A 230,686-nucleotide genomic window follows, 5' to 3' on the forward strand; every position below is an offset into this window, starting at 1 on the left:
ACCAGACAATGTGATATTGACAAGCATATAAGATATTGTTATTTGATTTAAACTGATTTGGCATTGCTAATATACACTTGCTTTCCATATAATAGTGACATCAGTTAATTAGTAAGTCAATGCCTCGCCAAAATCGCACCAAAACTCCATCATTTATTGTTGAGATGCCCCTGGTGGTATCCAACAAAGATGCTGGGGTTTTGTTGTCTAGATTTGAAGCAGGTAGGCAACTTTACAATGCCTGCTTAGGTGAGGCAATGCGCCGACAAAAGTTGGTTAAGCAATCCAAGAAATACCAAGAAGCAAGAGCGCTCAAAAAAGGTAAGGCAAGAACAGCAGCTTTTAAAGAAGTAAATCAAGCTTACGGTTATAGCGAATACGACCTGCATTCTTATTGCACAACTATTCGTAATTCTTGGATTGAAAAACATATTGACTCGAACACCGCTCAAAAATTAGCGACTCGCGCTTTTAATGCTTCGGAGAAGGTAGCTTTTGTCCAAGCCAAGAAAGTTCGATTCAAGGGTAAAAACCAACTGGATTCCTTGGAAGGTAAGACAAATAAAACTGGGATTAGATGGGTTAACGAGACTTTAGTTTGGGGTAATCTTCAGCTAAAGCCATATCTAACAACTTATGACCCAGTGATAACTCATGGGTTAAGGAGTCGAGTTAAATATGTCAGGTTAGTACGTCGGCGGATTAATGGTAAAACCTTCTATTACGCTCAATTGGTTTGTGAAGGTAAATCTTTTCAAAAACCCAAAAACCAAATTGGTCAAGGGACTGTTGGGTTGGATATTGGGCCGTCCACCATTGCTATTGTTGGCGAGAAATCTGCAAAACTAACATTATTTGCATCAGAGTTAAAGTTGGGTTCAAATAAGATTCGTCAACTACAAAGAAAAATGGAGCGGTCTAGAAGAGCGAATAATCCAAATAACTACAACCCTGACTTTGTTAACAAAAGGGGGCAGAAGAAGAAAGGGACAATTAAAAAAAGTTGTAAGACTTGGAATAATTCCCGTAGTTATCAGAAAATTAGGATAGCTAAAGCTAATCTGGAACGGAAATTAGCTGCCCACAGAAAGTCTCTACACGGGAAGTTGGTTAACGAGATCTTGAGTCTTGGTAATAATATTAAGTTAGAAAAGCTTTCCTACAAATCATTCCAAAAGAATTATGGAAAATCTGTAGGAAAGCGTGCGCCAGGGGAATTTGTTTCGCATTTAAAGCGTAAGGCTGGAAGTGCTGACGTTAATGTGATAGAATTCTCCACTAAAACCACTAAATTGTCGCAAACTTGTCATCAATGCGGAAGCGTAAAAAAGAAAAATCTCTCTGACAGAATCCATCAATGTGATTGCGGAATCTATTGTCAACGAGATTTATATTCGGCTTTTCTTGCCAAATTTGTTGATGAAAAAGAAATGCTTCAAGCGAATCAAGCACAAAATGCTTGGTTGGGTTCGGAACCGATCCTGTATGCGGCTTGGAGACAGGCGACCACAGAAAATAACTTGCGATTAGAAGGACGAGTTCCTTCTTCCTTTGGGAGATTTCCAGAGTCAGAACCAGTCGCAGCAAAAGTTCGGAATGTCGATGCTAAGAACTTGGATGTTGTACCAATTTGGGAGAGCCAAGTAGAGGCATCATTGCATTTTGAACCCCCGACCCTTTAGGGCTGGGGTGGCTTCAGAACAGGAAACATTTCATTACCTGAAGTCTCAATCCATATAGTTGATAATTGGTTAGGGATGACTTGGAAAAATCTGAATCTGAGAATTTCTACGTAACCCCTGAGCAGAACTTTTTAAAGTATTTGCAAACTTAGCCAGTAATTCTTTAAAGTATTTGCAAAATTGTAGTAACGGCTTGCCAATTACCATTAAAATCAAAGCAGCAGTTTATCAGCATCTTTCGGGGTGATGTTCTAACGGGAGTTGCTCTAAGTTTTTCGAGGTCACGGAACACGAAAAGCGGTGCTGGCATGATTATCGGGGCGAAAAGTGGACTGTACTTTAGCTTGATTATCTCAAAGTCAGGTCATCCATTTTTCTATACCTATAAGAAAATCCTTAAGATAATTCAGTTAGATTGCTAATTGACCATTCAATTATCCTTACTGTATTCATTTTCACTAGCTGATCGAGGTAGCCAAACGAATGCGAATCCTAACAGTTCATAATTACTATCAACAACCAGGGGGCGAGGAGCAAATCTGGTCTACGGAGAGTGCATTATTGGAATCTTACGGCCATGAAGTGCTGCGCTATACATTAGATAATGATGACATCGAAGGGATGAATCCATTGCTGTTAGCAAAAAATACAGTGTGGAACAGCAAGGCTTACCAAGATCTGCGATCGCTCATCCGTGACCAAAAACCCCAAATTGCTCACTTTCACAACACCTTCCCGCTAATTTCTCCCGCTGCCTACCATGCTGTCAAGGATGAAGGCATCCCAGTAGTGAAAACTTTACACAACTACCGATTACTTTGTCCTAATGCCCTATTTTTCCGTGAAGGAAAGGTATGTGAAGATTGCTTAGGGAAACCGTTCCCCCTACCCGGAGTGATTAACGGATGTTATCGGGGTAGTAATTATAATAGCGCAATGGTGGCAACCACAATGACCATTCACTCCCTTTTGGGTACGTGGACTCAGGTCGTGGATGTATTTATTGCTTACAGTAAGTTTGCCATGAATAAGTTCGTCGAGGGAGGAATACCCGCAGAAAAACTGGCATTCAAGACTAATTTTCTCCATCCAGCACCTCAACCAGGGGAAGGGAAAGGCGGCTACGGAGTGTTTGTCGGAAGGTTATCAGTGGAAAAAGGGCTAGGGGTAATGCTTGATGCCTGGAGACAACTAGGAGGTAAAGTTCCACTCAAAATCGTGGGTGATGGCCCAATGAGAGGATTAGTCACGGAAGCAATGAAAGAAATGCCAGAGATTGAGTGGTTGGGACGGATTCCCCTGGAAGAAGTTTATGAAGTCATGGGGAACGCAGCGTTTTTTGTGTTTCCTTCCGAGTGGTATGAAACATTTGGACGGGTGGCGATCGAATCCTTTGCCAAAGGTACACCCGTCGTCGCCTCAAAAATCGGGGCAATTACGGAACTCATCGATCACCAACGCACTGGATTACTTTTCAATCCTAGCGATCCTACCGACTTAGCAGCACAAATCAATTGGCTATTGGCTAACCCGAAAACCAATAGCCAAATGCGCCAAGAAGTTCGTGCTGAATTTGAAGCCAAATATACAGCAGCCGACAATTACAAGCGACTAATGGAAATTTATGAATCTGCGATCGGCAAAAAATCTCTGGTTGCTGTTTGATAAAAATTACTAATCGATAGTTTTTGAGCCAAGAGCATTTCTAGGGGAGCGACAAGATCGCCGCACATTCTAGTGAGCAAAAGGAACAAGGAACAGTGAAAAGTTTTGATTTTTAAGTTTTGAATTGGAAAAGTAATTTAACTCAAAACTAATCCTGTTACCTTGTCTATATCTTGATAATAACTTAAAATAAATCTGCCTTTTTTTTGGCATCATTTGACTGTTTCATTGTTGTCAATCCTATATATTAAATAATTATTATTTTCAGGCAATTGCCTGGATAATTTAATATTTGCAATTTTTAAAATGCTTATATGTAAAAAGCTTTATAGAAATTAATATATTATTTGCATTCTATTTATTAATAGAATAAATTAACTCTATCGCCAATATTTCTTGTAAAGATGTGTTTTAATAATGGATGGGATAGATTGTTAAAGAAAACCATTTACTTGTTTTCTTTGATATCTATTGGGATCTTTACTATTTTTTTTACTACAATGACTCTGGGTAATGGCTTGCTTGGCGAGTACTTTGATAATGAGAATCTGACTAATCTCAAACTTACTCGCACAGATAGTATTGTGGATTTTAATTGGGGTACAGGTTCACCCAATCCAGCGATCGGTTCCGATACCTTTTCAGTCCGCTGGACGGGACAGGTAGAAGCTACAACTACTGGTAGCTATACATTTTTCGTTTCAGCAGATGATGGAGTCAGGCTGTGGGTAAATGGACAACAACTAATCAACGACTGGGAAGACTGGGCAGCAGTCAGGGAGAGAAGTGGCACAGTTAACCTTACTGGTGGTCAGAAGTACAACATCCGACTGGAATACTTTGAGGAATATGGTTCGGCAGTTGCCCGACTGCTGTGGTCGGGGCCTTCTATACTTAAGCAAGTGATTCCCCAGAGTCAGTTATATTCCACTCCCTTGGGTGGTTCTACTCCCGTAGCAGATACCACCTCACCAACCGCCAGTCTGACAGCCCCAGATATCTTGACTGAGGGTGGTACAACATACCAATTTAGTGTCACATATTCGGACAATACAGCAATGAATGTAGCCACATTCGACGGAGGAGATATTTTAGTAACGGGTCCCAATGGCTTTAATCAGCCGGCTGCTTTGGTGAGCGTGAACAACAATACCAATGGCACACCGCGCACGGCGACCTATAGAATCAATGCTCCTGGGGGTACTTGGACGATCGACGACAACGGCACTTACACTTTTGCCTTACAACCCAACCAAGTCAGTGATACCAGTAACAATTTTGTGCCTGCATCCACGTTGGGCAGTCTCCTGGTGAATGTGCCAGCACCACCAACCACAAATCCACCACCAAGCACCGGGAATAGTGAAAATATAGTCTTTCCTGCCGATGCTGGAGTAATAAATGTCAAAACTCAGTTTGGTGCCAAGGGAGATGGAGTTACAGATGATACAGCAGCGATTCAAGCGGCGCTGAATGCCTATCCCAATGGTGGGAGAATTATTTATTTGCCAAACGGAACTTATCTGGTTTCCAATACCTTAAGTTGGGCGGCAGGCACTCCGGGTAGGGGAGATGATTACAAGAATATTATTCTCCAAGGGCAAAGCCAGCAGGGGACGATCGTCAAATTAAGGGATAATGCCCCTGGATATACAAACGCTGGCGCACCAAAATCAGTAATTTTCACCGGACCTAGCCCTGCTCAAAGATTTCGTAACTCGATTCGCAATTTGACACTGGATACGGGAGTGGGAAATGCTGGTGCGATCGGCATTCAGTTCAACGCCAGCAATCAAGGAACCCTGCGCGAAGTCACGATTCGATCGGGAGATCGACAGGGGATTAATGGCTTGGATATGAATTTTACCGATGAAATCGGTCCGTTGTTGGTTAAGAACGTAACTGTTGATGGATTCCAATACGGCGTTCGCACTGGCTTCAACGTCAACAGCATGACCTTTGAAAATATCACCCTGCGGAACCAAAGTGTGTACGGCTTTCTCAACGGGGGTCAAGTGGTGAATATCCGGGGATTAAACAGTACAAATTCCGTGACTGGGGTTTATAATGCCGGAGGAAGAATGACTTTGATTGATTCCTCCTTAACTGGTACTACTGGCGCAGCTAACAGACCAGCTATTGAAAGCGTTTTCCAAAATGATTTACTAGCTCGCAACATAACCACTTCCGGTTATCAAGCTGCTCTCCGCAACGCCAATGTGACACAGGCTGGAGCCAATATCACGGAATTTGTCGGCGGTGGCGTTACAAGTCTGTTTACTTCACCACAGCGAACTCTGAATCTGCCAATCAAGGAAACTCCTGATGTGCCTTGGGACGATCCGATCGCAACTCCTTGGGCAAATGTGGTTTCTTTCGGAGCCATACCTAACGATGGACAGGATGATACAGCGGCGATTCAAAGAGCGATCGATTCGGGAAGAACAACAGTTTACTTCCCCAATGGAACTTATGACCTGCGGGGAACAGTTCTCGTCCGCAACAATGTACGCCGAGTCATTGGTACTGAGGCAGGTATAATTGTTGGCAGTCAATCCAACCAAACCTATCCCGGCTTCAGATTAGTAGAAGGCAATAGCCCAGTAGTTGTATTTGAGCGGTTTTGGGGCGGTTACTTCGCAAATCCAACCTTTGAGAATGCTTCTTCTCGGACGATCGTCATTCGTCACTCTTCAAATGTGTCGGGTAACATGACAGGTACCGGGGATGTATTTCTCGAAGATGTTGTCTCCAATCCTGTTTCCAACTGGACATTCAACAGGCAAAATATCTGGGCACGCCAGTTCAACGTAGAGAATCAAGGAACTCACATCATAAATAATGGCGGAAATCTTTGGATTTTCGGGCTAAAAACCGAGCGGGGCGGTACACTAATTGATACGAGAGCAGGTGGAAAAACTGAGTTACTCGGTGGGTTCGCCTACACCACAACTACTGCTCCCAATGGCTTACAAGAAGACCCGATGTTCATTAATAATGAGTCTTCGATTTCCATCAGTATGGCAGAAATTCAATTTGTAGACGATGAGGATTTTGAATACACCACCTACGTTCGGGAAACAAGGAACGGAGTGACTCGGAATCTACTTCGTAACAGCCTGCCAAACTATATTGGTGGAAAACAAATTCCCCTTTACGTTGGCTACCTTGGTAACTAGAGTAGTCTATCGACTAGTATTGATAGTATTGACGAGCAATTTATTTTCCCTGTCGTGTTTATCTTCCGTGATAAATCAGTTCGGTTTCGACACTCACAGAGGTTTTTAGATGACAAGAACATTAGAATCCACTAGAGTAAAAAAAAAACAAAAAGGGTATGTCACTAACTCAAATCTAACACTCTTTGGCATTGCTACCGCCCTATTTCCCAGGGTTCTAACAGCACTAAAAATTCCCTCTGCGATTAACTTCTTGCACTTTGCGGCAATACCATTTGCCTGCTGGTCAGTGGTAACGACATCCCGTAGCAAAGATCGGAAACAAATAGAGATTTCCCAGCAACTTTTGATTGGGATATTTCTGTTTTTGACCGTTACGATCGCCAGTGCTTTGCTAAATAATGCGGGAGTAATCAACGCTGTCCTAGATTTTTTGCTGTTAGCCGAACCTTTCATTCTGATATTGACCATTGTTTGTATGCCCATGTCGGCGGAGGGATTTCAACGCTTCCGAAATTATATTCTCGCATTTGCAATGATTAATATGCTCTTTGCCTACGTCCAGAAATATGTTTTTCACATGGAAAAGCTGATTGGTTTGGAAGACAATATCAAAGGAATTTTTATAGGTCAGGGAGCAGGTCATGTCATCGGTGGTTCCGTTGCCATGACCTTTGCCGTGTATTATTTTGTGAGTGCGAAGACTAAGCCACTTTGGTTTCGGATCGCGATCGTTCTTGCTTGTTTCAACCACATCGTGATCTCAGATACAAAACAAGTCTTACTTTCCTTCATTATTGGATATGTTCTTCTTTACTTGATCAATGTAAAAGACCTTGGCAAGACTTTGACCTATCTAATTCTTGGTGCTATCTTTCTAGCTGTCTTCTACTGGGCTATTTACAATATTGAAGCTCTTAAGGCTTTTACAACTTGGATCAGACCTGAACTCTACGGGCCTGATGGCGAAGCAACAAGGTTGAAATTTGCCACATTTCGCATCGTTCCTACCTACTTTGAATCTCCACTCAATTGGTTACTGGGTCTTGGCCCTGGGCATACTGTAGGACGTTTAGGCGGCTGGATGTTGGAGAGTTACTGGAATTTACTACAACCTTTGGGCGCAACTATGCACCCTGCTAGCAAAGCTGTTTGGAGAGCTGTATCCGCTAGTTGGTTAGGCGACCAATCCAGCCTATTTTCCCCTTTGTTTGGTTGGGCTGGCATCTGGGGAGATTTGGGAATTTTAGGACTGGGAACTTACTTCTACATGGCATTTCTGGTATGGCACCATGTCTGCGTTATCGATCTTTCTAAGTACCTGATGCTAACCGTATTTGTGTTTGGCTTAGTGTTTTCCCAATTGGAAGAACCGGGCTATACTCTTTTCGTTGCCAGTATGATTGGGTTAGGATGGCAAGAACATAAATTCGAGACCCAGCAAAAATTTGAGCAAAGAAATTAAACAACTTTCCACTTATCCTCCAGCTTAATAAAAACATCCTTGTATAAGCGATCGTTGTTTGACTGTTTAAATCTCTAGGCGTTGAGAGGCTAACTCACGGTAAATCAAAGTAGGCCAGCACCTTTAGAACAACAGCCGTTACAACAATTTGTACAATTACTTGAACAGGTGTTTGTGCATTTCCGCCACCTTCACCGCCACCTTCCCCTGCTAGAGCGGGAGACGTATAGAATGTGTTCAGTAACAAAGTAGTACAAAGAGCGATTTTTAATAATTTAGAATTCATCATAATTTTATGAAGTCTGACAAAACGAATGATGTTACTGCAAAGCGAAATCTTTTGATTTTGTATCATGCTACTATTTTCTCTGTAAATATACTATAATGATTTCATTTCTTAACCGTAAGTTTATAAAATAAGGTGTTTCCTTGATAATTTCTTGATAAATCGTGAGTTCCATCTAGAGAAAACAACTAAAAACTATGTGGCGACAGGGCTTCCGAGCAGTAAGTAGTTATTCTAAGGTTAAACACGGAATCTTTGCCAATGCTAAACTAGCTTCAGAATCTTTAGTTGGTAAACTGGTTGAAGAGCAAATCAATTTGCATTAAGGTTAAAATTTTGTTCGTCCGTACAACCTTTACTAAAGAGCTTACCCAGATTCTCGTCTCCATAAAAAGACAAGAATTTTTCTGTAACTACAAAAGAGCAACCGCACAGAGAGTAAATCAAAATGGAGAACGAACAGCAGCTTCACAAGATAGCAATTCCAGTGCCCGATCGTCGCTTTCAGAAGTTGCCCCAAGCCAGTTATTATTCCCAGTCCGGTGGTAAGGACGGGGATGACGAAGGGGGATTAAATATCGGGCAGGTTGTGGATGCTCTGCGTCGGAGGATTTTAATCATTGCTGGGATGGCTGTAGTTGTTGCCGTCGCCGCTTCGGTTAAGGCGCGTGATACCAAACCGACCTATCAAGCAAGTTTTGAGATTCTGACTAAGCCAGTGACTGTGGAAACGCAGGTGATTTCGTCTGTACCACAAACTCTTAGCAATAAAGAAGGACAGCAAGGGCCTGCCAAGGGAGTCGATCCCACCAAACTGAAAGTGTTGAAGAGTCCATCGGTTTTGTCCCCGATCGCCAAAAAACTGGAATCTCAGTACCCCGACATCGGTTACGATGAAATTGCCAGTAACCTGGTTGTGACTCCCGATCCAGCAAGTGAAATTTTGGCGGTGAGTTACCAAGACAAAGATCCGAAAAAAGTTAAAGCAATATTAGACCTAGTTGCAGAAGCCTATTTAAAATACAGCCTGGAAGAACGTCTAGCCGACGTACAACAGGGAATTCACTTTGTCGATGCTCAACTGCCGCAACTGCAAAAGCGAGTTGCAACGATTCAAGATCAGCTACAGAAATTTCGACAACAGTACAACCTGATCGATCCAGACTCTCAGGGAAAACAACTGACGGATCAGATAGCAAAGGTTGGGCAACAGCGATTTGATATCCAAGTTAAACTCAATGAAATGCGAACAACTCACCAAAACTTAAGCCAGGAGTTAGCACAGCAAAAAGATAGTACGGCAGCCTCCTCAGCATTAAGTGGAAGTGCAAATTACCAGAAATTATTAAGTCAGATATCAGATATAGAAGCGCAAGCAGCGAAAGATACTTCTGTGTTTCAAGAGATCAACCCGAAGATTCAAGTGCTGCGAGATCAAGAAAAAAATCTACTGCCGTTGTTAAAAAGAGAAGCGCAACGAGTAGAAACAGAGCTAGCTGGGAAAATTCGCGAATTAGAAGCGCAGGATCAATTTTTAGCTCAGACAGAAAAAGATTTGATTCAGAAAGTCAAGCAACTATCAGCAGTTTCCCGTGAGTATACTGATATTCAAAGAGAGTTAAAAATCTCTACAGACAACCTGGATCAGTTTTTAACCAAACGGGAAGCCCTTCGCATTGATGCTGGACAACGGAAAACTCCCTGGCAAATCCTTACCCCTCCAACAAACCCAATTCCTTCTGCTGCTGATGTCAAGCGTAGTGGTATATTAGGCGCTGTTCTGGGGCTACTGCTTGGTGTGGGAATTGCGTTGCTGCTCGAAAAACTGACTGATGTGATCCGCTCCGTCGAGCAAATCAAGTCGTTGAGCAAGCTGCCAGTTTTGGGAGTTATACCTTACAACAATGACCTGACGGAAGCTAAGAAAGAGATAGATTATACTAAATCTGCTTTTGTGGAAGCATTTCGCTCGTTTTATACTAATATCCAACTCCTAAGCCCGGATGATAATATTCGGTCGGTTATTATTAGTTCTTCTATGCCTGGGGAAGGTAAATCTACCGTATCAGTTTATTTGGCACAGGCAGCAGCTGTATTAGGACAACGGGTGTTGTTAGTTGATGCGGATTTACGCTTACCTAAGCTTCATGAAAGACTAGAGTTAGACAACTCTTTTGGTCTGAGTACATTAATTATTTCAGATAATTTGGATTTTGATTTGGTTGTGCAAAGCTCTTTCCTTGATAGTAACCTCTCTGTTATAACTTCTGGACAGATACCTCCCGATTCCACTAAACTCCTGTCTTCCAAAAAGATGCAAAATTTAATGTCCCGGTTTGAAGAAAACTACGACTTAATTATTTACGATATGCCGCCATTTGAGCTAGCAGATGTCAAATTACTTGCCCCTAAAGTAGATGGGATTATCATGGTAGCTGGACTGAATAAAACAAAAGCTTCTCTATTTACAAAGACTATTGAAGAAATAAAGCTATCTGGTCTTAGGGTTTTGGGGATTATTGCTAATGGCTCAAAGGATATCAAGAAGCAAATGAGCTATTACAATAAATATTATCAATCGTCTGTTCCATTAGACCAGTTAAAAGAAAAACTCTTTAATTTGAAGAGATGATTTTAGTAATTTGGTTGTCAGATAAAAGTTGGCTCTCCCATATTTATGGTAGTCACTAAATCTTATCTAACTGTAGAGTGTGTTAGACACAGGAGTTCAATAGGGCATTTACCCCCTAATTAAATTCCTGTACCATCGCGCATCATTATCCAAGGAAAGTAACATTAATAAACATTTTTTCCTTTAACCTGAAACCAGCATGATTTAGCAAATATTTCTACCATTTATCTTTTCTTTTGCTGAGCTTTCTCGCCCAACGAGTACTCTGCCAAATCCGAATCAATAAAAATGCTGAAATGATAGCTCCAATGATTGATTTTAATGCAGTTTTTATTAGTTCAAGACGTTTATTTTGCTTTACAATTTCAATTTGCGTCCCCAAATTTTCTTTAGTTCTATTACTTTCAGCTAAAAGGCGAGTTTTCAAATCTTCAGTATTTGAAATAACATCTGCTCCACTCTTTTGAGTATTAACACGGGAAAGAAGAGTTTCTAAATCGCTAGTTGTTGCTTTACTCAATTGCTCATCGAACTGTTGAATTTGAGACAATTGCTGACTTGCTTGAGTAGTAATTTGAGTATTATTCAGGTTATTAATACGTAATGTATCGCTGAGGCATAATGGAATTAGCAACAGCAGCAAAACAGCAATAATTAAGGAAAGCCAGGATAAGTACTTGAGGATGAATACTTCCTTTGTAGAGCGGAGATTTTCCTCTCCCAAGAATACTAGCACTAATCCTATTAAAGGAAGTGCCATGCGATCGACTATTCCTCCTATTGTCTGAAATTCCCAAATGGGGTCCATCAAGCGTGGTGGAAACAGAAGGTATATCAAATCAGACAGTATAAATAGCAATAGGCAATAACCTAACATTCTTAACAGAAAAATCGACTGCCATTCCTGGCCTTCCGATCGAGGAGTCATAATTCATAATCCTTTTGTGAAATAACTTATATTGATGATACTTTAGGCTTTAGGAAAGCGAGAATTCCACCATTTATACCAGGAAAACCAGACATTTTCCAAGCTTTGGTAAGCCACTTCTGGGGAAGATTGCTTTAAAGGAACAGATAAATAAGCCCAGAGACAACGCTCATCTTTAAGGTTTTCCTGACTCAGTAGCCAAGGAAGTAAACGGTTAAATTGCAGAGCGTCGAAGTTATGGTTTTGCTGAAACTGTCTCGCTGTAACTGTACTAGAGCCATAGGGATTAATACAAGCGCTCAAGTAGGCTCTATCTTTATAGGTAAAGAGCGCATAAAAACCAATTCCTTCTTTTTGCCGGATCAGAGATGATACAGAAATAGACTCATAGCTTTTTATAAAGTCTTTAACCTCTCCGTTAGTATTAACGAAATAACGCATTTTAATATCCAATGATAGATCATTATTGACATATTGATAATGCCTTGCTGAAATAGTAGGAGGAATGCGATCGCCAATTGAATCAACTAAGGGAGAACTTTGCAGGAGTTGCCACCCTTGTAAGGGCAGGGTTACAGGAAAGCCAAGGGGAGTCGTAATTTTACTTGGGGCTGGAAATAAAACCGACTTTACCAACACACCGAGTACAGTACTAAATATTGTGAACAAAAATATAAGCCGGAGGTGTTTCCAGAAGATCATAATTCTTCAACTTGATTAGGGTCATCATCAGGTTGATTCTGCCGCAGTAGGAAAAGACAGAATAAACCAAAAATTAGTACAGCAATAGTAGAAAACACCAAAGATCCATCCCCTTTATGCCAGTATTCAAAAGCTTCTCTACTGATAGGTGCTGAAAGAACAGCCAATAACGCCACTCGAATTCCATTGACCACAAATGCTATACATACAGCAACCACAGGTACTATAATTTTAGCAATTTTGGTAGTTGGGAACATTAGTAAAAAAACTAAGGATAGTCCCAACAACTGAAGTATAGCTTCTATTCCAGAACAGCCTGAATAAACTTCCACTACTCCAGTTGGTAAAGCTACATAAACTCCCTGTCGAGATACATCAAATCCAGCGTACCAGAGGACAGCAGTTGCAAATTGAGCCGTCAGAACAGATATATCTATAAACAGAGACAGCAGTCCCGGAGAGGGTACAATAAAACAGAGAATAAGCAATTCTCGCCAGTATTGCTTGAATCCTTGAAACCCAGAAGCAAGTAAAGCAATTCCTAATCCTGAAATTACAGGGAAGATGCGAAGAAATGGGTCATAACCAGATATGGATATACTTTTAAGTAGTACTAAAGCAATGAGGATTGTACCCAAAGTACTAGAAAAAGCGCTACTGTCTAGATTAAAAGTATCACGCTTTGACCATAACATTGAGCCTACCGCAAACCAAAAAAGCATACTCATTCCCCAGAAGCTAGAATCTTCCGCTCTCCAGGTTAAAGTAAGATGAATAGCTATTAAGCCCGATGTAATACCTAAAAGGTAGAATTTAAAGGTTTTCAAATATTGGATAGGGAAAAAATTTTTAACTTTCACAGTACCCCGCAAAATACTAAAAGCATATAAAAATTTCAACTTGCTAAATGCTGTCTTCTTTATTACATTATAAGCAATACGTACATTGATGATAAAAATCTGGAGCATTAATCTTTAAGCTCCAGATAAGTTTTGTGTAATCGCAAAATCAGATAAATCCTAAGACTTAGCAACTGCTCTTTTATGCCGTTGCCCCATTTGTCTTTTAAACAAAGCTCCAAACCCCAGAGCTAATCCTGAACCAAAAACAGTTATAGGTTCAGGAACGCCAGCTGACTCAAAGCTACCAACAGAAGTTTGAAACTTAACCGGGAAGTCACTCAGAGTTACAACATTTGTACGCTGCGTTGAATTATAGAAGCTGTCGCTAAAAATTGTGATATCAAAGGTGGTTGACTGTCCTGCTTGTAGACCTTGGTTGACATTTCCTCCAGAGCAATTGTTGGCTGCATAAACACAGACATCTATTTGTTTGAAGCCACCTGGAAACATCTGCTGACCAGTCTGGACGACAGCCTCGGTAAAAACTGACGATCCATTCACGGAGACACCCGTAGCATTTGGACTAACACCAAAACCAAAACTGACTATACTAGCGTTTGATAATGAGTTGGATAACTGTGTTGTGTTGTTAAAGGAGATGCCTAACGTTAGTGCACTAGAGGTGAAACTTTTGACTTGGATGGTTGCTAGAGTACTTAGAGCTACGGGAAGTGTACCGTTGCTACCTTGAGTCCCAGCTGGAACTAACCATTTAACTGGATCTAGAGTTCTTCCAACATCATTAGTAGAGTCGATAGTAATATTGCCATTAATCACACCATAAGCATTAGCGGGAGCAGTGAAGGCAGAAGAAACAAGGGCAATGCTAGCAGCACCCAAAACAGCGGGGAGAAATGAGTTGAAACAAGAACGATTCATGTTTAGTGATCCTAAATATCCTTGATAGTCGATCGTTACTAGTGATGCAAACGAAAATTACGGGCAAACTGTTAATCAACGGCTTGCTCTAAAATCGGGTTTTTGAGGTGGAAAGTGTAACAAAAATAACTGGAATATTGAAGCCTTTCTCTAACTACATTGCCAATATGAACAGATAAAGACGTTTTATTAAAAGGCTATACGTAGATGCTTTACTATGAATACTTTACTCTATTCTCTGTAAAGATACGATGGTAAGTTTATTTGTTTACAATAAATTTACAAATTTTTCCGTTCACCTTGATAATTCCTTGATAAAAGACGAGTTCTATATTAAAAAACAACTAAAAGTTATATATTGACTATTTAGTACTATGGTTTATAAATTAGGAGAAGTCCTATTTTTTGGGAAATTTGGTTGAATTCTGCTAGAAGTCCCCTATAAAGTTTTGCCTTTGGGCAAAAATAATTGTTTTTGTTCCTGCCAAGTGTATCTACGATGGAAGAATTAATTGTTATCGTATTGATCGGCATTATTTGGATGATCAGTCCTGGGCGTTGGCGGAAAAGATTTCTGCTTCCCTTCTCTATGACGCTAGTGCTTTGTCTGGCAGTTACCTCGCCTTGGGGAGTAGATTTGGCAACTCAGGGATTGGTGGCAAACTTGCCAAAGGACACCGGAGAGCCTGTCCAAGCGATCGTAGTATTGGGGCGCGGGGATGAGTTGCGCCAACGACGGATCGAAAAGGTGGAAAAGCTCTGGCAACAGCAACGCTCATCTAGAGTCTTTGCCAGCGGGATGCTAGATGCTGAGTTCATGCTGGAACAGTTTGAGAAGAACGGGATTCCCAAAACAGCCTTGAGTGGAGAACGCTGCTCTCAATCCACCGAAGAAAATGCTCTGTTTACATCAGCAGTGCTGTACCCTCAGCAAGTGCAGAAAATTATCCTGATTACCGATAGTCCTCATATAATGCGATCGATGTTAGTGTTTCGGGCATCTGGATTTGATGTCATTCCTTATCCAATACCGCTCCCCAATCAGTGGTCTGCCCTTCGCAAATCACAGGTGCTACTGCGAGAATACTTAGGTCTACTTAAGTATTCCCTGACCGATCGCTTTCGGCAACGAACTGTGGAAGAACTGCGAACTCCTCCACCTGATGTAACTCAGAAGTTAGTTGAGTGGAATTGTAAATTGCCAATGGAGAATCGAACTTGAATCCGGGCTAAGGACGAAAGAGAAATATTTGTTCCCTGTTTCCTCTTCCTTCCCTCATCAATTTGTCCTGCTAGAGACAGATAGCCTAGTTTTTTCCTTTTCTCTGAGTATTAGATTCGAGATAGGCAAAGAGAGTGGCGCAAATATTGAATAAGTAAGTACTTAAGGCAATTTGCTTAAGCATTACTTTACAAAAAATCTCTTTGGTTTGAAGATTTAATAAAGATAGGCGCTTTAGCCAGCCAGATTTTTGATGAAGTAGATGAATAAACGTAAAATTGATGCAGAATCATTGCTGGAAAATCTAGTAAATAGTTAGAACGTTGATACAGTTTATAAATACAGAAGACCTATGATAATTGATGCTCGATCGCTACCACCCGATGAAGTTCTGGAAACGCAGGTTTGTATTGTTGGTGCTGGCCCAGCAGGAATAGCTATAGCCTTGGAGTTTGCTAACCAAAATTTCCAGGTTTGTTTGGTGGAAAGTGGTGGATTTGACTACGATCAAGAAACTCAATCTCTATTGGATGGAGTGGTCGTTGGCGATCCCTATCCCCGCTTGCATGAAGGTCGCCGTCGTCAGTTTGGCGGAGCCTCTCATTGGTGGGGAGCACCCAATAGTCACAAGGATGCGGGCTTTCGTTGTATCCCCCTCGATTCGATCGATTTTGAACAACGAGATTGGCTACCCTACAGTGGTTGGGCAATAAATAAAACTGATTTAGACCCCTATTATGAGCGGGCGCACCGACTTTGTAAGATTGGCCCTTACACCTACGAGCCAGAAGATTGGGAAGATAAACGAGCAGTGCGGTTGCCTTTTAAGAGCGATCGCATGACCACCCGAATCAGCCAGTTTGGTTCTAAGACTCCCTTCACCCAAGAGTATCGCGAAACAATTAAGCAATCAAAAAATATCACCACCCTGCTTTATGCCAATGTGGTGGAACTAGAAACTGACGAAAGTACGCAAACAGTAACTCGCCTCCGCATTGCTTGTTTATCTAATAAGCAAGTTTGGTTGAAGGCAAAAGTAGTAATTTTAGCCACCGGGGGATTGGAAAACGCCCGATTATTGTTAGCATCGAATCGGCAACAACCAGCAGGACTAGGCAACCAAAACGATCTGGTGGGTCGCTATTTTATGGATCGACCCATTCTCAGTGCTAAAATCATCCCCTCTAATCGCCAGCTGTTCGATCTTACTGCCCTGTACGACATCTACACCGTTAGAGGTGTGCCGATTATGGGGTGGGTGAAACTGACTGAGGAAGCGATCCGCCGGGAACGCTTACTGAACAACGGCGCACAACTATTTCCCAGACCACTAGCACATCAAAAAGAAGCTACCCAGGCTCTGCGATCGCTAATCTCATCCATTCGCGATGGCAAATCACTCCAGGATGTATCCAAACATCTGAGTGTAGCCCTAAAAGGAGCCGATTACATTGCTGCGGCAGGATTTTGGGCTGCGGTGAGAAAGTTGCCATCCTTGCAACGTGGTGATTGGTCTTATTTGCCTTACGAAAAACGGCGGTTCTCGGAATTTGAGATATTTTACCAAATGGAGCAAGCCCCCGACCCTAACAACCGGGTTATGCTTAGTTCAGAACGCGATCGCTTAGGTCAACCAAAAACCGAAGTTCATTGGCGCTTAAATCGCATTGATATTGACAATGCTAGACGAGTCCAAGAAATTTGGGCTCAAGAATTTGCCAAAGCTGGATACGGAGAGTTAGTGTTTTCCAAAGAAGGGGAACCGCTGAAATTTGAAAAAGAAGCAATGCACCATCACATGGGTACAACCCGGATGCACGTTAATCCTAAGCAAGGTGTGGTAGATGCGAACTGTCAGGTTCATGGTGTCCCGAATCTGTTCGTTGCCAGTTGCTCAGTCTTCCCGACAGCGGGCTATTCCAACCCAACTCTAACTATCCTAGCACTGTCCATCAGAGTGGCAGATCGTGTTAAGACATTGATGAACTGAGTTTAAAGGCATCCCGGAAAAAGATTTGGGGGCGATCGATCGAACTCTTTCACCGCGACTTGATGAAAGTACGGGCGATCGATCCATACTTAAGTAAATAAAAGTAACCCTCAAAAAATTTTTCCATTTCTCACAAGCCCGGTTTCTCCTTCTTACTCATCAGCCCAAATAGCAAGCGGGGTAAAGCTCAGCACATACTTAATAGCCCAAACCATTGCTTCTCTTAGCTTTTACCTTCTGACTTCTCCGAGTAATTGCCTGTTAGTTTACGCAACTGTAAAGATAATGTCAAGATTGTACAAAGATAATCCGTAGAATCGACATTACTTATGCCAATGTGATATTGTTTAATAGAGAGTAATAAATATTAACACCTAGTGCAATATTTGTAGTTAATTCAAACGAAAAAGCTCCGAAACAAGTTAGTTAAAAAGCAAACTACTGGATGGTAAAAATGGGACAGTTTAGCCATTACATTCTTACAAAGTTCAATGTTAGAAATTTCCCAGATCTTAGACCGGGCTGCGATCCAGCTTGGTTAGAAAGGAGATTTAAATTATTCGACCAATATTGTTTCCCATCTGTCTCCAATCAATCCAACCAAAACTTTCAATGGTTGGTTTTTTTTGATGTAGATACTCCTGAGCCATTCAAACAAAAGATTTCTGAATACGCTAACAAGTGGAAGAACTTCGTTCCGGTATACCTAGATTGCCCATTCCCTTATGGTCAATTTACTGATGAAGTAAGAGCAGTTGTTCGCAACTACATTCCTGCTGAGTGCGAATACCTAATCACAACCTGGCTAGATAATGATGATGCTATCCACAAAGATTATGTCCAGATGATTCAGGACAACTTCAATCAGCAAGAATGTGAGACTGTTAACTTCTTCTTTGGCTACCAACTGGCGGAAGGTAAGCTTTACTTTGATTTTGAACTGGCAAGTCACTTCATTAGCTTGATTGAAAAATACAATCCTGATTCATTCAATACAGTTCATAGTAGACCACACAAAGAATTATATGAAGTGTGTAAATCTGCGAAGAAAGTATTCTGTAAACCAGCCTGGATCGAAGTGGTTCATGGTACCAATTACATGAATCTTTATCGGAAAGGTTTTCGAGTGCCAACGGGAAAGATATTGGAGAATTTTTCCATCAAAGCTGAGCAGCCGAAAGATGGAGAAAAAACCATCCCGTTTTTGCTCGAACAAGCAAAAATTTCGATTTTCTTTCCTTATTACTTCCTGAGAAAAGTGTTTCTCCGAATCAAACATAAGCAACTCACTGAGTTAGCAATGAGTCGCTTCGCAGTGAAAAGTTATTAATGGGACTGGGGTAGGGGCGATTCATGAATCGCCCCTAGTATTGGGGAAGATTTTCCCCAATGAGAAAGGACAAACAACTAATGACAAATGGGAAAATTATGAAAATTCTGATTACTGGTGGGGCAGGTTTTATTGGCAAGTGGCTGATTGAAAAGATGCCATCGGATGTGGAAGTGGTGATCGTTGACTCTCTGGATGAACAAGTTCATCGGAGATCTAAGGATTTTGCACCTGAGTTGTTAGCTCGTGCTAAATGTATCAAAGCAGATGTTCAGGATATTGCGGAACACAAAGAGGCGATCGAAGGAACAGATGTAGTGATTCACTTGGCGGCGCAAACTGGCACAGGTCAATCAATGTATGAAATCAGTCGGTATGTACAACAGAATGCCAATGGGACTGCAAAGCTGTTAGAACTGATTTCCAGCCTAGAACACAAACCGCGCCGGATTGTAGTGTCCTCCAGTCGAGCAGTTTACGGGGATGGCGCTTACACTGATGGTGAATCGATTCTTTATTCTCAAGGGCGACGAGTAGAAGATTTGCAAAACGGGATTTGGGAAGTTTGCGGAGCTGATGGTCAGCCGTTAAAATCCCTGCCAATGCACGAAAGTCACCTGACTAAACCGACTTCTGTATATGGTTTGACAAAATTGTGGCAGGAGCAATTATTGCAAGTTTACTGTGAGAGTCAGGGGATTGATTTAGTAACTTTGAGATTTCAAAATGTGTATGGGCCGAAGCAAGAATTGGGCAATCCTTACACGGGAATTATTGGTATTTTTACCAATGCGATCGTCCAGGGAAACCGTCTAGAACTTTTTGAAGATGGTAAGGTAACGCGAGATTTCGTGTTTGTTGGCGATATCGCTGATGCAGTGCTCGAATGTGCTACCTACGAGAAACCCCTGAACGCGACCCTAAATGTTGGTAGCGGTGTAGCGGTAACTTTGATAGAGGTTGTAGAAACGATCGCCGAAGTAATTGGCAAAAAAGCAGAGTATACTATCTCTGGTCGGTTCAGAGTCGGAGATGTACGCCATGCGATCGCAGACATGGAACAGTACAAAACCACCTTGGGACACTGGACACCCACATCCCTGAAAGAGGGAATTTCTCAATACTTAAAGTGGTACTTGAATCAGGAACCATTGGAACAAGCTACTCTAGAAGCATCCCTGCGCGAAATGGAGCAAAAGGGTTTGTTGTTAGCCAAGAAATAACCTATCAGCCGTTGGTCATTAGTTATGGGTCATTTGCCAATGACCAATGACCAATGACCAATGACCAATGACCAACGACCAACAAATATGGACATTTTACATCTAAGTACATCTGATATTGATAACGGAGGGGCAAGGGCTGCCTATCGGCTGCACGATGGATTGCGATCGATCGGTTGCAACTCTAAAATGTTGGTACGCGCCAGATTCAGTTCCGATCCCACAGTCATACCTGAAGGATCGCCACTTACCAAGCTAAGTCCTCCTATATCGGGACTTCCGTTGCGGTTTTACCCAAAGTGCAACTCTTCAATGTTCTCCACACAGTGGTTTCCCGATGTTCTCGCCAAGAGAGTTAGTCAGTTCAATCCAGACATTGTTCATTTGCACTGGGTTTGTAACGGCTATCTCCGAATCGAAACAGTGGCTAAATTTAGTCAACCTCTGGTTTGGACTCTGCATGATATGTGGCCGTTCACTGGAGGATGTGACTATAACCGGGACTGTGAAAAATACAAAAAGTCTTGCGGTGAATGTCCGCAGTTAGAGAGTTCTCGATCGTCGGATCTCTCCCGTTGGGTGTGGAATCGTAAAGCTAAAGTCTGGCAAAATGCTAATTTGACCATTGTAGCAACAACTTCATGGATGGCTGATTGTGCCCGTTCTAGCTCATTATTCCAAAACAGAAGGATCGAAGTGATTCCTTTAGGATTGGATACTGAGAAATACAAACCAATTAATCGGCAAGTTGCGCGTGAATTACTGAATCTTCCCCAAGATAAACAACTAGTTCTCTTTGGAGCTATTAATTCTACATCAGATGCTAGAAAAGGATTTCAGTTTCTACTTCCGGCTTTGCAAAGACTTAGCGTCTCTGGTTGGAAAGATCAGATAGAACTTGTGGTTTTTGGTGCCTCGAAACCGGAAAAACCGATCGACTTAGGGTTTAACACTCATTACCTGGGGCGTGTTCATGATGATATTTCCCTGGCGTTGATCTATTCAGCCGCAGATGTAATGGTTGTGCCATCAGTACAAGAAGCCTTCGGTCAAACTGCTTCTGAGGCGTTTTCCTGTGGGACTCCAGTAGTTGCTTTTGATGGTACTGGATTGAAGGATATTGTTGACCATCAACAAAATGGCTATTTAGCAACTCCTTTTGAAGTGGAAGATTTAGCCAAAGGCATTGCTTGGGTACTCGAAGATGGGGAACGTCAACAAAAGTTACGCTTTGAGGCCAGACAAAAAAGTTTGCGAGAATTCGCTAAGGAAGTCCAAGCCCGCCGTTATCTCTCTCTATACGAAGAAATTAAGGGAGCATCAGCGTCAAAAGGCTTTGTTAAAAGTTCGTAATGTGAGAAAATATAGAACAATTAGGGGCATACGAGTTTAATTAAACTGGTTCACGTCACAAGCAGGAAAGAATCAATGAGGTATTTGTCACAGTTTCTATATGTTATCTCAGCTAAAAAATTTGAACTTATACTGCTACTAATTGCTTTCCTCACAGTTTCACTTATGGATGCTCTGGGGATTGGATTAGTTGGCCCATTTATGGGGTTGGCAACAAATCCGACGCTCATTTATAAAAATGTCTTTCTAGCCAACACCTACAGAGCTTTAGGATTAAAAAGTACCAGCCAGTTTATCGGGTTAATGGGACTAACAATCGTCGTCATTTTTTACTTAAAATCTTTCTTTTATTACCAAATTCAGCGCTATGTATTTCGATTTTGCTTTACACAACAGGTGAAGCTGCGTCTCCGACTTCTGCACACTTATCTATTCCTGCCCTATACGTTTCATCTAAAAACCAACTCCGCTAATTTGATTCAAAATATTATAAATGAATCCCAAAATTTTAGCTATTCAGTAGCAATTCCGCTGCTAGGTTCGATCTCGAATCTTTTTGTTTTGGTGGTTCTGGTTTTGTTACTGATGAAAACAGACTTTGCAGCTACCGTAACAGTAATCGGAATTCTATTAGGTACTTACCTACCATTCCACTTATTCCGGCACAAAATTGTTCGCTGGGGCAAGGAAGGCGTGGAAGCAAACACAGAAATGCTACGCATCGTGAATCACGCGATCGGAGGACTGAAGGAAACGCGAGTGATTGGCTGCGAGGAGTATTTTGAGAATCAGTTAAACAATCAGGTAAATCGGTTTGCCAAAGTCGCTACTCTGTTTCACGTATTTCAAATGTTGCCCAGAATCACCATCGAAGCTCTGTTAATCACCTTTGTGGTTGGTTTGGTTTCAGTTTCCCTGTTGTTTGAGCAACGTTCACAAGACTTGGTTTCGGTTTTAGGGATTTTTGCGATCGCTTCCATTCGCATCTTGCCTTCCGCAAGTCAATTAATGTCTAATATGGGCGTACTGCGAAACTTCAAGCCGACCTTGGATCGACTTTACATGGACTTGAAAGAAATTGAAAAGCCAGAAGCAATTAACTATTTGAAGATATCGCAGGGTTTTGTTCCCACTAAAGGGGTGAAGTTTGAGAGCCAAAAGTCTATCAAACCCATGCCAATGTCCTTTACGGAAAAAATCGTTATCGATCAAATTAATTACTCTTATCCCGAAGCTGCCTCAAAGTCACTCACAGATGTTTCTTTGACTCTGAAAAAAGGCGAATCGATCGCCTTAATTGGTAAGTCAGGCGCAGGAAAAACAACCCTGGTGGATGTTTTCTTAGGCTTGTTAATTCCGCAGTCAGGCGATATTCAAGTAGATGGCTTATCAGTATATAATTCTTTGCGTTCCTGGCAAAATTTGATCGGTTACATTCCCCAAACGATCTTTCTTACAGATGACACGATCGAACGAAACATTGCCTTTGGTGTTCCAGACGCTCAAATCGATCAGCAACGGTTGAATAACGCAATTCGATCGGCACAACTAGCAGATTTAATTGCCCAATTACCTGAAGGTACACAAACAATGGTTGGCGAACATGGCGTTCGTCTTTCGGGAGGACAGCGCCAGAGAATTGGCATTGCTCGTGCTTTGTATCATGAACGCGAAATTCTGGTTTTAGATGAAGCGACTTCTGCTCTAGACAACGAGACAGAAAACTTGATTAGCAAAGCTATTCAAGATTTGAGTGGCACTAAGACAATGATTATTATCGCTCACCGATTGACTACGGTTGAACATTGCGATCGCATTTACCAGATGGAGAAAGGCCAGGTTGTTAAGTGTGGCAGTTATCAAGAAGTTGTTTTGGCGCAGAACACCTAATTCCCGATCGGGGAACAAAAACTTTTAAGGTATGGCTTTTTGCCTTGGACTTATTACCGTTACTGGGAGATAAAGATCGGATTGTATCTTGGTTAGCTGTACCATTACTGATATATTTTAAGGAGAATTAAGAATGTCTGACAAAACTTCTCGTGTTGCTCTTTTCCTTGGGTTCTTCGGAGGAGGAGGAATTGAGCGTATTACAGCTAATCTCGCTCATGGTTTTGTTAAGTCAGGTATAAAAATTGATTTGTTGCATTATGACAGAGAAAGCCCTCATTTATGGCGTTTACCTTCTGAAACAAGAATCATACCTCTAAAGGCTTCAACTGTTTATCAAACTCTTCCTGGAATTGTTTCTTACTTAAGGCGGGAACCCCCTTCTGCTTTACTTTCAGCATCTCATTACATGAATGAAATATCTGTCCTAGCCAAAATTATCTCTGGTTCCCAGACAAGATTAATAGTAGCAGAGCATAACCAACTTTCTAAAACAGTTCGCAATGCAACTAAGCTCAAAGATCGCTTGAGTCCTCTTGCTTCACGTCTTCTCTACCCCTGGGCTGATGGTATTGTGGCTGTTTCAGATGGTGTTGCTAAAGACCTGGCTCAAATTTCTCATTTGCCTCTAGATAAAATTCAAACCATTTATAACCCAGTCATTACAAAAGAGATGTTAGCAAATGCAGCCGAGCCTGTAGATCATCCTTGGTTTACTGCAAAAAAATGTCCTGTTATCTTAGGCGTAGGCAAATTAGAAGCACAAAAAGATTTTCCCAACTTAATTCGTGCCTTTGCCAAGATTCGGGCTGTGCAGGAAGCGCGGCTGATTATTCTAGGTTGGGGACCAGACCGTCCAGAATTAGAAGCTCTAGTTAAAGAATTAAATTTAGAAGATGACGTAGATTTGCCCGGTTATGTACAAAACCCTTATGCTTATATGGCTAAAGCTTCAGTATTTGTCTTGTCATCGGCGTGGGAAGGTTTACCAACAGTCCTCATAGAAGCTATGGCATTGGGAACACCAGTTGTTTCTACTGACTGCGAGAGTGGCCCCTCAGAAATTTTGGCAGGTGGTAAGTATGGTCACTTAGTTCCTGTTAGTGATAGTAAAGCTCTTGCAGATGCCATTTTACAAGTTTTATCTGGTAATTCAAAGTCGGTTGATTCAAGTTGGCTGGCTCAGTATACCCTAGAAACAGCAACTCAAAAATATATGAGTATTTTAGGTGTGGCCAATAACTAATTTCACTTACTAAATTAGAGTGCAAGCTATATGATTACGAGAAATGATTTTCAAGCAAAATAGTTGGAGTCCACTTCCGTCTTAAAAGGAGATTACTAATGAACTTAGCTATATTGTTTTGGTTCTATAAAGAGCCGGAAATTTGCCAAAACCGTCTAGAACTAATTCGGAAATACAATCCTACAATTCCTATTTATGGATTGTATGGAGGAGATTTATCAACTGTAGAGCAGTACAAAGTATCATTGGGCGAATATCTTGATGATTTTTATGTTTTCACTGGAAACCAAGACTCACAATGGAAGTGGCTACAGGGAGATCTACTATTAACTGACTGGTATCTGAAGCGGGGTAAGAATTTAACTTGGGATACGGTAGTAGTAGTGCAATGGGATATGTTGGTATTTGGAGAAATTGAGAAACTGTTCTCAATGCTCAAAAAAGATGAAATTTTGCTCTCTGGGCTTAGACCTATTAAAGAAGTAGAAAAAGATTGGATGTGGGTAACTCCAAAAATCCCAGAGCATAGACAACAATATCTTACATTTTTAGAATATGTCCAGAAGACCTATAATTATAAGTTAGACCCATTAGGTTGTATATTTATTGTTATATGTTTACCAAAAATTTTTCTTGATAAATATTCAATAGTACAACAACCGGAGTTAGGATTTATTGAATATCGAATTCCTATGTACGCTCAAATATTTGGAATTCCTTTTTGCGAAAACCATCCTTTTAATGCTTGGTGGTTGGATTGTGATTCATTATACAATCACAACAAGCAGCCAATAAAAAGATTCCTTAATACGCTTCGGTCGAAATTCAATTCCCCTTCACTGTCTGCATCACGAACTAATGTTTCCCTAATATCTATATTTAGGCAGTTAAATTCTAAGAGGGGCGCTAGGATTTTTCATCCTTATCAACATTTAATTCCTTTGAGGAATGGACAATGGTTGGAAGCTTTTTTTAAAGAATTGAGAAGAGACTTAAATTGGTTAAATAAAAAATTTTCGAGATAATCAGATAAAATTTAAAGTTGGCCTTTTGGCCTGAGCTAATCGAGGTTATGAACCACACAGATCTTTGATTGTGTGATTCTATTAGATTGTGCTTTTAATCGCCAACGAAATTTATTTACTTTGGTGTAGTGTCAATACTGCTCGGGTTTTGGATTTTTTCCCTTTGGGCGGACGCGAGTGCGTGCCGTAGGCATCAGCAACCGGAGCAGAAAATCTAGGGTTTGAGTCATAAATTGTAGCCCGAATGCCTAGCCCCTACCCAAGACCCAAGGAGTATTGGGTGTAGTGTGATTTTTATTTAATTTTATTACATTAGGATCGACGCAAGTAAAGAGAACGAATTATAATTAAAAAATCGGAATGTCAAAGTTTTTTATATGAAATTAAATCCTATTGAAAAATTTTTCACGGCTAAAGATAAGCCTGCGTTTACAGTATTGGTTTATGCGATCGCTGTTCTCCTTGCCATAGTTCTACCAATTATACTTTGGCCGTTAAACCTATCATTTATATCCCGAACCTATGATGGCAGCGTTTCGGGTATGGTAGATACCGAGCCTTTTGAACTATTTGGTCTATTTATTTCAATTGTATTAATTGCTTTTACCTGGTCTAGACTGGGAATATCGAAGAGATTAAACTTAAATAGTTTTATTCTAGCCGTTTTGCCACTTCTTGTCAGCTTAAATCTTCTTTGGATATTAATCGATATATCATATCACAAAGCTAGCGATTACTTGTGTTACGAGAATGCGGCTCGCTCAATTTTAAATGAACTAAATCCTTATCTAGCAGAGCCAAGGTGTTATCTGTATCCACCTTTGCCAGCACAAGTACTTGCCTTTTTATACAAATTAGTTAACTCAACTAATTTGCTGCCAAAAGGAGATACATTAAAAGTTTGGAATACTGTTTTCTACTTATATCAATGTGGTCAGTTTTTTCAGATTATCCTGGCATATTATTTAACCTACCACCTGGCTCGAAGAATGGGCTTGAAAAATATTTTAGCCTCATTGATTGTATCGGGATTATTTCTGTTTAACGAGCCGCTCTTTAGAACGATAAAATTTGATCAGATTAATGTCTGGGTCTTAAACACTTTCCTCCTGGCGCTCCTGTTCCTCCGGTCTCGTCCCTTTGTTAGCGGTTTAGCAGTCGCCTTGGGCGCACATATCAAGCTGTATACTCTCGCTCTATTACTCCCTTGGAGTTTTATCAAGAGGCGGCGTGCTATTTTGGCGGTAGTTGTAGGATTTTTTGCTATTTCACTGATTCAGACTAATTGGGGGCAAGACTGGACTTTGTGGCAGCAATTTCTCATCTATTTCCAGAACCCCGAAAAACCCAATAACTACCGAAATAGTAGTATACGGAGCTTTGTTTACAATTTATTTAAGATACCTGCAACATTTATAGATAAGTCTTATTTTAATTTTGTTCCTACGATCGTAGCGGTCATAAACCTTTTGATTCTTGTTTGGTTTATTGTTAGGCTGATCGAGCGTGAGAGAGGCTATAGGCAGCTTAAGAAAGATAGTCTTTCTGGAAACGGACAACTACCGAATGATTTGTTTATACTTTATGGGCATTCGATCGATGCGATCGCCCTGGGGTTGCTCATTTCACCTTCAGTCTGGGAACATCACTACGTCATAGCGATTCCCCTTGCTCTATGGGCTCTTACAACAGGTCGCTGGGAGCGACGCAGGTTAGTTGGAGTTGGTACATTCTTGATTTTTTGCTTACCAACTTTTGATGTTTTTCCTTTAGGCCATTGTAGAATGGTTGGACTGTTGATTCTTATCTATGCAACTTCTCCCAACTTTGTTGGGCAATACTTTCTGCTGGAAAACAAGAGAAAGATTGATGGGTTAGGGTTAGTTGACTAAAGTTTCAAAGCAAAGGTTCACTGCTTCGCCAGTGCTTCATACAATAGATTTAGTCTGGACTACGCGCAACACTTATACAGCAGCGCTGTCCAAAGATCGGCTGGCTCGGAGTAGTACTCGATCGCTTCTACGCGATAGCGAATCCCCTGTTTTGTTATGATATAGTCTTTAACATTGATTCCTTTACCATAGCCAGTCATCTGTGCTCTTCTACCATCTATCTCTTCAAACTCATAATTCACACTCATCTTCTGTTTAGTGAAGTTATGAGTTCTGGGCTTAGGCGAAGATGGCAGGACTTGAGCAAAAAGTCTGTCGAAAAAATTTAAGTCGGTGACTTTATGTTCGGTTTTGCTTAGCATAATCATTGTTGGAATCCTTAAGGTAAATATTATTTGATATCTGAAAAATAACTTAGTAAACTTAGTAAGCCTTAACAGTTTGGGATAAAATACATTTTTTCAAAGCTTTACTGGAAGTTAACTATGTAACAAACTTAGCCAAACTTGATTAGGAAATTATCTACCCATTGACGGAGGTTTTGGAGCGAGCCGTTGTCTTTGGTGAACCGCAGATAGAGACTTGCTGGGTTGGATAAGAAACGGCTCTGTTGTAATTGCAATGGGAAACCCTAATGCAAGGGGCTGGGGGCTAGGCTTCCGTCTGGGACTTCGGCGAAGGCTCAGTCGAGCCGTCAGCCCAACGGGACTAGGGACTGGGATTTGTGATCGAGCAAACACTTCTTTGTCTAATTCATGCTTACCGATCGCCATAAGTAGGGGAGAACCATAAGTCTCCCTCTTGAGGGAACATTTCCTGTCTATGGTTGCCCAGTTGCACTGGAGAACACCACCAATCCTTTTACCACCAATCCTTTTACTGCCTACATTAAAACCATATCATTAATATTTCTGGAAAGCTTCCGGGTTTCTACGTTGTAAGTTTACTGAGAGAAATTATTACTGTAATTACCATTACTCTTCAAAATAATTTAATATAAAAGCGAAATTTATGAATTTTGCATAAAGATGTTAAACTGACTCTAGTATTTTTACAGAGAAATCCCATAACATTCTATTTAACGGCTCTTAGGAGTTTTACAGAATCACGTAAGTAAAACGGTTAGGATTTTAACTTCTCTATAGGGAAAATACGAATAAAATATATGACACAAGTAATGACACCAGTAATGACTCAAGTAAATCCTCCATCTCAGCCAGTTATCGGCTTTCCAGTTACCGCCCTACCCTTCGACTCTCAAATGGCTGTGATCATGGAATGGGCTAAGCAGGGTTTAAGCAAAGCAGTTTGCATTGCTAACGTGCATATGCTAGTAGAAGCTTATAAAAACTCCAATTTTGCCACTGTACTGCAAAAAGCGGATATGGTAACTCCAGACGGAATGCCTCTAGTTTGGATGCTTAGGTTGTTGGGAGCCCGCAAACAAGACCGGGTTGCGGGTTTAGATGTATTACAGGCGCTATGCGATCGCTCAACAAAGGCGGGAGTAAAGGTATTTTTCCTGGGCTCCCAGTCAGTGGTTCTTGAGAAAATGCGCGAACGCTTAAATCAAGAGTTTCCTGACCTCCAGATTGCGGGAATGGAACCCTTGCCATTTCGTCCCATGACTCCAGCGGAAGACGAAGCTCTCGTAGAAATGCTTAACCAAAGTGGAGCGGGAATCGTATTTGTGTGCTTGGGTTGTCCGAAGCAAGAAATTTGGATGGCTAACCATAAAGACCGTGTAAATGCGGTAATGATTGGATTAGGTGGTGCTTTCCCAGTTTATGCTGGACTCCACAAACGGGCTCCTGGTTTTGTGCGATCGGCTGGCTTTGAATGGCTCTATCGTTTATTACAAGAACCACGTCGGCTTTGGGGACGTTACAGCAGCACCATCCCAATCTTCATGTGGTTAGCTTGCAAGCAGTTGTTGACCGCGCAACGCCAGCAACTCCTAGAAGAATATAACGATGCAACAGTTTAAGAAGTTTAGAGCCTGTCCTGAATATTGAGAAGCACTCAGGGTGCAATCATATTTGGCTCTGACTTCCACAAGATGGGAAAAAAGGAAACGGATATGTAGTAATACAACCAAATACCAATATCAGTGATAATTCTTGCGTGCTCTACCGGATAGTAGTTTCTTGCGTACTCTACCGGATATTTGTAGTAAAAAGTAACGTCTAATACAAATCTCTAGATAATGAAGGCTGACAATCTTCATGCAGGTATATCATAACCTTCGCATTATCAGCCCATTAACAGGAGAGCCAAAAATATAGAGTGAAGTTTGATATAAAACTTACTTCATTACATTTATTCTCTCGTTTTTGGTTCATGGCTACTACTCAATCTGGATAAGAGGTAATAAATATGGCTACTCCTCCTGCCAATTTGCAAAAGTTGCAAAAGGCTAGTGAATCTCTCACTGATAAGGAAGCAAAGAAATCAAACAAAAATATAGAAGGTTTCGATTTCTTGCGTGCTATCTTTTCGATTGCAATAGTGGCGCTGAAGAGTAATTTATTTGTAGTCGTAGAAATATTATTTTCGGGTGCTTTTGCCTATGCTCTGATGGCTAAAGTAGCTTATCTAGCAGTTCCAATCTTTTTTCAGATATCCTTATTCTTGCTGTATTTCAAGAGTGAGAAAACAAGTAATTTATATTTGCTGAAAAAGCGCCTACCCAAACTAATCTTACTTTATGGTTTTTGGGTAGGCGCAAAAGTTTTGTATGACGTTTTTATCAAGGGTAATTTTTCACTAATTAATGATGTAACCTCATCACCAAGAAGACTGGTTGAGTTTATCGTAACTGGAGGTCAATCACCTTTCTTCTTTTTGTTTGGTCTAATTTTCTTGAGTAGTCTAGCTGGAATTATAATTGCTTCGTTTAGAAAGATAAGAAGCAATTCGGTAAAGCTCTTTATTAGCTATGGTTTACTATTTGTTTCGTGCTTGCTAATTTTCTCTCTTTCAGTGACTCAGATTGTTGTTGGTAATCTTGGTGGTAATGCGGAAGCAGGAATTGTGCGGTCAATATCAAATTTTGCTTTCTGGGATTATAATCCTCTTTGCTTTTTACCTTATCTGTTTACAGCGCTGATAGTCACCCAAGAGTTTAATGAAGGAAAACTGAAGAATTGGTCTTCCTCTCTTAAGCTAAAGCTATGTGTGTTACTAGCTTCCTTCATCTTCTTCCTGATTTTAGAACTGCATCTATTTGAAAAACTGCTTCACTATTCCAGACTTTCTCTTGTATTTGGTTCTTGGCTCTTACTATATCTTGCCTTGCTATCTCCACTTAAGGCTCCTCCGGCAATCAAGTTTCTTTCTTCATGCTCTTTAGGAATTTATGGATTTCACGTTTTCTTTACTGATATTGTCTTGTCTACTATAGAGAACAACAAGTTTATCAAGAATATTTTCCAGACAGTTTCAGGTTTAGAAATAGCGATCGGGTTTGTAGTTGTTTTAGCTTGTTCCATTGCTCTAACCTTGCTTTTTAAGAGAATTAAAGGTTTGAGAGATTTTGTCTAAATGATTAGGTAATCTAACAGGTATTTTAACCGAGAAGTTTAAACTCCATACTCTTTGCAGCGTAACAATCCAAGCAGGGAAAATGCCAAAAAATACCTGTTCCTTTCTCTGAGCAAATTGTGCCTTTTAGGGAATGGGGAATGGGGAATGTGGAATAGAAAACAAAAAATAAAATTTGCTGGATCTCGGAAGTTTGAGAAGCGCTATAATTATTTCGATCGTTCTAACCTTAATTTGCAAAATTTAAGGATTCTATGAAGTTCGGGCAAGTAATTTATATTTTGTATGAAGCCAAAAACAATTCTGAAAACACTCCTCTGGCAATATCAAAAGAGCCGATTGGGTAAACTAGGCAAGGATTCAGATATTAGTTTACAGGCGGACATCAGAGGTAATAAAAAGAGTATTTTTATTGGCGAAAGTACTACGATATGCAAGTATTCGTCGCTGGAAGTAGATCCGACCGACAATAGCGAGTCTAAGATAGCGATCGGCGATCGCACGCTAATCAGTTCTTTTGTGATTCTCCGAACCTACGGAGGCTCAATAATAATTGGAAATGGTTGTTTTGTCAATTCTTTTTCGGCTCTTTATGGTCACGGAAATTTGATAATTGGCAACAATACTTTAATAGGGCCACAGGTAACAGTTATTCCGGTAAACTATGGTTTTAAAGACCGAAATCTCCCTTTTAGAGAGCAAACGCCAACGAAGAAGGGAATTACGATCGGAGATGATGTGTGGATTGGTGCAGGAGTGACAATTGTCGATGGTTGTGTTATCGGCAATGGGTGTGTGATTGGCGCAGGAGCAGTTGTAACTAAAAGTATTGAACCCTACTCCATTGTTGCCGGAGTTCCGGCAAAGACGATCGCTATACGAGAGTAAAAAAACCAATTTCTGAATTACTAGAATTTGGTTCTCTCGATCGGGAATTATAAGTAGTATCATTAGGCAGTCGATCGATGGATGCAAGCATAAAATTTAACTTTCAGTCAATCAGATACACCATACCCAAGTGGCTGAAACAGCACCAAATAGATAGTTCAATTGCTGTGATTCTTGCCATTGGGTTTGCTATTTCCAGCTACTTGAGCGCTCAACGGATTCCCGATGCAATTCTCACGGATTTCTATGCTCAAGATGTTTGGTTTGGTAGCGACATTCCTACGGTTTTTGGGAATATTACCAGTCTTCAAAGTGACTTCGGACGCAACAATAAACATCCCTTATTTCCACTGTTAGTATTTCCACTTGTCTTCGGATTGGGAAAAATACTTCACATGGAACCTGTTGCTGCTGCCAGACTGGTAACTGCTTTGTTTGCTGGTGCTTGGATTGCAGCGCTTTATGCTTTATTCCGGTTAATGCGCTGTCCGCGATTAGATGCTAGCATCTTCAGCTTGTTAGGTGGAGTTAGTTCGGCTGCGGTTTTTTGGTTTGTGGTGCCGGAATCCTTTCCTTCGGGTTCACTTTCGCTATTGTTGCCTTTACTTCTGCTGCCTTTAGCTGAAATTCAGAAAGTATCTCCGGTTTGGTATGTACTACTTAGCGGGTTTTCCGTAAGCATTACAATTACCAACTGGATGTCGGGACTTCTGGCAACATTTGTGAGCTTTCGCCCGAAAAAAGCAATACAAATTACCCTGGTAACTTTTGTCATTGTAAATGTGCTTTGGATTCTGCAACGGATAGTCTTTACTAATACTGGTTATTCCTTTGCACCTAAGACATTTATAGGTGAAAAGAAGTTTATAACGGCACCAGAGTCCGATAGTGTGTTATCGGCTATTAGCTCATTTTTCTATCAAACGATCGTCATGCCTGCGATCGAATTTAAAGACTCGCCAATCAGACCAGATTGGGTGAAACTAGCTACTAATACCTTAACTCCGGGATCGGGCGGAATCTGGGGAACAGTAGCAGCAATCTGTTGGACGGGACTTCTATTAATTGGGATCTGGGGTTTCTTCACCACAAAACAACAACCCAAATTAAGGATTGTTCTAGGACTGATTATTGTCGGACAATTGCTGATCCATAGCGTTTACGGAGCCAGAGAAACCTTTATTTATTCGCTACACTTCGCCCCATTATTGCTGATTTTGGCGGCGTTTAGTTCCTTAACTCGACTGCGTTTGGTGGCTTTGGTGCTGGCAGGTGTGCTGGTAGTTAGTGCGGGAATCAATAATCGATCGCAATACAACCAAGCCACCGCAACATTACAATACTACGGCACTCCCCAACAACAAGTACAGCAACAAATGCGTCTCCGTCCCGGAGATCCCTGGCTTCGCAATGTGGGTCATATTGTACTAGGAACTCCCGGTAGCCGTCCTGAAGACAAAGCCTACTATGAACCGGGGGGCAGCTTTAGCCCCGTAGCTGGCAGTTTCGGGGTTTCGATCTGGGTGCTAGATAAAAATGGCAACCTGAAAGCCACCAGCGACAATATCCCCCTCGATAAAATCAAGCAACAATTTGCTAATCTGCCCGACAAGCAGATTCCGGGAATTTTTACCACAACAGAATTCTATCAAACCTACTGGTCTGCCCCAAAACCAGGAACTTGGGATCTAAACTTGAAAACCCCGGCTAATGCACAAACTCGACCTGTATTGGTGATTCGCAGTGTGGGGCCAGCAGGCGGCTCCATCAAATCATTAAACTGGGATGGTCAGAGGTTGCTGATCAATAATCGTTGGTCTGTGAAACTGAATCGCACTCCAGCTAAAGTACATCTGGGTAGCGAAACTTCACCGAATTGGATTTCACAATCTTCAGTTGTCAAGCAATGGGAAGATAAATGGGGTTGGGGTTATGCGCGGATCGAACTTGCTCCAGGCGACAATAGCATTGAGCTAGCAAACTTTACTCCTGCGCCGACTACCCTAAACGCGGCTAAAGCCTCGTCGGATCTGGTTTTGGATTTACCCGATCGCCGATTTGCAGAAACCGTTAACGCCCAAGTTGCTCATCTGATGATGGGGTTGGTGGGAAATCGTACCACTCCTAGCGACCCCATAACTTACCCGCTGCCACGTTTCCAAGATGGCGCTTATCAAATGGTTGCTCTGGCGCGTGCGGGAAAATTAGATGTAGCAAAGCAGCTATCCGGTTACTTTGCAGAAACCGACTTTGTGGATGGGATTCAATGGAAAGCGAATGTTCCGGCTTTGGGAATCTGGGCATTGGCAGAGGTTGCCGAGCAAGTGAATCAGCCAGAGTACGATCGCTACCTGTGGCCCCACATTCAGCGTAAAGCCCAGTTGATTATGAATATGCTCACCACAAACCGACCGGGCTACCCAGTGGTGGAAAAATCAAAGGCTCCTTTTGCCGAACAACCAGACTTTCTGGAAACCGATTTGATTGCAGGCAAAATGGACAATCTACCGGATCTGATTACCCTCGATCCCTCAGCAAGTATGATCAGCTATCGTGCTCTGTTGGATGCGGCGACGATCGCCGATCGAGTTGGGCAAAGTCCGATCGGGAAAACCTGGCGTTCCGAAGCTCTGAAGTTACAAGCAGCTTGGGAAGAATCATTTAAATTCGTCTTCGCTACTACTCCTGAAACCTACACTACCAGTTTGTGGCCTAGTGGGATTGGATCTTCTAATCGGGAAGTGTTGACTCAAGAACTGGAACGACGCTGGAATGAATCCCACGATGCTAACGGATCTTTACGTCAACCTGTGACACCATTTCTCAATTTGGCAGAAACTCACCAATGGCTAGTTTTGGGTAAGAGCGATCGAGTCTGGGATAATCTGCAATGGTTTTGGCAAAATCAAGCTTCCCCTGGTTTATATACTTGGTGGGGAGATAATAATTCGATCGGTGAGCTACCCAAGAGTTTTTCCCAATGGCATCGTTATCGCGGTTGGATTAACCCTCCTAACGCTACACCCCATTACGGTAGTGCTGCTCAAATGCTGCTTTTGCAATTGGATATGTTGACTTATGTCGATCTTTCCAAGAGTCAACCAACCTTAGTCATTGGTGCCGGAATTCCTAAAGCATGGCTTAAGCAACCAATCAACGTTAAGGGATTACAAATTGGCGGAAGTTTGGTTAATTGGACTTGGGATGGTAAACAAATAAACGTTGAGATGAAAGGGAAGAAAATGAATGTTCAGCTGGGTTCGGCTTTCCCTGCCAACACACCAGTTAATCTAAACCCAGCGCAAAAAACATCATAACTTTAAGTAATTAAATAGGCACTCCTGATATAGTAAATGTAACAGCAAATTAAAATTAAATTTTTAATTTGCTAAAAGGCCCAACTGCTTAGTACAAGCTGCATTTATTACCAAAGATATCAGGAGACCTATTTTTAGGTATCTACCAGGCTTTAATTGAAGCGTCCAAGGGAAAATCCTGATGTCTGATAAACCTAAACATAAAGAGTGACTTTTGTCCAGAAGATTACTTGGGGTAAAAATCCAAAAGTTATCCAAAGTTTAACAACTCCTAAGTAAATTTCTTGTTGTTTACAAACAGAAAATCAGCGTATGAAATCTCCTTATTTAGCAGCGCTTAGACCCCGCCAGTGGACAAAAAATCTCGTGGTTTTCGCTGCGCCTTTATTTGCTTTTAGTATCAATTTAGAAACAATTTTGGGGAGTTTGCTAGCATTTGCACTCTTCTGTGCTGCTTCTAGTAGTTTTTACTTACTAAATGACATTGTAGATGTAGAAGCTGACCGAAAGCATCCAGTTAAGTGCAAACGTCCGATCGCTTCGGGAGAAGTCAGTATTCCTGTCGCGATCGTCATGGCAATAATTTTATTGGGTGGAGCAGTAATTATTGGTTGGACGCGATCGCGCTGGCTAGGAGCAACTATTATTAGCTATGCTCTACTGCAAGTCGCCTATAACTTAAAGCTGAAGCGGACTGTAATTTTAGATGTAGTTGCGATCGCAATGGGATTCGTCTTCCGCGCTTATGCAGGTGGCGCAGCTACGGGAATTCCTCTGTCTCCCTGGTTCCTGCTTTGTACCGCTATGTTAGCGCTGTTTTTGGGTGTAGAAAAACGTAAAGCAGAGTTAAGGTTGATCAAAATTCGTGGTGGTAAAACTAGAGCAGTTCTGAGACGCTACTCTTTTGGACTACTCGATCGCATGGAGAGTGTCGTCACTAACGGAGCTATCCTAACTTATGCAATTTGGAGTTCCGGCCCCCAAGTTAATGGCGCTTCAACTCCTTGGATGATGTTAACATTGCCCTTTGTAATGTATGGCATTTTCCGCTATCAACTCCTGAGCGATCCTGAAGAAATTGCCCGCAGAACTGAAGGAGTAGAAGAAGGCGATGTCGGTGGTCAAAGCGAAAGACCCGAAGAAGTTTTATTAAAAGATCGACCAATTCTATTAACTGTTCTCGGTTGGGTGCTCATAAGTTTTGCCATTCTCTGGTTTAAAAGTCATGGCATCATCATCAGATAAGTTGTTGTTCTATTCACCAAAAAGTTGAGGATCGAGGTGGGAAAGTACTATTTTCCAAAAACCGAATATCGGTTGGCAACAATCAAACTTGAATTATTAGAAGCCTCTGGAATCAGAGGTGTAATCTTAGATTTGGATAATACCATTGTTTCTGAGGACGATCGGTATTTATCTCCTGGTGCGGAAGCTTGGATTGGGCAAGCAAAACAAGCAGGATTCAAGTTTTATATCCTCTCTAATGGTAAGCGTCTCTACCGAGTAAAATACTGGACTTATCGATTGGATATACCAGCTATTAATCCAGCTAAGAAACCATTTCCCTTTGCATTTTGGAAAGCGATGAAAGCCATGAAACTTAAACCAAAACAAGTAGTTGTGATTGGTGATAGTCGTCATACAGATGTTTTAGGAGCATGGCTAGTCGGTTGTCCCAGCATTCAAGTAGCTACACTTCCCCATCCTTTTCGCTGGTGGGAAAAGCTCTTCGGAAAAAGAGTACAAACACCTTATCCTTTGGAGCACGAACTGGAAGATTTTGATGCAAATTCTTATCCAACTTGAAATGGCAAAAAATCTTTACAAGCTAGATTTCAGCATGGTTTCTAAAACTAATCAGCAAGGACATTAATTATGCCAAGTAATTTTGTATTTTTTATTTTAATCCTGCTCTCAGTTGCTCTAAACAGCGGGGCGCAAACTCTATTAAAACTAGGAGCAGGACAAAATCCTCTGAATATATATTTATTTGGCGGTCTAGCGGCTTACGGAATCAGCACAATATTTTATATTTTGGTTTTAGGCAAGTTTAATTTGTCTGTGGCTTATCCAGTTGTGATTGGATTAACTGTTTTGGCAACTACAATGTCAGGGGCAATGATTTTAGGAGAGAAAGTTTCTTCAGTGGGATGGATAGGAGTGGGATTAATGATTAGTGGGATTGTTGCGATCGCATTTGGCAAAGTTAGCTGAGATACAGGGCTGACAACTGCTTCTCTCCTGCTTGTGGTGGAAAACCTGCTTTCGGGGACATTAAACCTTTCTTCTGTCACTTTGGTCAAAGGAAGTTTCAGCTTCACAAATAGATAATTCTACAAAGTTATCTCGCCAACCTGACAGAAGAGATTTACTTGGTAAAAAGTTGAATAAATACGGTAGCACAGCAATCAAAATTATTAGGTAAAAATTAAGAGAGTTTTTTTTCGTACGTTGCACCAAAGAATAAATTTCCATCAGCCTCCGGTAGTTTTTTTCAGCTGTGTACTTAGCCTCGAACTCAGCCCGCGCCTCCTGACGCATTTGAAGCAATTCTTGTTGATGTTGTAAGACCCATTCCACTTGAGTAGCTAAATCTGTCGCATTACCCGGTTGAAAGCGAAGTCCAGTGCGACCATGCTCAATCAGTTCTGCGATCGCACCAATATTGGCCGCAATCACTGGTGTTCCCTTAGCAAACGCCTCCACTGCCACACGCCCGAAAGTTTCATACCATTTCGAGGGGAAAATCAACACCATTGCTTCTCCCATCAGCGCATGAACTTCTGCCATTGGTTTGCGTCCTAACCATTCAATTTTCGGAGATTTCTGGGCGGCTTTTGCCACCTCACCTGCTAAAGGGCCTTCTCCAACAATTTTCAGCGGCATGGGATTTTTCAGTTGCTCCCAAGCCGCAAGTAAAGTATCTAGTCCCTTTTCCTGCGAAAGTCTGCCTACGAACAGAGCATAGCCGCCCAGCCCTGTTCCCACACCAGGGTCAGGATCGACAAAGTTTGGCTTGACGACAATCTTTTCGGCTGGGAAACCACCCTCAATAAATTTTTCTCGCGCAAACTGGGAAAGAGTGATGTAGAGATCCACCTTCTCTTGCCAAGTTTGCATGGCACGGTGTACCGTTAGCATCGTCGCGGTGACACTACTGGCTGCCAAATTATCGCGATAGCAACTATGCTGCACTCCAGGATAGGGGATGGCTTTCCCAAGACAGTCTTCACATACTTTTCCCTCACGGTAAAATAACCCATTGGGACACAACAAACGGTAATTTCTCAAGGTTTGCACTACAGGCACACCCTCTGCCTGCGCCGCATAGTATACCGAGGGTGAAATTAGGGGAAAAAAGTTCTGCACATGGACTACATCGAAGGCTTTGTCGCTGAGTTTTTGTTTGACAGTGTTGTAAGCTTCCCTAGACCAAACGGTTCTCAGTGCCAAGTTTACTCCATTGATAGCTGGAACGCGATCGTTATTCTCCTGATACACCTCAACTTCGTGACCCATGTGGAGCAATAAACGTTCTTCTAACTCACGGGACTCGTCTTCGCCACCACGAATCTGATAGTTGTTGTGTATGCTCAGTATTCTCACTTCACCCTTCTCCTATAAGTAGAGGTTTGACATCCACTATTGAAGCCATTATTCATTCGTTCAGGTTAATATTCTTTAAGTAACAAATATTAATTACATGAGACTAATAGCTTAATTTAATAAAATTAAATATTTTTATATCTTAGGGTAGAGATTTTCTAAAATTTGAGTCTGTTTACTTGTGTGAAACGCCTGCTTTCGTAAACCCATGAGATATTGGTCTATGGTTTTACCAACTATAAGTGGAATTAAGATGGGTAGAGTTGTTGCGATCGCCCTCAACAAAGTTAGCTCAGAGAGTTTGATGTAAAATCGGACGCACCAAAGCATAAATTTCCATTAATCTCTGGTAATTTTGTTGAGCGGTGTACTTAGCCAGATACTGGGCCCTTGCCTCTTGACGCATTAATTCCCATTGTTGTTGGTGTTGTAAGACCCATTCGACTTGGGCGGCTAAATCTGTCGCATTACCCGGTTGAAAGCGAAGTCCAGTGCGACCATGCTCAACCAATTCTGCGATCGCACCAATATTGGCCGCAATCACTGGTGTTCCCTTAGCAAATGCCTCCACTGCCACACGCCCGAAAGTTTCATACCATTTCGAGGGGAAAATCAACACCATTGCTTCTCCCATCAGCGCATGAACTTCTGCCATTGGTTTGCGTCCTAACCACTCAATTTTCGGAGATTTCTGAGCGGCTTTTGCCACCTCACCTGCTAAAGGGCCTTCTCCAACAATTTTCAGCGGCATGGGATTTTTTAATTGCTCCCAAGCCGCAAGTAAAGTATCTAGTCCCTTTTCCTGCGAAAGTCTGCCCACGAACAGAGCATAGCCGCCCAGCCCTGTTCCCACACCAGGGTCAGGATCGACAAAGTTTGGCTTGACGACAATCTTTTCGGCTGGGAAACCACCCTCAATAAATTTTTCTCGCGCAAACTGGGAAAGAGTGATGTAGAGATCCACCTTCTCTTGCCAAGTTTGCATGGCACGGTGTACCGTTAGCATCGTCGCGGTGACGCTACTGGCTGCCACACTTCCTCGATAACAACTATGCTGCACTCCAGGATAGGGAATGGGTTTGCCCATACAGTCTTCACATACTTTTCCCTCACGGTAAAATAACCCATTGGGACACAACAAACGGTAATTTCTCAAGGTTTGCACTACAGGCACTCCCTCTGCCTGCGCCGCATAGTATACCGAGGGTGAAATTAGGGGAAAAAAGTTCTGCACATGGACTACATCGAAGGCTTTGTCGCTGAGTTTTTGTTTGACAGTGTTGTAAGCTTCCCTAGACCAAACGGTTCTCAGTGCCAAGTTTACTCCATTGATAGCTGGAACGCGATCGTTATTCTCCTGATACACCTCAACTTCGTGACCCATCTGGAGCAATAAACGTTCTTCTAACTCACGAGACTCGTCTTCACCACCACGAATCTGATAGTTGTTGTGTATGCTCAGTATTCTCACTTTATCCTCCAATAATTCTCTAAGTTTACGAGCGAGCTTTCTGTAAAGGAAGAATATTATACTTACCCGCTAGTACTTACTTACAGAAAACTACGGTATATATCCTCCAAAATCCGAGTCTGTTTACTTAAGTTAAAATGATCTCGAACTCGCTGTTGTCCGTTAACACTGCAACTCTGCCAAAGAGTCCGATCGTTTAGAAAGAGCAGAATGTATTCGGCAAGTGTTTTCCAGTCGCGTTCCGGTGCTAGAAAACCAGTTTCTCCATGAGCTACAGCTTGAGGAATACCAGCATGAATCGAGCCGACAACTGGTAATCCCATAGACTGAGCTTCAACTACAACAGTGGGTAATCCTTCTGAATCTCCTGTGGAAGCTGTGACACTTGGTACGGCAAGCAAGAGCGATCGATTCATCCAACTCTTCACCACATCAGAAGGTTGTAGTCCTAGAAACTTGTAGCGGCGCAGTGACTTTGCTGCCAATGCTTCCAGGTTCTCTCTGAGTGGCCCATCACCTATAATTACAAGCTCTACATCGTTCATCTGTTCCTGTACCTGAGCCATAGCCTGAATCAGATACTCACACCCTTTCTTTTCCGCTAATCGCCCTACAAAAAGTACAACTCGCTCACGCGGTATAGATGGATCGGGTGTAAACTTTTCCGTATCCACACCATAGTAATGGGCGATAATTTTGTCAGCCGGAAAACCTTGTTCTATCAGCTTTTCTTTAATAAACTCGGATACAGCAATAAATAGATTCGCTTCACGCTTGAGCGCTTCTCGACGGCGTAGATAAACTCTAGTGGTAATAGACTCCTTTCGCGCATAGTCATCTTTCATTGTGGCATCTAGACCATAAAAAGTGACTATCATCGGCAGTTTCAAGCTTCGCATTAAAGGCAAAGCCAAAGCCCCACACACTCCAAAATGAGCGTGAATCAGAGCGGGATGCAACTGCTGTACTTGCTGATACAGCTTGGGCGCAAATCCCGACACCTTAAACACAACTTCTTCCAAATTACCTACAACTCCACCCTGGTTAATGGTCAAGGTACGCTCTGAAGGCAGAGGTAATCCTTTGACGAAGCGAGAACCAACATAGTAAGGAGTAAATTGCTGCAATCCTTCCCCTTGAGCTTTAATAAAAGTTTCTGAAGGGGGAAGAAGCTTACCACAAAAGAAAACTACTTTTGGATTAAACATTGTTGATTCTCGGAACATTAAGTTTAGCTAAGCTGAATAATGGCATTTCCTATAGTCCTTAACTCTGTTAAGATAGCCTTTCTGCTTACGACTAAGTGAGCGTTGTAAATGGGCTAATTCCTCTTAGTTTTTCGGTAAGCTTGGACGTTAGGAAAAACACTGCCATCCGAAAAAGTAGCCAGAGTGTTAATACCAATGTTAACACCTATCCTCTGCCTAGTTTTAACAGATGGTTGTGGTTTTAACTCGCAACAGCATTAACTCTCAACAGAACTTGCATAATTTTATCAGCCACAATATTACGGTTCAATTGAGTTCTGACCTTCTCTCTAGCTCGCTGAGACATTGAAGATAATGTTGGAAGATCGCCAAGTAGATTAATTACTTTTTCAGCGATTAGCTCAGAGTTAAGTTGATTAACAACAATACCATTAATACCATGATCGACTATTTCAGGCATACCATCATTCGCGGAAACGATGCTGGGGACACCATAATTCATCGCTTCAATTACAAAAGATGGAAATGGATCGCATCTTGCCGGAGCAAGTACCAAGTCTGTTTCCAGAAAAAGTTGACGCATCTGTTCTAAAGATTCTATTTTTCCTGGATTACTTACTCCGGGTTCAAGGGTAGTTAATTGTTTACCAATGACTACCAACTTAGCTTCTGGTATAGCTTTTTTAATATGCTTAAATGCTTCTAGTACCAAGTCACCACCCTTTCGTTCAAAGTCCGAACCATTAAATAAAATCTGCTTGCTACCAAATTTCTTTTCTCCTTCATATAAAGCGTGACGATTCGCAAAGGAACCAACAGCGGTAATTTTATTGGGTGAAATGCCGTAGTCATTCACTAAAGAGGATTTAACCAGTTCACTCATTGGGAAAAGGTGATAGGCTCGTTCGTAAGATAATCGCTCACAATCTCTCCACTCGGAAAATTCTTGGGAGGTAGGCAAATTTCGTTGAGCTAATGCTGCGGTATAGTCTAGATATATGCCATAAGGGATATTTGGTTGCTCCCAAAATGGAGAATACATTCCGAAGACATGAAGCACAAAATCTGGTTGATCTTTGAGTTGCTTAATCCTGCGTTCAGTCTGTCTCGATCTGGTAATAAATCTCTTAGCCGTACTCACTGACCTATTGGCTTGGTCGGGAGAAAGTAGATAGATTAACTTGTTTGGTATTTTTGTCAACTTATTTAAGAAATCGGATTCAAATGGTTTGTCTCCGTATAAGTAACTCAACCGATCGACCCGCGAACGCATTGCTTCAAATAAAGCCTGGTAACGACGAATAAAAACCTGATCGCCTGAAACAAGCATTTTTTGAATTTTCATAGTTTACTTCCTCTTTTGAGACAGGATTTTTATAGTAAAAATTTAGAATTTTGGCTTTCACAAAAGCACCTTCTATCACCGTGACTAGCTAATCATGATTTCTTCAAATTAGCTACCCTATCAACTTAAAAAAATTAACAATTGGCAATTTCTTCGTAGAGTTTCGCAAGGCATTCTCCTTTAGCTTCCCAGGAAAATCCTTCCCTGACCAACCTCTGTCCCGCCTGTCCCATTCCTACTCTAAGTTCGGAATCTTTAGCCAGACAAGTCATTACTTCAGCCAAGTCATGTACTACTTGATCTGGATTATTTGCCGGAACTTTAAACCCAGTTTCTATTGTTACCTGAACAGATGGCCCTCCTAAATCTAAACAAACCACTGGACGACCCGCCGCCATTGCTTCTAAACAAACCCATCCCCCAGAGTCGTGCAAACTGGGATGTAGCAGAACATGACACTCACCAAGCTTTTGTAAGGTTTCATCTCGTGAGAGTCTACCCCAAAATTTAACTTGATTAGTAACGCCCAGTTGCTCAGCAAGGCTTTCTAGGGATTTTCGCTCAGGACCCTCCCCTAAAATCCAATATTGGGCATTTGGCAGATTGGCTTTAGCAAAAGCACGTAATCCCAGGTGAAGTCCTTTCCAATGCAGAAGTCTTGCCATACTGATAAACCTGACAGTAGAAATATCAGGCATGGGGCATTGGGATAAGCGGGAAATTTCTTCTTGGGATAAACCTGATTCAGAAAATACTTGGATGTTTTTCGCACCCATTTGGCGCAGCCGTTCGGCTGTGTCTTCAGTAGTTGCCCGGACTAACACACTTTTCTCTGCTGTCAGGCGTGCAAATGGATCGCTCTCCCCAATCCTATGCGCCAGACTTCGTACTATTTCGTAAACTCTACCACGAAAACTAAAATCTTGCCAAAACGGTTTTGGAGCAGATTCTCCCCCACCAACAGGCCCCCAAATAAACGGGATTGATAAAAATGAGAGAAAGCTGGGCGAAGAGTACCTAACGTAGGTTATGTGATGTACAACGTCAAAGCCTACTTCACTATGCAGTTGGCGGGCCCTGAAGTAGGCGGAAATTTGCCATAGATAGTAATGTAGATGTACACCTTGTAATCCTTGCTTCCACAATCCAGATAAAGGTAGGTCACAATAAACAAATTGGAGTCCTGGAATGGGATTGTTTGCTAGTTCGGCTTCGATGAAGGGACGATTGTCTTCTCTAGTCAGTACCCAGATTTTATGATGTTTGACTAGCGATCGCACCGTGTTCCAGCCAACTCCCGGCTCAGAACCCATACCTGGTCTACAAGCATAAGCGGAAATTAGGATCTTGAGGCTGTTCATTGGCTAACCTTCAACAATACTCTATGCGACTAAAGACAATGGCTAAAATTGCCATCTATAACTTTGCTAATTCTCTAAGACTGTTGTTGTAACTTTGGCAAGGAATTCTGCTGCGGCTTTTGGCGTATATTGAGTCATTAGTTGTTGTGATTTCTTACCCATTGAACTAACCAACTCTGGATCGCTAATCAAACGACTCATTAATTGGGCTAGTTTTTCTGGATCGTAAGGGTCAAAAATGTAGCCATTTTCTCCATCAGCAACTATCTCAAATGCTCCCGCGCACTTGGAACATAGAATTGCTTTTCCGATAACCATAGCTTCGGATATCACCACACCCCAAGTATCTTCTAGGGTGGGAAGAACAAAGACATCGGCAGCACTAAAAAAAGTACCCAGTTGCCCATAGTCAACTCTTCCTAACCACTTGACTCGCTCTGTCAAGTTAGCATTGCCACAGAAGTCTTCCAATTCTTTCCGTTGCTCTCCGTCACCTACTACCAGCAAGGTGTAGTTTTGAATATTTTGCTTTTCCAAGATGGCACAGGCTTCTAATAAAAAATTAAGCCCTTTCCTGGATTCAATACTGCCAACAAAAAGGAAAATTGGTTTCTGCAACTGAGAGACTCTGGGATCGCTGCTTCCAGAGTACTCTAATAAAGCTTTTGGATCTGGTACTTCATAAGGTTTGGCAAAAACGCGATCGACTTTAGCTTTTAGTACTTCTATCAAGTATGCTTTCCCAGCTTGGCTATTCGTAATACAAGCATCTGCTGCTTTCACCATCGCTCGTCTCACAGCTAACCGAGGCGCTGAATTACGATAATCTACACCAGGAGAACTCCCTTCATAAGCAATTACCACCTTCCATCTTCCCACTGGCTTAAACAATAGCGCCAAGACCGTCCAAACACCAAATGAATTGGAAAAGATTACATTAGGCTTAAACTTGAACAGTCGGTTAACAATGTTCAAAGGTAAATAAGTGAAGTTAGATCCGTAACTCGTTGATGAACGAAGAATTGGTATTACCTTATGATCGCCCATTACTTCAACTTTGAAAGAATCTTCCAGCCCTGGAGCATAACCTTTCCACCAACCCGCAAATACAGTTGTTTCTGGAAATATGCGTGTAAACTCACTGAGAGTAGGATGCCAATAAAAGAAAGCTGAGTTTAGTAGCCAAGCAATGCGAGACTTGTTCATAGTGATAAATTAATGCAGCCATAGTAGAGCTACGAAGAGAGTTCCAGGATAAAGACACCTGAAGATTTTTCACAAATAATCCTAGTAAGGCGAATCTTTAACCTGGCAAAAGAGCAAAGTTTTCCCAGGCTTTAAGCATCACTTCCTGTACTTGCACTGTAGCTATCCCTTCTCATATCATAATCAGGGCCTTTGCCTCTTATATAATTTGCAATAGCTCTGACGTAGTGCATCACATTAGATTGGTAAGCTTGTAATTCGCTGCCAAACATGACAACATTTGGGTTAACTGTTTTTCGGACTGTTTGGACTTCGGTTTTTGAATATAGCGGTTTCATATCACTTGGATAATAGTGTGCGGTTAATGATTTCCGGCTGAAACGTGGGTCGCGATTATTGTAAGCTCCATGAATGGTGTATGGGTGCCAGAAAAGCACATCACCTTTGTTAAGCGGAAAACTTTTATATTCGTATCCACCCTCATTAATCAAGTCTCTTATCTGTTTCACAAAGCTGTCGTGGTCAGAAAAATTTGAGCCACTATTCCGTTCAATCACTTTGGCTTTGTGACTACCAGGAAGGACAAAAAAGCACCCCGCATCTTTATGGATATCTTCTAAGGCATACCATGTGGCAACCATATTGCCTGCTGGATCGGAGTCTAAATAGTAGTGGTCTTGATGCTCAATTGTTCCGGTTGATTTGTCGAAAAACATATTTTGCATCATTACATGGCTAGACCTGCCTGATAGTATACTCAGTACATTTGTCACATTTTCATCTACCAGACATTCCTCTGTACTTCGGGAAAAATTATGCCAAAGTTTTAAATTGGCAGGATTTAACATCGAATTTTCGATAAAGCCTTCTGGCGTTAGTTTTGGTTGGATGGGAAGATGTGTATCTTGACTAAAAAATACAAACAATTTGGAATGTTTAATCTTCTCGTATACCTCAATAAATTTTTCAATTTTTGATTGAGTTAGCAAATTTTCAACTACTACATAACCGTATTCATTGAAATATTCCTTAATCGCAGCTTTTTCACCTGCCGAAAACTTTTTAAGTTCCATCACTAAACTCCACTAGTTATTTACTTGGAAAATATTTAGTATTGTGGTAAATGTCATACCCCACAATATCATAACAGGAAATTACAGAGATTCTGTAGTTATTAATAGATAATTTACCTGATCTTCACAAAACCAGATGTGATTATCAATTTCTTTAAAATGTATCAATGTACAGGGTGTAAGGTTACTGACTTTTTGTTTTTTTTATTGTAAACATAACATTATAGAGTAGAACCCTGTTGCAACTGCTATGTTTCTAGCTCTGGTGACAGAAGTTGTTATTGGTGCCTAACACAAGAGTTTTGTATTGTAAACCTAAATTTTCAAACTTTGTCTTAATGAACACACCCAAAGTTTCCATACTGACCCATGATATCAGCGGTGGGACGTTTACAAACCTCTGCACAGATTTGGTACGAGGCTTTTTAGAACTTGGGGTAGACTCCGAATTGGTGATTTTGTATGCCAGTGATGCGGAGTTAGCTCGTTATCCTGAGATTCCCATTGTCCCGCTAAATGTCAAGCGAACAGCGTCCTCTCTGCCAGCAACGGTGCGTTACCTGCGGGAGCATCAACCAGATGTCTTGCTACCGATGCCCTGGTATTTTAATGTGGTGGCGGTTTTGGCGAGATTCTTATCTGGCGCGAAGACAAAAGTGATATTGGGAGAACATAACATTATTAGTTTGGAAGCTGGGATTGAACATCGAGATAAGCCACATTTGCGGTTTTTGCCAGTGGTGATGCGCTATGCTTACCCGCACGGAGATGGGTTAATCGGTGTTTCCAAGGATACAATTACCGACTTAGTGGAAACACTGAAAATAGGGGCGAATATTCCGATGCGGGTGGTTCTCAACCCGATTAATTTCGATCGCGTACAGCAGCGTTCTCAAGCTGCGATCGAGCATCCTTGGTTCCAAAATAATGATATCCCTGTAATTGTCACAGCCGCCCGTCTTGCCAAGCAAAAACAAATAGATGGTTTACTGCGGGCATTTGCTCAGGTAGTAAAAGTGATGCCAGCGAGACTGCTAGTTTTGGGGGAAGGGCCTTTGCGCGGGGAATTAGAATCTTTATGTCAAGAACTGGGAATTACAGATTCAGTTTGGCTCCCTGGTTACGATACCAATCCTTACCGCTACATGGCTGCTTGTGATGTGTTTGTTTTAGCATCAGCTTGGGAGGGTTGCCCCGTCGCTCTTCAGGAAGCAATGGCTTGTGGGGCGGCAGTAGTGGTGACAGATGCCCCAGGCGGCATGAAGGATATTGTAGAGTATGGCAAATCTGGTGTGTTAGTGAAAGCGGGCGATCCAGAGGCTTTGGCTCAGGGAATTTTACAACTGCTGACTCAACCAGAGTTAAAGCAACATTACCGGGAAATGGCAAAAGCGCGATCGCAAGATTTCCATTACCTAAACGCCAGTCAGCAATATCTCGACTTTTGCCAATCTGTTTTAGCATCCTCTTCCAAAAATCAGGAGATAGGTTAACGATGAAAGTTTTGTTATCAGCTTACGCTTGCGAACCTGGGCGAGGGACAGAACTGGGAGTTGGTTGGAACACTGCCTGGGAAATCGCCAAATCCCATGAAGTTTGGGTGTTGACTCGTCCTGATGATGGTCGAGAAGCGATCGAAGCAACCCTAGCACGTACTCCAAATCCTAATTTGCACTTCGTATATTTTACCCTGCCAATTCTAGGTGGAATGTGGCGATTCGGATCGATCGCTTTCTTAATCCACTATTATCTCTGGCAAGTTCAAGCATACTTTGTGGCTCGCGATCTACATCAAAAAATTGGCTTTGATGTTGCCCACCATGTCACCTTTGTCCGGCACTCCACCCCTAGTTTTTTGGTATTCTTACCGATCCCTTTCATTTGGGGACCTGTGGGCGGAGGAGAATCAGCCCCCGCTCCCTTCTGGCGTGACTTCAGCTTCAAAAACAAGGTTTATGAGGTGTTGCGAAGCTTTGCTCGTTGGGTGGGTGAGCGAGATCCTTTTGCTAGACTAACAGCCCAACGGAGTCGGGTTGTCCGAGTCACGACAGAAGACACAGCTGTTCGAGTTCGCGCAATGGGCGCAACTAACGTAGAAGTTTTTCCCGAAGCTAGTTTGACTCAGGAGGAAATCGATCGACTGATTAAATGTGGCACGACGAACCCCTCAGCAACCCGCTTCATTAGTATGGGAAGACTCTTGCACTGGAAGGGTTTTCACTTAGGGTTAAGGGCATTTGCCGCCGCTAAACTTCCTGATGCTGAGTATTGGGTATTGGGAGATGGCCCAGAACGTCAACGATTGGAAAACCTGGTTAAGGAGTTGGGCATCGAGCAACAGGTGAAATTTTGGAATCGGCTACCAAGAGATCAAGCTTTGGAGAAGCTAGGAAGTTCTACAGCGTTAGTGCATCCCAGTTTACACGATTCTGGTGGGTGGGTGTGTTTAGAAGCAATGGCGGCGGGACGACCTGTGATTTGTCTAGATTTGGGTGGGCCTTCCCTGCAAGTTACCTCAGAGACAGGGTTCAAAGTTGCAGCCCCCGATCCAGAGGAAGCGGTTCAAGGATTGGCAGCGGCGATGATTACTTTGGCAAAAGATCCCGATTTACAAGTTCGGATGGGGTTGGCAGGGCAGCACCGAATTAAGGATGTCTATAATTGGGAGACAAGGGGAGTCCTGATAAGTCGCCTCTACAAGGATTTGGTGGAAAACAAAACACCAGCAACTTAAAGTTAATACCCAAAAAAATAGGGTGGTTTTCCGCCACCCTTGCTATCAAAAACTAGCAATAAGGCCCGATTAATTCTTGTTCTGCTTCTAGCATTTTGACTAGGTGGCGATCGCCACTTCTTCTTGCTACTTGTAATCTATGTTCCAAACGACGGCAAATATTGCGGTTGTGAGTCTCTTCGAGTTGATCTGCTGGCGGTTGAGTAGAATTCGATCTAACTTTAGGCAGAACTCTATCTGCTGCTGGTGCTGCATAGCAAGCTTCTGCTGTAGCGCGAGGATTTGCACAGTAGCTAACGCCTCTATATTTTAAGTGCGGTGTGGCTTGCGGCACCGGAATATGTCTGGGATAGCGATAATTCCAAGCTTGACCCCGGTACATACCACCAATTTCACCTTCAGTCATTTCGAGGCTTGGTAAGTCTTTTTCATATTTAACACCGCGATAACTGAATTCCATAAATTGGGCCTCCATTTAAATAGTTATGTCAATCGGGGTTTTATAAAATCGCGATCCTTCGGGATCGCTTGCTTATATACCATAACGCTTTCTTCAGCGTTTTTGTTGTGATCTTCACCACAAAAAAGAAGTTTTTTTGTAAATTTCTGTATCATAAGTTACTATTTTTTGGTTTTTCAGCCCAAAGTTAGATTTCCCTGACATAGTTTATCTATATTTAGATAAGTCTTGTTGAATGGGGATTTGGATGACGAACTTTGTCTACCATCTGTTCAAACATTGCTGCTAGAGTACTAATTTCATCCCGAATTTTTCGCCCTTGCAAGTGAGAAAGTGTTTGATGATATTTTCCGGCACCGATTTGTTCAGTTGCCATTGCCAGTTTTGTAATCGGATTGGTAACAATACCTGAGATGAGATAGACCAAGATAAATAGAGAAATGTATGTAATTGAAAAGGCGATCGCCAAACTTTGTTGAATTCCCTGTTGTACCTCTATGACATGATCTGCCCGAAAATCAATTCCAATACCCCCAATCACTTTGCCTTGTTCAGTTTTAACAGGCCCATAAGCAGAAACCCAATATCCCCATTTGTCCTGGTAAGGAGTAAGGGTAATCGCTAAGTGGGATAAACCTTGATAGAGACGAGTTTTAGCAGGATCGGCAATGTAAGATTCCCGGAAACTCGTTGGTGATTCAGGATGAGAAATTCGTAAATAATCCCCAATAAACAGTATTTCGTAAGGCTTACTTCCAACAATGAAAGTATAGGGGTTGGCACGCGGTTCAATCTGATGAACTAGATTAAGCCACTGTTGATGTTTCTGATAAAGAAGATTAGCGAGTGGCAGAATTTGTCTTTCAGGGACTTTCACCTGTGCCAGAGTTTCAAATTCTTCTGCATCAATACCTTTAACTGCTCCCTTGAGCGTATCAACTAAGTCTTGCTCAATTCGCTGCATTGCTTTATCAGTTGAGTAGCGATAAAACCAACCGTAGGTGGCAACAGAAATAATACTGTACACAATAGTAAAACCCAGTAATAGCTTGAACCGCAAGCTAATAAAATGAATTCGCTTTACCTTGATATTTCCTGTAAGTTGCTGCATTTGTGTTAGAAATTTTACTTCTAACACCATTTTCCACCGACTCTGCTACACATTAGTGGGGGAGATGGGGGGATGGGGGGAACATAATTTAACTAACTAAGTAGGTGCAAATAAATAAAGTGAAAATAGTTATCTATCAATGGGGCAGGCAGGATGCCTACCCCACAAGATTTTCAGCTTTCTTGTGGGGTGGGCAGGAGAGCCCGACGAGAGTTTTACTTTATTTAGATCTACCTACTTACTTATTCAACTGGGCTCACCTCCTCTCCCCACCTCTTAACTAAGCTGGATGGAAATAAAAAGCTGCGCCCAAAACTGTGTAAGTTGCCAAAAGTAACGCACCTTCCAACCAATTAGAACGTCCATCTAAACTGATTAAATTGGCAACTGTCACTGCCACTGCAACCGCTACAACTTCAAAAGGATTAAAGTTGAGATCCATTGGTTGATGAATTACCAAACCTACTAAAACTAAAATTGGCGCTACTAACAATGCGACTAATAAACTAGAACCCATTGCCACTGAAACTGAGAGATCCATATTATTTTTGATCGCCACACCAACTGCGGTAACATATTCGGCAGCACCACCAACTAAAGGCAGGAGAATTACACCTGTAAACAAAGGAGTTAAACCTAAACCTGCGGTTGCCTCTTCCACTGCGCCGACAAAAATTTCCGATTCAAAAGCTACCCCAATTGTTGCTATTGCTAACACCCCTAACCATAACCACAAGTTTGGTTTGTGGGTAGTTTCTTCAGCTTCCGAAGTTTTACTAGTTTCGGAGTCTAATTCTACTAACCCGACATCATAAAGGTAGCTGTGAGTTTTGAGGGAAAACACTAAAGTTAAAGCATAAACTAATATTAATACTGCGGCGGCTGTAATGGAAAGATTGAGAATTGCAGATTCTTTCACGCCGTTGGATGTGTAAATTACCATTGTAGGTAGAAGAATTGCAATTACCGCTAAAGTCATTGTCGAACCATTTACTCTGGCGATTACTGGTTGAAATTCTTGTTCTTTGTAACGAAATCCTCCTAATAACATGGAAAGTCCCATTACTAGGAGTAAGTTGCTGACAATTGTTCCGGTAATGCTGGCTTTAACAATATCAACTAAACCGGATTTTAAGGCAACTATGGCAATAATTAATTCTGTGGCATTGCCAAATACGGCATTTAATAAAGCACCAATAGAAGGGCCAGAAATTACAGCTACTTCTTCTGTTGCCGTGCTTAACCAAATTGCCAAGGGTACGATGCCTAAAGCGGAAGTGATGAAAATTACTAAAGAATTCCATTCTAAATATTTAGCTGCTAGGGAGATGGGGATGAAAATTAACAAAGCGTAGGAAAGTATTTTTCTGAGTGACATGGTAAATTTGGCGATCGCTAATATAAATTTACTTCTGTCAGCATATCACCCCATATTAATTAAGTCAGCTAGATGTAATTATTTATATTTGTAAAATTCTTAAAGTAATCAGGAGATTTTTTTATCAAACTAGATTATCAACTGTCTTGACTAAAATTTATTTGCTCAACTTTAGTATTTAATCGCACTTGAGAAAAAAGTCGATAATTTTCCCCTGTAATTATTGATTCACTATTTCCCTGTTCATCTAACTTGACTAAATTGTATTCTACATCTTCTGTGTAAATTGTAAAGGCAATGTTGAAAATTTCCACGAAGTTAATTACCCACTGGCATTCCTGTTCTGGCAATTTTTTATAATGTCGAATCAAATCAGCAATGCAAGTGTCTAAATGAGTTCGAGAATGGGGACAAATTAAGACGATTTTTAACAAGAGAATTATTAAGGTAATTGTTTTCTTTTGAGATAATAATAAAACAAATAATTCTGAGGGATATTCTTGATATGTAATTGTTAAATCGTCAATTAAAGATTGACAAGTTTTGATTAAGAATAGGCGATTAATTTTTTCTGCTTCATATTCCGGGTGAAGGGATTTTAGCTTTTCAGTTAACTTATTGCTAATAATGGTATTAACTGGGGTTTCGGCAAAGCAAAAGGTTAAATATTTATGTAAGCTTAATTTAAATTGTTTGTAGTTGAGATTATGAGTTTGTCTGAGGAACATTCTAGCTAATTCATTGTATTTTAATTCACCTTGTCTAGCGACTAAATTTTTAATTACATCTACTAGTTTTTCTCCTAAACTAGTGGGATTTGTAGAAGGATTTTCTTTAGCTACAGGGGAAATAGAACGAGCCGTGTACATAGCTAAATCAAGTTTAAATTTTTCTCGCAATTGTTTAGCTAATGTTTTGGCAGCTTGTCGTTGTTCTACTGGGTTATTGGATTCTATATATTGGGGAACTAGGAGATAGGAGGTATAGCGATCGCTCCAATGTTGCGCCTTATCTGAATCATACCGAAATGCAAAAACCTTTAAATCTTCAAAATCTTTGCTATTTACAAAGTTATTCATCCAGTTACTAATTCGGTAAAGTTTTAAAGGTACAGCATGATGACTGATTCTTTTAGGAAATATGTCTACTAAATGACGAATTGCTTGATGCTGTCTAGTGGAATCCCAGTTATTGATTAAAATATAACAGCAACGTTTCAAGGTATTGATAAACTCGGTTTCATTATTAGCTAGAACTATTCTATAAAGAGCTTGTAAAGGTTCTGAATTTACATCATACACAGGCTCAATAAACATTTTTCTAAACTCTTGTAAAACCACTTCTGGAGAACTTCTCCTCACTAATTTGAAAAGAAAATTATAGATAGTTTGCTGATCTTCTTGAAGACTGCGGCGTGCTTGCCTATTTAACTCTGGAGATGAAATTAACGTTACCAACTCATCTTTTACAGAATTGCCCCTAAATTGAGTGTTTTGATGCTTAATTGTCGTCATATTACTAATGCACCTTCTAAATATCTGGTAATTCACGAATATTCAGTCAATAAAGTTAGCATTTCAATCTCAGCCATATCCAATATATCTACCATGCTCCAACAATTGCAAACTATCTGGAGTAGTGATTACTGTGATTTGTATGACTGCGGATTTGCCATATTATTCCCCACAATCTTAGCTTTATCTGATCGGTCGTCAAGGGGAGATTGACAAAGGGGGGCAATAAGTCAAAAAATATACTTTGCATTCCCGAATAAATAAGTAAATATTGTTGTTATTCAGAGTAAAAAAATGAGATTGTCTAAGGAAGATGTTTTAATTCTTACTTAGGCAATCTCGTTATAGTTAAATGCGATCGCTAACTACCATATTTCACGCTGCAACCATAAGGCTGAGTGACAGAATTAGTTACTGGTTTACCGCTAATTAAAGAATTTACAGCATCACGAACGTAATTATCTGCTTTGGGAATATCTGCGGGATCGGGGGAAGGAATGCTGTCGATCGCACCCATGTATCCAATGTTGCCATCTTTACCAATTACAAAGATGTGGGGTGTAGTACGCGCACCATATTGTTTGCCAATTTTACCTTCTGGATCGAGGATCACTGCGGTGGGTGCAGCATTGCGGCTTTTAGTTAATTCATTCGCTTGACTAGCACTAACATATCCTTGCATTCCGCGCGCAGATGAAATAATAGAAATCCAAACTGCACCTTTGCCAGTGAGTTCTTTTTGCAGTTTTTGCATATTACCAGAACCGTAGTGTTTGCGGACAAAAGGACAGTCGTGATTTGTCCATTCCAAAACTACAACTTTGCCTTTAAAATCGGTTAAACGGTGAGTTTTGCCGTTAGTATCTGCGGCGACGAAATTAGGTGCAGGATTATCCACACGGGCAGCTGCTACTCTGATTTCAGATGATGATTGAATACCATTTTTGTTGGCGGTATTTGTCAAGTTTCCCGCATTGGAAATAGCGCCATTAGAAGCAGTTAAAAGCAGAAAAACTCCGGTGGTGATACCTAATAAACTTTTAGTTGCTTTCATTGTGGTTGATTCTCCTTGGGAAAGTAATGTTAAATTTGATTTAGGGTATTACGGATGATATCAGGAGTTAAGATTTGTGGTAACACAATTGGTTCCTGAGATTTTGTACCAGAAGGATACAACACATAAAGGGGAACTCCACTGCGCCCAAAACTACTTAATGCTTTTGTAATTGTAGGGTTACGATTTGTCCAATCTGCTTTCATCAATGTGACACCTTTTTGTTGAAAAGCTTGTTGTACTTCTGGTTGACTGAGGGCAACTCGTTCGTTGACTAAGCAGGTGATGCACCAAGAGGCAGAAAAGTTGACAAATACAGGTTTACCAGATTGGCGAATTTCCGTCAATTTTTCGACGGTGTAAGGTTGCCAAATTGAATTTTGGCTAGTTTGTTGGGCGGTTTTGAGGGTGGAATTTCCGGCGAGTGGTGCTAAAGTGAGGGCGAGTGCGATCGCAACTAACGCCCCAAAAATTCCAACTTTTCGCCAAATTTTCCCCGATGTTTGGGTTTTTTGATACAACCAAGCGGCGAAACCAATTAATACAAAACCAGTTAAAACCGCTGCTAAACCATCACTTCCAGTTTGTTGCGTTAATACCCAAACTAACCAAGCAGCAGCGCCATACATGGGGAAGGCGAGAAACTGGGAAAATGTTTCCATCCAAGCGCCTGGTTTTGGTAATTTGCGGCGCAAAGCTGGCACAAAACAAATGATTAAATAAGGTAGTGCTAAACCAAATCCTAAAACTAATAAAATGGCTATAGCAATAGGTGGAGATTGAGTTAGTGCAACTCCGATCGCAGTTGCCATAAATGGCGCACTACAAGGAGTTGCCATTACTGTGGCAAAAACTCCGGTAAAAAATTCGCCTGTGTAGCCATTTTTTGCCGCTAAATTTTGTCCAATTCCCATTAAAGAAGCGCCAAAAACGAAAACTCCCGAAAGATTTAAACCAACAGCAAATAATATGTAAGCTAACAGCATGACGATGATTGGAGATTGCAGTTGAAAACCCCAACCAATTTGTTGTCCAAGGGATCTTAGGGTGAGAAGTGCGATCGCTAAAACCGCAAAACTAACTAACACTCCCGCAGTAAAAGCAATGCCACTAATCCGCGCTTCTTTAGCACTTTTTTGAGCAGTTTGGGCAATACTTAAAGCCTTCAAAGATAAAACAGGAAATACACAAGGCATTAAGTTAAGAATTATCCCACCTATTAAAGCGAAAAACATGGCTTGCCAAACAGAAATACTGTTGGTTGTAGCTGCTGCTTTTAGTGGTGTTGATGCTGTTGCGCCGATTTTTGCTTGAATATTAAAAGCTTGAGTTACCGATTGATTATCCAGCTTTTCTTGAATTACCAAAACCCCATCAACACTAGCGAGTTTGGGTTGATAACCTCTTTCTAAATTCAGAGTTAACCCATCTTTGGTAAAATTGAGTTTTTGGGGTGCGGGGTTGTTAATTACTCCGTCTTTGAAAGGAAAGAAAGTTACTGCTTGAATTTGCCCAGATTGTAATTCTGGGGCGTTAACTGCGATCGTTAAATTGGTATCATTTGCTGTGGCGGTAGTTTGCCAAGGTGCAGGTTTAGGAATTGCTTGGCGAGTTTTGGCAAATGCTGTTACCCATCTTTCATCTTTAGCAGGAGTTGTAGTGGTAATGGGTAAAGTTAAACTGATGTTAGCACTTTCTGGAATACAGTCTTTTTCGCAAACTAACCAATCAGCTTTACCACGTAATAAAATGGGTTTATTTGTGGGTAAATTAGCTGGGGGGGTGATTTGAGTTAATAGATAAACTTCGTTTTCGTAGCCAAAATTTACTAATGGGCCAAATGGTAATCTTTCTGGGTGAGGCCATACTATTTTTCCAGCTTTAAATCCGCTTGGCAACTGCCAATTAATTTTAGGAATTGAACCTGAGTCGCCGGGATTTTGCCAATAGGTATGCCAACCTGGGCGAATTTTCATTTGTAGTGCTACCCAGAAAGGTTTTCCCGGTTGAATTGCTTTATTTTCGCTAATTAATTGTACTTGAACGTTGTTAGTTTTGACTGGGTTAGTTGCGGCTAAAGCGTTGGGTATTCCTAGTAAATTCCAGGCTAAGAACAGAGTTGCTGTGCAAATAATCAGCCATTTTTGGATTCTGTGTATGATGGGTTTCATGAGGTAATGAGGAGTTGTTGGTTGTTCTAATTTACACAAGTTTGCTGGAATGTAAGGATAAAAATCAATTTTAACATTGTGGTAAAACTGCCCAATCTTGGATTTTTGTAAACGCTCCAGACGCAGAGGACACAGAGGAATTGGAGGAGGTTTGAGAATGAAGGAAATTAGGAAAGTGAGTGGTTGGTTTTTTGGTTTGAGTTTTTTCTTTGTTAGTACCCTATTTTTTGTGATTATTCCTGAGATTATACAACCTCTTTTCAGAGAATTTTTGGGATTGCCTGCTGAGAGTTTGCAACCAACTGGTGAGATTCCAATTAGTGTTCGTTATTTGTTTAAAAATAAGTTTTCTCCGGGTAACGTGGCGGTGGGTGTGGCAGAGGGAAATTTGACTCCTCAGTGTCGGGCGACTACGATTTATCAAGGGCATATCGATCCGGGTAATTTTGCTGTAAATCGGGGTTTTTGTAGTTGGAATAAGTCTACTCAAATCTCGGTTGAGGAAGCGGATTTTTTCTGTTTAAATGCGTTGTTAATACAATCTGTTTTTACTGAGAATAATCTTTTTGATTTGGGGTTAAATCCGAGGGTTAATCGAAAGGCGATCGTCATGGGTGCAGATTTATGGAATCAGTCTAACTCGGCGGGCCCAAATTTTGCCCAAAAGTTTAAAATTGCTGTTTTAGAAAAAGGTTTAATTGGTGAAAAAGCATATATTTGGGCTAGGGTAGAAAGTTTTCGCAATTCTCAAGGTGAATTAGATGCTAGCGGTTTGTTTGGCATTTGTAGACGGGAGGAATATTATAAAAAACAGTTGGCAGGATTGGTTCCTTTGAGTGAAGAATGGCGCTGGAATTGTATAGCCTTGGATCAAGGAAGGCGTGTTAGGGAAGTGTTGAAGGTTTTGCAGTCTCCAGGTTGTAAAAGTTAGGTTTATATAAAAATTATTGAAATTATTAACTATATAATGTATTGTATTTGATTATTTCACTAACTGGGTTGTTCTAATGAAAAAATTGCTACGACTTTCATTTGTAGTACTATTTACTGCGTTAATGCTAATATTGGGCAATTCTGTGCTAGAAAAATCTGTAACTGCACAGGAAGTTATATCTATTCTCACAGCTGGTAACAATAGTTTCTATTATCAAGCTGCTACTGAATTGCAAAACAGTCTCAAAGGTAGCGGATTTTCTCTCAATATTAAGGAATCTTCTGGTTCATCAGAAAATCTGGAACAATTAGGAAAAGGTGCTTCTGATTTAGCATTTGCTCAACAAGATGCGATGTTACTACTTCGCAATTTAACCGATCAAAATTTAGCTCAATTGGCAAATAATATTAATGTTTTTGCTCCGATAAATAATGAAGCTATTCACATACTTGTCAATCCTGCTTCTAAGATCAAAAATGTGAAAGATTTAGCTGGTAAACGAGTAGCAGTGGGACCTGAAAAATCAGGAACTTATATTAGTGCAGTTTTGATTTATCAAATTAGTGATTTGGATGTAACTACTGAACAAATTATCCCAATGGAAGTTTCAGAAGGTATTGAAAAGGTAAGTAAGGGAGAACTTGATGCAGCTTTTTACACTGCTGTTGTTGGCGCACCTTTACTCAAACAAATTAATGCTCAACAAGGCAAAAAACTTAAATTACTTGCGATCGATCGACAATTTTTCCAAGAGAATCAAAAAGAGTTAGGGGCAGATACTGTTTCCTATTCACCGATCAAAATTCCAGCAAAAACTTATCCTTGGCAAGACCAAGAAGTTGATACTATTTCCACTTCTTCTTTTCTTTATATCAACAAATCTCTGGAACCCCAAAAAGCTTACAATTTAGCTAAAGCTGTTTATCCTAAAGGCGCGACTTTAAAAGGTAAAGATACTTTTTGGAATCAGTTTAGTATTGCCAAAGCCAAAAGTCAGGTTAAAGCCGGATTAAATTATCATCCGGGAGTGAAAAAGTTTTTAGAAGAATCTTAATTGGTAGGATGAATTTAGTTAAAGGTAATTTCCGATTAAACTGTGGTTTTTAATTCAGAAATTGCCTTTAATACCTGTTCCATTTGTTCAGGAGTGTTATAAATTCCCGGAGTTAGGCGGGCGTGGGATGGAGAATAGGGCGTTTTAGTGGCAATAATATTACGTTGTCGCAGTTGTTCTACTACTTGCGCTGGAGTCATTCCATTAATATCAAAACAGACAATTCCCGCAGAAAGATTTTGACTCATTGGAGTGTAAAGAATGACGTGAGACATTTTCGCCAATCCCTCTTTTAATTGTTGGCTAAGTTTATGAATATGTGCGGTAATTTGGGCTTTTCCTAATTGTTGATGGAATTCAAAAGCTTGCGCCATCGCCCATAAATGTTCAAAGGGTTTGTAACCTCCAGGTGACATTAAACCACCCCAACCTGCACCTCTAGAAAAGCTGGGAATTGTCGGAGTAACTGCTGCTTGAGAGCGAGGATTTCCCCAAATTATTCCTGTACCACGAGGCGCGAACATCCATTTATGAGTTCCGGCGCTAAAGAAATCACAATTTAAGTCATTCATGGTGACATTTTCTACACCGAAACCATGCACTCCATCAACGAAAAAAATTATGCGATCGCTCTCTCCTCGATTAGAATTAATCTCAGCTAATCTATCCGCAATTTGCCTAACTGGTACTTTTAATCCAGTGCTAGAATGCACCCAAGTTGCTGTTACTAACCTTGTTTGAGGACGAATTGCCTTAATTAAACTATCAACTATTTCTGCTTCCGAAACAGTGTTAAGGTCTCGAAACAGCGGAATTGTTTGAATTGTTGCGCCAGTTCTCGCCGCTTTGTAACGCAAAGATTCACGAGTTGAATAATAATCAGATTCGCTGATGAGCATTTCTTGATCTGGGCGAATCTCCAACCCATTAATTACTAATCCCGTTCCCATTGTGGTACTGTCGGTAATAGCAATATCATTCGGTTGTACAGCCATATAATTTGCCGCAGCTTGGCGTACTGCTGCTGCTAAACGAGGACTATTTTCTTGTACATAAACGGCAGGATTTTCATTAAGGGCGCTACGATGTGCTTCAATTGCATTGTGAACTGGTAAAGGATGGGAAGCAATTAAAAGTCCCGCAACATGAATATAATTAGGGTCAAGATTGAAGTAACTGCGAACATTTCCCCAACTGACAAAACTTTCTGCTGCTGAGGTCTTATCACTGTGAATGCTGTTAGCAAGAGTAGTGACAGTTGCGCCTAACCCTGCGGAAAAAAGGAAATTTCTGCGACTCCAAGGCATAGATAGTACCTGTAATTAATTATTTGTTAGTTTAGCTGTTTTAAAGATTTTTTTAAACCACGAAGACACGAAGGACACGAAAGAAAGAGAAAGAAAGAAAAACTGTTGGATAAATAATTTAGGACTGTTATAGTAAATCAAACAAAATCCTCTTCCTTCTTCTTCCTTCGTGTCCTTCGTGTCTTCGTGGTTCAAAAAAAATCTTATTTACAAATTAAATAAGATAGCTTTAGGAAGAATAAACTTTCGCACCTAAAGCTTTTAGTGTAGCTTTTTCTGCTTCATTTAACCCAGTAATTCCGGTAATATTCATCCCTTCATAAGGTCTTTTTGCCTGTAAAGTTCTTAAACATTCACCTGTTTGCACATCCCAAATTTTAATAGTTCCGTCGGCGCTGCCACTGGCGATCGCATTTCCCCCAACAGAAAAAGCAAGTGAACGTATTTGATTGGTATGTCCTGGCAAAACTTTTATACATTCACCTGTATCAACATCCCAAATTCTCACTGTTTGATCGGTACTAGCACTAGCAATTACTTTACCATCAGGACTAAATCTTACCCCAAATATTTGATTAGTATGCCCGTGAAAAACTTTTAAAGCTTCTCCGCTATTTATATCCCATATTCTGACAGTTTGATCGCTGCTACTACTAGCTAATAATTTACCATCTGGACTGAAAACTGCCGACCAAACCCAATTAGTATGACCGGAAAAAGTTTTCAAACATTCACCTGTATTGGCATCCAAAATTTTCACTATTTTATCTAAACTACCACTAGCCAATTTTTGACCATCGGGACTCCAAGAAACTGACCAAATCCAATTTGTGTGTACCTGCCAATCTTTGACACATTTATTAGTAGCAACCTGCCAAATTTTAATAGTTTGATCCATACTGCTAGTAGCTAAATATTGACCATCGGGGCTAAAAGCTACAGAAGTTACCCAGCTAGTATGTCCCGACAAATTGTGTAAGCATTCACCTGTATTAACATCCCAAATTCTAATCTGACAATCAGCACTACCACTAACCATAATTTTACCGTTAGGACTGAAAGCAAGACACACCATCCAACTAGTATATTTCTTTTGCAAAGTTTTCAGACATTCACCTGTATGATAATTCCAAATTCTAATAGTTGAATCTGTGCCACAACTAGCTAACATTTCATCATTGGGACTAAAACAAACTGACCAAATTTGAATAGCATAACCTTGGAAACATCTTAATAGTTGACCTGTTTGCACATCCCAGAGTTTCATTGTTTGATCTTCACTACCACTAGCGATCGTTCTCCCATCAGGACTAAAAGCAACTGACCAAATTAAGTTAGTATGGGCGCGGAAAGTTTTCAAACATTGACCTGTTTCAACTTGCCAGATTTTGATTGTGCGATCGCCACTACCACTAGCAAGACTTTTTCCATCAGGACTAAAAGCAACTGACCAAACTTGTCCCTGATGTCCTTGCAAAATTTTTAAACACTCACCTGTATTAACATCCCAAATTCTAACAGTTTGGTCGTGACTACCACTAGCAATTAATTTACCATTTGGATGAAAGTCGATCGTCCAAACTTGTCCCTGATGTCCTGTTAAAACTTTCAATAGTCCACCAGTCTTAATATCCCAAATTCTCATAGTTTGGTCGGCACTACCACTGGCGACTAATTGACCATTAGGACTAATAGCAACAGTACGGTTTTGATTAGTATTTCCCGAAAAAGTATGCAAACAATTTCCTGTATTAATATCCCAAATTTTCACAGTAGCATCTCCACTACTAGTAGCGAGAAGTTGACCATCAGGACTAAAAGAAACGGACAAAATTACACTTGTATGACCCTGTAAAATTCGTAAACACTCGCCTGTAGAAACGTCCCAAATTCTAATAGTTTGGTCTTCACCACAACTAGCAATTATCTGACCTGAAGGACTAAAATCTATTGACCAAACCCAGCTACTATGTCCTTTCAATGTTAATAAAGGTTGACAAAAATTACTTGCAGAATTGAGAGCACGATCGAGCGACCAAAGATAAAGTTCGCCTGTAGCATCGCCACTCGCCACTAGTTTACCATTAGGACTAAAATCAACAGATACAATACTGCCGAAAGCTTGATTAAAAATTGATTTATGAAAGTTACAATTGCTGAAATTAACGTTGTGCAAATTGACATCTAAAAGATAAGCTTGGCAAAATTCTAAATTAGAAAAATCATAACTTGTTAAATCAGTTTCTAAGTGACGAAACAGGTTAATTAGATTTCCACAACTATAACCGAATGAGCCTTTTTCGTGAGATTTTAATAATTCAAGAATTTGCTTTAAGAGTTGTTCTACTGCTGTTTTACTAGTTAAATAGGTAGAAAGTTTATTAACAACTGGTTCTAAGATGAGGCGAATTTGGCTTTCTCCAATGTAATCTTTGACGTTGGTTTTTAGCAGTGCATAATTAATGAATAGCGAGAGTTTTTTGGTGAGGAGTTCTTCAGCTATGCTTTCGGTTAGGCGATCGCTAACATACTCCATAACTACAGGTTGTTGAGTATAGCTACCTGATTGTTTTTCAATTAAGTTACGCCAACTTAAAGCTTCCAATGTTTCCAACAATTTAGCGCGAGAAATAGGCGGTAAAATATCTTCGTATAACTCGGAAACAGTCGTCCATTCTCGATTAATTGCCAACCAATACATGACCGTTTGTTCGTTAGCAGAAAGACGGCTAAATTGCTGATCCAAAAGCCGACGCACACCATTAAAAAGGGGTGTATCTTGGGCTAAAAATTCGCTGATATTGCCATCAAATAAGTCTTGAATCGAAGTAGAAACAATTTTTAAAGCTAAAGGATTTCCCCCATAGCATTCAATCAATCTTTGTTTATCAGCATCGGAACCAAATAAACCTTTAGCAGTAAATAATTGTTCCGCTTCTGCTTGCAATCCATTTAATCTAAAGGAACGTACTGCTAATTCTACTCCTTCAAAGGTAGCAATTTCAGCAGGTTTTTCCCGACTAGTAAGAATTACACAACTTGAATGTGGAGTTTCCCCAATTACTTGCAGCAATTCGCCATAATTTTCATACCCCGATCGATAATATCCAGCCCGATTAGCATTTAAAATTGTTTCTAAATTATCCAAAATGACCAAACAACGATGAGAACGCAAATATTGCATCAATCGACATAATTCTGCTTTGTTATCCTGCTGATTGGAGAGAAACAAAACTAACTCATTCAGCAAATTTTCTAAAGGTGGTGCATTGCGAAGACTGCGCCAAATTATATAATCAAATTCATCTTTAATTTGCTGGGCTAACTTTACTGATAAAGCAGTTTTTCCGATGCCTCCCATTCCTAATAAACAAATTAATCGGCATTTATCTTGTAAAATCCATTGCGATAATGTGGATAATTCAGGATTTCGACCATAAAAAATAGACACATCAATTGCTTCGCCCCAATCTTGACGGGGATTGTTGACAGGAGAATCTGTTACTATTGGTGTGGTTAAAAGCGATCGCCATTTCCGTTCTAAAGCTGGTCGAAAATTGCTTTTACTCACTTCCTCACCCAACGCTTCCGAAAGCAATTTCCACAATTTTGGCCCAATATCTCGCTTCAGATAACTGACAGAATAGCTACTAACATCGGAAATTTGTTCATAAGTTTGACCTTGCCAAGAACCTCGTAAAATGGCAATTTCTACCTCTGTTAATCTCCTACCGACGCTAATAAAAAACGCCTCATCTGCAACTTTTAAGCCTTCCTCAAATTCCATCATGGGTCGAGGATTTCCATAATTACGGTTTACTCAGACCTTGCACCAAGAGGCAGAACCTCCATTCTTCGTTCCCAGGTTGAACCTGGGAACGAGGATCTCGGAGGTTCTACCTCCAGGAGTGCAAGATCTGAGTTTACATGGTCGTACCGTAATTATCGCTAAAAGTTGAGTTGAGGCGCAAACTTATTTGATTAATGATTAGATTGGCGATCGCAACTACCAAAAGACAGATTCGCTAATTATTTCCCAATTAAAATGTTTGGATCGCCAGTAAACCAAACACTATTGATGACTAACTTAGCGATTACCCAACGATCGCGATCGCGCACAAGATTTACATGATAATGGCTTTTGATCAAGCAGTGTCTGGTGCGATCGCCAGGAGGAAAATGTTGCGCTTCCGTAATAGTATGAAGCGTTGCCGTATCGCCATTTATTTTTGTGCGAGGATTGCTGACAGCGTGCGTTGTATCAAGCGAAAAGACCGAATTTTTAAATACTTGAAGAATCAGATCGCGCCCTTCAAAAATTGGATAATCAGTTCCCCACATTTTATTATTTGATGTCACATCAACAATAGCATCTGGCGCAAATGCAGAGACAAACAATTCCTCATCGCTAAAGTCAATACCTGCAACAAAGCGATATACAGCATCGGCTATTTCTAATCGATCGCGAACTTCAAAAGCTACTTCTGTGGGATTTTGTGTTGCATTCATTGGATTTCCTCCTGACTCAATCAGGTAAATTAGATGTGACTAAAAACCATTGATGTTTCCTTGGTAATAACGCTGTTCCAACCAAATTAACACCTCTTGTTCTGAAGCACAGTAAAACGATCGATCTGTCAATGGATCGTGAATATAATAACAGATGTTACCTGCACCGTCTTTTTGTTCAACAATTTTTAATTCTGGTTCTCTTATGCAACATTCAACTATAAAATTCCAGAATTTACTCAACCAAGAAAAGTATTTGATTTTGAATTGTTGAAATTTAGATGGAGAAATTTCAATCAACTCTAATTCTTGGTAAGATAGCTGTTCAGTTTTCATGGTTAAATCACTCGTAGAAAGCAGGTTCGTTGTAGGGACTTCAGTCCTACTACGACTAAAGTCGATACTACAAACAGGTTCGTTGTAGGGACTTCAGTCCTGCTACGACTAAAGTCGATACTACAAACAGGTTCGTTGTAGGGACTTCAGTCCTACTACGACTAAAGTCGATACTACAAACAGGTTCGTTGTAGGGACTTCAGTCCTGCTACGACTAAAGTCGATACTACAAACAGGTTCGTTGTAGGGACTTCAGTCCTGCTACGACTAAAGTCGATACAACGAACTGAAATTTATTCGGAAAATAGCGGTGCAATATCCATGTAAATTCTCATTTCACAAATTTTGTCGCCTCGGAAGCGTACAGTATCACCACAAGGCAAAGTAATAATTTTCCCATCATGACGAACATAAGTATTTTCCATTTCTACAATCACTAATTCTTCCGAAAGTTGCCACATATTTGTTAAATGATGATGCAATCCTTCGCATTTTTCCAAAAATGCCATTGAAGAATCTTTGATTCCTTGATGTCCGTAAACAACAGGAAAATTACCGAATTGATAAACAGCATCATCAGTGAAAAACTGCACGAAGTTGTTAATATTCATCGCTTCTCCAGCTAGGAATAATTGCTTGAGAATGTCGATTTTGGAACCAGAGAATTTAGGCCATTTTTTTGTATGAGGCCATTCCCAATTACCATTGCTATTATTAAAAGATGCGTTACCTGGCACAGCATCAGAAGCCCAAACAAAGTCTCTGCCTACTTCTTGGTTGTACTCTTGTTGTGCTCTTTTAAAATTAGCCAAAGTTGTACGAGTTACTTGATTAAATTCTAATTGCTCACCATTTGGCCCTTTGCAGTAAAATAATGCCCAACCGTCGAATTCTCCGGGAGGAAAAACGGTTTTCGCGTAGTGCAATCCCGCTTTTCTTCTCTCTGCTTCCGAGTTAACTGTGATGATTTTGTTCACTACAACTTCAGTCAAACCTCGCTTTTGACATTCTTCTTCTAACAACTTAGCAAATTCATTCAAATCCACATCATCTTTGACGTGAAAAGAGATGTGTGGTACGTTGGCATAACCGACAGAAGAAGGAATTTTGGCGAAAATATTTGGGGCTTTGTAGTTTAGTTTGGCATCGCGAAAATGGATGACTTCAACACAGGTATTACCAAAGGAAATGAATCGCACATCTAAAGCTTCTTCCGCACCATTCAGGATGTTGGGAACACCGATACATTTGGGGTTGATACCTTTTTCAATTGCTTCTAATTGTTCTTTTTGAAACATCAAGTTTTGCAAATCTTCGCCGTAAAATCCATTACCGCCGATCGCAACTTTCCCCCCTAAAATACCCACATAAAATTCCAAAGCTTTTTCCATGTCATCAACGGTAATGCCAAAATGTTGCACTCCTTGCAAATATTGGCTGAGGCTGGATTTAGTATTTTTACCGTTTAATGAATTGGCAACTTGCTTATCAATAAGTAGTGACATAATGAAGACTCCTTGCAACTAATCTCAGTTTCGTTGATGCAGGAGTCCTTGTCGTTACAGGAAAGTACAGCTAAAGTTCTGTTAAAGTTCAGGTATTTGGAAGGCAGAGGGCAGGGGGGCAGGGGGGCAGAGGGGCAGAGGGGCAGAGGGGCAGAGGAGAGAAAAGAAAATCTAAAATTTCCCAGTCCTCCGTCCCCAGTCGCTAGTCCCTAGTCCCTAAAACTCTTCACCACGTTCAGCTTTTGCTTTAGCTTTTGCTTTGTTGGCGCTACGTTTTAAAGCTTGCAGTCTGGCTTCGTAGCGACTGCGTTGGCGCTTGTTGTTGCTTTGATCGAGCAGAGTTTTTAAAGCACTACCTAAACTCTTGTAGGCGTTGGGGAGTGTGTACCCAAAGCGGGTGGCGAGGGCGATCGCTTTTTCATCAGCATCGATCGCTTCTTTAATTGTGCGTTCTCCGTTGTTCTTCTGATACAATCTCCAACCAGAAACACCGCACAGCGCCAACGCTAACAATAACAACAAACCATCTTGTACCCAAAGTTCACCGACAGCGCCACCTAAACCGATCGCTAACGCCGCCATTTCCCAACCATCTTTCGGGATAGTATCGTTTTGAATGCGAGCAACTTCGTGCCAAAACACCAAATTGCGCTGATCTAACGCCAGTTGATCCCAGCGCACCAAATCAATTTGAATCTCTACCTGATCTTTACCGATTTCTTCACAGCGGATCAGGGGTGGATTGATTTCAGTCGTTCCCTCAACCGTGACCCAACTCTGCATTTCTGGCGGCAACAGACTCTTCAAACGCCGCAATTCACTCATTTCGGATCTAGCAGAGGAGGTTACATAGGATGTCATAATTCCAGCCCCAGGAAATTACCAGCAAATAATAAAGGCTCTCTTTTTGGAGTATACCTCGTAATGTGCGGGATTGGTGATTGGGGACTAGGTACTGGGGACTGGGAAATTTTCGATTTTTGATTTTCGATTTTCGATTTTCTTTTTTTCCCCTGCCCCTCTGCCCCTCTGCCCCTCTGCCCCTCTGCCCCTCTGCCCCTCTGCCCCTCTGCCCCTCTGCACCTTAACCCCGATCGTGCGGTGAGTCAAGGTCAATAATTGGCCCTTTGGGAACGATGCGAGTCGGGTTAATTTTGTTGTGACTGATGTAATAATGCCGCTTAATGTGGTCAAGATTGCAAGTTTCTTTGACTCCGGGAATTTGGTAAAGTTCTTTCAGGTAATTCCACAGGTTTGAATAATCCCAAATATGGCGTAAGTTGCACTTAAAATGCCCGTAGTAAACCGGGTCAAAACGCAATAAAGTAGTGAACATACACCAGTCAGCTTCGGTGATTTGTTCTCCACACAAATACCTTTGTTTTCCTAATACTTCGTTCCAATAGTCAAGGGCGTTAAATAAATCGGTTACTCCCTCTTCGTAAGCGGCTTGACTAGTGGCGAATCCGGCGCGATAAACGCCATTATTAATTGGTTGGTAAATCTTGTCAATGGTTTGGTCAATTACTCCCCGCAAATTCTCAGGATAAAAATTCCAATCTGACTTAGCGAAATCTTGAAATTGCGTATCAAATATCTTAATTATTTCACGGGATTCATTATTTACAATCTTCCCAGTTTGCTTATCCCAAAGTACGGGAACTGTAACCCTTCCCTCGTATTTTGCATCTGACTTTAGATAGATTTGCCAGAGATAATTGGCACCATTCACTGTGTCGGGAATACATCCAGGTTCATCAGAAAATTCCCAACTATTTTGATCGATTATTGGGTGTACAACTGAAAGACCAATTACATCTTCTAAACCTTTCAATTTCCGCATGATAGCGGTGCGATGTGCCCACGGACAAGCCCAAGAAATATATAAATGATAACGTCCAGCTTCTGCTTTAAAACCGCTGGAACCATCTGCTGTAATTTGGTTGCGGAAAGTGGTTGCAGGACGAATAAATTTGCCTTGAGAGTCTTCTTGTTCTCGTTCTGATACCCATCGACCGTCAGCGAGTAAACCCAAGCCCATAGTTAACTCCTTGTTTAAGATCGATCGTCAGAAGTTGTACCTGCGATCGCTTCTACTATACCCCAAACTGTCCACAGAAAAACTGCGCCAATCAGGAAAAGCATGATACCGCTTAAAGCCCCAAAGGGATAAATCAGGAATAAGAGTAACAAAGCAAACAGTACAATTCGGATTAGTGGGTTATTCATGGGTTAATGTTGGTTAGATTACAAAGTTATAAATTCAGGGTATCTGGGGAAGGTTTGCGATCGTTTCCCCCTAAAAGATGATATTTTTTATTCGTTTGTTGTAACGACTTCAGTCGTTTAATTTATCCAAGGGAACACTAAAGTGTTCACAACGAACCATGATATGATAAGTTGCGAATCTAAAATTGAAGGATTATGTTAGCTGCAATTTTATTTGACTTAGACGGAACTTTGGTAAATACTGACCCTTTGCATTTTCAAGCTTGGCAAGAAATGTTATTAAATCACGGCATAGAAATGGATGAAGCTTTTTACCAAAGTCGGATTAGTGGGCGGTTAAATCCGGTTATTATTCAAGATATTTTGCCTCATTTAACTTTAGAAGAAGGTGAAAAATTTGCTGAAGACAAAGAAGCACGTTTCCGTGACTTAGCACCTTTACTGAAACCTTTAGCAGGAGTAGAAAAAATCCTTGCTTGGACAAAAGAACAGGGGTTAAAAACAGGATTAGTCACCAACGCACCCCGCAAAAATGTAGATTTTATGTTAGCAACTTTAGAATTAGCAGAAATCTTTGATACTGTATTTGTAGCGGAAGAAGATGTAACAGAAGGAAAACCCGATCCTGCTATATATAAACTTGCACTTGAACGGTTTAATATTACTCCAGATTTAGCTTTAGCCTTTGAAGATTCTCCTTCGGGAATTCGTTCTGCTGTCGGTGCAGGAATTCGCACTATTGGTATTGCTTCTACTCACGATCCACAAAAGCTTTACGATCTTGGTGCGTTTAAAGTTATCCCCGATTTTACTGATTTATCTTTGTGGAGTTTTATAACTGACGAAATGCAACTTCTATGATAAAAAAGTTAGGGAGCGATCGCTATTTCCCATCTCTTCAATTACCGTTAGATGGATTATTATTTCCCTCTTGCTGACGTTTCCAATCCTCTAAAACTTGGATACGCTCTGCTAAAGTAATATAATCACCCCACCAATCTACCTCTTTACCTTCTAACCTAATAACTCGTCTCTCATGTCCAACAATAATATCTCTCAAATCGCTGATAGAAGCACGTAAATCACCAATACCACGTTCCAGAAGAATTATGCGTTCAGTACTCGCAGCTATTGACTCCTCTACACGAGTCATTCTTTCATTACTCGCAGCTATTGACTCCTCTACACGAGTCATTCTTTCATTACTTGCAGCTATTGACTCCTCTACACGAGTCATTCTTTCATTACTTGCAGCTATTGACTCCTCTACACGAGTCATTCTTTCATTACTTGCAGCTATTGACTCCTCTACACGAGTCATTCTTTCATTACTTGCAACTATTGACTCCTCTACACGAGTCATTCTTTCATTACTTGCAGCTATTGACTCCGCAGTAATTAACTCCTCTACACGAGTCATTCTTTCATTACTTACTAACATAAATCGTTCTAAGAATGTTTCAATTCTGTCGAGTCGATCTTCACTCATAAATAATTTACTAAGTTTCCAGTAGATTTAGTAATTAGTATAGCTTAAGTAAAAGCTAAGATAATCAATTTGACTAATACATTTCAAAGAGTTCTTTAACGTCAAAATTGAAGACTTAATATAAAATTAGAAATCTGAGTTTTTAACCACATATATCCACAGATGTAGGCGTAGCTTTCCCGCAGGGTACACAGATAGGAAAGCAAAGTTCTACCTATTTACAGACAAGGCTTCTACCTGTGTATAGACTAAATCACTTGGTCAAAATCGCTAACTTGTTTACAGAAGTTAATAATTGGAAACATTTCTTTAAACAAGCATGGTCAACCTTCAAGAAGCTACCAAAGAATACTGGCGTAAGTTAAACGAGTTGGAAGCTGCCTACACTAGGGGCGAAGTTACGATTGAAGAGGTGGATACTAAGGTGCATACACTCATGAAAGAGCTCGGTGAAGCGCGTCGAGAAGCCTTAGCTTATTGGTGGCATAGCCTGCACCTTTGGTGTTCAGAGCGTCTAGAAATCATTGCAGGTGTAACGATGTTAGGCATTATCACTTACGCTTGGGCGGCTAGTACTAGTATTTAAAAACAGATTTTAGGGAATAATTATGGAACGAGAAATTAGCGATCGCAACAACACCACCTGGAAATGCGTTCAAGCCTATTCTGGGCTTTCCAACGATGAAGAAAAGCAAGATGCGGCGCAGGTGAAAGGGGAAGATGATACTTATTGGGTAGTTTGTACGCCCAGTGGTGGAGCAAAGTCAGTGCGGATCAAACTTCAGGGCGACTGGGAAAAATCCTACTCTGATGAGATGTTACTTAAAGAAATTGAAGCACAAAAATAACTCAAAATCTCCCAGAACTTACACAAATGTCACACCATTTAATTTCTAGGTACGTTGTTGCGCTTCAGCGCTACAGAAGGGCGCTGAAGCGCAACAACGTACCTTAGATGAAATGCGGATTAAACAGATTTTTTGCGTTTTCCATGTTTCTCTTTAATCCTTTGAATTTGCGCCTGAAATTCTGCACCCTTTTCAGGATTAATCATCGAAACATAGTTAGCAAAACCTTGAATGGAAGCAAGTAAATTTCCCGAATGTCCCCAATGTTTACCATCTAAACCATCTTTTTCAATTTGATACAAAGTGGCGCGAAAACGTTTTAAGGTTTTTTTATCAACGTTGAGTTTAGAGTTAACAACCACTCCGGTTACATCTTGCTGATTAGTATTTCGCATGATGCGGGTTTTCTCTTCATTAATTACAAACCCTTCGTGATCGACAATTGATTCAGTACGTCTTAAAATATTACATATATGTCGGCTAAATTCGCCGGAAGTGGAAAAGGTTAAATCATCGGCGTAGCGAGTGTAAACAAAACCCAATTTTTCTGCCATGTGTTCGAGACGGCGATCGAGTCTCCGACACATTATATTAGTAATAGCTGGACTCGTGGGTGCGCCTTGGGGTAAATGTCTTTCGCTAAGTGCGACATAATAAGTTTTCCCATCTAATTCTACTTCGGCAACTTCCGGTTCTGTACAAATTAAACCAAAGATTGTTGCTGCAATATCTGAGTAACCTAATGATTGGAAAAGTCCTTTAACTCGCTTGTAGGAAATTGAGGGAAAGAAGTCTTTTAAATCAAAATTAATAATAATTTCTGCACCGATATGAGGTTGGGCGTTAGTCACAATAGAATAACCTTGACGAAAGCCATGTGCAGCATTGTGCAGGGGAACTTTTTCCAGTATATTAGTTAGTATCCAATGCTGGGCTTTTTTTAGGCGAGGCATAGGGGCGGAAATAAGACGATCGCCAGTCGTTTTTTTCGGTATTTTGAAGCGCACATAATGAGTAATTGGCGAAGTTTTCCGAGAAAAGGCGAGAAAGCGCAATTCTCCCACACTAATTCCCATTGCATTGGCGATTTCTTGGGCGGTATTATAAGCAGCTAAACCGTAACTTTCCAGCCTTTCCTGATTGTATTCAGTATCGTTTAATCCCGCAGAAACGCGATCGCCTAAATAAACAATTTCCTGTGCTTTTCTTTGTCGCCAAGCTTCCGCCCGTTCTTGTCTTTCCCTTTCCCGACGTTCTTTATTTTCCTGACGTTTTCGCTTTGATTCTTCTAAACGTTGTAAGTAAACTTGTTTTTTCAGATATGTTTCATTATGTATTTGGCGATTTAGGCGATAAAGTTCATTAAGTTCTCGTTCTATTTCGCCACGTCTGCGTATTTCATCAGCCGGATCAGTTGGTAATTCGCCTTCTGCGGGCCAAAATCCCAAGCGAATCATTTCTTCTAAAATCACTTCTTCTCTGGAAGTTTGGCGGATGCGATCGTATAATTCTTGGCGAGTTCTGGGTTGTTGATCAGTCATATAATTTTAGATTAATTTAGCTGATTTATTTACATTTTATGCGCCAGCCACAAAGCCAAATTCCGCATATAAGTATGCACATCTTCCAAAGCACGAGGTTCGGTTTTTATAGTATTTCCCGGAGGTTCATCCACAAAGCTAGGACAACCCATATCCGCATCCCAATTGTAATCACAAAAATGGTGAAAAGTTGATTCTGCTACTCCACGCCCCAGTTGATTTCCTTCAGAATCTTTGACGCTTTCAAAAGCTACAGCTAAGTTAAACGTGCGCCCTGAAACCAAACTTTTACCCATAGCAATTACCTTTCCATTCGTTGCATCTGGGGCAACTCCCACAGCACCTTCATGGGGATGGGCGGGGAAAAATTCGATGATTCCTGAAGGCGAATCGGGATTTTTTAATAGTTCGTGAATGGGTGCAACAGGGGTAATTTTTTGATAGTCGCCGTTGCGTCCAGAATGATAGTTAGGCCAAGAAATGTAAGTAGTATAAATATCATCAACACAGCGCCGAGTTTCATCTGGATCGGGGTTTTTTGTTTGGAAATAATGGGCAACACCAACTGTAGGTATTTCGCAAATAGAACAGCCTAAATCTTGATGATCTCGCGTGGCTAAAATTCCCCCACCACGCTTATTAAATGCTGAAATGCCTGCAATATCTTGCTTGGTTAAACCATTGCCTACATCAACAGCAAATAACCACAGTTCATCAAAATCCAAATTACCCAAATTGCTTAAAACTGGGTCATTTCCTTGGGCATCAGATTCTCGATCTCTTGCTGTTACTTGAAACAGATAATTTCCAGCTTCATCTTTGACAGAGGCGAGATAATCACTTAATAGCGAGAAACGGGCAATACTCCAATCATCTTCAGTCGTGGGAATAGTAGTTTGCAACAGAATTTTAATTGGTTTACTCATAACCTCTGCCACCCAAACTGATTGAATTAAGCAAAAAATAAAACGCTATTACCAGTAGGTTTCCCCTTCGTAAACATCTCAGGACTAGATCGCTCAACTCAAGCCTAGTGTAGGTACTATCGCTCATTAGTTTCACGGAAACCAAACCGTAATAGCGATAGTACCTACTACTAGGCACAGTCAAGAGCGGGCTAGTGATGCGTGGGCGGACTAAGCGCAAGGACAGCGATCCACTGTCCAGAATGCAAGGCTGTTGGTGCCTACTGGTATAGCGCATTTGAATGTTACCTGCGTTGACGAGAATGATGTGTTCTTAAAGCCAAAATGTGTTCGCATGGGCCTTTGAACAACTTATTTTGTAAGTGCCAATTGCAGGTACATTCTGCTTGAATTATACGCTGATCTGAGTCGATCGTCAAAGATGGATTATATTTTCGTCCCTGATCTTTGACCACACCTTGCAAAACCAAAACATTAGCAGCATCGCCTGTGCAAGAAGTAACTTCGACCGCATTTTGACTTAAAAAACGAGTCGCTTTTTCCTCTCTTTCATTAGCAAAACGTAATTTCTCCATTGGTAGCGGTTCGCGACTTAATTCCCGCACTCGATATACTTGCTTATTTAAGTCAAAAATTGCACTACCAGCTTGCGTATAACTACTTAAAGCACCGAGAACTACAGAACGGTCTAAGTTCAAACGGCGAGCCAGCACATCGGGTGGTTCTGCCCAATTTTGCTTAAGGGCATTGAAAATTTGCTGTTTGGTGAGGTTATCCACTTCGGCGCGAGGTGCCATCAGGTCAAAGTTCCCCGCTTGCGCCCAATCGTTACTCGTCCATCCCGACAAACCCAAGGTAAAGGACATATCGCCCAAATCTGCAACGTAAAAGGAAGGCATCCCCGTACCGAGTAGGTGAACGGTAAACTTTTTCGCAATGGGGATCAGGCGTTCCAAGATGTGCAAGCGACGACGACCCCAAACGCGAATTACCTGTTCGTCATTTCCCAAGTAGGGAGAACGGGAGCACACAACCTCAATATTCCAAGGTTCAAAAACTACCCGCACAGGCTGTCCGGGTGTTAAATGATACCGCATTCCTCTTGGCCCTTTCTTTTCTTTATGTCGCCGCAAAACGAAACAAAGATTGTGAATATCCATTGGGTGTAAATCGAATTTTGTTGCGGGTAAAGACATGGCGGAACTTACTTGTAAAAAACCCCTTACCCAGCTATCTGGTAAATCGATTTTGACTTCTTTAAATGATTCTTCGTTGGTAGTTTGAACTTCAAAACCGGAAGGATCGACTTCTAATTTTGTTGTTTTGTAATTGCGGATTTTCTGAAATTCGTTGTACAAATCGTGAGAGTAATCAATATTAGTTGTTCCGCAAGCAAATTCATCGATATTTTTAAAGACTTCGTAACTTGCGCCTAGTCGCCCATAACTAGATTCATCGACGCTGAAACATTCAAAAAATATTTCGTCTGGGTGAACTGTGATTACTGGATCGAAGAGAAAGTAAATGTCTAATTTTTTGCGGAATACGTATTGGCGAAATTTTTCTCTTGCATCATAATATGGTTTGAGGCGTTGATAGTGATTACCGTACAAATCTTTCAATTCCGTCTGCAATTCCTGCATTCGGTTAACTATTTCTTGCCTTTGTACTGCTACTTGTTGCCAGTCAATTTCTAATTGTTTTGCCGCCCATTCTTTATATGCAGTTTTATCTTTTGGTTTAAAACGTAAGTCGGAAACAACCACATCATGTAAGGCGCTAATTGCTTCCCGAAAAGCGATGTTTTGCCGCAATTCTCCGATGAAAAAGGTAGGTTCTCGCTTAGTGTCGGGGGAGAATGACATCTGAGTGCGATCGCCCCTATCCACAACAGCAGTACTTCCCTTGTAAGCGTAATTTACTTCCATAGCAATTGTTATCCTTGTATTGTTATAAATCAGATAATTTCAAACTAACTGAAGCGGTTTACCAAATTGTATAGGTTCGGGAAGAGGTTTGCCATCTTCTGTGTAAGTATCTACTAAAAGTTCTAACACTTCTTGAGCATTTTTGAGCGCTTCTTCATAGCTATCTCCATGAGTATGACAATACTCTCCCCATTCTGGAAGACTGACAATATAACATTGATCTTCATCAGACCATTGAATAACTATAGTGTAACGATAATTCATTTTTGTTTCTCCTATTACTCTTGTATTTCTTCTATTTGTTGGAGGGCATTATTTACATCTTTTTCTTGATATGGTTTAGCATCATCTCCGTCATTTCCTGATAAAGTGATTGGCGTAGGTAAAAGTGGGTGATACCATTTTGTATGACTACCTTTGCCAGAACTATAAGTAAACCCAGCTTTTCGTAACATAGTTTTTAATTCTCTGATTTTTTTAGGCATACTTGCGATCGCATAATCTCTATTTTTAACCACAGATGACCACAGATGAACACAGATAAACACAGATAAGTTTTATCTCCGTTCTTCTGCGGTTTTAAATTCTTTGACTAAAATTGGTAATTCTAGATCGGGGTAAGTGCGTTTGATGTTTACCATACATTCGATCGCAGCTGCCTTATCAGCTATTACCATTGTTGCAGATTGTCGGGTCATGATTTCTGCTACTACGGTAGCAGCTTCTAAACTCTTTTGCGCCTCCCCATTCAAAAAAGCAAAAATGCGTTTTTTCGCTACGCTTCCCCGATTTACCAAAGATAAAACTGTGATAAAATAAGGTGTTAATTCCTCCAATTTTTCGGGATCGTTAACAGCGTAATTCTCCAAATAGTTGGTGACAAATAACTGCATATCTGTTGCTGGGTGTTCGCTGAATTTCAGCAAATATTCTTGTCCGTCAGCTTCTTGAAAATAGCCAGTTACCAAGTTTCGCCCAAAACTGCGAACTTCTTCTTTGATGCTATCGCAGAGAGTAATTAACACGCTGGGAGTCAAATCTTCCGCAGTGAAGAAAGTATTAAACAACCGAAAACCAAATTCTTGAGTATCTTCCCATTTACTCTCGACTATTCGCACGCCAGATAGCATTTCTGCTTCATTTCCCCGTAAGCGAGGCAAGTTTTTTAGCAATATTTGTCTCGCCGCTTCTCGCACAGCTAAAATTTCATTATCCGCCAGTTTAACTATTTCCATTGTCTCAAATTCTTCTGCCCAATTATCAGCATTGGCAATGATTACATAACCTGCTAATTCCTGAGTTGCAGAAGATTTCGCTTTTAGCAATCTTAAAGCAGTATCTTTGCTAATATTTGTCATCCATTCTGGTAAATCTTCCTTCAAGAAACGGACGAGATATTGACAAACTTCTTCTTTTGTTTTTGCTGTCATTAAAACGTCAATTATTTCCGTTGCTAATCTAGCGGCGAAGTCAGAATGATCTACTGCGAGGCGGCGAATAACTGGGCGAATGGCGTTACGAATATCTGCTAATTCGTGAGTTGCCATTGCCATCAGCAATGAATATTGATTTAATAAAGTAGAGTCGGGAAGTTGCCCGAAAATTCTAATTCCAAGTCCCCGAATTGATTCGTATTGTGAGACTATTAAAGAATCGATTAATCCGGGTGGTAAATTTTCGGCTGATGTTTCATGATTTACGAGAATTCTTGCACCTAATTCTTGCACTTCTAATACAGGATGTCTCAGTAAATCTTGAATAATTGACATTCCCAAAGTGCGTAACTGAGGAGTAAAGCAAGTTAGGAGAGTTTCCGCGATGTCTTTTGCTTTTTCTCCTGCATCGTTGGGTAATGCTAATACTTCGGTGATGATTTTAACGATTAAAAATTTTGCTGCATTCTCATCCAGAATTGAAGAATTGAGGAGTTGACGGGCGAATTGGCGAGTATCAGCAAAAGGATTAGTAACTAAAGCAGTGATAAAATTAGCATCAGCGAGAAAGGGTTCTCTTGTTTCTTCAATCCAGCGAAATGTAACCGTTCTTGCTTCAGGAATTACACAACTTGCCAAGGCTAAAACTAATTCTAAATTAGGTGCAGCGGAGTTGTAAATCCTTTGGGCTAATTCAAAGGCAAATCTTGCTGTGATTTCATAAGGTTTATTCAGTAATTTAATGATTGTTGCTGTGTCTAACTCTGTGCAAAATTGAGAACATTCGCGCAATGCTTTGATGGCGAATTGATGTACTGGTTGGCAGTTACTTTCTAATAATAAGTTTAACAATTCTGTGGGTTGTTGTTCCCAAAGTTTAGGAAAAGCTTCTTCCCGTACATTTGGTTCTGGATCTCCTGGTTTATAGTTTTCTTTACATAACCACGCTTTGTTATTTTCTCTGTATTCATAACGGTGGCTGTTCTCATAAAGGATGTGATTAAATGTGAGATATCCAGCGTAGATGTCCCAGCTTTTACTAATAGTAACGGTTTGCCAATTATTGTTGAACCTTTGCCATCGTGAAAAATTTATTTGTTTCGCTGGTTGTGCATCTCGATCGGAATATTGTAAGAGAATGCTTGCAGCCATTTTCACATAATTATCATCGCCTATTTCTCCTAATTCCCGGAGAGTTCGCCAGAGCCTTTTTTGCAAATATTGGCGGGTGAAATTGCTATAAGCAATTCTTGAATTCGAGCTTTTTAATTCTTCTAGAACTTCATCACGATCGACTTTATCCCATCGTCTTGTGTTAGAGTTGTATTTGTAGCCATATCTTACCAATTGCTCGCCTTCGGAAAGATTTATTAAATGACGATCGCTACGGAAGTTTGCTTTCTCTTTTTCAACCCGGTAAGCAATAATTCCGAAAACTTCTGCATCTAAGCGATATTCGGCTACTTTGAAAATATGGCGAACTTGTTTGAAATAGTTCGGTTTAAATGGTGCGGTTCGCAGAATTTCTAAAAGTGCGGGACGGACATTTTCGTTATTGATTTGGTAGATTGTATCGAGGACGGCAAAACCTTGGTAATCGCAACTCTGTAGATATGCTTTTAAGAGGTTGGCAAATTCTGTTGCCGAACCATTTTTAGCTGTTTCTTGTAATAGCTTAGGTAGTTCGGCTATTTTTTGCGATCGCAAATTCTCCTTTTCTGTTTCCTCCGAAAGTTTAAATGCTGCTTCCCAAGAAATTCGCCGCACAAATTCGGGGTTTTGGGGATTTTGGTATAAGTTTTTCAGGGTGGGTAAGGCTGTGCGATCGCCACAGTTTCCCAATGCCCAAGCTATGCAATAATCTCTTAAAGGTTCCCCTGTTCCAATCAGTTTTAAAAGTTCGGGAACTGCTTCGGTAATTTTTAATTCTCCAGCACGCCAAATTACTCTTTCTAAGGGCCACTTTTTGTTAGATGGTGCAGCGAGTCGGGTTAAAATTGCCTGTTTTTGTGAGTCTGGATTTGGCGGATTAAGCGTTTTTGGTGCGGTAGTTTCAGTAACTATTGTGCTGCTAACATCTTGATAGCCTTTTTTGGTCTTTTCGCTGACTAGTTTATCGAAAACTTTTTCAGCTTGGGCTAAGGTTACTGGTTGCTCGGTTTTTACTCCTTCTTTGAGGCTTGCGCCTCGGCGACCGTAGCGGAAGTTTACCACGTATCGATCGCTCCCAACCAAACAAAGATCGACTTCATAAACTTTGTCGGAAGTTCCTTCTTGGTAATGAAGCGTAGTTCTCTTAATTAATTGCATCGTGGTTCTTCCTGTGTCGAAAATCTTCCATCCCGCCAGGGGCTCAAGCCCCTGGCTAATAGCTTAAGTCCTCTGAAGAGGACTGAAAAGAGACATTTAATTCAATGTAATGTAACGCAAGTTGCCAGATGATTAGATCCCCCCTAACCCCCCTTACCAAGGGGGGAACCGGATTCTAAGTCTCCCTTACCAAAAGGGGGAACCGGATTCTAAGTCTCCCTTACCAAGGGGGAGAACTCCTTTCAAAGTCCCCCTTGGTAAGGGGGATAATGGGGGATCAAAATGTATAGGGTCATAACTAGCTATTTATATTAATTTAATTATTTTTGTAAACCGGGGATTTGATTCCCCGGTGGGATGGGTGTTTAACCTGCTGCCAAACTTTCGACGCTGAGTGGCACCAATTCGCCTTGGCGCGTGAGTCCTAATAACATGGGTTCTTGGGGTTGTATAAACTGTCCTGTAAGTACGCAACGTTCTTCTTTTTGCGCTGTGGCGGGTATACTGGCCCTGATATCCAACTTGGAAAATTGCGGTTTGTATGAACCTGATTTTTGTTGGACGTAGTTCCAGAGGATTTCCCGGATTAATGCCTGATATCCCTGATTGCCAGCCAGGTCTTTCAGTCTGTCTTTTAATTCTCTCTCCAAGCGAATGCTGGTAACATCCATTTCGGTGGTAGAGGTGCGAGTTAAGGCTTGCATATAACTTTTCTCCAAAAAAGGGTGGACAAATCTATAATACAAGTGTAGTATTTAAAAAGTAAGATTTCTAAGATACAGCTTTCAAAAACTACTCCAGTGATTTACCAACAGTCTCTATCCACTCAAATGCCTTCTTTCCCACGCTTCGACGGTGGCAACCAAGCCTCGTGGTGTGTTGGAATTGGTATAGGGGTGGATTATCTGTTGCGGGGAATCTATATTTTTGGAGAACGAGATCGCTCAAAAGATGGTGATTTTATTAATTTCGCCAGACATCAATTTAGTCTAAAAGCAAATTTACCGAGACGAAGCGGGAGGTACAGGCACAGAATAACTGTACCTGCATAAACAAGAAGAACCAAAAAACCTTCTGACCCCCGCTTCTAACTAAAAAGAGGCGGGGGTTTTTAAATAAGGAGTTGAATCGTGACGATAGCTTCGCAATCGCAGATACGTAATCCAATGGATGTGTTAGGAAAGTCGGTGGTAGTTTTTTCCCAGAACTACTTGCCGATGAGTCGAGTCAATATTAAACGCGCAGTTGTTTTGCTGGTGACTGGTAAGGCGGAACCTTTGGATCTGATTAAGGGTAAGACTGTGCAGATTCGATCGCCTTCCCAAGTGTTTCATGTTCCACAGCAGATTCGTCTGACTGTCACCAGTAATGAACGATTGTGGAAAGTGCCTCCGGTGAATCGGCGTGAGGTTTTACGGCGAGATCATCATAGCTGCCAATACTGCGGTAGCACGAAGAATCTGACGCTGGATCATGTGATTCCCCGATCGAAGGGCGGAAAACACAGCTGGGATAACGTAGTTACTGCCTGCGAAAGGTGTAATTCTCGAAAGGGCGATCGTACTCCTTTACAAGCGGGAATGCTATTGCGAAGTCAACCGAAAGCGCCTATGCACCCAGCAGTCTCTTTTGCCGAACAGTTCTGGCGCGAACAGCAAGAAAATCTGGAATAAAAGCGGGAGAAACCCGATAATGCTGAAACTCACTTACACCGAAAATGGCTTTAATTTAGAGCGTCTGGCACAATCTCTAGAAGATTGGGTCACGGCACGGGTGATTCTGTCCCTCCGCGCTGGTTGGCATATTTGCGTTGAACCGAGCACAGCTTCGTTCTTGCTACCTGCCGATTTGCCAGGGATTGAACGTCTGGAAATTGAGGCAAGACGCGAAGATTCTGAAATTGTCTCTGTAAGTGCTTGCGATGTCGATTATGTCGAAATTAGTTTGCGCGGCAGCTGGGTTTCGGCAACTTCTGAGAGCGATGAAGGAGTTTTTGTCGTCACGATGAGCGATCGAACTGAATTCTTTTTGTTTAAATTGTGGCAGCAAGCGCAAATTGTCGCTTCCTGCGTGAGTGAATAATAATTCTTGGGGGATGCACTACTGTGTGTCCTCCACTACCTAATCATATAAAACTAACCTGCTATTGGACTTAAGTTAATGGATGAAGAGATCAAGAAAACGGCTGTAGATAGATTAGCACGCGCATTTAAAGAAGCTATAGAGCTATATACCGATACTGCTCTATTATTAAATGCTTGTGATATTGCTAGAAAAAGATATGAGAATATTCATAATTTACCTTTTTTGAGTACAACTTGTAATATTCCACAAGATTATCAATATCGGATAGAATTTGATTTGATTTTTGAGCCGCCCGAATTAATACAGGAATACAGTGAGCCGTTATTAAAAGTATTAAGCTTAAACTATCTAGTCAGAGCAATAGCACTTTTTGATGCTTGTCTTGAGGATATATATGGAACACTTTTACCTGTATATGATATATCATTAACAGTTGAGAAAGTTACTAAGCGTGTTCTGTCAGCTTGGACAGAAAAACAAAATTATAGAAAAAGTCAACTTCGTTGTTTTTTTACTGATGAGTTAGGTTTGAAATCTCCTGAAAGATATCCAAAAAACACATTAGATATGCTGTTTGATCGATATGAAGAAATGAGAGAAATCAGACACGCAGTTGTTCATAACAAAGGGGTACTGGCCAAAAAGCATCAAGACAAACTCAAATTACTTAGTGAAAGATTGCCCGAAGAATTAAGACATTTATCCTTAGCTAATGCTGACTTTTTAGAAACCAATACAGTTAATATGGAAGTTCTTCAGATTTATATGATTAGATACTGGTTGTTTGAAGCAATCTCTTATTTAATGATCTCCTTTCAAGAAAGTTAGAAAATTTAAATATCTGATTGCTATGACAAAAATTTCGTCTATAAAGAGAATAAAGTTATTGTTTTAACCATCGTTTCTCGCGTCACAATACAAGAACGAGGGAACAGATAAATAATATGTTCCCTCGTCCCTATTATTTAGTTATGGTTTTGTTTATTCTCATCTTCTTCCGTTCCTATACTTGCTCTAGTTTTATCGTTAACTTTGGTCAGTTTATCAACTTCTTTACGGATACGATTGATTTGTTTTAAGATGTTAGCAGTTAATTCAGTCACCCAATTTAAGAAGATTGCCAAGACAATAAACCAATAAATTATGTCTGTGCTGAATAGATGCTGAAGGTTAAGTTGATGCAATATATACATCTTTTTTGCCTCAAAATTTTAACAACGTAATCCTATCAATCTTGATATGGCAAAAGGAGCGCACGCCATAGATAATAAAAGTTATTTTTGTGAATTTTATACAAAAATTTCTGAGTTTTCTGACTTATGCAATAAATATCGGGAGGTAATTCAGGCGGCTTTGACATTTGCTATTGAACCTGGAAAATATCTAAAATAAAATTGAGCTAATCCAATACGAGAACAAAAAATGTTTACTGTTTATCTCAAAAACGGAGAAACTGTCCAGGTAGCGTTAGAAGACTTAAAGGACTACCTAGACAAAAACCGCGACCAAGTTCAAATCCAGCAAAAAGAGATGGGTAAGCGCCGAACTGATGCTACTGTCCCTACTAGCAGTAAATAACTACGCTGACACCTGGCATGATCGCTATATACTGTCCTCTATCAAGCTGGTCTTCTGTTTCAGCCGCATAGATCGTACAATTCGTGAAAAACCGATACTCCGTCATTGGATCATCATTCGGTGACGGAATGTATTCTCTTTCACTTCCTAGCTCAACATAGACAGGAAAGACATCTTGGCGAATTATTTGACCGTAAACGTACCCATTAGAACGTGCTGCCTCAAACTCAGCACGTATAGTTCGGATTTTACTTGTCATTTTGCTAAATCGTTGCTGCTTGTAAATAAATTTTTCAGCAACTCTGACTCGATACTAATGTGAAACTATAGGCGTATTTTGGGCAAAAAGCTGCAAATATAAAGAATTTTGTTAAATAAAGTAAATTAATGGTGCAGTATCCAATTCCATGACTAGTCCTTGTAATTAGATTAACCATTACCATGAATCGCGTTCCTGATTAACGTATTCTTGTGCATCAATGCCATTCCAAACTTCTTTTCCTAACCCTTCCAATTCCATAATGTTGCGTGTTGGTTTAGCCATTACTCGATGACGTGCTACTGAAAGTAAGTCGTTTGCTAATTGTAGTTGTTCTTCTGGTGAAAGCTGTCTTGCTAATTTGAGGATTTCTATATAATTTACGGGGGGCATTGGACGATCTCCTTTGATGTTGTTATTCTCAGTTTAATCTAGAAAAAGTTCGATCGCTCTCCCCCCAAAAACAACCTCATTGAAAACAGGAGTTGAGACGATCGAATTTTAAGTGCGATCGTCTCAACTCCAGTATGTATTAATTTTTAGTTTTAAAAGGCTCAAACATCTCCACGATAGTAGGTAGTACCGCGATAGGTGAGTTTTTGGCTGGTGACTTGTCCGCTCTCTGAAGAACATCCGGGGAAATATTTAGCACCGCGATAAGAAAGTTGTAGATTATTTCGGGGTGATGAAATTATGGGTAAATATTTAGCACCACGATAGCAAAGCTGAGTATCATTTTGATTTTGTCTTGATGAAGAAGTAGGAGTATAGCTAATACCGCGATAAACCAGTTGCATAGTGGTTTCTCCAAAAAGTATTGGTTGTTTTTGAATGATTTATTGAGTCGATCGAGCAAAGGAAAGTGACGTTATTACTGCTGTACTGCACTACATTGATAGAGACATTTGATAGCGCCAGTTAAGAGCGCGAGGTTTTACATATTCAGTAGTTTCTGCTTTGGCTTGATAAGTTTCTCCTGCTACTTGATAGCGCCAATTTAAGGCGCGAGGTTTAACATAAGGTTTGGGAGCAGCGGGAGTGTAGTTGTAGATATGACCGCGATAAATTAGTTGCATAATTTACTTATCCTTGGCTTTTTGTACAATTTTTCTCTGTTTCTTATATTTTCAATAATTGCTCTTTCCTTCCCGAACGAAAAGGCTTAGTGAGCAAATTTAGGGAAATTTTTAAAAATAACTTTGAACTCTGGTAACTTTCCTTTGTAAAAAATTTATACGGTATAAGGCTTTAGCCTGCAATTTGACCAAAAAGCGATTTTTAAGATTCCATAAACAGTGATTAAGAGCATTGACGAACTAAAATTTGTTGAATAATAAATTAATTGCACTAATTTTGGGAGTGCGATTAATAAAGCGGCTCTTAATTATTGGTGAGTAAAGTACAGAGAAAACTAAGAACACGAAAGGAAACGAAAGAAATAGTAAGGACACGAAAAAGATAGTAAGTATAAGAAGTAAATCTAGAAGGCGAAGCGGAACAAAAAATCCCCCAAAAATTAATGTAGGGCTTGCGGAAAAAGTCTGTTGGTGAGGGTAGGGACACGGCATCATTAATATTTGCAACTCCTGCGTTATCTTTTGAATGCCGTGTCCCTACAATTTCCCCCAAAAAGGCAAGGTTTTTGCACTAAAAGATTGTGATAACCTTGCATTTATTGTCGGCAAAAAATGGGTAAAACCTTTGCATATCTTACCTTTTACCTTTTTGAAGCAAGCCCTAATGTAGAGACGTTGTATACAACGTCTCTACTTTCATTTTGAAAAACTATTGAATCAAAATCACTGCTTCCTCTGCTTTGGCATACAAAGCTTTTTTCAACTGTTGCACAACTTTGTTAATCAAATCATCAAAAGCACCTTGATTTTCCAACATTTTCTTTCGCAAGTTTTCCGATAAATCGGGTTTCATTTCCTTACACATTTGGTCAATCTTTTTCTCACCAACGGCAAAGAAACGAATCCAACCAGGAATATCTAGTTTTGTTCTGAGAATTTCTTCCAATCTTTCCCGATTTAACCGCACTCCTTCGCCTAAAACTGCTGCACCGTAAACTAACAAAATGGGTAAAATAAAGTGTCCGGTTAGTATTAAGGTTAGCAGACTGCCGATCGTACCTCCAGCAATAATTAAGTTGATGATAAAGCTGACGACAACTGCTAAGATATCGTCTCCCAAGTTCAGGTTTGGATTAACTATCGCTGGATCGATTCCTTCTTCAAAGCGCAAGCTGCTTTTAGAGATTTGATATCTTTGACAAATGGGATCAGTTTCTGTGGCTAAGTCGGGTTGAATTTTGCGATTAAACCAAGTGACACATTGAGCATTGATGATTTGCTGGGCGCGATCGCTTTTTAACCATTGTTCCGCCCGTTTTTCAATTTCCACTTGCAAATCTGCTAAAGTGCGAATTTTGTTACTTTGCCAATCTTTTAAACCGGGTTTAACTGCATTTTCAATTAACGCATCAGCCAAAGGTTGATTTAACAAAGTAATTAAATCAGGAATATGTTTAGAAATCAACTCTTTAAGTGTTGGTGACTCACATAATTTGTTGAGTTCTTCTTTAAATCCAGAGGCGCGTAAATCCCATCTTCCCACACGAGATAAACCCAGCGCAATACATCTTTCTGGTTCAGGATCTGGGCGAACATTTGTGTCAGGTTCGGGGAATATTTCCGCGCAAATATCACGAGTAAATTTCATCCGCGATGCGCCACCAGTCATTAACACAACTTTCGGAACAATCCCCTGATTTGCTAACTCTTGTTTCGCTTCTATTACTGCTTCTCGAAAAGCTTGCGCCCAACTTTTATTATGCAATTCTGGCAAAGGTTGGTTGATTATTTCCTCCATAATCTCTTTATTCACTTGGGGGATAAAGTGAATTTGGGGAGTGATGAATTCAAAACCTCTGGCAAATGCGCCAGAACTAGCATATAACTGTTCGTTGGAAAAGTAATCTTCTTTGACTTTCCGACATTGAATTTCACAGCGATATTTGTGATGAGGATATTCTTCAAATACTTCTTTTAGAAATTGTCCTTCCTCATGTTCCGCCAAAGTTCGAGCTAAAATTGCTCTGTCAATTAAAGATGCGCCTAAAGTATTTTGTCCGAAATCTAAGGGCATTTCATACAAGCTTTTAACCAGGGTAAAGTCGGTAGTTGAAGAACCAATATCAACGATTAAAACTGTTGATTTTAGTTCATTAAATCCTAACTTTCCGCCTTCTTTCGCTTGCATGAAAGCTGCACGAGATTCAGGAACAACGGATATTAAGGGAATCCCGGATTCTTTGAGTAAACTTTGGTATTCTTGGCGTTCAGTTGGCGACCAACCTGAAGGACAACCGATGTAAAATTGGCTATGTTCTCCGCCTTCAATTTGTTTGCTTTCTTTCAACAAATTGTAGTATGCTTCGACAAAACTCCGCATGGTTTTGCGATAGTTAGGCGAGTTGTTGGGTTTTTCTTTAAAGCCAATTTGTAAGCGATCGACACCAGCTTGAATTAAGGCTTGATCTCCCACTAATACGCCTAATTCTGGATGCCAGCCGATGGCGGTAATTTGAATTTTTTTGTTGTTAACTTCCAGCATATCTGGAGTTTCGATGCTGTCTACTTTAGCCTTAGCTAAGGCTGTTTCGCCATGTCCTAAATCAAATCCAATTGTTTCTATCACTTGTGTATTCATTTCAGTTAAAACCTACCGTAAAATTTAGTTTTCTGCTGCTTTGTTCATTGGTTCAATGACTCTACCTCTGCGGAGTAATCGATCGCCTTTCAACAAAGCGGGTGTTAAGGTGACGTATTCTTTGGAATTGCGATCGATACTTGGTTCAAAGTCAAAATACTCTCGCGGACTTTGCGGATCGTTAAGTCGATAATTCTGCACATAAATTCCCTGATCCATCAAAATTTGTGGCACCATTTTACTAATTTCTAACGCCATATAAGGATTACCTAAAAATGATGCACCCCAAAGTTTCTGCAAGAAATCTAACATTTCTGGCATTTCTTGGATACCACCAGTACCAGAGGGTTGATTCGTTACGGAAACTTGGGCGACTGCGCGATCGATCGTACTCAAAATATCCGCCAAATTATCCAAGAAAAACTTACTATCTACCTGAATACTTGGTTGTAAAGCTGCCAAAGATTGACTTAACTCAACATTATCTTGCTTACCACTTTTATCCAGTTGTAATGCTACTTCCAATCCGGCAAGCACCGTTACCAGCAGAATTGGCATCCATACACCTGGGGTATCATCAATCAACGAAAATAAAGAAGTGAAAATACCGACACCGATGGGTATTTGCAGCACTTTTAGTAATAGTTTATTGGGTGAGGATTTCTTGGTGCGGTTAACAATCTGCTCAATATTTTGCTGAATCAGAGTCGCCTCATCAGCAGTGGAGAGAGTACCAATAGACTGACGCAGCGTATCCAGAAAAAACTTCACCAAGCGTACCTGAGAAACACTCAGTTCGCCAATGTAACTTTTTTCCAAATTATCAATTTTAGTTTGTACCAGCTGAACTACCTGCTTCATGCTGGTTGCTTTATCAATCTCCGTTTCCAGTTCGCCACGTTCTTTACTAAAAAGCGTAAATAATGTTTGCATTTTAACACCCAAATTTCAGTGTTCTATAACTAAAGAATCTTTGTAATATAAATACCTTATTTTTCCACTCAGTTATCAAATATTATATAAAATTTAAATTAAATAATTTTTTAACGCTTAATCAATCTCCATTTCTTCTCTCTGCGTTCTCTGCGCCTCTGCGGTTTAAAAAATTCTCCTCTGTCCTATTTTAGGCTGATAACTTACCCAACCAACAATGAGTAAATTCACGCCTAAAACTATTAACTTTTGTTCGGAAAACCACACTAGTTAATTCCCCTAATTACTTACAGTCCGGTCTAAATTTTGGTCATTCCAAGAAGTAGGATCTTCCACAGGTTCTAAATGGGTAAACACATAAGTTCCCGGAAGCGCCTTAATGATAGTCAACTCAATTTCCTCACACAAAGCATGACCTCGCTTTACAGTCCATTCTCCCGGAACTAAAACATGGAAAGAAACAAACCGACGCGCCCCAGCAACTCTAGTTCGCAAAGCATGAAACTGAATGTTTTGACTATCGTAAGTAGTTAGGATATTCTTAATAATTTGCTGTTCTTCTTTAGGCAATCCAGTATCTAAAAGTCCGGCTCCTGTTTCACGTAAAAGCCTCACTCCTGCCCAAACAATATTAATAGCTACTGCCAAAGCAATTAACGGATCGAGGATTAACCAACCTGTTAAAGGTACAGTAATTAAAGCTATTACTACACCCACAGAAGTCCAAACATCAGTTAATAAGTGATGAGCATCAGCTTTGAGAGTAATTGAACGCAGACGTTTTCCGGCACGTAACAATACAACAGCAACTATTCCATTAATAACAGATGCTATTAATGACAGCACTAATCCTAAGCCTATTTGTTCTAATTCTTGAGGATTAAAAAGACGATTCCATGCGGCAAAAGCAATGCTAATAGCAGCAACTAAAATTAACGCACCTTCGACACCGCTGGAAAAATATTCGGCTTTAAAATGCCCATAAGCGTGTTTTTCATCCGGTGGTTTAGCAGCATAACTTACTGCCCAAAATGCCACTAAAGCAGCCACCAAATTAACACATGATTCCGCAGCATCCGATAATAATCCTACTGAACCTGTGAGGAAATATGCGCCAGCTTTTAAAGCAATGGTAATTAAAGCGGCTGCGATCGAGATTAAGGTGTAGAAACGGGCAGATTTGTTGCTCATAGCAACTGCTCATAACGGCTTGCACTTGAAAGTTTACCTAAATTTGCGGAAAATTTCATTAATTATTGGAATTGTAGAGGAGAATTTACCATGAGCTACAAAGCGGTTGTGAGAACGGAAGGAGATCCTTTAAATGTTCGTTCTACTCCTAACGGACAAATTATTGGCAGCCTCATCAATGGAACAGAGGTAGAAGTTAGTGGTGAACCCGTAGCAGCGGAGGGAAGAAATTGGGTAGCAATTGGTACTAATCGCTGGGTAGCTTCCGAATTTATTTCCCGAATCCTTAAAGACGATGATGATAGTAACCCAGACTCTAATTCGATTAAAGGGGCAAAAATTGTTGCTACTCAAACTGATGAAATAATTGTGGGAGGTTTGAAAGTTTACCGCACTGAACTGATTGATGCTACAGGTAAAATTATTGACAGAGTAAGAACTGTTTCTGGGAGAGTTGGAAAACAAACTCCTTCTGAAAAACCTGGTTCGCAAACTCCCATACCTTTTGGTGTTTATAGGTTCGATCGCCCTGGTGCTGTAGAAGCTGCACCCGGAGAATTCGGCGGAGTTTGGTCGCCAGTTACTCCTACTTTTCCAACCAAAAGAGGTGGTTTTGGAGTTCATTACGATCCTTCAACATTCAAAAACAATTCTCAAACTGGAACCGCTGGATGTTTAGCAACACCAACAATTAAAGAACGAGAAATTGTCACTAATTTTATTCGCACTTACAAACCAACCCATCTAATAATTCAAAAAAATTAACAACTTCATTTGTGATTTTAAATCATTGATGAACTGAACCATCTGGCATAATTGCACCTTGAAGATTAGCACCATTGAGGATTGCTTTTTCAAGGTTCGCGCCTCGTAAATTTGCACCTCGCAAATTAGCTCCTGTAAGGTTAACTTTGCTCAAATTAGTCCACCTTAAATCAACATTGTTCAGTTCACAAAAGCTCATATTGGCGCGAAAAAGGTAAGCACCAATTAAGTGAGCTTGGCTTAAATTTGCTTCCTGAAAATCGGCATTGTAGAGGTAAGCATCCATTAATTCTGCTTCATAAAGATTGGCTTTACTGAAGTCAACACTAATTAAATTAGCAGTTCTTAAATTTGCATCTCTGAGATTGGCTCTCGTTAGTTTTGCGCCACTTAAATCTGCTGCTTTTAAATTTGCTTCGCTTAAATCTGATCCGATTAAATTAGCGTTACTTAAATCAGCGCTTTTGAGATTAGCTTTACTCAGGTTAGCACCGATTAAAATAGCATCAATTAATTCTGCTTCTTTGAGGTTGGCTGCACTGAGATTGGCTAAACTGAGATTGGCATTACTCAAATTTGCTTTAACTAGTAAAGCTGAGTGAAGATTAGCACTGCTCAAATTAGCGTTGCTAAGATTAACTGCTGGCAGTAAACTATTACTTAGGTCTGCTTTATTTAAATTAACTGCTTGTAAATCAGCATCTAATAAATTCAATCCAGATAGGAAAGCTTCGCTAAGATCTGGTTCGATTTTGGGGTGGTTTTTTCGCCACTCGATCCATTTAAGTTTGTTAGTTTTAACTAAATTTAGATGTTCTATATTTGCCATGCTTAAATTCTCCTTTATTCTTTCCGCGCAATGGGATTTTCTCGACCCAAAACGTTATCAATTGCTGTTAATGCTCCATCAGCAGCGGCTAAAATGTCCTGTTCTGCTCCACCTAAATATAAGCGTCCAAAACTGCCAACTGCGTTAATTTCTAAAATGTTAATTGCGGCGGCTTTTTCCGCTTCGTTTGCTGCTAATGCTGCATAAGCTGCGGGTTCAACTTCTAATACATAAAGGGTTTGTCCTGCTAATAGTAATTGTCCCCGTCGAGTGCGGTTAATTAATTGGGTTTGGTGCGCGTCTATGTTGCGGATAATTTGACTGGAAACTACTCGCGGTTTAATACATTCTTCGCGTCGTACTCCTAAAGTGTCTAAAATTGCTCTTCCCGCTGCTTTGGTTTCCCCTTGTTTGCTAGAATGAATTTCTAAAAGTCCATAAAGCCGTTCTACTACTTGTACTCCCGGACGTACTGAAGCGGATTTTAAGGCAACATCAGTAATACGATTAATTTCAATTCCGGGTGAAATTTCAATCCAGAGTGATGCGTCTCCTGGTAATGGTAAAAATCCCAGCGCTACTGTTCCAATGTAAGCGGCGTGCTGAGGTTGCAATCGATCTAAATATACGTAACTGCGTAGTTCTATACCCAAAGTTTTCTTTTTACCCCCAAATAATCAACAGATTTATGGCTTTACCAACCAGGAAAAAACTTAACCAGATCTAAGTTTGCCAGAAAATCTAATTGATTAATCGGATTTGGGGAAATTTTCAAGCAGGAATAAAAAGGTACGTTGTTGCGCTTCAGCGCTGAAGCGCAACAACGTACTTAGAAATTTGTTTAAATAAAATAGGGAGAGGAAAAAGAGCGATCGCAAGTAAACCATTACCTATGTCAACATTAAAAGGTAAAGTAGCTGTAGTCACGGGAGCTAGTCGCGGTGGGGGTCGTGGTATTGCTTTAGCACTCGGAGCAGCAGGCGCAACAGTTTATGTTACCGGACGCAGTACCAAAAACCAAGCCACAACTGATAATTTACCTGGAACAATTGACGAAACAGCAGAGTCCGTAACTCTTCGCGGTGGTGTGGGTATTCCTGTGCGCTGTGACCATACAATAGATGCGGAAGTAGAGGCTTTATTTACTAAAGTTAAAACCGAACAAGGACACCTCGATTTATTAGTTAATAATGCTTGGGGTGGCTATGAAAATTATTATGGTACTAACTTCGAGGATGGTGTTGCTTTTGATGCGCCTTTTTGGGAACATTCTTTGCAACGTTGGCAAACGATGTTTAATGCAGGTGTGCGATCGCATTTACTAACCACTCGCTTTGCCATCCCATTAATGTTACCACAAAATCAAGGTTTAATTGTTTGTACTACTGCTTGGGATCGAGATAAATATTTGGGTAATTTGTATTACGATTTAGCCAAAAATGCTGTCAATCGTATGGCGTTTGGAATGGCGCGAGAATTGCAGAAATACAACATTGCTGCTGTCGCACTTGCACCCGGTTTTATGCGGACTGAAAGAGTGATGGCAGCTTATAATTTACAACCTTTTGATTTGAGTAATTCCGAATCTCCTGAATATATTGGACGTGCGATCGTTGCTTTAGCATCTGACCCCGATATAATGTCAAAATCAGGTCAAGTTTTAGCTGTGGGAAATTTAGCATGGGATTACGGTTTCGCTGATATTGATGGTAATCAACCACCAGCTTTTAAAATTGAATAGCTTTAATTGAGATCTTGCACTTGTGGTTTGCGCCCGCCTGCCTTATCAATTCGCAGGCTAATAGCTCAAGTCCATTAAAATGGACTGAAAGCCTTTTTATTTAGTCCTATGATAGAGGACTTTAGCTATGAGCCTGGAAATTGATTTCCAGGCGGATGTCGGAACTAATGTAAGATTTCAGTTTAATAAAGCATTTACAAGTTAGCGAAAAACTTCTCGTTTGCTCGTTTCACTTTTGTTACCCAATCTTGATTTAATTGCAAAATTTCCGAATAGGGAATAGCAGTTTCCGATATCATTTGAAACAACGAAGGTGGAAAGCGTTGAGGAAATAATTTATGTAGACTTTTGGCAACACTCTCTCGTAATAAAAACTGGATAAATAACCCTTTCGATGTGGGGAAAGCATTGTCGCTAAGTTCGACTAAGGCGTAAGCATCAGCTTGACGACGCACTGTAAATTGTTGTACTGCTTGTGCTAAATTATCAGAGCATTCATCTAAAATTTTGTCAAAAATTGCTACATCTTCAAGTGCAGCATTACAACCTTGTCCCATAGAAGGTGAAACGGCGTGTGCAGCATCTCCAATTAATAATACACTATCGCCTTGATGATAGCGATTACAGCGAATTGTTAATACTGATGATACTGGTCTAGCTAGGAAAGCTTCTGCTTCTGTTTCTGTCATTAGTTGACCAATTTCGGAAAAGTTTTGGCGGAAAAATTGTAATACTTCTTCAGGGGTAGAAAGACTAGTGAATTGATTTTTTTGACGCGGAAAATAGACAACTCCACTCATTGTTCCATCTAGTTGATGCAGCATGAGCATGGTTGTTCCGTCTTCCCTTCTCCAAGTGTGAATGTAACCTGGTTTTAGTTGAGTTTCTAATTCGTTACTACGGGAAATATAAACAGATTTGTAATCGTTGGGAATGTATTTCTGTTGGAGTTCAAAAAGTTCTGTGTTCAGGAAATGATTTCTGATGACTGAACGCGCTCCATCAGCAGCAATTAATAGGTCATAATTAACTGTGAAATCTTCTGATTCTTCTGGATTTGTCTGTTCTGCTGTTTTGTGAAAGCTGACTGTTTTATTGGTAAAGTCTACCAGGGTACATTGGCAGTTAAAGTGAATGTTAACTTGGTGATTATCAGCTTTTTCGGTTAACTTTTCTAAGATGGCAATGACTAAGTTGGTGCGATCGAGCGTAGTCAAAGTTTTCTCTCTAGTTGTAACTCGCGTTTTCCCGTTTTTTTGATGAGAAATTGCTCCTTTCATTTCTACACTAATCGCTTTCACAGCTTCCACTAATCCCGGAATCCTTTGTAAAGCTGCCATGCCTCTGGTGCTGAGGGAAATGGGAAAAGTTCTGGTTTTAGAAAAGGAAATTAATCTGGGATCGCTACGCCGTTCATAGATGTCTATTTGGTATTTATCGCCTCGAACTAGTAGATAATGTGCCATCAACAGTCCGCTTGGTCCTGCACCGACGATCGCAACTTTCTTAACCATTTTCCCTACCCTAAAAAATCATCTATTCTACTTTAACTTAATCAGTTCCCTTGACAAACAAAATATCACCTCTGTAACCAAACAAGCTCGATTACAGAGGTGATATTTATTACTTATTCAGCTAATGATTCACCAAACAGAAACAACCTATTACTTGGTTTCAGTAGTATTTGTTTCTGTGTTGGTTGTATCTTCGTTGCCAGCTAAATTCACTTTGAATACACGGTTTTTCGCTTCTTCTACCTTTGGCAAAGTCAGGGTGAGAATACCGTTGTTGAAATTAGCTTCAACCTTGTCATTTTGCACAGCTACAGGCAAACCAACTACTCTTTCAAATTTGCCATAGCGGAATTCAGAACGGAAGAAACCTTTGTTTTCGGTTTTGTTTTCGTAGCGATGTTCACCACGAATCACAACTGCATCGCGCAAAACGCTGATGTCCAAATCTTTAGCTTCTACTCCGGGAATTTCAGCTTTTAATGTTAAGTTATCGCCGTTATCTTGTAATTCAACTGCTGGCTTCCAAATGGTGTTTTCTGTAGGAGTAGATCCAGCCAAATCGTCAAACATTTTATCTAATTGACGGCGGAGAGTTTCTACTTCACTGAAAGGACTCCATCTAATAATAGCCATAACTGCGTCTCCTTGTTTCCTTAGCTGTTGCTTGTTTGTTTAGCGTTTTGATTTACATTTTTATGATGTCTCAGCTAAGAATAATTGTTTATGGTGAGAACCGTAAAATAATAGTCGAAGTCTCCACATTTTTCCCAAGTTACTATGTTGAGAAACCAATGGTGTAAGAACCCTACCTAATTTAGTTGGGTCTTCCTCACTAGCTAAATTATTCAAAAAACAGATAATAGTTACTAGGTCTGTAACGGTTTCGACAATTTGCCGAAAGCAGTTCGACTCTGCTCAGAACCCTTTTTTTTATCTACGCTCTGACCGGAAATACGCCGGAAAATTCAGGCAAATGTTTGCTAGCACACAGATAGAAAAGGCTTGGTAAAGGTAGACTTATCCTAAGCCACTTCAACAAGAAAACTATATATAAGTTGAGTGAATCATGCTGACCCTTTTAATGATTTTCGGACCAATGACTTTAGCGATCGCCTACGTAGTATGGAGCGAACAACAAATGAGTGGTAAAGTATAAAACTTACCAAACAATTACTCAGCATTAATGGGAAATTTCCACATAAAAAACCTTGAGTAATAGCATTTGAGTGCGATCGCTTAGACAGCACACAAGACAAAATTAAGTGTATCCTTTGTCCTCGAACATTTCCTCACAGCAAACTTGGGTAACACCTTTTAAACCCAAGCTTTCTAAGTGAGAGATCCATCGATCGGCACTATCATTGATTTGCAAAATTCCCAAAATTTCTGCAACATCTGCTACCTCTGGAATTGTGGAAATTTTAAACCCTTGCCAATCCGCATCTAAACACAACCAATGGGGAAGCTTTTGTTGATCGAAGTTTTTGGAACTTTTCCATTGGGCTCGAAAGCAGTACATTTTACCTTTTAGCATGGCACACCTATCTTTTAAAGTTGCAACCGAGAATAAGTGTTTGACAAATTAAATATTGCAACCTATCCGAATAAATTCCGTAACTAACATCACCAAAGGGAGCAGGGGAAAGAAGAAGGGGTTAGGTGTTAGGGGATAGGTGTTAGGGAAGAAGACAATTTCCTTAACCCCTATCCCCCAACCCCTAACACCCAACCAGGGGAGAGATAAATTCAACATCCAAAACTCAAAACCTACTCCCTAACTCCAAGGTTGAGCAACTGCTGCCAAAATGTTTAAAGGGCCAGTTTCTATAAGTAATTGTTTTTGTTCTTGATTTCTAACTAATAAAGCGCCTGCAAAACCTAAAGAATTAACGGAAATGCCTTGAAAAAATTCTTGCCTTCGCGGTACGATCATCATCCATTCTCTAGTTGCTAATAAATTGTAAGCACCGTTCGGGCGATCGCCAATTTCTTCCACATCATTTAACAAACCCACCGCTTTCTGTAAATTAAAATAGCATTTTAAAGTTATTTCCGCCGCTGCATCGGGAGAATTTATCCAACTGGGATCAAATTTAGCTATAGCATGAACAAAGGGTAAATTAGGGATTTTTCCGATGCCATCCTCGAATTTAGCAGTTTTTAGTAGAGGTGCGATCGGAATCTCCTCTCCATCATCAACCAAAGGCAAAGGAACTAACTGCAAATGCTTATGTCGTTGACTAGCTCCCGCTATTGCCCCAGAATTATAAAAAGCCAAACCGTCAATTTCTGCCAAAGCTAACCACATAGCCTGAAAATCTGTAAAATCTAACCAGCTTTCCTGTTCAGCAAAAGCGCGAGTAACTATTAGTAAATGATGCTCTACCACATTAAACTTATTCAGCAAACATACATGAGTATCGGAAATATCCGCCACAAATAAATCCTTCTCATAAGGTAAGAAAGGATTAAAGTCTTTATCAGTTTTTGCAGAAGATTTAGCCGCATCTTTCCGTACCAAATTAGCTAAAATTCGCACCAAAAAGCGAACTCCCCCCTGTTCCACAAACTCATAATGAGTAGGAATACTTTGCAATGCACCGCACTTGAGAGCATATTCAGTCTGTTCAACCAAGCGTCTCCACAAAAAACTAGACTCCTGCATTGGTTTTGCTTCCATCATCGTTAACAATTTTACTTCGGTATATTCCTGTATTATAAATTACCTTAATTGACAAAACTTATCTTTATCCCTTCACCTAATCTTCATAAATCTGCTTTAGAATAGTAGAGTTTTTTGAATAAATAGTAAAGTTGCACCCCGAAGAAAGCAGTCAATTACACGGATGGCCTAACGCCAAACCTGGGAGACTGTGCTAAAACTACGTATATACACTGAAGCAAGCTGACTCTAGATTATGTGCAACAGGTAACAATTCAGTAAAATCAGGGAAAAAAAAATCCGAAACAAAACGGTTGTGTTTTGAATCTCTTATAGTGTGCGCGGAACTTACTCTGCCGAAATTTTAGTAGAGGTTCCCAGTTTTTAACGAATAACTATGCTTAAACAAGCAGAGGAATTTATGAACAGGTTTTTCACATCTACTACAGTAGGACTACTAGCCTTGGGGACAGTATTCGGTTCTGGCGAAGTAGCACAAGCGGTTTCTTTTGGCCCGTCTTCTGAGGAAAAGTCCTTACAAGAACTTTTGGACGCTATTACAGTAGGTGGTCCCAAAATTGATACTGTAAACGCTCAAACAGGTTTCGATCTGTTTACGAACACTGCCAGTAGCGGTTCTGTTGCCACTTTCATGTTTGAAGTAGCTGGCAATGCTTCTATCAACAAGTTTGGTATTTACAATCAAAGCGGTGTCAAAGCCCAATTATTTGGTGGAAGCAATGATGTTTCAGATGGTGCAAATGTAACCTTTTTAGGCAATGGCGATGTAACTATTTCTACTATTGGTTTTCCGCCTGGAAATGCGCCATCTCCTAGCATTACAACATATACGGGTTTTGGTAATGTTTTTGGGTTTTATATAGAAACTGAACAAGAAACTTTTTACACTCAAAATAGTCGCAATCCAAATGCTTCTCAACAAGCAGTAATTTACCAAGGAAACAATCAAACTCAACTGCAAATTCCAGGTAGACAACCTGGAGTGTTCACAGATAATGAATTCATCATTGCTTTTGAAGATTTACTGCGAAGTATTCCAGGTAAGTCTGATAGCGATTTTCAAGATTTGGTAGTTCTTGTTGAGTCAATCAAACCCGTTTCTACTGCTATTCCCGAACCTGGTACAGCTACCAGTTTGTTAGCATTTGGCTTGGGTAGTGCGTGGATGCTCAAAGGACAAAGGAAAAAGTTGGAAAGTTAAGAATGGGGACTGGGGGTTAGGGGTTAGGGGTTGGGAAAGTTTTGTTTTTTTAAGTTTTGAGCGATCTTCTTGTCCCCTTGTCGCCTTGTCCCCTTGTCGCCTTGTCTTAAAAATCTACTCCTCGCTTGAGTTCTACGCCTCTATCTGCATAATGTTTGTGACAAATCATTTCGGAGTGAACGCTGGCAAGATCGAAATAGGCGGGGGGATTTAGGCAGCGACCTGTGATAATAATTTCTGTATCACGGGGTTTTCTAAGTAATGCTTGAACTATGGGTTCTTGGGGTAATAATTCCAAGTCAACAGTGGGATTAAGTTCGTCGAGAATGACAGTTTTGTAGAGTCCAGATGCGATCGCACTTCGCGCAATTTCCCACCCTCTTTCTGCTTCTACATAATCTATTTCCCGTTGTTGTCCGCGCCAGACGATCGCATCTCCACCACAACGATGATGATCTACCAACGAAGGATAACTTTGTTGTAAAGCCGCGATCGCAGCATCTTCAGTATAACCGCTGCCACCTTTAAGCCACTGCATAATTAATACACGGTGAGATTTATCTTGACTAATTCCTCTACCGATAGCTTGTAAAGCTTTACCTAATGCACTGGTAGATTTTCCTTTACCCGCACCTGTATAAATTTCAATTCCCTCAATCCCTTTTTCCTGAGACATTGGGTGATCGTGAGGTTTCATTTCCGAATGTAAATCAGCAATATCTAGTAATGCTTGGGGTGCCGCTCTCCCAGTGGCGATGATTTCCACTTCCTGTGGTTTATTCTTTAATGTATGGATTACTTCATCTACTGTGAGTAAACCTAAATCTAGCACTGGATTCAGTTCATCCAAAACAATGACAGAATATAAACCAGATGCGATCGCGCCTTTAGCCACATCCCATCCCCTTTGCGCCTCCATTCTGTCAAAGCGCGTAATCTCCTCTTTAACAAAATATTCCGCTCTTCCTGTCCGAACTTGGTCAATCAAATGGGGAAAACCTTGCTGTAAAGCCGCAATAGCTCCGTCTTCATCATACTGTCGTCCCGGCCCTTTGAGAAACCGCAGCAGCAACACCCGATTTTGTGCGCCTGAGTTAATTCCTAAACCAATTGAACGCAGAACTACCCCTAAAGCTGCTCTAGACTTGCCTTTTCCCGCACCGTCGTAAACGTGGATTTGACCTGTAATTCGTTCCGCACGCATCTGCGCTGTACGAATACCTATTCCTACTCTCGTCATTTTGGTTGATTCTCGTCGCTGTTGTCGCAGATATTTAATATATCGTTAATAGTCGTGAGTCATCGGCTGTCCGATCGACAATTATTATTTTCAGTATCATCATAATGGTAGAAGATTTATGGTTAGTGTTGCCTTTACGAGCAGTTGTGTTTCAAACCTTACTACTGCTCACCTCAATTGCTATAGAGAGTGTGGTTTTACAAAGACTACTAAATATTAGCCGCAAAACCGCCACAGAATATTCGGCAACCTTGAATCTGTTATCAACATTTGTCGGCTGGTTATGCTTTTTCGTCATTGAAGCAATTACGCGCAGATTTTTAGAAACACAATTAATTCGTTATATATTTTTCGATCGCTTTGTTTCTCCTAATATCTTATCTGACTTGCAAAATCTTCTTTACTTCTTCGCTATTAGGAGTTTTATTATATTACTTGATTTAACTGTAGAACTCATTGGCTTAGATTTTTTATTAAACTTCTTTGCCGAACCAACTGAAGAAATTAAACACTTAATAAGTAGCCCCGAAGCCAAACTAACCGAAACCAAAAAGAATCGTTACCAAAAATACCGAGAAATCAAGTTAAACAAAATTAAATTTAAAGCTATATTTTGGGCTAACTTTAGCAGCAGTATATTAATAACCTCCTTGAAATTGATGATAAAATGAATAAATTAATCCCAAACCTATTAGCTCTAGTTAATCTAATAAAAATCCCTCGAACTTTTAGTTGGGAAACAGTAATTCGCCTTAGTATTCTTTTCTGGATCGTGGCATTTTTGTTGGGCGGGTTAACTGGCAACTTAAGATTACATAATATCTTTTCATTTTTGGGATGTCTAGTAATACTTTGTGGCTATGCTTGGTTCACAGTTGAAAACCCTTTGATTGTTCAAGGATTTTCTCTTAGTACTTGGATTTTAGTAGAAGTAATTTGTTTATTTATGGCGAGTTTGCAGCCAAAATTAGCGAGGCTAATTTGGATGATTTGGCCTGCATTATCAGCAACTTTTGCAGCTTGGCCTGAATTTATTGCAGCAGAATGGAAACTAATAAAATTAAAAAATGAGCAAGGTTTTAAACTATTAATTTGGCTTTTGATTCACTTGGTTATTAGTTGTTGGATAAATTTTAGTTTAATCATTCAAGATTGGGTATTACAATATCCGAGTCTTTTAGCTGATGATTTAAGCCAAAGTGATTTTGTTGTAAAATTTCAACCTTTTTCTCGTCCTACTACTGGAGGGGAGAGAGTTTTAAATGCAATGGAACAACAACTAAAAACCAAATTAGATGGTAAACTTTGGGTGGTAGCAGAAAACTGGTTAAAGGATACAAATCAACTAAAAAAACTGCTCCCCCAAACCAAGCAAAGAATTTCTGGAGTCAAAGAAAAGGACTTGTGGAAATTTCGCACCAAAGTTGCTGCTCAAAAAACAGGATATAATTTGTCGATGATAGCAGAATGGCTTGGGCCAAGTTCCAATCCTCATGGTTATTTGCTAACCAAGGTTTGTCAAGTTAACCCAGTGACTCGACAACCTACCCCAGTTAACAATAACTTGAGGCGAGTCAGGAGAAAGAATAATGCTCAGGTAGCAACGATACCACAGGTAAGAATTATCGCCAAACCTGTAAAAATTGCTCATGTACAATGTCAATCTGTGAGTAAAGAAATTATTGAAAAAAATCAGCAAAAAAAATCCCCAAAATTATGAACATCGACGATAATCAACCAACCAAATTTGATAGTATGCTGGGCAGAATTGTGGTAATAGCTTCTCATGTATTCCGGGAAGTAATTCGCGATCGCGTACTCTATTTAGTTGGCTTATTTGCCATTTTATTAGTCGGAAGCGCCGGATTTTTACCCCAAGTTGCTGCGGGCACACAAGACAAAATTCTCTTAGATATTGGTTTAGCAGCTATGGGAATTATTGGGTTAATTGTAGCCATTTTTATTGGCACTGGTTTAGTAAATAAAGAAATTGAAAAGCGCACAGTTTTAGTATTAATAGCTAAACCCGTTAGTCCAGCAGAATTTATTGTCGGAAAACATATTGGTTTATCAGCAATATTAGCTGTGTTGTTGATTGCCATGTCAGCTATTTATTTACTAGTGCTGTTGTTTAATCAAGTCAGCTTTTCATTCTTAAGCATTCTGAGTGCAGTTTTTTTCCTGTGGTTAGAATTAAGTTTAATTACTGCTGTAGCCATTCTTCTGGGAGTATTTACTAGTTCTTTAATAGCTACTTTATTGACTTTTGCAGTTTATTTAATGGGACATCTCAGCCCAGATATCGTTAAATTAGGCAGATTAGCGAAAAACCCAACCCTGGAAATAGTGACCCAAGGAATATATTTAATATTACCTGATTTGTCCCGGTTAGATTTAAAAAATCAAGCAGTTTATGGGTTAAATTTACTACCTGATAACCAAACTTTATTCCTCAACTTTATTTATGGAATAGTTTATATTGTATTGCTGTTAGCGATCGCCACCATAATCTTCTCCCGACGACAATTTTAATAGACCAGCTTATAGCATCAATTATCATCATCGGAGCTAAACAGCTTATGGCATTTGAGATTGTAGAATTCAGTGTTTTAAAAGCCTTTAAAGTGCGAATTTCCGAAGTTTTTGGACTGGCAGATCATTACTATCTAGCTGAAGATACTAATTTGGAAAATTCAGTTGGTTGGAGACCAACTGGTTTAGAATTACGCGGAAATGTGAGAGTAACAGCACAAGAAGTTGAGCGCATAGAAAATTTTATTGCTGTTGCCAAATACAGTATCGCCATCAATAATTGCGAGCATTTTGCTAACTATGTTCTTCATGGAATCAATCTTTCCTCTCAACAAAATACTTGGTGGAAGTGTTTAGGCGCAGAAATTGTTAGTCGCTTGCAACCTGTGCAAAGTGTTGGTAGCAATTATCATACTTTTATGGGTCAGCAAATTGCCAATGTTTTGAATGAAAATCTCAGACAAGCAAAAATAGAACAAGCAAACCGAGAACGCATTGAATTTTGGAAATCTAGGGGAGTTGATACTAAATAACGAAAAATTAGCGACCGCTCTTTTTTAGACGATCGCTTTTCCCATACCCTAATCCTTTTTCACCGCCTGATAAGTTTTAAATCCCCCACTAAGATTACGTGCATCAAAACCATTTAACCGCAAAGCACGAGTAGCATAATAAGCACGTTGTCCCACCTGACAGTATACCCAAATAGTTTGATTTGGCGGAATTTCACTCATGCGATCGCGCAACACCGACAAAGGAATATTTTTTGCCCCCTCCACATGACCCGCCTCAAACTCTCCCACCTCACGCACATCTAACAACACCCCATCCAACTCATTTAACTGTTGCCAATGTACCAAAGGTGCATCACCTCTGAGCGCATTTGCCGCAATCATTCCTGCCATATTTACCGGGTCTTTCGCCGCCATCATCACTCATAATTTTTTCACCTCAATATTTGGCAAAATAATCCCCCATAATTGAATTCGTTATATCTTTCTTCACTTATTTTTTAGTATTCAGACTAATGTCAGAAGGTAGAACAGGGAACAGGGAATAGGGAAAGGCAGAAGGAAAGAAGGGAAAAGAGGAAAGGACGAAATATTTATTATCTCTCCTGCCCCCCTGCCCCTCTGCCCCCCTCTGCTCCCTCTGCCCCTCTGCCCCTCTGCTCCCTCTGCCCCCCTGCTCCGAGAGCCCCTTGAGTCCCAAAATTTGATACCCTAGCTTAAATAACATCTTGGGAACAAGTACGAGCGTGGACATTCAAATTGGGCGAGGTAAAGCTGCTCGCCGAGCATACGGTATTGATGAAATCGCACTAGTGCCAGGGCCTAGAACTTTAGACCCCAGTTTGGCAGACACTCGCTGGCACATAGGCGGTATTGAGCGAGAAATTCCCATCATAGCCAGTGCGATGGATGGTGTAGTCGATGTACGCATGGCAGTAGAATTATCACAATTGGGAGCCTTGGGAGTTCTTAACCTAGAAGGAGTCCAAACGCGCTATGAAAATCCAGAACCAATTTTAGATCGAATTGCATCAGTGGGTAAAGAAGAGTTTGTCCCCCTGATGCAGGAACTTTATGCAACACCTATTAAACCAGAGCTAATTGAGCGACGCATCCAAGAAATTAAACAACAAGGTGGTATTGCCGCAGTTAGCGCCACCCCCGCCGGAGCCAGCAAATTTGGTTCAACAGTTGCTAAAGCGGGAGCCGACTTATTTTTTGTTCAAGCTACTGTAGTTTCAACTGCTCACCTATCCCCAGAGTCAGTAACGCCACTAAACTTAGAGCAGTTCTGCAAAGAAATGCCCATTCCAGTAATTTTGGGTAACTGCGTCACTTACGAAGTTGCCCAAAATTTAATGAAAGCTGGCGCAGCTGCAATATTAGTAGGAATTGGCCCCGGTGCTGCCTGTACTTCTAGGGGTGTTTTGGGTGTTGGTATACCCCAAGCCACTGCTGTAGCTGACTGTGCTGCCGCTAGAGATGATTATTATCGAGAAACTGGCAATTATGTGGCAGTGATTGCTGATGGTGGTTTAATAACAGGCGGTGATATTTGTAAGTGTATTGCTTGCGGCGCAGATGGCGTAATGATTGGTTCTCCTTTCGCTAGAGCCAAAGAAGCGCCGGGACGTGGTTATCACTGGGGTATGGCAACTCCTAGCCCAGTTTTACCTCGTGGCACTCGGATTCGCGTCGGCTCTACAGGTACATTAAAACAAATTCTTCGCGGACCCGCTGTACTTGATGATGGTACTCACAACCTATTAGGAGCCTTACAGACCAGTATGGGTACTTTAGGAGCCAAAAACATCAAAGAAATGCAGCAAGTCGAGGTGGTAATTGCTCCCTCTCTGTTAACTGAGGGTAAGGTATATCAAAAAGCTCAACAACTGGGTATGGGTAAGTAGTTTGACAAAGGAAAAATTAAAGTGAGGAAATTTTTCTGTATGCCCTGCTAACCTACCCTAAAACTGATTCTGTAGCCTACAATAGAGAAAGCGGAGACGCATGTTTCCGTTCACTCCTCACACCACACTCCGCCCGGACTAATGTTCGGGCGGTTCCTTATTTAGGGTAGTAATTTTTTCCTATCTCTGTTTTGATTTTAAGAGCCACTCAGAGTTGATCTACCTGTGGATAAGATAACAATAGCTTTTCGGTGTGGTAGAATGCCGAAAGAAATAAAGACAATATTAGGTAAGGAATTGAGGGCATGGCAGCAGCCGCACAAGTTACAGACTCTACTTTTGACGAAGAAGTAGTTGAGAGTGATGTTCCTGTTTTAGTTGACTTTTGGGCTCCTTGGTGTGGGCCTTGCCGTATGGTCGCACCCGTGGTAGATGAAATCGCCGAGCAGTTCGCAGGTCAAGTAAAAGTAGTAAAGGTCAATACTGATGAGAATCCCAATGTTGCTAGCAAATATGGGATTCGTAGCATTCCGACGCTAATGATCTTCAAAGGCGGTGCGAAAGTTGATATGGTGGTGGGTGCAGTTCCGAAGACTACTTTAGCCCAGACTTTGGAAAAGCATCTCTAAACCTCTAGTAACGCTACGCGGAATTTAAAATTCTCTTACTTCAAATTTGTGAGAGTCCAGAGAATAAGCTGTTCAAAAATTTTGAATGGTTTACATATTTCTGCTGTGTTGGACTAATTAGGTCTGAGAAGCTCCCATTAAGCTAAATAGTTGACTTAGGAGACTGGGAAAGCCGCTTTGTTTCCCGCAAGTTTAATTTAGCGTCTTCGATCGCTAGGATTTAAGACGCTTTTAGCATTTGATTGGAAATAATACTGTAATAACCCGATCTGGGGTAAAGTTGTGGAGATTTCCTGTAACCAAAAGCTACATTCGGGACAGGAAACTCGCTACAATATAATACCCGGTGCGATTCGTTCCTGCCAAAATGGAAGGTCAATGACCGAAAGTGTAAGCAGGGTAATGGTTCTCAGTCAATCGTAACGACTCAAACAAATCATTAACAACTTAGTAACCGTAGTGGTGAAATTCCACTCCCACTAGATGCAAGTGGTGAGAGCATATCCCATCCTGGGGAGACTGAGCATCAAACTAGGAAAGCTGGGAAAGTAAGGCGGTATATCGGAACCTGACCCAATAAACTCCGTCACGCACAGTTAGTCATGGTTAGTAAACGAACTTCTTACAGAACCATCGTCAATATTGACAAGCCTAAGCAGGTTATCGGCTTGCCCAAAAGGAAAGGGAAACCCTGCCCAGAAGGGACGGGCATTGGGCATTAAGTTCTACAGCTTAATGCTAGAGAGCATAACAGATTCGGGTATCTGTTAAGTTTGCATCCAAATAGCCCCGGTGGAGAAGAAGAACCTAAAACTAACGACAAACGGTAACTAGGAACGAAGTAACTCAATGCGTTCTCTTAGGTCGGTCGATACCATAAGCAGTCACTCAGGCGCAAGGCACATTGAGTGGGATTGCCTAAGAAGCAAAGGCTCCTGGTAATGCAGGAGATAAGCTGACATAGGCACGTTGAATCGGATGGTAAGGCAGTAAGTAGCAATAAATATGTCTAAAGCCGAACTAAGTTTCAGGTTGGAATTGACTTTCTAGGATTCAACATTCGCCAATACAAAGTGGGAAAAACTCACTATGGAAAAACAGGCGGAAGAAAAAGTCAAATACTAGACTTCAAAACCAACATCAAACCAAGCAAAGAGGCGTTGAAAAAACACACGACAAAAACGGGTAAAATCATCCACGAACACAAGAATCAATCACAGGCATCGCTTATCAAGCACATCAATCCTGTAATCAAAGGGTGGAGCAACTATTACTCGTGTGTGGTCAGCAAGGAAACTTTCTCCAAAGCCGACAAAATCATTTACCAACAACTCAGAGCTTGGGCGGTAAGAAGAAAAGGAAGGAAAGGCATTACTAAAGTAATGAAAAAGTACTTTCACACCGTCAACGGGAGAAATTGGGTCTTCTCAACAAGAGAAGAAAACCCATTAAGACTATTAAGACACGCCCAAACTCCAATAGTTCGGCACATCAAGGTAGTCGGAGATAAAAGCCCGTATGACGGGGACATCATATACTGGGCGCGACCTGAAAAGGTCATCTGTTTTGTGGAACCTTCCCACTGAGGGATTCACAGCCCTCACCCTCATGTAAAAGACTCAACGAGTCCGGTCACGGTCAAGTAGGCAACGAAAAAACCGGAGTGCAGACCACAAACGTAGCCGAAGCTAGCAGCCTAAGCTGGTTAGGAGCAAGAGGGAGTTCTCTAACGGTGAACAAAAGTGAACTATCATTAAAACTGCGTTATTGATGGAGTGACCAAATAAGGCTGATAGGCATTTGTGGGGAGCTTTGATGTTCCAGTATCGTCAAAGCCTGTGAATAACAAAACCCACCGCAGAATAGATAGCACCTAACAGAGAACGAGACAACAGATGAAACAACAGGGTAAACCCTGCAAGGTCTAGGGGAGGTCGATAACCCTAGTAGGTCAAAGGCAACAATGACGGAACCCCTTGAAGGGCAGAGGATGGATGAAAAAGCGAATGCTGATTTGTAATGAATCAGATAGGGGTTCAAAATTTGCCCCTGACCGAAAGGAATAGCAGACTTCATCTGGGTCTTATACGAAAGACAAAGTGAATATGAAATCGAATCTGATGACAAGTTAGATACCGCCATGTTTATGACAGTAAACGGACAAAGGAAACAGCTAGAAGATTGGTGCCAAATTAACTGGCGACAAATAAGAAAAGCTGTGAGAAATCTACGTCAAAGAATCTTTCGTGCCAAACAACTTGGGTTATTTCGCAAGTTACGGAGCTTGCAAAAGTTAATGCTCAGAAGCTACGCAAATCTACTGCTAGCAATAAGACAAATCACTCAAACCAATGACGGTAAAAAGACGGCAGGGATTGATAAGGAGGTTATAAACACCCCAGCACAAAGAGTGAAATTTGTACGTGAGTGGAAGAAAGTAAAACCTAGTCCCACAAGACGGGTAATGATTCCCAAACCAAACGGTAAAAAACGTCCTCTTGGTATCCCTACCATTAAGGATAGAGTCATGCAAACAGTAGTTAAAAACGCACTCTTACCCGAATGGGAAGCCGTGTTTGAAGACAATTCCTATGGCTTTAGACCCGGCAGAAGTTGTCAAGATGCCATAGAACAATCCTTCATCAGGCTCCAAAAAGGCAGAGACAACTGGGTTCTAGAAGCTGATATCAAAGGCTTCTTTGACAACATTGCCCATGAATCCATTCTCAACAGTATTAGCAATTTTCCACAAAGAGAGCTAATAAGAGAATGGTTAAAAGCTGGATTCATGTTCCAAGGAAAACTGAACCCGACTGAACTTGGCACACCACAAGGAGGGGTAATATCGCCTCTCCTAGCCAACATAGGATTGCATGGGTTAGAAACATACATAAAATCCACCAATTCAAAACTTGGTGTGGTGAGATATGCTGATGACTTTATAGTTACAGCTAGGGACAAAGGAAGTCTCGAAAAAGTACAAATCCAGATACAGCAATGGATGAAATCAAGAGGCTTAGAACTCAGTTCCCAGAAGACGGTAATTACGTCAATGTCAGATGGTTTCGATTTTCTCGGTTTTAACCTAAGACATTATAGCGGTAAACTGCTAACCAAACCATCCAAAAAGAAAGTACTAGCTTTCTGTAAAAGGATTGGCAAGGAACGACATTGCCACGACCACAAAACAGCTTGTGATAAACAAGTGGTTGGCAACAAAGAATTAGAAAGATATATAGAACAAAACCCTTTCTAATCGCCTAAGCCCTAGAAATGGGTAATGCGGTATGTGGTGACAAACACCGGAACAACAAGGAGCCGTGTGCGGTGAAAGTCGCTTGCACGGTTTTGAATGGGAGGGTAGGATGGCGACATTCTACTCGACCCCTAACCCAGAGCGGAATAAATTATGACTATTACACCCTCGTTCAATGCAAATGAGTCTTTGCCAGGAGAGTTGGCAGAGTTAATCAAGCGGCTACCTACGCATAAGTATAAGAAATGGATTGAGCAATCACTGGCTACCTTATTACGGATGGGTAGTGGTGAGATCGATCGCCTGGACTGGAAGATCTTAAGTGCTTCGTTATCAGATCTGGAGCGAGGCTTTAAAACCTTTTATCCCTACCGACATATTCGCAAAGTCACCTTTTTTGGTTCGGCTCGTTTGCCATCAGATACTCCAGAATACCAAATGGCTGTAGACTTTGGTCGTCGCGTCACCGAGTTAGGATTCATGCTGATGACTGGTGGCGGCGGCGGCATTATGCAGGCGGGAAATGAAGGTGCAGGCAAAGACAAGTCTTTTGGTTTAAATATTCAGCTGCCTTTTGAACAGTCAGCTAATCAGTTTATCGATGGAGATTCCAAGTTAATTCACTTTAAGTATTTTTTCACGCGCAAGCTGTTTTTATTACGAGAAAGTGATGCGATCGGGGTTTTTCCTGGTGGTTTTGGGACTCAAGACGAAGTTTTCGAGTGTCTTACCCTATGCCAAACTGGTAGATATGGCCCGGTTCCTTTAATTTTGATCGATCGTCCTGGTGGTGATTATTGGACAGACTGGGATGCCTACGTAGAAAAGCATTTAGTCAAACGGGGATTAGTCAATCCTGAAGATCGCAGCGTCTACACGATTACAGACGATTTAGATGTAGCTTGTGAAGCGATTACCAGCTTTTATCGAGTTTATCACTCTAGTCGTTATGTGGGAGAACAATTTGTCATTCGCCTCAAGTCCGAACTAAAAGACTCAGATGTTGAATGGTTAAATGAGAATTTCTCAGACATTCTGGTGAAAGGACGAATTGAAAAAACCCCAGCTTTCCCACAAGAGACAGGTGACGAAACCTTTGATTTACCTCGTCTAGCAATGTATTTTAATCAACGCGACTTGGGAAGACTTTATCAGATGATTGCGGCTATTAATCGCATGAATCCTACTTCTCCAGAATCGGAACATCCCGAACTTAAGTAAGTAAAAAGAAGGAAGGGAAATGTCGCTATCCATCCCCATCTCTCTATAGGGTGGGGATGGATAGTCAATAATTGCTTTCGACTTGGGGACGGAAACAGAACTAACTTTGTACGACGGTAAAGATTTTACCGAGCTAGCAGTCTATACGGCGGGGTAGTTCATGTAGTATTTAAATTTTCATGACAAAAACATTAAATTTTTTGGGGCAAATCTTCAATAATTTACACGATATGATAAAATTCCGGCTTAAGTTGAAAATTTGGCAATAAAGAGAATGGGGTAACGCTAGCAGGGTAGTGTTTCAGGGAAAATACGTAACTTATCCAAAACTTCATCCTGATATTCCGCAATCTTCACCAAGACAAGTGATGAAGATGTTTGCGACAGTATTAATAACAAGCTCATAAGCCACACTAAAAATTTAGAGTGTCCGCAAAGCTATTACCACTTGATTTCTTTGGTTCTAACTCATTATGTCTAACAAACAAGCTAAAATTAAATTTCCTGTCTGGCGTTATCTCAACCAGCCTTTGTTTAGTTCTAAAACTAAGTTAGTATTAAATCCTCAGAAGTTTTGGTACTTATACAGAATTGAATTATTAGAACGCTGCTTGGCTAAAAAGTGCCAATCAGAAGGTCGTCATTATAATTAAAAATTATTTGGGCTTCTTAGAGCAGTTAGGAGTTCCAGGGGGTCCCGGAACCGTTGGAACTCCTGGAGCAAGAAACCTCCTTAACTCAGAATTCTCTTCCTAACTCAAAACTCTCCCCCTGCCTTCTGCCTAATTGCTCAGTACCAAGTTATCTCGGTGAACTACGGTTTCTGCGCCTGGGTAGCCTAAGATTGCGGTAATTTCTACTGATTGACGACCTTGAATTTTTTTTAGTTCACTACTACTGTAATTAACAATTCCTCTGGCAATTTCTCGACCTGTGGTATCGCACAGTTGCACTGCATCAGAGTTGTGAAATTCACCTTCTACTTGGGTAATTCCGGCAGCTAATAGAGATTTTCCGGCTTTGGCGATCGCATTTACTGCCCCTTGATCCAGATAAATTTTACCACAAGGAACTAAACCGTAAGCAATCCAGCGTTTCCGAGCATTACCAGGTTGGGGTTGAGGTTCAAAATGCGTACCTATTGGTTCTCCGGCGAGAATTTTCTCAATGTTTCCAGGGTTTTTGCCTTCTGTAATCACTGTACGAACCCCAGAAGCAGTAGCGATGCGGGCGGCAGCAATTTTAGTCATCATACCACCAGTCCCCCACTGAGAACCGCGATCGCCTGTTTGCACTTCTAATTCTGCTAATTGATCGATGTGCGTCACTAAAGTAATAGGTTGAGCATCGGGGTGACTGCGAGGATCTGCCGAGTAAAGTCTATCTACATCTGTGAGTAAAAATAGCCAATCTGCCTCTAATAAACTGGCGACTCTGGCGGAGAGTGTGTCATTATCGCCGAATTTTAACTCTTCAATGGCGACGGTATCATTTTCATTGACAATCGGGATGACTCCCAACTTTAATAAAGCTGCAAAAGTGTTGTGAGCATTGATATAGCGACTGCGTTGGACTAAATCGCTACGAGTAAGTAATACTTGTGCGATCGGTTGTTGTAGGGAAGTAAACAAATCATCATAGACTCGCATTAATCTACCTTGTCCCACAGCGGCTACTGCTTGTTTTACCGCTATATTCCGGGGACGTTCATTTAGTCCGAGACGGGCACAACCTACACCCACAGCCCCAGATGTTACTAAAATTACATTGTTTCCCGCAGCACGGAGACGGCTAAGAACTTCAACTAACCCAGCAATTGTGGAGAGAGCTAAGTTACCAGTAGAGGGATTGGTTAAGCTAGAAGTACCAATTTTGACAACTATAGTTTGATTCATAAAATCAATTGATTTTAGATTTTAGATTTTAGATCTTATCCAATAGTTGCATTGACAGACATAACTTCATCTTCTGATCTTCTTTGTGCATCTCCCCTGCTCTTGAGCTCAAGAGCAGGGGAGCTCAAGAGCTCTTGAGCCTATCTGATATGGCGTTTTTTAGCGGGGATAGTTGCGCCGAGAATTTGAGATAGCCAGACTTCGAGAGTGTGAATTGGGTAAGATTGGATTGCTTCTCCGGTAGGGATGATCGGTTCGACTAAAATGGTGAACATTCCCAGACGATTACCTGCTAGGACATCGGTAAATAAGCGATCGCCAACCATTGCTACTTGTTCTATGGGCAAATTCATTTCATTAACTGCCCTTCGTAGTTTGCGACGGGAAGGTTTGCTAGCACCAAAAATGTAGGGCAGATTTAAAGCTTGAGCAATTCTACCAATTCTCGATTCACTCAAGTTATTACTCACCAGCCACAATTGAGCTACTTGACGAATTTCTTCGACCCAGTGTAGTAGTTCATCAGAAGCTTGAGAAACTTTTACAGGTACTAAAGTTTCATCAACATCTAACACCAAACCTTTAAGCTGATAATACTCTAGAATTTCTGGTGTTAACCGGAGAATTGTGCCTTCTAAAATTAAATCTGGCTGTAAGAGTGCGCCCCAAGACATAAGAATTTATTTGGTAATTGGTAATCATTATAAGGGTGATATTCGAGTTTTTAGTGATGAGTTTTGCTTCATAAAAACTGATGCTAACAAAACTCATCACTGTTATACTCTGACTGCCAAATTAACAACTAATTTGGTGGAGCATTTGTCCCTTGGTTCTGTTGTACTCGTTGTCTGCGGATCTCTGCCACAGCTGTTTCATGTTCTGCTAGGGTGCGACTGAAGACATGAGTACCATCGTAACGAGCCACAAAAAACAGATAATCGGTTTTTTCTGGTGTCAGGGTAGCTTGTAAACTAGCTTTTCCTGGGCTGGCGATCGGGGTTGGCGGTAAACCGCGATTCAGATAAGTGTTATAAGGAGAGGGAGTTTTGACTTGCTTAAAAGTCAGGGGTTGATCCGCTGTTTGTTGGATATTTAATCCATATTCAACCGTCGGATCGGCTTCCAGCCTCATGCCTTTTTGCAAGCGTTGGGTAAACACACCTGCAATGAGGGGGCGTTCTGCCGGAATCACCGCCTCTTTTTCTACGATACTGGCAAGAGTCACCCATTGGAGAAGGTTCATCTTAGTTTGTTGGGGATTTTGTTGGTAAATTGGCAGAGCCACTTCCTCAAATCGTTTGAGCATGATATTGATTATTTTTTGGGCACTGATACCTCCGCTGGCTATTTTGTAGGTATCGGGGTACAAAAAGCCTTCTAGATGAGGTAGACCAGTGGGTAGCCAAGGAAATTGATCGCGAGGAATTTGCTTGGTAGCAGCGAGAAATTCTTGAGCGGTAAAAAAGCCTTGGGATTCAAAGTAAGCAGCCATTTGCTTGAGATTTCGACCTTCCGGGATCGTAAAGCTAAGTTGTACCACACTACCTTTACTAATTTGCTCAGCAATTTCTACTAAAGACTGAGTGGGTGAAAGGTGGTAAGTCCCCGCTTTAAATACAGCTTTATTTTGTGTATTTAACCAGCGTGCCCAAAGATCCCAAGCATTACTAGAACGAATCAACCCGGCTGATTCTAAGTAACTACCAATTTGCTTGCTAGTGGAACCAGGGGGAATACGAATTTGTACTGTTTTGTCAACATTTAATGCTTCGTCAGGAGATGACTTAGCTACAGGTGGTGCTGTTGCCCAACTCCACCAAGACCAACCTTGCCAAGCACTTAGCACTATTACGGCGGGAAATAGTGCCAGATAGAAGAAAGATTTAGAGAGGCGTTGCACAATGCTCATCTGCAAATAGCATTAATGGGGAAAAACAACATTGGTGATTAGTATTTAGCCATTTATTAACCCATGACTGGGGCAAGCCCCAGTGGAGGATACGAACCAAATGATAAATGACTTATTGACTAATCACCTATAGTCTCATTCCATTTGGTTAAACAATTGCTCTTCGAGTAGAGGTTGGACTCGCTGATATTCTTCCTCACCGAGTAACTCTGCTTTTCCATCTTCGTTAAAACGACCGAAGAAAATTAAGGGAGATAAAGGAGTGTAGATGCTGTATTCCTTTTCTTCATGGAAAAAGCTGGCTAGTGGTTGCAGTGCTTCTGGTTCTAAGGAGTTACCGTCTTCGTCTTGGATTTCTAACTCCAGTAGTTCTTCTTCGTCAACGGGGGGCAGTTCGCCTTCTACAGTCAAGACGAAGGGAGTACGTTTGAGTTTGAGGTTTTTTTCTGCCAAGACAGCTTGCGCGACTGGGTAAATTTTCTCGATAGTTCCTTCATCTTGAACTACTGATAGTTCCTCAGCTTCTGGATCGCCGATAAAAATATCTATTGAGGCATCAACTGGCAGGAGAACGAGATATTCATCGTCTTCTAGCTCAATATATTCCTCTACGTAGCAGAGAAGTTCGCGTCCTTCTTGATCGATCAAGCTGACGATATCTTCTTCTTCTTGAGAATATAAATTGTCACTGTTGTCAGACATGGTTAGGCTCCAAAGGAGGGGAGTGTTATTGTCGTTTACGACGTTCGTCCAACCATTGTTGCAGAATTATTGCTGCGGCTTTGCGATCGATTAAATTTTTATTTCTTGAGGGGGATCTGTTTTCGGCTTTGAGCAGTTCTTCGGCTTGAAAGGAGGTTAATCGCTCGTCTACATATTCCAAGGGTAAGTTTAAGGCTTTAGCATAACTACGGGCGAGTTTTTGCACTTGTTTGGCTTGGTAGCCCAAGGTGCCATCCATTGAGTAAGGTAATCCGACGACTAAGATTTCTACTTCTCGTTCTGCGACTAGTTGTTGAAATTTTGCCAGGTCGTCGGCAAAGGATTTGCGCTCAATGGTGGTTAATCCGGTGGCGATTAAACCTGTGCGATCGCACCCCGCTACCCCGATCCTCTTCCTACCAATATCCAGCCCCAGTGCAGAGATTTGGGACTTGGGGGCAGGGGGGCAGGGGGGCAGGGGGGCAGGGGAGAGGTTTTGGTTTTCGGTCATAGTTTTAAATCAAGGCAGAAGGGAAGTTTTGAGTTTTGAGTTAGGGAGAGTTGGGTAAGTTTTGAGTTTTAAGTTTTGAGTTTTGAGTTAGGGAGAGTTGGGTAAGTTTTGAGTTTTAAGTTTTGAGTTTTGAGTTAGGGAGAGTTGGGTAAGTTTTGAGTTTTAAGTTTTGAGTTTTGAGTTAGGGAGAGTTGGGTAAGTTTTGAGTTTTAAGCGATCCCCCCATCTCCCCATCTCCCCATCTCCCCATCTCCCCATCTCCCCATCTGCCTATCTCCCCATCTGCCTATCTCCCCATCTTCCTATTTTCCTTGCTCCTCTGCCCCTCTGCTCCTCTGCCCCTCTGCTCCCCTGCTCCCGGAGTCCCCTTCTGGGCTATCGTAGTTGGTAGCCATTTCTCCGGCTGAGGTATGGGAGGGAGTTGATTCTGGGGTAGCTAGTTGACGAGGTGATTTTAACCAAGTCATTCGTCCGGGTACTGGTTGGCGCGATCGTTGTAAGCCTTGCAACATTTCTGCGAGTTGCAATCCTTCCAAGGCGAATTTAGATTCGCGAATTTTGTGCCAAACGGAACGAGACATTAATAGAGTATGGGCGATTCTTTGTGCGCCAATCTGTTCTAAAAACTCTTCGCGTTCTGGTTGGTAGTCTGCTGAGGTTAATTGTAAGGGTTGAGCGGGGAAGTCTTGGGCGATGCGTGCCATTTGGGAGAGCAGTTCTGGATATAGCCAAGTATAGGCGGGGTGAACTGTCATTTCAGCTTTGTGGGGTTCTTTTCCGCTGCGACTGAGTTGGAGTTGGAAGTAACCGATCGCTGCCTTACGCTGGGGTTCAAATACGTAACCGCTGACTACTTCGGTTTGGCTAAACCATTGGCGCATTCCATCGATGAGGGCGCTGAAGAATCCGGTTTTAAAATCTTGGACGTGGCGATCGAATACTTGCCGCACTAATGGTGGCATTGCTGCTGTATCTAATTGATAGAGCAGTTGCGCGTCGGCGTTACTCACTGGGAGTAAGTTGGGTAAATCTGGCTCTCGTTCTTGCAGTTCCGCTAATAATGATGGTGAGATTTCCCAAGCGGTTAACTGCGCTAATGGTTGAAATCCATTTTGCCGATAAAGAGCTAGGGTATTTTTGTCATTAATGTTGACTTCTAGCAACCAAGTGCGTGCTTCCCAGATGGTTTCAAAGCAGTGGCGTAGCAGGAGGGAACCAACTGCTTGGCTGCGGGTTGTGCGATCGACAATTACCCTTTCTACTCGCCAGGTGCTCCGGGTACGATTAAATGGTTTAACTTGAATCATGCCCCTAACAAGTTGTTCTTCCTGAGCAACATAAGCACATAATTCGTAGCGTAATGGGTTAGGAAACAGACTCAAAATTTTCCATAGCCCGTAGGACTGGTTAAGCCGTTCTAGGTGTTCTTTTGTCTCATTGAGAGTTTCGAGGTTGTTTGCCTGTGCGATCGCACTTAGCGCTTCTAAGTCCCGGCGTTGTAGGGGACGGATCGCAACTTTTGGCTCCTGGGGTGGGAATGGGGTCATGTTCACTCAGGCTGTTCTTTTGCCTTGGCTAAGATTATTGCTGTAGTTTCTTGCTTGTTCCAGCCAGATTCTATTACAGCTGGGGAAGGGGTTGTATGTGATTTTCCACCTACAAAACTCCGCCCTTGAAAACGGGTGTTTTATTTGGGGGGGCTGCGGATCTGAGTTAAGCTAAATGATTTGCTTTCCAGTTTCCCGCTGCTTTTGGTTTTTCAGACTGGTAGGTATTACCAGTTTTAGTGTAACACTCGAACAGGGTGGGTTTTATTGGGTTAACATATCGAGACTTTGCAAGTATTATTACTTAATTAAATATTTATTCGTTTTAAAGCTTCTGGGGAAGGGTATCTATGAGCTTTAGCTTTAATTAAATAGCTTTCCGAAACGATCGCCTTTTTTTCATTAGTCCACTGTTTGATTGTTTCTTTAGAAGTAATTTCTACTTGCCAATCTCTAGCTAGTTGTTCTAAACTATTTCCGTGTCTTTTTAAAACAAAATCCCACGCAGCTTTGTAGCCTGGTTGGGTTTCTTCAAGACTCAAAAATATTTGCAACAATGATAATCTGGCTTCTGAGGTTAGCAACAAACTGGGATCTACCTTTATATCTGGTGTTTGTGCTTGCGCCCAGTTTAATTCATTGTCAGTAAAATATCCTACTAATTGCCTACTTTTGGCTATTGGTGCGGCTAAATTTTTTGCTTTAGCATCAATTTGTTTTAACCATTCTGGATCGAAAACATCGGGAATATAAATATATTCATTTCTAATTGGCGGTGTAACTTTGGCAAAATCAAGTATTACCGTGTATGGCATTCCCCGATCCCAAAATAGTGGGGCTGTCCAGGCTCCAAGGGCGTTAAAATTCCAATTTTTTAGTTTCTTTAAGGCAGTTTCTCGAAACACTGCACGATCTTCACCATATTTTTCATTTACAAATAGAGAATAAACTAAGGGATATTCAGGATTGACGGAAGTGACACCTTTGTAAAAAAATGGTTTGCCATCAGGATCGATAAACCACCAGCGTCCTTGAGTGGATTTTCCTACGCGGAAAAAACCCTCTTTTCCCACTATTGTTGTTGCATCGATGCGTACTTGTTCTAAAGGAGTAAGGGAACTGCCAATTACTAGATTTACTAGGGGAGGTAAAAGCGGAATTGCGATCGATGTTAACAAAGCAATTACGAAAGTTACAACTAAAGGATAATTTTTTCCCATAGGCAATCCTAAATTGAGTCATGTATTGAATTTTTTACTAATAAACATTAGTCAGATTGACAATCTTGATTTTGTGCTAAAAGCCGATCGACTTTGTTTTCAATAGCCGTAAGTTTCCGAAAAATTGTGGGACGATCTTCATCAACAGAAGCTAGTAAATTAGCCATCCCCTCTTGTAAATTGGTCAAACGTTCCACTATATTTTCAAGTCGTACCATTCCTTCTTGAAGCCGTATCATTCCTTCTTGAAGTTCTTGTCTTTCATTACGAGCTTCTACCATTGCATCTAGCATAGCTTGAGCAGTCCTAGCATTACTTTCAACAAGTTGCTTCAGTTCTTCATTAGTCATATTTTTTATACGGATAACAATCTTCTATTTGCTAATATTAAGTGTAACACTTGATGATTAAGAAAAGATTTATATTCATTTAATCAAATGAGGACTTTATCGACTTTATAAAAAATGCAAAACTTTCTTGCTTCACTTAAATGCTCACAAAATCGTTATCCCATAACATACTGTCTCCTAAATAGCGATAAAGTAACTAATATAACGAAGAGATAGATTAGGAGAATACTTGATGTTGTCAGCTTATCGTCAGCAGGTAGAAGAACGGGCGAAATTGGGTATTCCGCCGCTACCGCTTTCGGCGCAAGAAACTTCGGAACTTTGTGAGTTACTGAAAAATCCGCCTGCTGGGGAGGAGGAGTACTTAGTAGAATTATTGCGCGATCGCGTTCCTCCCGGTGTAGATCCTGCTGCTTACGTGAAAGCTGGATTTCTCACCGCTATTGCCAAAGGCGAAATTACCAGTCCGCTGATTGCTCCTGAGTGGGCGGTATATTTGTTAGGGACGATGGTAGGTGGTTACAATGTGCAATCTTTGATTGAATTGTTAAAGGCGAAAAATCCGGCGATCGCTTCTCATGCAGCCTCAGCTTTAAGCAAAACATTGTTAGTTTTTGATGCTTTTAATGATGTAATTGAACTGGCAGATGTTAACCCTTATGCTAAACAAGTGGTTGACTCTTGGGCGAATGCAGAATGGTTTACTAGTCGCCCGAAATTGCCAGAAAAAATTACGGTAACGGTGTTTAAAGTGCCAGGGGAAACTAACACTGATGACTTATCTCCTGCGCCTCATGCTACCACGCGCCCAGACATTCCTTTGCACGCTTTAGCAATGTTAGAAAGTCGGATGCCTGGGGGTTTAGAAACGATTGCCCAATTGAAGGAAAAAGGACATCCTGTTGCTTATGTTGGGGATGTTGTTGGTACTGGATCTTCGCGGAAATCTGCGATTAATTCGGTGTTGTGGCATATCGGTAATGATATTCCTTTTGTGCCGAACAAACGGGCGGGGGGATATATTTTAGGAAGTGCGATCGCTCCCATCTTTTTTAACACAGCTGAAGATGCAGGTGCATTACCCATTGAATGCGATGTTACCAAGCTAGAAACAGGCATGGTAATCAACATTTATCCTTACAAAGGAGAGATTACCAACGAAGCAGGAGAAGTAATTTCCACCTTTACTTTAAAACCCGAAACTATCCTCGATGAAGTGCGTGCGGGTGGGAGAATTCCCCTATTAATTGGACGCAGTTTAACCGACAAAACTCGCGAAGTTTTAGGATTAGAACCCAGCGAATTATTTGTCCGTCCCACACCTCCAAAAGACACAGGCAAAGGCTTTACTTTAGCACAAAAAATGGTCGGTAAAGCTTGCGGTTTGCCAGGGGTTCGTCCGGGAACTTCTTGCACACCAATCATGACAACTGTTGGTTCCCAAGATACCACAGGTCCGATGACCAGAGATGAGTTAAAAGAACTCGCTTGTTTAGGATTTAGTGCAGATTTAGTAATGCAAAGTTTCTGTCATACTGCCGCATATCCTAAACCAGTTGACGTAAAAACTCACAAAGAATTACCTGATTTTATGGCACAACGGGGCGGTGTTTCTTTACGTCCGGGAGATGGCATTATTCACTCTTGGTTAAACCGGATGTTGCTACCCGATACTGTGGGAACAGGTGGCGATTCACACACTCGTTTTCCATTAGGAATTTCTTTCCCCGCAGGTTCAGGTTTAGTAGCTTTTGCTGCTGCTTTGGGTGTCATGCCTTTAGATATGCCAGAATCAGTTTTAGTGCGTTTCAAAGGTGAATTGCAACCAGGAATTACGCTGAGAGATATTGTGAATGCAATTCCTTATGTAGCAATTCAAAAAGGTTTGCTAACTGTCGCCAAACAAAACAAGAAAAACGTCTTTTCCGGGCGAATTATGGAAATCGAAGGTTTGCCCGATTTAAAAGTTGAGCAAGCTTTTGAATTAACTGATGCTACCGCCGAACGTTCTTGTGCTGGTTGCACAATTAAACTGAGCATTGAGACAGTTTCGGAATATATTCGTTCTAATGTGGCGCTGATGAAAAACATGGTAGCTAGGGGTTATCAAGATGCCCGAACTATCATGCGTCGTGTGGCAAAAATGGAGGAATGGTTAGCAAATCCGGTGTTAATGGAAGCTGATGCTGATGCCGAATATGCCGAAATAATTGAAATTGATTTAAATGAAATCAAAGAACCAATTGTAGCGGCTCCAAATGACCCGGATAATATTAAGTTATTGTCGGAAGTTGCTAACGATCCAGTGCAAGAAGTATTCGTCGGTTCTTGTATGACAAATATCGGTCATTATCGCGCTACTGCGAAAGTTTTGGAAGGTGAAGGTGCGGTAAATACTCGGTTGTGGATTTGTCCGCCAACTAGAATGGATGAAAAGCAGCTGAAAGAAGAGGGATATTACGGAATTTTTGGTGCTGCTGGTGCGCGTACAGAAATGCCTGGTTGCAGTTTATGTATGGGTAATCAAGCGCGTGTTGCTGATGCAACAACTGTGTTTTCAACTTCTACCCGGAATTTCAATAATCGCATGGGTAAAGATGCGCGAGTTTACCTTGGTTCCGCTGAGTTAGCTGCTGTTTGTGCGCTGTTAGGAAGAATCCCAACTGTGCAGGAATATCTCGATTTGGTGGCGAAGAAAATTAATCCTTTTGCTGGTGATTTGTATCGCTATTTGAATTTCGATCAAATTACTGGTTTTGCGGATGAAGGACGGGTGATTGCGTTGGAAGATATGCCCAAGATTGAGGATATTTTGGGGATGCCTGTGAAGGCGGGTAAATAGTTAAATTAGGGTGGGGTTTTTTTTGCCCACCTTATTCTGTATGACTAACTTGCGGCAAACAGAGCAAAGCAAGTTAAAATGAGGTACAAAATGGTGAAAAATTTAAAAAGTTACTGATATGAAGTCTCTGCAAAACTACACTATTGTTATTCGTCCCGATGACAATGGCACTTTTGTGGCATATATCCCAGCAATTCCTGGTTGCCATGCTTGGGGACAAACACCAGATGAAGCGCGTTCTGAACTTGTCTATGTGTTCGAGATGATTCAAGAAGAATACCAAGAACAAGGACTTATGATGCCTGAAGACGTTAAGTTGGTGGTTGCCAATGCCAGCTAAAGCGAGTGAGTTGGAAAAAGTTGCCCGGAAACTGGGGTTTGAAAAAGTACGCCAGAAAGGTAGTCACGCCCGTTGGAAGCATCCAGATGGAAGAGTAACTACAATACCTATTCATGGTAATGCTGAAATTGGTAGTTGGTTATTTTATGAAATTCTCAAACAAATAGGGATTACTGAGGAGGAGTTTAATTTATTGCGATAATTAGGAAACTGCTTGATAAAAATTTTTATGAGTAAGGAGATTAGGTATGATTCAGAAAGCGATCGCAAATCCAAATAGTCTCTACGAAAAAGACTTTTATCTGTGGATAGAAACTACTGCTCAACAGTTAAAAGAAGGCAAATTTGATGAAATAGATTTGACTAATTTAATAGAAGAAATTGAAAGTATGGGCAGAAGTGAAAAGCGAGAATTGAAAAGTCGTTTAATTGTGCTTTTAATGCACTTGTTAAAATGGCAATATCAACCAGAAAAACGTAGTGAAAGTTGGCGTAGTACTATCAGCGAACAGCGTATTTGTATAGAAGGATTATTAGAAGATAGCCCCAGCTTAAAACCTATAATTTCCGAAGTGTTTGATGATTGTTATCAAAAAGCTCGTCTGAAAGCAGCGGATGAAACAGGAATTAAGTTAAACTTTTTTCCAAAAGAATCACCTTTTACTTTAGAAGAAACGTTGCAAACTAGTTTGTTAAATTGATAGAATCTTATAGACAGGGCGCTACAGTGGAGATGTAAAAGTTGGTTTTGCTATGCCTGCTAAAGACATTTACCATGATGCTGTTAAAAATGCTTTAATTAAGGATGGCTGGACTATTACTGCTGATCCCTATCCGATTAAATATGAAGAAGTTAAACTGTTTGCAGATCTCGCTGGTGAAAAAACTATTTCTGCTAGTAGAGAAGGAGAACAAATCGTTATTGAAATTAAAAGTTTTCTGAGTCTCTCTCCTATGCGTGATTTGGAAACTGCATTAGGTCAATATCTCATTTATCGGGCATTGTTATCGATCGACCATCCTGATTATCAATTATATTTAGCGATCGGTAAAAAGATTTCCTCAGAATTTTTCCAAAAAATAGCTATCAAATTTATTCTAGAAACATATCAAATTGCATTATTAATTGTTGATTTCGATAAAGAGGAGATCGTCCAATGGAAAAAATAATTAACTATCAAAATTTGATTAAGCAAATTTTAACTGAATACGAACGTATTTCAGCACAAGTTCCTGTTCCTGATGTGGATGAAGTGTTAATGTTTGATGATGAAAGAAAACAATACCTTTGGTTTAATATTGGCTGGAAACAAGGGAAAAGAGTCAAAGGGATTTCTGTTTATATTCGGATTAAAAATGACAAGATTTACATTGAGGAAGATTGGACAGAGGAAGGAATGGCAAATGAGTTATTAAGATTAGGCGTTCCCAAAGAGGATATTGTGTTAGCTTTTCAACCTCCAGAGGTGAGAAAGTTTACTGATTTTGCTGTAGTCTAAACAGGATTTATGCGGGTCACATTCAATGGAAAGTTGTACTTTTGTTATGGAATTTAAACATTTTTTTAAAATGCTCAAAATAACCGTTTTTCTCTCTTAGAAATCGTTGAATAATGTCATGAGAGCTTTTGGTTATATTCTGCGGGTCTATTAAATGGGTAAAATTCAATTCCTCAATCTCATTTCTAGGCTTGAGTTTTCCTTCTGCTTGAATATAAAAAACCTTATGTGAGTAATAAGTACTTTCGTGAGTAAATAAAAAAATAACTGATTGTGCATCCAGGTTTGTTTCTTCTTTCAACTCCCGTATAGCTGTGATAATACGAGGTTCATTTTTCTCTGCTTGTCCTCCGGGGAGTATAAAAAGATTACCTTTCATTTTGGTGAGTAAAATCCCATTTTCGGTCTCAATAATGACCGTTCCTCGCCGAGCTTTATTCATTTTATTTCTGCAATTAAGGTATGATATATAAAGTGTAAGTATAGGTGTTAATATATCAATTGTCAATTATTTGTTGATGGTTTTTTACCACATTAAAAATGAAGATACACGGATTCTTAATTAACCCGAAGTCTAAATTTTAAAGGCTTTTATGTACTAAAATTAACATACGAGCAAATATTGGAGTAGCTGTATGTTGCTGCAAGAACTCAAAGGGGAAATTGGTAAGTTGTCTGATTTTCGATCGGTGAATAGAGCACAGGCTACGCGATCGCACTTTTCACTCCCCAAATGCGTTGGCGTAGCCTGCCGTAGGCGTATCGCACTTTCACCCCACCAAAGTTATCCTAGATTCAGGTATGAGACAGGGAAAAACTAATGACTGTACATGATGAAACCATAGCAAAAATTCGCCAATTACCAGAATCTCTAGTACAGGAAGTGAATGATTTTGTAGAATTCCTACTAATGAAACACAATCGGGAATTGGAAGAAATGGTCGAATCAGATTTTGCTAATTATTTGACCAATTTAGAAGATTATGAAGAACGTTTGGCGCTCTTAGAAATTCAGTGGTGACAGTGACGCGGGGAGATGTGGTTTTATGCGATCTTAATCCAGTTATCGGTACAGAACAATCTGGAATTAGACCAGTAGTGATTGTCCAAATCGATCGCGCTAGAGTAAATATCGTATAAATATGATTAACTAACAGGTGAAGCAATGGAATTTTACACGGTGGTACTCAGGCAAAGCGGAGGTTATTGGGTGGCTTTGTGTTTAGAGAATGGATTAGTAGGACAGGGAAGTAATCCAGATGACTCTATTAGTAAACTTAAAGAGGCTATAGAGTCTTTTCAAGATGTTTGTCAAACGGAAACAAATGTTTATAGCGCTCCAATTTCTATCGAAGAATTGCATGAATTTTTATTGATTGAAAGCGAAAATGTTAGTTCAGATAGTTATGAATTAAGGAAAGTTTATGCCTAAAAATATTCCTTCCCTTAAACCTAAACAGCTAATCAAGATTTTGGAAAGAGGTGGCTGTACGTTTTATAGAGAGGGAAAAGGCGATCATTGTTTATATATTCGTGAATTTGAGGAGCAACGGAGAATTGCTCCTATTGATATGGGTGCGGGAGAAATGTCACCTGCTTATGTGTTGCGGATTTTTAGGCAATTTGGATTTAGTGATGAAGAAATTGAGAGTCTTTTAAGGTAGAAGTTGTATGTCGCTATTTGAATATAACACAGGCTATGCGATCGCACATTTCACTCCCCAAATGCGCTCGCCAACAAAATTACCTTTCTGAATTTCCGCTATTATCGGTTCAACATCAGCACGAATATGGCGATATTTCTTTGATAACCGATATAACTCATTTTCAAATTCATTAGTAAATCTGACTGAAATTTGATGGAAATTATTAGTCATCTATTCTTTCCCACAATTCAGAAATAGGTCGCGTTTGTCCGGCTTTTACTTGTTGTAAAGAGCGTCTTATACTTGCTTTAATTTCTGCAACAGGGGTATCATCAGGATCGGATTCAGAGTCAGACTCATTAGTTAATAAAACAATCACTTTAACCCGACTTGGTGTAGTAATATTTAAATTATGATCTAAAATTATTTGACCTTCTTCATCAATTGTTCCCATCACTTCAAAGGCTTGCATTGTAGTATTTCCTCAAATAGTCAAGTTAATTAATTTCATCATAACAGGTGGTATTGATTTGTTAAATGCGATCGCTATTCTAAACTAACCTAGAACCTGCATTATGGTGCAATAATAGGGAATAGGGGCAAAACCAAACAACTAATAAGCGGGAGTTGAGCAATGGTTTCAGTTTTAGATAAACCATTTGGTGCGCCAACAGAAGAAAAACTGGTGGTTCTATACAACATTTCCTGGGAACAGTTCAAAGCTATAGAAACACAGCTGGAAAACAACTCTGGTGTGAAGCTTTCATATTTATCAGGGGTAATGGAAATTATGGCTCCAATAGGCGATCGACACGAATTTGTCAAAACAACTTTTGGCTATCTATTGGAAGCTTATATGAGAGAGAAGGGTATTCGATTTTATGGTCGTGGTGGATTTACTTTAGAAACAGAAGGTAAAGCTTCCGGCACTCCCGACGAATCTTATTGTATTGATAGTAATAAAGAAATTCCTGATATTGTGATTGAAATTATTGTTACCAGTGGAACAATAGACAAGTGTGAGCTATACAAATCTAAAAGAGTTCCTGAAGTCTGGTTTTGGAAATCTAATCAAATCAGAATATTTCGCTTCAATGAAGAATTTGGTGAATACGAAGAAGTTTCCCGTAGTGCTTTTTTGCCGGATTTAGACTTATCTTTATTATTGCGCTACCTTGCATATCCCGATCAGTATGATGCTGTAAATGAGTTCATCCGGGCTATTCGCAAAGAATAAGGTTTGATGGTGTATTTCTTATCATGTTCGGCAAGATAAAATTTTATCAATTTTGGGAAAAATTTTTCAGGTATTCTCGAAAAACCGGAGATAAATCAAACGCTATTTAGCTAATCAAGATTTTGGAAAAAGGTGGCTGTAGATTTTATAGAGAGGGAAAAGACGATCGTTGTTTATATGTTCGTGAATTTGAGGATGAGCGGAGAGTTGTTCCTATTGATATGGGGGCGTGAGAAATGTTATAATTAATTACCAAAAAATAGCATACCCGATATGTTCGCTATGTCTTCCGTAGAAATCACACAAGCTATTTCCCAAATATCAGAATTATTCGATTTAGCTTTAAATGGAGAAGAAGTAATTATTACAGAAAATCAACAGCCTTTATTAAAATTAGTTCCACTTGGGCCAAAATCTCAACGTCCTCCTTTATTTGGCACGGATAAAGGAATCATTTCTATTTCTGATGATTTTGATGCACCGTTAGAAGAATTTGAAGATTAACGATGCAAGTTTTATTAGATACTCATGCACTTATTTGGTTTTTCTCTGGCAATGCCAAACTTAGCGATACTGCTAGAAATTTAATAGAAGATATAAACAATATAAAATATATCAGTGTGGCGAGTGCTTGGGAAATGGCAATCAAGATTTAAATTTGATGATAAATATTATAATTAAATTCAGCAAATTTCCCCTATAAAATCCCAAATCTAAAATCGAATGACTGTATTTCCTTATGACCAATTTGCGAAAGACTATCTGAAAGAATTGTTATTACCATTAGGAGAAGTAGAAACAAGTCGTAATATTGCTGGTGAAGTTCGGGAAATCGATGTTTGGTTTGCACCTACGGCACCAGTCACATCTGCAACCGAATTGGGATTACTAGGACGTTTGGCAGCTACATCGGCGATTTTTGAACCTTTTCGTAATGCGGTTAACCTGGAGGACGTTCGTAGCTGTATGGGCAAATTGTTTGATGTTTTTGCTTTTTTGGCACGTCAAGCAAGACGAAATGATACCCATGTTGAGGAAACAGATTTACCTCATCTCTGGATTATTTCTCCTACTGCATCAGAGTCGCTATTGGCAGGTTTTGGAGCTACACTTGATGTAGATAACTGGGGCAGCGGGATTTATTTTTTCCCTGCACATTGGAAAGGCGCAATTGTCGTTATTCACCAATTACCACGAACGCCAGAAACACTTTGGTTACGAATTTTAGGGAAGGGGAAAGTGCAGCAACAAGCAATTGATGAATTGGCAGCACTTCCAGAAAATGATCCGTTACGGGGTGTGGTGTTGGAGTTGTTAAGTAACCTCAAGACTATATTAGAGGTAAACCAAAATTTAGAACCAGAGGAGCAAGATTTAATTATGCGCTTGTCACCACTTTACGAACAACGTTTAGCTGAAGCTACTCAGCAAGGTATTGAGCAAGGTATTGAGCAAGGTATTGAGCAAGGTATTGAGCAAGGTATTGGGCAAGGTGTTCGCCAAGGACAGCGAATTTTTGTGGAAAATTTGTTGAGGGCGAAATTTGGGGAATTGGATGAGGAACTAACGGCAATTATTGAGCCTTTGTTGGCATTACCGCCAGCAGATTCTACTACTTTGTTATTGCAATTGTCTAATTTATCCCGTGCGGAATTGTTGGCTAGGTTTAATTAGGTTTTGGAGGTTGAGAAAACTGGGTTTCTGAGGTATAGTTTGTGGGGGGTAGGGACACGGCATCATTAATATTTGCCACTCCTACATTATCTCTTTCATGCCGTGTCCCTACTTCTCACATATTCTCGAAAAACTGGAGATAAATTAAACGTTATTTTCTCGCATTCTATTGGTTTAAGTAAATAACGTTTATTCAAGGATTGTAACCCATTAATCAAATCTGTTGACGACAAGGATAAACTTTGTCTTAATTCTTCTCTTGATGTTGGTTGATTAAATTTACTTAATTCTAAAAGAATCTGTTGTTTTAGCACAAAAAAAATCTGAATTATGCCTTCTTCCTTTTATTAGCCAATTATTAGAATCTTCATTTCATCAACAAAATCTTAATTTTGTTAAAATCGCTCAAATGTTTGATATTGGCTTGAGAGTAGAAGCCAATTTATTTGAATCTTGGCAGTTTGAGGGTGATTTATTATCATCAGTTGAATTAATTAGAAAAAAATACAATATATGTCTGTAAAATTTTCTTATTTAACAGTCCGTTATCCAAAGAGTTTGTAAGGTGCGTCAGAGCCAAAAAATTTATTGATGAGATAATCAAGTTAACTATCTGACGCACCCTACAAAGTTTTTTTGGTTTGATGCGATCGATACGCCTACGGCAGGCTACGCCAACGTACATTTTATCCAATAAATGCGATATTAAATCTGGTTGGAAGAGAGGTTATTTAGTGCGATCGCACTAGTTAACGTCGCTTTAATTTCTGAAACTTAATCACACTACTAATACCGATTTTACTTGCTCAGTAAAAGCTGGAGCAATAAACCTTGAGCTATCTTCTAAACTCACATAACTTAGATTAACTGCTAATTGCATCACCTCAACCAAAAACCTCCTTAACTCTCCTAAAACTTGCTGTTTATCCAACTCATAATCCTGTTGATTATGCGGATTACCAAATTCCCTTAATTGGCAATGAATTTGCTCATCTATCGGCGTTAAAATCACTGTTAGATGATAACTTTCGGCAAAATCTATACGAATAGTTTTACCTTGTTCTAATTCCCCAATTTGTTCGGGTAAGCGATCTTCCAATAACATACAAATATCAGGGTCGAAAAACACAGTAAACTGGATTTCACCAATTTTCACAATTACTTGACGATCGCACTCATAACAAAAACGGCGCAACCCTAATTCAAAATCAGATAATTCACCCAGAGGATCGTCAGGTGGTAAGGCATAATTTTCTAAATTGCGATCGGCAATTTTAAAGTGAAAATTATTGGTTTTTTTCATGCTAACTTACCTCGCTTTCTTTAGATTTTTCTTTAGGTTTAACTATTGGATAAGCATATTTAATTGTTCCATCAGCATTTCTGCCTATTTCAACATAATAAACATTTTCAGTAATCCTGCCGTCAGGATGATAAACTCTGCCAATTGGACGATTAAATTTAATAATATACTGCCCATAATATTTAGGGATTAACTTTTCAGCTATTACCCAATCTTGCTCATTTAACCATTGTCCCTGATCCCGATTTTTACTGGCTGCCCTCCCTTGTAAATTACTAGATTTGAGTTTAGAACCATGATGCCGGATAATATGATCGTAAGCCTTAGTTGATTTAGGGTTATCCCATTGTGGCTCTTTACCACTACCACGCCAAATACGATCGCTCCCTACCTCAACTGTTGAATCAATAATATCTGCTGCAACAATTTCAATAGATTCTAACTCCTGCGATGCCAATAAATTCTCCTATTTTTAAAATTTGATAGCGCAATTATAACAAAAAAATATATAGTTAGGATTCACCTCTTTAAATTATCTGCGTTTGTTGTATGCAATTGCCCATTTCGTAAGTTGCGTCAGCGCAAAAAAGTTATTGATGAGATAATCAAGTTAACTATCTGACGCACCCTACAAAGTTTTTTGGTTATATGCGATCGATACGCCAACGCACTTTTCACCCAACAAATGCGCTGTTAAATCTGGTTGGAAGAGAGGTTAGTTAGTGCGATCGCTCTTTTTAAAGCGCAATTCGTTTAGAAGGCAAAGGAATCGGCTTTTTACCACTATCATAAACAGTTTCTATCCATAACTCTCTCGCTTCATTAATATTTTCTATCGCTTCTTCTAAGCTTTCTCCCTGACTCATACAACCTGGAAGATCGGGAATAATTACTGTGTATCCTCCATCATCTTCTGGGTAAATAGACATCGGATATTTTAAAGAGAGATAATATTCTAAAGGTTGATGTTCTAGCTGAGAATTAGTTGTCATCTTTCCAGTTTTCTAAATCTAGTAATCTAATGGTTTCTTCAATATAAGTTCGTTTAACTTTTTTCCCGCCTTTTTTAGGGATAATAATAACTTCTCCTTGTTCATTCTCAAAGGAATGATGACTTCCCCGCGATCTAACTTCCTGATAACCGAACGCTTCTAAAACATAACTAATCTCTTCAAATCTGGCTTCAGGAGGACGGGAAAGAAGGTATTCAATTAATTTACTTAATTTACCCATTGGCAAATTGTAGCATTTTTTAAACTAGGTGGGCTTGGTTGCTGGAGTTGGTAGCGTGCGATCGTTGTAAGTTATTAATCGTTTGAATATCTTCTGCTAAATCTTCTTCAGTGTAGGGTAAGTAAGCTTGTTCTTGTTTCAAGAATTGATATGTTTCCCATCGGGAAGAAAAGTTCAGCATTCGGTGAACTTCGGCTGCTCCAATCCTACCTTGGCGATAATAATCGGCTGCAATCAATTCTAAAACTCTGCGGGAAATGTTGGTGCGTTGCAGTTGTAGTTTATTGGCGATATCATCGGGAAGTTCGAGGGTAATTTGCATAAGTTTTGCTAGTAAGGCTTATGTTTAAAAGGATAGCGTTTTTTGGCAGAGGTTTGGATGATGTGTGTTTGTTATATGCGATCGCCCATCTCATACTTTCCATCAAACCAAAAAAGTTATTGATGAGATAATTAAGTTAACTATCTGACGCACCCTACAAAGTTTTTTGATTTGATGCGATCGATCGCACCACAGTTACTCATATACTTCACTTCTATGAGCAATCAAAATTACAATCACTCGACCTTCTTCTTCTTCAATATCAGAAGCAACATTTTGTTCAATGTAATAAACTACTCTATAATCACCCACACGGTAACGGTAATAACCAGCAAAATTGCCTTTTAAAGCCTTAATATTTGGATGATTTCGAGGATCTTCTTCAAGTCTTTCAAAGCATCTAGCTAACTTTTTAGCTAAGGGAAGATTAACAGCTGCATAAAAATTTTCTGCTTCAGAGGACAACTGAACTCTATACATCGTCTCGTACTTTTCGCCAATCAGTCACCCTTCCCGCAGCAACATCCTGTTTTCCCCGCTCAAAAGCTTCAATAAAACCGGGAATTTCTAATAATTCTTCTGTTGCTTCATTACTCTCGCGTTCTGCTAAATAAGCTAAGAAATCAGCGGCAACACGCAATCGTTCGGGGGATAATCGATCGACGTATTCCTTAACTTGAAGGCGCATTTGGTCAGTATTCATTGGTAATAACAGTTTGATTATTTCATCATTTTAACCTGTAACAGCAGATGTTGGAGTAGCTGTATGTTGCTGCAAGAAGTTAAAGAGGAAAAGGTGAATAGATCACAGGCTAGGCGATCGCGCTAAATTAATAACATAACTATCAAAACCAAAACTCTGATGAAAGCTGAAGATTACCCATTTGTAAAAGAGTTGATCGTTGACATTGAAGGTACAATCCAAAAAGTTGTGATCGATTTTAGTGATTATCAGCATCTTCTAGAAGCGATCGAAGATGAAGGATTGATCCGCGCTATGAATGAAGTAAAAGGCGAAACTGGGCTTACTTTAGATGAAGCATTAGCAGAACTGGAGAAAGAGTGAATACAGAGTATCTACCTAGTTTTGTGAAAGATCTCAAAGCACTGAAAGTACGCCTGTTTTTGAGTCTATTAAAGCACTGGTTTTTGAAGAGATACCCAACCTACCTAGTTTTGAGGATCTCACCAATTTGAAAAAGCTAAAAGGATACGAAAATGCTTATCGAATTCGTGTCGGTGATTATCGCATTGGTTTTACATTTGATAGTGAAACAGTCATATTTTACCGGGTACTACACCGAAAGGAATTTTATCGCTATTTTCCTTAAATGCGTTGGCATAGCCCACCGTAGGTGTATCGTACCACACTTACGATAGGTGAATAGAGTACAGGCTACGCGATCGCACATTTCACTCCCCAAATGCGATCGCCAATCTCACCATTTAAATCACACCAAAAAAGTTAGTGTCTTAGGATGATTATGTTAAACCTGTTTTTAGTGAGTCTAATTCGCGATCGATATTTTCTTTGCAACCATTTAACAAAGTTAGTTGCGATCGCTTAGTAGTAACATCTAAAGGCGGTTCCGGCATTTGAAAATTGATGATTTTCTCAGCATTTTCCTGATATTTTACTAACTTCTCAAGAGATTCTTTGCTAAAGCGAATTAAATAATCTTTTGCAGCATCGGTATATAGTTGTAATAGTTGATTGTGATAACTTTGTTCTGTGGTTTGTTGATTGTCATTGTTAAGGCTTTTATTCAAAATATAAGCGGCACTACCAACAACAGCAGCACCCACTGGGCCACCCAAAACCCAACCTAAACCAGTGGCGACACCTACCGAAGCAGTGTCAGCAAAACTGTCAGAATTGGTTGGTTTATTTGGCAAATTTACTTGGGGGTGAGTCGGGAATGTAATTGAGAGAGTTTCGGGTTGAGGACGATTGAAAAATTCGCTAGCTTGCGTTACCCATTTGACAATTGATTCTTGTAATTGAACTAATTTTGGTTGCAAAAAATTTCTTTCCCAATTGCTAAATTGACCTTGTTGCAGTGCCGCAGTAGCTTCCGATTGATAGCGATATAAAAGTGTTTGCTCGTCTAGCCAGTTGCGTAATTCTAAAACACTCGTTATAAAACCTTGTTTAATTAGTTTCTCTGCTTTTTGTTGAATCTCAATTTTGGCGTTGTGTTTGTTTTCAATAGTTTCTAATTCACTGGCGATGTTTTGTGCTTTTGCTTGCAAGGATTGTTTGATTTGAGTGGCAATTGTTACGACACGGGGTAAACGAATATCTTCCATTTTTTCCTGTTTTGCTGCCAAAATACTTTGCAAAGCAGATTCAAACATAACTAAACCGCTACTTTGTGCGGCTGCAACATCGCCTTTTAATCTCGATCTTAAGGCGGGAAGTGCATCAACTCGGTAAAGGTTACTGATGTTTGAAGGTAGATCTGCACGAAAGCTTTCTGCTACAAATCGCAAGCGTTTGTAAACTTCTTTTTGGTCTTCTGCTTCCAATAGATTGAGAAAGTTAACAACAAAAACTATGGTTTTGATGCCTCTATCAATTAACCAATCATGCAGTTTTTCTCGTTCGGTTAAAGTCATCAATTGACGACTATCTAATACTTGAATAATTAAATCTGCTGTTAGCAGTTTGTCACGAACTAATTTATCTTGCGCTTCTCTGTCGTTTGTTCCTGGTAAGTCGAGTAATTCAACATTATTTTGCAGGAGTGGATGAGGACAAAAAACTTGCACTGAGGCGACATCTTCTCGCATTCTTCGATCGCCATCTAAAATAGCAAATTCTTTAAGAATTTCTGTGCCATTTTGATTAATTTGTCTGCCATCTATAAAGGTAATTTTAGTTTTTAATTCATCGCCGTATTTGACGGAAATCGCTGCACCTGTTGTGGGTATAATATCAATTGGTAAGGCACGATTGCCGAGAATGGCATTAATTAAGGTTGATTTTCCGTAATTAAATGGGCCGAAAACGGCTATTTGAAATCCTGGTTTAGATAGATGATTGCAAACGGAAATGGTATCTTGATAAAGCTGAGAGTTTTTATCTATTTCCAGCAATGTTAATGCTGTTTGGAGATTATTTACTAATGTTTTATAGTTGTGTTCTTGTTCCATATTACCACCCGTATTTTTTGCAAATGATTATAATATTTTACTCCCCGCAAGGGGAGTAAACAGCTATTTAAGCAACAGCTTGTAGCAAATCATCGTAGACTGAATCGATTTTTTTGAAGTCAGAAAAGATGTCTGATTCAATAGTTTTGAGACGTTTAAGTTCGTTATCTCGATTAATTTCGTAGGATTCTTTTTGTTTGAGTAAATTATCTAGTTCGGCTTTGCGGGAGTTAATGTCGTCGTTGATGCGATCGCTAACTTCCTTATCATAAACATTAAAGCATTCTTTGACTGCATCGTGAATTGGTTGCCATTGTTCTTGCGCTACTTGGGGGAGATGTTTTACTAACTCTTTTTTCGCAGCTTTTACTAATTCTTTTCTTGCTTGATCTGCTTGCAAAACTCCTACACCCATTCCTAATAAAGCTAGGTATAATGGGCTTAAAATAATGCCAGTTACACTACCAATAATGGTGCTAATACCAAACACTGTAATTAAGTTTAACAGGATATTTTTCCAATCAAATCCTGCCCCCGCCATTGCCACACCTGCAAAATTACCACTAGCTAAGGAAAAAAGTCCCATTGCCCATTTTGCCCAAGCGGGAGAGTTATCTTCTGGTAATGAATTGCCTGCGGTTTGGACTTTTTTTCCGGTTAATTTCTCAGTAATTGTATTGGTGACTTTGCTATAAGAAGCACCGTAATTTTCTGCACTTTTAGCTAATAATAAAAAAGCGCTATCCATTTCTTTTTCCGCAGTCAAACTCCAGGCAGAGAGCTTATCATTAATGTATTGCTCGAATGCTTGTTTGAGTGCATTTTCAAAGGCTTCTCTGCGACTTTTACTCAAAAAATCCATGAATTTTAGATCGGGTTGATAGCGGGTAAAGTCGGATTCAAAAGTATTACCTAAGTTTAGCACGTAAGACCGGAAAGAATCTGCGATATCCTTAGCTTTACTCTCCCCCAAATTTTGAATTTCTTGCTTAAATTGATCGCGGATATTGGTCAATTTTTTAAACTCTGGTTCAACGGAACTAATCCTTTCTTTCAACTGTTGAACATCTTGTTCTAACAAGGGAATTCGTATTGACACAGCTTCTTGCACACGGGTACTAGTTTGACGCGCCAAAGTTCTGGCTTGTCGCAATTCGGAAATAGCCCTTTCTTTGGTTAAAAATGTATTCAGTGCGCCCATAAATTCGGGAAAACCTGTACCTTCTAGAGAAGCTAAAGGCTGTTTTATACGTTTCCTTAATGCCTTAATTGCGGAAATTTCAAATACTCTTTCTTCATAAAGATCTTGACCATCGATTACACAATATTCGCCTAAGTTAGCTTGGAAAACTCGCCGCAATCTATCTTCAGATTCTTGCAATTCTTCTAGATCGTCGGGGTCAATTAAACTTTCTCGAACTTGATCCCAAGCATTAATTAAAAAGAACACGCTTAAACCCCGATCTTTGATATAGTTTTCTAAGTAGCGACGTTCCCCAAGCGTGCAAGGTTGGGATGCTCTTAAAACAAACAAAATTGCATGACAATTATTGATATAACCCAGCGATAATTCATTTCTTGCTTCTGTATCGTTTAACCCTGGACTATCAACAATTTCTACACCTTTTTCTAACAAAGGTAATGGGTATTCAACTATGGCATAATCAACATCGGGAAAGGCTTGTTTCTTTTCTTGTTCCAGTCTTTTGGCTTCGGCAGGATCGATCGTATAATCTTGTTTAAAACTCTTAAAATCCAACTCCTTTGGACTTTTTCCATCTTTAAAATAAACCGTTACTTTCTTCTCTGGGCCATAGCGGAGTAACGTTAACACTGCTGTACAGGGATTCACATCACTGGGTAATAAATTCTCGCCTATTAAGGCATTTAAAAAAGTGCTTTTTCCTCGTTTCATATCGCCTAAAACGAGAAGACGAAATACACCTTTTTGGTAGTTTTGACTAGCTACTTTGACATCTTCTATCTCTCTTTCTAAACCAAGTGCCCCAGAAGATTTTTTGCCTTCCATTTCGGCTTTTTCCAGAGTTTCAGTCATGCGGTTGAAGGATTTAGCTACTTCGCTGCGTGCTTGGGCAACTTTTTCCAAATCGTTAAGAAAACGGTCAGTTTCAATTTTGTAACTCATTTCGTGGCACCAATAAATTCGACAGGAGCAAGTGCGATCTCTTTTTCCAGGATATCACGCATAATATGAAGTTAAGCCTTCATAAACTGATTCCAAATTCTGATATTCGGATAAAATCTCTTTGTCTAGAGTTCTCAGGCGATTGGATTCAGCATGGTAATTAATTTCTTGTGATTCCTTTTGTTTGAGCAAGTTATCTAACTCTGCTTGCCGAGATTTGATGTCTTCATTGATCCGTTTGTTGACTTCTTGTTCATAGCTATTAAAACAGTCTTTAACGGCTTGGTGAATGGGTTCCCATTGTTGTTGTGCTAGTTGGGGAAGATATTTGACAAACTCTTTTTTGGTGGCTTTAATAACTTCTTTCCTGGCTTGATCTGCTTGTAAAGCGCCTATTCCTAAGCCAACCAAAGCAATTCCTATTGGGCCTAAAAATGTGCCTGTGAAAATTAGGAGAAAGCTACTAATTCCAATGGCTGCTAGCCAGTTTACTAGAATGTTTTTCCAGTCAAAACCAGCACCAGCTAGGGCTATACCAGCAACGTTACCTGTGATTAATGAGAAAAATCCCATTGCCCAACTTGCCCAACTGAGAGAGTTGTTTTCATAACCTAAATTTTGTCCGGCAAATACGTTTCCGGTTAATTTTTCGCTGATTGTGTTGGCTACTTTGGTATATGCTGAACCATACTCAGCCGCCGTTCTAGATAAGATAGCAAAGCCATCATGTATTTCTCGTTCAGCAGTTAGTTCCCAAGCGGAAATTTTGTCTTTTATGTATTGTTCAAATGCTCGTTTACAAGCGGCGTTAAATTCTTCTCTTCTATCTTGAATTAAAGAATCTAGAAATCCTATTGTTGGTTGATATTGTAAGAAATCTGTTTCAAAAGTATTGCCTAAATTCAAAATGTAAGAACGGAAAGAATCGGCGATCGCTCTTGCCTTACTATCTCTCATAGTGATAATATCTCCCTGGAAGCGATCGCGAATTTCCATCAATTCCTTAAACTCTGGTTCAACTGAATTAATCCGCCTTTTCAACTCCTCAACATCTTGCCCTAACAAAGGTATTCGCCTTTCAATTGCCTCATGTACATGATTGTAAATTAGGCGGGCTAAGGTTTTAGTTTGGCGCAATTCTGCGATCGCTCTTTCCCTAGTTAAAAACGTATTTAAAGCAGCAATAAACTCTGGAAATCCCGTTCCTTCTAAAGCACTTTCCGGGTTTTTTATCCGTTGCCGCAAAGCTTTTAAAGAGTAAATTTCAAACACTCTTTCATCATAAATATCAAACCCTTCCACCTGACAATATTCAGCCAAATAGCTCTTAAATACTTGCCGCACCTTTTCTTCAGCCGCTTCTATTGCTTCAGTATCATCAGGATCGATTAATCCCTTGGTGATTTCATCCCAAGCATTAATTAAAAAGAAAACTGTTAAACCTCGACCTTTAATATAATTTTCTAAGTAACGCCGTTCTGCCAAAGTGCAAGGTTGATCGGCTCTAAATACAAATAGAATTGCGTGGCAATTATTGATGTAACTTAGAGATAATTTGTTGAGCGCTTCTGTATCATTTAATCCCGGACTATCAACAATTTCAATTCCTTTTTCTAACAAAGGTAAAGGATACTCCACCACCGCATACTCTACATTAGGAAAAGCTAATTTTTTATCGGCTTCTAATTTTTTAGCTTCATCAGGATCGATGGTGTATTCTTGTTTAAAAGTAGCAAAATTTAGTTGTTTGGCAGGTTTGTCATCTTTAAAATAAACTGTTACCTTCTTTTGGGAGCCATAACGCAAAACTGTCAACACTGCCGTACAAGGATTGACATCACTAGGTAACAAATTCTCCCCAATTAAAGCATTGAGAAAAGTGCTTTTTCCCCGTTTCATGTCACCCAAAACTAACAGCCGAAATACACCTTTTTGAATGTTTTTTCTGGCTAAATCTATGTCTTCTATATCTTTAGCTAAACCTAATCCACCCGAAGCAGTTTCTCCTAGAGTTTCAGATGTTTTAAGAGTAGCGGACATCTTACTTAAAGATTGAGCAAAATCAGCACGGGCTTTGGCGAGTTGATCTAAATCTCTAATAAAACTTCCAGATTCAGTTTTGTAAGTCATAATTTTGCAGTAATTTAGTTGATTGTTAAGATATATCAAGTTTGTTGTAACGACTTCAGTCGTTTCTTGAGGACAAAGTAGCACGCTTTGTGCTCACAACGAACCCGTTTGTTGTAACGACTTTAGTCTTTTCTTGAGGAAAAAGTAGCACGCTTTGTGCTCACAACGAACTTGGATACCATTACTATCAGTTTCGACTATCCAAATTTAGCTTTATTAACTCTCTACTGCCAAGAGGGATGCGATTTTAAATTAAGGTAAAAATACCCAAAAAGTAGCTATTTAATGGCGTAAGTAACGCTAACTTGACTTCTTACTTGTACCTCTGGCAGGGCAGATGGGTCATAAGGGGGAATACTTTGATTAAGGTTAGAAAAAGGTGAAAGGGGAACAGCTTGTTTTGTGCCGCAAGCGGAAACAGAAGGGGGACTAACGATCGGATAAACTGTGACTAACAGCAATTCTCCTAATTGCACGCCCATTTCTAATGCCACACTTCGCACCTGAGTTTCTGCATCTCTGATAGCGTTGCGGCGTGCATTACGTTCTAATGGTTGACAGTTGTTTACGGCATATTCAGCACTAATGCCTTGAATAAATAATTGGTTGCTAGTTTCTGTGGCTAAATTCGCTGTTTTTACGACTTCCTGCATTCTTTCGCGAGTCGGTTTCGCAATTTTTACGAATAACTTCGGATTTTCTAAAGAACTAGTTTGAATTTCAATATTATTAGCTGGAACTGCGATCGCAACTAAAGCATCAACCACAGGTTTTAAAGGTTCTTCAGCTGGAGAAACTGTACCCTCCGTAACTGAAGGAGTGCTTCTTGCAGGGGTATCCGAAGGATTGCGGGAAGCAAAGCGAAATTCCAAGCGGGCGGTATCTGCGGGGACACTCTCTTGACCTTGACCAATTACAGTTATGGCACGTTGGTTAATTAAATATTGCGGCGTAACGCCATTCGTAACTTGAGATACATTAATTTTATCTGTGGGATTTTGGGCAAGGCTGGTTTTGCTAGCTGATATCCATAGCCCCGTCACCACTACGGCAGAAACCAGAGTTTGAGATAATACTGTTAAGAATCGATACATTTTGTGTTGCCACTAAACATTATTGTAAATGCCGAAATTGCGTTATTTTACCTAAATTTTCGCTACCCCCTGTCATCTTATGGTGTATCCAACTTAGAATATGGCTATAAAACAAATTACAAATCCTTGTATGAGGAACTAGCTATGGCGACCATAAATGATAATCAACAAAATGAGCAAATTGCCACTCTGTCTCCAAGTTCCGAACCTGTGACTACGCGGATTCGACCTTGGGGAACTGTTACACTTTTGGAGGAAACCGATCGCTACAGGATTAATCGCATTGAACTTAAAGCAGGTCATCATATTAGCACCCAGATGCACTATCACCGCAGCGAACACTGGATTGTAGTTTCTGGTACAGCTAGAGTTCTTTGTAATGGAAAAGAAACTCTGCTAATGCACAAACAGTCTACTTATGTTCCTGCTTCTACACCTCATCGTGTGGAAAATCCGGGAGTTATTCCCCTAGTTATGATTGAAGTTCAAAATGGAGAATATCTTGGGGAAGATGATATTATTCGTTTCTCCGAAGATCCAGATAGTCATTAGAATTTTCGCTGTGATTCGGGAAAAAGGGAAAAGTATTTTCCTTCAGCTTTACCCTTTCTCCTGAATAAAACTCAGAATTCTATTGACGATGAACTCAAATCCAATTGACATCACGCAGCCAAGGCCAAATCCCTGTGTGTCTTCTCAGAGTGACATTTTCACTATGTTCGGAAATCACATCTCTGAGTTCTTGAGTTGTAAAAGTGTAGTTCAATTTTTCCGCTATTTTAATGAAATCTTCCGGGCTACTAGCTTCTTTCATCTTTTCTCTTAAGGACAAATCGCTAGTAGCATCTTGTAGGAATTTATGGGCACTTTCTTTGGTCATTTTTTGAAAATACCTTATTAATAACAACCTATCTAATTTTACCTAAAACAGTATAACAATTAAGCTCCCAATTACCAAACAAAAATTCTAAATAAACCCGGTCAAGAGGTTTGTAGATGGAGATTATAGCAATTTCAACCTCCTAGCAACCGGGTTGATTTTGGCTCGTCGCCCAAATGCGATATACTTTTACACCTTGGCAGTGGGAAAATGATTCAGGGTTTAACGATTTTTGTCCAGAAGGATTTCAAATTCTGCCTTTAGTGATTTGACATTGGCAACTCTTCCGACTAAAAGATTTTCGCTTCCGGCATCTTTTAAGCGTTCTTTCCAATATTTGATACTATCTGAGTTATTTACCCAGAAATTAACTATCGTGTTGATTAAGTCATCTAAATCCCAACCTCGGTAATTAGGAACATTTTCTACAGATTGAATTAATGCGTCCAGGGTACATTTGTATGCGGCGACATATTCCACTCCGGTCTGAGATTTTTGTTCTTTTCTCTCTTGTTGTTGATTAAAAAAGTATAAAATTGGAGAGACTCCGAGAATGTCGAAAGTGTACTTCATTCCTCTACTCCTAATCTAAGAGACTTAGGCTTATTTGATGTCTTATATAGCAAATTTTCCCAATTTTGGGGTGACGAATTTTAAAGGGGAACTGGCGGCGCTAAGTGCGGCTTTTCTGTGGGCGATCGGTTCTGTAGTCTGGTCAAAGGTGGGACAACGCATTAGGCCATTGGAGTTAAATTTCCTTAAAGGTGCGATCGCAATTGTTTTTTTAGTAGTCACGCTTTTGTTGTCAGAACAGAGTTTACCAGCGATCGATCCTTTAGCTTTTTGGTTATTGTTACTCAGTGGCGCGATCGGAATTGCGATCGCAGATACAGCTTTATTTGCGGCGCTTAACTCTTTAGGCGCAAGACGCACGCTGTTATTAAAAATACTCACCTCGCCATTAGTAGCTTTAATAGCTTTAGTTTTTTTACAAGAAACTCTCACCGTTGCCGCTTGGTGCGGAATTTTTCTCACCCTATTAGGAGTAGCTTGGGTAGTTAGTGAAAGAGTTCCGGGAACGAATGGCAAAGAAGAGTATTTTTGGCAAGGTATTGTTTGGGCGATGGTCTCAACTTTTGGAGATGCGATCGGTGCAATTTTATCCCGCCTTGCCTTAACTCAAAGCACAATTAATCCCCTGTGGAGTACCATAATTAGATTAACCACTGGACTGATATTATTGCTAATTTGGATATTAATAAAATACCAAAAAAATCGGGAAAATCCAATTCAGAAATACAAACCTGTACTCACAATAAAATTATGGGTCATCATTATTTTCACTTCTTTCATTGGCACTTACTTAGGAATTTGGTTACAACAAATTTCTCTAAAATTTGCCCCGGCTGGAATTGCCCAAACCTTAAACGCCACTAGTCCACTTTTTGTTTTACCCATAGCAGTTTGGTTGGGAGAAAAGGTTAGTTTTCGCGCCATTGCTGGAGTATTATTAGCTTTAGTGGGTATAGCATTATTGTTTAGATTTTAATCATTACCCAGATCCCCGACTTCTTGAAGAAGTCGGGGATCTAGACTTCGGGGATCTAGATTCAAGTTTACCAAGGTAAGACCAATGTTATCTTTTGCAAGTGAAACTGAAAATGATATTGCTGCTATTCGAGAAGTGTTGATAGCTGCTTTTGAAGGTACAAACGAAGCTAAACTTGTTGACTTGATTCGTAATTCGGCAAACTTTATTCCTGAACTTTCAATAGTAGCTAAAGAAAGCGATCGCATACTAGGTCATATCCTATTTAGCCCAATTTCGATTGAAACAGTAACAGAAAATATTTCCGCTTTGGCATTAGCACCTTTAGCCGTTACACCAGCACATCAGCGACAAGGTATCGGTAGACAATTAATAGAAATAGGTTTAGCTAAATGCCAGGAATTAGGACATAGTATTGTCGTAGTTTTGGGGCATCCCAATTATTATGCACAGTTTGGCTTTCAAACAGCAAGTAAATTTGGTGTGCAAGCGCCTTTCCCAGTTCCAGATGAAGCATTTATGATTTTGGGACTAAAACCTGATGCTTTGCATAATTTGGGCGGAACTGTCCGCTACCCCGCTTACTTTAATGAATCCCCAACGTGAAGTTTGGGAAAAGTGCGATCGCGCATTTAGGGACCCTTCGCCTAGACTAACTTTCCCTTAGCAGTGCCGGATAGGACCCTTCGCTAGGAATGGTTTGATAGGCAATACCAGATATTCCACCATCCGATCGATTAATACGCTGAGTAATATATCTGACTCCCGACCACCAACACAAACTGCAACCACTAAAACAGGTACACCCCACTGCTACTGTTTCAAAGTCAAAAACCGATCCCTCATCTGTCATAGTCATATTTGCAACCGCCCGCTCAATAGTTAAATTAAGCCACAAATAACTCGAAGATTTTTAAATCATAGATGCTCATTTGAGGGTAATATTGCGTCGTATCCATGATTCTATATCTGATTTTTGAATAAGAGACAGGCATAATAATATCGATATTTACAATTTTTCCACTAGCAGAAACCGGATCTTCGTTTGCCCAAATGGGAATGAAAGAATTACTCGCAGAATTAAAAACTGAGACTTCAGAATAACTTCTCATAGAGGCTGAATTAGCTATCAAAATTTTGGTTTTTAGTCGGGTGAGCGCAGGCAACGTCACCGAAGGAATTACATCTACCCACCCTTCAGCCCAAGCTCCATCAGCCGTTTGAAATGTGTTTGTAGAGGTTGATTCATCACCATCAGTAATAGCAGTAAGATTTGTGGGCGCTACTGCCCACACTCCCCCCGGTAGGAAAGAAGCGTTTAGCGTTAATTGTCTATATTGAATTGTGGCATTATTTTGTTTAATAGTACTTATTTGACTCAAAATATTATCAAGTTTTGTGTTTACTGTTGATAAATCAGTAGTGGGAATTTGACTGATTTTTGTTTCTAACACATTAAAAGCATTTTCTACTACAAGTACAGGAGCAGTTGCTACTGGAACATTGAGAGACAGTTCCACGTTTACCGAAATTAGCTTAATTTCCTTATCTGTAAAAGACTGATATGCCCGACCGAGATAAAATTTGGCCTTCGATTTATCATCATAGACAGCAATATCTTTTTGATTTGGGACAAAGGTTGCTCCACTGAAAAACTCAACCGCTTCACCTTTTTCGTTAACTGCAACAATTGCAAATTTTTCCATTTTCTTTTTTTCTCCTAATTAAATGGACTAATAAAAATTATCTATTAGTACTCGTAACTGACACGGCGCACTGGTGTTGCCTTAACAATCCTTTTGCCAGCATAAGTCTTTCCAATCAAATTATCTAACGCGGTATCAGCTTTCTCTGGGGAACACAGCATAATTGTACGCTGTTTCTTTGTGGGACTGATGCGGTAGGTAATAGCAACGGGAAAACAACCTCTTTCCATCGCTCCTGATATCCCTTCAGCCACGATTGCTATGTTTTCAGGAAGATCGCCTGTTACTTCAGTCCAACCCATGATTTCATTAATCTGGTCAATATTATCTTTCTGACGACGCACTAAAGCAACTTGGTTGCTTCCAACTTTTAGCGAATATAACTCTTTCGGGTTTGCCATAACAAATTTTCAAAAATTCAACTCAAATCACCGTAGCATCTGCACCTTGACTACAAAGCTAGGAGGAAAACTATAGTTCTCCGTGCTTCGGAGATAAACTCAAAATAAATTCGAGATATCAATTGAATTACCTAACGAGCGGGTAGTCATTGATCCGACTAAATGGGTCATAAAGCAATAGGCCCTTGTCTACTCCATAGAGCGACATGGAAACCCAGCGGAACTTAACCGTCCCAGTCGGTCGCCACCGTCGCTTACGCCGCATCTCGCCATAAACTGTTTCAGTGCTCGGCACGTTGATAGAAGCTTTATGGGGAATATGTTCTTTAAAGTTTTCCTCATTGAAAGCGTGGTCGCGGATGCCAACGATCTTTTTACAGACATTGATGGCTTCTATTTCTGACTGAGCTAAGATCCGCAAGTCATACCCATTCTCATTATCCAAATAAGTGAATTTAATTAATACCCTTTTCCTCAATAGTTAAGCATCTAACTATCGCCTTGCCAAGTTGCGAATCATACTATTAGCCATAGTATAATGTTCCTGAATCGCTGGCAACAATTCAGAAGCAAAAGATACTACATCTTGATCTCGACCTTGTTGAGTTTGTTTTTGAAACAAAGCCACAGTTTGAGCATGATCGTTTACCATTGCTCTCATATAAGCTTGAGCGAAACTTGCACCAGAAAGCCGTTGTAATTGCCGTTCTATTTGCTGATGTTGAGCATCTAATTGTGTAGGTAAAGTAACACCTTTCTGAGCAGCAATCTGCGCCAATTGATTACTTGCTTGCGTGTGTTGATCGATCATTTGTTGTGCATACTGCTTAACTTGATCGCTGCTTCCTTTCTGCAATGCCAACTGACTCAAGCGTATTTCTGCTAAGTTACCTTGTGCTGCTTTATTCATAAACAGCCTGTCTGAAGAACTTAATCTATTTTGAGTTGGTTCTGTAGTATTTTGGCGGTTTTGTAGTGTGCTAGGTTGACGTTGAGATGGTTCGGCTACAGCTACAAATGCTAACGCCAGAACCATTCCAGTTCCTATCAGACCACTAGAAAGTATATTTTTCATGAGCGATTAACAGTCCTGTTTTATCAAGGTTATTATTACTCTGAAAATCATAGCTATTACCAATTCAAATCAACTTCTATCCATAGATTAACTATGGTCTTACTTAAGAGGTATTTGTGCAATTTTTCGTTACTGATTATTCATTTTTCAGTAGTTTTTCCTTAACCTTTAATCTCACACAAATGACAGATGACAAATAACTAAATACCCACAAATTAAACAGCCATTTTTACAGCAAATTTACCCGTATTTTTTAAAGCATCTAAAAAAGCGTAAATTGCTGGAGAATGCAGAGCATTTGCTAAAATTGCTACTCCAATTACTCGTTGCAAAGGTACTGGTAAATTACATTCTTTGATACCAATGGGTAAAGGTTCAGCAGCCAACCGAGGCAGAATAGCTGCGCCTAACCCTTGTCCTACCATACTCACAATTGTTGAATCTTCCCGGATTTCGTAAGCAATCTTAATCGGGTACTCTGCTCGCTCTAAATAAGGTTGAATGTAATCATGGCAAGGCCCAGAAGCACTGATAATTAAAGGAAATTCAGCTAATTGTTTCCAAGAAATTTGTTGAGTATCTAATTTAGTTTTTGGTGGTAAAAGAACGATGTAATCATCTCGGAGAATTTCCCAGGTTTCAAAATCATCGCTAGAAGGTAAGTAAGTAAAGCCGATATCAGCAAAACCTGCACGCAAACTATCTTCTATGCTGAAAAAATTGTCATCTTCAGTAATTTTGACATTGATATCAGGAAAGATGGTGTGAAATTTGGCGATCGCAGTCGGTAAAATATGAGTTGCCACACTACGAAAACAAGCAACTCGCACAACTCCGCCTTGTAAACCTTTTTCTAAATCAGCTTCTTTTTCAATGGCATTTACTAATCTTAATGCTTGACTGGCATGAACTTTAATTCGTTCCCCCACAGGCGTTAAATGTGCGCCATGACGACCTCGGTAAAACAACACCACTCCTAACTGTTCTTCCAAGCTAGCAATAGCGTGGCTAACTGCTGATTGAGACATTTCTAAACGCAGTGCTGCTTCACTAAAATTTCTGTACTCCGCAACAGCAACCAAAGCCAACAATTGAGAAAGTTTGATCTGAGTTTTGTTGATTTCATCCATATAGCTTTCACACGCACTGTTTAGATTGTCCCAAAAACCGCAGCCTCATTCCTCTTCCTATCTATCGATTTTATTCATATAAGCTATTCAAGCAATAGATGGTTGCTTAATTGAATCAAGGGTACATTAGATTTATAGACAGATTTAAAAAAGCCTTTATCAGGAGAAGTCTAAACAAATGCTGCACAATTCTTTACATCAAAATCAATCAAACTCACCGTTAACTCATGGTATCCATCTACAAAGAATTAATGCCAAACTAGCCACATTTATTAACAAAATTTGTGAAGGATTTGTCACATTAATTAATCATGCTAGCGAGCTAAAAGTTTGGCAAAGTCGCGATCGCAAAGGTCATACATGGTGGAACGCTTACGACCCCACCACAGGCAATTCTATTAGTTTAGATTCCGAAGCAGAAATGCGGATGTGGATCGAAGATCGCTATTACCAAAACTAGTAACCTGATGAGTAAAAAATGGCTGATGGTCAGTGTTTGGGTGGGTAATTCCCACCCTTTTAAATGTTAACGTTTCAGTGCTAAACTCAAGCCATCAGCAATAGGTACCATACTGATACTGACTCGTTCATCTTGGAATAGTTTCTCGTTAAATTTACGGATCGCCTGCGTACTTTGATCTTGCACTTGGCGATCGGCAACTCTCCCCGACCAAAGTACATTATCAATAGCAATTAACCCACCAGGACGGATTAACTGTAAACAGCGTTCATAATACTCTTGATAATTCCCTTTATCGGCATCGATAAAAGCAAAATCAAAAGTTTCTTGTTCTCCAGATTTAAACAATTCAGCTAATGTATCTAAAGCTGGTGCAATTCGCAAATCAATTTTTTCTGCGACTCCAGCTTCTTGCCAATAACGACGAGCAATATTCGTATATTCTTCACTAACATCACAAGCAATAATCTTACCATCTGGCGGCAAAGCTAAAGCTACAGAAAGGGAACTATAACCCGTAAAAACGCCAATTTCTAAAGTTTTTTTCGCGCCAATTAATTGGACTAACAAAGCCATAAATTGACCTTGTTCGGGAGAAATTTGCATCGTAGCATAGGGATGATTAGCTGTTTCTTCGCGCAAACGCCGCAAAACATCTGGCTGTCTCACAGAAACAGATAAAAAGTAATCATAGAGTTGATTGTCTAAGCCAAGCGTTCTTTTTGTCATAGTTATTTAGGGAATTTGTCATTGTTCAAACCAGGATATACTATTACATAAGCATATAAAATGGAATTAGAGAGAGTGCGATCGCTTAAAATAATAACCAATAAATATGTGGTGCAAAGGAGTTATTAAACTGATGGGATATTCATCCTCGTGTATTTCAGCAGTTAAACGATGAGCGGTTAGGCAGCCTGACTGGTAAACTTAATGTAGATGACTTACTGCGTTTAGCAAACAACCCATCAGCGCAACTTTTCTTAGACACCAGAAGCAACAATATTAATATAATCCAAGAAGTAGAAGGCCGACTTATAAGAATTACTCTTTCTGGCGACAGTCAGAGGATAATTTCAGTCGGGCCAATTCGGACAAACTTAGTCAGAAACCGCATTGCTAGCGGTGACTTTATTCCACTGACCTAGAGGTACTGATAATGGCGAAAATTCATATTTCCGAAATCCAAGAAATCTTAGCACAAAAAGGTGCAGAAGATGCTAAGCCAAATTCCAACTCAGGATACTTTCTAGAAATTAGATTTGACGATCCTCAATTAGAGGCTAAAATAGTTGATGAAGAATTGCAAAATCAAACTATCACAGCTGATTGCCCCTACGGAATGGTAACAATTCAGTTTGACAAATACGGGCAACTGAAATCGATCGATCTCAGTTAATCTAACCCCGGCAAAAACCCATGTGAAACCTCTAAAACCGTCACATCTCAGCAATCATTATTCTGACAATTAGCCAAGATCGACACAATAAACAATATCTTTTCGGTGACTCAAATGTATTACAGCGTCATCAGTATTAACATTGGCATAGTCTTTTCCGTATTATTAGTTTTTGGCATTTTAAAATGGTTACAAATTCCCACAGGTAGTTTCCTTGACTGGGTAATTGCTGTAGCTATTTTTGAGTGGTTGTTAGCAATTGTGACTATCCCTTGGAATATCCATTTTGAAGCCAAAGAAGTAATTGCCGAGGCTACAGAATCAACTGAAAAAGGGATTAAAATTGAGCAGAAACAAGTTAATTATGCTCGAATTATCGCTAAGCGATCGCTCTTCGTTGCCATCACTCTGCACCTAATTTCTGCGATCGGCTTTTATACTTTAGCAGTTCTGGGGATTAGTGCGATCGGTTATCTTGGTTCTGTTGCGGCTTTATTACTAACAATTTTACGTCCAGCAGTTCGCGCCTATCAATATTTAGCCGCCAGATTAACCATGATTCGCGAACAAGTAAAATATCCCCGTGAAGATATTTTAGAATTGCGTCATCGTTTTCGCGAATTAGAAGCAACTGTGCAAAGAATCGAAGAAAATTTAAATCCAGAATATCCCAACTCTTGGGTAGCCACACAACAAAGACAGTGGGAAGCAACACGCCATGATTTAAACCGCATTGCAGCTAATTTAGAAGAATTAAAAGCTAATAATCAAGCTGAACATAACAGATTATCGCGAGAAGCAGAACAAGCGATCGCGCAACTTTCCACCGATGGGCAATTCCTCGATCATGTCCGGGAAATTATTCGCTTTTTCAAGACAGCTTAAGTAAGCAAGGTAATAGAGGATTGAGGAAAACAATCACCTCTGTTACCTTTGCTTCCACTATAAACTTCTCAACTTAAATTAAACCCATTCTGTTTCTGTTCTTCTATTTCATCCTCCAGCCTTCTTTAAAATTTGTTTTAAGTGATGCCTCATTGTAATCACAATAAATTCTTGTTTTTGCGGGTCATGGTTATCAATAGAATTGAGCAACTCATTCAACTGCATAATTAGCTCTCTGACATTTTCATCTTGAGGATTTCTCCTACTAGCCATGCTGACAATCATTTGAATATCCATTTTCAGCAAGTTGAGCAAGGTTCGGTTGTACTCTGGAAATCTATGATCGACTACTTGGTTTAACATGGTAACTAATTCATTCATGGGATAGCAATCACAAAATTTGGCTACGGTTTTTACTGGAGCAATTGACAAAAATTTGTAGGTGAGTCTCTCACCTAACGGAGAATGTTCAACAGCGTTTTACTGATAGAGGATCAAACGCATTTGGAGAAATTAGATGGTACTTTAGAGAGGCAAATTCATCTGTTGAATGGTTCACTAAGAAATGGTTTTAAGTAAAAAGCTAGGAAGCAATCAATTATTAGTAGATACAGCAAATCTGCGAATTTAGTAGAAATGCACCTAGCATTATGGAAAGAGAAAGGTCAGGAAAAATAGGCTATAAAAGCACAACTACCTGTACTTTTATACTTTCATGATGCTTTCTATTCTTTTCTTTGAGCTTTAGTGATTGCTTTATTGCATATAAAGCAATACTACATAACAGAGGGAAATTCCGGATCAGTCTGTTAGTTTTGAAAATAGGTTAATTTGTCAGGAAATTACAATATTTTTATGAAGATTCTCTAAAGGTAGTATTTTCGCTAGGAAATTTGGGAGATCTTGTACTTATGGCGGAAAATTCTGGTTTTGGGGACTGAGTACTAGGATTCCCGATCGAGCGAGCGTCCCACAATTAATCAGGGTTAGCGATCGCCATAAGTACAAGATATACAACAATGATTCCCGAAAATATCTTCAAATTCCCAGAATCATTATCAAACAACGGTTCTCTATAATCCCACAGCTACATATTGGAAAATTTCTTGGCTTTCTTGCTTCTCCAAATTTCTGGATTTAGAGACTTTTTGTAATTCTGGTTTTTGCGCCAAAGTCATGTAGATATAAGCTAGCAGTTCCATAATTCAACCTCGTCAATTTTTTAAAGACAGGGAAATTAGCTTGAAAACAAACAAGACTTAACAGTTCAAGATGATAAATCTTGAATTCCTCTCACAGCGCCGCCTGTAATAGGAAACCGATCGGATCGTAAGATTACTTAGTGTCGAACTTCACTTTCCCGTATTCTTACTTATCTATCAGTTGGATTATTTTTTCTATCTGCTCTATCCAATATATAGATACACCCATTAGCATCGGATTCAGGAAAATTTTCCTAACTTTTTACGATCGCGATGCAAAACTATCTATTTATCTTAAAGATACAGTAAAACTACCAATTTTTCAGTCGCCTGTGAGACAATTATTAACAATTTCCGTAATATCACTTAAGTACTCTGAGGTACGGAAGGGAAAAGATGGGAAGTTACTCGTAGATCCCCGACTTCTTGAAGAAGTCGGGGATCTGGGTTGGGTAGCCTAGTAGATCCCCGACTTCTTGAAGAAGTCGGGGATCTGGGTTGGGTAGCCTATAATGGAATGGCAATTTAAGTTGCAAAAAATAAGCCACCGATGCAAATACCTCGCCTGCATCCAGACACGATCGAACAAGTTAAACAACGGGCTGATATCGTAGAAGTCATCTCGGAAAAAGTTGTTTTACGCAAACGAGGTAAAGATTTCCAGGGTTTATGCCCTTTCCATGATGAAAAATCTCCCAGTTTTAGCGTCAGTCCCCACAAGCAAATGTATTATTGCTTCGGTTGTCAAGCTGGGGGAAATGTTATTACATTCCTCATGGAATTAGAAAAACAATCTTTTGCTGATGTAGTGTTAAATTTGGCACGACGCTATTCCATACCAGTGCAAACATTGGAACCGGAACAACGTCAAGAACTGCAACGCCAACTAACTTTAAGAGAGCAATTATTTGAAATTCTGGCAGTAACAGCAGCATTTTATCAACACGCTTTGTATCAACCTTCAGGAAAAGTAGCTTTAGAATATTTGCGATCGCAACGACAGTTAAATGATGAAACAATTCAAAAGTTTCAGTTAGGTTATGCGCCTGCGGGGTGGGAAACTCTTTATAGATATTTGGTGGAACAAAAGAGATTTTCTGTGCAATTGGTAGAACAGGCGGGATTGATTCGGCTTCGCAAAGAATCGCAAGTTAGCTACTATGATTATTTTCGCGATCGCCTAATCATTCCCATTCACGATCTCCAAGGTAGAATCATCGGTTTTGGTGGCAGAACTCTTGCTGACGAACAACCAAAATATCTCAACTCTCCCGACACGCAACTATTTAATAAAGGTAAAACTTTGTTTGCTTTGGATAAGGCGAAAGATGCGATTTCCAAGCAAGATTTAGCAGTAGTGGTGGAAGGGTATTTTGATGCGATCGCACTTCACGCCAAGGGAATTAATAACGCCGTCGCCTCCTTGGGAACAGCCTTAAGTTTAGACCAAGTAAAATTACTTTTGCGTTATAACGAATCCAAACAATTAGTTTTAAATTTCGATGCAGACAAAGCAGGTAATACCGCAGCCAAAAGAGCGATCGGAGAAATCGCCAACTTAGCTTATCGAGGAGAAATTCAACTCCGCATTCTCAACCTTCCCAATGGCAAAGATGCCGATGAATACTTAAAAACCTATTCCGCTGAACCATATCAAAATTTGTTAAATGAAGCGCCTTTGTGGTTAGCTTGGGAAATTGAACAATTGTTAGAAGGAAAAGACCTCAGACAAGCTAATCAATATCAGCAAGTTGCCGAAGAAATGGTAAAAATTCTTGGTAACATCATCGACGATAATCAGCTAACCCATTATGTTAATCAATGCGCCGAACGCTTGAGTAGAGGAGATTCCCGGCAAATTCCGTTAATTTCCGAAAATCTCCTCAGTAAAGTTGTTCAACATTGGAAAGCACTAAGTCGCAATAATCAATCTCTCCAAATGCCATTATTGATAGAGAAGTTAGTTAAGCGTAATTATCCCCAAACTAAACCCCAACTTCGCCTTGTTAAAAAGCCAAATACAGACGCAGAAAAAATAGTTACAACTCAGCGAGACGACCTTTTAAAAATCGCTGAAGCTTTATTGTTGCGTCTTTATATTCATTGTCCAGAATATCGCCAAAATATAATTGATGGTTTAGAAACCCAGGAACTAGAATTTAGCTTTTCCCATCATCGGTTTTTGTGGCAACAAATTCGCGAAATTGATATTAATTTAAGTTCGGAAAATCTGATTTCTAAACTGCAAGATAAAGCGATAGAATTTCCCAAAGAAATAGCGCAAGCTTCCCGGCTATTTATTTTAGATGAAATGGCAGAAGCCAACCTTTATCGAGCAGGAGAATTAATCAAAGCAGCGATCGCACGCATGGAACAAATTATGTGCGAAAAACAATCCCGTCAATTTTTAGCACTTTTTGAAAAACCCGACAGTTCTACAGACCCAGAACTTCAGAAAAAATATTACCAAGAATTCCTGCATTATAAACAACGGAGTATGGAATTAGAGCAACAATGCCAAGTTTCCATCTCCGATTTATGACAACTTTAAAAGTTCTAGTCCGCGAAGGAGGACTTAGTTTGTATAGTCGCGGTTTTAACCGCCAAAACCTTTTCAAATATCCTAATCAGGACACATTAAAGTTTCGCGAGTATCACGTCCTGTTACAGGATTAGTACCTGTAGCAACTTTACAAAGCGCTTCTAGCTGATCGTCTCGCAACAAAACATCAGTGAAATCAGCGCCTTCAATATTTGCACCTTCAAACTTAGCATTGAAAGCGAAAGCGCCTTCTAAAATCGCATCCTTCAAATTAGCTTTGGGAAAACGAGCAGTTGCGATCGTCGAGTACGAAAGATCCGCACCCTCCAAATTAGCATAGAGGAAATTAGCCCCATAAAGACTAACTCCTCGTAAATTTGCATGGCTAAAATCGCTACTGCGGAGATTTGCTTTAGTAAAGCTAGAATCAGTTAACTCCCGATTAGAGAAATCTGCACCAACCAGAGCCTCGTTGTTATAATCCAAAGCTAGAACTGGAGTCGCAGTTCCCACAAAAGCTACTAAGCAAATTACTGCCCAGAGCCATAAACTGAGTAATATCCTGGAAATCCGATCGTCTAGTCGAAAATTCATGCTGCTTACAGTCAATGGGGAATCGTTCAGTATCTAATTATCCCGATTTCGGTGCATTAGGAGAAGACCTAGTTGCACAATGGTTGCAAGAACAAGGTTGGAGCATTATCCATCGTCGCTGGCGCTGTCGTTGGGGAGAGTTAGACATCATCGCCGAAAATCAGTCAAATTTCTTGCTGTTTGTCGAAGTCAAAACTCGAAGTCGCGGAAATTGGGATTGTGATGGTTTACTATCTATTACTCCCCAAAAACAAGCTAAACTTTGGCAAACAGCACAATTATTTCTCGCTTCAGGAGATTTTGCTCAAAAAATCTGTAGATTTGATGTTGCTTTAGTTACCTGTCAAAGGGTAAAAAATAAATTATCTCAAGAAACCAACTCTAATTGTAGTGTTACTACTAATTATTCCTGCTTTAGCCCCTTAAAAAATACAGATGACTTCATTCAACAGTCAACTGTATATATTGCGGAATATCAACTCGTTTTACAACACTACATTGAGTCAGCTTTAAACTATGATTTTTAATTTGTCATCTATCTAAAGTCTTATATTATAAATATTTCTATCTTTGACTTTAGATAGATGACAAATTGGAAAAACATTAAGGGTTAAGCCAAAGTTTCTGGGCAATATCCTAACCCATTGACAAATTGCTTACGGAAGGTCTCAATTTCTTCTTTGTCTGGTCTACCATGAGACACAATTGCTACTTGATAACGACGCATTACTTCGATCGGTGGTTCGCCTGCATCCAAACTCCAAAGCGCCATCTTCACGCGCACTTCCGGTTGGTAAGGAATGCCTAATTCACTCAGATAAGCTCTAAAGTTACCATCTAGATAAGAGTCTAGTTCCTTACTCATTTTTACTTTAATTACCCAACCGTCAATTTGGTGCAGAACGGTTACGGAGTAGAGGGGAAGTTGGTTATTTTTGTGTAAAAACTCAACTACTCTTTGGGTAAGACTGGCGTTAGCTAAGAAGTACAGGTAATCCATAAGGGGTGCTTGGGGGGAAAGCAAATGCTACACCTTATATTGTCACTAAAAAAGAGGAATTCATATAGGGTTAAATCCCCCAAACTAACTTGGGTAGTTTTACCCAATTTAGTTGCTAATCTTTGCCACTTTATTAAGATAATAAAATCAACTATCGCCGGGTTGAATAAAAACTTTACAAAACTATAAATATATGTCAATTCTTACTCTCACTCAGCTTGAAAGATGTTGAATTAGGAGCAAAATTAAAATGAGGCTCTGTATATCATTAATATCTCATATTACGAGAGAAATTTCAAAATTTTTTCAAGTATGCAAAAGGAAAGCGATTTTAACGAGTTAAATTAAGAACTATAACTGAACTGAAATCTTGCATGAACCAGCCAAAACCTGCATCCTTTTTATCTTCCAGTCCTGTTGGGGAAAGCAACGAAGACCTCTTATTATCTGCTTACGACTATCAACTTCCCTCAGAGCGCATCGCCCAAAATCCAGTCACACCGAGAGATAGCGCTCGCTTGTTGGTAGTCGATTCCCCCACCGAACACAGCGATCGAGTTTTTCGCGATTTAGTAGAATTGCTCCTCCCAGGAGATTTACTGGTGATGAATAACACGAGTGTGATTCATGCTAGACTTTACGGACGTAAATCTACTGGCGCACCTGTAGAGGTTTTGCTGCTCCAAGAGCAAAAAAATAACTGTTGGTTAGCTTTGGTAAAACCGGGTAGACGCTTACTACCGGGAGCAGAAATTTATTTTGAGGCGAATAATTCTTTACCGGAGCAAGCAGATTTTATTTTAACTGCGAAAATTCTGCAAAAGGATGAAGCGACAGGTGGGCGAATTTTGCAATTTAAAGTACCGGAAGGAAAATCTTTAATTGAAGTTTTAGATCAGTTTGGTCATGTACCTTTACCTCCTTATATTAAAGAGTCGCAATCTCTAGCAGAACAGTACCAAACTGTTTATGCACAGACTCCAGGCTCAGTAGCAGCGCCAACAGCTGGGTTACACTTTACTCCTGAGTTATTGGAGAAATTAACAGCGAAAGGAATTGAACAAACTTTTGTCACCTTGCATATTGGCGTAGGTACTTTTCGACCTGTGGAGGTTGAAAAAATTACTAATCACCAAATGCACGGGGAATGGGTAGAGATTCCAGAGACGACAGTGGCAAAAATTCAGGAGGCTAAGGCTAGAGGGGGTAGAATTATTGCGGTGGGAACGACAGCAGTGCGTTCTTTAGAAGGAGCAGCGCAAAATGGGGAATTACGACCTTTTTGTGGTCAAACTGAATTGTTTATTTATCCCGGTTATAAATGGCGTGTGGTGGAGGGATTGATTACGAATTTTCATTTACCACGTTCTAGTTTAATGATGCTGGTTAGTGCTTTGGTGGGAAGGAAGAGGTTGTTGTCTTTGTATGAAGATGCGATCGCACAAAATTACCGCTTTTATTCTTTTGGTGATGCTATGCTGATTTTGCCAGAAGCCAGGATTAATTAAAATTTAGTGGTTTGTTAACTTAATATTAACCAATTTTGTCCACCCTTAACTACAATTCTCCGATCAGCCGAATATGTTGAAACAGATCTTTTATAGTCATCTACTTGTCATTGTTACCACTGCGCTTTTTACGCCTATTGCTGTGGGTAAGCCTGCAATTAGTTTGCCAGGAACAAAACAGCTAATTCAAGGTGTTTATACTCAAGATTTGGAAGCAGCTGGTTACTTCCAGGAAGGAGTTAGCAGTTACAGTCAAGGAAATTTAGCCGCAGCTTATGGAGCTTTTCAAAAAGCAGTGGAACGCGACCCTAGTATGGCGATGGCTTATCATTATATGGGCAATGTGTTGTTGCAAAATGGTCGGAATGCAGATGCGATCGCAGAATTTTCTAAAGCCATTGAATTAGATCCTTCTTTAGCTGAAGCTCATTACAATTTAGGCATAGCATTGTATCGCCAAGGTAGATTAGATGACGCGATCGCAGCTTACCAACGCTCCATTGCTATTAATTCCCGCAATCCAAATGCTTACTACAATATGGGAGTAGCATTGTACGAGCAAAAACAGTTGGATGGTGCAATTGATGCTTATCGTCAAGCGATCGCTCTCAATCCCAGAAATGTCAACGCTTTGTTAAATTTAGCCATAGCTTTAGAGCAACAGGGAAACTTTGATGCAGCCATAGAAACTTACCAAAGAGTCACAGTTCTCGATCCTAAATTAGTGAAAGCACAAATTAGTTTAGCGAATCTTTTAGTGCAACAAGAACGCCCAGAAGAAGCGATCGCAGCTTACAACCAAGCAATTCGTCGTCAGCCAAAAGATCCCATTGCTCACTACAATTTAGGTATGCTGTTGTACGAGGAAGGTAAATTACAAAATGCGCTCTCATCCTTAAGAAGAGCTAGGAAAATTTATGAAGACCAAGGTAACAACTCCAAGGCTACAGAACTTACCGAATTAATCAATCAAATTAAACAAACCTTGGAGACTAAGAAATAGCAAAATTCAGTTAAATTGGTAGGCGATTGATATCTTTATTAGAACCAATCACTACCATTGCTGAACCCTTTTCTAGTCTTTTATTGGGGTTAGGGTTAATTTCAAACTTGCCATCCTGACTGACAGCTAGCATATTTACCCCAAAGCGATTCCGCAGTTGTAATTCGGCAATAGTTTTGCCATGAAAACCATCGGGAGTAATTATTTCCACGATACTATTTTCTGGGTCTAACTCAAATCTTTCGATAATGTTTGGTTTAGTTAAAGCTCGTGCTAAGTTACAACCAGCTTCATGTTCTGGATAAATTACATGATCTGCACCAACTCTTTTTAAGAGTTTCACATGAACTTCCGAAGAAGCTTTTGCTACCACATGAGGAACACCAGCTTCCTTTAAATTGAGAGTGGTAATAATGCTTTCTTCCAGATAATTCCCGATCGCCACTATCACCGTATCAAACTCATAAATTCCTGATTCCTTGAGTGCTGAAGGTTCAGTCGAATCTAGCTGCACCGCATGAGAAAGTACCTGATCGGTTAATGCTTGGGACACTCTTTTTTCATCTACATCTGTTCCCATTACTTCGTATCCCATTTTATACAAGCTGGAGCAGACAGCCCTACCAAAACGTCCTAAACCAATTACAGCAAACTGGTTATTTCCTTTACGTAAATTACGGAAAAAATTCAACGATGAAAGACTCATAAGTTATAGTGAATTTGAATTGATGGCTATTACTTTTTAGGGTAACAAGGTATGGGTAATACAAACATTATCCCACTAAAAGAGTTTCTTCTGGATAACGAACTGAAGTAGGACGGGGATCTCCTAATAGCGCTGCCATCAATAATAAAACTCCTACCCGACCGATGTACATAGTGGCAATTATCAGTAACTTGCCCATTACTGAGAGCTTAGCAGTAATTCCCGTCGAAAGACCAACCGTACCAAAAGCTGAGACAACTTCAAACAGAATTTGCAGAAAGTCGAATTCTCGATCGGTAAGGGAAATCAAAATTGTCGAAAGTAGCACAGTAGCAACTGAACCAATCAGCACACCAATCGCTTTTAAAATCAACGAAATAGCTACTTCGCGTTTATAGAGAACAACTTCTTCTTGCCCTTGTAAAATAGCTTTTGTTGCACTAGTGAGAACGCGCACAGTTGTAGTTTTGATTCCTCCGCCTGTACCTCCGGGACTAGCACCAATAAACATTAAAGCAATAGTTAAAAATAACCCTGCTGTGGTCATTTTTCCGATATCAATTGTGTTAAATCCCGCAGTTCTGGGAGTCACAGATTGAAACCAAGCATTGAGTACTTTATCTCCCAAATTCATCGGCCCAAATGTTCCAGGGTTCCTCCATTCGATAAAAAAGAAAGCAATTGTGCCAAAGACTAAAAGCGCGATCGTTGTACTCAGGGCAACTTTAAAATTTAAAGAGAATCTAATACAAGCTTTTTTGCCTTGGATGCGATCGCGCAACCACAAAAAAAGCTCAAAAATCACCCCATAGCCAATGCCGCCAAAAATAATTAATCCCGTCACTACAGCAATTAACAAAGCCGAGGATTGATAGCCAATGAAATTATCGTTAAACAAACTAAAACCAGCATTATTCCAAGAATTAACACTGTGAAAAATTGACAGCCACAAACCTTTACTTAACCCATACTTGGGCGCAAACACAGGCATTAATAAAAAAATCCCTGTTATTTCAAAAATCATCGTAGTAGCGATAACTGAGCGAATTAATTGGGGAGCTTCTTGCAATCCTGGGCGATCCAAAGCTTGTTGAATCGCCATTTTATGCCGTAAATCAAACCTCCTTCCCACCAGCAAAATTAAAAAAGTTGTTGTTGTCATATACCCCAGTCCCCCAATTTGGACAAGAGCAACTAAAATCAACTGTCCCCAAAAAGAAAAGTAACTTCCCGGGTCTACCACAGATAGCCCAGTCACACAAACCGCAGAGGTAGAGGTAAACAATGCCACAATAGGGTCGTTCCAATTCCCACTACTAGTCGAGAAAGGCATCATTAAAAGGAGAGATCCGATCGTGATTACAGCCAGAAAACCTAAACAAATGGTTCTAGATATGGTCATGGAGTCTTTACTTAGTATTCTTTTTGCAGCTTACTGCCTTCTGTGTACTTTAAATCTAAAATCGAAAATTAAATGACCTTCTTTGTTAGGCTAATTTTTAATGTTACAGAACTTAACACAGAGATATCTGCTATGCCATCTACCCTAAATCAAAGAATTCAGGAATTTTACGATGCTTCCTCTGGACTTTGGGAAAAAGTGTGGGGCGAACACATGCACCACGGTTACTACGGTTTGGAGGGAAACATCAAAAAGGAACGTCGTCAGGCGCAAATTGATTTGATTGAAGAACTGCTGAAATGGTCGGGAATACAGCAAGCCGAGAAAATTCTAGATGTTGGGTGCGGTATTGGTGGAAGTTCCTTATATTTGGCGCAAAAATATAATGCTACAGCTACGGGAATTACCCTGAGTCCTGTTCAGGCTGCTAGGGCGACAGAACGGGCGGCGACAGCCGGAATGAGTGAAAAAACCCAGTTTTTAGTCGCAGATGCTTTGCAAATGCCTTTTGCAGATGCTTCTTTTGACTTTGTTTGGTCAATGGAAAGTGGGGAACACATGGCAGATAAAGAGCAATTTTTACGAGAATGTTATCGGGTATTAAAACCTGGTGGAACTTTTTTAATGGCTACTTGGTGTCATCGTCCAACTATGCCGCCAAATCAGCCATTAACGCCTGATGAACTACATCATTTGGCAGAAATTTATCGGGTTTATTGTTTACCTTATGTGATTTCTTTGCCAGAATATGAAGCGATCGCCAAAAATCTATCCTTCCAAAACATCCGTACCGCAGATTGGTCAAAAGCAGTCGCACCTTTTTGGAATGTGGTCATTGATTCAGTGTTTAATTTAGAAGCAATAATCGGTTTACTATTTTCCGGTTGGGCTACTATTCAAGGCGCAATGTCTCTCGGATTAATGCAGCGCGGATATGAACGCGGATTAATTAGATTCGGCTTACTCTGTGGCAACAAATAATCCCAAATTTACAACCTGTAGAGACGTTTCATGAAACTACAACCTGTAAAGACGTTTCATGAAACTACAACCTGTAGAGAAGTTTCATGAAACTACAACCTGTAGAGACGTTTCATGAAACGTCTCTACATTAATATACACAGCATAAAAATTTCTATTTTAACAGAATCGATTGACAATAAAAACCTCGATCGGAAGTTATCTTTTGATTAATATTTAGATTAAAATCAAGCGAGAAACCCGATCGAGAAGATAATGAAAGAAATTAGACAAAAAACTTACTCATTTCCCGCTACAATTGTAGACTCTGCAAGCAACCGACCTGCAAAACCTTGGTTTTATCCTTATTGGAAATTTTGCCGACCTCACACAGTCATTGGTACTACTTGCAGTGCGATCGGGCTGTATTTAATAGCGATCGCCTCCGTAAATCACAATATTAACCTATCACTAATCTGGCAATTGTTAGGCGCTTGGGTTGCTTGTCTTGGCGGCAACATTTACATAGTCGGATTAAATCAAATCGAAGATGTCGAAATCGACAAAATTAATAAGCCGCACTTGCCCTTAGCATCAGGAGAATTTACCCGCAAACAAGCAATTTTAATTATCAGCATTTCAGGAATCTTAGCCTTATTAATAGCAGGATTAATGGGGCCATTTCTCCTGGGAATGGTAGGAATTAGTTTAGCCATTGGCACAGCTTATTCCTTACCACCGATTCGCTTAAAGCGGTTTCCCTTTTGGGCAGCGATCTGTATTTTTACAGTGCGGGGAGCGATCGTCAACTTAGGGCTATATTTACATTTTCGTTGGGTGTTGCAAGCCAAACAAGTAATTACCCTAGAAGTGTGGGCATTAACCTTATTTATTCTGGTGTTTACAATTGCGATCGCCATCTTTAAAGACATACCCGACCTCGAAGGCGACAAACAATACAACATTACCACCTTCACCATTCAACTAGGGCAAAAAACCGTCTTCAACCTCTCACTCTGGCTATTAACCACCTGTTACTTAGGGATGATAATTGCAGGAATTTGGTGGCTACCTTCAGTTAATAGCATATTTCTAGTCATCACCCATCTGTTCGCACTAGGCTTACTTTGGTGGCAAAGTCAAAAAGTAGATTTACAAGATAAAACTGCGATCGGCAAATTCTATCAATTTATCTGGAAACTATTCTTCTTAGAATATCTCCTCTTTCCCCTAGCTTGCCTGACCAAGTAAAACCATTAATTGTTTCGGGCACTACATATAGCCAAATCAAAAACAGGTCATTCTTCAGGATGACCTATTATTCTATCCCAAGTTGGAGGAACCTATTTGGGATAGCCAGCAATAATAAATCAAACCCAATAACTATCTTGGCTAAATTCGAGTATCTGCAAACCTTAGTTTGTCAGGAAATGACTAATTATAAAGTCAAAAGAGTTATTGGTAATCAAGCAAAATTACAAGTCCTTGCATCGACGATAACCTACTCGCCAGAAAGACCAGGAAAGATTAATGGATAAAATACTTGGGAAAGGAAAAAAATTTACACAAACAGTAGCATTGTTGCTGACAACAAGCTTAAGCGCACCAATTCTTGCTTCTTGTGGAGGCTCAAATACAGCCAACCAAACTCCGGTTAACGATTCTCGTCCCGCAGTCCAAAATACAGCTAATAGAACTGTTTCTGGAAATCCTACTAGACCCCAAGCGCGTCAAGGACTATCAACCGGACAAAAAGTAGCAATTTTGGCTGGTGCAGCAGCACTTTATTATCTGTACAACCAACACAAGAACAAACAAGAGCAAGGGGCAACAGGCAAATATTATCTTTCCAAAAACGGGCGTGTCTACTATCGTGATGCTCAAGGTCGTGCTCAGTGGGTAACACCACCACCCGAAGGAATCAGAGTTCCCGAAGAACAAGCCCGACAATACCAAGACTTCCAAGGTTACAACGGAAGAAGCACAGGCAGAGATCTCACAGACTTAGTTCCAGCACAATAGCAAGTTTGAGGGAACGGGGGACTGTTGAGACAAGGAGACAAGGAGACTCTTGGGACAAGGGGAAGTTCGTTAACTCAAAACTCGTTCAGGAGTTGCCCGCCGTCACCAAATTGTTTCGCTTTAGTCCGCTTTAGATCGATCGCCCCAACCTCCAATAAACATTCATAATTTAAGGAGAATAAATCATGGTTGATGGATTTTTCAGAAAAATCGGCGAAATCGCTTTTGGTTCCAATAATGACCAAGAGGATGAGCGAGTACGTCCAGCAAGCGAAGACCCATACGGCGACCCCGCTGATGAGGGAATGTCTGGTAACGTGCGTCCAGCAAGCGAAGACCCCTACGGCGACCCTGCTGATGTAGGAATGTATGGTAACGTGCGTCCTGCCAGTGAAGATCCTTACGGCGACCCCGCTGATGTAGGAATGTATGGTAACGTGCGTCCTGCCAGTGAAGATCCTTACGGCGACCCCGCTGATGTAGGAATGTATGGTAACGTGCGTCCTGCCAGTGAAGACCCCTACGGCGATCCCGCTGATGTAGGAATGTCTGGTAACGTGCGTCCTGCCAGTGAAGACCCCTACGGCGACCCTGCTGATGTAGGAATGTCTGGCGGCGGTTATATGCCCGAGCCTTATGCTGGCGACCCATATACCAATCCCCAAGAAGAGGTAATGTCTCGCGGTGGTGAGTTTGGTGACGAAGACTACTACGAAGATGAAGGCAACAATAGAAGGAATTCCTGGTAATTGTTCTGCGGAAGATTTGTTTGGAGACGCTAGCGGTCATTAGAGAGAGTGAGAGAGAGACAGTGGCAGATAATGCTACTGTCTTTTCTTTTACTTCCCAAAATTTTGATTGTTAAAGCTGGTATTTGCTATTCAAAACTACTAGAGTAAATATAGAAAAGTAACCGTTTTCTCTCCAGAGATAGAGGCTTTTCCCAGGAAAAATTTTAATAACACGACGGAATATATTATTCTCTCAGCCTTATGCTGTCCAAAAAACATAAACCGAAAACCTACGGCGGAGGTCACTACTATGAATTTGAATCAAAAAATTACAGATACCGCTTGTGATGCGGCGTTTACAGGAAAAGAAATTCATCCTTGGGATTCTGGCCCTGCGGTAGCAGAGTTGCAAGGACTCTTACGCGCTCACGGTTACACTATTAGAATTATTGACGGAGACTTTGGTAGCCTGACAGAAGCCGCTGTCAGGTCATTTCAAAAAAAACACGGCTTAAGAATTAATGGCGTAGTCGGGCCGCAAACCTGGGCTGCATTAAAATCTTCTGTGAAACCTGGAGCTCGTGTCCTCAGACAGGGGTACAGTGGCAGCGATGTCTATGAATTACAGGGACTCTTGCAAGTCAATGGTTATGAAATCAACCGAACAGGCATCTTTGACCAGAAGACTAAGTTAACTATTAAGGACTTTCAACAAAAGCATAAATTAAAAGATAACGGCATCGTCAATAGTATTACTTGGACATTATTGCGAGGCGGCTACCCTGATGCCACTCCTTCTAAAGAGCCTTTTTGGTTATCTAATTTCCTGAAGTGGCGCTGAGGGAATGGGGGAATGGGGGGACAAGGGGACAAGGGGACAAGGGGATAAGGGGATAAGGGGATAAGGGGACAAGGGGATAAGGGGACAAGGGGACAAGGGGATAAGGGGACAAGGGGACAAGGGGACAAGGGGAAGATCATTGAATTACCTCTTCAACTCTCCCCACCTCCCCACCTCCCCATCTCCCCACCTCCCCATCTCCCCACCTCCCTACCTCCCCACCTCCCTACCTCTTCTCCCCTTCTGCCTTTATTTGATTTGAGCGCTTAAACTAGGCTAAGAGTTATTGTTAAAACCTTTGTTTAAGAATGTCTGAAAAACACAAGTCTATTCACCTGTTGCTGATTACTGTACTTTGCTTTGGCTTTGCTGCGGTTGGGTGTTCTTCTTCGCCGTCGAACTCGACGAATCCTACAACTTCTGGGCAACCTAGTAGTTCAGCTGCTACGACACCTGTTCCTGGTACTGTTCCGACTGCTCCTAATACGCCGAGTATTGCACAATCTAGTCCGGGTACAACGGCTGGGAGTTCAAGTGTAGAAAGTATTCCTAATATTAGCCAACCAACTAATATTGACCAATCAGCTACAACTGCTGCTGCACCTGCGTCTGGTAGTGCGGCTGATTTTTATCAAAAGGGAATTGCTAGTGCTCAACAAGGGGATCTTAAAAGTGCGGAAGAGTCTTGGCGTAAGTCTATTGAATTAGATCCGAAAAATTCGGTAGTTCATACTAATTTAGGGGTGCTGTTGCAGCGTCAGGGTAAGTTGGATGAGGCGGCTTCTCAATATCGGGAAGCTTTGCGTCTGAAGCCTGATGATGTGGAAACGGTGATCAAGTTGGCTGTGGCTTTGGGTGAACAGAAGAAGTTTGATGAGTCGATCGCTCAATCACAAACAGCTATTCGTTTGCAGCCGGATTTTGCTCCTGCTCACATTGTATTAGCTATGGCTTTGTCTGAGCAAGGTAAGGCTGATGAAGCGATCGCAAGTTTGAAAAAAGCTCAGGGTTTATGGCAGAAACAAGGGCGAACAGAACAAGCTGTCGGCGTGCAAGCTCAGTTGGCTAATTTGTTAGGAAAACAAGGTAAATTCGCGGAAGCTAGAACCCAAATTCAACAAGCTATTGCACTCAAACCTGATTTTGCTCCGGCTCATATTTTGTTAGCAGAAATTGCTGTGCGAGAAAATAAACCAGAGGAAGCTATTAGTAGTTTGCAAAAGGCTAAGGATTTATTTAAAAAACAAAAACAAAACGATCAATTAGCCGCTACTCAATGGCAGTTGGCAATGCTCTTGGGACGACAAAAAAAATACAAAGAAGCTGGTACTCAAGCGAAAGAACTGTTGCGATTAAAGCCAGATTTTGCTCCCGCATATATGATGGTGTCGGAAGTTGCCGTGCAACAAGGTAAACCCGCAGAAGCTGTCACTAATTTGCAAAAGGCTAGGGATTTGTGGAAAAAACAGCAACAAAAGGACCAATTAGCAGCTACTCAAATGCAGTTGGCAGCGGTTTTGGCACAGCAAAAAAAATACTCGGAAGCTAGCACCCAAGTGGGAGAAGTGTTGCAGTTAAAGCCAGATTTTGCTCCGGCACATCTTTTGGTGTCGGAAATTGCTCTGCGACAAGGTAAACCAGCGGAGGCTGTAACTAGTTTGCAAAAGGCTAAGGATTTGTTTAAAAAACAACAACAAAATGACCAATTGGCAGCGACTCAAATGCAGTTGGCTGTGGTTTTTGGACAACAAAAGAAATACTCGGAAGCTAGTGCAGAAGCTAGAGAATTGTTGCAATTAAAGCCAGATTTTGCTCCGGCTTATTTGGTATTAGGGGAAGTGGCAAAAGTCCAAAGTAATAAAAGTGAGGCGATCGCTAATTTCCAAAAGGCTAAAGACTTATTTTCAAATCAGGGCAGAAATGAGGAAGCACAAAAAATTGATACATTGATCCAACAACTGAACACAAAGCAGTAATTTATGTCGATTCAAGCAGGCAAAGTCTATATTGTTGGTGCTGGCCCAGGTGATTTAGATTACTTGACGGTGCGGGCACAAAAAGTGTTAATGCAAGCGGAAGTTTTAGTGTATGATGCTTTGGTGGATGCTCAACTTTTGCAGTTAGTACCAGCAAATTGTTGCCTGTTTGATGTGGGAAAACGTGGTGGGAAACCCAGTACAAAACAAGCAGAAATTAATTGCTTGCTAGTGGAAAAATGTCAGGAAGGAAAACAAGTTGTCCGGCTAAAAAGTGGCGATCCGTTTATTTTTGGTCGCAGTACTTCGGAAATTCAAGCGTTGAAAAGTTCTGGTTGTAGTTTTGAAGTCATACCCGGAATTTCTTCGGCTTTAGCAGCACCTTTATTAGCCGGAATTCCTTTGACCGATCCCGTGTTAAGTCGCTGTTTTGCCGTGTTTAGCGCCCATGAACCAGATGAGTTGGATTGGGAGGCAATCTCTCGGATGGAAACTTTGGTGATTTTAATGGGGGGGAGAAATCTGGCGGAAATTGTGACTCGGTTGCTGAGGTTTGGTCGATCGCCAAAAACCCCGATCGCCGTAATTCGTTGGGCGGGACATCCCGAACAACAAGTTTGGACAGCAGAACTGCAAAATGTCGTTCAGGTAACAGCTAATTTTTCTCTTTCACCAGCAGTAATAGTAATCGGTGAGGTTGTAGGGTTACACCCCTATTTGCAAAGTGTTGATTCAGATCATATATTTTGATAGGAGATTCAGTTAAACTGCTTAATTATCAAGATTGATCTCGAACTAATAACAACGTGAATCAGATTAACCCAGAACTTCCTTTGACAGGCACGACTATACTAGTAACTCGTGCGGCTGGACAATCTAGTGAGTTTTGCCAATTGTTGCAACAACAAGGGGCAGTAGCGATCGAAATGCCCGCTTTAGAAATTACTCCTCCTTCGAGTTGGTTTGCTTTGGATGAAGCGATCGCTAATTTACACTCTTTTGACTGGTTAATTCTCACTTCGACTAACGGTGTAGATTACTTCTTTCGCCGATTGCAAGATAAAGGACAAAATCCGCAAATTTTAGAGAAAGTAAAAATTGCGGTTGTCGGAAAAAAAACCGCTGGATCTCTAGCACAATATGGCTTATCTCCTGACTTTATTCCGCCTGATTTTGTGGCCGATTCTTTAGTAGAACATTTTCCTGAAGAGTTAGCAAACCAAAAGATTCTTTTTCCCAGAGTGGAAACAGGCGGGAGGGAAGTTTTAGTCCAAGAATTAACCGCTAAAGGTGCAAAAGTAGCAGAAGTTCCCGCTTACCAGTCCGGTTGTCCTAGTTCAATTGCACCGGAAATTTTAGAAGCATTACAGCAGCAATCTATAGATATCATTACTTTTGCTAGCTCCAAAACTGTGCAATATTTTTATCAGTTAGTCAAAGATAAATTAACATTAGAGAAGTTACAAGAAATTACTGTGGCTTCGATCGGCCCCCAAACCTCGAAAACTTGTCAACAGCTATTAGGAAAAGTTGACATAGAAGCAACAGAATACACCCTGAGTGGATTAAGTGAAGCAATTGTTAAATGGGTGATAAATAAAGGGGTTATTGCTGAGAAAAGCCAAAATACTTATTATTAATGAATGAGGACTAGGAAAAGCTATAAGCGATCGCAAAGCAATGGAAATTAGCCTGTCAGATAGTAACAATATTCTTAGGGCATTAATAGAAGGCACTACGGATGCTATTTTTATTAAAGATATTCAAGGAAAATATTTATTTGTTAATTCGGAAACTGCCAGAATTTTAGGTAAGCCAGCCGGAGAAATAATTGGCAAGGATGATACAGAAGTTTTTGCTTTAGAAACAGCTAGAAGAATCATGGAAAATGACCGCCGAATTATTAGCAGCGGTAAGTCGGAAACTGTGGAGGAAATTATTTCTATTAACAACAAGACGCAGGTCTATCTAGCAACAAAAAATGTCTGTCGAAATTCACAAGGAGAAATAATTGGTTTAATTGGAATATCACGGGACATTACAGACCGCAAAGAAGCAGAAAAAGAACGTTTAGAATTACTCAAGAAATTAAGCCAAGAAAGTGAAGATTTAACTGCTCTGAGTAGAGTGACAGCTAATGCAGTTAGTACATTAAATTTAGGGGAATTACTAAATGTATTGCTTCTGCGAATTATGGAAGTAATTAAAGCAGATACAGGCGTAATTTTGCTCAAAGAAGGCGATCGCCTCCGGGTGAGGGCTACCATTGGTATTGAACAAGAACTGCGATCGCAATTTAGTGTAGCGATCGGTGAAGGTTTTGCTGGTACTATTGCAGCTTCTCATCAACCACTGTATATAGAAAATGTCCAAGCAAATCCGCTGATAATTAGCCCAATTTTAAAACAACTGAATATTCAGACAATCATGGGTGTACCTTTAAAAAGGAATGGGAATTTAGTGGGAGTGCTGCACGTAGATTGGTTTAATAATCATCCCTTTAGCGATCGGGAACTTCATCTATTAGAAATTACCGCCGAACGCTGTGCAATGGCAATTATTAATGCTCAACTTTATGAGCAAACTAAACAATTACAAGAACGGTTGCAACTGCAAATCGATCGAATGCCTATAGGTTGTATTCTCAGAGATCGAGACTTTCGGATTATAGATTGGAATCCCGCCGCAGAAAAAATATTTGGTTATACCAAACAAGAAGTATTAAATAAATACCTGGAACACTTAATTACTTCCCCTGACGCTAGAGCTTTTGTGCAACAAATTCACCAGCAGTTAGCAGCAGGAGAAAGTACAGATCATAGTTTAATGGAAAACATTACTAAAGATGGTCGGACAATTACTTGCGAGTGGCATAACACACCGTTAAAAGATGCCAATAATCAAATTGTTAACTATCTGACAATGGTACAAGATGTCAGCGAACGCAAACAAGCAGAAGCAAAATTGCAACGTTATGCTTATTACGATTTAATTACTGGATTGCCAAACCGCACTTTATTTTTAAAACGACTTAAAGAAACTATTCACTTAGCAAAAGATCGGGAAAACAGTTTATTTGCTGTATTATTTTTGAACTTAGACCGCTTTCAAATGGTTAAATTTAGTTTGGGGCATCATTTAGCCGATCGCTTGCTGATCGCTGCTGCTCAACGAATTGAAAATTGCTTACAAAATAGAAACTTCTCATTTTTTGATGTTGATTTAGAATCAAATTTAATCGAGGATAACCAAACCTCACAGAAGCCAACTTTCAGCAGAAATAATACTTCCCAGAATCCCCAGAGATTCAGAAAAGCAATGGTAGCACAAGTAGGATTAGATGAGTTTGCTATCTTGTTAACAAACTTGCGAGAAACTAGCAACGCGACTCAACTTGCCGAGCAAATTTACCAAGCACTCAGCTATCCTTTCGATCTTGACGGACAGGAAGTTTTTATTACTACTAGTATTGGCATTGCATTCAGTTATGTCGGTTATGAACAACCAGAAGATTACCTGCGTGCTGCTGATACAGCCATGCACCAAACTAAACAATTAAGTAAAACTCGTTATGCAGTTTTTGAACCGGGATGGCAAACTCAAGCCGTAGAACGCTTGCAGTTAGAAACAGATTTAAGACGAGCGATCGAACGTAAAGAATTCCAAGTTTACTATCAACCAATAGTCTCAATTAAAAATGGCAAATTAATTGGTTTTGAAGCCTTAGTCCGTTGGTATCACCCCAGCAGAGGTTGGATTTCACCAGTAGAATTTATTCCCCTAGCCGAAGAAACCGGATTAATTAGTTTAATCGATCGGTATGTATTAAAAGAAGCTTGTCGCCAAATGGTGACTTGGAAACAACAATTTCCGCAAAAATTCCCCTTAACAATTAGTGTCAATCTCTCCGCTGCTCAATTAGCACAATTGGGATTAATAGAACGCATCGACCAAATTTTACAAGAAACTGGAATTAACCGAGAAAGTTTGAAAATAGAAATTACAGAAAGTAGCTTGACGGGAAACTCTACTTCCGAAACAGCCATGTTGCAACAATTAAAAACTTTGGGAATTCAGCTTTCAATAGATGACTTTGGTACAGGCTACTCTTCTTTAGCAAGGTTGCATCAACTACCAATTGATACTTTGAAAATCGATCGATCCTTTATCAATCAAATGGCTTTTGATGGCGAAAGCTTAGAAATTGTCCGCACCATCATTTCTTTAGCTCACATTTTAGACATGGATGTGATTGCCGAAGGAGTAGAAACCACCGAACAACTCCTGCAATTGCAATCTTTAGAATGTGAATATAGTCAGGGTTTCTTGTTTTCTCGTCCTGTCGATCGCCAAACAGCTGAAAGAATAATCTCTTCTAACGGTCACTTTGTCTGGGAAAATCTCAATAATCAACAATGAGCAAATATTTATCTTGGTAAATATCATAATTATAATTAAGTTTGTAAGTAGGTAGATCTAAATAAAGTAAAACAAAGGCGGGCAGGATGCCCACCCCACAAAATTTTCAGCTTTCTTGTAGGGTAGGCATCCTGCCTGCCCCACAAAATTTTCAGCTTTCTTGTAGGGTAGGCATCCTGCCTGCCCCACAAAATTTTCAGCTTTCTTGTAGGGTAGGCATCCTGCCTGCCCCACAAAATTTTCAGTTTTCTTGTAGGGTAGGCATCCTGCCTGCCCCACAAAATTTTCAGCTTTCTTGTAGGGTAGGCATCCTGCCTGCCCCACAAAATTTTCAGCTTTCTTGTAGGGTAGGCATCCTGCCTGCCCCACAAAATTTTCAGCTTTCTTGTAGGGTAGGCATCCTGCCTGCCCCACAAAATTTTCAGCTTTCTTGTAGGGTAGGCATCCTGCCTGCCCCACAAAATTTTCAGCTTTCTTGTAGGGTAGGCATCCTGCCTGCCCCACAAAATTTTCAGCTTTCTTGTGGGGTAGGCATCCTGCCCACCCCACAAAATTTTCAGCTTTCTTGTGGGGTAGGCATCCTGCCCACCCCACAAAATTTTCAGCTTTCTTGTAGGGTAGGCATCCTGCCCACCCCACAAAATTTTCAGCTTTCTTGTAGGGTAGACATCCTGCCCACCCCACAAAATTTTCAGCTTTCTTGTAGGGTAGACATCCTGCCCACCCCACAAAATTTTCAGCTTTCTTGTAGGGTAGACATCCTGCCCACCCCACAAAATTTTCAGCTTTCTTGTAGGGTAGGCATCCTGCCCACCCCACAAAATTTTCAGCTTTCTTGTGGGGTAGGCATCCTGCCCACCCCACAAAATTTTCAGCTTTCTTGTAGGGTAGGCATCCTGCCCACCCCACAAAATTTTCAGCTTTCTTGTGGGGTAGGCATCCTGCCTGCCCCACAAAATTTTCAGCTTTCTTGTGGGGTAGGCATCCTGCCTGCCCCACAAAATTTTCAGCTTTCTTGTGGGGTAGGCATCCTGCCCACCCCATTGATAGATAACTATTTTTACTTTATTTATTGGCACCTACTTAGTAGCGACTTTAGTCGTATATTCCGCGCATAATAGGACTAAAGTCCTCACAACGAACCAGGTTTATTACTATCATGACTCAGCGTAAAATTGGTTTAACTGGCGGTATTAGTACTGGCAAAACAACAGTTTCAAATTATTTAGCCAACACTTATCAATTACCAATTTTAGATGCAGATATTTATGCGCGTGAAGCCGTACAAATTGGTTCCCCAATTTTAAACAAAATTTCTCAACGTTACGGAACAGAAATCCTTTTACCTGATGGTGCATTAAATCGGCAAAAATTAGGAGAAATAGTTTTCCGTGACGATGAAGAACGCATTTGGTTAGAACAACAAATACATCCTTACGTCAGACAACGCTTTGCAGAAGCAATGAATCAATTACCATCAAACAGCACAGTTGTCTTAGTCATTCCTCTACTATTTGAAGCAAAATTAACAGGGTTAGTCACAGAAATTTGGGTAGTATTTGTTGATGAACAACAACAAATAAAACGATTAATGCAGCGAAATAATTTAACATTAGAACAGGCAAAATCTAGAATTAGCAGTCAAATGTCACTTGTGGAAAAATGCCAAAAAGCTGATGTTATTTTAGATAATTCTGGCAGCTTAGAATACCTTTATCAACAAATAGATGCTGCACTAGCCTCTTAACCTTTCGACAAAAATTTGATGTTCAGATGTTGCTAAACCCATTTGTAACACCGACTGAACCTCAACCAAATTCCCAGCTATTAAAGCCGGAACTGCTAACCATAAACCGGGAAAAACTTCACTTTTAATTGTTCCGGTTGCATCGCTTGGTAAAACAATATATTCTCCTTCCCTTAACCGAAACCAGTCAATTTTTTGTTCGTTCACTTGCCATACTAAATATTCTTGCACTTGGTTGCGACGATAAACTCTTAATTTATCTCGTAAATCATAAGAAGCGCTACTCGCAGCTATTTCAGCAATGAATTCTGGCGCACCTTCTAAATAATCATCTTCACTAATAATTGTTTGTCCACCATTCTCAATTCTTAATAGTGCATCAGGTTGAGGTTCATTATCAGCATCAAGACGAACTGTAGTATTATCAAATAATCCAACTCCCGGTGTAGCCGTCCAGTAAGTTCCTAACCAAGTCATAATTCCAGCATGAGGTTGACCGTGAGTTACCCGAACTGGCGATCCCATATAAACTACTCCTTCAATTAATTCCGCTTTTTTCAAATTAGGCATTGTTTGGTAGCGCCGTTCAAATTCAGCACGAGTTAGACGATCGCCATTTTCCAAAGGCAAAATTTTCGCCATTATTTCAGTCATAATTCAACCTCCAATTAAAAGAAATAGTAATCAACCCGGTTCGTTGTGAGGACTTTAGTCCTTCTATCTGACAAAGGAACGACTTTAGTCGTCACAACAAACTTGAACGACTAAAGTCGTCACAACAAACTTAATATTAATTAAGCTGCTTCTCCCCCGACAATTACATTTTTAATTCGCAAAGAAGGGCCACCGCAACCTACAGGTAAACCACTTTGTCCACCTTTACCACAACCGCCGGACTCATCCCAGTAAAAATCATTGCCGATCGCTTCAATATCAGCCAAAGTAGTAAACACATTTCCTGAAAGAGTCACATCGCGCACAGGTTCAGTAATTTCTCCATTGCGGATCATCCAAGCTTCCCCAGCACTGAAAGTAAACATTTCTCCATTCGTCATTCCCCCCAACCAATTACGCGCATAAACCCCTTCTTTGATATCAGCAAATAAATCCTTAACAGGTGTTTTTCCCGGTTCAATCCAAGTATTAGTCATCCGCACTAATGGGGGATAATGATAATTTAAACACCGGGCATTTCCTGTAGCAGTTTCGCCCAGTTTGCCTGCTGTTTCACGAGAATGCAATCTACCGACTAAAACGCCATCTTTAATTAATTGAGTTGTTGTTGCTGGCGTACCTTCATCATCGTAAAAATAGCTACCTCGATGTCCTTCTGGGGCTGCACCATCAAAAATTTGCAATTCTTTTGGCCCAAATCTGCGCCCGATCGTCATTACTTCCAACAAATCAGGATTTTCATAAGCCATATCTGCTTCCGAAAGATGACCAAAAGCTTCATGAACAAACAACCCACTTAAAATCGGGTCAATCACCACCGTGTAAGTGTTACCTTTAACTGGAGGTAAAGCTAAGGCATCAACGGCGCGTTGTGCAGCACTTTTGACTTGGGAATCTAAACCAATTAAATCTTCATAAGCTTTGCGCGATCCTGTAGTTTCCCGACCAGTTTGTACGGTGTCTCCATTTCTCGCAGTAGCAGCAAAGCGCATTTCCATATCCACCCAAGATTGTTCTAGCATGGTGCCTTCGGAAGTGGCGAGAATCACTCGTTGGGCATTGTCACCATAACGGACTGAAGTAGTAGTAATCCGTTTATCTAAACTACGGAGAATTTCTGTGTAGCGATCGCACAACTCTTTCTTTTGGGCTAAAGAAATTTGGCGCGGATCGGTGCCAGTTAAAGGTAAACTGCAAACATCCTGCACTGCTTGAATCGGTGCCAGAATCGTTTCTTCTTCCCCTACCATTCTCGCAGCTGCGATCGCTTCCTCCACCCGTTCTTTGAGCGTTGAAAGTTTATTAAAGCTAGCAAAACCCCAACCCCCCTTGTAACAAGCCCGCACCTGTCCACCAAGAGAGATGCCTTGGGAAAGGGTTTCTATCTTATCTGCTCGCAGTAAAATATCAGTCCCTTCCGATTCTTCCAGCCGAATCGCCAAATAGTCAACTTGCGATCGATAACGAGCAATCAAATCAGAAAGCAGGTTTTTCCCATTGATCAGTAAAGTCTGCATGACAGGCAACTCTTGAATAAAAGTTTAAGTTAATCGAAATGTGAGCTAATTCGATCTATTCTGCAATTTAATGGGTAGCGTTAGCTAGTGCAATCAGGCTCCAAGGCTAAAAGGCAGAATGCTCGCAGGAAAGAAAGCTTTTCTGTTCAGCATTTGAGAAGTTTTCAACTGCTCAATCTTTCTGCTGTACTCCACTAGTTAGAGCCCATATCTAACCCCGGAAAAACACTTTACTGTAAGTAATAGATTTTACAGTTAATTTGGGCAATTTATAAATATAGATTTGCTCAGCATCTACTATTTGGAGAAAAAAAAGTTTATGAATATTCATGTTTTCCGAGCCGAACTACATAGAAACGAAAACAAAACTAAAGGATTCACAACTGTTGACTTCATGGCGCATATTTTTGTGGTAATCATGTTTGTGTTTATGATGTTAGTTTACTTTACCTCATCAAATACCTGCCAAAGTACAGCTTGCTATAGCCCCAAAATCCTCCGAGTTCCGGTTAGATATTAGATGGAAAATGGGTCAAGGTTAAAGGATAAAGGAAAGCTCGTTAGCTTTTCCCTCGATCGTTTAACCTAAGTGTAAAATTTGTAGTCAGAATCGCCAAATCTCGTAAAGTATGAATTTAGAAAATCAGAGCCAAAATTTGACATTGTTTGGGCTACCAGCTCTTCGGGGAAGATATAGCGATCGCCGCTCCTTGCTGGTGTGTGGAATCACCCAAAAGCGAACAAGCTTCCAGATCTTCAAAACTACAACTGAATCTACTTTGTCAAAAACTGTTGATTCTGTGGAGAATTGTTAGGATTGGTGAGCCTATTATCTGTGATCCCACCATTAACACCTGGATAAAGAGGAGTTCCCGCTGGGTTAGTGGTGTTGTTTCTATCAATAGTGATTTGAGTGCCATTACGATAGTAGTAAGTTGTAGATCCATCTGCGCGAGGAACAGCAACAGAAGGAGAATCGATCGCTGTTGGTTTCATACTGGAATTGTCTATGTTTCAACATATTTTTGACCAACAGGATGCGGTTCTATCCAGATGGTTTTGATGTGCGATCGACCCGCCCCCACTCGTTGACTTCTCCAATGCCCTCGCCGTTCATGTTGAATTGGTGATTTGCGGTTTGGATATGTAGATGAGTTATTATTTTTTTCAGGAATAGTTGCTGTTTTTAGCTGATAATTATAGTCATCAGTTCACCTCAAATAAGGATAATTGTTGATATTGCGATCGCACTTGTTCAGACTGTTTTCTGATTACTTGAAGGATGGTAGATTTGGCTTCTTTCAATCTGGTTTCAAAAAAGCCATCATCATCAAAGTTTGGATGAGTTTCTAAACACCAACTGTAAAGCGCACCATTGCATACAGCGTCCATACAAACCTCACCTGGAGCTGTACCAAATTGCCAAGAGCCAACTTTTCCGCAAGGTTCTAATTCGCAGAAATTATCGACATCACCGCAGTAGACAAATCCTAAATCTAGCAATGCCTGGGCTTGTTCTAATTCACCTGGACTTAACCAGCAAGGAAAGTTACTCATTACTCCTCCAATGAAAAGACCCAGGAGAATTCCTGAGTCTTTTAATCACTAAGCTAATGGTTTCAGCAAATTAACTTTTGCTGGTGGTAATTGTGACGCATCATCGTCTTCGCCTGGTGGTAGAGCCGATTTGGTAGGTTCATTGATTCCACTCAAAGCAAATCCAGCCGCATTCATATCGAACAATTCCCAAACAGCAGCCTTTTTGTCTTTGCTTCCCAAAAACCAAGTTCGCAGATTTTCGAGCGCAGGCTGGTCATATTTCTCAACTTTGCAGCAATAGGATTTATTGCCGCCTTCACCTTCTTTGATGCCTTTAAAGTCACAGTGAAACACAACCAGACTGCGCCAGCGATCGTTCTTTCCACTAGCCCGCAGTCCAGTAAATAAATTCTCAAAAACACCAACTTCAATTAGCGATAGCTGCGACAACTTATCGCTAATCAAGTTTGGCGATCGAGCAACAGCTTAAAAAAAACCCCCAGCATTTCTGCCGAAGCAACAAAATTTGTATCCACGTAAGGAGGATTTAAGCGATCGATAATTTCTTGCATGACCAAAATCCAAAAAAACATCAATCCCATTCCGCGTAGCGGCATTAAGGCTAAAAGATGACAATGACTGGTACGGGCACGAGGCAGTTGATGGTCGTTCTGATGGTGGTACCACTGAAGCATTAATTAAGTTTGAATATGCCTCTATCGTGTGGTTGCCTGTATTTTGTCCGGGTCAACCCATTGTTTGGGTAAGTTGTCCTTCATGTATCTCAGTGGACGGAGAAAGCTTATCCTGACACTCCAGATTTGGGTGAAAATGCCTCAACTCAAACAAAAACTTATCAGATACAGTGGCGTTTTGTTACGAATGGAGGACAATTTGAGGGGATAATTTTTCCAGCACTGGGCGCTTTTGGCTTGCCATTTTATCCCGGTAGCAGTATGAAAGGCGCGTTTTGTCAAGCTTGTACGGAGGAACAAAAGCAGCGTTATCATCTCACGAAAGATATGGAAATCTAAAAAAACCAGTACCCCGACCTGTAACAGTTCAAGACGATTCTAAGCCCAAACTGAACAGACCAGTACTCCGACCTGTGGCACAGCAAACTGAAAATGATGATGCAAAAACATGGCGGGAAGCGTGGCGGGAGGATAATGTGCAAGTTTGGGGTCGGATTGCTGAAGAGTCCCTAGTAATTCCTTGGCTGCATCCTTCCGAAACGCCAAGAAATCAGCAGTCTCAAAGAGGGAGTTTTTCTCAGAACCAGCCTAAAAAACCCCTAAATCAAAGCAACTCTTTGGCATTTCAAAGAGGAAATGCACCACCTAATCAAAATGCTCGACCTCTTATATACCGCACGTCTGTTACGGGTAGGGTAAAGGATACAAATAAGTCAGACGATCCGACGCAAATTGGTCGCCTTTGGCATCGGATGTATCCTGTGATAAATTCGGTGCCTGATGCCAATAATTTTACAAAGGAGAAGCCTAAATATTTGGAATTATTGACGATTTTTCCTGATGATTCGGATGAGTTTAATAAATTTTTGACATTTCTTCAGTCGAAGCCAAAAGGATTTACGCGACTTTGGTCAAAGTAGTGTTCCGAATAAAATTATAACTTCTGCATTGGGCGATCGCTCTAGTTCCTTTGGCTTTCTTTGGTATTGGATATTATCGCTACTCCCACTTGGGGAGACGAGTCTAAATTATGAGACTTAAAAGGAAATATGAACAATAAACCGGGTTCTAAACGGCTAGGTTTGAGGATGCAACAAAAGGCGATCGCTATCCGCACTCGCTTGCAACCGCTTGGCAAGAGAGGATTGCAAATAGCCCGGTCAATCCCTTATTTGGCTATAAAATTAGTCAGTCATTTCACCAAGGCAATATCTAACCAAACTATAAATTTTATTGAATCTTTGCAATTGGGGCGCATTTTTCGCCGTTTGGGATTGCCTGTTTGGACGCTTTTGGGAATTGGATTTGCGGGGTGGTGGTTTGATAATGCGGGTGCTTTAATTGAATCGTTGATCCAGTATTTATTGTATTTTTTGAAGATTCAACAAAACACTCCTGATTTTGTGGCTTACCTGCCCAAAGTATTGATGTTTCTCATTCCTTGTATAGCTGTTATCGGCATTGGAATGTGGCAAAGTTACGGGCGAAAAATTATTTCCAGAGGAATTTCTGGAGAACTGCGAAAGCCAGAAGGGAAAAAAGGGTTAATTTTACTTGTTAGTAATCCTGATAGTGCTAAGTTTGCGATTGATTATCACTATATTGAAAAAGGTACTTTGGAAAAAGTATGGCTAATTCCTTCTAATGATACTGAAAAAGATAAATTTGGTGAACCCAGTATCAGCAAAGTTGACCCGATCGAAGATTATTGCAAGGAGTTAAAAACTAATTACGGCAGACCATTAGAGGTAATAGTCCATCGAAAGGGGGTTTGTCCAGGTGATGCTCAAGATACTTTTGACTATGTGAATAGAGTTTATCGACAAAGTGGCTATGCAGAGCATGAATTAATTGCTGATTTTACTGGTGGGACAAAGCCGATGTCGGTGGGAATGATTATGGCTTGTTTGAAGCGCGATCGCGAATTAGAATACGTTTCATTCGTCTTTGCTTCTAAACAATCTTTTGGGCCTTTTTTGATTGATTATCAGCATAGTGCTTTTGATTTGATTGGGTAAAACACAATCGAGTGTGTTAATTGCATTCCCAAGAATGCAATTAACACACCAATTCAAATCATTCACTAATGTAATCAAATCAGCTTTAAACATTACTACTTTTTTGAAGAAATACCCTAATTTATGAACAGAAAAATCATCACTTTTTTAGGTGCTGCACCCGCTATTAGCACTACTACCTACGCTTTTAAAGATGAAAATGATGAGGAGAAAAAATATGATGGTAAAGTGTTTCCAGAAGCACTGCGGCAATTTTGTGGCGAAGATAAATATGACTTGATGTTAGTCTGTGTAACGAAAAAAGCTAAGGATGTGAATTGGTCGGTGCTGGAAGCGCTTAATGATTCTAAAATTCAAGCGGTTGGTATCCCAACTGGGAATAATACTGCCGAAATGTGGCAAATATTCACCATTATTACAGGACATATCGAGAGTGGCGATCGCGTAATTTTTGATATCACTCACGGTTTGCGATCGCTTCCTTTTCTCGTGTTCTTATTTGCTGCCTATCTCAAAACAGCTAAACAAGTGATTATTGAGGCAATTTATTATGGCGCTTTTGAGTTAAAATCAGAAAATAACGGCATAGCTCCTGTTATTGATCTATCAGAATTTGTATCTATGATTGACTGGATTGTTGCTAGCAATCAATTTGTGGAAACGGGAGATGCAAGGCAGCTATCTAAACTTCTCAATCCCAATAGCGACGTTTCTGGTACTAATTATGAAGCGGCAACAACTCTTTTTGATGTTTCGTTTGCTACGTTACTTTGTCGGCCTATAGAATTAGGTAAACTAGCAGATGCTTTAGCTAAAGATTTGTTAGAAGCTGAACAACAGCAGCCAAATCGAGTTGTTCCTTTTGAAATGTTGCGGCAACAAGTTACTCAAACATTCAGTTCTTTTGTGGGAGATTTAGATAAAAATGCTAAGGAGGCTTTGCAAGCTCAGTTTCAACTAATTCGCTGGTATCATAATAACAATCGCATCATCGAAGCAATGACTCTGGCTAGAGAGTGGTTGTTAGCGGCGGTGAATTATAAGTTAGATGGAAGTGTCGATATTGACAATCGATATACTCGTGAAGATATTAATGACGCACTTTGGGAAATTAGTCAGAATAGACCTCCCAAAGAACTAACAGATTATGGGAGAAAAATTCACAAATGGCCGGAAAAAAGACAACTGATTGCTGTATGGAATAAAGTGCGATCGCTGCGAAATACTCTCGACCATGCTGGATATGAAAGACACGCTCCTAATCCTAGTAAAATTGTTCAGAGTGCGAATCAAGCAATAAGTTCTTTATGCGAACTAGCTGAGTTTTGGGATTTGGGCAATTGTTAAGATGTGTAAAGCGCGATCGCTTTTGATTTGGATAATCAGAGTCGAGTGCATCGAAAGCTCAATACTTCTTCCCCATTGCTCTAAAATCGCTGAAAGCCTTGCTATATTTGGCTTTTGTAGAATTTGCTACTTTGGCTGCTCTCATCGACGCACCTATTTACCCCCCATCCTCGCGGTTTGGGTGGAGGTGTGCAGGTAGGTCTAAAGCACGGACTTCCTGAAAGATTAAAGCCGCTCAAACTATTGCTGTATTTGGGTTTGCTGTCAAATGGGGACGGGTTCGATCGCGATCGACACACCCCTGGTTATTCCCCAAACCCGCAAAAAATCGTTAAACTGCGTCGATGCCTTACCTGGACTGCATTTGAGCCATATTATTGACTCCACTTTTACTGCCGATCTACAATCTTTTTAACAGGTGCGTCGATTTGATGCTTGAAATCCTCTCTGGGTAAAGGCTCTGCGGCGAACTCCCCACCGATTGGGTTAATTCGGATTAGTTGGAAACCCCTTGGCGGTTGTAGAGAGTCAAAATACCATGGATAACCGGGCCCCACCGATTGGGTTAATTCGGATTAGTTGGAAACGAGACTTGCTGCCGGTGATGTAACATGGCGGGCAGGAAGCCACCCCACCGATTGGGTTAATTCGGATTAGTTGGAAACATTGTAATAGAACCAGAAGGAAGGCGAGTGGGAAATTGACCCCACCGATTGGGTTAATTCGGATTAGTTGGAAACCTCCGATTTCTTCGCTTCCTTCAACACATTGTTGACCCCACCGATTGGGTTAATTCGGATTAGTTGGAAACGATATTATGCGGCTTTTGGACGCCGGCGTAAAACGTCCCCACCGATTGGGTTAATTCGGATTAGTTGGAAACTCTTGGGGAGTGAAGACATTCACTCCAGAAACAACTACCCCCACCGATTGGGTTAATTCGGATTAGTTGGAAACAATCCGTGGAAAAACTCGCATATGTCCGTGGATTCTCCCCACCGATTGGGTTAATTCGGATTAGTTGGAAACAGTCTTTTGTTCTCGTTTTTTGGAGAACCCATTAAGAACCCCACCGATTGGGTTAATTCGGATTAGTTGGAAACCTTTTTCACGAAATTAAAAAATGCATTCATGGGAAAATTCCTCCCCACCGATTGGGTTAATTCGGATTAGTTGGAAACATTATTCTCCATTGAAGAAGTTGAAAGTAGTCAATCTGCCCCACCGATTGGGTTAATTCGGATTAGTTGGAAACTTATTTTTTGCGTCTTCACAGGCGCCAGCAAAAGCGGCAAGCCCCACCGATTGGGTTAATTCGGATTAGTTGGAAACGATGTTCTGCCAAATGAATTTACTGAAGCTGAAAGAACCCCACCGATTGGGTTAATTCGGATTAGTTGGAAACTCTTACGGTGCGACTGCCATCTATCGTATTCTTTTGCCCCACCGATTGGGTTAATTCGGATTAGTTGGAAACTTGAGCAGGAAAACAACCAGCTAAAAGAATTTGCAATCGAATCCCCACCGATTGGGTTAATTCGGATTAGTTGGAAAGCCAAAAATAAACTACCTAAGTCAACCTGTTGGTAAAGCTTAGGTAGTTTTATTAAAGCTATTAATTCTTCCTAACCAAGTTAAACTAACAAATCAACTGTCCTTTTAAGCTCATCGAGCAAAAAACTCTTTGTAGCCCGATCGTAAATTTCAATCAAACTGCGGTAAAACCATAAAGTACCTTCTTTTCCCGCATTAAACTTATGCCAAACTGCATCACCATGTCGGTATAAATCAGTTAAAATTGAACGAGCATTATGCAATTTATCTGCCAAAGAAACTCGCAGAACAGAAGGAGAAGCATCGCGCATTTTTTCTAGATATAATAACTTGCGATCGCGCCAAGGAGGTTTAGGTATCACATCAGATTCCGTACAACCATCCACAATATTTGTAACTCTTTGCCCAAATAACATAAAAATAGCTTGGCGAGTTTCTGCACCACCGTAATCTTCGATACTATCATGTAAAAGTGCTGCAATTGCTTCATCTTCGTCTCCGCCATCTTCTAATACCAACGCTGCTACACTCAACAGGTGACTAATGTAAGGAATATCGCTACCTTTTCTGACTTGGTGAGCGTGAAGCTGAGTAGCATAAACTAAAGCTTGTTCAAATCGATGTGAAAGTTTTGGTGTTTCCGTATTCATAGTCATTTGTCATTTGTTATTGGTAGTAAATAAAATTATTTCCGATTACCCCCTGCTACCTTTGGTAAAGTTTCCAGGTAGCTTGGATATCTTGAGTCATGCGCGATCGCAATGACCAAGGCAAAAACACTTCAACATTTGCTCCCCAAGCCCTCAAACGCATAACTACATTATTATCATCAGTGCGATAATTAATTCGGCAGTAAATATCTTCAGGAGAACGAGAATAGAAAACCTTTAAAAGTTCTGACTTTTGTTCGGAGTCTATTCGTGCATTGATAATCTGAGATTCAGCATAGTTATAAGGTATTTTCGTAAATAGCTCGTCGCGTTCCGTTCCCTCAATGTAACGAGAATGGAAATAGCGATCGAACCGCAGCAATAGTAACTCTTGTGGTTTGTAAAAATCAAATCCCCAAGCTTCGGCACGGTACTCTTGTATTTGTTTCGGTGTTTTAGACTGACAAATTGACTGGGTAAATCCCTCAATATTTACATCATCCCAGTTTAACTGCTGCAAATTTTGAATGCGATCGAGTCGATAATCATACCAATCAATTTTAGTATCATCCTTTGGTGTTTGACCAAAAGCAAACAAATAAGGCGCACGATGGGAATAGTAAATGCAAACCGGATAAACTATATATTCTTCCCCTTCATCCTGATAATTTTGAAAGTTTCTTGCACTGACATAAGTAATTTTCACAGGCGGGATTTGCGGTTGATGCCAAATAGATTTTAGCTGTTGACGCAAAGTATCAATTTGCTGACTGAACTGACGATGAACGATATACTCGATATCCAAAACAAAGCGTTTTTGACCATTAATCTCTTTGCCAAAATCTTCAAAGAAATCAGCTAAATCATTAGCGATCGCATTTCTCACCACCGTTGTCTCTCCATCAAGAATCGTATTTTCCGGGTGAATAACAACCTGGGGAAACTCCTCAACCAACGAATACACAATTTTAAACTTTTTCCCTGTACCTTGTTTAATTGCTTGTGCTTCTAACCATCCCATTTCCGCCAAAGCTTTAAAATCGTTTTGAATGTTCTTACTAGTGACAGCAAACAAACGACCATTGGGTAAACTTTTTTGCTTTTGGGGATTCTTCTTAACTTGGGTAATGATACCAAAAGATAGCAAATTATCTAAATCTTGTCCATTCATGGGGTAAAGATTTCGGAAAGAACAAAAGCCATTCTTCCTGATTTAAACCAGTATCAGAATTGAACAACCAATCACGAAGAGTTTTCCCACAAGGACATAAGGGATCGTGTTCGCTAGGAATAGTATAATCCTTATGATTTATATCAGTTTGAGTAAAAAACTGTTTATTCCAATCGCTATAAGTAAACTTTTTCTTAAGTTGCAACCTCATCGGATCGGTTTCGTCACCATAAAGCGATCGCAAAATCACCCACAACCGCACTGCTTTCGGCAAATTCTGTCTCAAAGAACCGCGTGCAAATACCTGCAATAATTTTACTGTTGGCGGGAAATCAAAGGTTTGAGCAGACATAAAATTGCTGGTGTCAATTAAGTTACCTCTTTAAACTACACTACTCAGGAAAGCTCCCTTTCCTGAGTAGTGACAAACTAAAACAGTCAACACAAAGAAGGAAAAACTAATGACTAGCTATCAAATGAAATTAGAAGGAGATACCTTAAAAGTAGATTTTGCCAAAAATGCAGACGGTGAACCAATTCTTGCCGATGGCGACCAAATTGTGCGCGATGTAGCAGTAGGTTTACAACAGATGATCGCTGCTGGGGAACTGGGAGGCGGAAATCTACTGAAAATTAATGGCAGAATTTCCCTACTAGCCAGTTATACTTTAGCCCATGAAGTCGCACACTTATATCGAGCGATCGCAGTTTCCGATACTCGTTTAAGAGCTTACGTTGTCGTCATCAGTACCGCAGCAGAGTACCCAGTGGGTAGTCGCATTGATTTTGTTACCGGAGAAGTTAAGCAAGTAGCTACGATAGATGATAGTTCTCCTTCATTTTTAATCTATTGGGAAAATGATGTTTTAATTGCCAAAATTAACAATGGTGTGAAAGCTGATGGCGATCGACTTTTATTAGATGCAGAAGCACAACTGGAAAAATTAATTAGTTCGGGACAGTTACCAGGTGGTAAACAACTGCTGAGAATTAACGGACGTGCTACTGTTCTAGCTAGTTTTATAATCGCTAACAAAATCGCTCATCTATATAGCAGCGTAGCAGTTTTCGATCCCAAGTTGGGAGATGGAGATAAAGGACTAGATAGATACGTAGTAGTATTCAACCATTCTAAAAATTATCAAGTTGGAGAAACCTTTGATGTAAATTACGATCCCTCACCTACGGTTAAAGCTGTCCTCTGTGGTTCCCCCAATACCGGAAAAACGGTATTGCGAGATGGTTTAAAAGCAGCAATTTTCAACTTGAATAATGCACCTGCTGATTTTTATGCCATTTCTGGTTGTCCCGATGGTGATGGTTCTTGGTATGCGGAAACCGTCGCCAAATATCCAGAGTTAGCTGATAAATTAAAGGCAGAATACAAAGCTAAGTTTACCCCCGAATTTGCTCAAGCTAAAGCTAGAGAAATTAAAGTAATTAAAAACTCACTACTGCTATTTGATGTAGGCGGTAGAATTCCTAGCGATGAGAATAAAGTTATCATGTCTCAAGCTACTCACGCCATTATTGTAGCTAAGACTGAAGAAGAAGTGAAGGCTTGGCAAGAGTTTTGTGAAACAGAACTAGCAAAACCTTTACCTGTAGTTGCCATTATTTACAGTGATTTGCATGGTAATTCAGATACCATTACCAGTGAAGAACCTGTACTCAAAGGTAGCGTTCATCGTCTGAAACGCGGTGAAGATATTTCCAGTCGTCCAATGGTACAAGCTTTGGCTAAACTCTTGGTAAAGCTGACTCAAGATTAATGCGATCTGGTTAACTATTCAATAATTACACTACTTTTCGACAAGCAGCTACCAAAAAGCTGCTTTTTGTTTTTTAGGTAATGCCCCCTTTCCATCCATTTAGTTAAATTAAATTATCCAAGCTGACCTATCTATAGTTAAGTTTTTGAGGTGAGTATTAATGGTTGTTAATGCAGATTTTAGTACCAAAAATTCACTGAGTTCTCAAACTCGAAGTTTAACTCCTAATTCTACTAATATTTTCGGCGATCGGCAACAAACGGAAAAGCTAGAAAAGTATGTTTTAGCTGGTACAACGACTTGTTTATAAGGCAGTGGTTGATAGGTGCTGTTAGCCACCGTATTTCTCAATTCTAAGATATTAGTATTTAGATTCAGGCTAAAATCATCGATCGTTTGTGCGTCAATACCGGGAGAACCTTTGTTTTCCGCAACTTTCACCCAAGCACGTTGAAAGTTAGGTAAACTGAGAAATTCCTCAGTAAATTGGCTAAATAAGTCTCGGTTTGTACTAAAATTCAGCGAACCTACTTCTAACATAATCCCATTCCTCAGCAAAACTGATAATCGATCGAGATTATGGCAACTAGAAGGAAACGGGGTTTTCCTATTGTTAGGTTTTGGTATTCACTTCGGCGATACGCCTGACGGCACGCTACGCGAACGCTACAACCACAATACCTTGTATTTAGCGAATTAAAAGCTTGCTTTGGTTTCCTGCTGCTGTAATTACATTTTGATTAGCAGTAAAAACTTTAATACCAGGAACAGTTACATAATCACCATCATCAGTAATTACTTGAACGATTCCTGCTTTGTCCATTGCTTCCAAAATTAGCAAATCGTAGCCATCAAGCTGTTGAGTTGAAAATCTATTTAAGCAAGCATTAGTAATGACTTCATTCACTGTTATATCAGTTGAGACAGCAATAGATGTAACCTGACTCCAAGCAGCTTGAATTTCCCCAACAACATTAGCTCGTTCTGTTGGATAATTATGACGATATTCTTTTGGTCTTAAGGTAGAAGAAAAGATTTGTTTTTCTGTTTGTTCTATATTGTGGGCTAACTCCGATAAAGAAAGACCGCAGTATAAAAGTAGTGATTGAGCCGAAAGAGCTTTTGCTATATAAATGGGATAATCTCTAATTTGATAGTTATTTGCTGATGTACTGGCTTTGGTATAGGTTAGCCAGTACCAAACATTCGTATCTACTAAAAAAATATCATCCTTCTTTGGTTGGTCAAACCGAATATCAACAACTTCAGCTTGAACTGTATAATTGACTGCCATTAGAGACTATTTGCCTGTTCGCTAACAACATCATCTATTGCTTTGCGAGTCTTTTCATTTGAGTAATATTGTTTTGAATTTTCAATAACTCGCTTGAGTACCTGTCTACCTACTGGGTTGAGATTAGAAAATTTCAGCAGACGATTTAAGGTATCTGGGGAAATATCTCTGAGTAGTTGTCCAATAGCAAAGTTAAAGAAAGGGGATGCAAAAATCTCCACGCCAGCAAAGTCAAGGTCTACGGGACGATTTGCCATGAGTTCGGGGTAAGTTAGATCATACACCTTCTGACCTTCTTCCGGGGTCATGCAAGTTTTGCCTATTAGGTCGTGAATGTTGTGTCTCATGTTTTGGGTTCCCCTTAGAAAAGTGGCTCTTCATCATCGGCATCACAGTCTAGAATGTAAAAGGCTTCATCACATTGGAGTGTAATGTTGACCAGTGTCCCCTGGAAAAAGGTTTGCCGAGTTTGGTAAATCTCCTGATTTTCATCGATCGCTACATACCCATCTTGACTGAAAAACTCCAACTTTCCGCGATTAATTTTTACAAATGTTTTCAAATAGTCAAGTCCTACACCCCCAACCACACCACCACGTCGAGTGCTGGTTCCGGCTTGAAAGGCCCATTCTAAAGCTTTGTCTGCTGCTAAAGTCGGGTTATTTTTGAATTGGCGCACTCAAAAGCGTTGGCGTAAATCTCCCAGACTGTTCCTACAATGACGTTTCGCAAATTTTGGTTCATTTGAACCCAGCCTCGTCCCAGCCATTGTTCTGTTAAGTAGTAAACTAAACCGTTTTTATCTTGCTTTGGATCTTCTCGATAGGGGATAGAATTACCTTGCCAAGGCTCTTTATCTTCACAAAAAGCATACATGAATCCATTTTGTTGAAGATTCATCTTAATATTCTTATGAACGGTATCTTTTTTGATAGTAATATTTTGCGAGTTTTTTAATTCTTTTTGGCAATGGGCGATCGGGTGTCGGTATCGGCACTCTGTTCACTTTCGCTAAACTTGATGGCTGGCAAAATCCTCACAATTCCAGAAATCAATACCGTTCACTAAATGCTGTTTCTACTATCAAAGAATACAAAGTTACGAATCAATGGAATGTACCAGTATCTCTGAATGGTGAAATTGGTTGGTTAGTGGAAGAGGACGATCAGTTAAACAAATTCGGGCTTTAGCGAATGAATTGCGATCGCATTTACCTTATGCCCATGCTCGGATTGCAGACTCCCTTGGGTTGGTGACTTGGTACGCTCAAGCAGTTGCTAAATTAGCCAACTTCAAGAGTGATGAAATCAAGTCGTATGTAGTTGACCAACTGTGCAAAACTGCTAACGATGCCGATTCGGTTGCCAACTCATTAACTGACTTTTTGGATAAACTCAACGCCTTGCACGCCGAATCGTTGATTGGGATGTGGAGCGTGCGGGTAGTGGAGACATCGGAAATCGGTAAAGCTTTAGCTATTCATCTGAGTGTCGTCTGGCCCGTGCTCGATCGGATGTTTGCACCTATCTACAGCCGCAAAGTCATCGAAGCACTAATCGACAAAGCTGGCGGACGAATCAAATCTGTGCAAAAATTCCATCGCTCTAAGGATGAGAGTTTAACTTACCAACGGCTGCTGATTACACCACGTACCGATGTTGATGGTAATCCGATGTTGCCCAAAGAACCAGATATGGTATCCCGCCGTTGCTGTCTGCTACCCATCCATATTGTGTCCGAGTTCATCAATTTGTGGCATCAACCAAATCAACTGAATCCAAGTGCTGATGTAACTGATGTAACGACAACTCTATCAGAGTCTACAACTATTGCCGTGTCTGAATTGCACAAATCAGATGCTAATGCGTCACCCGACGTAACTTGATGTAACAAGCAATATCTACCATCTCACGAGTAATGCTGGTGTATTGCTTGGTTTGGTCGATGTCAAAACCTGTTAAATCCAAAGTTGTGAATGTTGTTGGTAGTTTTCCCATGATGATTTTTAATGTAAAGTTAACTTGACATTATTATGTAAGGGAAACTTTACATTGTCAATTCAACTAAGAATTATCCCGGTCGCGTAGTGTCTCTGTAGGAGAATCGTCGTCTTTTAAGTCATCAGAAAAAGCGATCGCCAGTTCTGTAAGAGTGCAACCCAGGATTTCGATAATCACTAATGTTTCGGCTGGAGAAAGTCTGGGGATGCTTTTACCGTTAATCCAAGCACTAACAGATTGACGTGACAAAGCGCGACCAGAGATTCCCTGCCATCCGTTTTTTACCAATTCCACAAATTGCTCTTGAGTCATCCCCCTACGTTCCAACAACTTCAAAAATCTGGTGTTCCTGTATGTCATGTAATGGTTCCACGCTTGACACTCTAAGGCATACCTGTCATGCTTATGTGTAAAGTTAACTTTACACGGAAGTACGATTATTTTAGGTAAATTTGACTTTACATAGCAGTCCTCCACTCACTACTAAAGATCGACAAGGAAGGATATCCTTCCTTGACTCATAAAACCACGACCAGAAAAGCAATACATCAAAAATCTGTGTTGGAGGCTGAACACTTTCTTGAACAGGGACTCTCATCAATGAAACTCTTAATTCTGGATACGGAAACTACCAGTGCCGATTTAAACGCTTCCGTCTGCGAAATAGCAGGTACGCTTTACCAGATTGGCGAAACTGAACGACAAACAGGTGCGATTGCATCACTGGCAACCTTACTACCTGTGAATGACAATCCAGCAGAGATGATTAATTCAATTGCTGATGAATTGACTCAAAGTGCGTCAGGTTTTGTTGAAGAAGCGATCGAACAACTTCAGAAGATGGCTCATAGTTCAGATTACGCAGTAGCATTTAATGCCGAGTTCGATGCACCGTTGATTAATCAATTGCTTGGGGAGCAGCGTTGGTTGTGCGCGATGAAAGACTTTGATTGGAATTATCCTAACCCTAATGCTTCAGGGGGCTACAAGCTGACTGACCTGGCGTTGTGGCTAGGGATAGGGATTAGCACCGTCCGAAGAGCGGGTGATGATGTCAGGTTGCTGGTGGAGTGCTTGAATCGTCGGCGGGCAATGTTGCCATTTATGGTCGAGCAGGCGATCGTCCGAAGTAATTCCCCACTGATTGAACTGCGGGCGATGGTTAGCTATGAAAATCGACATTTAGCCAACCGTGCCAAGTTTAGTTGGGATGACCAGCGGCGAATTTGGGTGAAGAAGATTCGGGAGTGCGATCGGGAAAAATTCGTTGCATCTTTGGATTTTGGTGTGGAGAAGATTTAATAACAATGGAATTAATTGACAAAAATGGACAGCCCAAAGAAAGGTACTTGTTTTCGATGCGGGAGTCCGATCGCCATTCCTGGCATCCACATTTTTACCTGTAGTAAGTGCGGATTTGTGGAAACACCTGAATATCATGAATATTTGTTACTGATAAAAAAGGTGTGCGATCGAGAACATGACGGGCATTTTCAATTTTGTATCCGAAGGGCGCATGAGAAGCTCGTTTCTGTTTGCGAAAATGTTCTTTTCCACGACGAATGCGCTCAGCTAAACGATCGCTTTCCATCTCAGCCAAAGCACCCAGCATATTGACATGAAATTTACCCGCAGCAGTCGATAAATCAATGTTGTCATCTAGAGCTATTAAAGTGCAGTTTGATTTTTGGAATTGATCGAGAACTTTACGGAGTGTGGGAAGCGACCGGGAAAGTCGATCCAGTCGAGTAATGTAAATTTGTTTTACCAATCCGCGCCGAACCCAAACCATCATTTTCTGGAAATTGGGGCGATCGGATTCTTTGCCTTCACGACCTGACTCCACATCAACCAGCACTAACTCTACTCCTGCTGATTTTAGACGGGCTATCTGCTGCTCAAGTGCATGACTATTTTGACTTTGCTCAACAGAGGAAACCCTGGCATAAGCAACGATCTCCGGGACTTCAGCAATTTTCTCCTGTTTGTTCACAAGCACCAATACTTACCCAACTGCTAGATAATTTACCATCTAGCTCGCTATACCACTCCTTTTTCCAAATTGGTGCGTTGTGTTTTAGAGTGTCGATCGCATATTGACAAGCAGCAAAACCTCCGATCTATGGGGACAACCTACAGCTACCAAAACACTAATTTCCCCAATATTTAACCTTCCAATTCGATGATGAATTACCACCCGATTTACATCTAACCAAGTATTACGAATCTGGGTGGCAATTTGAGCAAAAACTTGTAACGCCATCGGTTGATATGCTTGATATTCTAATGCAACCACCGCTTTCCCATCAGTTTGATTGCGAACCATCCCACTCATTACGACGATCGCACCATTACCTGCATCATCTGCTAAAGCGTAAACTTCCTCTAAAGATAAAGGTGCAAAAGTAATCGCCAAACTATCATTTGGATGGGATTGAATGGGAGAACTTTGTGAACTGGCAACAATAGAATTCATAGGAAATAGATAGAAAAGAACAATTCCAACACTTGCAAATTATAAGCAATTTTTAGATCCCCGACTTCACAGAAGAAGTCGGGGATCTAAAATTCAGATCCCCGACTTCACAGAAGAAGTCGGGGATCTGAATTTTAACTCTTACCCCCACCAATTAAATATAACAAAGCCATGCGAATTGCTACACCACTAGTCACCTGCTGAGAAATCAAACTAAATTCAGGATCGTCCATTAAATCAGAACTAATCTCTACTCCCCGATTCACTGGCCCTGGATGTAAAACTCTCACTTCCGATTTACATAACTTTAATCTATTGCGAGTAATCCCATACCTTTGATGATATTCTCGCAAACTAGGTAACAAATGCTGTGTCATTCTTTCCCGTTGTAAGCGTAAAGTCATGACAAAATCTGCATCTTTTAATGCAGGTTCTACATCCCAATGTAAAAATAATTTACGTTCAGGAATTGGCGAATTTTCCTGGTTTTCTGGCATCCAATCGGCAAATAGCTTTGGTAACAAAGTTGGCGGGCCAGCTAAGTGGACTTCTGCTCCGGCTGCTGTTAAACTCCAAATATTAGATCTGGCTACCCGTGAGTGCAGAATATCGCCCACAATTGCCACTTTTTTATGTTGCAAAAGTTCCATTTTTGGTTGTTTGGCATCTAACACCGAACAAATTGTAAACAGATCCAATAATGCTTGTGAGGGGTGTTCGTGTTGTCCATCGCCAGCGTTGAGTACGCTTACTTGTGATTGTAATCGATCCATTTCATCTGCGATCGCTTGTGGTACTCCAGCTTCCCGATGCCGTATTACCATTATATTGGTACCCATCGCTAGGTAAGTTTTCGCCGTATCTAAAATTGTTTCCCCTTTAGTTAATGAAGAGGTTGCTGGCGCAAAACTGAGTGTATCTGCTGAAAGTCTCTTAGCTGCTAATTCAAAACTGTTACGAGTCCGCGTTGATGATTCAAAAAACAAATTAGCTACCACCTGTCCTTGCAGCGTCGGTACTTTCTTTACCCGGCGGGAAAGAACTTCTTGAAAACTAGCAGCTGTCTGCAAAACGATATCGTACTCTGCTGGTAAGAAATCTGCTAAGGAAATGATGTGCTTGCGTGTCCAAATACTACCCATATAATGTAATAACCTAGATGAAAAATCATACTGTGGATATACTTATAGCAATCATAAAATTTTTTATTAGTTCAATACAATGGTTAACCCTAGAATAATCACTGAGGTAAGTGCAACCAGAAATAAGGTAAAACAAGTTACAGGTAAATTATCGGCTCCGAAAAATCTCACTCATCAACTTTAATCTCTCACAACTCGATCGCAGCGTAAAGTAAAAATTTTTCCAAAATCATGTTTTATATAATACACCGCTTTTATGGGAAGAGTGAAAATGAAAACTGCACTACCTAGCAATCAAACAAATAAGCTAGAAGTGCAACATCAGTATGAAGCACTCAGTACAGATGCTCAAGTAGCATTTGATGACATTGTTAATCTAGCCGCACAAATTTGTCATACACCTATAGCAATTATTAACCTGATTGATAATGACAAACAATGGTTTAAAGCAAAAGTAGGAATAGAACTAACAGAAGTACCCATAAATGTAGGTTTGTGCCCAATTTGTCTTCAAGAACGTGACTTAGTGATTATTGCTGATACTTTAAATGATGAGCGTGCTAAAAATAATTCAGTCGTCACATCCTATCCTTTTGTGAGATTTTACGCTGGGATTCCTTTAATTTTATCAGGGGGAGAAGCGATCGGGACTCTTTGCGTAATTGACCAAAAACCCAGAGAAATTACTCCTAAACAAATTCAAGCATTGCAAGCTCTAGCTCGTCAAGTTGTTAATAATTTGGAATTACGGGATACCATTACCAAACTGAAATATACTAACAGTGAATATGAAAGTTCGCTAATCAAACTCAGCACTGATTATAAACAAGCGGCATTAGAACGCGATCGCTTTTTTAGCATCTCATTAGACTTAATCTGTATTGCTGGATTTGATGGTTATTTTAAACGCTTAAATCCCGCATTTGAAACCACACTGGGATACAGCAAAGCCGAACTATTAGCAACACCATTTCTAAATTTTGTACATCCTGACGACAAAACAGAAACTATTGCTGTTATCGAAAAGTTAAATGCTGGTTTACCCGTAATTAATTTTGAAAATCGTTACCTTTGTCAAGACGGTTCTTATAAATGGCTTTCTTGGAAAAGTATTCCCTTAATTTCAGAAGGCTTAATTTATGCCACTGCTCGTGATATTACAGAAATTAAACTTGCCGAAGTTGCACTCAAAGAAAGCGAAGAAAGATGGCAATTAGCATTACGAGGTAACAATGATGGGATTTGGGATTGGAACTTAGAAAGTAATCAAGTATTCTTTTCTCCAAGATGGAAAGAAATGCTTGGTTATGCAGATAGCGAAATTGCTAATCACGTCAATGAATGGATTGTTCGCGTTCATCCCGACGATCTTTCTAAAGCCATGCAAGCGATTAATGAACATTTAGATAAAAAAACGCCTTTTTATATAAATGAACATAGATTGCTCTGTAAAGATGGCACTTATAAATGGATTTTAGACCGAGGTCAAGCACTTTGGAATGACCAAGGAAAACCAATTAGAATGGTTGGTTCCCATACAGATATTACCGAAAGGAAACAAGCAGAGGTATTATTAAAAGAGCGTCAAATATCCCTAGCTCAACAAGAAGAATTACTGCGAAAAGTTTTAAATGCCATTCCTGTAGGAGTTTGGATTACCGATAACCAGGGTAAGATATTACAAGCAAATCCCGCCGCCTGTCAAATTTGGGGGGTAAAGAAAGAAAATTTTGATTTAGCTAATTTCAGCTTTGGATTAAGTTCTCCTAATCCGCCAGACTCTCAGCAATTTAAAGCTTGGTGGACAGATACAGGTAAACCGATCGAATCAAGAGAATGGGCACCTTATTTAGCAATAAACAAAGGAGAAATTACTCTCAATCAGTGCATTGATATTGAACGTTTCGATCGCACTCGTAAAACTATTTTGAATTCGGCTATTCCCTTAAGGAACGATCGGCAAGAAATTATCGGCTCAATAGTTGTTAATCAGGATATCACAGAACAACAAATAGTTAAACAAGCCCTTTGGGAAAATCAGCGTTTATTCCAAAAAATTGCCGATGCTACACCAGAAATACTCTACCTTTATGACTTAAGGGCTGACAAAAATATCTATGTAAATCATCAAATTACCGAAATTTTGGGTTATAGTCCTTCCGAACTTCAACAAATAGAAGGTTTAGTCAAAAAACTAGTTCATCCAGAAGATTTTCCTAAACTCCAAGAAGGTTTTAAACGTTTAGCCCAAGCGAGAGACGGAGAAGTAATTGAAACTGAATATCGGATGCAAAGCGCCAATGGTGAATGGTGTTGGTTAATTAGTCGAGATGTAATCTTTAGCAGAACTCCTGAAGGTTTACCTTATCAAATTTTGGGTACTGCTACCGATATTACTAAGCGCAAACAAGCAGAAGTAGAATTGCGAGAAATGAGTACAGCACTAGCAAATGCAGTAGAAGGAATTTCTCGCTTAGATACCGATGGTTACTATCGTACTGTTAATAAAGCTTATGCTAATACTTGTGGATATGAACCAGAAGAAATGTTAGGAATGTTGTGGCAAGAAACTGTACATCCTGAAGATTTGGAAAAGCTAAACAATGCTTATCAAGAAATGCTTTTAAAAGGGAAAGTAGAAGTTGAAGCAAGAGGTGTTCGCCAAGATCGATCGCATTTTTATAAACAAGTAGTTATGGTAGCTGCTTACAACAAAGAAAAGCAGTTTATTGGGCATCATTGTTTTATGAAAGATATTACTGAAAGGAGGCAATCAGAACAAAAGATCGGGGAACAAGCAGCACTTTTAGATATTGCTACTGATGCAATTTTTGTCAAGGATATTAATAGTAAAATACTGTTTTGGAATCAAGGTGCCCAACGACTTTATGGTTGGACAGCAGCGGAAGCGATCGGTAAAAATACCCATGACTTTTTATATAAAAATCCAATCAATCGCCAACAAATCCAGCAAACTCTTTTAGCAAAAGGAGAATGGCAAGGAGAACTCCGCCAAGTTACTAAAACAGGCAAAGAAATCATTGTAGAAAGTCGCTGGACATTAGTCTATGATGAAGCAGGAAATCCTAAATCAATTTTAGTTGTCAACACAGACATTACCGAAAAGAAACAATTAGAAGCTCAATTCCTCCGTGCTCAACGCATGGAAAGTTTGGGAACTTTAGCTAGTGGCATTGCTCACGATTTAAATAATATTTTAGCCCCCATTTTAATGGCAGTGCAACTCCTAGAATTACAACTAAAAGATGAACGGAGTATGCGACTATTGCCGATCCTAAAAAACAATGCCAAACGAGGTGCAGAATTAGTTAAACAAGTATTATCTTTTGGGCGCGGAATTGAAGGCGATCGCACTATCGTTCAAATCAGACATTTAATAGCAGAAATTCGTCATATCGCCAAAGAAACTTTCCCAAAATCAATTGAATTATCTATTGATTTATCCGCCGAGCTTTCCACTGTTTTAGGAGATGCCACACAACTACATCAAGTATTAATGAATCTTTGTGTAAATGCTCGCGATGCTATGCCTAACGGCGGCACTTTGACCATTTGTGCAGAAAATATTTGGATTGATGAACACTATGCTAAATTAAACATTGATGCTCAAGTTGGCTCATATATTGTCCTGACCATAGCAGATACAGGAATGGGGATTCCAGGGGAAATTATCGATCGCATTTTTGAACCATTCTTTACTACCAAAGAACTGGGTAAAGGTACAGGACTTGGCTTATCCACAGTAATGGGAATTATTAAAAGTCATGGCGGCTTTATCAATGTTTATAGTGAACTGGGAAAAGGTACAGAATTTAAGGTTTATTTACCAGCATTAGCAGCCCAAGAAAACCAGCAAATAGAACCAAGCCAAATAGCGAAAGGTTCAGGAGAATTGATTCTCGTAGTTGATGATGAATTTGCCATTCGTAATATTACTAAAACCTTATTAGAAACACATGGTTACAAAGTAATTTCTGCTAGTGATGGGCAACAAGCGATCGCTACTTACAAGCAAATTAAAGAAAAAATTAGTTTAGTATTACTAGACATGATGATGCCTAATATGGATGGTTCTTGCACCATAAATGAATTGCAAAAAATCAATCCTAATTTGGAAATTATTGCCATGAGTGGACTAACTATTAATGCTGGAAATGCCGAAACCGCGAGTCAGCAAGTCAAAGGCTTTCTTTCTAAACCTTTTACTACTGAAGAATTATTAGTTACTATTCAAACAGTATTGCACAAGAAAGCCAAAAATATATCAAATGAATAAACTCAAAATTCTACAATCTACCAAGCGGGTACTCTTGATTTATTTGATTGCGATCGATCTAACCTTAGCATCAATCTATCTAATTAGCACCATCTTATTTGGTAAAGCCATTAGGGATTTCGATTTTGATATACCCAGGACAATACCCGTTTTATTTGCTGCCTGTAAACTGTTTGCGATCGGTTTTTTGTTAACCCTAGCATCCTGTTGGCGACGGCATGAACTACCGAAAAGATCCTGGTGGTTACTATTAGCAGTCGGCACAGCATTTCTCTATGTATCGCAAGATAAAATCTGGAAATTTCACCTACTTATCCGTCGCTTCTCTTGGATGCCAGAATTTAAAGGTGGGGGTATAGAATGGGTATTTTTTTATTTGCCAATTATCCTCTTAACTATTGTATTAGGTTATCGACAGTTAATAGCACTTTGGCGTGCTTATCCCCGCAGCACATTCTTTACTGTATTGGGAATAGTGATGTTTTTAATGGGAGGAATAGGAGTGGAAGTTATTCACGCTCAATTTTTTAAACAGTATGTTGCCCAAATAGCAATTAGTCTTAATTCTACAACTGCGATCGTCAACTCAGTCAAAGATACAATTGAAGAATTGACAGAATTACTAGGTGAAAGCATTACTCTTTTCGGTCTAACTTTATTCTTTAGCTTCAGATTAGCAGAAAGAGATGGAGAGATGGGAAAAATGGAATCTAAAATCTAAAATTCCCAGTCCCCAGTCCCCAGTCCCCAGTCCCCAGTCCCCAGTCCCCTCAATGAGGTTTTAAACCAAAAACATTTAAAGATAGCGAGATTAAAGAAAGGAAAATTACAAATCCCACTGCATCTAAAGTAGTAGTTAATAATGGCCCACTCATCATCGCCGGATCGAGTTTTAAGCGCTTAATTCCCATTGGTAACAAAGTGCCTAAAATCACAGCAACAAACACATTAATTGCCATTACTAACCCAGCGATTATACCCACCCATCTTGAACCCGGAGTAGTCCAAATAAAAGAGAGTATAAACAAAGCTAAACCTAAAGCAGAAGCAGTTCCCAACGCAGCTAAAATTTCCTTACGTAAAATTTTCAGCGTATCTAAAGGCGTAACTTCTCCTACACTTAAACCGCGAATAGTGACAGTTACAGCTTGAATCGCCACAGTTCCCCCAGTATTAGAAAAAATTGGCATAATTACCGCTAAAACTGGAACTTGGGAAATCACAGTTTGAAAAGGCGCGATCGCACTTGCTGCCCCAATATACAACGCCATCACCCCCAACAACCAAGGCAAACGATTTTGAATCGTCACCAGAGGCGGAGACAAAGCTTCCTCATCACCACCACCTACCCCAGCTAACTTTTGGATATCCTCGGTAGCTTCTTCTTCTAAAATGTCAATTACATCATCGATCGTGACAATACCCACCAAACGGTCTTCGCGATCGACCACAGGCAACGCCAGCAAATCATACCTCTGCATCAATCGCGCCACCTCTTCTTGAGGCATTTCCGTATAAGCTTTAATCACCCGATTACTAGCAACATCGCGAATCAAAGCACCAGGAATCGAAAACAACAACTGCCGCAACGACACCACCTGCACCAACTTGCGGTTATTGTCAGTCACGTAAGCATAATAAATCGTTTCCTTATCATGGTCGCTTAACCGAATTTTGCTTAAAGCTTCGCCAACCGTCAAACCTTCGCGCAACCGCACATACTCAGTCGTCATCACCCGACCTGCCGTACCTTCTGGATAACCCAAAATAGTCGCCGTTGCTTGTCGTTCCGAAGGACTGAGTTGTTGTACCAATCGTTTTACCACTCCCGCTGGTAACTCATCAAATAATTCTGCCCGATCGTCAGGTCGCATTGCCTCCATAATCTGACATACATGAGTATCATGCAGCGAACCAATCAATTCTTCCTGCACTTCGGGTGGTAAATATTCAAAAACATCTATTGCCTGAGCTTTGTTTAATAAACGAAAAGCGATCGCCCGTCGTTCCCCTGGCAAATCAGTAATATAATCGCCAACATCCACCGCTGGCAAAGAATTAAGTTCCGATTTTAGCTGATTTAAATCAGCAATATCCTCTAACGCAACACGCCCTTCCTGTGTCAGCATACAACCTCCTAGTCTCCCCCGCGCCGGGAGACAAAAGTCACCAGCTTAGGGGAGGATAATACTGTCAGATGATGGACTTTTGTCCATGAATTTAAACAACTGAATTCGACACTGATACAAATAGCACAGATAAGGCACAGTACCAGTATTTATATGCTATCCCTTAAGCTGCTAATTCACAATCAAATCAGATTTGAGTAAGTTTTACAGAACGGAGTGTCAATGCTAGAATTCAGCTACCGTAATCTATCTAATACAGAGATTTTCCAATGGACGTAAAAATCGTTCTTTTAGCCCTAACCGTGATTTTTATACTGTCGAGCCTCTTCTTCGGCACCAAAAATGGATTCTACGATTCAGACAATTATCACGGTAATGGAACAGCCCACTAATATTGTTTCTCTTTAAAGTTTGCTACAGGTGGCTGATGCTCTTAAACAAAGACACCCAGACGCAAAGACTAATTAGTAGCAGCATTTTAGAGAATTAATACCAGCCAAAAGTAAAGAGGCAAAATCAATAGACCGCATTTTCCCGATCGCGTAGCCTGTGCCTAGCACCTACCGCTCTTTGCCTTTTTACTCTTCCATCTCAGGTTAGCGAAAAAGTAACGGAAGGCATCGTGATTGATCTAGAATGCTTGCCCTACAGTGTCAATCATGCAGGTGAAGGGATTAGTCTACTACTACGGATGGGGCCATATCGCATTCTTTTAGATTGTGGCATGGCTGATATTTCAGCGTTGTTTGCTCCTAACAAAAAAATACCACCAGCTGATTTAGTATTATGTAGCCACGCCCATCCCGATCATGCTAGAGGTTTATTAGCATTACATAAAGCTTTTCCCCAGCTACCAATTTATGCCAGTGAAGTTACCACTCAATTATTGCCGCTGAACTGGCCTGAGACAGACCCAACCAAAATCCCGTCATTTTGTCAAGCTTTACCTTGGCGATCGCCGATCGAATTTCACGACGGACTTTGTGCCGAACTATTCCCCGCCGGACACCTACCAGGCGCATCTGCGATTCGCCTCACTTACACTGCCCTCAGTCGCAGCTACACACTCCTCTACACAGGCGACTTTTTCCTCTCCAACTCGCGCTTAGTCGAAGGTTTACCCCTCGACGCTTTACGGGGAATCGAACCTGATATTCTGATTATTGAAGGCACCTACGGCACAGCGCGTCATCCCCACCGCCGCCAGCAAGAAAACCAACTCGCAGAACGGATCAGTCGCGCCGTTAGCGCCGGAAAATCGCTCCTCATGCCAGTCCCAGCATTAGGATTAGGTCAAGAAATCCTCATGTTGTTGCGGAGTCATCACCTATTTACAGGTCGAGACTTAGATATTTGGGTAGATGGCACAGTCGCCTCTGGATGTGATGCCTATCTCGAACTATTACCTCATCTTCCCGCTTCTGTCCAAAACTTTTCCCGTCACCAACCTTTATTTTGGGATGAACGAGTGCGCCCCCGTGTGCGCCGCCTACAACCGGAACAAATCCCCCAGCTAGGAAAAACTAGCTGTATTGTACTGACTGATGAAACAGTTGATTTGAGTAAGTATCTTTATCCTAATGCTGAAGCTTGGGTAGTTTTATTACCGCAAAGACCAGGACGATCGACAATAGAAGATTATCAGATTCACACCAAAAACTCTGGGACTCTCAGTGTGGAAAGTTACCTGTTAGCTCAACATTGTGATGGCCCAGGTACAACCCAGCTGATCCATAATTTGCGCCCGCAGCACGTCGTCTTTGTTCACGGTTCTCCCACTTATTTAGCAGATTTAACTAGCTTGGAGGAGTTACAAAACCGCTACCACTTACATTCCCCCAACGCTGGTACACTAGTAGAATTGCCGATCGGAGAAACATTTTTACAACCCGCCGCCCCGGAAACTAACTACGAAGGCGAACTCACAGAATTAGGTACGATCGTCACCATTAATTTACCAGACACAATTACTGCCGACCCCCGCTGGCAAAATTTTGCTGATACTGGTTTAGTAGAAGCTCGTTGGCAAGGTGAGGAACTGGTATTGCGTGGGTTAACTCAACGAGAATTATTGACCCAAAGAAGCGATCGCTTACCCGCTGACCTAGCTTGCTGCGGCAACTGTCGTTATATGCGCGGACAACGTTGCCGAAATCCAGCATCACCTCTGTTTGATTTTAAAGTGACACCGGACGGATACTGTCCTGTATTTGAACCCTCTTTGAAGCCAGAACGGGAAAACGGCGACAATTCTAATTAACTCAACTAGCAAGTTGACAAGATTCAGGCTGGTAGTAGGTAATCGGTAGTCGGGAGTAGGAATCCCATTACCCACTACCCACTACCCATTACCTATTAATTAATCTAGATTAGAATCCGGGAAATGATTGCGAATTTGCTCTGCTTCTGGACAATCATCCGAAACTAGAGGTTCGACATTGCCTCTCGGTACGGAAGCTAGTTTTTGACTTACGGCACCGATACTTTCTAAGCGTACCATCTCTTCCCAAGAAGAGACTTCATCATCTTCGTCTGTCTCATAGCGCAAAGTCACTAAATCACCCTCAATATCGATGATTCGGGCGCGTTCAATCCAACGTTGCTGGTCCCGCAAGAACACACAGACTTCTCGACCATCGCAACAGAGTTGATATATCTTGCGGTGTAGCATATATTGTTTCTCCTGAACAGGGAACTCTTCAAGTGCTTAGTTTGTTAATCTATCTTTGGCGACTGACTTCGGGAAAATTTCTTAACACTTAGCCAGCCATTTCATCTCAAGCCCGATACTCAGCGGTGTAACCATTGAAATCTAGGCACCTCAGCATAAATTGTTGCTGCAGAAGCAGACAACATCCTGATGTTTATCTGATGCTAAGGTTAGAAAAAGTTTATCTCGAATTGAGCAACAGATAGCAGGTGGAAAAGAATTTTTTAGTTTGTCGGTAAGGGTGGTAGTAATCATTTAAGGATAGAAGCGTTCTACGAGATTCGATCGCGTGTGAGGAAACGCCATATTATAGATACCTTTTATTCTATCAATACTTCTGTTTTATTACTCTAGGGAGAACTACCATTTTTGTAGTAATCACCGCAGCAAACTGTACAAATGAGGAAATTTTTCCCTGGGGTAGCTGTCTCAAACCCTTTTCCCATCTAAGCTGTTAGCACTTGCCCCCTCAGAATTGCCAATCTGGATGCCCTGGGGAAAATAATTTTTTCTTTCTTGCTAAACTGAGCAAATCTGCACCAGCCCTTAGCAAAGCAGATTATTTATTTACTTTTTGCTGCATTACTTTTTGCTTGTCAACTATATGTAACCGCTCGCAGAGCAATCTCAAGAGTAAATTCTAAAATTTCAAATAAAAGCGCAATTTTTTCCTATTTACAGACTACCTAATCTATCTAACGGCAATTTGCCTGCTCGGAGTTTTGCCGTTAGTCCTTGCCTATAATTAAATCTCAGCTAGGAGTTGTTTGATGTATCTATGAATACACTACACTCCTCCAACCAGAAAAGTTAGTTGATGCGTATTTTCTAGACAGGGTTGCACGTACTCTATGAGAGTTTGCGTGACTGCCCCGCGTGCCTCTCGCTCAATTTGACCAGAATTTACTGCATTGTACAAGGAAGAGAGGGCATCTAAGTCAGCGGATTGATAGCCTTTATGGGCCAGAACTTGACCAATAAGACCTTCAGAAGCAACACTTAAACACCCTGTTTGAAAAGCTGACTTAACTAGTGAACGAATCATAACTACTTCCTGAGCATCCTTGATGCGTTAACCGTCAATTCTAGTCTTAAACATCTGCGTTAACAGGTAAATGACTGAGAGCGGTAGCAAGTTGTGATAAAGTCCTCTGTTAAACTGTGATTTGAGTCACTGAGGCTTTTAAATCGCTGATTTCAAATATTGGTCTTCCAGTTTTTGCTACCGAGTAGAAGTTTAAGACTGCAACTGAGAAATCAATCTCTGGTAATAGCTTATCTGGGCTACTGTTAAGAGACTGTAAAGATAGCCAGGGTTAATTACAAAAGCTTGGTAAAGATTATGGAGAGGGAAAAGCGATCGATCCCTTGTAAAGTAGTGAGGTGAGCAAATTTAGATTGAACAGGGGAGTATTATGGAGTTTGCGATCGCAATCCAACAGCAGCAATACAAAACCTACATTCTCACTGACCATCATGCCCAATCCCGCATCGAAGTCGTACCAGAACGAGGCGGAATCATCACCCGCTGGCAGCTACGGGACGAAGAAATTCTCTATTTAGATGCCGAAAGATTTGCCAATCCCGACTTAACCGTAAGAGGCGGAATACCCATCTTATTCCCCATCTGCGGCAACTTACCTGACAACACCTACACCATTCACGGTAAAGAATACCAACTAAAACAACATGGTTTTGCTCGTGACTTACCTTGGCAAGTAATCGACCAACAAACCCAAGAATGCGCCAGCATCACCCTGCTTTTAGAAAGCAACGACCAAACAAAGCAGCTTTACCCCTTTGACTTTCAAGTTATCTTCACCTACCAACTCAAAGGCAGCACCCTAGAAATTCGGCAAAGTTACACCAACAAATCTGCTGAATCCATGCCCTTTTCCACAGGACTGCATCCTTACTTTACCACCCTAGATAAAACCGCCCTCCAGTTCCAGATTCCCTCAACTGAATACCAAGACCAGCGAAATAAAACAATTCACCCCTTTACAGGCAGTTTCGACTTTGAAAGCGATGAAATAGATGTGGCATTTCGCGATTTAACCAATGTTTGGGCCAGCGTTACCAATAAAAGCCGCAACCTAAATTTACATTTGAGTTACGATGATGCCTACTCTAGAGTCGTGTTTTGGACTCTCAAAGGTAAAGATTTCTATTGCTTAGAACCTTGGAGTGCCCCTCGCAACGCTATGAACACAGGCGAACAACTGATTATTCTAGAGCCAGAAGCCTCCCTAGAAACAGTAGTTGCTCTCACCGTAACCCTCAGTTGATCGCCACCAAAAAAATTTTTTACTCAACCCCTTCCATTTTTTTGAATAGCTGTGCTATAGTGATAAACGTTGCGAAAAACATAAATAACACGGGTCGCTAACTCAACGGTAGAGTACTCGGCTTTTAACCGATTAGTTCCGGGTTCGAATCCCGGGCGACCCATTTTTTAATTGATAGTCATGTTAACACTTGCCCAGAGCAGGGGAGCAGGGGAGCAGGGGAGCAGGGGAGCAGGGGAGCAGGGGAGCAGGGGAGCAGAGGGGCAGGGGAGCAAGAAAAGTTTGTAACTCAAAACTTTCCCTGTTCCCTTGTGAGCAATCTGAGCAAAAATTCCTAGAACACATTCCATTGAGTAACAAAATATCTTAAGATTATTCTAATCATTTAAGATTGTACAAACCCAATTAGCTGAGCAACCAAATATAGGAGGACCACTTATGGCGATTGTACCAATGAGGCTGCTGTTGGATCACGCTGCTGAGAATGGATACGGCATTCCAGCATACAACGTTAACAATATGGAGCAGATCCAAGCGATTATGCTGGCTGCTAAAGAAACAGATAGTCCCGTGATTTTACAGGCTTCTCGTGGCGCTCGCTCATACGCTGGCGAAAACTTTCTCCGCCATCTGATTTTAGCGGCAGTGGAAACCTATCCTGAGATTCCCATTGTAATGCACCAAGATCATGGCAACGCGCCATCTACTTGCTACTCAGCCATGAAAAATGGGTTTACTAGCGTGATGATGGACGGCTCTTTAGAAGCTGATGCCAAGACTCCTGCGAGCTACGAGTACAATGTGAATGTTACTCGTGAAGTAGTAAACGTTGCTCACTCGATCGGCGTAAGTGTTGAAGGCGAACTGGGTTGTTTAGGTTCTCTGGAAACTGGAAAGGGTGACAAAGAAGACGGTCACGGTTTTGAAGGCACATTGTCTCATGACCAACTGTTGACCGACCCTGACGAAGCTGTTGACTTTGTAGAACAAACTCAAGTTGATGCTTTGGCGGTGGCTATTGGTACCAGTCACGGTGCTTATAAGTTTACCCGCAAGCCAACTGGTGAAATCTTAGCTATCAGCCGGATTGAAGAAATTCACCGCCGCTTACCTAACACTCACTTGGTAATGCACGGTTCCTCCTCGGTGCCTCAAGATTTACTAGACTTGATCAACCAGTTCGGTGGCGCAATTCCTGAAACTTACGGTGTACCTTTGGAAGAAATCCAAAAGGGTATTAAGAGTGGTGTTCGTAAGGTGAACATTGACACCGACAACCGTTTGGCAATCACTGCTGCGGTACGGGAAGCACTAGCTAAAAAACCCAGTGAATTTGACCCCCGTCACTTCCTCAAGCCTTCGATCAAGTATATGCAAAAAGTTTGTGCTGAGCGTTATGAAGCTTTCGGCACTGCTGGTAATGCTAGCAAGATCAAGCAAATGTCTTTGGATGACTATGCAGCTAAGTATGCTAAGGGCGAATTGAATGTTGTTACTAAGACTGCTGCGACCGTCTAAATGGCAATTTTGCTAATTTAGTCCTTAATTTGCATAGATTTTGCGGGTAGTTTTTTAGGCTACCCGTTTTTTTGTTGGTTTGTAGTGACGACTTTAGTCGTTTTTGAGGCAATGAACGACTCAAGTCGTTACAACAGACTGTTAATTTGGTTTGTAGTGACGACTTTAGTCGTTTTTTTTCCGGGCATGAAACGACTCAAGTCGTTACAACAGACTGTTTATTCTTTGACTTCTACAACTGATTCGGTTGATGTGGGATTGAGTTTAGTGTTATTGAGGGAGGAGTTATCGTTGTTGGCTTTGATGATGGCAGAGTTGTCTTTGGTGGTGTGATTATTTTGTTGAGCGTCGTCGGCTTTTCTGACAGAACGGATGGAGGTTAGTGCTTCTTTGATGACTACTGCGGTGGGTACTGCTAGTACTACTCCTAAGAGTCCGCCGATTCTGGCTCCGGTTAGGATGGCGATGAATACCCAGAAGGGATTTAATCCGGTGACACTGCCTAATACTCTGGGTGCAATGATATTTTCGACTATTTGTTGGACAATGAGGGCGGCGGCTAGGACTTGTAAGGCTAATCCAATGTCTCTTAAGGCGACGAGAAAGGTTACTAGTCCGATGCCAACGGAGCCGCCAAAGGGTACAAGTGCCATTAAACCTATGGTGAGGCCAAATAGCAAGCCGAAGGGTACTTTTAGTAGTAGGAAAACGGAGATTAATCCAGAAGCCATGCAGGTGGCTAGGATTATTTGTCCGGTGAAGTAGTTTTGAAAGCTCGATCGCAATGTCTGAGAGAATGGCTTTTGAATGCGTGTCGGTAGCCACTGAATTAAGCTAACCCAAATATCTTTGCTATGCAGGAGTAAGTAAAAGGTTACTACTATTGTCAACAAGACATCTAGCAATCTGACTACAGTTAATACTGTGAGATTTAAGGCGAGATTGAGGGTTCTTCCGGCTATGTTTTGCAGGTTGGCTTTTAAGCGATCGTTAATTTGTACGATTAATCCATCTAAACTGATCGGTAATCCTACTATGTCAACTCTTTCGTTGATCATTACTAGTTGGCGTTGTCCTGAGTCGATCCATTCTGGTAATCTTGCTACTAACTGTTGGGCTTGGGTAAAGGCTAATGGCACCAGTGTTACTCCCACTGCTACCAAAATCAACACTGTAGATAAGAAGACGAAGATTGCCGCTTGAGCTCTGTTGACTCCCCGTTGTTCTAGCCAGTCTACGGGATAGCTCAGGAGAAAAGCTAACAGGGAAGCTACTACCAGAATCACAAACAGGGATTCAAAATAACCGAAAATTTCCGAAAATGCCCAAGCATTTAACACGGTAAGTGGTGCTGCTAGGGCAATTACTAGTAGGCGCGACAATGGAGTTAGGGATTCCCACCAGTTGAGTAATTTACTTTTTGGTGGAGATGGTCGAGGGCTAACCATGAAACTAGCTCTATTTTTCAGCGGTGTTAGTCATTAGTGTAGTAGGGTAGGGGTAAGATCACACTAACCTTTTGAGATGGGGTTACAGGCGAATCATGAATCGCCCGTACCGTAGGGGCGATTCATGATTCGCCGCTACGACTGGGATTGCTTGTACATCAAACTTTTCGCTAATTAATCGAGGATGGAGCAATTTTCTTAATTTAGATGAAACAAAAAGAAGCCTCTCGCCTACCCGGAGGGAGGCGACGAGATGAATTTTTGGGCGATGACGAGTTGACTCCTGACCAATATCAACCGTCAGGTTGATTAGGGAGTGGGGTCGGGGAGGAATCGCCAACTCTTGAACTTGGCAACCTATCGATCCAATCTTCAACCAACTGGTAAGCCATTGCTGTAATTCCAAGTGACGTTGTGCATAAAACAATTAAACAACCTGCGGGAGGCGGGTTGCTGCCTGGGTTCCAGTTTTGGCTGGATAAAGGACGCAAGTTCAGAGATGCTGTGTAAGACCATTATCGGGTTAAGCCCCGAATATACCCGTGATATCCCCAACGTGGCAACAGCAGATGAGACAGGAAGCCTACACTGTATACGAAGTATCAGTGTAAGTACTTCACATGAAAACTCGGTGTTGCAGTGAGGGCATTTGACGGCGGACTTGTTCTAGGCGCTGGGGGTCAATTTCTGCTACGGCTACTCCTGGTCGATCGCCTCCTGCATCTGCTAAAATTACTCCCCAAGGATCGACGATCATGGCGTGTCCGTGAGTTTGTCTCATGGCATAATGTCTTCCTGTTTGGGCGGGGGCGATTACATAACAGGTGTTTTCGATCGCTCTGGCTTGTAACAACACCTGCCAATGGTCTTTACCAGTGTATGCGGTGAAAGCAGCAGGAACAAACAACACTTCGGCTCCCATTTGGGATAGGTGACGGTACAGTTCCGGGAAGCGCACGTCGTAACATACGGAAAGTCCCAGATTTCCCAGTTCTTTGGATGGGTAAATCGGGGGAATGCGCGTTCCTGCCATGACGGTGCTAGATTCGCGATAGGTGTTACCGTCGGGTAAGTCTACGTCGAATAGGTGTACTTTCTGGTAACAGGCAAGTTCTACACCATTGGGATCGATGAGCAAAGCTGTGTTGTAAACTCTGCCATTATCTAATGGTACGGGAAATCCGCCGCCTAATATGGTGATTTGGAAGCGTTGCGCCATTGTTTTGAGAAATTTTTCGCTCTTTTGCGCGATCGCTTCTGCTTGAGCAATTTTATCTTTTTCTTCCCCCATAAAGGAGAAGTTTTCTGGTAAACTAACCAGTTCTGCACCCCGACGCACGGCGAGGTCAATTAATTCTTCTGCCTGAATCAGATTTTTTTCTAAATCAGGTACACTGGTCATTTGAATGGCTGCGGCTAAATAAGGCTTCATAGGTCAAATTAAGTAAAATAAAGCAAAGTTCGGCTTCTGTTTAATCTCGATCCTTAGTTGTCTCTAATACAGAAGTAGTAATGGTATTTTAGCGAACACTGGGATCGCTCTTGAGGAATAGGTCAGAATAATTAGGAAAATCTCGAACCAAAAATTTTCAATTCCACAGTACTCTGTAAATAAAGCTTTTCTGGGAGTTATTTTTGCACTCTTCTATTTCCAGTTCTTTAGCGAATAGATTCGATGTTTTAGTAGTTGGGGCTGGTGCTGCTGGTCTCTATACAGCACTTTGTTTGCCAGAATCGTTACAAGTGGGCTTAATTACTAAGGATAGCTTGCCTTTATCTGCTAGTGATTGGGCTCAAGGGGGTATCGCCGCTGTTATCGATCCGAGTGATTCCTCAGATTTGCATATTGAAGATACGATGCAAGCTGGGGCTGGTCTTTGTGAGTTGGAGGCGGTAAAGTTTTTAGTGGAGCAAGCACCCCAATGTATTGATTCTTTGGTACAAATGGGGGTGGGTTTCGATCGCAAAGGCAATACTTTAGCCTTGACTTTAGAAGCTGCACATTCTCGCCCTCGTGTGCTTCATGCAGCTGATACTACCGGAAGGGCGGTGGTGAGCACTCTCAGTGCTAAAGTTTTAGAACGCGCAAATATTCAAGTGCTTTCGCCAGCTTTTGTTTTGGATCTTTGGCTCTGTGAAGGGCATTGTCAAGGGGTAAGTTTAATTTACCAAGGTGAGTTACTTTGGGTAAGTGCTCAAGCTGTGGTGTTAGCAACTGGGGGTGGGGGACAGGTATTTTGCCAAACTACTAATCCGGCAGTTAGTACGGGTGATGGGGTAGCATTGGCTTATCGTGCGGGTGCGATCGTCCGAGATTTGGAATTCTGCCAATTTCATCCTACAGCTTTAATGAAACCAGATGCGCCACATTTTTTAATTAGTGAAGCTGTACGCGGTGAAGGTGCTCATTTAATCGATTCTCAAGGCTACCGTTTTGCTTTTGATTATCACCCAAAAGGTGAACTTGCTCCCAGAGATGTTGTCAGTCGAGCGATTTTTCACCATTTACAACATACAGGCGAAGCGCATGGTTGGCTAGATTTACGCCCGATTCCCAAAGAAAAAATTAGCTATCGATTTCCCAATATTATTCAAGTTTGTCACAATTGGGGAATTGATGTATTCTCACAACCAATTCCTGTTTCTCCTGCTGCTCATTATTGGATGGGAGGAATTTTAGTTGATTTAATGAATCAAACTTCAATTCCGGGATTATACGCGGTAGGGGAAACTGCTAGTACCGGAGTTCACGGCGCTAACCGTTTGGCGAGTAATTCTCTGTTAGAGTGTATCGTGTTTGGCGCTCAAATGAGTAATTTGCAGATTGAGAGAAGGGGACAAGGGGACAAGGGGACAAGGGGACAAGGGGACAAGGAGACTATTTCCCTTCTGCCTTCTACCTTCTGCCTTCTGCCTTCTTTAGTTGAGTTGATTCGTGAGGAGTTACCGCGTTTGATGTGGCGGTGTGCGGGGATTTCGCGGCGAGGGGATGAGTTGGAAAGTGCGATCGCTCAGGTAGAATTATGGCAAAAGGACTTTGCTGCTTTAGAGTTTAGTCAATACTTGCAAAACTTACAACCGTCGCAGAATGTTTCGTTAAATTTCCCAGACATGGAAGCACAAATTAAACTTTGGGGAGAGACACGAAATCTTTTAGATGTGGCATACTTAATCCTCAGAAGCGCCGTTTTTCGCACCGAAAGTCGTGGCGGTCACTATCGCTCTGATTTTCCCGAAACTTCCCCCCAATGGCAAGCTCACACATTAGTGCAGAATAACCAATGGTGGCAATCTTCTCCAGTAGAAACCGATCGGTCAAAAAGTTCGTAGTAGCGACTTGAGTCGTTTCAAAAAGTTTGTAGTAGCGACTTGAGTCGTTACCTTGCCAAATAAAAGGACTAAAGTCCTCACAACGAACCAGGTTTATTAAAATCAGTTTTGTATGAAAAAAACTCTGACTTTAATTACTTTTAATCTGGGATTATTGATGATTGCTTACGGATGGTTGCTTGCTTTTTGGCAGCAATCGGTGAATATTAATCCGGTATCATCAGATTTTTTTATTCCAGAACTTCCCGATCCGCAAATTTTGCTCAGAGATTCTCCTAGACCTCCCAAGAGTTTACCAGTTTTGTTGCCTGTGAAAACTCCTTTACCTAATTATATGGGAATGGATGAGCAAATTTGGGGGAAAAATCAGCAAGCTGGGGATCAAATTGCCCTGTTAAAATCGATCGACAATAGTTTACGTTATCTGACTTCTCCCCAAGCAATTACGGATTACCGAAAGTATACTATTCCGGGAATTACTCGCGATCGCGTAATTCGCAGTTTAACCAGATTTCGCCAATTAGTCAGAACTTCTGGTGACGCTGCACAACTTTGGGAGGCAGTACAAAAAGAGTTTGTCTTTTACCAGTCTATCGGTAGAGATGGGTTGGGAAATGTATTGTTTACTGCTTATTATGAACCTGTTTATGATGCTAGTCGAACTCCTACGTCGGAATATCGCTATCCTATCTATCGTTTGCCACCTAATTTAAAATCTTGGTCGAAACCTCATCCTACTAGAGAACAGTTGGAAGGAAAAGATGGTTTGCAAGGAAGCAAGGGTAAATTAAAGGGGTTAGAATTATTTTGGTTGCGCGATCGCTTAGAATCTTACTTAATTCACATTCAAGGTTCGGCGAAATTGCGGTTAACCGATGGTACGATTACCACTGTAGGTTACGCAGGAAATACAGCTTATAACTATAGTAGTATTGGCAAGGCTTTGGCAGACGATGGGAAGTTGCCGTTAGAAAATCTGACTCTGCCTGTGATTTGGCAATATTTTCACCAAAATCCGCAAGAATTAGATAATTATTTACCACGCGATCGCAGTTTTGTCTTTTTTCAAGAAAATCATGGTCGTCCGGCGACGGGTAGCCTTAGCGTACCATTAACCGCAGATAGATCGATCGCCACTGACAAATCAATTATGCCCCCCGGCGCTTTAGCTTTGATCTTCGCACCTCTTCCCTACCCTGATGCTGAGCAAAAAATGCAATTTAACACTGTGTCGCGCTACGTACTCAATCAAGATACAGGGGGAGCAATTAAAAGCGCTGGCAGGGTAGACTATTTCCTGGGAACTGGAAAAGTAGCCCAACAAAGGGCGGGAATGACTGTGAGTAATGGATATCTTTACTATTTGTTGCTGAAACAGTAATCAAGCTTTTGGTTGGTGCGATCGCAAATCAATCCCAAAATTCACCGAGTTCCAGAACCTTGATTTGCGCCTTTTGGCGCACCATTGTTAGGTGGCGTGTAATTATTATACACTCGCCATACTGGGTTAGACCTAGCCCCAGAGGAAAAATTTCCGAGGTGATTGTTGATAACAGTAGCACTTGATGTTTCAGGAGTAACTAATTGTAATCCCGCAATCAGAGTTCCTAAACCTGCTAACCTCAAAAAGGTACTCATAGTGCGTCAAACCTTGTCTGCTCAATTTCTAGTATATATCCTTAACCAAGAAAAATCGGTAATTTCCCGGAAAATTATGATTGCTAAATAAAACTGATTTTTCCAAGTTCAGAAAGCTTCTGAATCGCTTTGCTGTACTTTCAATTTCAGCAGAAATTTTCCGCTTAGTAAATATACTTAAGATAGATTTTGGATATTTCTCAGTAATATTACAGATTTGCAACAAATATTAAAGAAACTTAAAAAAAGTTGTAGTTATTTTTTCCTAATTCCTTAGCTGAGTACATAGCAGCATCAGCGTTTTTAATCAAAGTTTCTATATCCTCACCATTTAGGGGATAGATGCTAATCCCGATGCTGGTGGAGATGTAAATTTTGTGACCTTGCAAAACAAAAGGTTGATTAATTGTTGTGAGAATTTTATCAGCTACTCTAGCAATATCATTTAAAGAGGGAATCCCTGGTAGAATAACCGTAAACTCGTCGCCGCCTAAACGCGAAACAGTATCACTGCTGCGTAAGCAACGTTTGAGTCGTTCAGCTACAGTTTGCAAGAGTAGATCTCCTATATCATGTCCTTTGGTATCGTTAATTAGTTTAAAGCCATCCAAATCTAAGAATAGCAAAGCTACTAAGTGATGATTTTGACTTGCCCATTCTATTGACTGACTCAAGCGTTCGTAAAAAAGTTTCCGATTAGGTAAGCCAGTCAGGGTATCATGGTAAGCTAAGTAGCGCAAACGGTCTTCCGAAAGTTTTAACTCTGTATTGTAACGAGCTAACTCGTCGGCGGTACGTTTCAGGTGTTCTTCTAATTGCTTACGTTCAGTAATGTCACGAATTATGCCTACTAAAAAGATGTTACCTGCGGGATCTTTGTGCAGCGATCTTTTAGTAGCAATATGATGGGTAATGCCTTGAGAGTTGGTAAATTGTTCTTCATTTTCTGTTGCGTCACCGCTTTGAAATACTAATTCATCTTGTTGCCAAAAGTTATGGGCTTCCTGGTTAGGAAAAAAATCAAAATCTGATTTTTCCAAGAGAATTTCTAAGGGATAACCAATAAATTTAGAGTAGGCTTGGTTTAAGACAATCCAGCGATGTTCTTTGTCTTTGACAAAAATTGGATCGGGAATAGCATCAATGAGATTTTGTAAGAATTCTTTGGAACGTTTTAATTCTTCTTTTAAGTGAGCAATCAAGGCTGTAATAATGGTAGCCGAGCCTAAAACTCCTACCAGTGGGGGGAAAAAGGGCAACCACCAACCTGCTAAAAATGCCAAATAGCTAATAATAAATAGAGCGAATGTGGCGAAAAATATGAGAACTATGGAAAGTTTTACAGAGTCCGATCGCCAAATAACAATTCCCCCCAGCCAAGTCCAAAGTAAAATCCATAATGATTCTAAGGATTCCGGCCAAACCTGAAATAAAACTGTTTTTCCTTGAGAGGCATTGAGAATTTGGCTAATAAAATTTGCTTGCAATTCTACGCCGGAAATTGGTTTTGCGCCGCTAATAAAAAGACCAGTGCTGTAAGGGATGAAGAAAAAGTCTTTGAGGGATTCAGCAGTTGAGCCAATTAAGACGATGCGATCGCGCACCCACTCGGCAGGTACTTCCCCAGATAACATTTGTGCCATAGAAACTGTGTGAAAGCTACCTGCTGGGCCTTGGAAATTAGCTAAAATTTGGTAGCCACCAGCATCAGCCCTCACGTAACCACCGTCATTGGGTTGAAAGCGATCGAATCTAGCTTTACCTAGCTGTAAATAACCACTACCGTCTTTAGCAGACTGCGATTTAATACCTTCTGCTTGAAGATACCTAAAAGCCAACTTAAGAGCAAAACTAGTCCGAGGTTTATTTTTGATATGCCAATACAATAAATTGCGACGTACCTTGCCATCAGGATCGATAACTACATTGTTGAAACCTACTCGCTCTTCCTGTTTCAGAACTGGCGGTGCTGCTACTCCCGGACTATTTTTGTTGCCTAGTTGCTCAATGCCAACTAAGTTAGTTGTTGTCTGTGCCGCCTTTAACCACTCTGTATGACCGGGCTGAACTGGTAGATCTCTGTAGATATCTAAACCAATAGCACGGGGTTGCAGAGAACTGATTTTTTTGATCAACTCTGCCATATTGCGATCGGGAATCGGCCAACTACCAAGGCGCTGGATGTCTCCCTCTTCAATACCCACAATTAATATTCGTTCATCAACTAATTGGGGTGGACGTAACCGAAAAAACTGATCGAAAGCTTCCCATTCCCCAAACTGCAACAGTCCCATCAGTCGCAGGGAAATTAAACCAGCCGCAACAATGCTTACGCTAATCCATACCTTTCGATCTTTCAAAAGCCGTTGCTTGACTTTTCTCACCAGCCTTTTGCCGCTAATGCCTAACTGTTTAATCATTAAAAATCCTTGGGGCTGAAACCTATCTTTAATTAATAAAACTAGGACTTATAGTTCATAAAACCATAGACAAATATTAATGGTATTAAGCTAAAGCGCATCTAAATTGTATATTTTTGGTGTTAGGTAAAAACCGTCAATACCTCTCCCCATCCCCCCATCAGCCTAAATATTAAATTTAAATGCGTAGCAGTTTATTTTGTAGGAGTGACCCTAAGATAACACTCTGGCAGCGGTTAGCAACCAGAGTGTTGATGTGGGAGATCGGGAGGTTTTCTCAGATTTACCGCCCTGGAAGTGAATTTTTGAAGTTACGAGGGCCTTTGTAACCTGTTAAATCAGCGAGTTTTTCTAAGCTTTGTACACCTTCGTACTTCTGACCTTTAATCTCCCAAGTAGGATAACCTTTAATTTTGGCTGCTTCACAGAGTTGTGGTCTAGGATTTACACCTTTTGGGTCACACTCAACGTAATCTACTTCAGCAGCAGCTTCTTTACCAAATAATTCTTTTTGCTCGTGACAGTGGGGACACCAGTAAGCACCGTATTCTTTTGCCCCTACTTGTGTCAAGTGGCGTGCTAGAGCGATTTCTGCTGAGCCAGAATTGTTTTGAATTGGGCTACCAACTTGTCCAAGTGTGGTAGTATCACCAGCAGTGGTGGTGGGTGTTCTGGCGCTGGCATAAACGCCAAGTGTGCCGATTAAGGCGATCATGCCGACTACAATACCAGTAAAGAATAGTTGCCCGATATCTTCCCAGGTATGACCGAATAGGGTAATTACGAATAGGGCGATCGAAAATACCGTTGAGAAGAGACAATAAATACACAATTTTCCGATCGCAAAGACCATTAAATACAACAGATAACCGCTGAAGAACAACATGGCGGTTGCACCTGCAAACAACGCCAACCAAGTTAATTGTTCCATTTTGGAACGCAGGGCTTTTTGTTCTTGGGGGTTAATTAATAATGGCCCTAATGCTAAAGCTGCCATCCCTGCGTAGGCGAAGAAACCAAAAACTGATAAAGGTATGCCAAAAACTTTGGCGTAAGCACTATTTAATACAGCGTTACAGTCAATGAACCCTGTGGTAGGACAAAGAGCTTCTTTGATTACTCCCCACTCTACTAAGGTGAGGTAAATTGTGTCGAGAATTCCCAAAAGGGCGATCGCGGCAATCAAAATCCGCGACCAGCGATGAAACCAAGGAGTAGAACGTCGGCGAATCATAAAATTTACAGCCTTGCTATCTCATACAATCTGACTATAGTTTGCCAATTAATTCCCATTGTGAACTATAGACCTCAATTCAACATTTTTTAGTCTTGTTAACTGATGATTAGACTAAGAATGCAATTTTATTGACGACATTGGGTGTGGTTGAAGTTTCCCAGATACGCTGTGTCGCATGGCTTCTACAAATTGACTGACTCGAATTGGATCGACTGCTTGTTCGCGTTTGCCGTGACGTTTTAGGGAACTAGAGACAATTACGCCATCTGCTGCTTGCATTAAGGTAGAAATATTTTCCCAACTAGCACCACTACCGATAAATACGGGGGTGTCGCTGGCTGCGGCTTTGGCTAACTCTAGGTCTTCTAAACTGGGAGGACTACCTGTGGCCCAACCAGATAAAATTACTGCGTCAGCTAAACCTCGTTCGATCGTATCTTGTACTGCTGTAGTGAGATTAGGCGAACCTAAAGGTCTGGCGTGTTTAACTAACACATCTGCCAGAATTTTGATATCGCTGCCTAATTCTCGGCGATATCTTAGTAATTGATGCGCTTGTCCTTCGATTAATCCTTGATCGGTAGCCATTACGCCTGTGAGGACGTTGACGCGGATAAACTGAGCTTTGACGCAACTGGCGATCGCTATAGCACTATGAGCATCATTCCGCAATACGTTGATTCCCACTGGTAATGTCACCAAGTTCATCACTCGATCCACAACTAAGGTCATGGCGCTGACTACCGCTGGATCTACTTGGCTGTTGGTGAAAGGCGCATCGAAGAAATTTTCCACCATAATCCCATCCACACCGCCAGATGCCAAGGCTGTGGCTTCTTGTTCGGCGCGATCGATCACTGCTTTTAAATTGCCTCCCCAGCGGGGGGAAGTGGGTAGTGGCAATAGATGAACTACTCCAATAATCGGATTTGGTGTCCTAAAAATTTGCTTCAAGTCCACGTTATTTTTGCTTTTTTCGGACTCGTCAATGCGTCCTGGTAGTTGGTCACTAGTCAATAAATTTTATCTGACTACTGACTCTTGATTTATCTAACCTATTTTATCAGGCTTGTGGTATCTCTATTTTTTCAAGTATGGTTTAAAGCGATCGATTCTTGAAAGCCACTCAACCGAACGGCGACAACCTTCGTCAAAAGAAACAATTGGCTCATAGCCTAACAGCTTCTCTGCTTTAGTAAAGGGTAGCTTATACTCAGACTGTTGCAAAATTGACATCATCTCCGTCACCACTGGTTCTCCCTTCGGGATCGCGGCTGGGACTACGGGGGCTGGCTCTGGTTTTGGTGCTGGCTGCGCTGATTTGGGTTTTGACCGCTTCAACTTTTGTTTGAGATCCTCTGGGATCGTGGCTAAAGTTTTTTGCACAAATACTGATTCGCGGATAGAACCGATTAATTGCTGTTTCCGGCTATGGGTAAACTCTGGAACTGCGGGTGATGGTAGCTGCGTTGGATCGACTCCAAAGGCTTCCGCAAAGGGACGGTAAAAATCGAGCCAAGTCACCCGTTCGCGATCGCCTGCAAAAAATGCCTCTCCATCTGCCTCTTTTGCCGTAAACGCCAACCGCATCGCATGAATTAGATTATCAATATAGACGCTATTGCAGATGCCTTTACCTCCATTAATCAAATAAGCCCTACCTTGAACTAGCTGATCGGCTAATTCTGTCACCCAACGCGATCGAGGCCCAAACACAATCCCTGGTCGAAAAATTACCACCTCAACCGATCCTGTTTGGTGCAGTTGCAATAGTTGGCGTTCCGCATCGATTTTGGCGATATGTGTGGGAAAGTTGGGTTGATTTGTAATTGGTGGAGTAGCTTCAGTTGTCCCAGGTGCGGGAGCCGAGGTATGGACAATCATCGAACTAAGATAAATAATCCGGCGCACTCCGACTTTTTCGGCTGCTTTGTAAGTGGGCGCAACTGTACCCCGGATCAGTCCTGGAGTCCCCAAAATTGACTGAATAACCACATCACATCCTTTAAAGGCGGATTCTAAGGATGATTGGTCAAAGGAATTAGCAATCCGGCAATCTAATTTTTGCTGGGCTAGTTTTTCCAAGCTACTCTGAGAGTGAACGATCGGGCGAACTTCTGTAGTTCCTTCGACATTAAGCATTTCCACTGCTCGAGTGCCAACAAATCCTGTGGCTCCCACTATTCCAATTCGCATCATCTTCCTGCACTTTGTAACTTATGACTCAACATTAATTCATTAAAAAAGGGAACAGGGAAGAAGAGGTGGGGAGGTGGGTTCGGTTAGGGGAGGTAGGGAGAGTTGTTGATGTAAATTAAGGAAATTCCCCCATCCCCCCATCCCCCCATCCCCCCATCCCCCCATCTCCCCATCCCCCCATCCCCCCATCCCCCCATCCCCCCATCTCCCCATCCCCCCATCCCCCCATCCCCCCATCTCCCCTTAACAGGTTGTCATTGCTGGGAGCGTCAGACTCGGCAGCGAATTCAACTGTACTACTTGCCCAGTTGTTGCACTTTGATATGCTGCATCTACGATTTTCATGTTGACTAAACCTTCTGCTCCTCCGGGATTCGGTGTGCGGTTGGTTTGAATGCACTCAAAGAAGTGTGCCATTTGGCGATCGTACATGGATTGCGGATAGTGGTCTTGGCGGGGGAACTTAAATCCAGATTTGATCTCCACCACTTCCTTTCTCCTCAGCTTGGATCTCAGGCGTGTTGGTAATAACTTAACCAAATTGTTTTCTGGATTCAGGTTTGGCAGCAACAACCGAGTGGGAAAAAGTTGACCAAATCCTCTTGTGCCATAGAGTTGGGTGCTGGCTTGAGGGCCATCGCTATATGGTTGTCGCCAGCCTGATTCGATGTATGAAGTTGTACCATTATCCCAATTAACGATGATGATTCCGGTATCGTCTACGTCGGAGTCTTGATAATGCGTACCCATGCGAGCAAATACACTGACAGGTTGGGGATCGCCAAGCAAGAAGCGTGCTGTGTCGATCGCATGAATGCCGATATCTGCGATCGCGCCGCCTCCAGAAAGAGCCTTCTGGGTAAACCAACCTCCGGGTCCCCAGTGAGTATGTATGCCATATCCTTTTGTACGGATGATTCTGCCCAATTTACTGGTGCGCTTTTTCAGCCATTGTGTTTCTTCATCGAAGCGCCAACAGTGTCCCACCATTAGCACTACGTTGGCTCTTAAGCTAGCTTCCCACACCTGCTCGGCTTCGATCGCATTGAGCGCCATCGGCTTTTCCACCAACACAGGTACTTTGGCTCTGAGTGCGGCGATCGCTTGTGGCGCGTGCAGGAAGTTCGGCGTACCAATAATCAACGCATCGAACTTTGCCTCAGCAAGTGCTTCTTCTAGAGTGGTGTATTGATTGGCGATCGAAAACTTTTGCGCGAATTTACCAGCTTGCTGGGCAAACTTTTCAATCACAGCCACTAGCTCACCCCCCTGAGCTTGGACGGCTCTGGCGTGAACTTCGGCAATATGACCCGCTCCAGCAATTGCAACTTTCAATGTCATGTGTTTGTCCTCAAATCTAAATCACTAAATTTAGAGCCACTTTTTCACCCAGATTCCGGCATCCTTTTCCATTTCTTTCTAGCTTCTGTGGCTCATCCATCGAAGCCTCAAGCGTGAAGATGCTAACCCTAAGTCATTGAATCTGTGGATAACTATAATTTCATCTATCGATTATTATTTAGCATAGGATAAGGAGTGATTAAAAGCGTTGCTCAGAGATCTTTACAGAAGCTTTAAATTAATAGCTAAATAATCGATATTCTTAAAGATATTCTCTACTTCAAGACCTAAAAAACCTATTTTCTTTAGAAAAAATTCAGGCTTTCAGGTTTAGCTATTTACCCGAAACCTAGTTTTTCGCTCTAGTGCTATATCTGAGCAGCTAAATAATCAATATTCTTAACAATATTTTCTACTTTTAGATTGGAGCCTGTTGCCGTGAGGGAAAGAATTCCCAGCAGTGGTTCTCGAAAATTATTTTCATTAATTGCGGTTTTAGCGAGTCCTTTTTTCCCTGGTGAAATTACAGTTGATGTGGCTGATTCTTCCGGCTGTTGTAATTGATGATGTTTTTGCCGTTTATGAGTTGGGAAAATCTTGATACCTTGAGTAGTTTTGCTTGGCTTTATTTGGCTAATTTCGTTGAGAATTTCCACCAATAAACGCTAAGTTACTAGTTATTAATGATACTTTTGATTCAGGTTATGTATTGTATGTAACTGAATTTTTCTCAATACCAGCCCCCAGGGAGAGGCAAAGATGCGGGGAGAATTTGGCAAAATTTTTCTACCTTAACTTCTTTTACTTGGGTTTGGCGGCTAGGAAGTTACAAATTCTCTTAAATTTCCAGAAAAAGTCAAAATAAATTTACAAAACTTTTTTGGCAAAAGTAGAGTATTTTAGAGCGAAAATAAATTAAATAGGCGATTTAAAGGGTTGGGATTTATCGGGATAGTTATTTAGCTAGTTTGCTGAATATAGTTCTGATTTACTGCGATTTAGGTCAAAGTTGACGAAAATGAGAGAAAAAATTTTTGTTTAGATATGTTGAGAATGTTAATTTTGCGCTACGATTCTAGTACTGACCTAGATGCGATCGCGCAGGACGCAGGCTACCTCAAAAGTATGCCAAAGCGCCTGTGGGCTGAATCAGCTTACTCATTGTAGTAGCCTGTGAAAAGGAACGACCTATCGCTCCGTTGTCGATCGCATCCTAAGCATAAAGACCCAGTTTGCCAAAACAAAAGTCGGAATGCTTATGCGACAAACGAACGAACGAACCTTCTCAATTCGCTAAATGCCTCACACAATGGGCCAACAGCCAACGATTGCAATTACTCATCTAGGATGTGAAAAAAACCGCATCGATACCGAACATATACTGGGACTGTTAGTACAAGCAGGATACCAGGTTGACAGCAACGAAGAATTAGCAGACTACGTGATTGTTAATACGTGCAGCTTTATCCAAGCAGCACGGGAAGAATCCGTGCGTACCATCGCTGAATTGGTGGAGACTGGCAAAAAGGTAGTAATCACCGGGTGCATGGCGCAACACTTCCAAAACGAGCTACTCGAAGGTTTCCAAAAACAGGAAAACCAAACAGGAGAAGCAGTAGCCGTCGTCGGTACTGGTGATTATCACAAGATTGTCAATGTAATTCAGCAAGTACAGCAAGGAGAAAAAGTTACCGAAATTTCCCAATTGCCGACTTTTATCGCTGACGAAAATATTCCCCGCTATCGCACCACACCGGAAGCGGTAGCATATTTGCGGGTAGCCGAAGGGTGTGATTACCGCTGCGCGTTTTGTATTATCCCCCATTTAAGAGGGGATCAGCGATCGCGTACAATAGAGTCGATCGTCGCCGAAGCCAAGCGACTAGTTACCGAAGGCGTAAAAGAAATTATCCTGATTTCCCAAATTACCACTAACTACGGGTTAGACATTTACGGAAAACCAATGCTAGCAGAACTATTGCGAGCCTTGGGAGAAGTAGAAGTACCTTGGATTCGCGTACATTATGCCTATCCTACCGGATTAACGAAAGAGGTAATTAAAGCATTTCAGGAAACGCCAAACGTCTTACCGTATCTAGACCTTCCCTTACAACATTCCCATCCCGAAGTGCTAAAAGCCATGAATCGTCCTTGGCAAGGGCGAGTAAATGACGCAATCATTGATAGAATTAAAGAGGCGCTGCCACAGGCCGTGTTACGAACAACATTTATCGTTGGGTTTCCTGGAGAAAGGTCGGAACATTTCCAGCACCTAGTACAATTTGTTCAGCGCCACGAGTTCGATCATGTAGGTGTATTCACCTTCTCTCCAGAAGAAGGAACCCCAGCGTATAGTTTGCCGAATCAATTACCCCAATCTGTGATGGATGAGCGTCGGGACATCCTGATGCGAGTTCAACAGCCTATTTCCCAGAAAAAGAATCAACAATCAATTGGGAAAATAGTAGATGTATTAATTGAGCAAGAAAACCCCGATACTGGGGAATTAATCGGTCGCTCAACCAGATTTTCGCCAGAAGTCGATGGATTAGTCTACGTCACGGGTAATGCCGCACTGGGTTCAATTGTCCCGGTGAAAATTACAGACGCAGATATATACGACCTCTATGGATACACGACTAGCTAATAGCTATTAGCTAATGGCTAACAATCAGGACTAGTGGTAACTAGCCATTAGTTCTTAGCGAAAAAACACCTATCAACTTAAACAACTTATCAAAGTAAAAGCAAATTCATGACTATAACTTTCAAAAACTTAGGTCTTTCAGAAACTCGCGTTCAACAATTAGAAAAACTGGGTCTGACAACTCCTACTACAATTCAAACTCAAGCAATTCCACATTTATTAGCTGGGCGCGATGTGGTAGGACAATCTCAAACTGGAACTGGTAAAACAGCTGCTTTTTCTTTACCTATTCTGGAAAGAATTGACCTGAGTCAAAAAGCAGTACAAGCACTTATTCTGACTCCTACCCGCGAACTAGCATTACAAGTCGGAAATGCGATTCGTGACTTTAGTGGTGCTACTAGCGAACTTCCCACCAAGGAAGCGCGGAATTTGTGGGTATTGCCAGTATATGGTGGTCAAGCAATTGAACGCCAAATCCGTCGCTTGCAACAAGGCGTGCAAATTGTGGTGGGAACACCCGGACGGGTAATTGATTTGTTGGAACGCGGAGATTTGAAACTTGACCAAGTTAGCTGGTTAGTATTGGATGAAGCTGACGAAATGTTGAGCATGGGCTTTATTGATGATGTGGAAAAAATCCTCAAGCAAGTACCAGCTGAACGGCAAACAGCTTTCTTCTCTGCTACCATGCCTCCAGTGATTCGCGAGTTGATTACTAAGTTTTTGCGATCGCCAATCACTGTTACAGTAGAACAACCCAAAGCTGCACCGAAGCAAATCAACCAAGTAGCTTACATGGTGCCCCCAGGATGGACAAAAGCTAAGGCGCTTCTACCAATTTTGGAAATGGAAGATCCTGAATCTGCCTTAATCTTTGTCCGTACTCGCAAAGCTGCTGCTGAACTGACTAACCAATTGCAAGCGGCTGGTCATAGTGTAGATGAATATCACGGCGACCTCAACCAACAAGCGCGGGAACGGTTGTTACTCCGCTTCCGTCAGCGTCAAGTTCGTTGGGTAGTAGCGACAGATATTGCTGCTAGAGGTTTAGATGTGGATCATCTGACTCATGTGATTAACTATGACTTACCCGATAGTGTGGAAAGCTACGTTCACCGCATTGGTCGGACAGGTCGTGCAGGTCGGGAAGGTACAGCGATTTCTTTGATTCAATCTTTGGATCGCCGGAAACTGCGGTTAATTGAACGGCACGTTAGACAAAATCTGAAGATTGCTTCAGTTCCTACCCGTTCTCAAATTGAATCACGTCACTTGGAAAAATTGCAAGACCGAGTGCGGGAAGCATTAGCGGGCGAACGGATGGCTTCTTTCTTGCCGATCGTGGCTAAACTGAGTGAAGAGTATGAGGTGCATACGATCGCAGCAGCAGCGCTACAAATGGCTTACGATCAAACTCGTCCCGCTTGGATGAAGTCAGACAATTACAGTGCTGAAGATGAAGCTGCAATTAATGGTAAACCCAAACCCGTCCTAAAGCGCAGCAAACCTGCTGCACCAGCAAAGGTAGAACTCGAAAGCAAGAAATAACTCAGAAATGTATGTTGTTGCGCTTTAGCGCTGAAGCGCAACAACGTACCTGAGTCTGAAATTTGGGTAAAAAAAAGCCTGCAAAAGCAGGTTTTTTTGTGTTATTAACTCAATAGATCTAAAATGTTACTTTGTGCTACCAAATCCGGCTCGAATACTCCTGCTATTCTTTAGTCCTTATATGGGGACGAGAGTTTTTGTACTGGGGATTTCGATCGCCTTTTGATACACCAAGGGGTTAGCTCACCCGGATTTGGTATTCGTGAAATCACCTGACTAACCCGTAACAACGGTATTAGGGATTAGATTGGCGATGTTAAATGATTTGCTACCAATTCTTAAGGTTTCAAACTCGGTGACGTTCATGGTGATACCGCCAGATGTAAATGTCACAAACGTATTAGCATTAACAGTTGCAGAACCAACGGTATAAGTTCCTGTTGGTAATTCCACGATGTCTGTACCGCCTCCACCATAGAAATTGCCAGTGCCAAAACCCCGGAGACGGTCTTGGTCAGTGCCGAAAATGATACTACCCGTGCCAGTAAAGGTTCCTACTGTCCCAGCGGATGTTAAGGCAGCGACCGTATTGTTACCATTACCGAGATTGATAACGCCATCGTTATAGATGCCAACGGTTCCTCTGCCAGTCAGAACGTCTGTGCCACCTCCGGTTTGGATGGTGCTAGCGAACTCGTTACGGATGCCAACACCCGCAGTGCCAGTAGCAGTGCCAGTTATGGTATCAGCGCCATCGCCAGTGACGATCACGGAAAATAGGTTGTTGATACCGCTGTTACCGCCCGTTCCAGAAATTGTGTTAGTACCAGTTCCGACTTGGATGGTGCTGCCAAATTGGTTCAGGATGCCATCAAAAGATCCGCTTCCGGTGATTTTCTTATTATCATTGCCAGCCTCGATTTTGGCTTCCCACTCGTTGATGATACCGTAGAACCCACCGCCCGATACACTGCCAGTGATGGTGTCGTTACCATTTCCGGTTCGGATAATAGCAGCATTACCAGAATTTCTGATCCCATTGCCATTCCCAGTGATGGTGTCTCTGCCATCACCAGTCTCGATGATGCCTTCGTTATTGATACCAATGAACCCACCCGTGCCAGTGATGGTATCTCTGGCATCAGCATTACTGCCTGTTCTGATAATGGCACCACGACCGTTATTGATGCCAATGTCCCCAGCAATGCCAGTGATAGTGTCACTCTCAAGACCAGTTTCGATGGTACCAAGGTTGGATATTCCGTAAAAGTTGGGTGTACCAAAGATGGCAGAGAAGGTATTAGTTGCAGTTCCAGAGATGGTATTCGCGCCATTTCCTAAGTTGATGATGGAACCCGATCCAGTTTTAATACCAAATTTCCCACCACTTCCCGAAAGGGAATCATTGCCATTGCTAGTTTGGAAGGTGCCATCGTTATTGATCCCACTATCTGCACCAACACCAATCACGCCCAACCGACCGAGACCTATTTTCTGGAGGGTGGCACCCGTAAAAATGTTGAGTCCGATAGACCCACCACTTCCTTGGAGGGAGTCGCCGCCACTCCGAGTATCTGCGACAGTTCCACTGAGGACAATAAAGCCCCCATTCGCATCGACAACGGTGTTAGCTCCGTCACTCCACAAACCATTTGCAAGTCCAGTCCAACCAGTGTTTGTCAGGGTAGTCGTCATAGAAATAACTCCAAAATATTTCAAAAAGTTGAATTAGACTCCGGCAATAGAATTAGATTTGAGGTACAGACTTGAAAACGTTCTTGGTTATGTTGCACGCCTGCGATCGCCGTTACCAAGTCTAGGGAATCAACAGATACTCATGACAATCCGCGATCGCCTGCATTGCAGGCGATTTTTGAGCTTTTATGAGTAACCCGTTAATTTTTGGTTTGATAAAGGATATTTCGCTAAAAAGCTCCAGAATACCTACTCTTTAGACTCTTAAGTTGGTTTTCTGGTGCAGAAAGATTAACAGCATATTCGTTCTCAGTAAGCCTGTCTACTATTATTCTTTAAAATTCGTTAATATACAATAATACGGAGAATTTTTGTAAAAAATTTATAAATTTGCGCCAATGTATAAATTTATTGTAAAAATAACATCTCGCTCGTTGATACGGGGAGTATAATCACGGAAGATAGAAGTTTAACATTTATCAAAATCTCCACAGTTTTACTGAACACAAGGATATTTAGCTTTTCTTCAGTTGCCTTCTGCCTTCAATCAATATCTGAGTGTTGCTTTTGCTGCATGAATTGTTTCATTGATTGGCGACGATTGAGCATAAATTTGTGCCAAAAACCGGGGTATAAATCGTCCATCGTTTTGGTAATAGACCAAATTTCCATGCCGATCAAGTTGTGTAAAGAGCGATCGGATTTTTGCAATTCTTCCAGGTGTTGAGCAATATTTACTAAACTTTGTGTATCAGGAACTACTTGATTTTTTGGTTCAGGAGGTTGATAAACATTTAACTGTAGCATAGTTAGCAACTCTTATTGAGCGAATTTGGATACATCTTTACCAGAAAGCCATTGTAGAACACCCCACCGGAATTACTAGTGCAGTGCAGCAGAAATAACCAATCAGTTGAAAACAGGTAAATAGCTGGACAGAAAAGCTAATCAAACTCTTCTGCTCTAGAGCCTTCTGCCTTTCTTATAGTATTAAACTAATATTTAGCATTAATTTTACCTATTGCACCTGATGAGGAGTAAATTTTACGATTGCTTGATAAAAAGCTTGGGAAAATTTAAGTACTCTTGTTACACAGCAAGGTTGTGTAGCCTTTTTCTTGCCTTGTGAGGCAGACCTAAGTGTGATTTTCTGTTAAGACTTCCCGAAAACCAGAGACTCTTGGGACTTATGCCCCATAACCCAAAAACCTGGCCTCTCGTTCTTACCCAAAGGCCCACATCAAGAAATTACCTTAAGAAATTGGGGTAAATGCGGTTTGGAGCATAAGTCTTAACTCTGTAGTTCATGCGCCTGAGAATTGCTATAGTGTGGTTTTATACAATACAGATTAGCTTACTTTAGAAAAATTTATAAATTTTGGCAAAACTAGTTAATACCATACATTACTTAGACTTAGCCAAATTCACACATAAAGTTAAATTTAACTGCTATAACCAGTATATTCAGATATCATTCAGCTAGGAACCATGAAAGAACAATCACAAAAATTGTTAACAGGAACCAGGTGGGAATATGGAATAAATCCAGGAGGCTTAAGGGAGTGAATACTAAAACTTGAGTTACGAAAGCACCACTAATTATTAAGAGTATAAGTAATCCAAATGTAGGCATAGCATCTACCATTTCAACAAAGACAAACTCAATTATAGCAAAGCAACCACATTATTCTGGAATTTTGATAGTTACTTATGTTACTAGTAATTAATTTTAAAGGCAATTCCCGACCAGCTGGCAAATTAATTTTCATTTATTCATTTTTATCAAGCTTGTGGTTTTTATTGACTTCACAAGTGTTTATTTGGTTAACTAAAAACAGCCTAACTTTGAGATACTTACACATATTCGCAGACTGGACTTTTGTACTTCTTAGTGCTTGGTTACTCTACTACTCAATTAGTCGGTTACAGCGACAACTACAACAAAATAAACAAGAATATTACAACTTATTTAATCATACGATCGAAGGAATTTATCAAGTATTGCCTTCAGGAAGTTATATCAATGCTAATCTGGCTTTAGCACATATTTATGGCTATACTCATCCCCAAGAAGTGATCGCTAATTGTAATTGGCAAAACTTAGATGTTGACTATCAAAAACGGGAAAATTTTATTAACAAATTGTATAGGAATGGTACTGTTCATGGAGAAGTGTTTGAAATTTACCGCCGGGATGGAAGCATTATTTGTGTAGTAGAAAATGCCTGTGCTGTCCGAGATAGTTTGGGAAAGTTATTGTACTATCAAGGCACAGTTCAAGAGATAAGTAATCATAACGATTCTACAGAGGGTGAAGAGGAATTATCAGAAGACAGCAGTACTATATTGACGGCTGTGATTGAAGGAATGACTGATGCGGTATTTGTAAAAAATCATCAGGGAAGATATTTAATGACCAATGAACCGGGTGCTAGGTTCTTGGGAAAATCGGTTAATCAAGTGTTAAATGCTTATGATTGGGAATTGTTTCCGCGAGAGGTGGCGCAACAAATTAGGGAGAGCGATCGCTTAGTATTAGCCACAGGAGAAACAGTAACTTATGAGCAAATTACTACTATTTTAGATAAAAACAATCTACTTGTATCCCGAAGTTTTATCGTTAGTAAAAGTGTTTACCATAATTCGGAAGGAAAAACTTTAGGATTACTTTCTATTGCTAAAGATATCACTGATTATAAACAGGTAGAGGAAGAAAAAAGCCAACTATTAGAACAAGTAAAAAAAGATATTGAAGATTTAGCAGCGCTGGCTGAAGCAACAACAAATGTTCCCAATACTAGAGATTTAAAACAACTACTAGATACATTATTACAGCAGATAGTCGAAGTTTTATCAGCAGATACCGCAGTAATTTTATTAGAAAAGAGTGGTTATTTGCGCTACACAAATGGAGTAGGAGTCAGTCCAGAAATTAGTATATATTATGAAGTGCCTGTTGGCGAAGGATTTGCAGGTACTATTGCTAAATTTATGGAACCATTATATGTTAAAGATACAATTAATGAACCTACTATAGAAGTATTGAATGCTACTTCGTTGACATTCATTCTAGAGCAGGGAATTCATACGATGTTGGGTGTACCACTCAAACGCAACGGCAACTGTATTGGTGTGATCCACTTGGGTTGGTGCCAGATTCATCCGTATAATGAACGAGAACTACACCTTTTAGAAATTACAGCTGAGCGTTGTGCAATGGCGATCGTTAATACTGAACTTTACGAGCAGACTCAAAGATTGCAGAAATTACGACAATTACAAATTGAGCGAATGCCGATCGGATTTATTCTTACCGATCCTGACTTCCATTTCTTAGATTGGAATCCGGCTGCGGAAACGATTTTTGGTTTTACTAAAGAAGAAATTCTAGGAAGACATATATTTACTATTGTTCCTGAATCAGCGAAAACTAACTTTGGCATAGTTTTGCTGCGGCTAAGTCAAGGAGATATGACTGCTCATAGCATTAATGAAAATATTACGAAGTCAGGAAAAACTATTATTTGTGAATGGCGGAATACTCCACTTCAAGAAACTGATGGCACAATTTATGGTCATTTGTTCATGGTGCAAGATATCACCGAGTTAAGAAAAGCGCAGGAAGAAAGACTGCGTTATGCTTTTTATGATGCGTTGACTGGGCTACCAAATAGGGCTTGGTTTTTAGAACATTTGGGCAAAGTTTTACAACGAGCAACGAAGGATTATCAGGAGATTAACCGCTCGGCAAGTCCGAATTTCTCTGTGCTTTTTCTCAATTTAGAACGCTTTGAAATAGTTAAATCTAGCTTAGGACATTTAATAGCAGATAAACTGCTAATTGCTACGGCGCGACAGTTAGAAAATTGTTTGCGCCCAACTGATAAAGTTGCTTATTTAGGTAGAGATGAGTTTGCAATTTTATTAGAAGATATTTCGGATGCTAAGATTGCCAAGGAAATAGCTAACCGAATTTATCAACAATTAAGCTTGCCTTTTAATTTAGATGGGCATGAAATATTTTCTAGCGCTAGTATTGGGATTGCGATTAGTAAAGAGTTGTGTGATTTACCTGATTATCAGCGTCCAGAGGACTTTTTGCGAGCAGCAGATACGGCGATGCACTCAGCGAAAGGTGGTAGGACTCCAGTGGTATTTGAGACAAATATGTATACTCGTGCTTTGTCTCGTTTGCAGTTGGATACTGATTTAAGAAGAGCGATCGCACTGATTTCCAAATGCAATAATGAAACCCAAGAATTTGAATTATATTATCAACCAATTGTCTGCTTAAAAACCGATCAAATTAAGGGCTTTGAAGCTCTAATTCGGTGGAATCATCCAACTAGAGGATTAGTTTCACCAGCTGAGTTTATTCCAGTTGCAGAAGAGAGTAGGTTAATTATTCCGATCGGACTATGGACGCTAAGAACAGCTTGTCAACAATTGCGAATTTGGCAACGACAATTTCAGCGCAGTTTAATGATGAGTGTTAATCTTTCCGGTATTCAATTAGAACAAGCTAATCTGGCTTCACAAATTGAAGGAGTTTTGGGAGAAATTTGGATTGCACCTAACACTTTAAAGCTGGAAATTACCGAAAGTGCTATTATGAAAAATACTGAATCTGTGCCAGCTTTGTTAGATCAAATTAAACAAAATAAAGTGCTTTTGGCGATTGATGATTTTGGGACGGGTTATTCATCTTTGAGTTATTTACATCGGTTTCCGATCGATACTTTAAAGATCGATCGCTCTTTCGTCAGTCGCATGACTTACGATGGCGAAAATTTAGAAATTGTGCGATTAATTGTGACTTTGGCTCATACTTTAGGAATGGATGTCACCGCCGAAGGAGTAGAAACATTGGAGCAATTAACTTTATTGAAAAGTTTAGGATGTGAGTATGGACAAGGTTATTTCTTTTCTAAACCATTAAATCAAAAAGCCGCTACAGAATTTTTAGAAAAAAATTTAGGAGTTCAATACTAGATCCCCGACTTCACAGAAGAAGTCGGGGATCTATATTATGTCACTAAAAGTAAGTGAAGTAACTATTTTGCAGATTTAAGTCGGTGAGATTTTCGACGATCGCAATTAGTTCATTCACACCCGGAGTTTTTTGATAAATAGCTGTTCCTTTCGGCATTCCTTCGGGAGTAGCAGCTAATACGTAAGTATTTGCTGAACCGCGCAAGACGATAGTTAAATAATTAAGTAATAATATTGATTACGTAAATCTGAGATCTTGCACCTAGACTCAGATCTTGCAGCAATGGAGGTAGAACCTCCCAGATACTCGTTCCCTGGTTGAACCTGGGAACGAGGTGATAAAAAACCCCCAGCAGGGGGCATTTTTACCGAAATGCTAAGCTGTTAGGCATTTAAAAGTCATATTGTAGGGTGCGTCAGAAGGGGATATTTTTCTTTCTATATCAGGCTTTACCGTCTGACGCACCCTACTCGTTAATAAGTGATTTAAATGCGTAACAGCTTATTTGTTTTAAAGAATGTAGAGCAGTAAGAACAGCACAATCCAAACAATATCTACAAAGTGCCAATAAACTTCTGCTGCTTCTACCCCAAAGTGATTTTCTGAACTGTAATGTCCTTGTTTGAGCGATCGCCACAACACGCCCAAAATTAACAGAATACCGAAACAAACGTGCATTCCGTGAAAACCAGTCAAAACGTAAAAAGTGCTGGCATAAAGATTAGTTTTCAAGCCAAATTCTAAATGAGCATATTCGTAAACTTGACCTGCTAAGAAAATCACTCCCATGATCGCAGTGATCAAAAACCAAGTTCGCAAACTTGCCACATTATTGTTTTTTACCGCAGTATCACCTTTATGAATTACAAAACTACTAGCAATCAGAATTGCGGTGTTAATTCCTGGTAGTAATAACTCTCTTTCTGGAGTACCTTCTGGGGGCCAAACTGGGGCAACGGCGCGAAAGGTTAAATAGGCAGCAAACAAACCTAAAAAGATCATCCCTTCCGCAACTAGGAATACAATAATGCCAAAAATTCGATGATCGGGATGTGCTTCGTGATGACTTGCTGCTTGGGCTGCACCATGATAATTTAGGGAAGTTTTAGACTCGTCAATTGTGGGACTTTGCATAATTTCCTGATTTTGTCATTGGTCATTTGTGTTGTTTTTCTTAAGATCCCCGACTTCTTGAAGAAGTCGGGGATCTAGAAAGCCGATTAGCCAACGTCTACTTTAACTTCAGCTAGTAATTCTTCGACTGATTTTTCTCCTTCAATGTCTTCAAAATCGATGCCATAATCGTAAGGGCCAGACCATAAAACAGGTTCTTCATGGAAGTTTTCTACTGGTGGAGGAGAACTAGTCATCCATTCCAAAGTTAGAGCTTTCCAAGGATTACCTGAAGCTTTTGGCCCATACATCCAACTCCAGATCGCATTTACCAGAAAAGGAATTGTGGACACTGCCAAAATGTAAGCCCCAATAGTAGCTACTAAATTGAGTGTGGCAAATTTGGGGTCATATTCTGCCACCCTTCTGGGCATACCTTCTAAGCCTAGTTTGTGCATTGGTAAAAAGCACAAATTAAAGCCAATAAGTGTGAGTGCAAAGTGTATTCTTCCCCAAGTTTCATTGACCATTCTGCCTGTCATTTTGGGGAACCAATGGTATATTCCGGCGTAGAGTCCGAACACGCTACCACCGAATAAAACGTAGTGCAAGTGAGCGACTACAAAATATGTGTCGTGAACGTGAATGTCAACGGGTACGGAGGCTAACATGATGCCACTTAAGCCGCCAATGACAAACATGGAGACAAAACCCATGCCAAATAACATGGCACTATTTAGGTTTAATTTGCCTCCCCAAATTGTGGCTAACCAACTGAATACTTTAATTCCTGTGGGGATAGCAATTACCATTGTGGCGATCATGAAAAACATTCTTAACCAGGCGGGAGTACCACTGGTAAACATATGGTGTGCCCAGACAATTAGCCCCAAAAAGCTAATTGCTAAACTGGAATATGCGATCGCTCGATACCCAAAAATTGGCTTGCGGGAATGCACTGGCAAAATATCAGAAATCATCCCAAACATCGGCAGAATCATAATATAAACTGCCGGGTGGGAATAGAACCAGAACATATGTTGATAAACGATCGGATCGCCGCCACCAGTGGGGTTAAAAAATGCCGTTCCTGCTACCAAATCAAAACTGAGCAGAATTAAAGCACCTGCTAATACTGGAGTGGAAACAATAACTAATGCCGAAACTGCTAACATTGACCAGCAAAATAACGGCATTTGATGCAATCCCATTCCCGGAAGTCGCATCTTTAAAATGGTGACGAGGAAATTTACCGCTCCTAAAATTGAAGAAGTTCCTAATATCAGAACGCTAAGAATCCAAATCAATTCACCCGCTTGACCATTAATTAAACTCAATGGTGGGTAAGATGTCCAACCAGATCCAGCTGCGCCGACAAAGAAACTACTTAAAAGTAAAATTCCTCCAGGGGGAATCATCCAAAAAGCCACAGCATTTAATTTCGGAAATGCCATGTCTTTGGCTCCGATCATTAAGGGAATTAAATAGTTACCAAATCCCCCTGTACCCGCCGGAACAATCCACAAGAAAATCATAATTGTGGCGTGGATTGTAAAAAAGCTATTGTAAAGTTCTCGGCTGACAAAATCGGAATCTGGAGTAGCTAATTCGGTGCGTACAGCAGAAGCTAATGCTCCACCGATGAGATAGAAAACAAATGTTGTCACTAGGTATTGAATGCCAATTACCTTGTGATCTGTGGAAAAGCCAAAGTATTTCCGCCAATCACCGCCAGTTGTAGTTTCAGCGGTATGACCTAAATTGGCTGATTCTGTTACCTGAAGTTGTGTCATAAGAATTGCTAGTTGGTGTTTGGTAGTTGGTAGTTGGTAGTTGTTTTTTTTGGGATTTGATGTCAGCACAAAATTCCCTCACCAATTACCAACTACCCACTACCGATTACCTAATGAATGTGTAATTGTTGCAGAGTATCTGAATTAATTCCCATTTCTTGAGCGTAGGGAGTGAGGAATTCAGAAGTGGACATATTTTCGGGATTTACTGCTACTGCTTGATTTAAATTTTCTTGGTTAGCAGCAATTTGAGATTGTATCCAAGTATCAAACTCTTCTGGTGTTTCTACGATTACTTGGGTTTTCATTGCACCATGATAAGAACCACAAAGTTCTGCACAAACTACGGGGTAAGTACCTGGGATTTTGGGAGTAAATCGTAGTTGAGTTTCTCTACCAGGAATTGCATCTTGTTTTAGGCGAAATTGCGGTACCCAAAAGGCGTGAATTACGTCATTTGCAGAAATGTTGAGTTTGACTTCACGACCTACGGGAACGTGCAATTCGCCTGCGGTAACACCA

The 230,686-nt window shown here is 40.7% G+C and carries 224 protein-coding genes, 1 tRNA gene, 7 pseudogenes and 1 CRISPR repeat array (2 of these 233 running past the window's edge); of the genes and pseudogenes, 104 read left to right on the forward strand and 128 right to left on the reverse strand.

Going from position 1 to position 230,686, the window contains the following annotated elements:
- A protein-coding gene (gene tnpA / locus ACE1CI_RS10470) for an IS200/IS605 family transposase (protein WP_413264066.1) crosses the window boundary here: on the reverse strand, positions 1-64 show its start. 344 nt of this gene lie to the left of the window's left edge; the window shows 64 of its 408 coding nt (coding positions 1-64); it begins with the start codon at positions 62-64; its stop codon lies beyond the left edge, outside the window.
- Positions 65-119: 55 nt separating this feature from the next.
- Here tnpA and ACE1CI_RS10475 point away from each other — a divergent pair, with 55 nt between their 5' ends.
- From ACE1CI_RS10475 to ACE1CI_RS10490, 4 genes are all read left to right on the forward strand, one after another.
- Entirely contained in the window at positions 120-1,682 is a 1,563-nt protein-coding gene (locus tag ACE1CI_RS10475; protein ID WP_413264067.1) for a zinc ribbon domain-containing protein, read from the forward strand.
- Between the two features lie 483 nt (positions 1,683-2,165).
- Positions 2,166-3,347: a glycosyltransferase gene (locus ACE1CI_RS10480; protein ID WP_496615389.1), complete on the forward strand. Its 1,182-nt coding sequence runs from the start codon at positions 2,166-2,168 to the stop codon at positions 3,345-3,347.
- A gap of 500 nt (positions 3,348-3,847) precedes the next feature.
- Positions 3,848-6,526, forward strand: a complete 2,679-nt coding sequence (locus ACE1CI_RS10485; protein WP_413264069.1) for a PA14 domain-containing protein — start codon at positions 3,848-3,850, stop codon at positions 6,524-6,526.
- A 109-nt stretch (positions 6,527-6,635) separates the two neighbouring features.
- The gene (locus tag ACE1CI_RS10490; RefSeq protein ID WP_413264070.1) at positions 6,636-7,991 is read left to right on the forward strand and encodes a hypothetical protein; all 1,356 of its coding nucleotides are present in this window, start codon (positions 6,636-6,638) and stop codon (positions 7,989-7,991) included.
- Between the two features lie 94 nt (positions 7,992-8,085).
- Here ACE1CI_RS10490 and ACE1CI_RS10495 read toward each other — a convergent pair whose 3' ends face one another.
- The gene (locus tag ACE1CI_RS10495) at positions 8,086-8,346 is read right to left on the reverse strand and encodes a hypothetical protein (protein ID WP_413264071.1); all 261 of its coding nucleotides are present in this window, start codon (positions 8,344-8,346) and stop codon (positions 8,086-8,088) included.
- A gap of 379 nt (positions 8,347-8,725) precedes the next feature.
- On the opposite strand from ACE1CI_RS10495, the gene ACE1CI_RS10500 reads away from it, so the two are divergent.
- Positions 8,726-10,909, forward strand: a complete 2,184-nt coding sequence (locus tag ACE1CI_RS10500; RefSeq protein WP_413264072.1) for a GumC family protein — start codon at positions 8,726-8,728, stop codon at positions 10,907-10,909.
- Between the two features lie 217 nt (positions 10,910-11,126).
- Here the strand turns inward: ACE1CI_RS10500 and hpsJ-A are convergent, their stop codons facing one another.
- From hpsJ-A to ACE1CI_RS10520, 4 genes are all read right to left on the reverse strand, one after another.
- Positions 11,127-11,837, reverse strand: coding sequence for an HpsJ-like protein, cyanoexosortase A-associated (gene hpsJ-A / locus ACE1CI_RS10505; RefSeq protein ID WP_413264073.1), 711 nt, complete (start codon positions 11,835-11,837; stop codon positions 11,127-11,129).
- Positions 11,838-11,879: 42 nt separating this feature from the next.
- Positions 11,880-12,539 (reverse strand): cyanoexosortase A system-associated protein, encoded by a 660-nt coding sequence (locus ACE1CI_RS10510; protein WP_413264074.1) that lies wholly within the window; start codon positions 12,537-12,539, stop codon positions 11,880-11,882.
- Positions 12,536-13,399, reverse strand: coding sequence for a cyanoexosortase A (gene crtA / locus ACE1CI_RS10515; protein WP_413264095.1), 864 nt, complete (start codon positions 13,397-13,399; stop codon positions 12,536-12,538). The genes ACE1CI_RS10510 and crtA overlap by 4 nt, the downstream gene beginning before the upstream one ends.
- A gap of 159 nt (positions 13,400-13,558) precedes the next feature.
- Positions 13,559-14,320 carry a cistern family PEP-CTERM protein gene (locus ACE1CI_RS10520; RefSeq protein ID WP_413264075.1) on the reverse strand — a complete coding sequence of 254 codons (762 nt, stop codon included), beginning with the start codon at positions 14,318-14,320 and terminating at the stop codon, positions 13,559-13,561.
- A 499-nt stretch (positions 14,321-14,819) separates the two neighbouring features.
- On the opposite strand from ACE1CI_RS10520, the gene ACE1CI_RS10525 reads away from it, so the two are divergent.
- The 9 genes from ACE1CI_RS10525 (at position 14,820) to ACE1CI_RS10565 (ending at position 27,491) form a co-directional block, all read left to right on the forward strand.
- Positions 14,820-15,542, forward strand: a complete 723-nt coding sequence (locus ACE1CI_RS10525) for a YdcF family protein (RefSeq protein ID WP_413264076.1) — start codon at positions 14,820-14,822, stop codon at positions 15,540-15,542.
- 352 nt (positions 15,543-15,894) lie between these two features.
- On the forward strand, positions 15,895-17,532 hold the full coding sequence (locus ACE1CI_RS10530; protein WP_413264077.1) for a GMC oxidoreductase: 1,638 nt from the start codon (positions 15,895-15,897) through the stop codon (positions 17,530-17,532).
- A gap of 454 nt (positions 17,533-17,986) precedes the next feature.
- Complete coding sequence (locus tag ACE1CI_RS10535; RefSeq protein ID WP_413264078.1) at positions 17,987-18,862, forward strand: glycosyltransferase; 876 nt, start codon at positions 17,987-17,989, stop codon at positions 18,860-18,862.
- A gap of 80 nt (positions 18,863-18,942) precedes the next feature.
- Complete coding sequence (locus tag ACE1CI_RS10540; protein ID WP_496615390.1) at positions 18,943-20,085, forward strand: NAD-dependent epimerase/dehydratase family protein; 1,143 nt, start codon at positions 18,943-18,945, stop codon at positions 20,083-20,085.
- A gap of 87 nt (positions 20,086-20,172) precedes the next feature.
- The gene (locus tag ACE1CI_RS10545; RefSeq protein WP_413264096.1) at positions 20,173-21,438 is read left to right on the forward strand and encodes a glycosyltransferase family 4 protein; all 1,266 of its coding nucleotides are present in this window, start codon (positions 20,173-20,175) and stop codon (positions 21,436-21,438) included.
- A 585-nt stretch (positions 21,439-22,023) separates the two neighbouring features.
- A complete protein-coding gene (locus tag ACE1CI_RS10550) occupies positions 22,024-23,328 on the forward strand; it encodes an ATP-binding cassette domain-containing protein (protein WP_496615391.1) in 1,305 nt (434 codons plus the stop codon).
- Between the two features lie 133 nt (positions 23,329-23,461).
- Positions 23,462-24,574 carry a glycosyltransferase gene (locus ACE1CI_RS10555; RefSeq protein WP_496615392.1) on the forward strand — a complete coding sequence of 371 codons (1,113 nt, stop codon included), beginning with the start codon at positions 23,462-23,464 and terminating at the stop codon, positions 24,572-24,574.
- A gap of 98 nt (positions 24,575-24,672) precedes the next feature.
- On the forward strand, positions 24,673-25,599 hold the full coding sequence (locus ACE1CI_RS10560; RefSeq protein WP_413264082.1) for a hypothetical protein: 927 nt from the start codon (positions 24,673-24,675) through the stop codon (positions 25,597-25,599).
- Positions 25,600-25,976: 377 nt separating this feature from the next.
- A complete protein-coding gene (locus tag ACE1CI_RS10565; protein WP_413264083.1) occupies positions 25,977-27,491 on the forward strand; it encodes a glycosyltransferase family 87 protein in 1,515 nt (504 codons plus the stop codon).
- 59 nt (positions 27,492-27,550) lie between these two features.
- On the opposite strand, the gene ACE1CI_RS10570 is transcribed toward ACE1CI_RS10565, so the two are convergent.
- Entirely contained in the window at positions 27,551-27,859 is a 309-nt protein-coding gene (locus tag ACE1CI_RS10570) for a hypothetical protein (RefSeq protein WP_413264084.1), read from the reverse strand.
- Positions 27,860-28,656: 797 nt separating this feature from the next.
- Here ACE1CI_RS10570 and ACE1CI_RS10575 point away from each other — a divergent pair.
- From ACE1CI_RS10575 to ACE1CI_RS10605, 7 genes are all read left to right on the forward strand, one after another.
- Positions 28,657-29,478: a WecB/TagA/CpsF family glycosyltransferase gene (locus tag ACE1CI_RS10575; protein ID WP_413264085.1), complete on the forward strand. Its 822-nt coding sequence runs from the start codon at positions 28,657-28,659 to the stop codon at positions 29,476-29,478.
- A 389-nt stretch (positions 29,479-29,867) separates the two neighbouring features.
- The gene (locus ACE1CI_RS10580) at positions 29,868-31,034 is read left to right on the forward strand and encodes an acyltransferase family protein (RefSeq protein ID WP_413264086.1); all 1,167 of its coding nucleotides are present in this window, start codon (positions 29,868-29,870) and stop codon (positions 31,032-31,034) included.
- 285 nt (positions 31,035-31,319) lie between these two features.
- Positions 31,320-31,922 carry an acyltransferase gene (locus ACE1CI_RS10585; protein ID WP_413264087.1) on the forward strand — a complete coding sequence of 201 codons (603 nt, stop codon included), beginning with the start codon at positions 31,320-31,322 and terminating at the stop codon, positions 31,920-31,922.
- 77 nt (positions 31,923-31,999) lie between these two features.
- Positions 32,000-35,239 carry a hypothetical protein gene (locus ACE1CI_RS10590; protein ID WP_413264088.1) on the forward strand — a complete coding sequence of 1,080 codons (3,240 nt, stop codon included), beginning with the start codon at positions 32,000-32,002 and terminating at the stop codon, positions 35,237-35,239.
- Between the two features lie 312 nt (positions 35,240-35,551).
- Complete coding sequence (locus ACE1CI_RS10595; RefSeq protein WP_413264089.1) at positions 35,552-36,484, forward strand: decaprenyl-phosphate phosphoribosyltransferase; 933 nt, start codon at positions 35,552-35,554, stop codon at positions 36,482-36,484.
- Between the two features lie 36 nt (positions 36,485-36,520).
- Positions 36,521-37,045 carry a YqeG family HAD IIIA-type phosphatase gene (locus ACE1CI_RS10600; RefSeq protein WP_413264090.1) on the forward strand — a complete coding sequence of 175 codons (525 nt, stop codon included), beginning with the start codon at positions 36,521-36,523 and terminating at the stop codon, positions 37,043-37,045.
- 69 nt (positions 37,046-37,114) lie between these two features.
- The gene (locus tag ACE1CI_RS10605; protein ID WP_413264091.1) at positions 37,115-37,453 is read left to right on the forward strand and encodes a DMT family transporter; all 339 of its coding nucleotides are present in this window, start codon (positions 37,115-37,117) and stop codon (positions 37,451-37,453) included.
- 60 nt (positions 37,454-37,513) lie between these two features.
- Here ACE1CI_RS10605 and ACE1CI_RS10610 read toward each other — a convergent pair whose 3' ends face one another.
- The 7 genes from ACE1CI_RS10610 to ACE1CI_RS10640 form a co-directional block, all read right to left on the reverse strand.
- Positions 37,514-38,845, reverse strand: coding sequence for a glycosyltransferase (locus tag ACE1CI_RS10610; protein WP_496615393.1), 1,332 nt, complete (start codon positions 38,843-38,845; stop codon positions 37,514-37,516).
- Between the two features lie 292 nt (positions 38,846-39,137).
- Positions 39,138-40,316: a glycosyltransferase gene (locus ACE1CI_RS10615; protein ID WP_496615394.1), complete on the reverse strand. Its 1,179-nt coding sequence runs from the start codon at positions 40,314-40,316 to the stop codon at positions 39,138-39,140.
- An 80-nt stretch (positions 40,317-40,396) separates the two neighbouring features.
- Positions 40,397-41,524: a glycosyltransferase gene (locus ACE1CI_RS10620; protein ID WP_413263727.1), complete on the reverse strand. Its 1,128-nt coding sequence runs from the start codon at positions 41,522-41,524 to the stop codon at positions 40,397-40,399.
- A 241-nt stretch (positions 41,525-41,765) separates the two neighbouring features.
- Positions 41,766-42,869: a glycosyltransferase family 4 protein gene (locus ACE1CI_RS10625; protein WP_413263726.1), complete on the reverse strand. Its 1,104-nt coding sequence runs from the start codon at positions 42,867-42,869 to the stop codon at positions 41,766-41,768.
- Between the two features lie 134 nt (positions 42,870-43,003).
- Positions 43,004-44,230 carry a glycosyltransferase family 4 protein gene (locus ACE1CI_RS10630; RefSeq protein WP_413263725.1) on the reverse strand — a complete coding sequence of 409 codons (1,227 nt, stop codon included), beginning with the start codon at positions 44,228-44,230 and terminating at the stop codon, positions 43,004-43,006.
- A 66-nt stretch (positions 44,231-44,296) separates the two neighbouring features.
- A complete protein-coding gene (locus tag ACE1CI_RS10635; RefSeq protein ID WP_413263724.1) occupies positions 44,297-45,436 on the reverse strand; it encodes a glycosyltransferase family 4 protein in 1,140 nt (379 codons plus the stop codon).
- A 131-nt stretch (positions 45,437-45,567) separates the two neighbouring features.
- Positions 45,568-46,509 carry a phytanoyl-CoA dioxygenase family protein gene (locus tag ACE1CI_RS10640; RefSeq protein WP_413263723.1) on the reverse strand — a complete coding sequence of 314 codons (942 nt, stop codon included), beginning with the start codon at positions 46,507-46,509 and terminating at the stop codon, positions 45,568-45,570.
- Positions 46,510-46,847: 338 nt separating this feature from the next.
- Here ACE1CI_RS10640 and ACE1CI_RS10645 point away from each other — a divergent pair, with 338 nt between their 5' ends.
- Together ACE1CI_RS10645 and ACE1CI_RS10650 are read left to right on the forward strand one after the other, a co-directional pair.
- The gene (locus ACE1CI_RS10645) at positions 46,848-48,002 is read left to right on the forward strand and encodes a glycosyltransferase (RefSeq protein WP_413263722.1); all 1,155 of its coding nucleotides are present in this window, start codon (positions 46,848-46,850) and stop codon (positions 48,000-48,002) included.
- A gap of 2 nt (positions 48,003-48,004) precedes the next feature.
- A complete protein-coding gene (locus tag ACE1CI_RS10650) occupies positions 48,005-49,243 on the forward strand; it encodes a glycosyltransferase (protein WP_413263721.1) in 1,239 nt (412 codons plus the stop codon).
- 52 nt (positions 49,244-49,295) lie between these two features.
- On the opposite strand, the gene pirA is transcribed toward ACE1CI_RS10650, so the two are convergent.
- From pirA to ACE1CI_RS10680, 6 genes are all read right to left on the reverse strand, one after another.
- Positions 49,296-49,703: an arginine synthesis PII-interacting regulator PirA gene (gene pirA / locus ACE1CI_RS10655; protein ID WP_413263720.1), complete on the reverse strand. Its 408-nt coding sequence runs from the start codon at positions 49,701-49,703 to the stop codon at positions 49,296-49,298.
- A gap of 217 nt (positions 49,704-49,920) precedes the next feature.
- The gene (locus ACE1CI_RS10660; RefSeq protein ID WP_413263719.1) at positions 49,921-50,844 is read right to left on the reverse strand and encodes a hypothetical protein; all 924 of its coding nucleotides are present in this window, start codon (positions 50,842-50,844) and stop codon (positions 49,921-49,923) included.
- Positions 50,845-51,094: 250 nt separating this feature from the next.
- Positions 51,095-52,192, reverse strand: a complete 1,098-nt coding sequence (cax, locus tag ACE1CI_RS10665; protein WP_413263718.1) for a calcium/proton exchanger — start codon at positions 52,190-52,192, stop codon at positions 51,095-51,097.
- A gap of 137 nt (positions 52,193-52,329) precedes the next feature.
- Positions 52,330-53,706, reverse strand: a complete 1,377-nt coding sequence (locus ACE1CI_RS10670) for a Sll1247 family protein (protein WP_413263717.1) — start codon at positions 53,704-53,706, stop codon at positions 52,330-52,332.
- A gap of 361 nt (positions 53,707-54,067) precedes the next feature.
- The gene (locus ACE1CI_RS10675; RefSeq protein WP_413263716.1) at positions 54,068-54,760 is read right to left on the reverse strand and encodes a redoxin domain-containing protein; all 693 of its coding nucleotides are present in this window, start codon (positions 54,758-54,760) and stop codon (positions 54,068-54,070) included.
- A gap of 29 nt (positions 54,761-54,789) precedes the next feature.
- A complete protein-coding gene (locus ACE1CI_RS10680; RefSeq protein WP_413263715.1) occupies positions 54,790-56,931 on the reverse strand; it encodes a protein-disulfide reductase DsbD family protein in 2,142 nt (713 codons plus the stop codon).
- 157 nt (positions 56,932-57,088) lie between these two features.
- Between ACE1CI_RS10680 and ACE1CI_RS10685 the strand changes: the two genes are divergently transcribed.
- Both ACE1CI_RS10685 and ACE1CI_RS10690 read left to right on the forward strand, forming a co-directional pair.
- Entirely contained in the window at positions 57,089-57,862 is a 774-nt protein-coding gene (locus tag ACE1CI_RS10685) for a hypothetical protein (RefSeq protein WP_413263714.1), read from the forward strand.
- Between the two features lie 76 nt (positions 57,863-57,938).
- Positions 57,939-58,919 carry a TAXI family TRAP transporter solute-binding subunit gene (locus tag ACE1CI_RS10690; RefSeq protein WP_413263713.1) on the forward strand — a complete coding sequence of 327 codons (981 nt, stop codon included), beginning with the start codon at positions 57,939-57,941 and terminating at the stop codon, positions 58,917-58,919.
- 35 nt (positions 58,920-58,954) lie between these two features.
- Here ACE1CI_RS10690 and ACE1CI_RS10695 read toward each other — a convergent pair whose 3' ends face one another.
- The 8 genes from ACE1CI_RS10695 to ACE1CI_RS10730 all read right to left on the reverse strand — a co-directional run bounded on the left by ACE1CI_RS10695 (position 58,955) and on the right by ACE1CI_RS10730 (position 68,805).
- Positions 58,955-60,226: an aminotransferase class V-fold PLP-dependent enzyme gene (locus tag ACE1CI_RS10695; RefSeq protein ID WP_413263712.1), complete on the reverse strand. Its 1,272-nt coding sequence runs from the start codon at positions 60,224-60,226 to the stop codon at positions 58,955-58,957.
- 229 nt (positions 60,227-60,455) lie between these two features.
- A complete protein-coding gene (locus tag ACE1CI_RS10700) occupies positions 60,456-64,016 on the reverse strand; it encodes a WD40 domain-containing protein (protein WP_413263711.1) in 3,561 nt (1,186 codons plus the stop codon).
- Between the two features lie 239 nt (positions 64,017-64,255).
- Complete coding sequence (locus tag ACE1CI_RS10705; protein WP_413263710.1) at positions 64,256-64,735, reverse strand: nuclear transport factor 2 family protein; 480 nt, start codon at positions 64,733-64,735, stop codon at positions 64,256-64,258.
- Positions 64,736-64,774: 39 nt separating this feature from the next.
- Entirely contained in the window at positions 64,775-65,071 is a 297-nt protein-coding gene (locus ACE1CI_RS10710; protein WP_413263709.1) for a hypothetical protein, read from the reverse strand.
- A gap of 293 nt (positions 65,072-65,364) precedes the next feature.
- On the reverse strand, positions 65,365-66,576 hold the full coding sequence (locus ACE1CI_RS10715; RefSeq protein WP_413263708.1) for a nuclear transport factor 2 family protein: 1,212 nt from the start codon (positions 66,574-66,576) through the stop codon (positions 65,365-65,367).
- A 216-nt stretch (positions 66,577-66,792) separates the two neighbouring features.
- Positions 66,793-67,437 (reverse strand): DUF3318 domain-containing protein, encoded by a 645-nt coding sequence (locus tag ACE1CI_RS10720; RefSeq protein ID WP_413263707.1) that lies wholly within the window; start codon positions 67,435-67,437, stop codon positions 66,793-66,795.
- A gap of 223 nt (positions 67,438-67,660) precedes the next feature.
- On the reverse strand, positions 67,661-68,617 hold the full coding sequence (locus ACE1CI_RS10725; RefSeq protein WP_413263706.1) for a glutathione S-transferase family protein: 957 nt from the start codon (positions 68,615-68,617) through the stop codon (positions 67,661-67,663).
- Between the two features lie 14 nt (positions 68,618-68,631).
- Positions 68,632-68,805: a hypothetical protein gene (locus tag ACE1CI_RS10730; protein WP_413263705.1), complete on the reverse strand. Its 174-nt coding sequence runs from the start codon at positions 68,803-68,805 to the stop codon at positions 68,632-68,634.
- A 195-nt stretch (positions 68,806-69,000) separates the two neighbouring features.
- On the opposite strand from ACE1CI_RS10730, the gene ACE1CI_RS10735 reads away from it, so the two are divergent.
- Positions 69,001-69,666, forward strand: coding sequence for an HAD family hydrolase (locus ACE1CI_RS10735; protein WP_413263704.1), 666 nt, complete (start codon positions 69,001-69,003; stop codon positions 69,664-69,666).
- A gap of 37 nt (positions 69,667-69,703) precedes the next feature.
- Here the strand turns inward: ACE1CI_RS10735 and ACE1CI_RS10740 are convergent, their stop codons facing one another.
- Entirely contained in the window at positions 69,704-70,294 is a 591-nt protein-coding gene (locus tag ACE1CI_RS10740; RefSeq protein ID WP_496615395.1) for a hypothetical protein, read from the reverse strand.
- 319 nt (positions 70,295-70,613) lie between these two features.
- On the opposite strand from ACE1CI_RS10740, the gene ACE1CI_RS10745 reads away from it, so the two are divergent.
- Positions 70,614-70,880 (forward strand): hypothetical protein, encoded by a 267-nt coding sequence (locus ACE1CI_RS10745; RefSeq protein ID WP_413263702.1) that lies wholly within the window; start codon positions 70,614-70,616, stop codon positions 70,878-70,880.
- 22 nt (positions 70,881-70,902) lie between these two features.
- Positions 70,903-71,142, forward strand: a complete 240-nt coding sequence (locus ACE1CI_RS10750) for a hypothetical protein (protein WP_413263701.1) — start codon at positions 70,903-70,905, stop codon at positions 71,140-71,142.
- A gap of 119 nt (positions 71,143-71,261) precedes the next feature.
- On the opposite strand, the gene ACE1CI_RS10755 is transcribed toward ACE1CI_RS10750, so the two are convergent.
- The 7 genes from ACE1CI_RS10755 to ACE1CI_RS10785 form a co-directional block, all read right to left on the reverse strand.
- Positions 71,262-72,683, reverse strand: coding sequence for a reverse transcriptase family protein (locus tag ACE1CI_RS10755; RefSeq protein ID WP_413261057.1), 1,422 nt, complete (start codon positions 72,681-72,683; stop codon positions 71,262-71,264).
- Positions 72,684-72,712: 29 nt separating this feature from the next.
- Positions 72,713-73,609 carry a hypothetical protein gene (locus tag ACE1CI_RS10760; RefSeq protein WP_413261058.1) on the reverse strand — a complete coding sequence of 299 codons (897 nt, stop codon included), beginning with the start codon at positions 73,607-73,609 and terminating at the stop codon, positions 72,713-72,715.
- Between the two features lie 284 nt (positions 73,610-73,893).
- Complete coding sequence (locus ACE1CI_RS10765; RefSeq protein WP_413261059.1) at positions 73,894-75,537, reverse strand: SWIM zinc finger family protein; 1,644 nt, start codon at positions 75,535-75,537, stop codon at positions 73,894-73,896.
- A 39-nt stretch (positions 75,538-75,576) separates the two neighbouring features.
- Positions 75,577-75,801 carry a type II toxin-antitoxin system HicB family antitoxin gene (locus ACE1CI_RS10770; RefSeq protein WP_413260102.1) on the reverse strand — a complete coding sequence of 75 codons (225 nt, stop codon included), beginning with the start codon at positions 75,799-75,801 and terminating at the stop codon, positions 75,577-75,579.
- A 14-nt stretch (positions 75,802-75,815) separates the two neighbouring features.
- Entirely contained in the window at positions 75,816-76,022 is a 207-nt protein-coding gene (locus tag ACE1CI_RS10775) for a type II toxin-antitoxin system HicA family toxin (RefSeq protein WP_496615608.1), read from the reverse strand.
- A 72-nt stretch (positions 76,023-76,094) separates the two neighbouring features.
- Positions 76,095-79,280 carry a WGR domain-containing protein gene (locus ACE1CI_RS10780; RefSeq protein ID WP_413261061.1) on the reverse strand — a complete coding sequence of 1,062 codons (3,186 nt, stop codon included), beginning with the start codon at positions 79,278-79,280 and terminating at the stop codon, positions 76,095-76,097.
- Between the two features lie 365 nt (positions 79,281-79,645).
- Positions 79,646-79,984 carry a hypothetical protein gene (locus ACE1CI_RS10785; protein WP_413261062.1) on the reverse strand — a complete coding sequence of 113 codons (339 nt, stop codon included), beginning with the start codon at positions 79,982-79,984 and terminating at the stop codon, positions 79,646-79,648.
- A 462-nt stretch (positions 79,985-80,446) separates the two neighbouring features.
- Here ACE1CI_RS10785 and ACE1CI_RS10790 point away from each other — a divergent pair, with 462 nt between their 5' ends.
- The 3 genes from ACE1CI_RS10790 (at position 80,447) to ACE1CI_RS10800 (ending at position 82,193) form a co-directional block, all read left to right on the forward strand.
- Positions 80,447-80,953, forward strand: a complete 507-nt coding sequence (locus ACE1CI_RS10790) for an HNH endonuclease (protein WP_459563973.1) — start codon at positions 80,447-80,449, stop codon at positions 80,951-80,953.
- Between the two features lie 19 nt (positions 80,954-80,972).
- Positions 80,973-81,362 (forward strand): alr0857 family protein, encoded by a 390-nt coding sequence (locus ACE1CI_RS10795; RefSeq protein WP_413261063.1) that lies wholly within the window; start codon positions 80,973-80,975, stop codon positions 81,360-81,362.
- Positions 81,363-81,440: 78 nt separating this feature from the next.
- Positions 81,441-82,193: a hypothetical protein gene (locus ACE1CI_RS10800; RefSeq protein ID WP_413261064.1), complete on the forward strand. Its 753-nt coding sequence runs from the start codon at positions 81,441-81,443 to the stop codon at positions 82,191-82,193.
- 137 nt (positions 82,194-82,330) lie between these two features.
- Here the strand turns inward: ACE1CI_RS10800 and ACE1CI_RS10805 are convergent, their stop codons facing one another.
- A complete protein-coding gene (locus ACE1CI_RS10805; protein ID WP_413261065.1) occupies positions 82,331-82,558 on the reverse strand; it encodes a hypothetical protein in 228 nt (75 codons plus the stop codon).
- Positions 82,559-82,787: 229 nt separating this feature from the next.
- On the opposite strand from ACE1CI_RS10805, the gene ACE1CI_RS10810 reads away from it, so the two are divergent.
- Positions 82,788-82,943, forward strand: coding sequence for a hypothetical protein (locus ACE1CI_RS10810; RefSeq protein ID WP_413261067.1), 156 nt, complete (start codon positions 82,788-82,790; stop codon positions 82,941-82,943).
- Between the two features lie 436 nt (positions 82,944-83,379).
- On the opposite strand, the gene ACE1CI_RS10815 is transcribed toward ACE1CI_RS10810, so the two are convergent.
- From ACE1CI_RS10815 to ACE1CI_RS10840, 6 genes are all read right to left on the reverse strand, one after another.
- Positions 83,380-83,595 carry a hypothetical protein gene (locus ACE1CI_RS10815; protein WP_413261068.1) on the reverse strand — a complete coding sequence of 72 codons (216 nt, stop codon included), beginning with the start codon at positions 83,593-83,595 and terminating at the stop codon, positions 83,380-83,382.
- A gap of 161 nt (positions 83,596-83,756) precedes the next feature.
- A complete protein-coding gene (locus ACE1CI_RS10820) occupies positions 83,757-83,999 on the reverse strand; it encodes a DUF4278 domain-containing protein (RefSeq protein ID WP_413261069.1) in 243 nt (80 codons plus the stop codon).
- 90 nt (positions 84,000-84,089) lie between these two features.
- Entirely contained in the window at positions 84,090-84,278 is a 189-nt protein-coding gene (locus tag ACE1CI_RS10825) for a hypothetical protein (RefSeq protein WP_413261070.1), read from the reverse strand.
- Positions 84,279-84,987: 709 nt separating this feature from the next.
- Complete coding sequence (locus ACE1CI_RS10830) at positions 84,988-86,916, reverse strand: Hsp70 family protein (protein WP_413261071.1); 1,929 nt, start codon at positions 86,914-86,916, stop codon at positions 84,988-84,990.
- Between the two features lie 24 nt (positions 86,917-86,940).
- Positions 86,941-87,849 carry a hypothetical protein gene (locus tag ACE1CI_RS10835; protein WP_413261072.1) on the reverse strand — a complete coding sequence of 303 codons (909 nt, stop codon included), beginning with the start codon at positions 87,847-87,849 and terminating at the stop codon, positions 86,941-86,943.
- Positions 87,850-88,128: 279 nt separating this feature from the next.
- Complete coding sequence (locus ACE1CI_RS10840) at positions 88,129-89,040, reverse strand: cation diffusion facilitator family transporter (RefSeq protein WP_413261073.1); 912 nt, start codon at positions 89,038-89,040, stop codon at positions 88,129-88,131.
- Between the two features lie 90 nt (positions 89,041-89,130).
- Here ACE1CI_RS10840 and ACE1CI_RS10845 point away from each other — a divergent pair, with 90 nt between their 5' ends.
- Positions 89,131-89,805 (forward strand): SH3 domain-containing protein, encoded by a 675-nt coding sequence (locus ACE1CI_RS10845; RefSeq protein WP_413261074.1) that lies wholly within the window; start codon positions 89,131-89,133, stop codon positions 89,803-89,805.
- A 22-nt stretch (positions 89,806-89,827) separates the two neighbouring features.
- Here ACE1CI_RS10845 and ACE1CI_RS10850 read toward each other — a convergent pair whose 3' ends face one another.
- Positions 89,828-90,634: a pentapeptide repeat-containing protein gene (locus tag ACE1CI_RS10850; RefSeq protein ID WP_413261075.1), complete on the reverse strand. Its 807-nt coding sequence runs from the start codon at positions 90,632-90,634 to the stop codon at positions 89,828-89,830.
- 14 nt (positions 90,635-90,648) lie between these two features.
- Positions 90,649-91,287, reverse strand: a complete 639-nt coding sequence (gene ccmP / locus ACE1CI_RS10855; RefSeq protein ID WP_413261076.1) for a beta-carboxysome protein CcmP — start codon at positions 91,285-91,287, stop codon at positions 90,649-90,651.
- A 239-nt stretch (positions 91,288-91,526) separates the two neighbouring features.
- On the opposite strand from ccmP, the gene ACE1CI_RS10860 reads away from it, so the two are divergent.
- Positions 91,527-92,375 carry an SDR family NAD(P)-dependent oxidoreductase gene (locus tag ACE1CI_RS10860; RefSeq protein ID WP_413261077.1) on the forward strand — a complete coding sequence of 283 codons (849 nt, stop codon included), beginning with the start codon at positions 91,527-91,529 and terminating at the stop codon, positions 92,373-92,375.
- Positions 92,376-92,569: 194 nt separating this feature from the next.
- On the opposite strand, the gene ACE1CI_RS10865 is transcribed toward ACE1CI_RS10860, so the two are convergent.
- From ACE1CI_RS10865 to ACE1CI_RS10880, 4 genes are all read right to left on the reverse strand, one after another.
- On the reverse strand, positions 92,570-93,889 hold the full coding sequence (locus tag ACE1CI_RS10865) for an FAD-dependent monooxygenase (protein ID WP_496615396.1): 1,320 nt from the start codon (positions 93,887-93,889) through the stop codon (positions 92,570-92,572).
- Positions 93,890-94,039: 150 nt separating this feature from the next.
- Entirely contained in the window at positions 94,040-94,522 is a 483-nt protein-coding gene (locus tag ACE1CI_RS10870) for an Hsp20/alpha crystallin family protein (RefSeq protein WP_413261079.1), read from the reverse strand.
- A gap of 625 nt (positions 94,523-95,147) precedes the next feature.
- A complete protein-coding gene (locus tag ACE1CI_RS10875; protein ID WP_496615397.1) occupies positions 95,148-95,423 on the reverse strand; it encodes a hypothetical protein in 276 nt (91 codons plus the stop codon).
- A gap of 240 nt (positions 95,424-95,663) precedes the next feature.
- Positions 95,664-96,572 (reverse strand): ATP adenylyltransferase family protein, encoded by a 909-nt coding sequence (locus tag ACE1CI_RS10880; protein WP_413261081.1) that lies wholly within the window; start codon positions 96,570-96,572, stop codon positions 95,664-95,666.
- 376 nt (positions 96,573-96,948) lie between these two features.
- Between ACE1CI_RS10880 and ACE1CI_RS10885 the strand changes: the two genes are divergently transcribed.
- Entirely contained in the window at positions 96,949-97,773 is an 825-nt protein-coding gene (locus ACE1CI_RS10885; RefSeq protein WP_413261082.1) for a DUF4114 domain-containing protein, read from the forward strand.
- Positions 97,774-97,879: 106 nt separating this feature from the next.
- Here the strand turns inward: ACE1CI_RS10885 and ACE1CI_RS10890 are convergent, their stop codons facing one another.
- Entirely contained in the window at positions 97,880-99,013 is a 1,134-nt protein-coding gene (locus tag ACE1CI_RS10890) for a cob(I)yrinic acid a,c-diamide adenosyltransferase (RefSeq protein WP_413261083.1), read from the reverse strand.
- 104 nt (positions 99,014-99,117) lie between these two features.
- Here ACE1CI_RS10890 and fraC point away from each other — a divergent pair, with 104 nt between their 5' ends.
- From fraC to ACE1CI_RS10910, 4 genes are read left to right on the forward strand one after another with little or no spacing between them, the layout of a single operon-like run.
- Positions 99,118-99,684 carry a filament integrity protein FraC gene (gene fraC, locus ACE1CI_RS10895; protein WP_413261084.1) on the forward strand — a complete coding sequence of 189 codons (567 nt, stop codon included), beginning with the start codon at positions 99,118-99,120 and terminating at the stop codon, positions 99,682-99,684.
- Positions 99,681-100,733, forward strand: a complete 1,053-nt coding sequence (locus tag ACE1CI_RS10900) for a DUF5357 family protein (protein ID WP_496615398.1) — start codon at positions 99,681-99,683, stop codon at positions 100,731-100,733. Before fraC ends, ACE1CI_RS10900 begins: the two co-directional genes overlap by 4 nt.
- Positions 100,730-101,545: an ABC transporter permease gene (locus ACE1CI_RS10905; RefSeq protein WP_413261086.1), complete on the forward strand. Its 816-nt coding sequence runs from the start codon at positions 100,730-100,732 to the stop codon at positions 101,543-101,545. Before ACE1CI_RS10900 ends, ACE1CI_RS10905 begins: the two co-directional genes overlap by 4 nt.
- A gap of 47 nt (positions 101,546-101,592) precedes the next feature.
- Entirely contained in the window at positions 101,593-102,078 is a 486-nt protein-coding gene (locus ACE1CI_RS10910; RefSeq protein ID WP_413261087.1) for a C40 family peptidase, read from the forward strand.
- Between the two features lie 48 nt (positions 102,079-102,126).
- Here ACE1CI_RS10910 and ACE1CI_RS10915 read toward each other — a convergent pair whose 3' ends face one another.
- Positions 102,127-102,477: a rhodanese-like domain-containing protein gene (locus tag ACE1CI_RS10915; protein ID WP_413261088.1), complete on the reverse strand. Its 351-nt coding sequence runs from the start codon at positions 102,475-102,477 to the stop codon at positions 102,127-102,129.
- 326 nt (positions 102,478-102,803) lie between these two features.
- On the opposite strand from ACE1CI_RS10915, the gene ACE1CI_RS10920 reads away from it, so the two are divergent.
- The 6 genes from ACE1CI_RS10920 to ACE1CI_RS10945 all read left to right on the forward strand — a co-directional run bounded on the left by ACE1CI_RS10920 (position 102,804) and on the right by ACE1CI_RS10945 (position 109,726).
- Positions 102,804-103,967, forward strand: coding sequence for a GuaB3 family IMP dehydrogenase-related protein (locus tag ACE1CI_RS10920; protein WP_413261089.1), 1,164 nt, complete (start codon positions 102,804-102,806; stop codon positions 103,965-103,967).
- A gap of 305 nt (positions 103,968-104,272) precedes the next feature.
- Positions 104,273-104,596 (forward strand): thioredoxin, encoded by a 324-nt coding sequence (trxA, locus tag ACE1CI_RS10925; RefSeq protein ID WP_413261090.1) that lies wholly within the window; start codon positions 104,273-104,275, stop codon positions 104,594-104,596.
- 1,073 nt (positions 104,597-105,669) lie between these two features.
- On the forward strand, positions 105,670-106,182 hold the full coding sequence (locus tag ACE1CI_RS10930) for a group II intron maturase-specific domain-containing protein (RefSeq protein WP_413261091.1): 513 nt from the start codon (positions 105,670-105,672) through the stop codon (positions 106,180-106,182).
- Between the two features lie 554 nt (positions 106,183-106,736).
- Entirely contained in the window at positions 106,737-107,852 is a 1,116-nt protein-coding gene (ltrA, locus tag ACE1CI_RS10935) for a group II intron reverse transcriptase/maturase (RefSeq protein WP_413261092.1), read from the forward strand.
- Positions 107,853-108,005: 153 nt separating this feature from the next.
- Positions 108,006-109,073 carry an LOG family protein gene (locus tag ACE1CI_RS10940; RefSeq protein WP_413261093.1) on the forward strand — a complete coding sequence of 356 codons (1,068 nt, stop codon included), beginning with the start codon at positions 108,006-108,008 and terminating at the stop codon, positions 109,071-109,073.
- 473 nt (positions 109,074-109,546) lie between these two features.
- On the forward strand, positions 109,547-109,726 hold the full coding sequence (locus tag ACE1CI_RS10945) for a hypothetical protein (RefSeq protein ID WP_413261094.1): 180 nt from the start codon (positions 109,547-109,549) through the stop codon (positions 109,724-109,726).
- Positions 109,727-109,855: 129 nt separating this feature from the next.
- Here the strand turns inward: ACE1CI_RS10945 and proB are convergent, their stop codons facing one another.
- From proB to ACE1CI_RS10985, 8 genes are all read right to left on the reverse strand, one after another.
- Positions 109,856-110,968, reverse strand: a complete 1,113-nt coding sequence (proB, locus tag ACE1CI_RS10950; RefSeq protein ID WP_413261095.1) for a glutamate 5-kinase — start codon at positions 110,966-110,968, stop codon at positions 109,856-109,858.
- Positions 110,969-111,108: 140 nt separating this feature from the next.
- Entirely contained in the window at positions 111,109-111,642 is a 534-nt protein-coding gene (locus ACE1CI_RS10955) for a YqeG family HAD IIIA-type phosphatase (RefSeq protein WP_413261096.1), read from the reverse strand.
- Positions 111,643-111,770: 128 nt separating this feature from the next.
- The gene (mltG, locus tag ACE1CI_RS10960; protein WP_413261097.1) at positions 111,771-112,877 is read right to left on the reverse strand and encodes an endolytic transglycosylase MltG; all 1,107 of its coding nucleotides are present in this window, start codon (positions 112,875-112,877) and stop codon (positions 111,771-111,773) included.
- Positions 112,878-113,012: 135 nt separating this feature from the next.
- The gene (locus tag ACE1CI_RS10965) at positions 113,013-113,579 is read right to left on the reverse strand and encodes a DUF3727 domain-containing protein (RefSeq protein ID WP_413261098.1); all 567 of its coding nucleotides are present in this window, start codon (positions 113,577-113,579) and stop codon (positions 113,013-113,015) included.
- A gap of 25 nt (positions 113,580-113,604) precedes the next feature.
- Positions 113,605-114,090, reverse strand: coding sequence for a Holliday junction resolvase RuvX (ruvX, locus tag ACE1CI_RS10970; RefSeq protein WP_496615399.1), 486 nt, complete (start codon positions 114,088-114,090; stop codon positions 113,605-113,607).
- Positions 114,091-114,392: 302 nt separating this feature from the next.
- A complete protein-coding gene (locus ACE1CI_RS10975; protein WP_413261100.1) occupies positions 114,393-115,637 on the reverse strand; it encodes a GNAT family N-acetyltransferase in 1,245 nt (414 codons plus the stop codon).
- 308 nt (positions 115,638-115,945) lie between these two features.
- Entirely contained in the window at positions 115,946-116,857 is a 912-nt protein-coding gene (locus ACE1CI_RS10980) for a hypothetical protein (RefSeq protein ID WP_413261101.1), read from the reverse strand.
- A gap of 47 nt (positions 116,858-116,904) precedes the next feature.
- Positions 116,905-117,207 carry a hypothetical protein gene (locus ACE1CI_RS10985; RefSeq protein ID WP_413261102.1) on the reverse strand — a complete coding sequence of 101 codons (303 nt, stop codon included), beginning with the start codon at positions 117,205-117,207 and terminating at the stop codon, positions 116,905-116,907.
- A 232-nt stretch (positions 117,208-117,439) separates the two neighbouring features.
- Between ACE1CI_RS10985 and acnB the strand changes: the two genes are divergently transcribed.
- The 6 genes from acnB (at position 117,440) to ACE1CI_RS11015 (ending at position 121,888) form a co-directional block, all read left to right on the forward strand.
- Positions 117,440-120,049, forward strand: coding sequence for a bifunctional aconitate hydratase 2/2-methylisocitrate dehydratase (gene acnB, locus ACE1CI_RS10990; RefSeq protein ID WP_413261103.1), 2,610 nt, complete (start codon positions 117,440-117,442; stop codon positions 120,047-120,049).
- A gap of 118 nt (positions 120,050-120,167) precedes the next feature.
- Positions 120,168-120,389, forward strand: a complete 222-nt coding sequence (locus ACE1CI_RS10995) for a type II toxin-antitoxin system HicB family antitoxin (RefSeq protein ID WP_073596087.1) — start codon at positions 120,168-120,170, stop codon at positions 120,387-120,389.
- Positions 120,379-120,591 (forward strand): type II toxin-antitoxin system HicA family toxin, encoded by a 213-nt coding sequence (locus ACE1CI_RS11000; RefSeq protein WP_073596086.1) that lies wholly within the window; start codon positions 120,379-120,381, stop codon positions 120,589-120,591. The genes ACE1CI_RS10995 and ACE1CI_RS11000 overlap by 11 nt, the downstream gene beginning before the upstream one ends.
- A 46-nt stretch (positions 120,592-120,637) precedes the next feature.
- Entirely contained in the window at positions 120,638-121,090 is a 453-nt protein-coding gene (locus ACE1CI_RS11005; protein ID WP_413261104.1) for a DUF29 domain-containing protein, read from the forward strand.
- 52 nt (positions 121,091-121,142) lie between these two features.
- The gene (locus ACE1CI_RS11010; protein ID WP_413261105.1) at positions 121,143-121,559 is read left to right on the forward strand and encodes a XisH family protein; all 417 of its coding nucleotides are present in this window, start codon (positions 121,143-121,145) and stop codon (positions 121,557-121,559) included.
- Positions 121,547-121,888 carry a XisI protein gene (locus ACE1CI_RS11015; RefSeq protein ID WP_413261106.1) on the forward strand — a complete coding sequence of 114 codons (342 nt, stop codon included), beginning with the start codon at positions 121,547-121,549 and terminating at the stop codon, positions 121,886-121,888. The genes ACE1CI_RS11010 and ACE1CI_RS11015 overlap by 13 nt, the downstream gene beginning before the upstream one ends.
- Before the next feature lie 22 nt (positions 121,889-121,910).
- On the opposite strand, the gene ACE1CI_RS11020 is transcribed toward ACE1CI_RS11015, so the two are convergent.
- Entirely contained in the window at positions 121,911-122,330 is a 420-nt protein-coding gene (locus ACE1CI_RS11020) for an NUDIX domain-containing protein (protein WP_413261107.1), read from the reverse strand.
- Between the two features lie 378 nt (positions 122,331-122,708).
- On the opposite strand from ACE1CI_RS11020, the gene ACE1CI_RS11025 reads away from it, so the two are divergent.
- The 4 genes and pseudogenes from ACE1CI_RS11025 (at position 122,709) to ACE1CI_RS11040 (ending at position 123,552) form a co-directional block, all read left to right on the forward strand.
- Positions 122,709-122,909 carry a DUF2281 domain-containing protein gene (locus tag ACE1CI_RS11025; RefSeq protein WP_413261108.1) on the forward strand — a complete coding sequence of 67 codons (201 nt, stop codon included), beginning with the start codon at positions 122,709-122,711 and terminating at the stop codon, positions 122,907-122,909.
- A pseudogene (locus ACE1CI_RS11030) lies at positions 122,903-123,010 on the forward strand (type II toxin-antitoxin system PemK/MazF family toxin); the annotation flags it as partial. The gene ACE1CI_RS11025 and the pseudogene ACE1CI_RS11030, both read left to right, overlap by 7 nt.
- Positions 123,011-123,053: 43 nt before the next feature.
- Positions 123,054-123,320, forward strand: coding sequence for a type II toxin-antitoxin system HicB family antitoxin (locus ACE1CI_RS11035; protein ID WP_413261110.1), 267 nt, complete (start codon positions 123,054-123,056; stop codon positions 123,318-123,320).
- Complete coding sequence (locus tag ACE1CI_RS11040; RefSeq protein WP_413261111.1) at positions 123,313-123,552, forward strand: type II toxin-antitoxin system HicA family toxin; 240 nt, start codon at positions 123,313-123,315, stop codon at positions 123,550-123,552. Before ACE1CI_RS11035 ends, ACE1CI_RS11040 begins: the two co-directional genes overlap by 8 nt.
- Before the next feature lie 33 nt (positions 123,553-123,585).
- Here the strand turns inward: ACE1CI_RS11040 and ACE1CI_RS11045 are convergent, their stop codons facing one another.
- Entirely contained in the window at positions 123,586-123,765 is a 180-nt protein-coding gene (locus tag ACE1CI_RS11045) for a hypothetical protein (RefSeq protein ID WP_413261112.1), read from the reverse strand.
- The gene (locus ACE1CI_RS11050; RefSeq protein WP_413261113.1) at positions 123,758-124,006 is read right to left on the reverse strand and encodes a type II toxin-antitoxin system RelN family antitoxin; all 249 of its coding nucleotides are present in this window, start codon (positions 124,004-124,006) and stop codon (positions 123,758-123,760) included. Before ACE1CI_RS11050 ends, ACE1CI_RS11045 begins: the two co-directional genes overlap by 8 nt.
- A 162-nt stretch (positions 124,007-124,168) precedes the next feature.
- On the opposite strand from ACE1CI_RS11050, the gene ACE1CI_RS11055 reads away from it, so the two are divergent.
- The 5 genes and pseudogenes from ACE1CI_RS11055 to ACE1CI_RS11075 all read left to right on the forward strand — a co-directional run bounded on the left by ACE1CI_RS11055 (position 124,169) and on the right by ACE1CI_RS11075 (position 126,445).
- A complete protein-coding gene (locus ACE1CI_RS11055) occupies positions 124,169-124,771 on the forward strand; it encodes a Uma2 family endonuclease (protein ID WP_413261114.1) in 603 nt (200 codons plus the stop codon).
- 113 nt (positions 124,772-124,884) lie between these two features.
- Positions 124,885-125,001, forward strand: a pseudogene (locus tag ACE1CI_RS11060) (type II toxin-antitoxin system HicA family toxin); the annotation flags it as partial.
- Positions 125,002-125,053: 52 nt separating this feature from the next.
- Positions 125,054-125,275 carry a type II toxin-antitoxin system Phd/YefM family antitoxin gene (locus tag ACE1CI_RS11065; protein ID WP_413261115.1) on the forward strand — a complete coding sequence of 74 codons (222 nt, stop codon included), beginning with the start codon at positions 125,054-125,056 and terminating at the stop codon, positions 125,273-125,275.
- 2 nt (positions 125,276-125,277) lie between these two features.
- Positions 125,278-125,427: a type II toxin-antitoxin system VapC family toxin gene (locus ACE1CI_RS11070; RefSeq protein WP_413261116.1), complete on the forward strand. Its 150-nt coding sequence runs from the start codon at positions 125,278-125,280 to the stop codon at positions 125,425-125,427.
- Between the two features lie 67 nt (positions 125,428-125,494).
- Positions 125,495-126,445, forward strand: a complete 951-nt coding sequence (locus ACE1CI_RS11075) for an RpnC/YadD family protein (protein WP_413261117.1) — start codon at positions 125,495-125,497, stop codon at positions 126,443-126,445.
- Between the two features lie 95 nt (positions 126,446-126,540).
- Here the strand turns inward: ACE1CI_RS11075 and ACE1CI_RS11080 are convergent.
- The 8 genes and pseudogenes from ACE1CI_RS11080 to ACE1CI_RS11115 form a co-directional block, all read right to left on the reverse strand.
- Positions 126,541-126,756 (reverse strand): annotated as a pseudogene (locus tag ACE1CI_RS11080) (ATP-binding protein); the annotation flags it as partial.
- Positions 126,757-127,223: 467 nt separating this feature from the next.
- Positions 127,224-127,748, reverse strand: a complete 525-nt coding sequence (locus ACE1CI_RS11085) for a hypothetical protein (RefSeq protein WP_413261118.1) — start codon at positions 127,746-127,748, stop codon at positions 127,224-127,226.
- A 1-nt stretch (position 127,749) separates the two neighbouring features.
- Positions 127,750-128,205, reverse strand: coding sequence for a hypothetical protein (locus tag ACE1CI_RS11090; protein WP_413261119.1), 456 nt, complete (start codon positions 128,203-128,205; stop codon positions 127,750-127,752).
- A 280-nt stretch (positions 128,206-128,485) separates the two neighbouring features.
- The gene (locus tag ACE1CI_RS11095) at positions 128,486-128,740 is read right to left on the reverse strand and encodes a type II toxin-antitoxin system HicB family antitoxin (protein WP_413261120.1); all 255 of its coding nucleotides are present in this window, start codon (positions 128,738-128,740) and stop codon (positions 128,486-128,488) included.
- Positions 128,730-128,981, reverse strand: a complete 252-nt coding sequence (locus ACE1CI_RS11100) for a type II toxin-antitoxin system HicA family toxin (protein WP_413261121.1) — start codon at positions 128,979-128,981, stop codon at positions 128,730-128,732. Before ACE1CI_RS11100 ends, ACE1CI_RS11095 begins: the two co-directional genes overlap by 11 nt.
- Positions 128,982-129,000: 19 nt before the next feature.
- Positions 129,001-129,303, reverse strand: coding sequence for a UPF0175 family protein (locus ACE1CI_RS11105; RefSeq protein ID WP_413261122.1), 303 nt, complete (start codon positions 129,301-129,303; stop codon positions 129,001-129,003).
- Between the two features lie 195 nt (positions 129,304-129,498).
- Positions 129,499-129,783: a type II toxin-antitoxin system RelE family toxin gene (locus ACE1CI_RS11110; RefSeq protein WP_413261123.1), complete on the reverse strand. Its 285-nt coding sequence runs from the start codon at positions 129,781-129,783 to the stop codon at positions 129,499-129,501.
- A complete protein-coding gene (locus ACE1CI_RS11115; protein ID WP_413261124.1) occupies positions 129,776-130,006 on the reverse strand; it encodes a hypothetical protein in 231 nt (76 codons plus the stop codon). The genes ACE1CI_RS11110 and ACE1CI_RS11115 overlap by 8 nt, the downstream gene beginning before the upstream one ends.
- A gap of 159 nt (positions 130,007-130,165) precedes the next feature.
- Between ACE1CI_RS11115 and ACE1CI_RS11120 the strand changes: the two genes are divergently transcribed.
- Both ACE1CI_RS11120 and ACE1CI_RS11125 read left to right on the forward strand, forming a co-directional pair.
- A complete protein-coding gene (locus tag ACE1CI_RS11120) occupies positions 130,166-130,369 on the forward strand; it encodes a RelB antitoxin-like protein (RefSeq protein WP_413261125.1) in 204 nt (67 codons plus the stop codon).
- Positions 130,370-130,460: 91 nt separating this feature from the next.
- Entirely contained in the window at positions 130,461-130,634 is a 174-nt protein-coding gene (locus ACE1CI_RS11125) for a type II toxin-antitoxin system RelE family toxin (protein WP_413261138.1), read from the forward strand.
- A gap of 151 nt (positions 130,635-130,785) precedes the next feature.
- Here ACE1CI_RS11125 and ACE1CI_RS11130 read toward each other — a convergent pair whose 3' ends face one another.
- The 4 genes from ACE1CI_RS11130 to ACE1CI_RS11145 all read right to left on the reverse strand — a co-directional run bounded on the left by ACE1CI_RS11130 (position 130,786) and on the right by ACE1CI_RS11145 (position 137,829).
- Positions 130,786-132,459 (reverse strand): dynamin family protein, encoded by a 1,674-nt coding sequence (locus ACE1CI_RS11130; protein WP_413261126.1) that lies wholly within the window; start codon positions 132,457-132,459, stop codon positions 130,786-130,788.
- A 67-nt stretch (positions 132,460-132,526) separates the two neighbouring features.
- Complete coding sequence (locus tag ACE1CI_RS11135; protein ID WP_413261127.1) at positions 132,527-134,605, reverse strand: dynamin family protein; 2,079 nt, start codon at positions 134,603-134,605, stop codon at positions 132,527-132,529.
- Between the two features lie 54 nt (positions 134,606-134,659).
- A complete protein-coding gene (locus tag ACE1CI_RS11140; protein ID WP_413261128.1) occupies positions 134,660-136,735 on the reverse strand; it encodes a dynamin family protein in 2,076 nt (691 codons plus the stop codon).
- A 278-nt stretch (positions 136,736-137,013) separates the two neighbouring features.
- Entirely contained in the window at positions 137,014-137,829 is an 816-nt protein-coding gene (locus ACE1CI_RS11145; RefSeq protein WP_413261129.1) for an SIMPL domain-containing protein, read from the reverse strand.
- 144 nt (positions 137,830-137,973) lie between these two features.
- On the opposite strand from ACE1CI_RS11145, the gene ACE1CI_RS11150 reads away from it, so the two are divergent.
- Positions 137,974-138,381 (forward strand): phosphomannose isomerase type II C-terminal cupin domain, encoded by a 408-nt coding sequence (locus ACE1CI_RS11150; protein ID WP_413261130.1) that lies wholly within the window; start codon positions 137,974-137,976, stop codon positions 138,379-138,381.
- Between the two features lie 94 nt (positions 138,382-138,475).
- Here the strand turns inward: ACE1CI_RS11150 and ACE1CI_RS11155 are convergent, their stop codons facing one another.
- Positions 138,476-138,709, reverse strand: coding sequence for a Nif11-like leader peptide family natural product precursor (locus tag ACE1CI_RS11155; protein WP_413261131.1), 234 nt, complete (start codon positions 138,707-138,709; stop codon positions 138,476-138,478).
- 222 nt (positions 138,710-138,931) lie between these two features.
- Entirely contained in the window at positions 138,932-139,282 is a 351-nt protein-coding gene (locus tag ACE1CI_RS11160; RefSeq protein ID WP_413261132.1) for a hypothetical protein, read from the reverse strand.
- A gap of 37 nt (positions 139,283-139,319) precedes the next feature.
- Between ACE1CI_RS11160 and ACE1CI_RS11165 the strand changes: the two genes are divergently transcribed.
- Together ACE1CI_RS11165 and ACE1CI_RS11170 are read left to right on the forward strand one after the other, a co-directional pair.
- Positions 139,320-140,258, forward strand: a complete 939-nt coding sequence (locus tag ACE1CI_RS11165; protein WP_413261133.1) for a DMT family transporter — start codon at positions 139,320-139,322, stop codon at positions 140,256-140,258.
- Positions 140,259-140,342: 84 nt separating this feature from the next.
- Positions 140,343-140,864 (forward strand): GNAT family N-acetyltransferase, encoded by a 522-nt coding sequence (locus ACE1CI_RS11170; protein ID WP_413261134.1) that lies wholly within the window; start codon positions 140,343-140,345, stop codon positions 140,862-140,864.
- A gap of 46 nt (positions 140,865-140,910) precedes the next feature.
- Here ACE1CI_RS11170 and ACE1CI_RS11175 read toward each other — a convergent pair whose 3' ends face one another.
- From ACE1CI_RS11175 to ACE1CI_RS11200, 6 genes are all read right to left on the reverse strand, one after another.
- Complete coding sequence (locus tag ACE1CI_RS11175; RefSeq protein WP_496615400.1) at positions 140,911-141,117, reverse strand: hypothetical protein; 207 nt, start codon at positions 141,115-141,117, stop codon at positions 140,911-140,913.
- A gap of 28 nt (positions 141,118-141,145) precedes the next feature.
- Positions 141,146-141,964, reverse strand: coding sequence for a hypothetical protein (locus tag ACE1CI_RS11180; protein ID WP_413261135.1), 819 nt, complete (start codon positions 141,962-141,964; stop codon positions 141,146-141,148).
- Positions 141,965-142,008: 44 nt separating this feature from the next.
- Positions 142,009-142,365 carry a hypothetical protein gene (locus ACE1CI_RS11185; RefSeq protein WP_413261136.1) on the reverse strand — a complete coding sequence of 119 codons (357 nt, stop codon included), beginning with the start codon at positions 142,363-142,365 and terminating at the stop codon, positions 142,009-142,011.
- Between the two features lie 127 nt (positions 142,366-142,492).
- Positions 142,493-142,843, reverse strand: a complete 351-nt coding sequence (locus tag ACE1CI_RS11190) for a hypothetical protein (protein ID WP_496615401.1) — start codon at positions 142,841-142,843, stop codon at positions 142,493-142,495.
- 15 nt (positions 142,844-142,858) lie between these two features.
- Positions 142,859-143,440 carry a DUF4142 domain-containing protein gene (locus ACE1CI_RS11195; protein ID WP_413265374.1) on the reverse strand — a complete coding sequence of 194 codons (582 nt, stop codon included), beginning with the start codon at positions 143,438-143,440 and terminating at the stop codon, positions 142,859-142,861.
- Between the two features lie 215 nt (positions 143,441-143,655).
- Positions 143,656-144,570, reverse strand: coding sequence for a LysR family transcriptional regulator (locus ACE1CI_RS11200; RefSeq protein WP_413265373.1), 915 nt, complete (start codon positions 144,568-144,570; stop codon positions 143,656-143,658).
- A gap of 178 nt (positions 144,571-144,748) precedes the next feature.
- Here ACE1CI_RS11200 and ACE1CI_RS11205 point away from each other — a divergent pair, with 178 nt between their 5' ends.
- Positions 144,749-145,030 carry a hypothetical protein gene (locus ACE1CI_RS11205; protein WP_413265372.1) on the forward strand — a complete coding sequence of 94 codons (282 nt, stop codon included), beginning with the start codon at positions 144,749-144,751 and terminating at the stop codon, positions 145,028-145,030.
- Positions 145,031-145,096: 66 nt separating this feature from the next.
- On the opposite strand, the gene ACE1CI_RS11210 is transcribed toward ACE1CI_RS11205, so the two are convergent.
- On the reverse strand, positions 145,097-145,759 hold the full coding sequence (locus tag ACE1CI_RS11210; protein ID WP_413265371.1) for a class I SAM-dependent methyltransferase: 663 nt from the start codon (positions 145,757-145,759) through the stop codon (positions 145,097-145,099).
- Positions 145,760-146,189: 430 nt separating this feature from the next.
- Here ACE1CI_RS11210 and ACE1CI_RS11215 point away from each other — a divergent pair, with 430 nt between their 5' ends.
- Complete coding sequence (locus ACE1CI_RS11215; protein ID WP_413265370.1) at positions 146,190-146,429, forward strand: hypothetical protein; 240 nt, start codon at positions 146,190-146,192, stop codon at positions 146,427-146,429.
- A 114-nt stretch (positions 146,430-146,543) separates the two neighbouring features.
- Positions 146,544-147,314, forward strand: coding sequence for a hypothetical protein (locus tag ACE1CI_RS11220; RefSeq protein ID WP_413265376.1), 771 nt, complete (start codon positions 146,544-146,546; stop codon positions 147,312-147,314).
- A gap of 108 nt (positions 147,315-147,422) precedes the next feature.
- Here the strand turns inward: ACE1CI_RS11220 and ACE1CI_RS11225 are convergent, their stop codons facing one another.
- Together ACE1CI_RS11225 and ACE1CI_RS11230 are read right to left on the reverse strand one after the other, a co-directional pair.
- Positions 147,423-147,695 carry a hypothetical protein gene (locus ACE1CI_RS11225; RefSeq protein ID WP_496615402.1) on the reverse strand — a complete coding sequence of 91 codons (273 nt, stop codon included), beginning with the start codon at positions 147,693-147,695 and terminating at the stop codon, positions 147,423-147,425.
- Positions 147,696-148,387: 692 nt separating this feature from the next.
- The gene (locus ACE1CI_RS11230) at positions 148,388-148,516 is read right to left on the reverse strand and encodes a hypothetical protein (RefSeq protein ID WP_413265368.1); all 129 of its coding nucleotides are present in this window, start codon (positions 148,514-148,516) and stop codon (positions 148,388-148,390) included.
- A gap of 550 nt (positions 148,517-149,066) precedes the next feature.
- Here ACE1CI_RS11230 and dnaG point away from each other — a divergent pair.
- Positions 149,067-151,058, forward strand: a complete 1,992-nt coding sequence (gene dnaG / locus ACE1CI_RS11235) for a DNA primase (protein ID WP_413265367.1) — start codon at positions 149,067-149,069, stop codon at positions 151,056-151,058.
- 81 nt (positions 151,059-151,139) lie between these two features.
- Here the strand turns inward: dnaG and ACE1CI_RS11240 are convergent, their stop codons facing one another.
- Positions 151,140-151,652 carry a pentapeptide repeat-containing protein gene (locus ACE1CI_RS11240; protein ID WP_413265366.1) on the reverse strand — a complete coding sequence of 171 codons (513 nt, stop codon included), beginning with the start codon at positions 151,650-151,652 and terminating at the stop codon, positions 151,140-151,142.
- Positions 151,653-151,666: 14 nt separating this feature from the next.
- On the opposite strand from ACE1CI_RS11240, the gene ACE1CI_RS11245 reads away from it, so the two are divergent.
- Positions 151,667-152,179: a YraN family protein gene (locus tag ACE1CI_RS11245; protein ID WP_413265365.1), complete on the forward strand. Its 513-nt coding sequence runs from the start codon at positions 151,667-151,669 to the stop codon at positions 152,177-152,179.
- Between the two features lie 83 nt (positions 152,180-152,262).
- Here ACE1CI_RS11245 and ACE1CI_RS11250 read toward each other — a convergent pair whose 3' ends face one another.
- Complete coding sequence (locus tag ACE1CI_RS11250) at positions 152,263-152,652, reverse strand: hypothetical protein (protein ID WP_413265364.1); 390 nt, start codon at positions 152,650-152,652, stop codon at positions 152,263-152,265.
- Positions 152,653-153,026: 374 nt separating this feature from the next.
- Between ACE1CI_RS11250 and queA the strand changes: the two genes are divergently transcribed.
- Complete coding sequence (queA, locus tag ACE1CI_RS11255; protein ID WP_413265363.1) at positions 153,027-154,160, forward strand: tRNA preQ1(34) S-adenosylmethionine ribosyltransferase-isomerase QueA; 1,134 nt, start codon at positions 153,027-153,029, stop codon at positions 154,158-154,160.
- Positions 154,161-154,233: 73 nt separating this feature from the next.
- Positions 154,234-155,163 (forward strand): tetratricopeptide repeat protein, encoded by a 930-nt coding sequence (locus ACE1CI_RS11260; RefSeq protein ID WP_413265362.1) that lies wholly within the window; start codon positions 154,234-154,236, stop codon positions 155,161-155,163.
- Between the two features lie 10 nt (positions 155,164-155,173).
- On the opposite strand, the gene ACE1CI_RS11265 is transcribed toward ACE1CI_RS11260, so the two are convergent.
- Both ACE1CI_RS11265 and ACE1CI_RS11270 read right to left on the reverse strand, forming a co-directional pair.
- Entirely contained in the window at positions 155,174-155,869 is a 696-nt protein-coding gene (locus ACE1CI_RS11265; protein WP_413265361.1) for a potassium channel family protein, read from the reverse strand.
- Positions 155,870-155,936: 67 nt separating this feature from the next.
- Entirely contained in the window at positions 155,937-157,271 is a 1,335-nt protein-coding gene (locus tag ACE1CI_RS11270) for a TrkH family potassium uptake protein (protein WP_413265360.1), read from the reverse strand.
- 132 nt (positions 157,272-157,403) lie between these two features.
- Between ACE1CI_RS11270 and ACE1CI_RS11275 the strand changes: the two genes are divergently transcribed.
- From ACE1CI_RS11275 to ACE1CI_RS11315, 9 genes and pseudogenes are all read left to right on the forward strand, one after another.
- Entirely contained in the window at positions 157,404-158,252 is an 849-nt protein-coding gene (locus ACE1CI_RS11275; RefSeq protein WP_413265359.1) for a methyltransferase domain-containing protein, read from the forward strand.
- 255 nt (positions 158,253-158,507) lie between these two features.
- The gene (locus tag ACE1CI_RS11280) at positions 158,508-159,482 is read left to right on the forward strand and encodes a homogentisate phytyltransferase (RefSeq protein WP_413265358.1); all 975 of its coding nucleotides are present in this window, start codon (positions 158,508-158,510) and stop codon (positions 159,480-159,482) included.
- Between the two features lie 137 nt (positions 159,483-159,619).
- Positions 159,620-159,769 carry a hypothetical protein gene (locus ACE1CI_RS11285; protein ID WP_413265357.1) on the forward strand — a complete coding sequence of 50 codons (150 nt, stop codon included), beginning with the start codon at positions 159,620-159,622 and terminating at the stop codon, positions 159,767-159,769.
- Positions 159,762-160,253, forward strand: coding sequence for a hypothetical protein (locus ACE1CI_RS11290; RefSeq protein ID WP_413265356.1), 492 nt, complete (start codon positions 159,762-159,764; stop codon positions 160,251-160,253). The genes ACE1CI_RS11285 and ACE1CI_RS11290 overlap by 8 nt, the downstream gene beginning before the upstream one ends.
- Before the next feature lie 185 nt (positions 160,254-160,438).
- Positions 160,439-161,002, forward strand: coding sequence for a hypothetical protein (locus ACE1CI_RS11295; RefSeq protein ID WP_496615403.1), 564 nt, complete (start codon positions 160,439-160,441; stop codon positions 161,000-161,002).
- Positions 161,003-161,294: 292 nt separating this feature from the next.
- On the forward strand, positions 161,295-161,825 hold the full coding sequence (locus ACE1CI_RS11300) for a peptidoglycan-binding domain-containing protein (RefSeq protein ID WP_413265354.1): 531 nt from the start codon (positions 161,295-161,297) through the stop codon (positions 161,823-161,825).
- A 308-nt stretch (positions 161,826-162,133) separates the two neighbouring features.
- The gene (locus ACE1CI_RS11305) at positions 162,134-163,801 is read left to right on the forward strand and encodes a tetratricopeptide repeat protein (RefSeq protein WP_413265805.1); all 1,668 of its coding nucleotides are present in this window, start codon (positions 162,134-162,136) and stop codon (positions 163,799-163,801) included.
- 3 nt (positions 163,802-163,804) lie between these two features.
- Positions 163,805-165,441, forward strand: a pseudogene (cobA, locus tag ACE1CI_RS11310) (uroporphyrinogen-III C-methyltransferase).
- A 40-nt stretch (positions 165,442-165,481) separates the two neighbouring features.
- Positions 165,482-168,220 (forward strand): EAL domain-containing protein, encoded by a 2,739-nt coding sequence (locus ACE1CI_RS11315; RefSeq protein WP_413265806.1) that lies wholly within the window; start codon positions 165,482-165,484, stop codon positions 168,218-168,220.
- A gap of 57 nt (positions 168,221-168,277) precedes the next feature.
- Here the strand turns inward: ACE1CI_RS11315 and ACE1CI_RS11320 are convergent, their stop codons facing one another.
- On the reverse strand, positions 168,278-169,264 hold the full coding sequence (locus tag ACE1CI_RS11320) for a hypothetical protein (RefSeq protein WP_496615404.1): 987 nt from the start codon (positions 169,262-169,264) through the stop codon (positions 168,278-168,280).
- 115 nt (positions 169,265-169,379) lie between these two features.
- Here ACE1CI_RS11320 and coaE point away from each other — a divergent pair, with 115 nt between their 5' ends.
- Complete coding sequence (gene coaE / locus ACE1CI_RS11325) at positions 169,380-169,967, forward strand: dephospho-CoA kinase (RefSeq protein WP_413267342.1); 588 nt, start codon at positions 169,380-169,382, stop codon at positions 169,965-169,967.
- On the opposite strand, the gene ACE1CI_RS11330 is transcribed toward coaE, so the two are convergent.
- Both ACE1CI_RS11330 and ACE1CI_RS11335 read right to left on the reverse strand, forming a co-directional pair.
- Positions 169,956-170,621, reverse strand: a complete 666-nt coding sequence (locus tag ACE1CI_RS11330; RefSeq protein WP_413267343.1) for a Uma2 family endonuclease — start codon at positions 170,619-170,621, stop codon at positions 169,956-169,958. The genes coaE and ACE1CI_RS11330 overlap by 12 nt on opposite strands.
- A 140-nt stretch (positions 170,622-170,761) precedes the next feature.
- Positions 170,762-172,159, reverse strand: a complete 1,398-nt coding sequence (locus ACE1CI_RS11335) for a TldD/PmbA family protein (protein WP_413267344.1) — start codon at positions 172,157-172,159, stop codon at positions 170,762-170,764.
- A gap of 319 nt (positions 172,160-172,478) precedes the next feature.
- Here ACE1CI_RS11335 and ACE1CI_RS11340 point away from each other — a divergent pair, with 319 nt between their 5' ends.
- Complete coding sequence (locus ACE1CI_RS11340) at positions 172,479-172,679, forward strand: hypothetical protein (protein WP_413267345.1); 201 nt, start codon at positions 172,479-172,481, stop codon at positions 172,677-172,679.
- 254 nt (positions 172,680-172,933) lie between these two features.
- Here the strand turns inward: ACE1CI_RS11340 and ACE1CI_RS11345 are convergent, their stop codons facing one another.
- The 5 genes from ACE1CI_RS11345 to ACE1CI_RS11365 are packed head-to-tail and all read right to left on the reverse strand — an operon-like array spanning position 172,934 to position 174,393.
- Complete coding sequence (locus ACE1CI_RS11345; protein ID WP_413267346.1) at positions 172,934-173,155, reverse strand: hypothetical protein; 222 nt, start codon at positions 173,153-173,155, stop codon at positions 172,934-172,936.
- 11 nt (positions 173,156-173,166) lie between these two features.
- On the reverse strand, positions 173,167-173,334 hold the full coding sequence (locus tag ACE1CI_RS11350) for an AcrVA2 family anti-CRISPR protein (RefSeq protein ID WP_496615609.1): 168 nt from the start codon (positions 173,332-173,334) through the stop codon (positions 173,167-173,169).
- 31 nt (positions 173,335-173,365) lie between these two features.
- On the reverse strand, positions 173,366-173,716 hold the full coding sequence (locus ACE1CI_RS11355) for a hypothetical protein (protein ID WP_413267347.1): 351 nt from the start codon (positions 173,714-173,716) through the stop codon (positions 173,366-173,368).
- 48 nt (positions 173,717-173,764) lie between these two features.
- Positions 173,765-174,148, reverse strand: a complete 384-nt coding sequence (locus ACE1CI_RS11360) for a DUF5895 domain-containing protein (RefSeq protein ID WP_496615405.1) — start codon at positions 174,146-174,148, stop codon at positions 173,765-173,767.
- Between the two features lie 11 nt (positions 174,149-174,159).
- The gene (locus ACE1CI_RS11365; RefSeq protein ID WP_413267349.1) at positions 174,160-174,393 is read right to left on the reverse strand and encodes a hypothetical protein; all 234 of its coding nucleotides are present in this window, start codon (positions 174,391-174,393) and stop codon (positions 174,160-174,162) included.
- Between ACE1CI_RS11365 and ACE1CI_RS11370 the strand changes: the two are divergent.
- From ACE1CI_RS11370 to csx2, 5 genes and pseudogenes are all read left to right on the forward strand, one after another.
- Positions 174,336-174,473, forward strand: a pseudogene (locus ACE1CI_RS11370) (type III-B CRISPR module RAMP protein Cmr4); the annotation flags it as partial. The gene ACE1CI_RS11365 and the pseudogene ACE1CI_RS11370 overlap by 58 nt on opposite strands.
- A gap of 70 nt (positions 174,474-174,543) precedes the next feature.
- Positions 174,544-174,726, forward strand: a pseudogene (locus tag ACE1CI_RS11375) (hypothetical protein); the annotation flags it as partial.
- On the forward strand, positions 174,669-175,313 hold the full coding sequence (locus ACE1CI_RS11380) for a hypothetical protein (RefSeq protein ID WP_413267350.1): 645 nt from the start codon (positions 174,669-174,671) through the stop codon (positions 175,311-175,313). The pseudogene ACE1CI_RS11375 and the gene ACE1CI_RS11380, both read left to right, overlap by 58 nt.
- Before the next feature lie 129 nt (positions 175,314-175,442).
- On the forward strand, positions 175,443-176,411 hold the full coding sequence (locus ACE1CI_RS11385; RefSeq protein ID WP_413267351.1) for a hypothetical protein: 969 nt from the start codon (positions 175,443-175,445) through the stop codon (positions 176,409-176,411).
- Between the two features lie 123 nt (positions 176,412-176,534).
- Positions 176,535-177,758: a TIGR02221 family CRISPR-associated protein gene (gene csx2, locus ACE1CI_RS11390; RefSeq protein ID WP_413267352.1), complete on the forward strand. Its 1,224-nt coding sequence runs from the start codon at positions 176,535-176,537 to the stop codon at positions 177,756-177,758.
- A gap of 472 nt (positions 177,759-178,230) precedes the next feature.
- A CRISPR array of direct repeats spans positions 178,231-179,313; the repeat unit is 36 nt; unit sequence CCCCACCGATTGGGTTAATTCGGATTAGTTGGAAAC.
- 79 nt (positions 179,314-179,392) lie between these two features.
- Here the strand turns inward: csx2 and ACE1CI_RS11395 are convergent.
- From ACE1CI_RS11395 to ACE1CI_RS11405, 3 genes are read right to left on the reverse strand one after another with little or no spacing between them, the layout of a single operon-like run.
- Entirely contained in the window at positions 179,393-179,968 is a 576-nt protein-coding gene (locus tag ACE1CI_RS11395; RefSeq protein ID WP_413267354.1) for an HD domain-containing protein, read from the reverse strand.
- A 49-nt stretch (positions 179,969-180,017) separates the two neighbouring features.
- On the reverse strand, positions 180,018-181,133 hold the full coding sequence (locus tag ACE1CI_RS11400) for a TIGR03985 family CRISPR-associated protein (RefSeq protein WP_496615406.1): 1,116 nt from the start codon (positions 181,131-181,133) through the stop codon (positions 180,018-180,020).
- Positions 181,111-181,485 (reverse strand): hypothetical protein, encoded by a 375-nt coding sequence (locus ACE1CI_RS11405; protein WP_496615407.1) that lies wholly within the window; start codon positions 181,483-181,485, stop codon positions 181,111-181,113. The genes ACE1CI_RS11400 and ACE1CI_RS11405 overlap by 23 nt, the downstream gene beginning before the upstream one ends.
- Positions 181,486-181,594: 109 nt before the next feature.
- Here ACE1CI_RS11405 and ACE1CI_RS11410 point away from each other — a divergent pair, with 109 nt between their 5' ends.
- Complete coding sequence (locus tag ACE1CI_RS11410; protein ID WP_496615408.1) at positions 181,595-182,905, forward strand: hypothetical protein; 1,311 nt, start codon at positions 181,595-181,597, stop codon at positions 182,903-182,905.
- Positions 182,906-183,109: 204 nt separating this feature from the next.
- Here the strand turns inward: ACE1CI_RS11410 and ACE1CI_RS11415 are convergent, their stop codons facing one another.
- From ACE1CI_RS11415 to ACE1CI_RS11435, 5 genes are all read right to left on the reverse strand, one after another.
- Positions 183,110-183,445, reverse strand: a complete 336-nt coding sequence (locus tag ACE1CI_RS11415; protein WP_413267357.1) for a hypothetical protein — start codon at positions 183,443-183,445, stop codon at positions 183,110-183,112.
- Between the two features lie 148 nt (positions 183,446-183,593).
- The gene (locus ACE1CI_RS11420) at positions 183,594-184,199 is read right to left on the reverse strand and encodes a hypothetical protein (protein ID WP_413267358.1); all 606 of its coding nucleotides are present in this window, start codon (positions 184,197-184,199) and stop codon (positions 183,594-183,596) included.
- Positions 184,199-184,546: an STAS-like domain-containing protein gene (locus ACE1CI_RS11425; protein WP_413267359.1), complete on the reverse strand. Its 348-nt coding sequence runs from the start codon at positions 184,544-184,546 to the stop codon at positions 184,199-184,201. The genes ACE1CI_RS11420 and ACE1CI_RS11425 overlap by 1 nt, the downstream gene beginning before the upstream one ends.
- Positions 184,547-184,560: 14 nt before the next feature.
- Positions 184,561-184,878 carry a hypothetical protein gene (locus ACE1CI_RS11430; protein WP_496615409.1) on the reverse strand — a complete coding sequence of 106 codons (318 nt, stop codon included), beginning with the start codon at positions 184,876-184,878 and terminating at the stop codon, positions 184,561-184,563.
- A complete protein-coding gene (locus tag ACE1CI_RS11435) occupies positions 184,848-185,099 on the reverse strand; it encodes a hypothetical protein (RefSeq protein ID WP_413267361.1) in 252 nt (83 codons plus the stop codon). The genes ACE1CI_RS11430 and ACE1CI_RS11435 overlap by 31 nt, the downstream gene beginning before the upstream one ends.
- A 244-nt stretch (positions 185,100-185,343) precedes the next feature.
- On the opposite strand from ACE1CI_RS11435, the gene ACE1CI_RS11440 reads away from it, so the two are divergent.
- Positions 185,344-186,084, forward strand: a complete 741-nt coding sequence (locus ACE1CI_RS11440) for a hypothetical protein (protein ID WP_413267362.1) — start codon at positions 185,344-185,346, stop codon at positions 186,082-186,084.
- Here ACE1CI_RS11440 and ACE1CI_RS11445 read toward each other — a convergent pair.
- Together ACE1CI_RS11445 and ACE1CI_RS11450 are read right to left on the reverse strand one after the other, a co-directional pair.
- On the reverse strand, positions 186,059-186,196 hold the full coding sequence (locus ACE1CI_RS11445; RefSeq protein ID WP_413267363.1) for a hypothetical protein: 138 nt from the start codon (positions 186,194-186,196) through the stop codon (positions 186,059-186,061). The genes ACE1CI_RS11440 and ACE1CI_RS11445 overlap by 26 nt on opposite strands.
- 66 nt (positions 186,197-186,262) lie before the next feature.
- Complete coding sequence (locus tag ACE1CI_RS11450) at positions 186,263-186,559, reverse strand: helix-turn-helix transcriptional regulator (protein ID WP_496615410.1); 297 nt, start codon at positions 186,557-186,559, stop codon at positions 186,263-186,265.
- A 240-nt stretch (positions 186,560-186,799) separates the two neighbouring features.
- On the opposite strand from ACE1CI_RS11450, the gene ACE1CI_RS11455 reads away from it, so the two are divergent.
- A complete protein-coding gene (locus tag ACE1CI_RS11455; RefSeq protein ID WP_496615411.1) occupies positions 186,800-187,501 on the forward strand; it encodes a DUF8626 domain-containing protein in 702 nt (233 codons plus the stop codon).
- Positions 187,502-187,595: 94 nt separating this feature from the next.
- Here ACE1CI_RS11455 and ACE1CI_RS11460 read toward each other — a convergent pair whose 3' ends face one another.
- The 3 genes and pseudogenes from ACE1CI_RS11460 to ACE1CI_RS11470 form a co-directional block, all read right to left on the reverse strand.
- The gene (locus tag ACE1CI_RS11460; RefSeq protein ID WP_413267366.1) at positions 187,596-188,198 is read right to left on the reverse strand and encodes a recombinase family protein; all 603 of its coding nucleotides are present in this window, start codon (positions 188,196-188,198) and stop codon (positions 187,596-187,598) included.
- Positions 188,167-188,675: pseudogene (locus ACE1CI_RS11465) on the reverse strand (molybdenum cofactor biosynthesis protein MoaE). Before ACE1CI_RS11465 ends, ACE1CI_RS11460 begins: the two are co-directional and overlap by 32 nt.
- Positions 188,676-188,809: 134 nt before the next feature.
- Positions 188,810-189,817: an aspartate carbamoyltransferase catalytic subunit gene (locus ACE1CI_RS11470; protein WP_413267368.1), complete on the reverse strand. Its 1,008-nt coding sequence runs from the start codon at positions 189,815-189,817 to the stop codon at positions 188,810-188,812.
- 271 nt (positions 189,818-190,088) lie between these two features.
- Between ACE1CI_RS11470 and ACE1CI_RS11475 the strand changes: the two genes are divergently transcribed.
- Together ACE1CI_RS11475 and ACE1CI_RS11480 are read left to right on the forward strand one after the other, a co-directional pair.
- Positions 190,089-194,114: a PAS domain S-box protein gene (locus ACE1CI_RS11475; protein WP_496615412.1), complete on the forward strand. Its 4,026-nt coding sequence runs from the start codon at positions 190,089-190,091 to the stop codon at positions 194,112-194,114.
- Entirely contained in the window at positions 194,107-194,835 is a 729-nt protein-coding gene (locus ACE1CI_RS11480; protein WP_413267370.1) for a DUF8692 domain-containing protein, read from the forward strand. Before ACE1CI_RS11475 ends, ACE1CI_RS11480 begins: the two co-directional genes overlap by 8 nt.
- Positions 194,836-194,884: 49 nt before the next feature.
- On the opposite strand, the gene mgtE is transcribed toward ACE1CI_RS11480, so the two are convergent.
- Positions 194,885-196,243, reverse strand: a complete 1,359-nt coding sequence (gene mgtE / locus ACE1CI_RS11485) for a magnesium transporter (protein WP_413267371.1) — start codon at positions 196,241-196,243, stop codon at positions 194,885-194,887.
- A 269-nt stretch (positions 196,244-196,512) separates the two neighbouring features.
- Here mgtE and ACE1CI_RS11490 point away from each other — a divergent pair, with 269 nt between their 5' ends.
- Together ACE1CI_RS11490 and ACE1CI_RS11495 are read left to right on the forward strand one after the other, a co-directional pair.
- On the forward strand, positions 196,513-196,635 hold the full coding sequence (locus ACE1CI_RS11490; RefSeq protein ID WP_496615413.1) for a DUF8629 family protein: 123 nt from the start codon (positions 196,513-196,515) through the stop codon (positions 196,633-196,635).
- A gap of 233 nt (positions 196,636-196,868) precedes the next feature.
- Positions 196,869-198,503 (forward strand): MBL fold metallo-hydrolase, encoded by a 1,635-nt coding sequence (locus ACE1CI_RS11495; RefSeq protein ID WP_413267384.1) that lies wholly within the window; start codon positions 196,869-196,871, stop codon positions 198,501-198,503.
- A 99-nt stretch (positions 198,504-198,602) separates the two neighbouring features.
- Here the strand turns inward: ACE1CI_RS11495 and ACE1CI_RS11500 are convergent, their stop codons facing one another.
- Both ACE1CI_RS11500 and ACE1CI_RS11505 read right to left on the reverse strand, forming a co-directional pair.
- Positions 198,603-198,914: a DUF6679 family protein gene (locus ACE1CI_RS11500; RefSeq protein WP_193982428.1), complete on the reverse strand. Its 312-nt coding sequence runs from the start codon at positions 198,912-198,914 to the stop codon at positions 198,603-198,605.
- Positions 198,915-199,740: 826 nt separating this feature from the next.
- Positions 199,741-199,998 carry a hypothetical protein gene (locus ACE1CI_RS11505; RefSeq protein WP_413267372.1) on the reverse strand — a complete coding sequence of 86 codons (258 nt, stop codon included), beginning with the start codon at positions 199,996-199,998 and terminating at the stop codon, positions 199,741-199,743.
- Positions 199,999-200,368: 370 nt separating this feature from the next.
- Between ACE1CI_RS11505 and ACE1CI_RS11510 the strand changes: the two genes are divergently transcribed.
- The 3 genes from ACE1CI_RS11510 to fba all read left to right on the forward strand — a co-directional run bounded on the left by ACE1CI_RS11510 (position 200,369) and on the right by fba (position 202,759).
- A complete protein-coding gene (locus ACE1CI_RS11510; RefSeq protein WP_413267373.1) occupies positions 200,369-201,241 on the forward strand; it encodes an aldose epimerase family protein in 873 nt (290 codons plus the stop codon).
- 91 nt (positions 201,242-201,332) lie between these two features.
- A tRNA-Lys gene (locus tag ACE1CI_RS11515) sits at positions 201,333-201,404 on the forward strand.
- Positions 201,405-201,679: 275 nt separating this feature from the next.
- Positions 201,680-202,759: a class II fructose-bisphosphate aldolase gene (gene fba / locus ACE1CI_RS11520; protein ID WP_413267374.1), complete on the forward strand. Its 1,080-nt coding sequence runs from the start codon at positions 201,680-201,682 to the stop codon at positions 202,757-202,759.
- A gap of 218 nt (positions 202,760-202,977) precedes the next feature.
- Here fba and ACE1CI_RS11525 read toward each other — a convergent pair whose 3' ends face one another.
- Positions 202,978-204,207 (reverse strand): AI-2E family transporter, encoded by a 1,230-nt coding sequence (locus ACE1CI_RS11525; protein WP_413267375.1) that lies wholly within the window; start codon positions 204,205-204,207, stop codon positions 202,978-202,980.
- A 616-nt stretch (positions 204,208-204,823) separates the two neighbouring features.
- Positions 204,824-205,639: a carbon-nitrogen hydrolase family protein gene (locus ACE1CI_RS11530; protein ID WP_413267377.1), complete on the reverse strand. Its 816-nt coding sequence runs from the start codon at positions 205,637-205,639 to the stop codon at positions 204,824-204,826.
- Between the two features lie 203 nt (positions 205,640-205,842).
- Here ACE1CI_RS11530 and nadB point away from each other — a divergent pair, with 203 nt between their 5' ends.
- The gene (nadB, locus tag ACE1CI_RS11535; protein WP_413267378.1) at positions 205,843-207,537 is read left to right on the forward strand and encodes an L-aspartate oxidase; all 1,695 of its coding nucleotides are present in this window, start codon (positions 205,843-205,845) and stop codon (positions 207,535-207,537) included.
- A 112-nt stretch (positions 207,538-207,649) separates the two neighbouring features.
- Complete coding sequence (gene mltA, locus ACE1CI_RS11540; RefSeq protein WP_413267379.1) at positions 207,650-208,918, forward strand: murein transglycosylase A; 1,269 nt, start codon at positions 207,650-207,652, stop codon at positions 208,916-208,918.
- Between the two features lie 41 nt (positions 208,919-208,959).
- Here the strand turns inward: mltA and ACE1CI_RS11545 are convergent, their stop codons facing one another.
- The 7 genes from ACE1CI_RS11545 to ACE1CI_RS11575 all read right to left on the reverse strand — a co-directional run bounded on the left by ACE1CI_RS11545 (position 208,960) and on the right by ACE1CI_RS11575 (position 217,028).
- Positions 208,960-209,175 carry a hypothetical protein gene (locus ACE1CI_RS11545; protein WP_413267380.1) on the reverse strand — a complete coding sequence of 72 codons (216 nt, stop codon included), beginning with the start codon at positions 209,173-209,175 and terminating at the stop codon, positions 208,960-208,962.
- Positions 209,176-209,414: 239 nt separating this feature from the next.
- Positions 209,415-211,595, reverse strand: coding sequence for a CHASE2 domain-containing protein (locus ACE1CI_RS11550; RefSeq protein ID WP_413267381.1), 2,181 nt, complete (start codon positions 211,593-211,595; stop codon positions 209,415-209,417).
- Between the two features lie 283 nt (positions 211,596-211,878).
- Positions 211,879-212,829, reverse strand: a complete 951-nt coding sequence (locus tag ACE1CI_RS11555; RefSeq protein WP_496615414.1) for a vitamin K epoxide reductase family protein — start codon at positions 212,827-212,829, stop codon at positions 211,879-211,881.
- Positions 212,830-212,943: 114 nt separating this feature from the next.
- A complete protein-coding gene (btpA, locus tag ACE1CI_RS11560) occupies positions 212,944-213,792 on the reverse strand; it encodes a photosystem I biogenesis protein BtpA (protein ID WP_413267385.1) in 849 nt (282 codons plus the stop codon).
- Between the two features lie 120 nt (positions 213,793-213,912).
- Positions 213,913-215,031 (reverse strand): NAD-dependent epimerase/dehydratase family protein, encoded by a 1,119-nt coding sequence (locus tag ACE1CI_RS11565; RefSeq protein ID WP_413267383.1) that lies wholly within the window; start codon positions 215,029-215,031, stop codon positions 213,913-213,915.
- A gap of 243 nt (positions 215,032-215,274) precedes the next feature.
- Positions 215,275-216,372 carry a Gfo/Idh/MocA family protein gene (locus tag ACE1CI_RS11570; protein ID WP_413266560.1) on the reverse strand — a complete coding sequence of 366 codons (1,098 nt, stop codon included), beginning with the start codon at positions 216,370-216,372 and terminating at the stop codon, positions 215,275-215,277.
- Positions 216,373-216,740: 368 nt separating this feature from the next.
- Entirely contained in the window at positions 216,741-217,028 is a 288-nt protein-coding gene (locus ACE1CI_RS11575; RefSeq protein WP_413266559.1) for a hypothetical protein, read from the reverse strand.
- Positions 217,029-217,416: 388 nt separating this feature from the next.
- On the opposite strand from ACE1CI_RS11575, the gene ACE1CI_RS11580 reads away from it, so the two are divergent.
- The 3 genes from ACE1CI_RS11580 to ACE1CI_RS11590 all read left to right on the forward strand — a co-directional run bounded on the left by ACE1CI_RS11580 (position 217,417) and on the right by ACE1CI_RS11590 (position 220,570).
- Positions 217,417-217,539 (forward strand): hypothetical protein, encoded by a 123-nt coding sequence (locus ACE1CI_RS11580; protein ID WP_413266558.1) that lies wholly within the window; start codon positions 217,417-217,419, stop codon positions 217,537-217,539.
- A gap of 142 nt (positions 217,540-217,681) precedes the next feature.
- Positions 217,682-219,019, forward strand: coding sequence for a 30S ribosomal protein S12 methylthiotransferase RimO (gene rimO, locus ACE1CI_RS11585; protein ID WP_413266557.1), 1,338 nt, complete (start codon positions 217,682-217,684; stop codon positions 219,017-219,019).
- A gap of 108 nt (positions 219,020-219,127) precedes the next feature.
- On the forward strand, positions 219,128-220,570 hold the full coding sequence (locus tag ACE1CI_RS11590) for a DEAD/DEAH box helicase (RefSeq protein WP_413266556.1): 1,443 nt from the start codon (positions 219,128-219,130) through the stop codon (positions 220,568-220,570).
- A 276-nt stretch (positions 220,571-220,846) separates the two neighbouring features.
- Here ACE1CI_RS11590 and ACE1CI_RS11595 read toward each other — a convergent pair whose 3' ends face one another.
- Both ACE1CI_RS11595 and ACE1CI_RS11600 read right to left on the reverse strand, forming a co-directional pair.
- Positions 220,847-222,265 (reverse strand): hypothetical protein, encoded by a 1,419-nt coding sequence (locus tag ACE1CI_RS11595; protein WP_413266555.1) that lies wholly within the window; start codon positions 222,263-222,265, stop codon positions 220,847-220,849.
- Between the two features lie 543 nt (positions 222,266-222,808).
- A complete protein-coding gene (locus ACE1CI_RS11600; protein ID WP_413266554.1) occupies positions 222,809-223,072 on the reverse strand; it encodes a hypothetical protein in 264 nt (87 codons plus the stop codon).
- Positions 223,073-224,110: 1,038 nt separating this feature from the next.
- Here ACE1CI_RS11600 and ACE1CI_RS11605 point away from each other — a divergent pair.
- Positions 224,111-227,257 carry an EAL domain-containing protein gene (locus ACE1CI_RS11605; RefSeq protein WP_496615415.1) on the forward strand — a complete coding sequence of 1,049 codons (3,147 nt, stop codon included), beginning with the start codon at positions 224,111-224,113 and terminating at the stop codon, positions 227,255-227,257.
- A 43-nt stretch (positions 227,258-227,300) separates the two neighbouring features.
- On the opposite strand, the gene ACE1CI_RS11610 is transcribed toward ACE1CI_RS11605, so the two are convergent.
- The 4 genes from ACE1CI_RS11610 to ACE1CI_RS11625 form a co-directional block, all read right to left on the reverse strand.
- Positions 227,301-227,462: a hypothetical protein gene (locus tag ACE1CI_RS11610; protein WP_413266552.1), complete on the reverse strand. Its 162-nt coding sequence runs from the start codon at positions 227,460-227,462 to the stop codon at positions 227,301-227,303.
- Positions 227,463-227,768: 306 nt separating this feature from the next.
- The gene (locus ACE1CI_RS11615) at positions 227,769-228,392 is read right to left on the reverse strand and encodes a cytochrome c oxidase subunit 3 (RefSeq protein WP_413266551.1); all 624 of its coding nucleotides are present in this window, start codon (positions 228,390-228,392) and stop codon (positions 227,769-227,771) included.
- Between the two features lie 86 nt (positions 228,393-228,478).
- Entirely contained in the window at positions 228,479-230,164 is a 1,686-nt protein-coding gene (gene ctaD / locus ACE1CI_RS11620; protein ID WP_413266561.1) for a cytochrome c oxidase subunit I, read from the reverse strand.
- Positions 230,165-230,274: 110 nt separating this feature from the next.
- Positions 230,275-230,686 carry the 3' portion of a cytochrome c oxidase subunit II gene (locus ACE1CI_RS11625; RefSeq protein WP_413266550.1) on the reverse strand. The gene runs 569 nt beyond the window's last position, so 412 of the gene's 981 nt are visible here — the last part of the coding sequence; the start codon falls outside the window, past its right edge; its stop codon occupies positions 230,275-230,277.

The organism is Floridaenema flaviceps BLCC-F50, assembly GCF_041929275.2.
GTDB classification, from domain to species: Bacteria; Cyanobacteriota; Cyanobacteriia; order Cyanobacteriales; family Aerosakkonemataceae; genus Floridanema; species Floridanema flaviceps.

What these genes read in the sequence shown, in the direction of transcription:
- ACE1CI_RS10850 (WP_413261075.1), bottom strand. Translation starts at nt 90,634, where the DNA reads ATGGCAAATATAGAACATCTAAATTTAGTTAAAACTAACAAACTTAAA.
- ACE1CI_RS10755 (WP_413261057.1), bottom strand. Translation starts at nt 72,683, where the DNA reads ATGACTGATCAACAACCCAGAACTCGCCAAGAATTATACGATCGCATC.
- ACE1CI_RS10700 (WP_413263711.1), bottom strand. Translation starts at nt 64,016, where the DNA reads ATGATGGAATTTGAGGAAGGCTTAAAAGTTGCAGATGAGGCGTTTTTT.
- ACE1CI_RS11480 (WP_413267370.1), top strand. Translation starts at nt 194,107, where the DNA reads ATGAATAAACTCAAAATTCTACAATCTACCAAGCGGGTACTCTTGATT.
- ACE1CI_RS10715 (WP_413263708.1), bottom strand. Translation starts at nt 66,576, where the DNA reads ATGTCACTACTTATTGATAAGCAAGTTGCCAATTCATTAAACGGTAAA.
- ACE1CI_RS11000 (WP_073596086.1), top strand. Translation starts at nt 120,379, where the DNA reads ATGCCAGCTAAAGCGAGTGAGTTGGAAAAAGTTGCCCGGAAACTGGGG.
- ACE1CI_RS10945 (WP_413261094.1), top strand. Translation starts at nt 109,547, where the DNA reads ATGTCTAACAAACAAGCTAAAATTAAATTTCCTGTCTGGCGTTATCTC.
- ACE1CI_RS11135 (WP_413261127.1), bottom strand. Translation starts at nt 134,605, where the DNA reads ATGAGTTACAAAATTGAAACTGACCGTTTTCTTAACGATTTGGAAAAA.
- ACE1CI_RS11545 (WP_413267380.1), bottom strand. Translation starts at nt 209,175, where the DNA reads ATGAGTACCTTTTTGAGGTTAGCAGGTTTAGGAACTCTGATTGCGGGA.
- ACE1CI_RS10875 (WP_496615397.1), bottom strand. Translation starts at nt 95,423, where the DNA reads ATGCTAAAAGGTAAAATGTACTGCTTTCGAGCCCAATGGAAAAGTTCC.
- pirA (WP_413263720.1), bottom strand. Translation starts at nt 49,703, where the DNA reads ATGGAATTCAGTTATCGCGGTGTTAAATATGAAAAAGACTTACCAAGC.
- ACE1CI_RS10740 (WP_496615395.1), bottom strand. Translation starts at nt 70,294, where the DNA reads ATGAGTGAAGATCGACTCGACAGAATTGAAACATTCTTAGAACGATTT.
- ACE1CI_RS10845 (WP_413261074.1), top strand. Translation starts at nt 89,131, where the DNA reads ATGAGCTACAAAGCGGTTGTGAGAACGGAAGGAGATCCTTTAAATGTT.
- ACE1CI_RS11065 (WP_413261115.1), top strand. Translation starts at nt 125,054, where the DNA reads ATGTCTTCCGTAGAAATCACACAAGCTATTTCCCAAATATCAGAATTA.
- ACE1CI_RS11615 (WP_413266551.1), bottom strand. Translation starts at nt 228,392, where the DNA reads ATGCAAAGTCCCACAATTGACGAGTCTAAAACTTCCCTAAATTATCAT.
- ACE1CI_RS11010 (WP_413261105.1), top strand. Translation starts at nt 121,143, where the DNA reads ATGCCTGCTAAAGACATTTACCATGATGCTGTTAAAAATGCTTTAATT.
- ACE1CI_RS10890 (WP_413261083.1), bottom strand. Translation starts at nt 99,013, where the DNA reads ATGACGAGAGTAGGAATAGGTATTCGTACAGCGCAGATGCGTGCGGAA.
- ACE1CI_RS11280 (WP_413265358.1), top strand. Translation starts at nt 158,508, where the DNA reads ATGAAAGAAATTAGACAAAAAACTTACTCATTTCCCGCTACAATTGTA.
- mgtE (WP_413267371.1), bottom strand. Translation starts at nt 196,243, where the DNA reads ATGCTGACACAGGAAGGGCGTGTTGCGTTAGAGGATATTGCTGATTTA.
- mltG (WP_413261097.1), bottom strand. Translation starts at nt 112,877, where the DNA reads ATGAGCATTGTGCAACGCCTCTCTAAATCTTTCTTCTATCTGGCACTA.
- ACE1CI_RS11240 (WP_413265366.1), bottom strand. Translation starts at nt 151,652, where the DNA reads ATGAATTTTCGACTAGACGATCGGATTTCCAGGATATTACTCAGTTTA.
- hpsJ-A (WP_413264073.1), bottom strand. Translation starts at nt 11,837, where the DNA reads ATGACTCCTCGATCGGAAGGCCAGGAATGGCAGTCGATTTTTCTGTTA.
- ACE1CI_RS10730 (WP_413263705.1), bottom strand. Translation starts at nt 68,805, where the DNA reads ATGAATAACCCACTAATCCGAATTGTACTGTTTGCTTTGTTACTCTTA.
- ACE1CI_RS10540 (WP_496615390.1), top strand. Translation starts at nt 18,943, where the DNA reads ATGACAAATGGGAAAATTATGAAAATTCTGATTACTGGTGGGGCAGGT.
- ACE1CI_RS10745 (WP_413263702.1), top strand. Translation starts at nt 70,614, where the DNA reads ATGGTCAACCTTCAAGAAGCTACCAAAGAATACTGGCGTAAGTTAAAC.
- ACE1CI_RS10710 (WP_413263709.1), bottom strand. Translation starts at nt 65,071, where the DNA reads ATGAAAACTGAACAGCTATCTTACCAAGAATTAGAGTTGATTGAAATT.
- ACE1CI_RS10660 (WP_413263719.1), bottom strand. Translation starts at nt 50,844, where the DNA reads ATGGTGTTAGAAGTAAAATTTCTAACACAAATGCAGCAACTTACAGGA.
- ACE1CI_RS10735 (WP_413263704.1), top strand. Translation starts at nt 69,001, where the DNA reads ATGTTAGCTGCAATTTTATTTGACTTAGACGGAACTTTGGTAAATACT.
- ACE1CI_RS10900 (WP_496615398.1), top strand. Translation starts at nt 99,681, where the DNA reads ATGAATAAATTAATCCCAAACCTATTAGCTCTAGTTAATCTAATAAAA.
- ACE1CI_RS11140 (WP_413261128.1), bottom strand. Translation starts at nt 136,735, where the DNA reads ATGACTTACAAAACTGAATCTGGAAGTTTTATTAGAGATTTAGATCAA.
- ACE1CI_RS11165 (WP_413261133.1), top strand. Translation starts at nt 139,320, where the DNA reads ATGTCTTATATAGCAAATTTTCCCAATTTTGGGGTGACGAATTTTAAA.
- ACE1CI_RS11155 (WP_413261131.1), bottom strand. Translation starts at nt 138,709, where the DNA reads ATGACCAAAGAAAGTGCCCATAAATTCCTACAAGATGCTACTAGCGAT.
- ACE1CI_RS11070 (WP_413261116.1), top strand. Translation starts at nt 125,278, where the DNA reads ATGCAAGTTTTATTAGATACTCATGCACTTATTTGGTTTTTCTCTGGC.
- ACE1CI_RS11075 (WP_413261117.1), top strand. Translation starts at nt 125,495, where the DNA reads ATGACTGTATTTCCTTATGACCAATTTGCGAAAGACTATCTGAAAGAA.
- ACE1CI_RS10765 (WP_413261059.1), bottom strand. Translation starts at nt 75,537, where the DNA reads ATGGAAGTAAATTACGCTTACAAGGGAAGTACTGCTGTTGTGGATAGG.
- ACE1CI_RS11530 (WP_413267377.1), bottom strand. Translation starts at nt 205,639, where the DNA reads ATGAAGCCTTATTTAGCCGCAGCCATTCAAATGACCAGTGTACCTGAT.
- ACE1CI_RS11590 (WP_413266556.1), top strand. Translation starts at nt 219,128, where the DNA reads ATGACTATAACTTTCAAAAACTTAGGTCTTTCAGAAACTCGCGTTCAA.
- ACE1CI_RS10815 (WP_413261068.1), bottom strand. Translation starts at nt 83,595, where the DNA reads ATGCCCCCCGTAAATTATATAGAAATCCTCAAATTAGCAAGACAGCTT.
- ACE1CI_RS11420 (WP_413267358.1), bottom strand. Translation starts at nt 184,199, where the DNA reads ATGGCAGTCAATTATACAGTTCAAGCTGAAGTTGTTGATATTCGGTTT.
- ACE1CI_RS11185 (WP_413261136.1), bottom strand. Translation starts at nt 142,365, where the DNA reads ATGGCAAACCCGAAAGAGTTATATTCGCTAAAAGTTGGAAGCAACCAA.
- ACE1CI_RS11025 (WP_413261108.1), top strand. Translation starts at nt 122,709, where the DNA reads ATGACTGTACATGATGAAACCATAGCAAAAATTCGCCAATTACCAGAA.
- ACE1CI_RS11035 (WP_413261110.1), top strand. Translation starts at nt 123,054, where the DNA reads ATGGAATTTTACACGGTGGTACTCAGGCAAAGCGGAGGTTATTGGGTG.
- ACE1CI_RS11335 (WP_413267344.1), bottom strand. Translation starts at nt 172,159, where the DNA reads ATGCAGACTTTACTGATCAATGGGAAAAACCTGCTTTCTGATTTGATT.
- ACE1CI_RS10835 (WP_413261072.1), bottom strand. Translation starts at nt 87,849, where the DNA reads ATGCAAACATTATTTACGCTTTTTAGTAAAGAACGTGGCGAACTGGAA.
- ACE1CI_RS11500 (WP_193982428.1), bottom strand. Translation starts at nt 198,914, where the DNA reads ATGCTACACCGCAAGATATATCAACTCTGTTGCGATGGTCGAGAAGTC.
- ACE1CI_RS10830 (WP_413261071.1), bottom strand. Translation starts at nt 86,916, where the DNA reads ATGAATACACAAGTGATAGAAACAATTGGATTTGATTTAGGACATGGC.
- ACE1CI_RS10980 (WP_413261101.1), bottom strand. Translation starts at nt 116,857, where the DNA reads ATGGGAAAAAATTATCCTTTAGTTGTAACTTTCGTAATTGCTTTGTTA.
- ltrA (WP_413261092.1), top strand. Translation starts at nt 106,737, where the DNA reads ATGTTTATGACAGTAAACGGACAAAGGAAACAGCTAGAAGATTGGTGC.
- ACE1CI_RS10575 (WP_413264085.1), top strand. Translation starts at nt 28,657, where the DNA reads ATGACACAAGTAATGACACCAGTAATGACTCAAGTAAATCCTCCATCT.
- ACE1CI_RS10725 (WP_413263706.1), bottom strand. Translation starts at nt 68,617, where the DNA reads ATGGGCTTGGGTTTACTCGCTGACGGTCGATGGGTATCAGAACGAGAA.
- ACE1CI_RS10915 (WP_413261088.1), bottom strand. Translation starts at nt 102,477, where the DNA reads ATGATGGCGGCGAAAGACCCGGTAAATATGGCAGGAATGATTGCGGCA.
- ACE1CI_RS11510 (WP_413267373.1), top strand. Translation starts at nt 200,369, where the DNA reads ATGGAGTTTGCGATCGCAATCCAACAGCAGCAATACAAAACCTACATT.
- ACE1CI_RS10910 (WP_413261087.1), top strand. Translation starts at nt 101,593, where the DNA reads ATGGCATTTGAGATTGTAGAATTCAGTGTTTTAAAAGCCTTTAAAGTG.
- ACE1CI_RS10495 (WP_413264071.1), bottom strand. Translation starts at nt 8,346, where the DNA reads ATGATACAAAATCAAAAGATTTCGCTTTGCAGTAACATCATTCGTTTT.
- ACE1CI_RS10570 (WP_413264084.1), bottom strand. Translation starts at nt 27,859, where the DNA reads ATGATTATGCTAAGCAAAACCGAACATAAAGTCACCGACTTAAATTTT.
- ACE1CI_RS10635 (WP_413263724.1), bottom strand. Translation starts at nt 45,436, where the DNA reads ATGAACAAGTCTCGCATTGCTTGGCTACTAAACTCAGCTTTCTTTTAT.
- ACE1CI_RS10695 (WP_413263712.1), bottom strand. Translation starts at nt 60,226, where the DNA reads ATGCCTTGGAGTCGCAGAAATTTCCTTTTTTCCGCAGGGTTAGGCGCA.
- ACE1CI_RS10720 (WP_413263707.1), bottom strand. Translation starts at nt 67,437, where the DNA reads ATGACATCCTATGTAACCTCCTCTGCTAGATCCGAAATGAGTGAATTG.
- ACE1CI_RS10500 (WP_413264072.1), top strand. Translation starts at nt 8,726, where the DNA reads ATGGAGAACGAACAGCAGCTTCACAAGATAGCAATTCCAGTGCCCGAT.
- ACE1CI_RS10825 (WP_413261070.1), bottom strand. Translation starts at nt 84,278, where the DNA reads ATGCAACTAATTTATCGCGGTCATATCTACAACTACACTCCCGCTGCT.
- ACE1CI_RS10670 (WP_413263717.1), bottom strand. Translation starts at nt 53,706, where the DNA reads ATGACGACAATTAAGCATCAAAACACTCAATTTAGGGGCAATTCTGTA.
- ACE1CI_RS10550 (WP_496615391.1), top strand. Translation starts at nt 22,024, where the DNA reads ATGAAAACAGACTTTGCAGCTACCGTAACAGTAATCGGAATTCTATTA.
- ACE1CI_RS11395 (WP_413267354.1), bottom strand. Translation starts at nt 179,968, where the DNA reads ATGACTATGAATACGGAAACACCAAAACTTTCACATCGATTTGAACAA.
- ACE1CI_RS11095 (WP_413261120.1), bottom strand. Translation starts at nt 128,740, where the DNA reads ATGACAACTAATTCTCAGCTAGAACATCAACCTTTAGAATATTATCTC.
- ACE1CI_RS11550 (WP_413267381.1), bottom strand. Translation starts at nt 211,595, where the DNA reads ATGATTAAACAGTTAGGCATTAGCGGCAAAAGGCTGGTGAGAAAAGTC.
- ACE1CI_RS11050 (WP_413261113.1), bottom strand. Translation starts at nt 124,006, where the DNA reads ATGCAAGCCTTTGAAGTGATGGGAACAATTGATGAAGAAGGTCAAATA.
- acnB (WP_413261103.1), top strand. Translation starts at nt 117,440, where the DNA reads ATGTTGTCAGCTTATCGTCAGCAGGTAGAAGAACGGGCGAAATTGGGT.
- ACE1CI_RS11345 (WP_413267346.1), bottom strand. Translation starts at nt 173,155, where the DNA reads ATGAAACCAACAGCGATCGATTCTCCTTCTGTTGCTGTTCCTCGCGCA.
- coaE (WP_413267342.1), top strand. Translation starts at nt 169,380, where the DNA reads ATGACTCAGCGTAAAATTGGTTTAACTGGCGGTATTAGTACTGGCAAA.
- ACE1CI_RS10645 (WP_413263722.1), top strand. Translation starts at nt 46,848, where the DNA reads ATGAACACACCCAAAGTTTCCATACTGACCCATGATATCAGCGGTGGG.
- mltA (WP_413267379.1), top strand. Translation starts at nt 207,650, where the DNA reads ATGAAAAAAACTCTGACTTTAATTACTTTTAATCTGGGATTATTGATG.
- ACE1CI_RS10535 (WP_413264078.1), top strand. Translation starts at nt 17,987, where the DNA reads ATGGGACAGTTTAGCCATTACATTCTTACAAAGTTCAATGTTAGAAAT.
- ACE1CI_RS10770 (WP_413260102.1), bottom strand. Translation starts at nt 75,801, where the DNA reads ATGAATTATCGTTACACTATAGTTATTCAATGGTCTGATGAAGATCAA.
- ACE1CI_RS11130 (WP_413261126.1), bottom strand. Translation starts at nt 132,459, where the DNA reads ATGGAACAAGAACACAACTATAAAACATTAGTAAATAATCTCCAAACA.
- ACE1CI_RS10975 (WP_413261100.1), bottom strand. Translation starts at nt 115,637, where the DNA reads ATGACCCCATTCCCACCCCAGGAGCCAAAAGTTGCGATCCGTCCCCTA.
- ACE1CI_RS11015 (WP_413261106.1), top strand. Translation starts at nt 121,547, where the DNA reads ATGGAAAAAATAATTAACTATCAAAATTTGATTAAGCAAATTTTAACT.
- ACE1CI_RS10620 (WP_413263727.1), bottom strand. Translation starts at nt 41,524, where the DNA reads ATGTTTAATCCAAAAGTAGTTTTCTTTTGTGGTAAGCTTCTTCCCCCT.
- csx2 (WP_413267352.1), top strand. Translation starts at nt 176,535, where the DNA reads ATGAACAGAAAAATCATCACTTTTTTAGGTGCTGCACCCGCTATTAGC.
- ACE1CI_RS11455 (WP_496615411.1), top strand. Translation starts at nt 186,800, where the DNA reads ATGAAACTCTTAATTCTGGATACGGAAACTACCAGTGCCGATTTAAAC.
- ACE1CI_RS11105 (WP_413261122.1), bottom strand. Translation starts at nt 129,303, where the DNA reads ATGCAAATTACCCTCGAACTTCCCGATGATATCGCCAATAAACTACAA.
- ctaD (WP_413266561.1), bottom strand. Translation starts at nt 230,164, where the DNA reads ATGACACAACTTCAGGTAACAGAATCAGCCAATTTAGGTCATACCGCT.
- ACE1CI_RS10525 (WP_413264076.1), top strand. Translation starts at nt 14,820, where the DNA reads ATGGAAGAATTAATTGTTATCGTATTGATCGGCATTATTTGGATGATC.
- ACE1CI_RS11505 (WP_413267372.1), bottom strand. Translation starts at nt 199,998, where the DNA reads ATGATTCGTTCACTAGTTAAGTCAGCTTTTCAAACAGGGTGTTTAAGT.
- ACE1CI_RS10565 (WP_413264083.1), top strand. Translation starts at nt 25,977, where the DNA reads ATGAAATTAAATCCTATTGAAAAATTTTTCACGGCTAAAGATAAGCCT.
- ACE1CI_RS11400 (WP_496615406.1), bottom strand. Translation starts at nt 181,133, where the DNA reads ATGAATGGACAAGATTTAGATAATTTGCTATCTTTTGGTATCATTACC.
- ACE1CI_RS11315 (WP_413265806.1), top strand. Translation starts at nt 165,482, where the DNA reads ATGGAAATTAGCCTGTCAGATAGTAACAATATTCTTAGGGCATTAATA.
- ACE1CI_RS11365 (WP_413267349.1), bottom strand. Translation starts at nt 174,393, where the DNA reads ATGCTTCAGTGGTACCACCATCAGAACGACCATCAACTGCCTCGTGCC.
- ACE1CI_RS11110 (WP_413261123.1), bottom strand. Translation starts at nt 129,783, where the DNA reads ATGTATAGAGTTCAGTTGTCCTCTGAAGCAGAAAATTTTTATGCAGCT.
- ACE1CI_RS11260 (WP_413265362.1), top strand. Translation starts at nt 154,234, where the DNA reads ATGTTGAAACAGATCTTTTATAGTCATCTACTTGTCATTGTTACCACT.
- ACE1CI_RS11475 (WP_496615412.1), top strand. Translation starts at nt 190,089, where the DNA reads ATGAAAACTGCACTACCTAGCAATCAAACAAATAAGCTAGAAGTGCAA.
- ACE1CI_RS10625 (WP_413263726.1), bottom strand. Translation starts at nt 42,869, where the DNA reads ATGAAAATTCAAAAAATGCTTGTTTCAGGCGATCAGGTTTTTATTCGT.
- ACE1CI_RS10595 (WP_413264089.1), top strand. Translation starts at nt 35,552, where the DNA reads ATGAAATCTCCTTATTTAGCAGCGCTTAGACCCCGCCAGTGGACAAAA.
- ACE1CI_RS11245 (WP_413265365.1), top strand. Translation starts at nt 151,667, where the DNA reads ATGGGGAATCGTTCAGTATCTAATTATCCCGATTTCGGTGCATTAGGA.
- ACE1CI_RS11040 (WP_413261111.1), top strand. Translation starts at nt 123,313, where the DNA reads ATGCCTAAAAATATTCCTTCCCTTAAACCTAAACAGCTAATCAAGATT.
- ACE1CI_RS10630 (WP_413263725.1), bottom strand. Translation starts at nt 44,230, where the DNA reads ATGAACAGCCTCAAGATCCTAATTTCCGCTTATGCTTGTAGACCAGGT.
- ACE1CI_RS10555 (WP_496615392.1), top strand. Translation starts at nt 23,462, where the DNA reads ATGTCTGACAAAACTTCTCGTGTTGCTCTTTTCCTTGGGTTCTTCGGA.
- trxA (WP_413261090.1), top strand. Translation starts at nt 104,273, where the DNA reads ATGGCAGCAGCCGCACAAGTTACAGACTCTACTTTTGACGAAGAAGTA.
- ACE1CI_RS11525 (WP_413267375.1), bottom strand. Translation starts at nt 204,207, where the DNA reads ATGGTTAGCCCTCGACCATCTCCACCAAAAAGTAAATTACTCAACTGG.
- ACE1CI_RS11295 (WP_496615403.1), top strand. Translation starts at nt 160,439, where the DNA reads ATGGTTGATGGATTTTTCAGAAAAATCGGCGAAATCGCTTTTGGTTCC.
- ACE1CI_RS10605 (WP_413264091.1), top strand. Translation starts at nt 37,115, where the DNA reads ATGCCAAGTAATTTTGTATTTTTTATTTTAATCCTGCTCTCAGTTGCT.
- ACE1CI_RS11115 (WP_413261124.1), bottom strand. Translation starts at nt 130,006, where the DNA reads ATGAATACTGACCAAATGCGCCTTCAAGTTAAGGAATACGTCGATCGA.
- ACE1CI_RS11555 (WP_496615414.1), bottom strand. Translation starts at nt 212,829, where the DNA reads ATGATTCGCCGACGTTCTACTCCTTGGTTTCATCGCTGGTCGCGGATT.
- ACE1CI_RS10650 (WP_413263721.1), top strand. Translation starts at nt 48,005, where the DNA reads ATGAAAGTTTTGTTATCAGCTTACGCTTGCGAACCTGGGCGAGGGACA.
- ACE1CI_RS11195 (WP_413265374.1), bottom strand. Translation starts at nt 143,440, where the DNA reads ATGAAAAATATACTTTCTAGTGGTCTGATAGGAACTGGAATGGTTCTG.
- ACE1CI_RS11385 (WP_413267351.1), top strand. Translation starts at nt 175,443, where the DNA reads ATGAACAATAAACCGGGTTCTAAACGGCTAGGTTTGAGGATGCAACAA.
- ACE1CI_RS11210 (WP_413265371.1), bottom strand. Translation starts at nt 145,759, where the DNA reads ATGACAAAAAGAACGCTTGGCTTAGACAATCAACTCTATGATTACTTT.
- ACE1CI_RS10880 (WP_413261081.1), bottom strand. Translation starts at nt 96,572, where the DNA reads ATGATGGAAGCAAAACCAATGCAGGAGTCTAGTTTTTTGTGGAGACGC.
- ACE1CI_RS11450 (WP_496615410.1), bottom strand. Translation starts at nt 186,559, where the DNA reads ATGACATACAGGAACACCAGATTTTTGAAGTTGTTGGAACGTAGGGGG.
- ACE1CI_RS11330 (WP_413267343.1), bottom strand. Translation starts at nt 170,621, where the DNA reads ATGACTGAAATAATGGCGAAAATTTTGCCTTTGGAAAATGGCGATCGT.
- ACE1CI_RS11265 (WP_413265361.1), bottom strand. Translation starts at nt 155,869, where the DNA reads ATGAGTCTTTCATCGTTGAATTTTTTCCGTAATTTACGTAAAGGAAAT.
- ACE1CI_RS11570 (WP_413266560.1), bottom strand. Translation starts at nt 216,372, where the DNA reads ATGACATTGAAAGTTGCAATTGCTGGAGCGGGTCATATTGCCGAAGTT.
- ACE1CI_RS10775 (WP_496615608.1), bottom strand. Translation starts at nt 76,022, where the DNA reads ATGCCTAAAAAAATCAGAGAATTAAAAACTATGTTACGAAAAGCTGGG.
- rimO (WP_413266557.1), top strand. Translation starts at nt 217,682, where the DNA reads ATGGGCCAACAGCCAACGATTGCAATTACTCATCTAGGATGTGAAAAA.
- ACE1CI_RS11320 (WP_496615404.1), bottom strand. Translation starts at nt 169,264, where the DNA reads ATGGGGTGGGCAGGATGCCTACCCCACAAGAAAGCTGAAAATTTTGTG.
- ACE1CI_RS10780 (WP_413261061.1), bottom strand. Translation starts at nt 79,280, where the DNA reads ATGCAATTAATTAAGAGAACTACGCTTCATTACCAAGAAGGAACTTCC.
- ACE1CI_RS10480 (WP_496615389.1), top strand. Translation starts at nt 2,166, where the DNA reads ATGCGAATCCTAACAGTTCATAATTACTATCAACAACCAGGGGGCGAG.
- ACE1CI_RS10870 (WP_413261079.1), bottom strand. Translation starts at nt 94,522, where the DNA reads ATGGCTATTATTAGATGGAGTCCTTTCAGTGAAGTAGAAACTCTCCGC.
- ACE1CI_RS11150 (WP_413261130.1), top strand. Translation starts at nt 137,974, where the DNA reads ATGGCGACCATAAATGATAATCAACAAAATGAGCAAATTGCCACTCTG.
- ACE1CI_RS10985 (WP_413261102.1), bottom strand. Translation starts at nt 117,207, where the DNA reads ATGACTAATGAAGAACTGAAGCAACTTGTTGAAAGTAATGCTAGGACT.
- ACE1CI_RS10995 (WP_073596087.1), top strand. Translation starts at nt 120,168, where the DNA reads ATGAAGTCTCTGCAAAACTACACTATTGTTATTCGTCCCGATGACAAT.
- ACE1CI_RS11180 (WP_413261135.1), bottom strand. Translation starts at nt 141,964, where the DNA reads ATGGAAAAATTTGCAATTGTTGCAGTTAACGAAAAAGGTGAAGCGGTT.
- ACE1CI_RS11305 (WP_413265805.1), top strand. Translation starts at nt 162,134, where the DNA reads ATGTCTGAAAAACACAAGTCTATTCACCTGTTGCTGATTACTGTACTT.
- ACE1CI_RS11170 (WP_413261134.1), top strand. Translation starts at nt 140,343, where the DNA reads ATGTTATCTTTTGCAAGTGAAACTGAAAATGATATTGCTGCTATTCGA.
- ACE1CI_RS11445 (WP_413267363.1), bottom strand. Translation starts at nt 186,196, where the DNA reads ATGGGAAAACTACCAACAACATTCACAACTTTGGATTTAACAGGTTTT.
- ACE1CI_RS11045 (WP_413261112.1), bottom strand. Translation starts at nt 123,765, where the DNA reads ATGACTAATAATTTCCATCAAATTTCAGTCAGATTTACTAATGAATTT.
- ACE1CI_RS10640 (WP_413263723.1), bottom strand. Translation starts at nt 46,509, where the DNA reads ATGGAACTTAAAAAGTTTTCGGCAGGTGAAAAAGCTGCGATTAAGGAA.
- ACE1CI_RS11215 (WP_413265370.1), top strand. Translation starts at nt 146,190, where the DNA reads ATGGCGAAAATTCATATTTCCGAAATCCAAGAAATCTTAGCACAAAAA.
- ACE1CI_RS10860 (WP_413261077.1), top strand. Translation starts at nt 91,527, where the DNA reads ATGTCAACATTAAAAGGTAAAGTAGCTGTAGTCACGGGAGCTAGTCGC.
- ACE1CI_RS10680 (WP_413263715.1), bottom strand. Translation starts at nt 56,931, where the DNA reads ATGAAACCCATCATACACAGAATCCAAAAATGGCTGATTATTTGCACA.
- ACE1CI_RS10585 (WP_413264087.1), top strand. Translation starts at nt 31,320, where the DNA reads ATGAAGCCAAAAACAATTCTGAAAACACTCCTCTGGCAATATCAAAAG.
- ACE1CI_RS10760 (WP_413261058.1), bottom strand. Translation starts at nt 73,609, where the DNA reads ATGAGTAAACCAATTAAAATTCTGTTGCAAACTACTATTCCCACGACT.
- ACE1CI_RS10510 (WP_413264074.1), bottom strand. Translation starts at nt 12,539, where the DNA reads ATGATCTTCTGGAAACACCTCCGGCTTATATTTTTGTTCACAATATTT.
- ACE1CI_RS10520 (WP_413264075.1), bottom strand. Translation starts at nt 14,320, where the DNA reads ATGAATCGTTCTTGTTTCAACTCATTTCTCCCCGCTGTTTTGGGTGCT.
- ACE1CI_RS10885 (WP_413261082.1), top strand. Translation starts at nt 96,949, where the DNA reads ATGCTTAAACAAGCAGAGGAATTTATGAACAGGTTTTTCACATCTACT.
- ACE1CI_RS11055 (WP_413261114.1), top strand. Translation starts at nt 124,169, where the DNA reads ATGGTTTCAGTTTTAGATAAACCATTTGGTGCGCCAACAGAAGAAAAA.
- ACE1CI_RS11355 (WP_413267347.1), bottom strand. Translation starts at nt 173,716, where the DNA reads ATGAGTAACTTTCCTTGCTGGTTAAGTCCAGGTGAATTAGAACAAGCC.
- ACE1CI_RS11415 (WP_413267357.1), bottom strand. Translation starts at nt 183,445, where the DNA reads ATGTTAGAAGTAGGTTCGCTGAATTTTAGTACAAACCGAGACTTATTT.
- ACE1CI_RS10785 (WP_413261062.1), bottom strand. Translation starts at nt 79,984, where the DNA reads ATGCAAGCCTTAACTCGCACCTCTACCACCGAAATGGATGTTACCAGC.
- ACE1CI_RS11120 (WP_413261125.1), top strand. Translation starts at nt 130,166, where the DNA reads ATGAAAGCTGAAGATTACCCATTTGTAAAAGAGTTGATCGTTGACATT.
- ACE1CI_RS10820 (WP_413261069.1), bottom strand. Translation starts at nt 83,999, where the DNA reads ATGCAACTGGTTTATCGCGGTATTAGCTATACTCCTACTTCTTCATCA.
- ACE1CI_RS10810 (WP_413261067.1), top strand. Translation starts at nt 82,788, where the DNA reads ATGTTTACTGTTTATCTCAAAAACGGAGAAACTGTCCAGGTAGCGTTA.
- ACE1CI_RS11300 (WP_413265354.1), top strand. Translation starts at nt 161,295, where the DNA reads ATGAATTTGAATCAAAAAATTACAGATACCGCTTGTGATGCGGCGTTT.
- ACE1CI_RS10485 (WP_413264069.1), top strand. Translation starts at nt 3,848, where the DNA reads ATGACTCTGGGTAATGGCTTGCTTGGCGAGTACTTTGATAATGAGAAT.
- dnaG (WP_413265367.1), top strand. Translation starts at nt 149,067, where the DNA reads ATGCAAATACCTCGCCTGCATCCAGACACGATCGAACAAGTTAAACAA.
- ACE1CI_RS10750 (WP_413263701.1), top strand. Translation starts at nt 70,903, where the DNA reads ATGGAACGAGAAATTAGCGATCGCAACAACACCACCTGGAAATGCGTT.
- ACE1CI_RS11270 (WP_413265360.1), bottom strand. Translation starts at nt 157,271, where the DNA reads ATGACCATATCTAGAACCATTTGTTTAGGTTTTCTGGCTGTAATCACG.
- ACE1CI_RS11175 (WP_496615400.1), bottom strand. Translation starts at nt 141,117, where the DNA reads ATGACTATGACAGATGAGGGATCGGTTTTTGACTTTGAAACAGTAGCA.
- ACE1CI_RS10955 (WP_413261096.1), bottom strand. Translation starts at nt 111,642, where the DNA reads ATGTCTTGGGGCGCACTCTTACAGCCAGATTTAATTTTAGAAGGCACA.
- ACE1CI_RS11405 (WP_496615407.1), bottom strand. Translation starts at nt 181,485, where the DNA reads ATGTCTGCTCAAACCTTTGATTTCCCGCCAACAGTAAAATTATTGCAG.
- ACE1CI_RS11020 (WP_413261107.1), bottom strand. Translation starts at nt 122,330, where the DNA reads ATGAATAAAGCTCGGCGAGGAACGGTCATTATTGAGACCGAAAATGGG.
- ACE1CI_RS11290 (WP_413265356.1), top strand. Translation starts at nt 159,762, where the DNA reads ATGGATAAAATACTTGGGAAAGGAAAAAAATTTACACAAACAGTAGCA.
- ACE1CI_RS11600 (WP_413266554.1), bottom strand. Translation starts at nt 223,072, where the DNA reads ATGCTACAGTTAAATGTTTATCAACCTCCTGAACCAAAAAATCAAGTA.
- ACE1CI_RS10795 (WP_413261063.1), top strand. Translation starts at nt 80,973, where the DNA reads ATGCTGAAACTCACTTACACCGAAAATGGCTTTAATTTAGAGCGTCTG.
- ACE1CI_RS10475 (WP_413264067.1), top strand. Translation starts at nt 120, where the DNA reads ATGCCTCGCCAAAATCGCACCAAAACTCCATCATTTATTGTTGAGATG.
- ACE1CI_RS11435 (WP_413267361.1), bottom strand. Translation starts at nt 185,099, where the DNA reads ATGAATCTTCAACAAAATGGATTCATGTATGCTTTTTGTGAAGATAAA.
- ACE1CI_RS10965 (WP_413261098.1), bottom strand. Translation starts at nt 113,579, where the DNA reads ATGTCTGACAACAGTGACAATTTATATTCTCAAGAAGAAGAAGATATC.
- ACE1CI_RS11490 (WP_496615413.1), top strand. Translation starts at nt 196,513, where the DNA reads ATGGACGTAAAAATCGTTCTTTTAGCCCTAACCGTGATTTTTATACTG.
- ACE1CI_RS10590 (WP_413264088.1), top strand. Translation starts at nt 32,000, where the DNA reads ATGGATGCAAGCATAAAATTTAACTTTCAGTCAATCAGATACACCATA.
- ACE1CI_RS11205 (WP_413265372.1), top strand. Translation starts at nt 144,749, where the DNA reads ATGCTGCACAATTCTTTACATCAAAATCAATCAAACTCACCGTTAACT.
- ACE1CI_RS11580 (WP_413266558.1), top strand. Translation starts at nt 217,417, where the DNA reads ATGTTGAGAATGTTAATTTTGCGCTACGATTCTAGTACTGACCTAGAT.
- ACE1CI_RS10905 (WP_413261086.1), top strand. Translation starts at nt 100,730, where the DNA reads ATGAACATCGACGATAATCAACCAACCAAATTTGATAGTATGCTGGGC.
- ACE1CI_RS11410 (WP_496615408.1), top strand. Translation starts at nt 181,595, where the DNA reads ATGACTAGCTATCAAATGAAATTAGAAGGAGATACCTTAAAAGTAGAT.
- ACE1CI_RS11340 (WP_413267345.1), top strand. Translation starts at nt 172,479, where the DNA reads ATGAATATTCATGTTTTCCGAGCCGAACTACATAGAAACGAAAACAAA.
- fraC (WP_413261084.1), top strand. Translation starts at nt 99,118, where the DNA reads ATGGTAGAAGATTTATGGTTAGTGTTGCCTTTACGAGCAGTTGTGTTT.
- ACE1CI_RS10790 (WP_459563973.1), top strand. Translation starts at nt 80,447, where the DNA reads ATGGATGTGTTAGGAAAGTCGGTGGTAGTTTTTTCCCAGAACTACTTG.
- ACE1CI_RS11100 (WP_413261121.1), bottom strand. Translation starts at nt 128,981, where the DNA reads ATGGGTAAATTAAGTAAATTAATTGAATACCTTCTTTCCCGTCCTCCT.
- ACE1CI_RS10530 (WP_413264077.1), top strand. Translation starts at nt 15,895, where the DNA reads ATGATAATTGATGCTCGATCGCTACCACCCGATGAAGTTCTGGAAACG.
- ACE1CI_RS11160 (WP_413261132.1), bottom strand. Translation starts at nt 139,282, where the DNA reads ATGAAGTACACTTTCGACATTCTCGGAGTCTCTCCAATTTTATACTTT.
- cax (WP_413263718.1), bottom strand. Translation starts at nt 52,192, where the DNA reads ATGTCACTCAGAAAAATACTTTCCTACGCTTTGTTAATTTTCATCCCC.
- fba (WP_413267374.1), top strand. Translation starts at nt 201,680, where the DNA reads ATGGCGATTGTACCAATGAGGCTGCTGTTGGATCACGCTGCTGAGAAT.
- ACE1CI_RS11145 (WP_413261129.1), bottom strand. Translation starts at nt 137,829, where the DNA reads ATGTATCGATTCTTAACAGTATTATCTCAAACTCTGGTTTCTGCCGTA.
- ACE1CI_RS11565 (WP_413267383.1), bottom strand. Translation starts at nt 215,031, where the DNA reads ATGATGCGAATTGGAATAGTGGGAGCCACAGGATTTGTTGGCACTCGA.
- ACE1CI_RS10490 (WP_413264070.1), top strand. Translation starts at nt 6,636, where the DNA reads ATGACAAGAACATTAGAATCCACTAGAGTAAAAAAAAAACAAAAAGGG.
- ACE1CI_RS10840 (WP_413261073.1), bottom strand. Translation starts at nt 89,040, where the DNA reads ATGAGCAACAAATCTGCCCGTTTCTACACCTTAATCTCGATCGCAGCC.
- ACE1CI_RS10800 (WP_413261064.1), top strand. Translation starts at nt 81,441, where the DNA reads ATGGATGAAGAGATCAAGAAAACGGCTGTAGATAGATTAGCACGCGCA.
- ACE1CI_RS10545 (WP_413264096.1), top strand. Translation starts at nt 20,173, where the DNA reads ATGGACATTTTACATCTAAGTACATCTGATATTGATAACGGAGGGGCA.
- ACE1CI_RS11425 (WP_413267359.1), bottom strand. Translation starts at nt 184,546, where the DNA reads ATGAGACACAACATTCACGACCTAATAGGCAAAACTTGCATGACCCCG.
- ACE1CI_RS11470 (WP_413267368.1), bottom strand. Translation starts at nt 189,817, where the DNA reads ATGGGTAGTATTTGGACACGCAAGCACATCATTTCCTTAGCAGATTTC.
- ACE1CI_RS11595 (WP_413266555.1), bottom strand. Translation starts at nt 222,265, where the DNA reads ATGACGACTACCCTGACAAACACTGGTTGGACTGGACTTGCAAATGGT.
- ACE1CI_RS10705 (WP_413263710.1), bottom strand. Translation starts at nt 64,735, where the DNA reads ATGAATGCAACACAAAATCCCACAGAAGTAGCTTTTGAAGTTCGCGAT.
- ACE1CI_RS10675 (WP_413263716.1), bottom strand. Translation starts at nt 54,760, where the DNA reads ATGAAAGCAACTAAAAGTTTATTAGGTATCACCACCGGAGTTTTTCTG.
- ACE1CI_RS10690 (WP_413263713.1), top strand. Translation starts at nt 57,939, where the DNA reads ATGAAAAAATTGCTACGACTTTCATTTGTAGTACTATTTACTGCGTTA.
- ACE1CI_RS10685 (WP_413263714.1), top strand. Translation starts at nt 57,089, where the DNA reads ATGAAGGAAATTAGGAAAGTGAGTGGTTGGTTTTTTGGTTTGAGTTTT.
- ACE1CI_RS11005 (WP_413261104.1), top strand. Translation starts at nt 120,638, where the DNA reads ATGATTCAGAAAGCGATCGCAAATCCAAATAGTCTCTACGAAAAAGAC.
- ACE1CI_RS10560 (WP_413264082.1), top strand. Translation starts at nt 24,673, where the DNA reads ATGAACTTAGCTATATTGTTTTGGTTCTATAAAGAGCCGGAAATTTGC.
- ACE1CI_RS11230 (WP_413265368.1), bottom strand. Translation starts at nt 148,516, where the DNA reads ATGGAACTGCTAGCTTATATCTACATGACTTTGGCGCAAAAACCAGAA.
- ACE1CI_RS11200 (WP_413265373.1), bottom strand. Translation starts at nt 144,570, where the DNA reads ATGGATGAAATCAACAAAACTCAGATCAAACTTTCTCAATTGTTGGCT.
- ACE1CI_RS11250 (WP_413265364.1), bottom strand. Translation starts at nt 152,652, where the DNA reads ATGGATTACCTGTACTTCTTAGCTAACGCCAGTCTTACCCAAAGAGTA.
- ACE1CI_RS11225 (WP_496615402.1), bottom strand. Translation starts at nt 147,695, where the DNA reads ATGAATGAATTAGTTACCATGTTAAACCAAGTAGTCGATCATAGATTT.
- ACE1CI_RS10865 (WP_496615396.1), bottom strand. Translation starts at nt 93,889, where the DNA reads ATGGTTAAGAAAGTTGCGATCGTCGGTGCAGGACCAAGCGGACTGTTG.
- ACE1CI_RS10805 (WP_413261065.1), bottom strand. Translation starts at nt 82,558, where the DNA reads ATGTATATATTGCATCAACTTAACCTTCAGCATCTATTCAGCACAGAC.
- queA (WP_413265363.1), top strand. Translation starts at nt 153,027, where the DNA reads ATGAACCAGCCAAAACCTGCATCCTTTTTATCTTCCAGTCCTGTTGGG.
- proB (WP_413261095.1), bottom strand. Translation starts at nt 110,968, where the DNA reads ATGAATCAAACTATAGTTGTCAAAATTGGTACTTCTAGCTTAACCAAT.
- ACE1CI_RS10940 (WP_413261093.1), top strand. Translation starts at nt 108,006, where the DNA reads ATGACTATTACACCCTCGTTCAATGCAAATGAGTCTTTGCCAGGAGAG.
- ACE1CI_RS10580 (WP_413264086.1), top strand. Translation starts at nt 29,868, where the DNA reads ATGGCTACTCCTCCTGCCAATTTGCAAAAGTTGCAAAAGGCTAGTGAA.
- ACE1CI_RS11220 (WP_413265376.1), top strand. Translation starts at nt 146,544, where the DNA reads ATGTATTACAGCGTCATCAGTATTAACATTGGCATAGTCTTTTCCGTA.
- ruvX (WP_496615399.1), bottom strand. Translation starts at nt 114,090, where the DNA reads ATGACCGAAAACCAAAACCTCTCCCCTGCCCCCCTGCCCCCCTGCCCC.
- ACE1CI_RS11085 (WP_413261118.1), bottom strand. Translation starts at nt 127,748, where the DNA reads ATGAAAAAAACCAATAATTTTCACTTTAAAATTGCCGATCGCAATTTA.
- ACE1CI_RS11275 (WP_413265359.1), top strand. Translation starts at nt 157,404, where the DNA reads ATGCCATCTACCCTAAATCAAAGAATTCAGGAATTTTACGATGCTTCC.